This window comes from Brucella sp. MAB-22, from assembly GCF_025908475.1.
Classification (GTDB): Bacteria; Pseudomonadota; Alphaproteobacteria; order Rhizobiales; family Rhizobiaceae; genus Brucella; species Brucella anthropi.
In genome coordinates this window covers 2,412,501-2,638,096 of sequence record NZ_CP109782.1, presented here as the reverse complement: position 1 = coordinate 2,638,096, position 225,596 = coordinate 2,412,501, and the positions used below count along the sequence as shown (strand labels likewise).

Below are 225,596 nucleotides of genomic sequence, written 5' to 3'. Positions count from 1 at the left end.
AGGCGGCGTTGACCCATTCGACGCGACCACCGGCGTCGCGGGTCCATACCGGCTGGTCGATCCTGTCGAGAAGACGCCGGAAAAGCTCGATACGCTCGGAAAATTCACGGTTCTGCGCCTGCAGTGCCGCGCGTTCCGCCTGCACGCCCTGCAGGCTGAGGAACCGGGCAACAGCAAAGCCCCCCGATGTGCGTCCGCGCACGTCGAGCAGAGTGCCGTTGACAGTTTCAACCGTGAGATCGAAAGACCGTGCCTGTTCGCGTAGCATTCCAATGGCGCGCTCAAGCGCCACGACCGATTGCGGGCGCAACCAGCGGCCAAATGCCAGAAAGGTGGAGCGATCCTGCGGGGCCGCACTATCGTCTGGCAACAGTCCGACGACTTCAGCGCGCGTGCTATGGCCATCCCAGACCACGATGCGCTGATCCTTGAGGTTAAGCAGGGCTTCATTGCGCTGGGCGACCAGATTGAGGTCGGCGAATTTGGAACGCAGTTCCTTGTTTTCTGCGGCAACGCGCGACCGTTCGCGGATCAGCCAGCCCGCAGAAAGTAGCGCTGCGCCCATCACGCCTAGGAACATGGAAAACTGGATAACCTCGAAAGCGCCGATACTGCCGCCGCCGAAGGGCAGGGCGATACGCGCCGATTCCGTACCTTGCGCGAAAGCGGGCACAGCAGCAAAAAGCGTCGAAAGAGAAACGGAAGCCTTCATCAGGGCTTTTTTCGGAGCAAGCCATGCGAACGGCTTTGCAACATGGGCGGCAGGAAGCCATTGCCTGCCAGTAACGATTGCGGAAACATTCCGCAAAATCCCCGTTGCGCCGAAATCTGGCATGTTGTCCTTTTCTCCGCCACCCGGCCATGAAAACCGCCACGAAGGCAGACCGGCCGTATTAAAACACTTCAATACACATCAAAGCCCGACCATACGCACGCCGCCACAGTGCACGAAGGTCAGCCCGTTTTAGAGCGCCGTGCGCCTTTGTGGGCGCACAAAGGACGCTCTATCTGTTAAATCTACGCATCGTGCTTTCCAAAAATCGATTTCGATTTTCAAGCCGATGCGTGGCATTTAGGGGATGAATCGTCCTGTCGCTTCCCGCCACAACCGGCAAAAAACGCACAACGCAAACACCCGCTCAAACACCTTGATTCGCCTACACAATACCCTTCCGGCGAATCCACGTGAAGCATCTTGCACGCAAAAAGAAAGACCGGGCAGTTTGTCAACCGCCCGGTCTCAACATGTAGTGCAATGCTTAACGTATGGTTAATACCTGTAGTGTTCCGACTTGAACGGGCCCTGTGGAGTGACGCCGATATAGGCAGCCTGTTCCTCGGAAAGCACAGTCAGCTTGGCGCCGAGCTTGTCGAGATGCAGGCGCGCGACCTTCTCGTCGAGATGTTTCGGCAGCACATAGACTTCATTCTTGTAAGCGTCGGTGCGGGTAAAGAGCTCGATCTGGCCCAGAACCTGATTGGTGAACGAAGCCGACATGACGAAGCTCGGATGGCCGGTTGCATTGCCCAGATTGAGCAGACGACCTTCGGAAAGCAGGATGATGCGCTTGCCGTCCGGGAATTCGATCAGATCGACCTGCGGCTTCACGTTGGTCCATTTCAGGTTGCGGAGTGCCGCCACCTGAATTTCATTGTCGAAGTGACCGATATTACCGACGATCGCCATGTCCTTGAACTTGCGCATATGGTCGATGGTGATCACGTCCTTGTTGCCGGTCGTGGTCACGATGATATCGGCTGTGGAAGCGGCATCGTCGAGGGTTACGACTTCGAAACCATCCATTGCAGCCTGAAGTGCGCAGATCGGATCGACTTCGGTAACCTTCACGCGTGCGCCTGCGCCAGCGAGCGACTGGGCGGAGCCTTTGCCGACATCGCCATAACCGCACACGACGGCAACCTTGCCAGCCATCATGACATCGGTGCCGCGACGAATGCCGTCGACGAGCGATTCCTTGCAGCCGTACTTGTTGTCGAATTTCGACTTGGTGACGCTGTCATTGACGTTGATGGCCGGGAAGGGCAGGAGGCCCTTCTTCTGCAGCTGGTAAAGACGGTTGACGCCGGTGGTGGTTTCTTCCGTCACGCCCTTGATGGCGTCGCGCTGGCGCGTGAAGAAGCCCGGCGTTGCAGCCATACGCTTCTTGATCTGCGCGAAAAGCACTTCCTCTTCTTCCGAACCGGGATTCGACAGAACGTCCTCGCCTGCTTCGGCGCGCGCGCCGATGAGGATGTACATGGTGGCGTCGCCGCCATCGTCGAGGATCATATTGGACGGTTCGCCGTCCGGCCACTGGAAGATCTGGTCCGTATAGGTCCAGTATTCTTCAAGCGTTTCGCCCTTGATGGCGAAAACCGGCGTGCCGGTTGCGGCAATCGCGGCAGCCGCATGATCCTGCGTCGAGAAGATGTTGCAGGAGGCCCAGCGGACCTCAGCGCCCAGCGCCTGCAGGGTTTCGATCAGGACGGCGGTCTGGATCGTCATATGCAGCGATCCGGAAATGCGTGCGCCCTTCAGCGGCTGCGACTTGCCGAATTCCTCGCGGGCAGCCATCAGGCCCGGCATTTCGGTTTCTGCGATATCGAGTTCCTTGCGGCCCCAATCGGCCAGGCTAAGATCCTTGACGACAAAATCTTGGCTTGCGGTCATCGCGTGCTCCAATAAAAGGCAGTTCCAGCTCGATAAAGATGTAATCAGCGGCCGGGATTGCATTCCAATATGGGGCGGCTTTCCACACGGGAAAGCGCTCCGGCTGCCGCCTTGACTAGCAGATCGCCGCCAGAAGCACAACGCAATATAAAGAAATCTTTATACGTGCATATCAGATAGGTTTGTCGAATACGGGGTCGATGACCGTCAAAGGAAGGTCGACCTGCAATATTTCGAGCATGTGGCGAAACTCGGCAACGGGATAGGTTTCGCTTTCCGTGACAAGGGCAACCGTGCGACCAGAGCCGCCTTCGGGTTGCGGGAGTGCAGCGATCACGTCATCCGCCGGATCAAGAAACTGCCAGCCGGGACGGGCCGTTTCGAAAAACGGTCTGAGCCATGGCAGATGGGTGCTGGAAAGTGTCAGCGTGTCGATATGAGGGTGGCTCGCAGCAATGTCATCGCAGAATGCGGCGACCTTTTGCGCGGTCTCGTCCGGTTGCCGAAGAAAAGCGCCATTTTCCACCAGCTCCACCATCGCAGACGCATTGATCAGAGCGACATCGCCTGGGTTATCGGCCTGTGTTCGGACAAAATCTGCAAGTTCTTCGCTCTCGATCATCGAACGCACACCCATAACGGCAACCTTGCCGCTGTGGCTCATCGCAAGGGCAGTGCGTACCGGCGGCGCTACGCCGTAAACCGGTACGGCAAACTCGCTTTTCAATGTGTCGAGGACCATGACCGAGGGCGCATTGGAAGCAAGGACAATTGTTTGAGCGCCAAGGCTTGTGAGGTATTGGATCGTGCTGCGCATGATGGAAAGCAGCTGATCGCGGCTTTTGGCGCCATAGGGGAAACTGGCCCGATCAGCAAAATAGATGATGTCGCGCTGCGGCTGGCTGCGCCTGATCAGTTCAACCAGAGCATAGCTGCCGATCCCTGCATCAAAAACGGCCACCGGATCGTTGAGATCTCCCACGGCGGCCACAGTCTTGTTCTTCAGCATTCTTCGCCGAACTTGTCGGCGATGAGTGTCTGCAAGGCTTCCAACACGGCATCGGCCTGTTCACCGGAGGCACTGACGTCGATGCAGCAGCCGGGTGACGCGGCGAGCATCATCAGCCCCATGATCGACGTGCCGCCAACGGTTATGCCGTCCTTGCTCACGCGGACATGCGCATTGTAACCATCGACCAGTTGCACGAACTTGGCCGAAGCGCGGGCATGAAGTCCGCGCTTGTTGACGATCTCGAAGGATCGGGAAACTGCAGTTTCGGGTTCGTATTCACCGGTAACGGGCACGCTGGAGTGCATGAATTACTTTCCTGTCAGGACCTGGCTCGCAACATTGATATATTTGCGCCCCGCATCCTGCGCCTCACGCAGGGCTGTCTTGATGTCGCCCCCGATGCGGACGCTCGACAGCTTGATAAGCATCGGCAGATTGACACCTGCGATGACTTCGACCTTGCCTTCCTTCATGACGGAAATGGCGAGATTGGACGGTGTACCACCGAACATATCGGTCAGGATGATGACCCCGCTGCCATTATCGGCGCGTTCCACCGCATCAACGATATCCCGCCGACGCTGTTCCATATCGTCTTCGGCACCGATGCAAACGGTCTCGAAATTGTCTTGCGGCCCGACTACATGCTCAACAGCATGCAAAAACTCTTCGGCCAACCTTCCGTGCGTGACAAGCACGAGTCCGATCATACTATAAAAGCTCCCGTCGCGTGCCCGCCGCATCACCCCGCCAGAGTGTCAGATGGCACTGAAACCACGCCGGAAAAGCGCCGGCGAGTTGTGCATCTTGGCAGCGCAAATCTTGATAGCAAGTGAAAAATTTCCACGCTGCCACTAAAAAAGCAAAATGCCGCAGCGCTGTGAAATATTAGCCGATTCGTAACGAAGCTTGTTTCAGCTCTCGGAGGAGGGCCATTTTTCATAGAACAAGGTGGCTTCGATGGCCCGCGAAAGCGCGTTGGAATCGCCATTCGACGACAAAGCCGGCAAAAGAAGTCGGGGCAGTGAGATGCCCTCGAATTCCCACATTTCAACGCTCGGATAGCGTTCAGCCTCGTCACGATCCACAAGCCGGACGACGAGATAAAGCGGAGCGGCCTCCGCAAAAGCGACCTTAAAAAGCCCCGCGCCGCGAATCTCCACGCCACCAGCAAGGGCGGCTGGAACGCTGGCGATCAGCCTGCTGCTTTCCACATGAAGCAATGTGCGGTCGTCAGCGACCAGTGAAGCAACCTCTCCACGAAGGAGGGCTCTTTCCACAAGTGTCAGCGCGAGTTCGGTCTTGCCCGCGCCGGAACGCCCCATGATCATGACACCACGGCCTTGAACCTGAAGCGTGGTCGCATGAAGCCCGCTTTTTTCCTCTTCAGGCGTCATGGGCTTGCAGGCAGGTCGACAATGAAGCGCGCACCCTTGAACTGGTCGGGCCTTGCCGGATCGACAATATTCTCTGCAGTCAGCGTGCCGCCATGCGCTTCTATGATCTGGCGGCTGATCGAAAGGCCGAGGCCGGAATTCTGGCCGAAAGCCTCCGAGGCCGGACGGTCCGTATAGAATCGCTCGAAAATGCGCTCGATATTCTCGATCGGAATGCCTGGACCATTATCCTCGACAAGCACGCGCAAGCGACTGCCTTCGCCACTCAGCGACACGACGATGCGGCCTGTATCGTCCGGCACGAAAGAACGGGCATTTTCAATCAGATTGCTCACCACCTGACCGAGACGCAGATCGTGACCGGCAACATAGAAACCCTTCTTTCCGGCAGGCAGTTTGCCGGTATCGAAGACGATTTCCGTTCCGACCTTGTTGCGGCGCACTTCGCGCGCTGCCGTTACGAGATTGGTCAGAAGCGTCTTCATGTCGACGCGGTCGATATGTTCGCGCGCAAGTTCCGCATCGAGACGCGAAGCGTCGGAAATATCGGTAATCAGGCGGTCGAGGCGGCGAACGTCGTGCTGGATGATATCGAGAAGCCGCTTGCGCGATTCTTCGGTCTTGGCGAGCGGCAGGGTTTCGACAGCGCTGCGCAGCGAGGTGAGGGGGTTCTTCAACTCGTGGCTGACATCGGCGGCAAAGCTTTCGATGGCTTCGATACGGGTATAGAGCGAATCGGTCATTTCGCGGATCGACGTGGAAAGATGGCCGACCTCATCCTGACGTTCGGAGAAATCGGGAATTTCCACACGGCTCTTCACACCATGGCGAACGCGGTCTGCCGCAGCAGAAAGCTTGCGCAGCGGGCTTGCAATCGTCGATGCGAGGAAAAGCGACAGAATGACCATGACCAGAGAAACGACGCCGAACACGCGGAAAACCGCCATGCGCTCACCCTGCACGATCTTGTCGATATCGTCGCCTTCGGTGGAGAGCAGGAGTACACCCAATATTGCACGCGAGCGCTGGATCGGGACGGCAACCGAGACGACCAGCTCGCCCTTTTCATTGCGTCGCTGCGCTGTTTGCGGCGAACCGGCCAGCGCCTTGACGATTTCCGGATAGGCAAGGCCGTTACCGCCCGGCTGTTCCTGATAGACCGGCAGGCCTCCACCATAGAACAGATGCGAAATCCACGTCCCGGCCCGTTCCCAGATGGTCGGTGTCTCTTCCTCGATCGGCGGCAGGTCGTAGCGAAGTACAGGCCCCGCCGAAGGGAAGCTTGGAGAATAGAGTGCGCGCGAATCGAGCAACATATTGGCGTAGCGATCATAGATGCGCGCCCGCGTGCTCGTCGGCGAAATCAACCGGCGCAGCAAGGGAGAAACTTTTTCCGGATTGATCGGAAATTCCCAATTGTCGGGCGAATCCGGTGATGGCGTCAGGCTTTGCCCGGCCTGAAGCTCCAGAAGCTTTTCCGGGTCGATCATCAAAGAATTGGTATCGATGGTCGCCGAAGCCGAGATGGCGCCTGCAATGATCTTGCCTTGCGTCAGCAGGCTTTCAATCTTTGCATCAATCAGCCCCTCACGGAACTGATTCATGTAGAGAATGCCGGAAACAAGAACCGCCAGCGCCGCCAGATTGAGAAACAGGATACGGCGCGTCAGACTCGAGAACAGATATTGGCCAAGAAACTTGCGCAGAGGCGCAAAGAAGCGACGCCAGAACACCGAGCGCTGCCGCCGGGCCCTGCGTTCGCGCAAATCCGATTTCTGGCCGATAAGGCCGTCGTTCCCGGTTTCTGCGACCATGTCGCTCTGTCTGCTCTCATTAAACTACCGCCAGACCTCACGGACTGGCGATATGTAATTATCTATCAAGCCTCGCGGAAGCGATAGCCGACGCCATAGAGCGTTTCGATCATTTCGAAATCGTCGTCAACCGCCTTGAACTTCTTGCGCAGGCGCTTGATATGGCTGTCGATGGTACGGTCATCCACATAGACCTGCTCATCATAGGCCGCATCCATGAGGGCGTCACGGCTTTTCACGACGCCCGGACGCTGTGCCAACGAATGAAGAATCAGGAACTCAGTGACCGTCAGCGTTACCGGCTCGCCCTTCCAGGTGCAGGTGTGACGCTCCTGATCCATGACCAGCTGGCCGCGCTCAAGCGATTTGGCCTGCTGCCCGGTCGGCTTGGCCGTGCCGTCGCGTGCGGCAACCCGGCGAAGCACCGCCTTGACGCGCTCGACCAGAAGGCGCTGGGAGAACGGCTTGGTGATGAAATCATCCGCGCCCATTTTGAGGCCGAAAAGCTCGTCGATCTCGTCGTCCTTGGACGTGAGGAAGATGACGGGGAGGTCGGATTTCTGGCGCAGACGGCGCAGAAGCTCCATACCGTCCATGCGCGGCATCTTGATATCGAAGATCGCAAGATTGGGCGGACGCGCCATCAGACCGTCCAGCGCGGACGCGCCATCGGTGTAGGTTTCGACCCGATAGCCTTCCGATTCCAGCGCGATGGACACGGAGGTCAGGATGTTGCGGTCGTCGTCGACCAGCGCAATTGTCTGCGTTGCCGAGGCTTCCTTCATGCGAACCTTTCTCCTTCAACTAAGCCAACCGGAATATCCGGCTGGTGACGTCTTTCAGCCGCCAGAGACTGGCGGGTTATAGATCGAGCGCCTTATTACACATCGATACTAGTATAATGTGCCTGCTTGTGCAGTACAAATTAGGTACAAAATGTGGCAGCACCGGAAGAAGCCGCGAAACGACGCTCTCCGAATCGCGCTTTGGTTAATGCCAGCCCGACCTCCATTCGCCGAAACTCACAGCTCATAACGCATAGATTAAACGATTTAAAAAAATTTCAAAAATTTTAAATCGATTAAATATTTGAATTGCCACGATTAATCTGTTTCTGACTGCCATCCTCAGTTTCGCGATCAATCTGGTAGGCGCGAAAGAGACCGATCAATTGTCAAACCATATGGCGGAGACATCATGAGAGAGACCGGCATTCACAACACGGCCGCTTCCATTGCCACTTCAGGACTGAAGGAAATCTCCGCAGTCTTTTACAACCTTGGGGCCGCCCGGCTTTATGAGGAAACCGTTCGCCGGGGCGAAGCCGAACTGTCGGCGCAGGGTGCGCTTGTCGCACGCACCGGACAACACACGGGCCGTTCGCCGAAAGACAAGTTCGTCGTGCGCGATGCCGACACGGAAGATCATGTCTGGTGGGACAACAACAAGCCGATGAGCCGCGAGGCCTTCGAGCTGCTCTATGCCGATTTCATCGACCATGCGAAGGGCAAGGAGCTTTTCGTTCAGGACCTGATCGGCGGCGCTGATGCCGACAACAAGATCAATGCTCGCGTCATCACCGAATATGCCTGGCATTCGCTGTTCATTCGCAATCTTCTGATCCGTCCGGAACAGGAAGCGCTCGCTTCCTACGTGCCGGAAATGACGATTATCGACCTGCCATCCTTCAAGGCGGATCCGGAACGCTATGGCGTGCGCACCGAAACGGTGATTGCGGTCGACCTGACCCGCAAGATCGTGCTGATCGGCGGCACCTCCTATGCCGGTGAAATGAAGAAGTCGGTTTTCACCGCACTCAACTACATCCTGCCTGCGAAGGGTGTGATGCCGATGCACTGCTCGGCCAATGAAGGCCCGAACGGCGACACCGCCGTCTTCTTCGGCCTGTCCGGCACCGGCAAGACCACGCTTTCGGCAGATCCGACCCGTACGCTGATCGGCGACGACGAGCATGGCTGGGGCGAGCATGGCATCTTCAACTTCGAAGGCGGCTGCTATGCCAAGACCATTCGTCTGTCCGCCGAAGCGGAGCCGGAAATCTACGCGACGACGCAGCGTTTCGGCACGGTGCTGGAAAATGTCGTTCTCGATGAGAACCGCCAGCCGGATTTCGACGACGGCTCGCTGACGGAAAACACCCGCTGCGCCTATCCGCTCGATTTCATCCCGAATGCATCGAAGTCGGGTAAGGGCGGCCAGCCGAAGAACATCATCATGCTCACTGCCGATGCCTTCGGCGTAATGCCTCCGATTGCCAAGCTGACGCCAGCACAGGCCATGTACCACTTCCTGTCCGGCTACACGGCCAAGGTCGCCGGTACCGAAAAGGGCGTGACCGAACCGGAAGCGACCTTCTCGACCTGCTTCGGCGCACCGTTCATGCCGCGCCATCCGTCGGAATACGGTAACCTGCTGCGCAAGCTGATCGCCGAGCACAAGGTCGATTGCTGGCTGGTCAATACCGGCTGGACGGGTGGTGCTTACGGCGTTGGCAAGCGTATGCCGATCAAGGCAACCCGCGCTCTGCTCGCCGCCGCGCTTGACGGTTCGCTGAACGATGCCGAATTCCGCATCGATCCGAATTTCGGCTTCGCGGTTCCGGTCGACGTACCGGGTGTGGACACGTCCATTCTCGATCCGCGCTCGACCTGGGCCGACAAGGCTGCCTATGACGCGCAGGCCAGGAAGCTTGTCGACATGTTCGTCACGAATTTCGAAAAATTCGAAAGCCATGTCGATCACGAGGTAAAGGACGCGGCCCCGGCGATCCGTATCGCTGCGGAATAGCTTTTTCTACGTATGTCTTTATCCAAAAACCGGTTCCCACTTTTTGGAGACATGCTTTTACCATCCTGAGGAGGAGGGAGAGCCCGGCTGAAAGGCCGGGTTTTTCTTTTGTATAAGGGATACAAAGCGGTATATCTCCTCGTCATGGAAGAGAACCGGAACATCATCCGCATTACCAATCGCCTGACGATCCGTGAAGACGATCTGGAGGAGAGCTTCATTCGTGCCTCCGGGCCGGGCGGTCAGAACGTCAACAAGGTTTCGACTGCCGTACAGCTGCGCTTTCATGCCGTGAGAGCAGTCCTGCCGGAAGATATCCTGTCACGGCTCTTCAAGCTTGCCGGACAGAAAGGTACCAAGGACGGCGATATTCTGATCGAGGCCAATCGTTTCCGCACCCAGGAGCGCAACCGCGAGGACGCGCGCGAACGGCTGATCGCGCTTATTGCCAAAGCTGCCGAACCACCACCGCCGCCACGCAAGAAGACCAGGCCCACAAAAGGCTCCGTCGAACGCCGCCTCAAGGCCAAGTCCGGACGATCCGACATCAAGAAGGGCCGCGGCAAGGTTTCTTACGACTGATCCCAAAAGACTCCACACAGGGAAACGCGAGACCATGAAATCCCATGAAATCGAGACCAGCCACGGTCGCATTGCCATCCGTGAAAGCAGGGGTAACGGAACGCCCTTGCTGATGATCCATGGCAACTCCAGCGCAGGCGCCATCTTTGCGCCCCAGCTTGAGGGCGAAATCGGTAGAAACTGGGGGGTGATCGCGCCAGATTTGCCGGGGCATGGCCAGTCCGGCGACGCCCTTGATCCGGATCGCAGCTATTCCATGGAAGGCTATGCCGACGCGATGACGGAAGTGCTGGCGAAGCTCGGCATTTCGGATACAGTCGTTTTCGGCTGGTCGCTTGGCGGCCATATCGGCATCGAGATGATTTCACGCTTTCCCGGCATGCGCGGCCTGATGATTACCGGCACGCCGCCTGTAGCGCGTGAGGAAGTTGGGCAAGGATTCAAGAGCGGTCCGGATATGGCACTTGCCGGGCAGGAAGTCTTTTCCGACCGCAATGTCGAATCCTATGCGCGTAGTACCTGCGGCGAACCGTTCGAAGACCAGTTGCTTGAGATTGTCGCCCGCACGGATGGGCGCGCGCGGCGCATCATGTTCGAAAAATTTGCAGCCGGAACCGGCGGCAACCAGCGCGATATTGTTGCCGAAGCAAGGCTCCCGATTGCAGTCGTCAACGGTCGCGACGAGCCGTTTGTTGAACTTGATTTCGTCTCGAAAGTCCGTTTCGGCAATCTCTGGGAAGGTAAAACCCATGTCATCGACGGGGCAGGGCATGCGCCCTTCCGCGAGACACCAGCTGTTTTCGATGATTATCTGCAGCGCTTCATGCGCGACTGCACGGCCTGACCTACTGCAATCACCAAAAGACAAAAAGGGCCGGATAACCGGCCCTTTTTCATATCTAAGTACTTGTTTCGTCGTATTATCCTATGCAAAACCGCTTCGCACTTTTGCTGGAAATGCTCTAGATTTTTCTCAGCGCCACTTCCTCGATCAGGTGATCGCTGCCCTTGCGCAGGATCAGATCGGCGCGCGGGCGCGTCGGCAGGATATTATCCTTGAGATTCTTCAGGTTGATATTGTTCCACAGTCCTTCGCCAATCGAACGCGCCGCATCTTCCGAAAGCTGCGAATAGCGATGGAAGAAGGATTCCGGATTGACGAAAGCAGTCTCCCGCAGCCGCATGAAGCGGTCGATATACCATTTGTGGATCAGCTGCGATTCCGCATCGATATAGATCGAGAAGTCGAAGAAATCGGAGACGAAGGGCACCATCTTGCCGTCTTCCGGCAGATCGCGCACCTGCAGCACATTGATGCCTTCAAAGATCAGAATATCCGGCTTGTCGACGATCTGATATTCGCCCGGCAATACGTCGTAGCTCAGATGCGAATAGAGCGGCGCACGCACCTGGCTCATGCCTGCCTTGATCGCTGACAGAAAGCGCAAGACCGCACCGACATCGTAGCTTTCGGGAAAACCCTTGCGCTCCATCATGTTCTGCTCGCGCAGGACCGCATTGGGGTATAGAAAACCGTCGGTCGTCACCAGATCGACCTTCGGGCTCGACGGCCAGCGTGCAAGAAGCTCTTTCAGGATACGCGCAGTCGTGGATTTCCCAACCGCAACAGAGCCTGCAATGCCGATGATGAAAGGCGTCTTGAACGACTCTTCCATATTGAGGAACTGCTTGCGCTGCTCAAACAGAAGCTGGCTTGCCTCCACATGCGCCGACAGCAATCGCGACAGCGACAAATAGATGCGCCGCACCTCATCGAGATCGATAGGATCGCCCAGCGAGCGCAGTCGCTTGACCTCATCATACGTCAAAGTGAGCGGCGTGTCGGCGCGAAATCCCGCCCATTCCTCAGCCGAAAAGAAACGGTAAGGCGAGTAACGCGACGGCGTTAGCTGGTCCACTTTTTCCCACATATTGTCGCTGCTCTCCCTCAACGCCAATTCTGCACTAGCAGCTTTCAATTCGCTTTGCATTTATGCTTTCGGACGACCGGCCTTTTCCTCAAGGCCAGTCTGCGCCGTGCGACGCTGCAATTCTGCAAGAACCTCATTGAGCGGCACATCCGCAATCTTGAGAACCACCAGCAGATGATAAAGTAAATCAGCGCTTTCGGTGACCACGTCCGCGCGGTTGCCCTCAACGGCGGCAATGACCGTTTCCACGGCTTCTTCACCGAGCTTTTTCGCGGCCCGTGTCTGTCCCTTGGCAACAAGGCTTGCAGTATAAGACGAGCCGTCCATCATGCCGGCACGCTCCGCGACGATGCGTTCAAGGTCGGAAAGTGTGAACTCAGTCATCGGATTTCCTTAAATCTTACTCTTTAACGGACCGGATCGAGCCGCATCGGGATGCCAGCCTCGGCCATATAGCGCTTGGCTTCGCCAATCGTATAGGTGCCGAAGTGGAAGATGGATGCTGCGAGAACTGCCGTCGCGTGACCGTCACGAATGCCCGCAACCATGTGATCCAGATTGCCGACACCACCCGAAGCGATTACCGGAACGCGCACGCTGTCAGCCACGGCTCGCGTCAGTGCCACATCGTAACCAGCCTTGGTTCCGTCGCGATCCATCGAGGTCAGCAGGATTTCACCAGCGCCGAGGCTTACCACCTTCTGCGCAAACTCCACCGCGTCGATGCCGGTTGTCTGGCGGCCACCATGGGTGAAGATTTCCCAACGGTCGGCTTCGCCTTCGTCCGAAACCTTCTTGGCGTCGATGGCAACCACGATGCACTGGTCACCGAATTTGTCAGCAGCTTCGGCGACAAATTCCGGGTTCTTCACCGCAGCCGTGTTGATCGAAACCTTGTCGGCACCGGCCAGCAGCAACTTGCGAATGTCGGCGACCTGACGCACGCCACCGCCGACAGTCAGCGGCATGAAGCACTGTTCTGCCGTCCGGGCCACCACATCGAAAATTGTCTCGCGATTGTCCGAAGACGCCGTGATGTCGAGGAAGCACAGTTCGTCTGCGCCCGCCGCATCATAGGCGCGGGCAGCTTCCACCGGATCACCCGCATCGATCAGATCGACGAAGTTCACGCCTTTGACGACGCGGCCATCCTTCACATCGAGGCAGGGTATCACTCTCGCTTTCAAAGTCATGCTGCGGCCCTCAACAGGGATAATGCTTCTGCCGGATCGATGCGGCCATCGTAAAGCGCGCGACCGGAAATCGCGCCTTCCAGCTTGTGGGCATCAGGAGCGGCAAGACGTTTGATGTCATCCATCGAGGCGAGGCCGCCCGATGCGATCACCGGGATGGAAACGCTATCTGCCAGGCCGAGCGTCGAATCCCAGTTGATGCCAGCCAGAACGCCGTCGCGGTCGATGTCGGTATAGATGATGGCGGCAACGCCTGCGCCTTCAAACTTTTTCGCGAGTTCGATCACGCCCAGTTCAGACGCTTCTGCCCAGCCTTCAACGGCGACATAGCCGCCCTTGGCATCGATGCCGACAGCAACCTGACCCGGAAATGCCTTGCAGGCCTCTATCACCAATGCCGGATCGCGCACGGCGACCGTACCAAGAATGACGCGGCGCAATCCCTTGGAAAGCCAGTTCTCGATATGCTGGAGCGTGCGGATACCGCCCCCGAGCTGCACCGGATTTTTCGTGGCTTTGAGGATCGCTTCCACAGCCTTGCCGTTGACGCTTTCGCCAGCAAAGGCACCGTTGAGATCAACCACATGCAGCCATTCAAAGCCCTGATCCTCAAAGGCTTTGGCCTGTGCAGCCGGGTCTTCATTATAGACGGTGGCCTGATCCATGTCGCCGAGCTTCAGGCGCACGCATTGACCGTCTTTCAAATCGATAGCGGGAAAAAGGATCATAATGTCAGGGCTTCCATTTCAGGAAATTGGCAATGAGCGAAAGGCCGAGCAGCTGGCTCTTTTCAGGATGGAACTGGGTTCCCACCATATTGTCGCGGCCAACCGTCGCAGTGACATCGCCGCCATATTCAGTAACGGCCAGCACGTCAGCCTTGTTCTTCGCATCGAACATATAGGAATGCACGAAATAGGCGTGCAAGCCGTTCTCGCCGGTCTCGATACCTTCGAAGACCGGGTGAGAATGTTTCACGTGAATCCTGTTCCAGCCGATCTGCGGAATTTTCAGCGAAGGATCGGACGGTGTCATTTCACGCACATCGCCCGCAATCCAGCCAAGGCCCTCGGTCACTTCCTTTTCAAGGCCGCGCTCCGACATGAGCTGCATGCCGACACAAATGCCAAGGAAGGGGTGTGCCTTTTTCAGAACGACATCTTCCAGCGCTTCCACCATGCCCGGAACGGCATGGAGGCCGCGACGGCAATCGGCGTAGGCGCCAACGCCCGGAAGCACGATACGGTCAGCCGTCGCCACGCGATCGGCATCCGCCGTCAGTTCTATTTCTGCCGCGATACCGCTCTCGTGCGCCGCGCGCTCAAAAGCCTTGGTGGCCGAGCGCAAATTGCCGGAGCCGTAATCGATGATTGCAACACGCATTTTCAGTTTTCTCCGCGATGGCCGACAAACCCGATCGTCGAGCCAAATGAGGAATAGGTGGGACGAGGGGGCTGCTGCGCCCATTCCGGAGCAGGCTTGTCCGCAAGAGAGGTTGCTGGCCGGGCCGCATCTTCGAGGCTGTAGAAATAGCGGATCTCTGCTTCTTCCAGATCGGAGGCATCAATGACCGCTTTTTCGACAAAACCCTGACGCCTGAGCTTGGCGATCTTCCAGTTGACACCTTCCAGCGCCACAAACAGCGATACCAGCAGGGTCAGAAGCGGAACCGCATCGGCGATGCCAAAGTAAGCTCCGACAAGTCCGAGCAGGATTGTGATGCCCAGAACAGCAAAAGCTTCAAACCACAGACGCTGGATCAGAAGCCAGACGAAGGGCAAGACCAGCGCCAGTACATGGAATCCGTCGCGCACGAAGACGGCCTTTTCAGCGCTTTTTTCAGTCGCAATTTCGGACGGAAAACCGGTGTCCACTTTTCCTGAAATTGCTTTACTATCCCTCGGTTCCAGAACGACATATTGCGCCATGACCTGTCCTTCCGTTCGGGACCTATCCCTTTAACGAACCCTTGGTGGAGGGAATTGCATCCTTCTGGCGCGGATCGGTTTCGAGCGCCGTGCGCAGAACCCTGGCCACCGCCTTGAAGATCGATTCCGCAATATGGTGGTTGTTGGCACCATAATGATTGTTGATGTGGAGTGTGATGCCTGCATTCATCGCGAAAGCCTGGAAGAATTCGCGCACCAGCTCGGTATCGAACGTGCCGATCTTGGATGTCGTGAAATTGACGTTCCAGACCAGAAAGGCGCGCCCGGATACATCGACGGCAGCGCCGGTCAGCGTATCGTCCATGGCCAGGTCCATCGAGGCATAGCGCACGATACCGCGGCGCTCGCCCAATGCTTTGGCAATGGCCTGACCGAGCGCAATGCCGGTGTCCTCGACCGTGTGGTGATCGTCAATATGCAGGTCGCCCTTGGCCATGACACGCATATCGATGAGCGAATGTCGGGAAAGCTGCTCCAGCATGTGATCGAAGAAGCCGACACCGGTGGTAATGTCGAACTTGCCAACGCCGTCCAGATCGACGGAAACGGCAATGCTCGTTTCCTTGGTCGAGCGCTCGATGCTTGCCTTGCGGGTGCTTTCTGCAGTCATAAGCTTTCCTCATTCAATAGCTTGGAGGCGTTCTAGAACAGCTTGCCCAGTTTGCCAATTCCTTTTGCCGGTTTGGCAAGCTGCAATTCGGCATTTGCAATTCGTCCGTACGTTCTTAAATATTCTCATCGAAGCACGATTCATCCGCCAATGGCTGACGGAGCCTGTTTCTCCAATAGATGAAGGGGCACCTGCAATTGCCTTCCGGGATTGCATGTGCCGCCAAAGGAGCATCCATGATCGAACATCATCCCACGACAATTTACGGCACGACCATCGTCACCGTGCGCAAGGGTAACAAGGTCGTTATCGCCGGCGACGGACAGGTTTCGCTCGGCAATACCGTCATGAAGGGCAATGCGCGAAAAGTTCGCCGCATCGGCAAGGGCAATGTGATTGCCGGTTTTGCCGGAGCCACCGCAGACGCCTTCACCTTGCTGGAACGCCTCGAAGCGAAGCTGGAGCAATATCCCGACCAGCTCATGCGCGCTTCGGTCGAACTCGCCAAGGACTGGCGCACCGACCGCTATCTGCGCAAGCTGGAAGCCATGATGCTGGTTGCCGACAGCAAGGTAACGCTGGCGCTGACCGGTACCGGCGACGTGCTTGAACCCGAACATGGTGTCATGGCCATCGGTTCGGGCGGCAATTATGCGCTGGCCGCTGCCCGCGCATTGGTCGATACGGACAAATCAGCCGAAGAAATCGCACGCAAAGCGATGGATATCGCCGCCGATATCTGCATTTACACCAACCACAATATCATCGTGGAAAGCCTGGACGCAGAATGAGTTCGCTCGCGCAGGCCTCAAAACCGAGTGCGCAACGCTGGGGCCTGGGCGCCCTGATCGTTCTCGCCATACTCGCAGTGCAAGCCTCCTGGCTTTACTTCGACGGGCGGATCGCCATGTGCGAATGCGGGACCATAAAATTATGGTCGGGTTCGCTGATGACCGAAAATTCGCAGCATATATCCGACTGGTATACGCTGTCGCATATCATCCATGGCTTTCTGTTCTACTGGCTGTTCACGGTCATCGCACCCAAAGCCCCGCTCGGCTTGAGACTTGCAGCTGCGGTCGGCATCGAAGCCGTATGGGAACTGGTCGAGAATTCGAACTTCATCATCGAACGCTATCGCGCCAATACGTCCTCGGTGGACTATTTCGGCGACAGCATCGTGAATTCGGTTGCCGACACGGTTGCCGCCCTGATCGGCTTTCTGATCGCAGCCAAACTGCCAACGAAAATAACCGTCGCCATCGCGCTGTCCTTTGAAGTTCTGGCGCTGATCGTCATTCGCGACAATCTTACGCTCAACGTGATCATGCTGCTGCATCCGTTCGAGTTCATCAAGCAGTGGCAAAGTGGGTTATAATTATGAGTAATTTCTCTCCCCGTGAAATCGTCTCCGAACTCGACCGCTTCATCATCGGCCAGAACGACGCCAAGCGCGCGGTCGCTATCGCCCTTCGCAATCGCTGGCGCCGCCAGCAGCTCGAAGGCCAGATGCGCGAAGAGGTGATGCCGAAAAACATCCTGATGATCGGACCGACCGGCGTCGGCAAGACAGAAATTTCCCGCCGCCTCGCAAAGCTGGCCGGTGCACCTTTCGTCAAGGTGGAAGCAACCAAGTTCACCGAAGTCGGCTATGTCGGCCGTGACGTCGAGCAGATCGTCCGCGATCTCGTCGAAGTTGCCATCACGCTCGTCCGTGAAAAGCGTCGCGACGATGTGAAGGCAAAGGCGCATCTCAATGCGGAAGAACGCGTGCTGGATGCACTGGTCGGCAAGACCGCCAGCCCCGCCACGCGTGACAGTTTCCGCAAGAAGCTGCGCAATGGCGAAATGGACGACAAGGAAATCGAAATCGAGGTCGCCGATACCGGCTCCGGCCCAAGCTTTGAAATTCCGGGCATGCCGGGCGCCAATATCGGTGTCATGAACCTGTCCGACATGCTGGGCAAGGCCATGGGCGGGCGCACCAAGACGCGCAAGACCACGGTGAAGGATTCCTATCCGATCCTGATCAACGATGAATCCGACAAGCTTCTGGATCAGGACCAGATCGTTCAGGAAGCGCTTCGCGTCACCGAAGACGAAGGCATTGTGTTCATCGATGAGATCGACAAGATCGCATCGCGGGAAGGTGGTATGGGTGCCGGTGTGTCGCGCGAAGGCGTGCAGCGCGATCTGCTGCCGCTGGTCGAAGGCACGACCGTTGCGACCAAATACGGGCCGGTGAAGACCGACCACGTGTTGTTCATCGCATCCGGTGCGTTTCACGTATCCAAGCCGTCCGATCTTCTGCCGGAACTGCAGGGCCGTCTGCCGATCCGTGTCGAGCTTAATGCGCTGACACGCGAAGATTTCCGCCGCATCCTGACGGAGACCGAGGCAAGCCTGATCAAGCAGTACATCGCATTGATGGAAACGGAAGAGGTGAAGCTGGAGATCACCGACGATGCCATCGACGCTCTGGCCGATATCGCTGTCGATCTCAATGCGACGGTTGAAAACATCGGTGCGCGCCGGTTGCAGACGGTGATGGAACGTGTTCTTGATGAGATTTCATACACCGCGCCTGACAAGACAGGCGCAACTTTCGTCATCGACGCGGCCTATGTAAAGGACAAGATCGGCAGCCTTGCCAAGAACACCGATCTGTCGCGCTTCATCTTGTAAAAGTGGCCATAAAGCCACGGCGCGAGTTCACTTTCGCAAATACTGCAAAAACCCCTCGACTTGCATCGGGGGGTTTTTTATTTTCCCCGCAACTTTTACCGAATATTCACCATATCAGGACCGTTTCCACACAATGATCAGAACAATGGGCGCAAAGCCGCGACGCATTTTTGTTGGATTTGTCCTGGCCCTCAGCCTTGCCAGCCAGAGCGCCTATGCAGCGACGGTCGTGCCTCCGGGTAATCGCAGTGCAGAACAGCCGCCAATTCCCGGCGCATCCGCCAAGCGCACGCGTGAGCTGAGCACGACGTACGAGAAGAAGTATCAGAAGATCTACAATCTCCTGAAAAAGGATGCCTCGCTGCGTTCCAAGATCCGCTCAACGGCAGCCGCCTATGGCATTGATCCAATTCACATTGTCGGCGCGATTGTGGGCGAGCACACCTATAATGTCGACGTCTATGACCGGCTGCAGACCTATTACGTCAAGGCCATGTCCTATGTGAACCAGGGCGTGAGCTTCGGCTACAATGGTGAAAGCATCGGCCAGTTCATCAAGCGGCCGGAATTTGCCGACTGCCTGAAACATAAGGATAGCTATTCGCTATGGTCCTGCCGCGAGAATGTCTGGAATAAGAACTTCCGCGGCAAATCTGTCGGTGGCAACGCCTATCCCAACAATCGTTTCAGCGCGGTCTTCTTCCAGCCCTTCTATGCCGGGCAGACATTCGGCCTCGGTCAGATCAATCCGCTGACGGCATTGCAGATGTCCGACATGGTGAACCGTGTTTCCGGTCTGCCCAAGCTCAACGCAGAAGACGGCAATGTCGTCTACAAGACGATCATGGACCCCGATCTGACGCTGCCCTACATTGCGGCGACGCTGAAACAGTCGATCAACTCCTACCGCCAAATCGCCGACTTCGACATTTCGAAGAATCCCGGCCTGACCGCCACGCTCTATAATACGGGCGGCGCCGAAGCACGCGCACGAGCGCTTGCCAACGAAAACGCCAAGCGAAAGGCGGACGGTCAGGAACCTTTGCTACCGCAGGAAAACTACTATGGATGGCTGGTCAATTCGAAGCTTGATGAGCTGAAAGCGCTTTTCTAGTGGGTTTTTCGAATTTGACGTTTGAAACGGGATTCATATCGGACGGGTATCAAACGTCAAATTCAATCCACTAGAGCGCCGATCTGATTGGATCAGACCGGCGCTCTGATCATTTGTTTCTACGCGCATCTTTTCCGATCGAAGCAGGATCAGAAATCAGTCCAGTGGACTGATTTCCCTGCGTAGGCGTTTCACACTTTTCGGGATGCGCTTTAATCAACTTGAACAGGCTTGATACCGCGGCGGCGCTTTCGCGCCGCTTCTATTTCCTCACTCAGATGCCTGATCGTCTCGCGGTCGATGATGCGGATATTGCGCGCCAGAAGATTGGCGAGTTCTGTTGCCTGCGGCGAGAGGCCCGACGTATCGATCACCACGCGCGGATGCGACACCGCGGCGAGGTTCTGCAACTCTTCCGCTTCGTCCCAGATGATATTGAAATAGGTGATGATGCGCTGAAGCAGGTCCCAGGTCGGCTGGCCGCGCCGGCCATGTTCCAGCGCCGACAGATAGGCCGGTGAAACGCGAAGCGCTGCCGCCATATCCTTCTGCGTCACACCGCGTTCTTCCCGCAACTCGCGCAAGCGTATTCCAAATGGCGTCATCGCAGTCTGCTCCCCCCGGGCAATACGGTTTGCTGTGCCATGGTTTGCGTCTGGCGGCGAAGCCTTACATAGAGAGCCCCATGCCCGCCATGATGACGCGCCGCATCCTCATAGGCACTCACCAGAAGCCGGAACAGCGGTGTGGAAAACCAGTGCGGCACCGCCTGTCGCAAAATCCCTTCGCTGCCGAATGAACGGCCTTTGCCGGTAATAACCATGACGTGACGCAGGCCACGTGCATGTGCGCTGACCAGAAATCCGTAGAGCAGGCCGTGCGCCTCTCCCTGCGTGAGACCGTGCAGATCGATGCGGGCTTCAATATCGACACGACCTTTGGCGATCTTTCGATGCGTCGGCTTGTCGAGTGATTGAATCTGCATTTCGCTGAGCGCCGACAAACCCTTCTTCGGTTTGCTCGCCTCCACCGCAGGCTGAACTTTCGGCTTCACAGCACGCTTTTCTTCTTCCGCCATCAGGGATTTGAAATCGGGAAGCTCGCCCTCACTCGCCTTTGGCTTTATCAGCGGCTTTGCGGTTTTCGCGACCGTCTCCCACAGGATGCGGTCTTCTGGCCGCAGATAGTCTTTTTCCGGCTTGTCGGTGTCGCGCGCCATCCCGTTCAAGCCTCCAGAAGCCTGCGCGGCACCAGCGCATAAAAGTCTGCATCGTCCCTCACGCCGCCCGCGATCTCGCCTGCCGTGTCGCCAGAGCCCGCAAACAGATCGCCGCGGGCAGGGCCGACAATGGCCGTTCCCGTATCCTGCGCGATCATCAGGCGTGCAAAGGGTTCGCCGTCAAAGACCGTGACATTGGGTGCGCTGACATGGATCGGCGTCCCGAATGTGTGAAGCAATTTATCGACAGCAAGCGAACGCCCGGCGGTCAGCGGAACTTTTGCAGCCGCAATAGGTCCGGCATCCGGGTCGTCCACAGAAGCTTCCCGGAAGAAAATGTAGGATCGGTTTTGCCAGATAAGATCGTCAGCCTTATCCGGATGCTCGGCCAGCCAGCGTCGGATCGACTGCATGGAAATTTCTGAAGCCGGAATTTCGCCATTGGCAACCAGAATGCGGCCGATGCCTGTAAACGGATGGCCGGATTTGGCTGCATATGTAATGCGCAGCAACCCGCCATCGCGCAGTTTCAGGCGCGCGGCACCTTGCACATGCGCGAAAAAGGCATCGACCCGGTCGGCAACGAAAGCGATTTCCAGCCCACGCCCGGAAAGACTTCCCCGTTCGATTGTCTGTCGATCGTCATATTCGGCAAGGCCGTTCTCGCTCCGGCGCGCAAAGGCAAAGGATGGATCAAGGCCGATTGGACGGCTTTCATCTGTCACTTTCACGAGGTCATCGGGCTGGCGCAGAAAGGGCACATTGAACCGGGTGTCGGCCTCAAGGGAGGCTTCGATCTCCGGTTCATAGAATGCAGTCACAAAGCCTGTTCCCTGATCGGGAACAATCCGGCAGGGGACGAAATTCTGTTCGAAGAAAGCACGCGCTTCTTCCACACCCGGATTGTCGAGACTGCGCGCAGCGACAAAGATCGGCTCCAGCGCTTCGAAACGGATGCCGAGACTGCCGCTTTTGTATGTCTGGTGTGCTGCATAATCGGCGGAACGGCGAAACGCAGCGAACGCTTCAGACTGATCGTCCCGGTTCCAGCCCGGACAATCGGAAAAAGCCACCGGGCGCAAAATCCTCGCCAAGTCGTTCATCGCCGCATCCGTCTAGCTATGCACAAATAAAAAGGCCGCCGAGGTGGATCAGCGGCCCGATTCACACGTTTTCTCTTAATCTTCCGCTTCGGTCGCGACAAGCTTCCAATTTGGATCACGCGATCGTGTGTCGCGGGCAAAGGTCCAGAGATCCTTGATCTCGAGCACGTTTTCCGGATCGCCGTCGATCAGCTTGCCGTCCTTGTCAAAGGTGGATGAAATCATCTGGCTGACGATATTAACCGTTACGTGCGCTTCCGACCCCTTCATCTCAGCACCGGCGATTTCCGCCTTGTCGATCCCCACAAAGGACGAACGCACACTTTCGCCACGGGTTTCGCGGTCGTCGATAGCTGAAACAAAGCCCTCGAAGACATCCTTGGAAAGCAGATTTTTCAGAACCTTGCGATCGCCATCGGCAAAGGACATCACAATCATTTCATAGGCGATCTTCACGCCTTCCACGAAACCGGCCGGATCGAACGAAGGATCGGCAGCGTAAATCGCGCGCATGCCATCATTGACCGGCGTGCCGACCGGAGCGGCCTTGTCGATGGCGGTGAAATCTTTTTCGCCCGGACGACGTGGCAGAGAGACGACATTATCCGTCTCACCGCTTGCCGGTGCAGCATCGGCACTGCGGGCTGATGTGTAAGGATCGAAGGGCGGTTTTTCACTTCCGGTACGACGGCCAAGAACATTCCTCAGCTGGAGAAAGATGATCACCGCTGCGATGAAGAAGAATATCGTGCCAAAATCAAAAAATTCCATGCCGCCTGCCGCTGATTGAAGGATCAGGCATTTCGCCTTTCCTTATCCCTAGTTTGTATCTCATACATATAGATCGGCTTACGTCATCATTCAAATCCCGATCATGCATACCTATTTGATATTGCATGACAGACAGTTTCAATTTCGTTCCGAACCTGAAAAAGTTACAATTCAGGTTAAATTGAAACGCTGAAACCAAACAACAAAGGTCGTAACTTACGTGTCCTCCTCTCTCGCCCCTCTCGTCATGCTGGCGATGCCTTTCATCGAAATTGCCGGTTTCGTCATTATCGGCAGCAAGATCGGCGTTTTCGCGACTTTGGGCCTCGTTATTCTGAGCGCAATGCTGGGTTTCTTTCTGCTGCGCGTGCAGGGCATCGGGCTTTTGCAGCGTATCCGTACCGAAACGGCTGCCGGACGCGTGCCGGATCGCGAAATGGTGCATGGCGCCATGCTGGTTCTGGCGGCGATCCTGCTGATCGTGCCCGGCTTTGTCAGCAGCACCATCGGCATTCTGCTGTTCATTCCGTTCATCCGTGATTTCATGTGGGAAAAATTCATGCGCGGCCGCATGGTCGATGCGACATCCGCGCGCTATTCGGACGGCTACGGGCAACAGCGTCCCGGTTCAAATCCACGTCAGGACCATGTCATCGATCTCGATCCAGAGGATTATACCACCAGGCCGAATGAAAACTCGCCTTGGAAAGACGACCGTAAAGATCAATGAATACGCAAATACTAACCTAAAAAGCCTTTCTTGCCTCATGCCCGCGCACATGCTAGCCAAACATTCCGACCTTTCGGGGCAGTCTGCGTAGACTGCGCTGGAAGCGCAAAAATTTTAATCACCGATAGAAGGCATACCGATAATGAGCGATAAGGCCGCGGGCGAAGTAAAGAACGGCAATGGCGCGACGGCCGAGCCGTCCCTCAACATTCTGGCGCAGTATGTGAAGGACCTGTCCTTCGAAAGCCCGGGCGCGCCGCTGTCGCTGCGTCCGCGCGAGAAGGCACCGTCCATCAACATCAACGTGAACGTAAATGCCAATCCGCTTTCCGAAACGGATTTCGACGTTGTGCTGACGCTGGAAGCCAAGGCTGTTGACGGCAAGGACGTCCTTTTCAACACCGAGCTCGTCTATGGCGGCGTGTTCCGCATTCAGGGCATCCCGCAGGAGCACATGCTTCCGCTTCTGTTCATCGAATGCCCGCGTCTTCTGTTCCCGTTCGCTCGCCAGATCATTGCCGACGCAACGCGCAACGGTGGCTACCCGCCGCTGATGATCGACCCGATCGATTTCGCGCAGATGTTCCAGCAGCGGATGGCCGAAGAACAGGCCAAGTCCGCTGTAAAGAGCTGATCATTTCAGACGATAGCGCGGTTCCAGTTAAAGCAGAGTCGTGGAACCGCTTTATCTCTTTGTTTTTACGCATTATCCGACGCAAAACCGCTTCGCACTTTTGCTGGAAATGCTCTAATTGCAAAAAAAGCCCGGTTTTGGCCGGGCTTTTTTCATATCCGCTTCTGAGACTTACTCAGTACTTTTTCCAGATGGCTTTTTCGCCCAGCTTGTCCACAAGTGCGGCGTGAGCAGCGCGCTCCGCATCGGAAATGCGTGGGGCAAGCGGCCTCGGGCGCGCGGCAAGAACGATGGCAGCGCCGCTCTCTCCGGCATTGTTGCCGCTGACAGCGCCGCCCATGTTGAGCCCAAGCGCTGTCTGCTTGCCGCCGATCAGTTCGATATAGACTTCGGCCAAAATCTCGGAATCGAGCAATGCCCCGTGCAGGGTACGGTGTCCATTCTCGATGCCGTAGCGCTTGCACAAGGCGTCGAGTGAGTTCGGACCCATCGGATGCTTGCGGCGGGCAAGCGCCAATGTATCGATGATGCGCTCCGACTGGATTTCAGCCTGTCCGAGCCTTGCCAGTTCAGCATTGATGAAGCCAAGGTCGAACATGGCATTGTGTGCCACCAGCTTGGCCCCGTCGAAAAATTCGAGAAACTCGTCCAGAACTTCCGCGAATGTCGGCTTGTCCAGCAATTGTTCATTGCTGATGCCGTGGACCGCGAGCGCTTCGGGATGAACCTGACGCCCCTGCGGGTTGATGTATTTATGGAAAGTGCGGCCTGTGGGAAACTTGTTGATCAGTTCCACGCCGCCGATTTCGATCACACGGTCCTCGAGCCTTTCCAGACCGGTGGTTTCCGTATCGAAAACGATTTCACGCATTGAAGAACCTCTCGAAAATATCCCGAACAGCTGTAACACAGCGCCCGCGATTATTCTGTCGCGACCGCCGGCTTTCCACTCAATTCCGCAACAATTTCGGTAATCTGACGGCGTAGATTGTCGAAACTCCCGCTCGTATCGATAATGAAATCGGCTCTCGCACGCTTCTCGGCATCCGGCGTCTGACGGGCGAGAATGGCATCGAGTTTTTCTTCCGTCATGCCCGGTCGCGCAAGCACGCGAATGCGCTGTATCTCGGCAGGGGCTGAGACAACCACGATCTTGTCCACACGCTTGTCGCCGCCGGTTTCGAAAAGCAGCGGAATATCGATCAGTGCCAGAGCGGCGCCAGCTTGCTCGGCAGTGCGGCGAAAGGCTTCTTCTTCCTCACGCACAAGCGGATGAACGATGGCTTCCAGTTTCTTCAGGGCTTCGGGCTTTCCGATGACGGCAGCGGAAAGTTTTTCCCGATTGACCGCACCGTTTTCCACAGTGCCCGGAAACGCAGCCTCGATCAGCGGGGCCGCGCGACCGGAATAGAGCTGGTGCACGGTGTCGTCGGCGCTATAGATCGGCACACCGGCTTCGGCGAACATGTTCGCCGCCGTTGTTTTCCCCATTCCGATGGAGCCAGTTAATCCGAGCACGATCATAGTATCTGTTCCAAAAGTCGCCATGCCTTGCTGCAAATGGCGTTTTTCTGCGCTTCCGGTGCTCATGTACTTAAGTACACTCTGCTCCGGTTCTCGAAAATCACCATTTTCACTGCGGCTTGACGCTTTTTGATCCAGATACCAGAGCGCCAGCCTTTGCCATATCCGCCAGAATATGCTCACGCAGCGCTTTCGTCACTAGCGGCCTTTTGCCGAACCAGCGCTCGAAACCTGGAACGGCCTGATGCAGCAACATGCCAAGACCGTCCACTGTCACCAGACCTGCTTCTTCGGCCTTTTTCAGAAAGGGCGTCTTGAGCGGTACATAAACAATATCGGTGGCAACCGCCTTTCGCGACGCTTTGCCAAGATCGAGCGGGAATACCTCCTGCTCGTCATGACCGCTCATGCCAAGCGATGTCGTGTTGACGATCAATCCGGCGTCGGAGACCAGTTTTTGCGCCGCATCCCAGCCATACGCCGAGACACGCGGTCCGAAATGGGTTGCGAGATCTTGCGCCCGACTCACCGTGCGATTGACGATGGCGACTTTCTTAAAGCCGCGCGACAACAGCGCGTGGACGATTGCCCGGCTTGCGCCACCAGCGCCCAGAACAAGGGCACTGTCGGCATTATCCCAGCCGGAAGCCGATGCATCGAGATTGGCGGCAAAACCATAGGCATCAGTATTGCCGCCATGGAGCCTGCCATTTTCAAGCCAAAGCGTGTTGACCGCGCCGATAGCCTTCGCGGCCTCATCCAGACTTTCCACCGCAGCATAGGCTGCTTCCTTGTGGGGAATGGTGACATTGCCACCGGCAAAACCGTTTTCGGCAAGCGACGAAGCAAAGAAGCTGAAATCTTCCGGCTTCACTTCTATCGCCTCATAAGAACCGTCGATCCCAAGTTCATCAAGCCAGAAACCATGGATCAGCGGCGACCGCGAATGTTTTATCGGAAAGCCGGTGACAAACGCCTTCTTAGCCATCGATCAGTTTTTCCTTCCGCAGTTCAGCCAGCAGCGGCAGCAGCGGCAGACCGACAATCGTGAAATAATCGCCTTCGATCTTATCGAAAAGCTGGATGCCCGGTCCTTCGACCTGATAGGCGCCGACGCTCGAAAGCGCGACGTCCCCCACACGACCGAGATAACGCCCGACAAAACCGGGATCCAGATCGCGCATGGTCATGCGGGCAATCGAAACGTGGCGCCACAGGGTTTTGCCGTCCTTCACAAGCACAACCGCACTGTTGAGCTGATGGGTCTTTCCGGAAAATTTCAGAAGCTGGCGGCGCGCCGCTTCCATATCGGCGGGCTTGTGGAAAATCTCGTCACCGAGCGACAATGTCTGATCGCAGCCGATCACCACCGCGCCGGGGTTCTTCTCGCTTACGTCGAGCGCCTTCGCCTCGGCCAGAACCTGTGCGACTTCTTCCGGCGTAGCGCCCGTTTCATAAAGCGGGGCTTCGACCGCGCGCTCGTTGATATCCGCGCTTGCTGTTGAAAACTCTATGCCGGCATTCTTCAACAACGCCGAACGGAAGGGGCTTTTAGAGGCAAGAACGAGTTTGTCCGTCATGACAGAAATCCTTGTTTATCCCTTTTCGCTATGCGCGCGGAGCAGCGCCAGAATGGCAGCTGCGGTTTCCTCGATCGACCGGCGCGATACATCAATGATTGGCCAGCCGTTTCGGTTGCATATATTACGCGCATAGGCCAGCTCTTCCGAGATCGATACGCGATCCGTATAAAGACCCGTATCCAGCGACGGCACATTGCCGAGTGGCCGGTTCTGGCGGATTTGCGAAATCCGTTCAGCCGTCGCGACCAGTCCCACGATCAATGGACGCTTCGCCGTGAAAAGGACTTCGGGCAAGGGAATCCCCAGCACAATCGGAACATTGGTGGCCTTGATGCCGCGATTGGCGAGATAGATGCTTGTCGGTGTCTTGGATGTGCGTGAAATACCGACAAGAATGACGTCGGCTTCCTCAATGTCATAAGGCAATTGGCCGTCATCATGCTCCATCGTGAAATTGAGCGCGTCGATGCGCCGGAAATAATCGGCATTGAGAACATGCTGTGCGCTGGCGCGGCGATGCGCAGGCGCACCGAGGTAGGATTGAAACGTGTTCAGCACCGGCTCCAGCACGGAAACGCTCGGCACGCCCATTTCCGCGCAGGATTCATCAATGATCGCCGCCAGCTTCTGGTCGACAATCGTATAGAGAACGATGCCGGGTTCCGCATCGATGCCCTCAAGAACCTTGCGCAGCTGCTTTTCGGTACGGATCAGCGGATAGATGTGCTCGATGGCACGCGCATTGGCATATTGCGCCGCTGCCGCACGGCCCGCCGCGAGGAGAGTCTCTCCCGTCGCATCAGAAATAAGATGAAGATGAAAGTAGGAAAGCGGTCTGGTCACAGTTTTGTTGCCCTCCTGTTGACGGCTGTGCGTAAAGGCCGAACGTCTTCCACAAGCCATGGCAGGCCGTGGGAAACTTGGCAAGTCATCCACAGCGGGCGAACATGTGGCGAGTGGTCATCAACATGTGTGGACAAGACTCATGAAAACGCGAAATCCCATCGTAATTCCCAGCTTTTCCACAAATCCTCATGAACTGCGTCAATTGGTAACCCTTTATATTAAAAGAGGGAATTGAGTTTTCATTGTATTTGGTCAGACTATCGGTGAATGATTGCACAGGATGACATGGCAAATTCGGAACTGTGGGGAAAACAGGGACAGACCTTAATCCCCGATTCCAACAGACTCTAAGAATCAAAAGATTCCTGAATCATCCTTTCTTTATGAGAGCCGGACTGGATAACTTCAGACCAAACCGGATCAGGTAACCAACAGGGCGGATAAAAATCAGATGAAGCGCAAAGTCTTGAGAGTGATTGACGGTGAAACGGTCTTTCCACCTCCCATCTGGATGATGCGCCAGGCCGGACGCTATCTTCCCGAATATCGCGAGACGCGGAAAAAGGCGGGGAGCTTTCTCGATCTCTGCTATTCGCCCGATCTTGCTGTCGAAGTGACCCTTCAGCCGATCCGCCGGTTTGGCTTTGATGCAGCCATACTCTTTTCAGATATTCTTGTCATTCCCCACGCCCTTGGACGGGACCTTCGCTTTGAAGAAGGCAAGGGACCTTTGATGACACCGATTGATGCGGACGAGATTTTCTGGCTTGAGACGGAAGGTGTCGCCAAAAGGCTGGAGCCAGTCTACGAGACGGTTCGGCTGCTGCGCGAGCAGTTGCCCGACGAAACCACGCTGCTGGGCTTCTGTGGCGCTCCCTGGACCGTTGCGACCTATATGATTGCCGGTCACGGCACGCCGGATCAGGCACCCGCCCGTCTTTTCGCCTATCGCTTCCCCGAAGCTTTTGAAAAGCTCCTGAACGATCTTGCCGATGTTTCTGCCGAATATCTTATCGAGCAGCTGGATGCCGGTGCTGATGCGGTTCAGATTTTTGATTCATGGTCGGGCGTTTTGGATGAGGACTGCTTTGAGCGTTTCTGCATCCAGCCCGTTGCCCGGATTGTCCAGAAGGTGAGGGCGGTTTATCCGGAGGCGCGCATCATCGGCTTCCCGAAAGGGGCAGGAATGCTTTATGCAGGCTATCGCGAAAAGACCGGTGTGGATGCGCTCGGTCTCGACTGGTCTGTTCCCTTTTCCTTTGCTGCCGCTCTTCAGGAAGAAGGCGCGATACAGGGCAATCTCGATCCGCTGCGCGTTGTAGCAGGCGGCAATGCGCTGGATGAAGGCGTGGACACCATTCTCGAACGTCTCGGCCAGGGTCCGCTGATCTTCAATCTCGGTCACGGAATCACACCGCAGGCACCGATTGAGAATGTTCAGCGCATGATCGACCGTATTCGCGGAGGAAAATCATGAGCCAGACAGCTCCGGAAAATCGCGGCTCGGCAGTCGCCATTCGCACTGTCGTTTCGCTGGTTGTGGTCGCACTTGGCGTTTGGGCATTGTTTCACGTGAATCCAGCCGACGCCTATCTCTGGATCAAGTCGCTGCATGTGATTGCCGTCATCGCATGGATGGCTGGGATGCTCTATCTGCCGCGCCTCTTCGTCTATCACTGTGCCGCAAAGCCTGGTTCCGAAACATCGGAGACCTTCAAGGTGATGGAGAAACGGTTGCTGCGCTTCATCATCAATCCGGCTATGATCGTGACCTGGATTGCCGGTCTCTGGATGGCTTGGGAAATCTTCGGTTTCCAGGGTGGCTGGCTGCATGCAAAACTGCTGCTGGTCGTGCTGATGTCCGGCCTGCACGGCTATCTCGCCAAGTCGACCCGACTTTTTGCTGAAGACCGCAATATGCGCTCGGCCAAACACTGGCGAATCATCAATGAAGTGCCGACGATTCTGATGATTCTGATCGTCATACTGGTGATCGTTAAGCCGTTTTAATCGGAATACAGTCTTGAGAAAGAAACCCGCTCGCCGGGTTTCTGCCATTTTTCTGTTGCAGAAATTTCGCGCTATCCCTACATGAGGCTTGCTCTGCATGCTGCAAGTCAGTATGTAGGAAGCCTCTTCCCTTCAAGACAGCAGGCCTTCGATGCCGGTCACGACGTTCAGGTGGCCACCTTTCCGAACAACTGCATTTTCTCCTTACATTTTAAAAAGAGTTCCTCATCCATGCAGGAAATGAAACTACAAGAACTAAAGAACAAGACACCGGTGGAGCTGCTGGCTTTTGCCGAAACACTTGAGGTCGAAAACGCGAGCGCCATGCGCAAGCAGGAACTGATGTTCGCGATCCTCAAGAAGCTGGCGGCCCAGGACGTCGAAATTATCGGCGAGGGCGTCGTCGAGGTGCTGCAGGATGGATTCGGCTTCCTGCGCTCTGCTGATGCCAACTACCTGCCGGGCCCAGACGATATTTATATTTCACCCTCGCAGCTGCGTCGTTTTTCTCTCAAGACCGGTGATACGGTCGAAGGTCCGATCCGCGGTCCCAAGGAAGGCGAACGTTATTTCGCGCTGCTCAAGGTTAATTCGATCAATTTCGAAGATCCGGAAAAGATCCGGCACAAGGTTCACTTCGACAATCTGACGCCGCTCTACCCGAATGAGCGCTTCAAGATGGAACTGGAAGTTCCAACTTCCAAGGATCTTTCGCCGCGTGTCATCGATCTGGTGGCACCGCTCGGCAAGGGCCAGCGCGGCCTGATCGTCGCTCCGCCACGTACCGGTAAGACTGTTCTTCTCCAGAACATCGCCCATTCGATCACCGCAAATCATCCGGAATGCTATCTGATCGTTCTTCTGATCGACGAACGTCCGGAAGAAGTGACCGACATGCAGCGCTCGGTGAAGGGCGAAGTGATTTCCTCGACCTTCGATGAACCGGCAGCGCGTCACGTTCAGGTGGCTGAAATGGTCATCGAAAAGGCTAAGCGCCTTGTCGAACATGGTCGTGATGTTGTGATCCTGCTCGACTCGATCACCCGTCTGGGCCGCGCTTACAACACGGTTGTGCCGTCTTCCGGCAAGGTTCTGACCGGTGGTGTGGATGCCAATGCATTGCAGCGCCCGAAGCGCTTCTTCGGTGCCGCGCGCAATATCGAAGAAGGCGGTTCGCTGACCATCATCGCAACCGCGCTGATCGATACGGGCAGCCGTATGGACGAAGTGATCTTTGAAGAATTCAAGGGCACCGGTAACTCGGAAATCGTGCTTGACCGCAAGGTTGCCGACAAGCGCATCTTCCCGGCGATGGACATTCTCAAGTCCGGCACCCGCAAGGAAGACCTGCTCGTACCGCGCGCGGATCTGCAGAAGATTTTTGTTCTGCGCCGTATCCTCGCGCCGATGGGTACGACCGATGCGATCGAATTCCTTATCGACAAGCTCAAGCAGACCAAGAGCAATTCCGAATTCTTCGATTCGATGAATACGTAAAAATTACTCGGTTCAAACCGTTTGAGAAGCGCCGCGCGAGAAACCGTTGCGGCGCTTCTTATTTTCAGTATGCCTTGCCGAGGAGCAGTCGCAAAGCATCGGCGTTCTGGACAGGCGGCAGACAGACATGTCCCTTGCAGAACCAGGCTGATGGATGCTCAGGCTCCGCAGTTCCCCCGGTCGGTAGCTCTATTGTCTTGCCAGCCTCGAACCGCACGAACTTGTCTACGCGTCTTGGGTCTGGATTTCGATTCGCTGTCGAAACAAGTTCTCCGGCGTTATCGTCTGTGGCCACGACAAGAGAAAGTGGTTCAGCTGCAAAACGGGCCGCATTCAATATTCCAATTTGCCCATATTGCTGTGCGAAGGCTCGGCCAAGCGCCTGTTCGATCAGCTTCTCATTGCTTTGATAGAGATCGATATTGCCCGTCGCCAGAAACAGTCTTGTCAGTGCTTCGATGATCTGGCTGGTCGCGCTCGGTATTGCTTCATCATAATCGCCATAAGCGTGCAGGATGACGTCATCAGCGTCCAGCGCCGATAGACGATAGTTGCCAGCACCATCGCGATGGCTGTCATCGAGCGCCTTTTTGAGTTTCAATGCGTCATCGATATAAGCCCATTCGCCCGTTGCCTCATAAAGGGCAATGGCTGCGTTGATCATCGATGCATAATCGGTCGAAAGGGCAGGGTAGAGAAGAGAGTTTTCCATGCGGCAATGTGCGATGCGTCCATCACGAAAACTGCTCGCTATGGAGCGATAGGCATCAACCGCGAGGTCGATCCAGTCCTGTCTTCCAAAACTCCGACCTGCTTCGGCCAATGCCCGGATAGCAAGTCCGTTCCAGTCGGTCAGTGCTTTTTCATCACGTCCGGGCCGTACCCGCAATTCACGACGTGCCAGCAGTTTTTGCCGCGATGTTTCGATCAATGGCGGCAGGATCGCATCACCATCGACGGCATCAAGGCGGTTCAGAATGTTCTGGCCTTCCCAGTTTCCACCCGCTGTGACGCCGTAATAGTCCTTGAAGGTTTTGCTATCGTTGCCAAGCGCCTGATCGATTTCCTGCTCGCTCCAGACGTAAAACCGTCCTTCTTCGCCTTCACTGTCGGCATCGAGGCTGGATGCAAAACTTCCGTCGGGCAAACGCATTTCACGGATCAACCAATCGATAGTTTCTTCGATTCGTAAGCGAAACAAATCATTTCCGGTTTCGGCGAAAGCGTAGTTGGCGTGTCGAATGAATTGAGCATTGTCGTAGAGCATTTTTTCAAAATGCGGGACCAGCCAATTGGCATCGGTGGAGTAACGGCAAAGTCCGCCACCCAGATGGTCGTAAATCCCGCCCTGCAGCATCACCTTGAGAGACAGGAGGAAATTGTCCCGATGCGTCTCATTACGCCCGTAGAGCCAAGAGAGCCACAGATTGTCCATGAAAGGCGCGTTGGGGAATTTCGGTGCTCCTTCTATTCCGCCCCGGACCGGATCAATCAGGCTGTTGATGCGTGTCGCAATCTCGTCAAATCGTTCGACTTCGTTCACCACCGGCGCGATCTGCGCTGCCAGCCTGCCTTCGAGATGATCGAAGACGGCCTGCGCATTATGGTTAATTTTTTCTTTATCCTTATTCCAAAGGTTATTAACCGCATGCAGCACATCGACAAAGCCGGGCATGTTGTGGCGCTTGTGCGGGGGAAAGTAGGTTCCTCCCCAGAAGGGCTTGCCATCTGGCCTTAGAAACATGGTGAGCGGCCAGCCGCCCTGTTGTCCCATCGCTCCAAGCGCTGCCATATATATCTGGTCTATGTCGGGCCGTTCCTCGCGGTCCACTTTCACATTGACGAACAAGGCATTCATCACTTCCGCCACATCGGGATTTTCAAAGGACTCATGCGCCATGACGTGACACCAGTGGCAGGCCGCATAGCCAACCGAAAGCAGAATGGGCCGGTCGAGCTCCTTCGCAGCATCCAGTGCTTCCTTGCCCCAGGGCTGCCAGTGAACAGGATTATCGGCGTGCTGGCGCAGATAGGCACTCGGTTCTTCGGCAAGGCGGTTACTGCCAGCAAGGCGATTGCGGTCTAACTCTGTCATAAGGCTTTTCTTTCACTGCACGAATGAATATGCCATTCCATCAGCATCCGTTTGGTTGCTTTCGTCCTTATTGATTATAGCAGGAAATGAAATGAGCGAGATCGCTTCCCTTCAAGATACGATTTTTGCTTTGTCGAGCGGGCGTCTGCCATCCGGCGTTGCTGTGGTACGCATTTCCGGCCCCAAAGTTCGATTCGTACTCGAAACGATAGTCGGCTCCATACCGACACCACGATATGCAGCCTACAAGCTATTCCGTAGCCGAAATGGTGATCCAATCGACCGTGGACTGGCGCTTTTTTTCCCTGGACCGAACAGTTTTACCGGCGAAGATTGCGCTGAATTTCATTTGCATGGCGGCAAAGCAGTCGTTGAGAAGCTCTTGTCGGAAATGGGAGAGCTGCATGGTTGCCGTATAGCGGAAGCTGGAGAGTTTACGCGACGTGCTTTTTCTAATGGCAAGATGGACTTGACGATCGCCGAAGGCCTTGCGGATCTGATCGCCGCGGAAACCGAGGGACAGAGGCGGCTCGCATTGCAAGTCGCTTCTGGTACGCAGCGTGAGCTTTACACGGAATGGCGTCAGCGTCTGTTGCGTGCACGCGCCTTTATAGAAGCGGAACTCGACTTTGCCGATGAAAGCGATGTTCCTGGTTCCGTATCGGAGCAGGTCTGGCAGTTACTGGCACTGTTAAAGAGTGAGATCGAGAACCATATAGCGAGCGGCAAGCGCGCTTCGATGTTGCGCGACGGACTGCATGTCGTGATTGTTGGTGCACCGAATGCCGGTAAATCCAGCCTGCTGAACTTTCTGGCCGGGCGCGAAGTAGCGATCATTTCGGAAGAGGCGGGAACGACCCGCGATCTTCTGGAGGTCAAACTCGATCTGGGCGGCATCCCGGTTTACGTGACAGACACGGCAGGTTTGCGGGAGACCGATAGTTCCGTCGAAAAAATCGGAATTGAACGCGCCCGCGCGCGTATGGCCGATGCCGATTTGGTTCTGCTGCTTGAAGATATGAACGATCCCATAGCTGTCGCTTCCGACGAAGTACCAGAAGCTTTATGGAAAATCGGCACAAAAGCTGATCTGAATGCTGAATCTGCCGATTGCTGGACCTACCGCATTTCAACAAAAACTGGCGAAGGACTGGACCAACTACTCACGAATCTTCAGAATTTCGCGGAAGAGCGGATAGGCCAGATAGAGGATGCCGTGCCCACGCGGCAGAGACATATCAACCTTCTGCGATCTACTGTCACCGAGATCGATAGGGCGATAAACGGTACAAACCTTCCGCTTGAACTCCGCGCAGAGAACATGCGCCTTGCATCCCAGTATCTCGGACGTATTACTGGTGATGTCGATGTGGAAGAAATTTTGGACGTTATTTTCTCTCAGTTCTGCATCGGAAAATGATTCACGTGAAACACGGGCCGATTGATCCTGAAAATTGTTTCACGTGAAACATCTGTGGAATCTCGCCAAGGTGATTGACTCACTCCTCCATCCGTGAGTCGGCTCGTCGCCGAGATTTGATCAAGTCGACGACCAATTTGATCTTCCGTTTCAAGCCTATTCGTGTCAAAGAGACATCTTTCAGAAACGGATTCGAGTTGCGTCAGGATGAACCAAATGAGTTCGACCGAAGCCACAGTCTTTGATGTCATTGTGATCGGCGGCGGCCACGCGGGATGCGAGGCTGCTTCAGCGGCTGCGCGCGCCGGCGCCAGAACTGCGCTTGTAACACATCGCTTTGATACTATTGGCGTTATGTCCTGCAACCCTGCCATTGGTGGACTGGGAAAAGGGCATCTTGTACGTGAGATCGATGCACTCGATGGCTTGATGGGGCGTGTCGCCGATGAAGCCGGTATCCAGTTTCGTCTACTGAACCGCCGAAAAGGGCCTGCTGTTCGCGGACCTCGAACTCAGGCTGACCGCAAGCTTTATCGGCTTGCCATGCAGAAGATGATCGCGGCCCAGGACAATCTATTTGTTGTCGAAGGCGGCGCGCACGACCTTCGGGAAGAACACGGACGCATCACCGGGGTTGTTTTGTCCGATGGGCGGACCCTGTCATGTGGCGCTGTGGTGCTGACGACCGGCACGTTCCTGAATGGGTTGATCCATATTGGGGAAAAGAAGATTCCTGCTGGCCGCATGGGCGAAAAGCCAGCGCTTGGTCTTTCCGAACGCCTGACCTCGTTCGGCTTTGCGCTTGGGCGTCTCAAGACAGGCACGCCGCCACGACTGGATGGGCGTACTATTGATTGGCAAAGCCTTGACATGCAGTCCGCCGATGAGGAGCCTGTGCCGTTCTCTCTCATGACGGATCGGATCACCATACCGCAGATTGATTGTGGCATTACCCGCACAACGCCGGAAACCCACGCTGTCATTCGGGCCAATCTGCATCGTTCGGCTATGTATTCCGGTTCGATCGAGGGCATTGGTCCCCGTTACTGCCCCTCAGTGGAAGATAAGATCGTCAAGTTCGGCGACCGTGACGGCCACCAGATATTCCTCGAGCCGGAAGGGCTGGACGACGATACCGTTTATCCAAACGGTATTTCGACATCGCTTCCGGAGGATGTGCAGCTCGACATATTGAAGACCATACCGGGGCTTGAAAAAGCCGCTATGCTGCAGCCCGGATATGCGATTGAATATGATTTCATCGATCCGCGTGAGTTGAAGCGCAGCCTGGAAACCCGGAAAGTTACCGGTCTGTTTCTGGCGGGGCAGATCAACGGCACGACTGGCTATGAAGAAGCGGGCGCACAAGGCTTGCTCGCGGGCATCAATGCCGCGCGTCGAGCTTCTGGTGGCGATCCTGTCATTATCCAGCGCACGGAAGCCTATATAGGCGTCATGGTTGATGATCTGACGTCACGCGGGGTCAGCGAACCTTATCGCATGTTTACATCACGTGCAGAATTTCGTCTGTCGCTTCGCGCGGATAATGCCGATCAGCGCCTGACGCCACTAGCGGACAAGCTCGGTATATTGGGGCACGCACGTAAGGAACGATTTGAAGCGCGGGAAACGGCGTTGGATGAAGCGCGGTCACTGACACAGTCACTGACCATTACGCCCAATCTGGCTAGCCGTTACGATCTGCGTCTCAATCAGGATGGCGTGCGGCGTTCGGCCTATGATCTTCTGTCCTACCCGGAGATTGATCTGGATCGGTTGAAATCGATCTGGCCTGAACTCGGAGCTGTTGATCCGGCAACGCGGGAAGCGCTGGAGATCGAGGCCCAGTATGCCGTCTATATGGATCGGCAGAAGAGCGACATTGCAGTGATGGAGCGCGAGGAGCAACTGCTCATTCCAGCAGGGTTGGACATTGATGGAATATCCGGTCTTTCCAATGAGTTGAAGCATAAGCTCAAGCAACGCAGGCCGGAAACAATTGCCGAGGCGCAGCGCGTTGACGGGATGACACCGGCAGCACTGGCGCTCCTTATCGCACAGATCAAGAAATTCGGATATCGCCAACGGGCTGCATCGGAATTGTCTGAAGGGCAGGGCGCTGCATGAGCGCCGATACTCGCTTTGAAAGTCTGAAAGCAATCGTTCCCGCTGTTTCACGTGAAACAGCGAACCGCCTGATCGCCTTTGAAGACTTGTTCCGCAAATGGTCGAAGGCGATCAATCTTGCGTCCCCCTCTACTCTGAACGAGTTGTGGACCCGTCATATTCTGGATAGTGCACAGCTATTTCCCTTGGCGAGTGATGCCAAGCACTGGTTGGATATTGGTTCTGGCGGCGGATTTCCGGGCATTGTGACAGCCTGTTTCCTCGCCGAGCAACCAGGCGGCGCTATCGATCTTATTGAGAGCGCAGGGAAAAAGGCGGCGTTTCTGCGCACTGCAGCGGGACATTTGCACGTACCGGCGCGGGTCCATTCCGCCCGCATTGAAGCGATGTGGGAGAAAATTGAAACACCACAAGTGGTTACGGCACGCGCGTTGGCGTCGCTGAACGATCTTTTTGGTCTGACGGAGCCTTGGCTGACCAATGGCGCCAAAGCTCTCTTCCAAAAAGGTCGGGATTATCAGCGTGAGATAGACGAAAGCCGTGTCGGTTGGAGTTTCGATCTGGTACAACATCAAAGTGCTATCGATCAGGCTTCGGTCATACTCGAAATCACCAATCTTCGGCGCAAAATCGCTTGATGGCTGGAAATTTCGAAGGGGCGGGCAGCAGCAAGGCGACGGTGATGAACAAAATGTCCAGAATCATAACCATTGCAAACCAGAAAGGCGGAGTGGGTAAAACTACCACCGCCATCAATCTGGCTACGGCATTGGCGGCTATCGGCGAGACCGTACTGATTGTCGATCTCGATCCGCAGGGCAATGCCAGCACCGGTTTGGGTATTGATCGCCGCAACCGGCCTTTGTCTTCCTATGACGTGCTGACGCAGGAATCGTCGGTTCCTGATGCTGCAATGCCAACCGATGTTCCCAATCTGCATATCGTACCATCGACGCTGGATCTTCTTGGCATTGAAATGGAAATTGCGCAGTCGGCCGATCGTACACGGCGCTTGCGTGATGCTTTGCGGTTCGATTCCTCCGTGTCGGAGCGATTCTCCTATGTGTTTGTCGATTGCCCACCGTCGCTCAATCTTCTGACGTTGAACGCCATGGCTGCAGCCGATTCCGTTCTGGTGCCGCTGCAATGCGAGTTCTTTGCTCTGGAAGGCTTGAGCCAGCTTTTGCAGACGGTCGATCAGGTGCGGTCGTCGATCAATGCCGAGCTTTCGATCCAGGGTATTGTGCTGACCATGTTCGACAGCCGCAACAATCTCGCTGCGCAAGTGGTGGATGATGTTCGCGCTTTCATGGGTGAGAAGGTCTATCGTACTGTCATTCCGCGTAATGTGCGCGTCTCGGAAGCACCATCACACGGTAAACCGGCAATTCTCTACGATTTGAAATGCGCCGGCAGTCAGGCCTATTTGCAACTCGCATCGGAAGTTATCCAGCGCGAGCGACAATTGCAGGCCGCATAGCCAATCGATTCGACGACGAAACAATTCAGGATTAAGCCGAACGATGAATGATGATCCTTCAAAAAAGCGCCTTGGCCGCGGATTAGCGGCGCTGATCGGTGAAATTGATCGCCCTGCCGAAGAGCGTAAGGCACCTGTTCCCATCGAACGGAATGTTCCGATTGAATTCGTCACGCGCAATCCGCGCAATCCGCGTCGCATGTTCTCAGAAGGTGACTTGGAGGATCTGGCGCAGTCGATCAAGGAACATGGCGTGGTGCAGCCGATCGTCGTGCGACCGGCGCCAGGGCAGCCGGACCGGTTCGAACTGATTGCCGGTGAGCGTCGCTGGCGTGCTTCGCAGCGGGCCGGTGTCGATACGATCCCGGTTATTGTTCGTGACGTTGACGATCGTGTCGCACTTGAGATCGCGATCATCGAAAACGTGCAGCGCGCCGACCTGAATGCGGTCGAAGAAGCTTTGGGATATCAACAGCTTATCGATAATCATGACTATACGCAGAATGATCTGGCACAGGTCATCGGCAAAAGCCGGAGCCATGTCGCCAACACGTTGCGTCTGTTGAAACTACCGCAACCCGTGCAGGATTTCATTGTCGATGGTGCGCTTTCGGCAGGTCATGCTCGAAGTCTCATCACGATGGAAAACCCGACCGCACTGGCTGAGCGGATTGTCAAAGATGGTCTGTCGGTACGCCAGGTGGAAGCGCTTGCGCAGGCGGAAGCACGCGGTGGTGCGGAAGCCAAGCCCGGTAAAGCAGGACCTGTTGAGAAAGATGCCGACACCAAAGCACTCGAAAAGCTGCTTTCTGATGTTACTGGCATGAAGGTTGAGATCAATCATCGTGATCGCGGCGGTGAGGTCAAGATTCGATATAGTTCTCTTGAGCAACTCGACGAGATTTGCCGCCGGCTTCAGAGTTGATCTATTATACGAATATTTGAACATAAAGGCTCGTTGCATTTCATTGCGGCGAGCTTTTTCATTTACAGCAGCCAAACCAACACAACACCTATATTGTAACGCGATGCGGAGAACTGGCTTGGTCAGGCTGCAAAGCCCACCGCTATTCGTTCCAACAAATACATGGATAGATATTCACCGCCGCGTCAAAAGGCAATTATGATCCGTCATCGCTTCAAGTTAGAGGCCACAGTCAAACAGCGCTTCCACAGCATAACTCGTAACTTTATGAACCATTTTGTTTCGCAGCCGCTCGTCAGTTCGACCGGTGACTGTTTCGTTTGGAAGCGAATTGCGCTAGTGAGTGGCAATGGCGCAGAAGAAAGCAAACGAAGTCGATAGTTTTCTGGCAAGGCCGACGAATTCGTTTCCGGTCGTGCTGCTTTACGGCCCCGACAAGGGGCTGGTGAGCGAGCGTGCGCGCCGTTTTGCCGAAGCAAGCAAACTGCCGCTGGACGACCCGTTCGCCGTCATTCGCATGGAAGCGGATGAGATCGAGGCCGACCCGGCCAAACTCGCCGATGAAGCTCGCACCATCTCTATGTTCGGTGGCCAGCGCCTGATCTGGATCAAGAATGCCGCAGGCCAGAAGAAGCTGGCGGAAGCGATCAAGCTTCTTGCGACTGAACCGCCGCTTGAGACGTTCGTGCTGGTTGAAGCCGGTGATCTCAAGAAGGGCGCAGGTCTGCGTAGCGCTGTCGAGAACGCTTCGGCAGGTATGGCCTTGCCCTGCTATTCCGACGACAGCCGCGGGATCGATGGTGTTATTGACGATGTTCTGGCGGAATGGAAGATGCAGATCACGCTCGACGGGCGTCAGCTGCTGCGGGCAAGCCTGGGCGGCGATCGTCTTGCCACGCGGGGTGAACTCGAAAAGCTCTGCCTCTATGCGCGCGGCAAGGAGCGGATCGATATAGACGATGTGCGTGAAGCAGTCGGCGATGTCGCTGGTCTTTCCACCGACGAGGTGATCGATGCGGTTTTGGCTGGCGATCTTCCGCGTTTCGAAGTCTCCTTCGACCGTGTCGTGAAATCCGGCACCGCGCCGTTTCTCCTGCTCAACACGGCGATGCGCCAGTTTCAGCAGGTACAGACCTTGCGCCACATTGCCGATACCGAGCGTAAAAGCGCGTCCGTCGTTGTGGCTGCGGCTCGTCCGCCAATCTTCTTCAACCGTAAGAAACTGGTCGAGAATTCAGTAAGCCGCTGGACCGGCGAAAGCCTTGCGCGCGTTATGGAGCGCTTGCAGCGTGCCATTCTCGAAAGCCGCCAAAATGCGGCGCTCGCTATCCCCATCATCCGCCAATGCCTGCTGGCAATCAGCGTCGAGTCACTTCGTAACGCTCGGCGTTAAAGTCTGTTTCGAAGTTCTGTTGCAATTAATATAGGCCGAGATCGGCCTCGATTACGGGTTTGCCACATCCCAATTGCGAGCTGCTACGCTTAGCAGCTCGAAACCATGATCAAATTGAGCAATAGTTTTCATCTGTCTCATAAGCTGGATGGTTTGGTGCTGCATGGTTATCCAGCCAAGTACAGAGTAGGAATAACAATATACTCCGGTCGGAGTGACCTATTCCAGACTAAACATTTTTATCTGATGGCTAATGTAAAACAGCAAGAATTATGAATTCTCCTTCAAAGAAGGAGAAATAATGAAAATATATACCGCGTGGAGCCCATTCGAAACCCAAATTTATGACCAATCGTGTGGAGATGATCAAGAAACAGATAATGATTTCGGTAAAAACGTCGGCGCTGGATTTATCATGGATGCTGAAGGAAAATCATTAACTCTGAGTGCCGACTCTGACGTTTACTGGCCTGCCTCCGAAAGTGATCCTGATGCTTCCATCGACACAGTCACAGAGTTTGGCATTTTGTCCGGCCACTTTGCGTTAACCCAGCGCACGGGTGGCGCATTATGCCTAGGAAGTGAGCGTTCTTTCAGCTTAACTCTACAGCGTGAAGGTTCGATGGTTTTGGAACACCCTCATGTTCAAATGGAGACGAGATCGCGCGGTGATTATGGTAGTGTGCAGGTTGAAATGTATGATGCTTCACAGCTGACTTTCTCAGGGCTCATCATTTTCTGGGGGGAGAGTTTTCTGTCTATGACAATGCCAGACCAAATTTCTTCGAAGAACACGTAACGCCTTACACTGGCCTAACGAAATTGTATGACACGTCGGAATTCAATCTCTCTACGAATAGGATTTATGCAAGCAACTCACCCGAGAGGGAATGGCGGATTTCTCTTGCCGATGGTTCGCCGCAGTTAAATATTCTGGCTCAGACAAGTGGAGGAGATCCTCTTCAGACCCAGAATGAAGCGGCGCCGTATCCAGAAGCAATTCTGGATTTTGGTGCAAGCTCCAGAGGGACTATTGCTATTGATATGCCTGACGCTAACGCATTCATGTTAACTCTCTTGGATAGCAGAAAGACGTTTTCCGTTAACGGAAAGCCCGTTTACGTCGGCAATAGCAGTCAATTTAATCACAGTTTTCAAAATGGTGTACAGAGAAACGGTTTTACGACCGGCGTCATGACTATCACCAAGATAAGATAGAAAATAAGAGCTCAGCCGTATCAAATGGGGCATCTGCTCCATGTCCGGCTTCAAGTCCGAAGCCGCCGCCAGCCTTATGCTTTCCGGCGTCGAGTCCATTCATATAATGGCTGGCAGCGAGGCATCTTTGCACCGGCCCCCAATGTAAAAGGGAAGTCGGCGATGCGCAGCGGAGTATCGGTTGCAATACTGCGCTGCGCGCCGTCAACACGAGGTTCCTATTCGATCAGCAGCGCATCGTCATCGAGCGTCTGGCCGCGCACCTTGCGGAACATTTCGATGAGGTCTTCCACACCCAGCGTCTTGCGCTTGTCGCCGGTCACGTCGAGCAGGATCTTGCCGCCATGCAGCATGATCGTGCGGTCGCCATAATCGAGCGCCTGCCGCATGGAATGGGTGACCATCAGCGCGGTCAGCTTATTCTCGGCAATCAGCGTCCGGGTCAGTTCCATCACGAACTCGGCCATGCCGGGATCAAGCGCTGCCGTATGCTCGTCGAGCAGCAGTACTTCCGAACCGGAAAGCGTCGCCATGATCAGTGACAGGGCCTGACGCTGGCCGCCGGAGAGAAGCTCCATGCGGTCCTGCATACGGTTTTCCAGCCCCAGATTGAGGCTCGCCACACGCTCGCGAAACCATGCGCGACGCTTGGAATTGAGCGCGTGGGTGAGGCCGCGAGTCTTGCCGCGCGAAGCAGCCAGAGCGAGGTTTTCCTCGATTGACAGTGTACCGCAGCTGCCTGCCAGCGGATCCTGGAACACGCGGGCGACAAGACCGGCCCGCTCGGCAGTGGGCTTGCGGGTCACATCCTTGCCACTGATGACCACTTTGCCAGCAGTGGGGATCACATCGCCTGCAAGAACGCCCAGCATCGTGGATTTGCCTGCGCCGTTCGACCCGATGACCGTGACGAAGGAACCCTGGTCCATGGTTAGATTGATCTTGTTCAAGACCTGCTTTTCGAGCGGAGTGCCGCGACCGAACACGACATCGAGATTGGAAAGTTCGATCATGCCGATGCTCCTCCGCGACGCAGGCGCGGCAATATCAGGGCGAAGGTAACGAGAAGGGCGGTCGCAATGTTGAGATCGGATGCCTGCAGGCCAAGAATGTCACCATTCGAAAGCGCAAACTGGATGGCGATACGATAGATGATCGAGCCGAGCACACAGCCAATCAGGATCACCAGAATGAAACGGCTGCGCAACAGCGTTTCACCGATGATGACCGCTGCAAGGCCGACCACGATGGTGCCGACGCCCGAGGTCACATCGGCAAAGCCGTTTGTCTGTGCGAAGAGCGAGCCACCGAGCGCCACCAGTGCGTTCGACAGCGCCATGCCAAGATAGATCTGCCTGTCGGTGCGAACGCCCTGTGCTCGCGCCATTCTCGGATTGGCGCCGGTTGCACGCATGGCAAGACCCATATCGCTTTCCAGAAAGCGCCAGACAACAAATACCGCAATGGCGACCAGCACGAAAAGGAACAGCGGGCGCACATAATATTCGGGAATGCCGTGACCGAAGAACGGCGTCAGCATGGTGTCCTGATTGATGAGCGCGATGTTGGGACGCCCCATGACGCGCAGATTGACGGAGAACAGCGCGATCATGGTCAGAATGGAGGCGAGAAGATTGAGAATCTTGAAACGCACGTTCAGCGTCGCTGTCACAAGCCCGGCAGCAGCACCCGCAACCATGGCGATGGCTGCCGCCAGCCAGGCATTCATGCCTGCCAGGATCAGTACACCGGTTACGGCAGCGCCCAGCGGAAACGAACCGTCAACCGTCAGATCGGGGAAATCGAGGACGCGGAACGCCAGATAGACGCCGATGGCTACAAATGCGAAGACGAGGCCCAATTCGACCGCACCCCAGAAGGCGATCTGACTCACAATGTCATTCCTTGTTTCTCGCCGTGACCAAAACGAAAGACTTGCACATCAACGCATCATCAATCGTCGCTTTACGGAAATCGGGATTCCGACTGTTCCGCTCGGCCAGCTTCAGTCACGACCGGTTTTGTTTTGAGTTCGTCCGCCAGCTGTCGAGCTGTGCCAGACCATTCCCCGGTTGTTTATGCGAAACCGCATTTTTGCGGCTTTATATCTCAGGCGGGATACAACCCACAAGTTCCAGTGTGCAAGCAATATCGCCGGGCGGACCCCGAAATGCGGCACTTTGTGGGGCAATTGCAACATAGAGCATTTCCACCCGATTTCTGCCGTTGGAAATGCTCTATCTATTTCTAACACGTATCTTATCCGAAAACCGGTTCCCACTTTTCGGGATGCGCTCTAGTGGTCTGATTCCGACATTTGCATCCCTTGGATATGAGCGCCGGGCAAATGTCGGAAGCAAAAACACCACTAATAACTTTTTGAATCTAGTGGATTTTTCGAATTTGACGTTTGAAACGTGATTTGTATCGGACGGGTATCAAACGTCAAATTCAATCCACTAGCAAAAAGGCGAAGCCTTTTGAGGCTTCGCCTTTCTTTATCTTGATTTTGAGTTCTATCAGTCGATCTTGCTGGTCGCGCGGTCGATAACAGCCTGCGGGAATTCGACGCCCATCTTCTTGGCAGCGCCGAGATTGATGACGAGATCGGTTCCCTTGGCGATATCGACAGCGATATCGCCTGGCTTTTCACCCTTGAGAATCTTCACCACGACGGCACCGGTCTGCTTGCCGACATCGTAATAGTTGAAGCCGAGGGCAGCGAGTGCACCGCGCTTGACCGAATCCGTGTCTGCAGTGAAGAGCGGCAGCTTGCTTTCTTCAGCAACGCCGACGGCGCTTTCCAGAGCCGAAACGATGGTGTTGTCGGTCGGAACATACATGGCGTCCGCACGGCCGACGAGGGCGCGCGCTGCACCCTGAACTTCAGCCGACTTGGTGGCAGCCGATTCAACGATTTCGATGCCTTCGGCGGAAGCTGCTTCCTTCAGTGCGGCCAGAAGCGACACGGAATTGGTTTCACCGGAATTGTAGAGATAACCGAGCTTCTTGATGTTCGGCATCACTTCCTTGATGAGCTTGATGTGCTCTGCCACTGGCGACATGTCGGAAAGACCGGTCACGTTGCCGCCCGGCTTTGTCATGTCCTTGACGAGCTGCGCGCCGAGCGGATCGGAAACAGCGGTGAACACGACCGGAATATCGCGGGTTGCCGAAACGACAGCCTGTGCCGATGGCGTGGAGATCGGAACGATCACATCCGGGCCTTCGCCGACGAACTGGCGGGCGATCTGCGCTGCAGTTGCCGGGTTGCCCTGTGCGGATTGATAGACGAATTTGAGATTTTCGCCTTCCTTGTAGCCCGCTTCGGCCAGCGCATCCTTCACGCCGTCGCGCGCGGCGTCGAGGGCCGGATGTTCAACGATGGCGGTTACGGCGACGGTTACGTCTTTTGCCTGTGCCGAGGTGGCAATGGCCGTTGCGGCCAGCAAGGCCAGAAGCATAGAACGCATGAAAATCTCCCCTGTTTTGGTGCGTTGCTTATCGGCAAACACCTTTTCTCCAATAACCTCAGATTGAAGGTTTATCCGCCAGATTTGAGGCTTAATCGGGTCCGGATAGACTGTCAACGTGTGGGGCAACCTGTCCGGATTGAACACGATATGCCCGCAACAAAAAGCGGCTCGAATTCTGACGGGGTTCAAATGCTGAACACTGTGTTCAGCGCCCTTTCAATCTGGCGGCGCGCCGCCATATTTGGCGATAACAATTATCTTTTGCCCGCAATCAGGGAACATCATCATGAAGAAAATCGGCTTTCTTTCCTTCGGTCATTGGTCGCCATCGCCGCAATCGGGAACCCGTTCCGCAAGCGATGCGCTTCTGCAATCGATTGACCTTGCTGTTGCCGCCGAGGAACTGGGCGCGGACGGCGCCTATTTCCGTGTGCATCATTTTGCGCGCCAGCTTGCTTCGCCTTTTCCGCTGCTTGCAGCAGTTGGCGCCAAGACGAGCAAGATCGAGATCGGCACGGCCGTCATCGACATGCGGTATGAAAACCCGTTCTATATGGTTGAAGATGCAAGTGCTGCGGACCTGATCTCCAAGGGCCGTCTGCAGCTCGGCATTAGCCGCGGCTCGCCGGAACAGGTGATCGATGGCTGGCGTTATTTCGGTTATGCGCCGGAAGAGGGCAAGACCGATGCCGATATGGGGCGCCAGCATGGCGAGGTGTTCTTCGAAGCGCTGAAGGGGCAGGGCTTCGCCCAGCCAAATCCGCGCCCGATGTTTCCGAACCCTCCCGGTCTGCTGCGCATTGAGCCGCATTCGGAAGGTCTTCGGGATCGCATCTGGTGGGGTGCTGCCTCGGATGCGACAGCTATCTGGGCTGCAAAGCTTGGCATGAATCTGCAAAGCTCGACCCTGAAGAAGGACGAGTCAGGCGAGCCGTTGCATATCCAGCAGGCCAAGCAGATTCGCGCCTATCGTGAAGCCTGGAGGGAAGCCGGACATACGCGCACACCGCGTGTTTCGGTGAGCCGCAGCATCTTCGCGCTGGTTGATGATCGCGACCGGGCCTATTTTGGTGGCGGAAGCAACGAGCAGGACTCTATCGGCTATATCGAGGAAGATCTGCGGGCGGTCTTTGGTCGGTCTTATGCGGCTGAACCGGATAAGCTCATCAAGCAACTCGAAAAGGATGAGGCGATTGCTGAAGCCGATACGCTGCTTCTCACGGTGCCGAACCAGCTTGGTGTCGACTACAACGCGCATGTAATCGAGTCGATCCTCAAGCATGTTGCGCCAGCACTTGGCTGGCGCTGAATACTCTTAAAGACAGGCGGTGCAGGCATGTCTCCTGAAAGTGGAAACCGGTTTCGGGATAAAGATATGCGCAGAAATAGACCACCGCCTGTTTTCATTCCATGCCGTAAATCGCCAGAAGCTGTTTCATGCGGCGGATGGCGAGGTCTGGCTGGTCGAGAACATTGGCCTGATCGGCAAGACGGAATATGTCGGCGTAATGCGAAATGCCACGCGCCGACTGCATTCCGGCGGGCATGGTGAAATGGCTTTGGTGTCCATTGAGCCAGGCGAGAAACACAACGCCTGCTTTGTAATATTGCGTCGGTGCTTCAAAGATTTTCCGTGATAGCGGCACGGTCGGCTCGATGATGGCGCGGAAGCGGGCATTGTCGCCTGCGGCGAGTGCTGAAAGCGCGCTGGACGCCTGTGGTGCGACCGCATCAAAGATACCGAGCAGCGCATGGCTGTGCTTGTTTCCGTCGCCTTCGATCAGCGGCGCATAGTTGAAATCATCGCCTGTGAAACAGAGCACGCCTTCCGGCAGGCGGTCGCGTAACGCGATTTCGTAGCGCTCCTCCAGCAGCGAGATTTTGATGCCTTCCACCTTGTCGCGATGGGCTCCAATGATGTCGATTACCGTATCAAGCGCATCGTCGAAATATTCCGAACCCCAATAGCCTTTAAGCTGCGGGTCGAACATATCGCCCAGCCAGTGCAGCACGACCTTGTCGCGGGCTTGACCGAGAATTCGGCCATAGACCTTGGCGTAATCGTCGGGGGACCTGGCGATGCGCGCCAGGGCACGGCTTGCCATCAGGATGAAACGCCCGCCGTGTTTCTCGATGAAGCCGGCCTGTGTTTCATAGGCCTTGATGACGTCATCAAGGCTTTCCGCATCGGCGGGATCAAGGTGGTCAGTGCCTGCACCGCTCGCGAGATCAGCACCCGCTACGGTCTTGCTGTCTGCCAGCGAACGGCGGATCAGTTCCTGCGCACCTGCCCAGTTCAGTCCCATGCCGCGCTGTGACGTATCCATCGCTTCCGCGATCTTGAAACCGAGGCTCCACAGATGATGCCGGAAAGCCATTGTCGTGTCCCAGTCGATTGCCGGGTCGTTCCATGGACGGGCATCTTTCAGCGGATCGGAAACCACATGCGCTGCTGCATAGGCAATGCGATTGAACTGCGGCGGGTTTGCTGGACGTGAGGTTGGTGTCCCGGTCAGCGTGTAGGAATGCAGGCTTCCCTTGCTATCCGGCAATGTCACTTGATGGTTGCTCATACCCTTATCGTTCCTCCGCCTGAATATCTGATTGTTAGTTTAGAACGTTCCAAATGACAATCCGGCCAAAAATTAAGGCAGAAATGTGATTTGCGTGATTTTAGGCAAAAAGTACACGCTTTCGCAGAAAATGCGTCCAGAAACCGGCTTTCAATTGTGGCGAAGCGAAGGAAAATAGCTGCTTCCGCCTCCGCTCTTGACAGTATTGGAACGTTCCAATTAAATCAGCAATCGAAATCGGAGCAGGGTATGAGCAAGAACAGCGTCACCGTTATCGATATTGCGCGCGAGGCAGGCGTGTCGAAATCGACTGTCTCGCTGGTGCTGCGTGGTAGTCCGCTTGTTCATGCCGAAACCCGGGCCAAGGTGCAGGAGGCAATCGAGAAACTCGGTTATGTTTATAACCGTTCGGCTGCCAATCTCCGCCAGGCGAAATCGAAAATCATCGGCCTTGTGGTCAATGATCTGACCAACAGCTTCTTTGCCGAGCTGGCCGTAGGTGTGGATCGTGTCATGCAGTCGGCAGGTTATGTGCAGTTTCTCGCCAACACGGCGGAAAGCATTGATCGTCAGCGCGAGGTGATTGCCTCGATGCGTGAACATGGCATTGCCGGGCTGATCGTTTCGCCAGCGCGTGGAACCGAGGCTAACGATCTGAAACCATTGGCAAAAAGCGGCCTGCCGGTTGTGCAGATGGTGCGTGATGTGCCCGGATCGGGTGTGTCATCCATCGTTTCGGACAATCGTGGTGGTGTTTCAAAGGCTGTCGAGCATTTGGTGTCTCTGGGGCACAGCGTTATCGCTTTCATGGGCGGCTATGCAGATACCGCTGTTTTTGCTGAACGAGTTGCGGGCTATCGTGCGGGGCTTGAGCAGGCGGATATCCTGTTTGATGATGCGCTGGTCTTTACCGCAGCACCTTCACGTGCGGGCGGTGTGGAAGCGCTGGAACAGATGCTGCGGCATGGCATGAAACCGACCGCTGCGGTGTGCTTCAACGATGCCGTGGCTTTTGGTGTCTGCGATGGTTTGCGCGCTGCAAATCTGGAGCCGGGCCGGGATTTTGGCGTGGTTGGTTTTGACGATGTGATCGAAGCCAAGACCGCTGTTCCGGCGCTGACGACGGTATCTGTCGATCCGCAAGGTTTGGGAGAACGTGCGGCGCAGCTCTTGCTGAAACAGATCAATTCGGAACGGGTGGAGGCGGAGGCGCAGCGCTTGTCGGTGCGTCTTGCGGTGCGTGCAAGTTGTGGTGCGCCGTTCAAAAATGAGGAGAAATTCGCATGGCAAAGTGGGGCCTTATAGGCGCAAGCACCATTGCAAAAGAATGGGTGATCGGAGCCATTCGCGCCACCGGTGGCGAAGTCGTTTCCGTTTACAGCACCAATGCTGCGCGTGGCGAAACCTATGCCCGCGAAAACGGCATTGCCCGTTCCGTGACAAGCCTTGAAGCGCTGTTGTCCGATCCGGAAATCGACGCAGTCTATATCTCCACCACCAATGAATTGCATCGCGATCAGGCGATTGCCGCCGCAAAAGCTCACAAACATATTCTCTGTGAAAAGCCGCTGGCTCTGACGATTGGCGACGCGCATCAGATGCTGAAAGCCGTGCGTGAAGCGGGCGTTGTGGCTGGCACCAACCATCATTTGCGCAATGCTGCAAGCCATCGCGCCATGCACGATGCCATTGCCAAGGGCAAGATCGGCAAGGTGCTGGGCGCGCGGGTTTTTCATGCGGTTTATCTGCCGCCGCATTTGCACGGCTGGCGCATTGAACGCCCTGACGCGGGCGGCGGTGTGATCCTCGATATTACCGTGCATGATGCCGATACATTGCGCTTTGTGCTGGGTGAAAACCCAGTCGAGGCCTTGGCTTTCAGCCAGCAAGGGGGCCTCAGCGGCGAAGGACTGGAAGATGGCGTGATGGGCGTTTTGCGCTTCTCCTCCGGCGTCATCGCTCAGTTCCACGATGCTTTCACCACCAAATATGCGGAAACCGGCTTCGAGGTACATGGCAGCGAAGGCTCGCTTATTGCACGCAATGTCATGACGCAAAAGCCGGTCGGGACCGTCATTCTGCGTGACAAGGATGGCGAACACGAATTGCCGCTCGATCAGAAAAATCTCTACGAAACTGCCTTGCAGGCTTTCCATAATGCCATCGCTGGCAAGGGCCAGCCATCGGCAACATTGGAGGACGGCATCTGGTCGCTGGCGACCGGGCTTGCTGTGCTTGAGGCCGCAAAGACCGGCAAGGCTACCGCCGTTCATTCAGGACTTTGAGAATTATGAGCAAACATATTTCCTTTGCGGAAGCAGCTGCCCTTATTCCCGACAACGCTGTCGTTTCGGTCTCTTCATCGAGCGGTCTTGGCTGCCCGGATATGATGCTGAAAGCGATTGGTGAACGGTTTGATGAAACCGGTCATCCCCAAAATATCACCACACTGCACCCGATTGCTGCGGGCGATATGAGTGGCATCAAGGGTGTCGATTACATCGCCAAAAAAGGGCTTCTGAAAAAGATCATCGGCGGTTCCTATCCGTCAGGGCCGTCGAGTGCCGAGCCGCCGCTGATCTGGCAGATGATCACCAATAACGAGATTCCGGCCTATAATATCCCGTCGGGCATTCTGTTCGACATGCATCGCGAGGCGGCTGCCAAGCGTCCCGGCGTGCTGACCAAAGTGGGGCTTGATACCTTCGTTGATCCCAAGCGTCAGGGATCGGCAATGAACGATAAGGCGCGCGAAGAGCCCGTCGTCAAACAGGTCAGTTTTGAAGGTGAGGACTGGCTCTATTTCCCCAATATCGTGCCGCATGTCACGATCATCCGCGCCACCACTGCCGATGAACGCGGCAATCTCACCTATGAGCATGAGGGTGCTTATCTTGGTGGGCTGGATCAGGCGCTGGCTGCGTGCAACAATGGCGGTATCGTCATTGCGCAGGTCAAACGCATTGCCAAGGAAGACACGCTGAAACCGCATGATGTGCGCGTGCCGGGCGTGCTGGTGGATTATATCGTGGTTGATCCCGATCAGAAGCAGACCACACAGACGCTTTATGATCCGGCAATTTCCGGCGAGATTTTCCGTCCGCTTGATACATTCCGCTTGGCCGAGTTCAATATTCAGAAAGCGATTGCGCGGCGTGTCGCACAGGAGTTGCAAGCGGGAAGTGCGGTCAATCTTGGCTTCGGCATTTCCGCCAATGTGCCGCGCATTCTGCTGGAAGAGGGCCTGCATGGCGCGGTGACATGGGTGATCGAGCAGGGTGCTGTTGGCGGCGTGCCGCTTCTCGATTTTGCCTTTGGCTGTGCATCGAATGCTGATGCCTATATGCCGTCACCCTATCAGTTCACCTATTTTCAGGGCGCTGGCTTCGACGCCTCGCTCTTGTCCTTCCTTGAGATCGGACGCGACGGCTCAGTCAATGTGTCGAAGCTGTCATTCCGTCCGCATGTGACGGCGGGAGCAGGTGGGTTTGTCGATATTACTGCACGAGCCAAAAAGATTGTCTTCTCCGGCATGTTCAATGCAGGGGCGAAATTGTCGGTCGCTGACGGTAAGCTGGTGATCGAGAAGGAAGGCAAGCTCAAAAAGCTGGTGAATGAGGTTGAGCATGTCACCTTCTCCGGTCCGCGCGGTGTCGAACAGGGACAGGACATTACCTATGTCACCGAACGTGCGGTTCTGAAGCTCACGCCAGAAGGCATTGTGCTGACCGAGATTGCGCCGGGTGTGGATTTGCAGACGCATATTCTTGATCAGGCTGAGTTTCCGCTGATCGTTTCGGATCAGCTTAAAATCATGGATGAAGCCTTGTTCCGCGACGAGCCGATTGGCCTCACGCTGCCGCAAAAGCCTGCTCGAAAGCTGGAGGCTTAAATGGCCCAACGGATAGAAATCTCGATCGAGAACCACATCGCCGTCATGACGATCAAGCGGCCCGAAAAGCTCAATGCGTTTGATATCGAGCTTTTGCAGGAATTGTCTGCCGCCTGTGACCAGGTGGAAGCGGACAGCAGCGTGCGGGTAGCGATCCTGACCGGTGAGGGCAAAGCCTTTTCCGCCGGTGGTGACATCAAGGCATGGGGCGGCATGGAACCGCAGGAATTCGGCCATGCCTGGGTGCGCTATGGGCATCGTGTATTCGAACGTCTGGCGACTTTGCGTGTACCCTTGATCGCCGCGATGAACGGTCATGCTTTGGGCGGCGGGCTGGAACTGGCAGGCGCCGCCGATATTCGCATTGTCGAACGACAGGCAAAAATCGGCCTGCCGGAAACCTCGCTCGGCATGATCCCCGGCTGGTCGGGCACACAGCGTCTTGTGCGCCGTTTTGGTGCGCAGATCGTGCGCCGCATGGTGCTGGGTGGTGAAATGTTCACAGCGGACGAAGCGCTGTCGCATGGGCTGGTGGATGCTGTGGTGGAGACGGGTGCAGCCTTGCAGGCGGCGCAGGACTATGCGGCGCGGGTGGCCAAGCGCGGACCGGCTGCGCTGGAAATTTCCAAACTGATGCTGTCGGTCGCCAATGGCGAGGATAGTGGCACGGCAGTCGAGACGCTGGGGTCCATCCTTGTCGCCAAGACCGATGATCTGAAAGAAGGCGTGCGCTCGTTTACCGAAAAGCGCGAAGCAAATTTTGAAGGAAAATGGTGATGAGCGTAGTCGTAAAACCGCAGCCGTTGACCGGGCTGGAAGTCCGCGAATTCTCCATGCTGATCGATGGAAAATGGGTGGGCAGTGAAAGTGGCCAAACGATTGAACGTGTGGCGCCCGGCCATGGAGTGACGGTGAGCCGCTATCCGGCCGGCAACAAGGCCGATGTGGAACGCGCTGTTGCGGCTGCGCGCAAGGCTTTTGACGATGGGCGCTGGTCGTCTAAAACCGCATCGCAGCGTTCGCTGATTTTGCTGAAAGCCGCCGATCTGATTGAAGCGCGGGCGGAAGAGCTGGCCTATCTCGATGCGATTGAAGCCGGCAAACCAATTTCTCAGGTGCGTGGCGAGATAGCAGGGTCGGTCGATATCTGGCGCTATGCGGCAGCACTTGCTCGCGATCTGCATGGCGAGAGCTATAATACGCTGGGCGATGGTACTTTGGGCGTTGTGCTGCGGGAGGCAATTGGTGTCGTTTCCATCATCACGCCGTGGAATTTCCCGTTTCTGATCGTGGGCCAAAAGCTGCCATTTGCGCTGGCTGCGGGTTGTACGGCAGTCGTAAAGCCTTCGGAACTCACATCCGGATCGACATTGTTACTCGGCGAAATTCTGGCCGAAGCAGGCGTGCCGGACGGTGTTGTCAACATCATCACCGGAACGGGCGCTGATGTCGGCCAGCATATGAGTACGCATCCGGATGTTGATATGGTTTCGTTCACCGGTTCTACCGGTGTGGGCAAGCTGACCATGGCCAATGCTGCGCAAACGCTGAAAAAAGTATCGCTGGAGCTTGGCGGCAAGAACCCGCAAATCCTGTTCCCGGATGCGGATATGGATGCTTTCATCGATGCTGCCGTGTTTGGCGCATGGTTCAATGCGGGCGAGTGCTGCAATGCCGGTTCGCGGCTGATTGTGCACCGCTCGATTGTCGATGAGATTGTCGGGCGCGTGGCCGACTTGTCGAAAAAGGTGATCGTTGGTGATCCGCTGGATGTGAGTACGCAGGTTGGCGCGATCATCACGCCGCAGCATCTGACAAAGGTTAGCACCTATGTCGATCAGGCCAAAAAGGCGGGTGCTGCAATTGCCCACGGTGGTGATGTACTGGATCTCGGCCTTGGCCAATATATGGGACCCACCATCATTGCAGGTGTGAAGGCGGATATGGCCGTGGCGCGCGACGAAGTGTTCGGCCCGGTTCTGTCGGTACTTTCCTTCGATACGGTTGATGAGGCGATCTCCATTGCCAATGCGGTCGATTACGGTCTGTCGGCAGGCGTCTGGAGCCGCGATTTCGATACCTGCATGACCATCGGACGCAAGGTGCGGGCAGGTACTGTCTGGATGAACACCTTCATGGATGGCACACCGGAACTGCCTTTCGGCGGTTATCGTCAGTCGGGTCTGGGCCGCGAGCTGGGCCGTCATGCGGTGGAGGACTATACCGAAACCAAGACGCTCAACATGCATATCGGTGCGCGCACCGGCTGGTGGATGCCGCAAGCAAAGTAAGGGAGGCGGCTTTGGGAGGACAGCCGGATATCGTCATCATCGGATCGGGTATCGGCGGCGCGAGCATAGCCGCTGGTCTTGCCGCGTCAGGTGCCGACATTCTTATTCTTGAGGCAGGAGAGCGCTTGCCGGACAGGCCGGAAAACCGCGACCCGCGCGCCATTTTCCAGCGGGGATTCTTTCGCCCGAAAGAGTTCTGGTACGAGACGGATGGCACGCCGTTTAATCCCGGCAATTATTACAATGTCGGCGGTAATTCCAAGTTCTTTGGCGCGGTGCTGATCCGCTATCGCCGCGAGGATTTTGCCGAGATGGCGCATCTGGAAGGCGTATCTCCGGCATGGCCATTTGCCTATGACGAGCTTGAGCCGTGGTATAGCCGTGCCGAACAGCTGTTTCAGGTGCGGGGCGAACTGGGCGATGATCCGACCGAACCGGAACATTCAAAGTCCTATCCCTATCCGGCGATCCGTGACGAACGACCAATGGCCGATGTGCGTGCGCGGTTGAAGAAAGCGGGGCTTCACCCGGCTTCCCTGCCGCTTGGGGTTGATATTGATCGCTGGTTGGCCAAGGCAAAGACACCATGGGATGCATTTCCCAATAGCGATGACGGCAAGATGGATGCGGAATCCTGTCCGTTAGCACTTGCGCTCAAACATCCGAATGTCCGGCTGGAAGCCTCGGCGCGGGTAACGAAGCTGGAAACCGGACCGGATGGCAAAACCATCACAGCGGTTCATTATGTGAAGAGTGGCGAGACGCTGATTCTGCGCCCAAAGCTCGTTATTCTCTCAGCCGGTGCGGTGCAGTCGGCTGCGCTTCTGCTGCGCTCAGGCCTTGCCAATCGTTCCGATCAGGTGGGCCGCAATTTCATGAACCACAATTCCAGCGCGGTGATTGCTTTCGACCCGCGCTATCGCAACGATTCCATCCACCAGAAGACTTTTGGTTTCAATGATTACTATCTGTCGGACGGTGCAGGAGGCCCTCCGCTCGGCAATGTGCAACTGCTTGGCCGCGTGTCGGGCGAAATCCTGAAAGCCAATATGCCCCGCGTGCCGGAATGGCTGCTGACTCGCGTTGCGCGTCATACGATCGATTTTTACGCGATGAGCGAAGACCTGCCATCGCCTGAAAGCCGCGTGACAGTTGATGGCGACCGCATCATTCTGCATTGGGTGCGTTCCAACTGGAAGGCGCATCTGATGCTGGTCGATAAGCTCAAATCCGCGCTCAGGCAGGCAAGTTTCCCGGTGGTGCTGTCGCGGGCTTTCGACCGGCGCACGCCATCGCATCAATGCGGCACGGTGCGCATCGGTAACGACCCGGCGACCGCGCCGCTTGATCCTTATTGCCGCGCTTATGACCATCCAAATCTCTATGTGGTCGATGCGTCGTTCCTGCCGACATCGGCGGCGGTCAATCCGGCGCTGACCATCGCCGCGCAGGCTTTGCGCGTGGCCGACAGTCTTAACCGGGAGGTGCTGGCATGAACCGTCAAAGACCTGTTGCAGTGGTAACCGGCGGGCGGCGCGGGATCGGGCTTGGCATTGCCCGCACGCTCGCTGCCAAGGGGTTCGATCTGGCGATTACCGACCGTGAGCGTGATGAGGCCGTCATCGATGAATTGCGCGATCTTGGTGGAAGAGTGGCTTTCTTTGAAAGCGATCTGGCTGCCGTTGGAATGCATGAGGCAACCGTCTCCGCGGTGCTGAAGGAATTTGGCGGCATCGATTGTCTGGTCAATAATGCGGGCATGGGTTCGGTTGAGCGCGGGGATTTTCTGGGTCTGAAGCCGGAAAACTTCGACACGATTATCGATGTGAACCTGCGCGGCACGGTGTTTTTTACGCAGGCCGTAGTGAAGGCCATGCTGGCTGCAACCGAAGTGCGTTTCCCGCGCAGTATTGTGACGATCAGTTCGGTTTCGTCGGTGATGACTTCGCCGGAGCGGCTTGATTACTGCATCAGCAAAGCCGGGCTGACGGCCTTCGTGCAGGGGCTTGCGCTGCGTCTGGCCGAAGCGCGGATCGGCGTGTTCGAGGTACGTCCCGGCATCATCCGCACCGATATGACGGCGAAAGTCACCGAGCGTTATGACGGGCTGATCGAAGCCGGTCTGGTGCCGATGAAACGCTGGGGCGAGGCGGGCGATGTCGGCGCCATTGTGGCCGGACTTGCCGGTGGCGATTTCATTTTTGCGACGGGCTCGGCGATCAATGCCGATGGCGGCTTGTCGATTGCAAAGCTTTAGGAACGGCATGATGGATTACGATTATATCATCGTGGGTGGCGGGCCTGCCGGTTGCGTTTTAGCCAATCGTCTGAGCGAAGATGCTTCGATAAAAGTGCTGCTGCTGGAGGCCGGTGGAAGCGACTGGAATCCGCTGTTTCACATGCCTGCCGGCTTTGCCAAGATGACCAAGGGCGTGGCAAGTTGGGGCTGGGAAACCGTGCCGCAGAGGCATCTCAAAAACCGTGTGCTCCGTTATACGCAGGCGAAAGTCATCGGCGGTGGCTCCAGCATCAATGCGCAGATTTATACACGCGGCAATGCAGCCGATTATGATCTATGGGCTGGCGAGGATGGCTGCACCGGCTGGGACTATCGCCATGTCCTGCCTTATTTCAAACGCGCTGAAGACAATCAGCGCTTCAACGATGATTTTCATTCCTATGGCGGGCCGCTTGGCGTTTCCATGCCGTCCGCGCCGCTTCCAATCTGCGATGCCTATATCCGCGCGGGGCAGGAGCTAGGGCTTCCATATAATCCGGATTTCAATGGTCGTGAGCAGGCAGGTGTCGGCTTCTATCAGCTCACCCAGCGCAATCGCCGCCGTTCCTCCGCATCGCTTGCCTATCTCGCGCCGATCAAAGATCGCAAGAACCTGACGATCCGCATGAATGCGCCGGTACGCAGTATCGAGCTGGAAAAGACCCGCGTAACCGGGGTCACGCTGATGAGCGGTGAGGTCTTGCGCGCCAACCGCGAGGTGATTGTCTCGTCCGGCGCGATAGGCTCGCCGAAACTCCTGCTGCAATCGGGCATCGGCCCTGCCGATCATCTCAAAAAACTCGGCGTCAATGTGAAACATGATCTGCCGGGTGTGGGCGAAAACTTGCAGGATCATCTTGATCTCTTTGTCATTGCCGAATGCACAGGCGATCACACCTATGATGGCGTGGCAAAGCTGCACCGAACACTGGGCGCGGGGCTGCAATATATTCTGCTGCGCTCCGGTCCGGTGGCGTCGAGCCTCTTTGAAACCGGCGGTTTCTGGTATGCGGACCCGGATGCGCGTTCGCCCGATATTCAGTTTCATCTGGGGCTTGGTTCGGGCATCGAGGCAGGTGTGGAGAGGCTTAAAAATGCAGGCGTGACACTCAATTCCGCCTATCTGCATCCACGTTCGCGCGGAACCGTGCGGCTCGCTTCCAGTGACCCGGCTGCGGCACCGCTGATCGACCCCAATTACTGGAGCGATCCGCATGATCGTAAGATGTCGCTCGAAGGTCTGAAGATCGCGCGCGAAATCATGCAGCAGGATGCGTTGAAGCCCTATGTTATGGCCGAACGCCTGCCGGGCGCGAAGGTCGTCAGTGACGATGACCTGTTCGATTATGCCTGTGCCAATGCCAAGACTGATCATCATCCGGTCGGCACCTGCAAGATGGGAACCGGTGCAATGGCGGTTGTAGATCTCGATCTGAAAGTGCGGGGGCTCGAAGGCTTGCGGGTATGCGACAGCTCGATCATGCCGCGCGTTCCGTCCTGCAACACCAATGCGCCGACCATCATGATCGGCGAAAAGGGTGCGGATATTATTCGTGGCCTTGATCCGCTGCCGCCAGTTCTGTTTTCATGGGAGAAGAACGAGCACAAGCGGCGCGCGCGGATTTAGTCCCCGTCAACGACCGGTTCAAAACGCAGATAGCCCACGACATCCGAGCCTTTTCGCCTCGGATTGTCGGAGGGGTGGTTCACGCCGTCATTCACCTCGACGACCGCAAAATCGAATGGTGATACGCCCTCCAGACAAGCCGCATTCACGCCGAACTGGCGCGGATTGGAGCGGCGCTGGTGGAAGGTGTAAATTCCGCATTTCGAGCAGAAATAATGTTTCGCGACGCCGGTATTGAATTGGTAGAGCGTCAGCGCCTCTTTACCTTCAAGCACTTCCAGCCCATCAAGATCAGCCGAAACGGCGACGGCCCCGCGCATCCGGCAATAGGAGCAGGTGCAGCGCCGCGCTGTGTGCAGGCCATTGGATAGTTTGACGCGAAAGCGCACCGTTCCGCAGTGGCACGCGCCATTGGCTTCCTTGATGTCAGGGTTCATTTTCTCTCCTCGCATTTATACGGAAGCTATTTTGTTTTTTGCCGGTTTACCATCGTTGAAAACCTATTAAATTCGTGACCGGGAATACTTCCGGGAGGGATTTGGCATGGGTGAGTTTGCAGTCGTCACGGGCGGGAGTACCGGCATTGGAAGGCATCTCGTTTGTGCTTTTGCCGATGCGGGCTACACGGTGGCCTTCAGCTACAAGCACGATGATGAAGCGGCACGATCGCTCGTCGAAGCCATCGAAGAGGCGGGCGGTCAGGCGCTGGGGCTTGGCTGCGATGTTGGAAGACGTGTCGAGGTCGAAGCCTTCTTCGATGAGGTTTGCGACTGGTTCGGTGATGCGCCCGATGTGCTGGTCAACAATGCAGGCATCCAGACCTGGGCACCCTTGCTGGAACTTTCCGAGGATGGTTGGGACGATGTCATCCGCACCAATCTGAAAGGCTGCTTCCTCAATACGCAGGCTGCCGCGAAGCGCATGGTGGAGGCCGACAAGGGCGGCGCCATCGTCAATATCGGATCAGGCTGCAACAAGCTCGCCTTTCCGAAACTGGTTTCCTACACGGCATCGAAGGGCGGCATAGAGCAGTTCACCAAGGCTTCGGCGGTGGAGCTTGGGCCGCACGGCATCCGGGTGAATTGCGTGGCCCCCGGCGCGATCCTCAATGAACGCACGGCAGAAGAACAGCCCGACTATGCCGGCACCTGGGCACGCATCACGCCGCTGCGCAGGGTGGGAACAGCGGAGGACATTTCCGGTCCAGTGCTGTTTCTGGCATCCGATGCAGCACGATTTGTTTCGGGTCAGACGATCTGGGTCGATGGTGGCCTGTTTTCACAGGCCAACTGGCCTTATGAAGGGTAACGGATTGCCAGTATTCTGTAATTTTCGCACCAACTGGACGTTCCTCAATCATATCTACCATCTGCTTTATTGATGGGCAGAAATGCTAGCATTTTATCTCGAAAAATTACTTAATACTCAATTAATACTGCCAATGAATTGCGCTTTTCATATCCTTTGTGTTGGTTACGGTTTACTGGCCTTCATTGGAAGGTAAACAATATGGGAGTAATACAATGCACATTGACCTTAAAGATAAAGTATCAATAGAAGCTCTGACGAAGGGGCTTTCTATCACGCTAACGCGACCAGAGTGCACGGATAGCCACTCCACTCTAGGGTATAATGATAAAAATGGTTCGGGCAACAAGCCTGTATAAAAATTTATTTACAGGGGCGATTATTATCGCCCCTTTCGTTTTTAATGGGAGAGGATATGTTGATGAATGCCGTTCAATCTCAGGCCCCAATTTTTTCGATAAGTGTCGAGTATGCCCGCGATTTTGCCTGCAAAAATTTACGGATCGATGACGCTCCCCTCTCGCTAGCCCATACGCGAGACAAATTGGTAATGGGCAGGTTGACCGAACAAGCTTCCCTCTTGTTTGCCGATCTAATTCCCGAAATCCGGCATCAGCTTGATCATCCATTGGTCGGGATCGTTGCTATTGACGTACCGCAAGTGTCTGAAGATGCCACCGTTGATGCAATCGTAGGTTCCTTGATTGCAGTCTCACTTACACAAGCAATTATGCCGAGCTTACCCGATCGTGAGAACAAAACGCCGTTTTCAATTTTTACTGCGTCAAAAGATAATAGTAAGAAGCTAGATCGCGTAGGTATACGCGGCCTCTCTCCTACTGATGTTCTGGATTTTCATTCTGATGGGTCGATTGTCGATGGCAAACTGTCAGTTCCAGACCACATTTCCATTTTTAATGTGTTTATCAACTACCACGATAGAGGCAACTTTTATTGGGTTCCTGGAGTTGCCCCTTAAAAACCGGACAGGATCAGGTTTCGGTTTGACGGTTTAAGAACTCACGAGGCGAGCGATACCCCAATGCCTTATGCGGGTGAAGGGCATTATAGTGTTCGAACCATGAGGGCAGTTGCGCGATGACGGTTATGGCGTCCGGCAATGGGTTCACCGAGACGTAATCGCGCTTGAAGGTTTTGACGAAGGCTTCGGCCATTCCGTTGGACTGGGGGCTGCGAACGGGCGTCGAACACGGCTCCATGCCGATATCCATAAGCAGCGATCTGGTGTCCTTTGCAATGAAGCAGGAGCCGTTGTCCGTCAGCCATTCGATTGGCTTTGGAAGGGTGTTGATGAGACCGAAGCGGTTCTCGACAGCGGTGATGACAAGGTCCTGGACGTCCTCGCTCTTGATGCCCTCGGTTGTCGCGACATGGGCGATAGCCTCGCGATCACAGCAATCGAGAGCGAAGGCAACGCGCACCTTCTCCTTGTTGTCGCAGCCGATTTCGAAGCCGTCTGAACACCAACGCAGGTTCGATTGCTCAACAGACACACGACCATCGTGACGGCGCGTATCGATCGCACCGGTGTGGCGCTGAAGGAGCATGCCGTGGACCTTCATCACCCGGTAGACGCGCTTGGCATTCGGCCATGGACGGTCTTCGTTGCGGGCTTTACGGCGCAGGATCGCGTGAACCCGGCGATATCCGTAGGTCGGCATGTCGTCGATGATTGTCTTGATCTCATCCACCAGCTCCTGATCGGCGAGCGGCGGCCGCCCTCTGGCTCTGGAAGGACGCTGCCTCACACGTTCCGCTATGCTGGATCGGGCGACACCCAGGGTCTCGCACACCGCCATCATCGCGAACCGTCCTTCGGCAACGAGAGCGAGCGCAACAGGTGTTTTTTTGACCCTGATGCTATCTCAAGCGCTTCTTTCAGGATTTCGCCTTCCATAGTCTTTTTGCCGAGGAGGCGCTGTAGCTCTTTCACCTGGTTCTGAAGTGCCCTGTATTCGGATGCCGGCACGACCTCTTCCTGCGATGCGGTGGCCGTCAGCGCACCCTGCGCCGCAAGTTTGCGCCAGGCGAACAACTGGTTCGGCTGAATGCCATGCCGTCGCGCAACGATGCTGACCGTAACGTCAGGCTCGTAGGTCTCCTGGACTATCGCGAGCTTCTCCGCTGTCGACCAGCGACGGCGGCGCTCAGGGCCGGACAGCACTTCTATCTTAGGGATATGACTGATCATAATGGGCACATTACTCCTAACACTTAACAAGTGGGAGATCGTGTCCGGGGATTTAGGGGGCCACTACAGTTCCGACGAGCACAATTTCGAGTTTTTCTCATATCATCGAAAAGGTAGGATTGTCGCAGGAATACTGTTTCAGTCTCACTCCCGCTGTTTATGATAACGGCCAATCTGATGTTAAGGTTGTAGATAGGCGCGCAAGGGCGGCAATTTTTACCCGCGCTCTAGACGGTTCAATTACAACTTTTATGAATGGTACTTTTGAAGGTCGGGCTGGTACTAGCGTCGATCAAGCAGAAGACGTCACCGCTGAAATCAAGACAGCTATTTCGACCAATCCGATCCGTTATTCAATTCCGCAGGAAAGCCGGAGGCTTATCCTTCTCAATAATGCGAACGGGTTTCATGCTCGCGATATTTTTGAAAACCCTATGGAAGAATATCCCGTTACCCGAACATATCTGCGAAGCGCTTCCATTGCTGGTAAAGTTGTTGGTCAGATAGTTGAGGACTGATTTTGCTTCAAAGAGTTTTTAAGTATTTTGAACAGTTAGTTGATTTTCACCATCACGGTCTGCGGGCGCATCAGTCGCGTACTGCGCTCGCACTTTTCTTTGTTCTCATAAAACCGTTTCGGTGGCTGATTGTGGCATCTGCGCTGTCTGGTGCTGCCCTTACGGCGATTGACCTGCTTAGAATGTGGGCTGTGGCGTATATCGTTGATATGGTCGCGCATTCGCCCGAGCTCAATTTAACTTCTGCAACGATCACCTTTTTTGGCTCGTTGATTGTCGCTTATGCGGTAGCTGATCCTGCACTCTGGCTCGTCAATTACATGCTTCGAATGCAGGCGCTTCGATCACAGACAAAATCATCTGCCCTTTGGCAGTCGCACAAGGCTGCTTCTCAACATGGTATGGAATATTTCCATTCGCACCACGCCGGCCAGATTTCCGGGCGTATAGGGCAACTCTCGAATGCAGTGCAATCGGGTATAGAAATTCTAGCTGGTCGTTTCCCACTCGGCTTTGTGCGTTTCGCAGGTTCTGCCGTTCTTATTTCCTATCTTGCTCCTCTATTTGTCGTTCCAGTGTTGATTTGGATTTTACTAAATGGATTGTTAGCGATCTATCTTGTGCCAAAGTTCAATGCTCAAGCTGAAAAAATTTCCGAGACGTCCAGCATCGTAAACGGCGCTATTACAGAATATTTTTCAAATATTCGTGCGATAAAGACCTTATTTGCTTATGATACAGAGAACAGTTTTGTTCTTTCAAGAATTGATAAGCAACACAAAACAAACCTCGATATTAACCGTTTAACAACGATTGCCGGGCTGTTCATTCGTGTGCTGAACACAGGTCTGGTTTCCAGTATTCTCGCATTGGGCTTATACGGATTAGCACAGGGATTGATATCGCCTGGTGAGTTTGTTGCAGGAATTACCTTAGCCGGGGGCATGGCTGCGGATGCTGGTTGGTTTGTAGGGGTGTGGGAAGGACTAACTCAGACATTTGGCACTATCAGAGATGCGCGTTCGACTGTTACGGCAAAACCAATCGTTAAAGACGGCAGTGAGCGCCTACGGGTGTCCAATCCACCACACATTTCATTGCATAACGTCAGTTTCTCTTATGGAATAAAACAAACTTTGAGGAATATCTCGTTTGAGATAGAGGCTGGGCAGAAGGTTGGTATCGTTGGGCCCTCTGGAGCAGGTAAATCTACGCTTATCGATCTAGTGCTGAGACTATACGATGTTGATGCAGGACAGATTGCGCTTGATGGGCAGGATATTCGCTCTGTGAAGATTTCCGAGCTACGAGGCGTCTTTTCAGTCGTTGCGCAAAGCGACGCGCTGTTTCATCGGTCGATAAAAGAAAACATCGCGTTTGGCGCGGAAATCTCCAACAATGCAGCGATAATGCGTGCAGCCGAGTTAGCAGATGCATCTTCGTTTATTGAAGAGCTAGCCCCGGACGGGAAGGGCTTTGACGTAGTCGTTGGAGAGAGGGGAGCGAGACTTTCGGGTGGTCAACAACAACGCATTTTACTCGCACGCGCCTTCCTACAAAATCGGCCCGTTCTTATTCTTGACGAAGCCACCTCCGCTCTCGATACCAATAGTGAAAGCTTGATTAAGAATGCAATTGCGTCGCTTGACGCAGATACAACTGTTATCGCAGTTGCGCATCGCCTTTCTACCGTCAGAGACTTTGATAAAATCATCGTTCTAGACAATGGTGCTGTCGTGGCAATGGGGCCACACGAAGATCTTATTCAATCCTGTGAGCTTTATCGAGAGTTGTGGATTAAGCAGGCTGGCCTGACGACGATGTAGAATACGCTGTAGCGAGACCAGAGACCGTAGGAAACGCGACGGATTGGGGTAAGCCGGAAGACACCAAAATCAGGGACTTGTATCTGATCTCTAGCACTAAAGCTTTTCAACGAACTAAGGAAATTGAATGGTGATCCCGGCTGGGTTCGAACCAGCGGCCTACAGATTAGGAATCTGTCGCTCTATCCTACTGAGCTACGGGACCAACCGATGAGCATTCGCCGGTGATTCCAGCATTGCGAATGCTTTCAGACACATACTGTTTTTCATGCTGGTCGCCAACCCCGCAAAAAGCGGGGCAGGCGGATTTATTCAGCTATCAGGCGGCAAGCGCCGTTTCCGCTACCGCTACAAAATAGCTGACGCCATAGGGAATGGCATCGTCATTGAAGTCATAGGCCGGATGGTGAAGGCCGGGCGTATCGCCATTGCCGAGGAAGATATAGGCGCCGGGACGCGCTTCCAGCATGTAGGAAAAATCTTCCGCCGCCATCATCGGCTCGACACTCTCATCCACTTTGCCTTCGCCCGCCACAGCGCTGGCGACGCGGGCGGCAAACTCCGTCTGCGCATCGTGGTTGTAGGTGACCGGATAATTGTTCTTGTAGCGCACGGTGATTTCTGCACCGGTGGCGGCTGCGATACCGGCGGCAGCTTCACGGATACGGCGTTCGGCAAAGGCGCGGGTTTCCTTCTTGAGCGTGCGGACCGTGCCCGACAGCGTCGCCTTTTCCGGGATCACATTATAAGCCTCGCCCGCAATGAACTTCGTCACCGAGATCACAAGTGAATCAAGCGGATCGACATTGCGCGAAACAATGCCCTGAAGGGCGATCATCAGCTGGGAACCTGCCAGAATCGGATCAATGGTGCGATGCGGCTGCGCTGCGTGGCCGCCGCGACCTGTGATGAAAAGGTCAAATTCGTCGGTTGCGGCCATGATCGGACCTTTTCGCATCGCGAACTGTCCGACCGGCAGGCCCGGCATATTGTGGATGCCGTAGACTTCCGAAATGTTGAAACGGTCCATCACGCCGTCCTCGACCATGGCGAGGCCACCGGCGCCGCCTTCTTCGGCAGGCTGGAACAGAAGCGCGACCGAGCCGCGGAAATTGCGGGTCTCTGCGAGATATTGCGCTGCGCCCAGCAGCATTGAGGTGTGTCCGTCATGGCCGCAGGAATGCGCCTTGCCGGGATTTTGCGAGACCCATTCGACACCGCTCGTTTCGGTGATGGGCAGGGCATCCATGTCGGCGCGCAGGCCAATTGCCGGGCCATCGCCATGGCGACCCTTGATGATGCCAACCACGCCTGTGCGTCCGACGCCTGTTTCCACAAGATCGCAACCGAAGGATTTCAGCTTGTCTTCGACAAATTGTGCAGTTTCGTGCACGTCATAGAGAAGTTCAGGATTTTGGTGCAGTTTTCGGCGCCATGCGGCAATTTCCGCTTGCGTTTCAACGGCACGATTCAACACTGGCATTTTCTGATGGCTCCCCGGATTGGGCGTGATTTGAAGGAAACAGGATATGACGTTTCGGTGAAAGCGGGCAATCCCTGTTTGCCTTTTCATCGCCACATGGCATAGATAAAGAAAGAGTTAATCTCCCATTATAGAGCAATTCGAACCCGCAGAAGTTGCAGGCTATTTCGATTGGAACTACGGAATGATGTCGAAATCATTGAAAATCTGGTTTGCAGCTGTTGGCTTGTCCGCGACCGCACTGGCGTCCGCCGCCGCTAATCCCTCGATCGCAGTGGATGTGGCAACAGGCAAGGTCTACCAGCAGCAGGAAGCTTTTCAGCGCTGGTATCCCGCTTCCCTGACCAAGATGATGACGGCCTATGTGGCATTCCGTGCGCTTCAGTCGGGCCAGATGACGCTGGATTCGCCGGTGCGCATGACGGTCAACGCCGCCAAGGAACCGCCGAGCAAGATGGGCTACAAGCCGGGATCGGTCATGACGCTCGATACGGCGTTGAAGATCATGCTGGTTAAGTCGGCCAATGATGTTGCGGTGGCCGTTGCCGAGGCCGTGGGCGGAACGGAATCCGGTTTCGTGCAGCGCATGAATGCGGAAGCGCAGCGTATCGGTATGGTCGGCTCGCATTTCGCCAATCCGAACGGCTTGCATAATCCCAATAACTACACAACGGCTCGCGACCTGGCGGTTCTGGCCGTGCAGCTGCGCCGCGAATTTCCGCAATATGCGCATTATTTTGCGACCGAGGCGATCGATCCGGGCGCGGGCAAGAAAGTTCAGGCCAATTACAACATCCTGCTTGGCCGCTATGACGGGGCGGACGGGATGAAGACCGGTTTCGTCTGCGCATCCGGCTTCAACCTAGCAAGTTCGGCAACGCGCAACGGCCGGACGGTGCTGGCAATTGTTCTCGGTGCGGACCGGCAGGAAGCGCGCGCGGTTCAGGCAGCACAGCTGATGACAGACGCTTTCAGGGCAAATGCGAGCGGTGGCGCTACATTGGCGACCTTGCGCCCCGCAGCCGGCGGAAATCTCAATCAGGCCGTCGATATGCGCAAGGCTATCTGCAGCCAGCAGGCCATGGCCGATCGCTGGGACGGTCGCGATGTCGAGGGCAAGCTGAAAATCAATTCGCCTTATATCCATGCGATGGATCGCGATCCGGTTCCGGTTCGCGTCGGTCTGGTTTCCGAACCGGGTCCGACGACCCGCCCGAGCCAGCTCGACATTTCGCAGATTCCGGTGCCAATGCCGCGTCCGCAGCGTTCCGCCGGTGCCAATACCACCGCGATCAACTGATATGCCGAATCCCATTCCCGTTTCCGTGCTGACCGGTTTTCTTGGTTCAGGCAAGACGACGCTTCTCAACCGGCTTCTGAAAGATCCGGCGCTGAGCGATACGGCGGTCATCATCAACGAGTTCGGCGAGATCAGCATTGATCATCTGCTGGTTGAGCAGGCGAGCGAGGGCGTGATCGAGCTTTCCGACGGCTGCCTGTGCTGCACGGTGCGCGGCGAGCTGGTGGATACGCTGGCCGACCTGATCGACCGGCTCCAGACCGGGCGCATCAAGGCGCTGAAGCGCGTCATCATCGAAACCACCGGGCTCGCCGATCCGGCGCCGGTGCTGCATTCGATCATGGGGCATCCGGTGCTCATGCAGGCTTTCAGGCTCGATGGGGTTCTCGCGACCGTGGATGCCGTCAACGGCATGGCGACGCTCGACAATCACGAGGAAGCCGTCAAGCAGGCGGCAATGGCCGACCGCATCGTGCTGACCAAAACCGATCTGCCGGAAGCGCAGTCAGGACTGGCGGTATTGAAGGCGCGTCTTCATGCGCTCAATCCCGGCGCAGACATTCTGGAAGCTGGTGAACAGCGCACAGGCTATGCGGCGCTTTTTGAATGCGGTCTCTATAATCCGGAAACGAAATCGGCGGACGTGCAGCGCTGGCTCAAGGCGGAAGCCTATGAGGCCGGTTATCATGACCACTCCCATCACGGGCATTCTCATCATGGGCATGACCATGTATGCGGGCCGGATTGCGATCACGACCATCATCACCACGATCACGATCATGGCCACGATCACCATCATCACCATGACGATGCGATCCGGTCCTTTTCGCTTCGTCACGATGCGCCGATCCCACTATCGACCTTCGACATGTTCCTTGATCTTTTGCGCTCGACGCATGGCGAGAAGCTTCTGCGTGTGAAGGGCATCGTGCAGATTGCCGAAGACCCGGATCGTCCGGTTGTCATTCACGGGGTGCAGAAGATTTTCCATCCGCCAGCGCGCCTGCCGCAATGGCCGCAGGATAAACGCGAAACGCTTCTGGTGATGATCGTGAAGGATCTGCCGGAAACCTATGTTCGCGAGCTTTTTGATGCGTTTTTGGGGCGTCCTGCGCTCGATAGGCCAGACCGTGCCGCGCTGATGGAAAATCCGCTGGCTATTCCGGGTTTTTCGCCTCGGAGCTGATACTTATTTCTTGCGAATAAGGAAGCGATGCAACGTCCCTTGGTGCTCCTGCGCGACCAGGGCGTGGCCTTCCTGCGTGCAGAAATGCGGGATGTCGATGCCGGACAGCGGATCGGTCGCTTCCACCCAGAGAAGCGCTTCGCTCGGCATTTTTTCCAGACGATTGCGGGTTTTCAAAACCGGAAGGGGGCATTTAAGCCCCCTCAGGTCGTAGACAGGAATGTCATCCTGCAAGGCCATCAGTTCCCGATGATCTTCCACCACGGCTTCTTCGGTTCGGGGGCTGCGACAGCTGCTGGCTGTTCGACATTCTGCGCCACCGTGCTGGCGGTCGTCATTGGAGAGACCTGAGGTGAAACGGACTGAGCAGCCTGCGCTGCAGCCGGGTTTGGCTGCGGTGCGGGCACGGCTGCGGTCTGTGTCGCGGGCTGAGCCGGAACAGCAGCCGGTTGCGGCGTTGCAGCAATGGCTGTCGGCTGTGCGGCTGGCGTTGCCGGGCGAATGTCCGGTGCGCCCGCCTTTTCAGCAGAAGAAGCGGTGAGTGACGGCGGTTCCCGCGTTACCTTTTCACCGCGTGCACGCGCAGCGCTCCAGGCGGAGACGAGCTTGGCTTCGGCGATGCCCTGAATAGACGGTGCCGGTGCCTTCTGGCTGGCGCTGAATGCCGACTGATAGGTCTTTTCGTAAGACGCATAGGACATGGCCTCGCCGCCAGCCGAAGGCGGGCAGGCGTCCGTTGCGGACAGAGGCTGGCCGTCCGGTGTCGCGACGTTGAACACATAGCGCTTTTCGCAAACATCGACCTTCGGTGGCACCTTGGTGACCTCGAAAGAGTCGTAGCCCTGCTTCAGCATCTTCCAGAAGGAATAGTTCGGGTCGCTCTTGTATCGCGCCATGTTGGCAGCTGTCATACGGAACGGAAACGCCTGAATCTGGAAATCGCGCTGGCCGCCCTTGAAGGCGTCGCGACCGAAGGCGTAAATCTCGGCAACCTGTTCGTCGGTCATCGAGTAACAGCCCGACGACGAGCATGCGCCATGCACCATCAGGTGCTGGCCTGTGCGGCCATTGGCGCGGTCATAGGCGTTGGGGAAGCCGATGTTGAACGAGAGATAATAGCTCGAATTCGGATTCATCTGGGCGGGGCGGACGTTGTAGAAACCTTCCGGTGCCTGACGGTCACCCTCGATATATTTCGGCCCGAGCTTGCCCGACCATTTGCAGATGTCGTAGGACGCGATCTGGTCGTACTTGCCGTTGTTCTTCTGCTTCCAGACCTCGAGTGTGCCTTCTTCCTTGAAAATGCGTACCATGATTGGCGAGGTGCGGGTCATGCCCTTCGCCTTCATCTTGGCAACGACTTTCTCGGGAAGCGGCTTCTCGGCCCGGAGGCTTAGATCGGATACGGACGAACCCTGACAGCCGGCGAGGAGCGCGGTTGCCATTACGGAGCCTAGAATTGCGGTTCTGATCTTCATGTCGCATCGAGTCTGTTAGAGCTACGCCAGAGACTTTATGAGCAAAAGCCAATTTCCTGAACGTCGAATTTTAAAACCGAAACCTTACGGTATCGTTTATAAATCCTTGCTCAGATAGCTAAAGCGCGTCGCGTTCTATCATATCTTTGCGATGCGCTTTAGCTGTTTATTTTCTGGAGCATGTCGGTTCCGGAAAACCGGTTTCCACTTTTCCGCGACATGCTTTGAAATCCAGCGCGTCGGCAATATGGCCGAATTTGCAGCATGATGCAAATCCGGGAGGCGCTAGGCCTCCCGGACGGGTCTTCTTTTTGTTCTGAACCGCGCATCTTATTCCGAAAACCGTATTACACTTTTCGGGAGGCGCTCCAATTCGCGGTGAAAATCAGATGTTGCGGCCGATTTCGAGGAATTTCTGGCGGCGTTCCTGCTTCAGCGTTTCGCCGTCGATATCCTTCATCGAGCGCAGCGATGCTGTGATGATATCGCCAGCCGCATCGATGACGGCTTCCTTGCCGCGATGCGCGCCACCCATAGGTTCAGGAATGACACCGTCAATGACCTTCAGGTCAAACAGGTCCTGTGCGGTGATACGCATGCTTGAGGCGGCATCCTTGGCGCGGGTGGAATCGTGCCAGAGGATCGACGCAGCACCTTCGGGCGAGATCACCGAATAGATTGAATGCTCAAGCATATAGACGCGGTTTGCAACGGCGATGGCGATTGCGCCACCCGAACCGCCTTCACCGATGATGATCGAGATGACCGGGACGCGCAGCCGGAGGCATTCTGCAGTCGAGCGCGCAATGGCTTCAGCCTGGCCGCGTTCTTCGGCGCTGACACCCGGATAGGCGCCTGCCGTGTCGACGAAAGTGATGAGCGGCAGCTGGAAACGGTCCGCCATTTCCATGATGCGGACGGCCTTGCGATAGCCTTCCGGACGGGCCGAGCCGAAATTGTGCTTCAGGCGCGTCTTGGTGTCGGAACCTTTTTCCTGCCCGATGATCGCAACGGCCTGACCGTTGAAGCGGCCAAAACCAGTCTGGAGAGCTTCGTCATTGGCAAACTTGCGGTCACCGGCGAGCGGAGTGAATTCGGTGAACAGCCGGTCAATGTATTCCAGGCAATGCGGACGGTCCGGATGGCGGGCGATCTGCGTCTTCTGCCACGGGGTCAGCTTGCGATAGATGTCCTTCAGCGCATCGGCCGAACGCTTCTCGAGGCGACGAATCTCGTCGCTCATCTCGACGCTGCCTTGTTCCTGTGCGAGCTTCTTCAGCTCCAGAATCTGGCCTTCGAGGTCGGCGACGGGTTTTTCAAAATCGAGATAGTTGTACATCGGGCCTGACTGTTCGTGCGTTTTCCAAAGGGATTAGCGCTATTGCGAGCCTGAAAAAGGCTGTTTTACGGCGCTTTACATATTCACTACTGGCTCATCTTGCAAATTTTCGACTTTCTCATAACCGGACAGAGGCTAATCGGCAAGCGGATGATGCTCGCTGACAAGCTTATGCAGTCTTTCCTCCAGCACATGCGTATAGATTTGCGTCGTTGAAATGTCGGCGTGGCCGAGCAATTGCTGCACGGTGCGCAGATCGGCACCGTTCTGCAGCAGGTGGCTGGCAAAGGCATGGCGCAGCACATGTGGTGAAATGGCGGCGGCCGATAATCCTGCCCGTGCGGCAAGTCCCTTCAGTTCGCGGGCAAAAACCTGACGCGCCAGATGGCCGCTTTCCGAAAAAGCCGGAAACAGCCACGGATTGTCGTCGCTGCCAGGCAGGGAATCCCGCAAGGCGAGAAAGCGCTGCAACGCCTCACGTGCCTTGGGCGAAAGCGGGACCATGCGTTCCTTGGAGCCCTTGCCGCGAACCAGCAGGAAGCGGTGGTCAGTGCGCGCAACGCCGACCGGCAGGCCGACAAGTTCGGAAACGCGCATGCCAGTGGCATAAAGTGTTTCAATGAGAGCGTGAAGACGCAGCGCCTTGAAGCGCTCTGCCGGTTCCGCTTCTTCGCTGGTTTCAAGTGCTGCGCGGTCGAGTAGTTTTGTGACGTTCTCAACGCTCATGATTTTCGGCAAAGGCTTCTGCTTTTTCGGCGCATCGACCGTGCCGGTTGGATCGTCCTGCCGATAACCTTCCGAATAGAGAAAGCGGAAGAACTGGCGTAGCGCCGACAGACGCCGGGCTTGCGATGTTGCGGCAAAACCTTCCGTTGCCATGGCATCGATGGCGCTGCGAATATGGTCGGCTCCCGCTTCGGCAAGATTGACGCCTCGGGCCGACAGCGCCTCTGCCACCGCCTCAAGATCGCGCCGGTAGGATTCAAGCGTGTTTTCCGCCGCGCCGCGTTCGGCGCTCATCATTTCCAGAAAGTTCTCGATCGCCAGCGATGCGCGCATTGTCATTCCTGCGGTGTCTGCGGCGATTGGGGCGCCGTATCGGCGGTTTCCGCCGGGGCAGGCTCGGCTGCGGGGGCTGACGGAGGCGCAATCGTCACCGGTTTCAGCTTCGAAGCCGGTATTTCGACGGTGATCTCGCGTGTGTCTGGTTCAACGAAATTGGCAAGTGCATACATCGCGCCATAAACGACGGCGGCGACAAGGGCGAGAAAGAGGACGAGGCGCGTTAGCGTAGGCATTCATCTTTTATGCTGTGGCATTGGGACGAAAGCAAGGAGGGGGGACGAAAGCAAGGAGGAGGAATGAAAGAGGAGACAAGAGCCCAATCATGCAAAAAAGCCTTGCTTGCGGCCATGCACGCCCTGAAAACCAATCAAAGCAATTGACGTCGCCCTGTTTTTCATGTGGAACCGGAGCAAATGGACGAGGTCAATGAGCAGCACGACAAAACAAAACAATCTACATGAGAAAGCGGAGCTGATCCGCGATCTTCTCGGTTCGAAAGTCGTGGTGCTCGTGGGGCTGATGGGTGCAGGCAAATCCACCGTCGGACGCAAGGCTGCAGCCTTGCTCGGCCTGCCGTTTCGCGATGCCGATACGGAGATCGAAGCGGTTTCCCGCATGACCATTCCTGAATTGTTTGAAGCATATGGCGAGGTCGAGTTCCGCGATCTCGAACGTCGCGTCATCATGCGCCTGCTCGAAGACGGACCGATGGTTCTGGCCACCGGCGGCGGGGCCTATATGAATGCCGAAACACGCGCGGCAATCGGTCGTGCAGGTGTTTCCGTCTGGCTCAATGCGGAAATCGATATTCTGATGGAGCGCGTATCGCGCCGCCAGAACCGCCCGCTGCTGAAAAACAGCGATCCGCGCGGCGTCATGCTGCGGCTGATGAATGAACGTTATCCTGTCTATGCACTGGCCGACCTTCAGCTGATGACGCGGGATGACAAGAAGGAAGTGATCGCTGCCGAACTGCTCGATGTTCTGGCGGATCATCTCGAAAGATTAGAGGCATAATCGGTCCGGTAGAACAAGCCACCGATGTCTTCGCCGCATGTATTGGAGACTACGCATGAACGCGCCTTCCATCGCCCAGGATGTTACGACTGTTCCCGTGTCGCTTGGCAACCGCTCCTACGATATTCTGATCGGCAAGGGGCTGGTGGATCGTGCAGGCGAGGAGTTGGCGAAGCGTCTGAAAGGCGTGCGCGTGGCGGTGGTGACGGACGAAAATGTTGCCAAGGCTCATCTGGAGCGCCTGACAGCAAGCTTCGCCAAGGCCGGTGTCGATGTGACGCCGGTGATTGTTGCACCGGGTGAAAAGTCAAAATCCTTCGGCACGCTGGAAACCGTCACCAATGCCGTACTGGCGGCGCGTCTGGAGCGTGGCGACGCGGTCGTGGCATTTGGCGGCGGTGTGGTTGGCGATCTTTCGGGCTTCGTCGCCGGTATCGTGCGGCGTGGTATGAATTTCGTGCAGATGCCGACCTCGCTCCTGTCGCAGGTGGATTCCTCGGTCGGTGGCAAGACCGGGGTCAACACGGCACACGGTAAAAATCTCGTCGGTGTCTTTTATCAGCCGCAGCTGGTTCTGGCCGATACGGAGGTTCTCGATACGCTGAGCCCGCGTGAATTCCGGGCCGGTTATGCCGAAGTTGCGAAATACGGCCTGATCGACCGTCCGGATTTTTTCGAATGGCTGGAACAGAACTGGCAGGAGGTCTTCTCCGGCGGGGCGGCACGGACGCAAGCCATCGCTGAATCCTGCCGCTGCAAGGCAGCCGTTGTTGCGCGCGACGAGCGCGAAACCGGCGATCGGGCGCTTCTCAATCTCGGCCATACTTTCGGTCACGCGCTGGAAACGGCAACGGGCTACGATTCGACCCGTCTTGTGCATGGTGAAGGTGTGGCTATCGGCATGGCGCTGGCCCATCGCTTTTCGGTCAAGATGAACCTGTGCGGCATCGAGGATGCGGAGCGTGTCGAAGCGCATCTGAAAGCCGTCGGGCTGCCATACAGGCTGTCGGATGTTCCGGGCGGGTTGCCACCGGCGGAAAAGTTGATGGATTATATTGCGCAGGACAAGAAAGTGGCGCGTGGTGCGCTCACCTTCATCCTGACGCGCGGCATCGGCCAGTCCTTTATTGCCAAGGACGTGCCGCCAGCCGCCGTGCTGGAATTTTTGAAAGAACGTCTGGAAACGAAATAATACCAAGTCTCGGTGAGTTTGGCTCATCGAGACTTGGTTAAGCCCGTGCGGCGATTGAGCAACTTCAGGGCGTGATGCGTCAGCATCTTAGCGCCCTGCTATAAGAGGATAAGGCGGATGGCTTTCGAGCTCTGGGTTATGTGCGGCATCATCCTGCTCTGCGTCATTCTCTCAGCATTCTTTTCCGGGTCCGAAACGGCGCTGACGGCGGCGTCTCGAGCCCGGATGCATACGCTCGAACATAATGGCGATGAGCGCGCAGGGCTGGTCCAGCGTCTCATCAGTCGCCGCGACCGGCTGATCGGTGCGCTTCTGATTGGCAACAACCTCGCCAATATTCTGGCGTCCTCCATTGCCACCAGCATCTTTTTGAACCTGTTCGGCGATGCGGGCGTTGCCTATGCCACGCTGGCAATGACGGTCATTCTGGTCATTTTCGCGGAAGTGCTGCCGAAATCCTGGGCGATTTCCGGTCCAGACCGGTTTTCGCTTGCCGTTGCACGCGGCGTGTCGCTGGTCGTCCTGATCCTCGGCCCGATTTCCAGTGCGGTGAACCGCATTGTGCGCGCGATCCTGAAGCTCTGTGGCATCAATCTTGCCGCCGGTCGGTCCATGTTGAGCCCGCAGGAGGAATTGCGCGGTGCGGTCGAGGTGCTGCATCGCGACAAGTCGCTCATCAAGGAAGATCGTGACCAGCTGGGCGGCCTGCTCGACCTCAAGGAGCTGGAAGTCAGCGACGTCATGGTGCACCGGACCTCGATGGGCACCGTCAATGCCGATGCTCCGGCGGATGAGATCGTGCGCGATATTCTGGCCAGCCCGCATACACGTATGCCGCTCTGGCGCGACGATATCGATAATATTGTCGGCATTATCCATACCAAGGACCTGCTGCGCGCGCTTTACGACGTCGACAATGATTTCAAGCGCATCGACATCATGAAGGTTGCGCGCAAGCCGTGGTTCGTGCCCGACACGACCACGTTGCAGGACCAGCTCGACGCGTTTCTCCGCCGGAAGGCGCATATTGCCATCGTCGTCGACGAGTATGGTGACGTGCAGGGGCTGGTGACGCTTGAGGATATTCTGGAAGAAATCGTCGGCGATATTGCCGACGAACACGATATCGAAATCCAGGGTGTTCGCCTGCAGCCGGATGGTTCGGTGATTGTCGACGGATCGCTGCCGATTCGCGATATCAACCGCGCGCTTGACTGGTCTTTGCCGGATGAGGAAGCGACAACGATTGCCGGTCTGGTCATTCATGAGACCCAGACCATTCCCGAAGTGAAACAGGCTTTCACCTTTTACGGGAAGCGCTTTTCCGTCCTGAAGAAGGAAAAGAATCGCCTGACACGGCTGCGCATCGTGCCGCTTGATGCCGATGGAAAGCCTGCGCCCATAGTTGCGGCGCTGCCGCGCTGAAAGCTATCGCGGGAGCAGTTTTCACCTAACACTTTGTTTCTGAATATTTTAATCCCAGACTAAAGCCAGTTTTCGGCCGGAAAATCTGGCCGGGCTGGCGTTGTTTTTTCCGGTTTCTTGTGCGCGTTTCAGTATTAAATATAAGTAATAATAAAACGATATTATAGTATAATATTATTCTAGTCTAATATATGGCGGATACAACTACTGGTAATAGAAAAAAATTCATTTGAAATTATTGAAAATATACGCTTCTATACAATAGTTTTTCGCAACAATAAGGCTACTAATAATCCGGTGGCATCCATTATATATGACTTATGTTTGGATACGAAAACTACGGAGAAAATCGCCTACGACCTGTTTTACAATTAGAGAAATACAGCCTTGGTCTATTGGTACTTGCACTAGATACTATTCTGGAATTTCTTTTCTCCGCAAAGTTCGAACTACCTGGTCTATATTACAAAGGCGCCCTTTCGGGCGCCTTTGTAATATAGACCAGGGTTTACGCCGGATCTGATCAGGGGAAGAGACGTTCCCGTCTGGGACGGCATGTCGAGCCCGGATGCCAAGTGATGGGTAGTCGTGAAGCTGCTCAGCGCCGCGTTGCTTCGCCAGGAGCGGAAGGCTCCAGTGCAAGTGCATGGACGCCGCTATCCAGTTCTTCCTTCAAAAGTTCGTTAATGGCGCGGTGGCGCTGAATGCGACTCATTCCGGCAAAAGCTTGGGCAACGATACGGATGCGAAAGTGTGTTTCGCCGGTGCCGTCATAGACTTCATGATGTCCGCGCTCCTCGTGATGATGTCCGGCGTGGAGATGGCTTTCATTAATGACTTCAAGCCGTTCGGGAGCGAAAGCCGTGGTCAGTTTCGCTTCCATCGCGCTTTGTTTGCTATTGTGAATGGACATTTGGACCACTTCTCCCCATATAGACGCTGTGCCTCATATAACGTTGCTTCGGCAGCAAAAGGTGGGGCAAATCCGCACAGGAAAGCAACCTGCTTCAAAATTTCGCCCAGTTGAAATGGCCAAAAGCCAGACCGGACGAAATGTCAATTCTTGTTCAGCAACTCATAATCCGCATAATTCGATTCGATGACAACGAACTCAAAATTTTTCGACAGTATCCGCATCAAGCCCAAGAAGACCGCGGAAGCGAAGGCTTCGGGGCCTTGCTGCCAGTGGGACGGGTGCGACAAGCCAGGCACGCATCGCGCGCCTGTCGGACGCATGCGCGAAGGTGAATATTTCCGCTTCTGTGTTGATCACGTGCGGGAATATAACAAGAATTTCAATTACTTCTCTGGCCTTTCCGATGGCGACATCGCGAAATTCCAGAAGGATGCGATTACGGGTCATCGACCGACATGGTCGACGACGGCGAACTCCACCGCCAAGCCGCGCACGTCGCCGGACATGGCGAAGGTACGTTCCGGTTCGGCTTCCTATCACAACCGCATCCGCGATCCCTTCAACCTTTTCAAGGAAGCCAAGGGACATGCGCCGGGCCAGAAAGCGCAGCGCAAGCCGCGTACGCTCGAGATAAAGGCGCTGGCGACACTCGGTCTTGAACCAAATTCGACTGGCGATAAGATCAAGGCGCGCTATAAAGAGCTGGTAAAACAGCACCATCCCGATGCGAATGGTGGTGATCGCGGATCGGAAGAAAGATTTCGCGATGTTATTCAGGCTTATCAATTGCTCAAGCAGGCAGGTTTTTGCTAAAGCCTGTTTGGGTCTGAAAGGCCGACTATGGGGCTGTCGCCGACAGCTCCGACGGACATTCTTCTGCCGCGCGATTGCGTGGACGCAAGCACGGATGCCCGCAACGAATTACGGAAGGGGCATACCGTCCGGCTCGCCGGAAAAACATGCCCACGGGTGAAAGTTGCCGGTCGGTAGCTTGCCGGTATTAATTCGCGGCCGGTCGCTGCCTGCCGCTCTGGAGGCATGATGAACAAGGTTGAGCGGGATATAGCCAATTTGCCGGATACAACGGTTTCGGTGCGCGAAGTGTTCGGGATTGATTCCGACATGACGGTGCCAGCCTATGCGGCAGGCGATTCCTATGTGCCGGAGCTTGATCCGGATTATCTTTTCGACCGTCAGACGACGCTCGCGATCCTTGCAGGCTTTGCCTATAACCGCCGCGTGATGGTTTCCGGTTATCACGGCACCGGCAAGTCGACCCATATCGAACAGGTCGCAGCCCGCCTCAACTGGCCTTGCGTGCGTGTCAACCTCGACAGCCATGTCAGCCGTATCGATCTCGTCGGCAAGGATGCCATCGTCGTGAAAGACGGCATGCAGGTCACCGAATTCAAGGACGGCATCCTGCCCTGGGCCTATCAGCACAATGTGGCTCTCGTTTTCGACGAATATGATGCGGGTCGTCCGGACGTGATGTTCGTGATCCAGCGCATTCTGGAAACTTCGGGCCGTCTGACCCTGCTCGACCAGAGCCGCGTTATCCATCCGCATCCGGCTTTCCGTCTGTTCGCCACTGCCAACACCGTTGGCCTCGGTGACACGACCGGCCTCTATCACGGCACCCAGCAGATCAATCAGGCGCAGATGGACCGCTGGTCCATCGTGACGACGCTGAACTATCTGCCGCACGACAATGAAGTGAATATCGTTCTCGCCAAGGCCAAGCATTACCAGAATGCCGAAGGCCGCGAGATTGTGAACAAGATGGTGCGCGTGGCCGACATGACCCGTCAGGCCTTCATCAATGGCGATCTCTCGACCGTCATGAGCCCGCGTACGGTCATCACATGGTCCGAAAACGCCGCGATCTTCAACGATGTCGGCTTTGCCTTCCGCCTGACCTTCCTCAACAAGTGCGACGAACTGGAACGCCCGATTGTGGCCGAGTTCTATCAGCGCGCTTTCGGCGTTGAGCTGCCCGAATCGGCAGCGAATATCGTTCTCGCTTGATGCGGAAGAAGCCTGCCGCCTGAGCGTGTCCGGCGGCAGCGCACTGTCTGATGCGGGGGCGATGAGCTTCGCCCTTGCTTGAAAGCGAAGTCAGGATAGGCATATGTCGGGCCAGAAGTCAGGAATAGGCGATAATTCGCGCGAGCGTAAACCGGGGCCGGTGGATTCCGAACCGTTCAAGCGCGCTCTAACGGCTTGTGTCCGTGCCATTTCCGGTGAGCATGAGCTGGAAGTGGCGTTCACCAACGACCGCCCGGCATTAAGCGCCAATCGCGCCCGTCTTCCCGATCTGCCGAAGCGCCCGACTGCGCACGATATCGCCGTCACCCGTGGCCTCGGCGATTCCATGGCGCTGCGTCAGGCACGTCACAATCCGCGCATTCACGCGGCCCTTGCCCCGGAAGGAAAGCAGGCGCGCGCGATTTACGACGCTGTCGAGCAGGCGCGTGTGGAAGCCATCGGCGCCCGCGCCATGGCAGGCATGGCGGATAATCTCACCACCATGCTTGCGGACAAATATTCGAAAGCCAATTTCTCTGCAGTTACCGCCAAGGAAGATGCGCCGCTTGAGGAAGCCGTATCGCTTCTGCTGCGTGAAAAGCTGACCGGACGGTCCGCCCCTGCCGAAGCCGGACAGGTGCTCGAGCTGTGGCGCGAGTGGATCGAGCAGAAGGCCGCAGCCGACATTGCGCGGCTTGGCGACAATCTCGAAGACCAGCAGGCCTTTGCGCGCACGGTGCGTGACATGCTCGCCTCCATGGATATGGCGGAGGAGCTGTCGCAGGAAGAACCGAGCGACGAAGAAGAGCAGAACGACGAGCAGATGCCGGATTCTGACGAGAACGAGGAAGGTGGTGACGAGAGCCAGGAAGGTTCCGATTCCGCTGAAAGCGAAGAATCCGACAGTTCGAGCGATGAAGGCGAGCAGGGCGAAATGGACGCCGCCGATGCTTCTGCCGACGACATGGATGACAGCGACGATATCGACGCGGAAACGCCGGGCGATACACGCCGTCCGAACCAGCCTTTCGCCAATTTTGCCGAACATGTCGACTACAAGGTCTTCACGCGAGAGTTCGATGAAGAGGTTGAAGCGGTTGATCTTTGCGACGAGGCGGAACTAGACCGCCTTCGCAGCTTCCTCGACAAGCAGCTTGCCAATCTGCAAGGTGTGGTGGGGCGTCTGGCCAACCGCTTGCAGCGCCGCCTGATGGCGCAGCAGAATCGCTCCTGGGATTTCGATCTGGAAGAGGGCTATCTCGATTCGGCCCGTCTGGTGCGCATCGTCATTGATCCGACGCAGCCGCTTTCCTACAAGCAGGAGCGCGATACGGATTTTCGCGATACGGTCGTGACGCTGGTTCTGGACAATTCCGGCTCCATGCGTGGTCGTCCGATCACGGTCGCCGCGACCTGCGCGGACATTCTGGCCCGCACGCTGGAGCGTTGCGGCGTGAAGGTGGAGATTCTCGGTTTCACCACCAAGGCGTGGAAGGGTGGCCAGTCACGCGAAGCGTGGCTTGGACGCGGCAAGCCTGCCAATCCGGGTCGCCTCAATGATCTGCGCCATATCGTCTACAAGAGCGCCGATGCGCCCTGGCGGCGGGCACGGCGCAATCTCGGCTTGATGATGCGCGAAGGCCTGCTCAAGGAAAATATCGACGGTGAGGCGCTGATCTGGGCGCATCAGCGGCTGCTGGCGCGTCCCGAGCAACGCAAGATCTTGATGATGATCTCGGACGGCGCCCCCGTCGACGATTCGACACTTTCCGTCAATCCGGGCAACTATCTCGAACGCCATCTGCGCGCCGTGATTGAAGAGATCGAAACACGCTCTCCGGTGGAGTTGATTGCAATCGGTATCGGCCATGATGTCACGCGCTATTATCAGCGTGCTGTCACCATCGTTGATGCGGAAGAACTGGCAGGCGCGATGACGGAGCAGCTCGCCTCGCTGTTCGAAGAGCAGGGTGCTGCAGCCTCGGGCAGGGGACAGCGCCGCGCTGGCGGACGATAAAAATCAGGGATAGAAAAGGGCGCTTGAAGCGCCCTTTTTCATGCCTGCTGTTTGGTTGCAGCCAGAACGATTTCGCGTATGCACACGCCCTGGGGCTGTTCATAGGCATAGAGAATGGCGCGGGCCACATCGTCGGCTGAAAGCACAGGCGCGCCCATTTCTTTCTTCCATGCTTCGTAACCGGCCTTGATACCGGCGTCGCTGGTATGGCTCAGAAGTTCCGTTTCCACGGCGCCTGGCGCGATCGTCACGACACGGACATTATGTGGCGAAAGTTCTTCGCGCAGGTTTTCCGACATGCCGTGCACGGCGAACTTCGTGCCAACATAGGCGACATGATTGGCGAAGGTCTTGCGGCCAGCCACCGAGCTGATGTTGATGATTGTGCCGTGCTTGCGCGCAGCCATGCCAGCCGAGACAGCATGAATGCCGTTGAGAAGGCCTTTGACATTGACCTCCAGCATCCGGTCCCATTCATCCGGGTTCTGCTTGCTCACTTCACCCAGCAACATCACACCGGCATTATTGATGATAGCATCGGCAGGACCGAACTTGGCTTCGGCTTCCTGGACGGCTGCCACAAGCGCCTTCCGGTCAGTGACGTCGACGGATTTGCAGAGCGTGTCTGGCAGGTTGAGCTTTTCCATCGCGTCCAGTCGGCGCGCCAGAAGCAGCAATGGATGACCGCGATGGGCAAACATTTTTGCAGTGGCAAGGCCAATGCCCGAGCTTGTGCCGGTAATAATGACGAGTGGAAGTTTTTCCTTATTCAAGGACATCTAATCAATCCTTACCTAAATATAAATATAGTCAACCGAAACAGGAAAGCCGACGTTTGAATAATTTCAGGCGTCTTTTGCTTTCTATACGTAATATAGAAATCCGTTCCGATAAGGAAAGACCGCAGGAAAAAGCTGCGGTCTGTCGGAAAGCGGTTCATACAGGGGATATTTATTGAGGAAAACCGGTTTTCGTTGCGTTCAACGGATCGTGAATCCTCGAGAATATCAGCCAGCGTTTGTCCGGTTTGGCGCGTAAAGCGTCGGGGCAAAGACGGCGAGGATTGCGCCATAGGGGATCAGCATCAGCGTTCCCATAATGACCTTTACGAAGAAGTCGCCGAAAGCAAGCGAGGCCCAGAGCGGCACGCCAAGGCCGAAGAAGGATGCAGGTTCGGCAAGCGACGAATCGGGCATTCCGGTCAGCCTGTCGATCCAGGCGAAACCGGCTGCGAAGGCAATCGAGAAGAACAGGATTGTATCGAGCACCGAACCGAACATGGCGGCAGCAAAGGGAGCCTTCCACCAGGTCTTGCGACGCAGGCGGTCGAAGACTGTGATGTCCATCAGCTGTGCGAGAAGGAAGGCGGAGCCGGAGGCAATCGCGATACGCGGCGTGGCGAGCCAGACCGACATGATGACGCCAAGCACGAAACCGGCATAGACGACCTTGCGCGCGGCAGCGGGGCCGAAGCGGCGATTCGTCAGGTCATTGACCAGAAAGGCGATGGGGTAGGTGAAGGCGCCGTAGGTCAGCACTTCACCGAGGCCGAAATGCTGGAATGGATATTGGACAAGTATGTTCGACGCGGCAACCGCCACGCACATGGCCAGTATCGCAGGCATAAGCCGGGAATAAGAAGGTGTCTCGATTGACATTTTTTTATCCTGGGTGATGGAACCAGCAAAAAAGGCCGACAAAAGCCGGCCTTTTTTGTCGAAATTTTTGGCCGGAAGCTTAGGCAGCGACTGCTGCTTCAGCCTGCTTCTTTGCGATCTGACGCTTCAGCAGGCGAGCGCGCTGCGAAAGTTCCTTGTCGTCAGACTTGACGAGGAACGCATCGAGACCGCCGCGATGTTCAACCGAACGCAGAGCGTTGGCGGAAACGCGCAGGCGATAGCTCTGGCCGAGCGTTTCGGACATCAGCGTAACATTGCAGAGGTTCGGCAGAAAGCGGCGACGCGTCTTGTTGTTCGCGTGGCTGACATTGTTGCCGTACTGGACCGACTTGCCGGTCAATTCACAAGCGCGGGACATTTTGGTCTCACCTTCAATTACGTTCTTCAGGCCCCGACCCGAATGTCCGAATTCAAGCAATCAACGCAGTTTGATGCTGCTGGCGCGCGATCTCGGACAGGCGGCCTATTGGGAAAGTCGCGTTTCTATAGTGACAGCAGCCGTTGCAGTCAAGTGAGATTCCGTATCCATCGCGCAAAGACGCGGTTTTCCGGCTTTCGCACGGTCTTCGCGAAAGCTTGCGATCATAACTTCGCCAGTTTTGCTTGGCTTACACAGATACTGTATCGAAGAATCCCACGCAACTTTTGGGCGTTTCAATGTGGTTGAAAACCATCAGGAGACGACCAGGCGAAAAACAAGTCGCAAGATAGGATAAAGCGAATTTGCTTTGAGTTTTTGTCTTTACGCATGTCTTTATGGAAAACGGTCTCTCTCTTCCACGACGTGCTTTAGCGAAAGGAATGCGCGCATGATCGAACCGTCGCATGAGTTGAAGCCCGTCTGGCAGCGGCTGGCGCATTATGGTGTGTTGACCTTTGCGGGCCTGATCCTTGCGGGATTAACGATTGCTAGCGGGCCGGCCAGGGCCAACGATCTTTATCGGACCGAATACGATATTTCCATTTTCGGACTTTCGATTGCGCGGTCTGCCATAGAAACCACGGTCAATGGCGCCAATTACAATCTCAATGGCCGTTTTCTGACTTCCGGTCTGGCGCGTGTGTTCGACGATACGGACGGCACCGTGCACGTTACCGGGAGCGCCGTTGGGGGCAAGGTCGTGCCGAAGAGCTTCGATCTCGCCTATAAGCATGGCCGCAAGAACAAGAGCACGACGATCCGCTTCGCCAATGGCAATGTCGTCGCGGCGGAAAACCAGCCTCCGGTGAAAAAGCGCGACCCGTGGGTGGAAACATCACCGCAGGACCTTCTCAATGTGAGCGATCCGCTGAGCGCGCTCATGATACCTGCAAAGAACGGTCGGGCGGTCTGTGACCGGTCGCTGAGCGTTTTCGACGGTCAGACCCGCGCGGAGATCAAGCTTTCCTTCAATGGCACCGAATCGTTCACGACCGACGGCTTTACCGGCGAATCGGTCGTCTGCTCGGCAAAGTTCGTTCCGATTTCCGGATATCAGAAGGGCAAGAAGGCTATCGATTATCTGAGCAATCGCAGCCGGATCACGATTTCCTTCGCATCGCTCGGCAATTCGGGCATCTATGCGCCCGTGGTGGCGCGAATCGGCACGCAGATCGGCACGCTCAAGATCGAAGCCACCCGTTTTTCCAAGGTGAACTGACCGGCAGCCGGTCCCAGTTAATGCTTCGGGTGCACGCATTCCTCATGGTTGCCGAGGATTTCGATCACGCGGCACTGGTCGATGCGGCCATGTGCAGTGCATTCCAGCATGCGCTGCAATTCGGTTTTAAGCGAGAGCAGTTTTGCGATGCGGTGTTCGACATCGCTCAAGCGTGCGCGTGCAATGGCATCGGCCGCCGAACATGATTGGTCGGGATTATCCTGAAGATCAAGAAGCGTGCGGATCGCATCCACCTCGAAACCCAGATCGCGTGCGTGGCGAATGAAAAGCAGCCGCTGGACATCCTGCCGGTCATAGAGGCGGCGATTGCCATCAGTGCGCGGCGGTGAGGGTAGCAGGCCGATCTGCTCGTAATAACGAATCGTCGGCACTTTGACGCCGCTCGCTTTCGATGCTTCTCCGATCGATACATTCATGATCATTTTCCGCTTGCTCCTCTAGTCACTAGAGGATGTAGACCTTGCTCAACACAATTCAAGAGCAGTGCTGAAAAGAGCAGATCATGAGTGAAACATTGAACCAGATTCGCTTTCGCATCGACGGTATGGATTGCGCATCCTGCGCAGCCAAGATCGATACTGCCGTGCGGCGCGTGCGCGGTATCGAGGATGTGTCCGTCTCTGTCACGGCAGGCACGATGACCGTCAGCCATGATGGAACAGGCGATCTCGACAAGATTGCAAGCAAGGTGCGCAGCCTCGGCTATGGTGTGGAGCCGATGGCTCCCGAAAAAACCGTCAAGGAAAAAGCACTGGCGAAGCATGAGCATTCGCACGATCATTCTCACCACGACCACGACCACGACCACGACCACGACCACGACCACGACCACGACCACAGCGCGTGCGGCGGCCATCATGATCATCACGATCACGCCCATGAACACAATCATGAAGCCCACGACAAGGTTATTGCCGTAACGTCCAACAGTTTCCGCTTTCAGGTCGATGGCATGGATTGCGCATCCTGTGCGGCCAAGATCGATACTGCGGTACGGCGCCTGTCCGGCGTGACGGATGTGTCCGTTTCCGTGACCAATGGCGCAATGACCGTCAATCATGATGGAACGGCGAAGAGCGACGAAATCGCCGGCAAAGTGACGGCGCTGGGCTACAAGACTGCCCTTGCCAAAACCGTTGTCCCCGGTGCCGGTTCTGCACCAAAGGCGACCGGGCCGACAAAGCCACAGCCGTGGTGGCGTTCGAAAAAGGGTCAGATGATGCTGGCCTGTGGCGGCGGGCTGGTCGCGGCCTATATTGTCGGACATCTTTATCCGTCCATCGCGCTTTGGGCCTTCACGGCTGCGATGCTGATCGGTCTCGTGCCGATTGCCAAGCGTGCCTATATGGCAGCCATCAACGGCACGCCATTCTCCATCGAGATGCTGATGACGATTGCCGCCATCGGCGCAATGTTTATCGGCGCAACCGAGGAAGCTGCAGCCGTCGTTTTTCTGTTTCTGGTCGGTGAGCTTTTGGAAGGCGTTGCTGCAGGTAAGGCGCGTGCCAGCATTCAATCCCTGACTGCGCTGGTGCCGAAGACTGCCTTCCTTGAGAGAAATGGTGCGACCACGGAAGTTGCCGCCGACAGTCTGGCGGTCGGCGATGTGATTTCCGTGCGCCCCGGCGACCGTATGCCTGCGGATGGTGAAATCCTGACGGGCGAGAGCGCTGTCGATGAAGCACCGGTCACCGGTGAAAGCACTCCGGTCGGGAAGGCTGAGGGCGACACGGTTTTTGCTGGCACGATCAATGGTGATGGTGTGTTGCGGGTCCGGGTCACGGCTGCCGCGCAGGACAACACCATCGCCCGGGTTGTGCGGCTGGTCGAGGAAGCGCAGGAAGCCAAGGCGCCGACCGAACGTTTCATCAATCGTTTCTCGACCTATTACACGCCGGGCGTTGTGGTTGTGGCGGCGCTCGTCGCCATTCTGCCGCCGCTTGTTGCGGGTGGTGACTGGAATGAATGGGTTTACAAGGGTCTTGCGATCCTTCTGATCGGTTGCCCCTGTGCGCTGGTCATTTCCACGCCTGCTGCAATTGCAGCGGCTCTGTCGTCGGGTGCCCGGCGCGGCCTTCTCATGAAGGGGGGCGCTGTGCTGGAAACCATCGGCAAGATCACGGCGGCCTGTTTCGACAAGACCGGCACGCTGACAGAAGGCAAGCCGAAGGTGACAGATGTTCTTGCAGGCGACTTGTCCGAGGATGAAGTGCTGCGTCTTGCCGCGTCCCTGGATGCGGGCTCAAGCCATCCGCTGGCGCTGGCGATTGTCGGTGCTGCAGAACAGCGCAGCCTGAAACTGTCTGTCATCACGCAGGGCAAGGCCCATGGCGGCAAGGGTGTGTCTGGGGCGGTTGGCGAAATGGACCTGTTTCTGGGGTCGCGCCGCGCCGCCAATGATATTGCGGCCATTCCGGATGCACTGGCGAGCCGCATTGCCGCCTGCAACGACGAAGGCAAGACCGTTTCTGTCCTTGTCGCCAATGGCAAGATTGCGGGTGCAATCGCCATGCGTGATGAACCGCGCGCTGATGCCATTGCCGGTTTGCAGGAATTGAAAGCGGCCAATATTCGCACCGTCATGCTGACCGGTGACAATCGCCGCACGGCGGAAGCAATCGGACGCGATCTCGGGATCGAAGTGCGGGCCGAGCTTCTGCCGGAAGACAAGCAGCGTATTGTCGGCGAGTTGCGTAAAGAAGGTCTGATCGTCGCCAAGGTTGGTGACGGCATCAACGATGCGCCAGCCCTTGCTGCAGCCGATGTCGGCATCGCCATGGGTGGCGGCACGGATGTGGCGCTGGAAACGGCAGACGCTGCGGTTCTGCATGGCCGGGTTGGCGATGTGGCAGCGATGGTCGACCTTTCCAAGCGAACCATGCGCAATATCCATCAGAATATTGCCATAGCGCTCGGATTGAAGGCTGTCTTTCTGGTGACCACCGTGCTGGGTATTACAGGCCTCTGGCCCGCAATTCTGGCCGATACAGGTGCCACCGTTCTCGTGACGATCAATGCGTTACGGCTTCTGAGGCAACCGGTGCGATAAAACAAAAGAACCGGCGAAACCGCCGGTTCGCGTCTTTTCCTTCGAGCCGTGTTACTCGCCGATCAGAACGCGGATGCGTTCACTATATTGCTTGCCGAAAGCAAGATGTTCGGGATTGATGTCCTTCAACTCATCCACCAACTGCGGCTCGCTTTCGGCATCAGCTGCTGCAAGGCTGCTCATCAGGGCGAAATAGCCGAGAATATAATCGGACGGCGTGATGTTCTGGGCCTTGAGCACTTCCACGACCTGCGGACGGGATTCGACGCTTTTCACCATCTTGTCGAAGGAAGGCGTGGCATCCTGTCCTTCCTCTTCCGTCGCTGAAAGTTCCATACCGCCCAGCTGTTCTTGCACTTTTTCCATGCGCGACAGGAAATCTTCGCTCAGCTTGAAATTGTTGATTTCGGCAGGCGTCTGTTTCGGCGCGACATCAAGCAGATCGTCGGCAAACGCGACGCCGGTGGAAACGGGCAGGACGATAAGGGAAAGGCCGAGGAAAACGGCGCAGCCTGCAATCTTGAAACGGGAAAACACCGTCATTCTTCTATCCTCGAACTGTGGAACGATTCGCGCTCTCAAATAGCAATAGCATATGTCAGAACATATCCTTGCGCTTGCGGATTTCGGCAAACACGGCTTCGTCGGGTGCATCCTGCAGGCCGAGGCGGCTGCGAATGCCTGCATCATGCCAGCGCAGGAAGGGATTGGTCGCCATTTCAAGCGCAATGCTTGACGGCAATGTCATGCGATCGGCGGCGCGAAGCCGTGCGATCTCGGCGGCGCGTTCCTTGAGTGCGGAATTGGCCGGGTCGATGGTGAGCGCAAAGCGGGCATTGCTTTCGGTATATTCATGGCCGCAATAAACCGCCGTGTCGCCGGGAAGCGCAACCAGCTTCTGCAATGACTGGAACATGGTGAGCGGCGTTCCCTCGAAAAGCCGTCCGCAGCCCAGTGCGAACAGCGTATCGCCCGTGAAGACGGCTTTCGCATCGGGAAGATAATAGGACACTTCGCCCGCCGTATGACCGGGTGTCGCGATGACTTTCACCCGGAAGAGACCGAAGGTGAATTCGTCTCCGTCCTTAACGGTCCGGTCGATACCGGGAATCTTTGTTTCTTCGGCCTTGGGGCCGATGATGCTGACCCCGTATTTCGCTTTCAACGCTTCGTTGCCCTCGACGTGGTCGAGATGGTGGTGCGTGGTGAAGATGAAATCGAGCGTCCAGCCGCGTCGCTTCAGCGCCGCTTCTATTGCCGCTGCATCGGGTGCATCGATGGATGCTGTCAGTGCACTTTGGGGATCGTGGATAAGGACGCCATAATTGTCGCTGCGGCAGATGAACTGTTCGATTTCAAGCCGTGGTGCGATGCTGTTCATGGCGTCCTTCCTTTTATTAGGATGCGGTCTTGTTGTCTTCCGTCAGTGAATGCTTCTGGATAAGCGGCATTTGTAAAAGCGTGAAGACAATGGTGATGGGCATAATGCCCCACACCTTGAACGATACCCAGGCATCGGTTGAGAAATTCCGCCAGACAACTTCGTTGACCACGGCGAGGAAAATGAAGAACAGACCCCAGCGCAGCGTCAGCTTTCGCCAGCCTTCGGCATCGAGACGGAAGGCTGAATCAAACACATAGCCGAGCAGGGACTTGCCGAAGAAGAGCCCGCCGAGCAGGATCGCACCAAACAGCGTGTTGACGATAGTCGGCTTCATCTTGATGAAGGTGTCGTTGTGCAGCCAGAGCGTCAGCGCTCCGAACACCAATACGACAATGCCGGAGACAAGCGGCATGATGGGCAGGGTGCGCGTCATTGTCCATGAAATGGCGAGCGCGATTACGGTTGCGCCCATGAATAGCGCCGTTGCCAGAAAGATCGGTGCGCCGATGGACGCCAGCACCGGAAAACGCTCGATCAGCATTTCGCCACGCGCATTGGCAAAGAAGAAGACAAGAAGCGGCCCCAGCTCCAGCGCAAGCTTGAGCAGCGGCGGGACTTCCCGGCGTTCGGCTTCGCTTTTCTGTGACGGATCGCGTTCGAAAACGGGATGCTCCATCAGGCAACTCCTGCGATGGCGCGGGCAAAATCCTTGGCCGCAAAGGGTTCCAGATCGTCGACACCTTCGCCGACACCGATGAAATAGATCGGCAGTTTATGCTTGGCCGAGATGGCGACAAGAATGCCGCCCCGTGCCGTGCCGTCAAGCTTGGTCATGACCAGACCGTTGACACCGGCAATATTCTTGAAGATTTCGACCTGATTAAGGGCATTCTGGCCGGTGGTGGCATCGAGTGTCTGCAAGACGGTATGCGGTGCTTCCGGATCATGCTTGCCCAGCACACGCACGATCTTTGCAAGCTCGTCCATCAGTTCGGCCTTGTTCTGCAACCGTCCTGCCGTATCGATGATGAGGACGTCGCTGCCCGCTTCCTTGGCCTTTTCCCATGCGTCATAGGCAAGCCCGGCCGCATCGGCGCCGAGCTTGGAGGAGACAACTGGCGAACCGGTGCGTTCGCCCCAGATGTGCAACTGCTCGATTGCTGCGGCGCGGAATGTATCGCCTGCCGCCAGCATGACCTTGAGGCCGCCTGCGGTAAGCTTTGCGGCAAGCTTGCCGATTGTGGTGGTCTTGCCGGTGCCGTTGACGCCGACCACGAGGATGACATGCGGCTTGTGTGACAGGTCAAGCTCCAGCGGCTTTGCTACCGGGCCTAGAACTTTTTCGATTTCCGCGCCCATGATGGTGCGCACTTCCTCGCCCGTCACGTCCTTACCGTAACGACCCGAGGCAAGTGCATCGGTCACGCGCATGGCGGTTTCAAGCCCGAGATCAGCCTGGATCAGCACGTCCTCGAGATCCTGCAGCGTGTCATCATCGAGCTTGCGCTTGGTGAAAATGCCGCCGATGGATTCGCTCAATGAATTCGATGAACGGAGCAGGCCGCGACGCAGACGCTCGAACCAGGACAGCTTTGGCTGAGGCGCTGCCTCAACCGGCGCTTCTTCCTTATGTTCCTCGACGGCCTTGGCGACTTTCACCTTCTTGGGCTTCACCGGCTCCGGCTGAGGTGTTGGTTCGACCGCTTCCTCTACTACAGGTGCATCAGGAGCTTTTGCAACTTCGGGCTGTTCGAGTTCGACAGCGGGTTCCGCCTCGGGCTCGACAACAGGCTCGACAACGGGTTCAATAACCGGCTCTGGCGCAGGTGCTTCGACCGCGATTGGTTCCATCACCGGAGGCTGTTCAATCGGGATTTCGATCTCGGCAACCGGATGCTCCGGTTCAGTCTTTTCTTCCTCAACCGTTTCAGACGCAGGCTCTTCAATCGGCTCAGGCTCGCTGGCGATCACTGGCACTTCCGGTTCGGAAACGACCACTTCAACGACGGCTGTTTCGATTTCTTTGGGCGCTTCGACGGTTTCAGGAAGTTGCGTTTCTAAAGCCGTTTCCACGGCATCGGGAGCCGGTTGTTCGACTGGTTTTTCTTCGACCTCCTTCTTGCCGAAGGAGAACATTTTCTTGATGAAACCCATTGCCATGAAATCTGGTGCCCTTAAGCTTTAAGCCGCTTGCGGCTCTGCCTGACGGGTGAGGAGTTTTTCACCGTCATGGCCTGTCACGATACGTTCGATGATTTCGCCCGGTGCACCGCCGTCCACCGATGCCAGTGTAAAGCCTTCGGTGCGCGCAATACCTTCCTTCTCGACGAGAAGGCGCTGCAAGGTGCCATTCAGCGCGCCGAGGTGTTTTTCATAAGCGCGGTCGCCTTCCGCGCGCAGGCGTGCTGCACGTTCCTTGACGATTTCGCGCCGCACCTGCGGCATACGGGCGGCGGGGGTGCCTTCGCGCGCACTGTAGGGGAAGACGTGCAGGTGGGACAGTCCGCATTCCTCGACGATCTTCAGCGAATTCCGGAACATGTCTTCGGTTTCGGTGGGGAAACCGGCGATGATGTCCGCGCCGAAGACGATGTCTGGACGCAGAGAACGCACCGTTTCGCAGAAGCGGATCGAATCGTCGCGTAAGTGGCGGCGCTTCATGCGCTTTAGGATCATGTCGTCGCCCGCCTGCAGTGACAGATGCAGATGCGGCATCAGGCGCTTTTCATTGGCAATCGTATCCATCAGATCGTCATCGGCCTCGATGGAATCGATGGAGGAAAGACGCAGGCGCTGCAGATCCGGCACCTGAGTGAGAACAGTCTTCACCAGTTTGCCGAGACGCAGGCTTCCCGGAAGATCGGGACCATAGGAAGTCATGTCCACGCCGGTCAGCACCACTTCGGCATAACCGTTGCCGACAAGGCGCTTGACCTGATCCACCACCGCGCCCATCGGAACGGAGCGGGAATTACCGCGACCATAGGGAATGATGCAGAAGGTGCAGCGATGATCGCAGCCATTCTGCACCTGCACGAAAGCGCGCGCGCGACCTTCGATGGCATCGACCATATGGCTTGCGGTTTCGCGCACTTCCATAATGTCGTTGACGCGGACCTTCTCGAACTGGTTGACGCCGAAATCCGGCAGCATCCGGTAGGAATTGGATTTCAGTTTTTCCTCATTGCCAAGAATGAGGTCGACTTCGTCCATGGCGGCAAAATTGTCCGCTTCGGTCTGTGCGGCGCAGCCGGTGACGATGATGCGCGCTTCCGGGTTTTCACGGCGGGCCTTGCGGATCGCCTGACGCGCCTGTCGCACGGCTTCTGCCGTCACGGCGCAGGTGTTGAAGATGATCGCGCCATCCTTCAATTCGCCAAGTCCGGCGGCATCGGCTTCGCGTTTCATCACCTCTGATTCATAGGTGTTGAGACGGCATCCGAATGTTACGACTTCCACCGACATCAGGCTGCACCCCTGTCAGTTGGCTTGTCATTCTGGGCGTCGCGGCTCCATTCGCCGGTTGCAGGATCGAAAGTGCCTGAAAATTCCCATTCGGCGGGGCCGGTCATCATAACATGATCGTCGTCGCGCCATTCGATCTTGAGCGGGCCACCAGGAACATTGACAGTGACTGTGCGCCCAGTGCGGCGCGTGCGCACTGCCGATACGGCGGCGGCGCAGGCGGCGGAACCACAGGCGCGGGTCAGACCTGCACCGCGCTCCCATGTGCGCAGATCGATTGTCTCGGGCGAGGTGACATGGGCTATGGAGATATTGGCGCGCTCCGGAAAGATCGGATGATGTTCCAGAAGCGGTCCGAATTTTTCCAGCTCATAGGACCAGACATCACGGTCGACCCAGAAGATTGCATGCGGGTTGCCCATGGATGCAACCGACGGCGAATGCAGAACCGGCGCGTCGATGGGGCCGACCTGCAGTTCGATCATGCGCGTATCGCGAAATTCCTCGGCAAGCGGAATGTCCTGCCAATCGAAGCGCGGCTTGCCCATATCGACTGAAATCAGGCCGTCTTCGTGTTCGGTCGCGGTCAGAATTCCGGCGCGGGTCTCAAAAGTAAAGGCCTGCCGACCGGTCTCGGCGGCCAGCGCCTGAACGACGCAGCGTGTGCCGTTGCCGCAAGCCTGCGCTTCCGTGCCGTCGCAATTGATGATCGCAATATAGTTGTCGGTTCCCGCCGTGCGCGGATCGTGGATCGCCATGATCTGATCGAAGGCGGTTTCGCTGTCGCCTGCAAGACGGATCGCAGCTTCAGGCGTTATCCTGTCCGCGCGACCGCGCATGTCGGCAACGATGATCTGATTGCCGAGCCCGTTCATCTTGGCGAAGGCTGCCTTGGTGGCCATAACTATCGTGGTTCCGTTTTCCTGTGGCTTTGGTCGATAAAGCCTATGGGACAATTAGCGTCTATATGGCGGAAAAGCCCGCAAATTGCCAGTACCCGCGACAGATTGCGAAAAGTTGCGGCTCGGATGTTCGTGCAGGACAGGCGCCAATATCGGAGAAACTGTGGCCTTCCTGTCCCAGTTTCAAGATTATTAAGCGGTTTCAAGCATTCTTGAAGGGTTTGGGGGGCAAAAATGACAGGTGCCGGTGTTGCTTTTTTAACCATATAGCCATTTTATCGGTCCAATATTGTCACATTGCAGGGCTTCGGTAGGAAGTCCGGGGCATCCCCACCCCTGATGAGAAATGCGGAAATGGAGAACCAGATGGGAATTTCGAAAGCAAGTCTGCTCAGCCTCGCGGCGGCTGGCATTGTTCTGGCCGGGTGCCAGAGCTCCCGGTTCGGCAATCTCGATACGGTTTCGCCACCACCGCCACCGCCGCCCGTGAATGCGGCTCCAGCAGGCTCGGTGCAGAAGGGCAACCTTAATTCTCCTAATGCTTCGCAGTTCCCGACGGCTCCGACCACGGACCCGAATGCACAGCCCGGCACACAGGTTGCAAGCCTGCCGCCGGCATCCGCGCCTGATCTGACGCCAGGCTCCGTCGCCGGTGTCTGGAACGCATCGCTTGGCGGCCAGAGCTGCAAGATCGCGACGCCGCAGACCAAATATGGTCAGGGCTACCGCGCTGGTCCGCTGCGTTGCCCGGGCGAACTCGGCAATCTCGCTTCCTGGGCCGTCAACGGCAAGCAGCTCGTTCTCTATGATGCGAATGGCGGCACCGTCGCGTCGCTCTATTCTTCGGGACAGAGCCGCTTCGACGGACAGACTTCAGGCGGGCAGGCCGTGTCGCTTTCGCGCTAAGACATTCTTTCGCTTAAAGACAGGCGGATCATCGCGAGATGGTCCGCCGTTTTTGCAATTGAAAGGTTGAACGGAAGCAATCATGTCTTTCGACGGTAATCTGAAAGCCTTCCCCTCCGTCCGCGAACATTACGATGCGATGGTCGTGGCGGGTGATGTGGAAGCCGATCCTGCTCAACTCGAACTCACCGTCCGTTATGACCGGCTGATCGAGGAAATCTGCACCAAACGCCTGTCACGCAAGTCGAGCGCGCTCGGCTGGCTGTTCGGCAAGCGCAAGGAGGCAACGAGCGTCATCAAGGGGCTTTACGTGCACGGCGAGGTCGGGCGCGGCAAGACCATGCTGATGGACATGTTCTTTTCGCTTCTTCCGGTGGAACGCAAACGCCGTGCACATTTCAATGATTTTATGGCCGATGTGCACGAGCGCATCTATGCGCATCGTCAGGCGTTGAAGCGTGGCGAGACCAAGCAGGACGATCCGATCCCGCCGGTCGCCGATGCCTTGAGTCAACAGGCGTGGGTGCTGTGTTTCGACGAATTCACCGTGACGGATATTGCCGATGCGATGATCCTGTCGCGCCTGTTCAGCGCCTTGTTCGCGCGTGGAGTGGTGTTGGTGGCGACGTCCAACGTTGCGCCGGACAATCTTTATCGCGACGGACTGAACCGGCAGCTTTTCCTGCCCTTCATCGATATTCTCAAGCAGCATGTCGATGTGATCAATCTCGATTCGCGCACCGATTACCGCCTCGAAAAGCTCGACCGCCAGCCGGTCTATCTATCACCGCTGGGTTCTGAGACGACCAAGCGCATGGAGGCGGCCTGGGTGGCGCAAAAGGACGGTGCGCATGAAAAGCCGGATGTCATCCGCATCAAGGGGCGCGACATCGAGGTCGCCCGTGCCGTGCATGGTGCGGCGCGCTTCACTTTCGATGCGCTCTGTTCGAAGCCGCTTGGTGCCTCGGACTATATCGCCATCGTGAAGCACTATCCGACCTTGTTCATCGATGATGTTCCGGTGTTGGACTATTCACGCCGCAACGAGGCCAAGCGCTTCATTCTGCTGGTCGACGTACTCTACGATCACCACGCGCGGGTGTTCATTTCGGCTGAAGCCCAACCGGAAAAGCTTTATCTCGCCAGCAAGGGCACGGAGGCCTTCGAGTTCGATCGTACCGCTTCCCGTCTTTTCGAGATGCAGAGCGCGGACTATCTGGCGGAGCCACCCGGCAAGGCCGGTTGAAGTCGACCCTTCCCGCTATCATCATCAGACTGCCCCATCATCAGACTGCCCCAGACTGGACTTATAAGCCCGGTGGGCTATGTTGCTCACGCAATTCATGCGGAAGGCGGTGGCGCGTTCGTGCCGGACTTCTGATACGGCATCAGTTTTAAATCGGGGCCGGTTTTGAACAGGTGCACAACGTTGTTGGAATTGGCAGCTTGCCAGTCGCTCCTTCACCGCTTCGCCGGGGATGGTTCGCGGCGGTAGGAGAGGGTGGTTTTGCCTTGATATTGACAAATTATCTTACGTTTACGTAAGAACCATTAATTCTAACCGATTGAAAACATTAGTCGCAAAATAATGAGTTGAGTTTATCGCCAAAGAGTCCTATCTCGCAGTTCCAACGCTTGAGCGTTTCCGGCGAGGATTCCGGATGGCTTGATGCGTCTCTGGATCAAAAGTGAGGAAAGAAACAATCATGGCACGCAACAAGATTGCCCTCATCGGCTCCGGCATGATCGGCGGCACGCTCGCCCATCTGGCTGGTCTGAAGGAACTCGGCGACGTCGTCCTTTTCGACATTGCGGAAGGCATCCCGCAGGGTAAGGGACTGGATATCGCCGAATCTTCTCCGGTTGACGGTTTTGATGCGAAATACACCGGCGCCAACGACTACGCAGCAATTGAAGGCGCAGACGTTGTCATCGTGACCGCAGGCGTGCCGCGCAAGCCGGGCATGAGCCGCGACGACCTTCTGGGCATCAACCTCAAGGTGATGGAACAGGTTGGCGCAGGTATCAAGAAATACGCCCCTGAAGCTTTCGTCATCTGCATCACCAACCCGCTGGACGCCATGGTCTGGGCGCTGCAGAAGTTCTCCGGTCTTCCGGCGCACAAGGTTGTCGGCATGGCTGGCGTTCTCGACAGCGCCCGCTTCCGTTATTTCCTCTCGGAAGAGTTCAACGTTTCGGTTGAAGACGTCACGGCATTCGTGCTGGGCGGCCACGGCGACAGCATGGTTCCGCTGGCCCGTTACTCGACCGTTGCCGGCATCCCGCTCCCTGATCTCGTCAAGATGGGCTGGACCAGCCAGGACAAGCTCGACAAGATCATCCAGCGCACCCGTGACGGCGGCGCGGAAATCGTCGGCCTGCTCAAGACCGGTTCGGCTTTCTACGCTCCGGCTGCATCGGCCATCCAGATGGCTGAATCCTACCTCAAGGACAAGAAGCGCGTCCTGCCGGTTGCTGCCCAGCTTACGGGCCAGTACGGCGTCAAGGACATGTATGTCGGCGTGCCGACCGTGATCGGTGCCAATGGCGTCGAGCGCATCATTGAAATTGATCTCGACAAGAACGAAAAGGCTGAATTCGACAAGTCGGTGGCTTCGGTCGCCGGTCTTTGCGAAGCCTGCATCGGCATCGCTCCGTCGCTGAAGTAAAATTCCAGACAAGGCCGGGTTGTCGCATTTGTGCGGCTCCGGCCTTTTCCGGCTGTCAATTATCGGTCGAAGATTCGGGCCGTACCGGCTCGCTGAATCGGTCGGGAATCCGTAGAGGACAACCAGATGAATATTCACGAATACCAGGCCAAGCGCCTGCTTCACACCTACGGCGCACCGATCGCCAATGGTGTGGCTGTCTATTCCGTCGAACAGGCGGAAGAATGGGCAAAGACGCTTCCCGGACCGCTTTATGTCGTCAAGAGCCAGATCCATGCTGGTGGACGCGGCAAGGGCAAGTTCAAGGAACTGCCAGCCGATGCAAAGGGCGGCGTGCGCCTCGCCAAGTCGGTTGAGGAAGTGGTTGCCAATGCGAAGGAAATGCTCGGCAACACGCTCGTCACCAAGCAGACCGGCCCTGCCGGCAAGCAGGTCAACCGTCTTTACATCGAAGACGGCGCCGACATCGATCGCGAGCTTTATCTCTCGATCCTGATCGACCGCACCGTTGGTCGTCCGGCTTTTGTCGTTTCGACCGAAGGCGGCATGGACATCGAAGCCGTTGCCGAAGAAACCCCTGAAAAGATCGTGACTGTCGCCATCGATCCGGCCAAGGGCGTAACGGACGAAGACGCCAGCAAGCTCGCCGACGCGCTGAAGCTTGAAGGTCAGGCTCGCGAAGACGGCGTCAAGCTGTTCCCGATCCTCTACAAGGCGTTCACCGAAAAGGACATGAGCCTTCTCGAGATCAACCCGCTGATCGTCATGACCGATGGCCGCGTGCGCGTTCTCGACGCCAAGGTATCGTTCGACGGCAATGCGCTGTTCCGTCATCCTGACATTCAGGAACTGCGCGATCTGTCGGAAGAAGACGAAAAAGAGATCGAAGCTTCCAAGTACGATCTCGCTTACGTCGCTCTCGACGGCAATATCGGCTGCATGGTCAACGGCGCAGGCCTTGCCATGGCGACGATGGACATCATCAAGCTCTACGGTGCCGAACCTGCCAACTTCCTCGACGTTGGTGGCGGCGCTTCCAAGGAGAAGGTGACGGCTGCGTTCAAGATCATCACCGCTGATCCGGCTGTCCAGGGCATTCTGGTCAACATCTTCGGTGGCATCATGAAGTGCGACGTCATTGCCGAAGGCGTGATCGCCGCGGTCAAGGAAGTCGGCCTCAAGGTTCCTCTGGTTGTCCGTCTCGAAGGCACCAATGTCGAACTCGGCAAGAAGATCATCAACGAGAGCGGCCTGAACGTCATTTCGGCCGACGATCTCGACGATGCGGCGCAGAAGATCGTCGCTGCAGTGAAGGGGAATTAAGGCATGTCCATTCTCGTCAACAAGGACACCAAGGTTCTCGTACAGGGCCTGACCGGCAAGACCGGCACCTTCCACACCGAACAGGCGCTTGCCTACTACGGCACGCAGATGGTCGGCGGTATCCACCCGAAGAAGGGTGGCGAAACCTGGGAAGGCCAGAAGGGCGAAAAGCTTCCGATCTTCGCAACCGTTGCCGAAGCCAAGGAACGCACAGGTGCAGACGCATCGGTGATCTACGTTCCGCCAGCAGGTGCTGCCGATGCGATCATCGAAGCCATCGAAGCTGAAATCCCGTTCATCGTCTGCATCACCGAAGGTATTCCGGTCATGGACATGGTTCGCGTCAAGGAGCGTCTGGAACGCTCGAAGTCGCGCCTGCTCGGACCGAACTGCCCGGGCATCCTGACCCCTGAAGAATGCAAGATCGGCATCATGCCGGGCAATATCTTCAAGAAGGGTTCGGTGGGTGTTGTTTCCCGTTCCGGCACGCTTACCTATGAAGCAGTGTTCCAGACCTCGAACGAAGGCCTCGGCCAGACCACCGCTGTCGGTATCGGCGGCGATCCGGTCAAGGGCACCGAGTTCATCGACGTGCTGGAAATGTTCCTGGCCGACGACGAAACCAAGTCGATCGTCATGATCGGTGAAATCGGCGGTTCGGCTGAAGAAGATGCGGCTCAGTTCCTCAAGGACGAAGCCAAGCGCGGTCGCAAGAAGCCGATGGTCGGCTTCATCGCTGGCCGTACGGCTCCTGCCGGACGCACCATGGGCCATGCTGGCGCCGTGATCTCCGGCGGCAAGGGCGGCGCGGAAGACAAGATTGCTGCCATGGAATCGGCCGGCATTCGCGTGTCGCCGTCGCCGGCGCAGCTCGGCAAGACGCTGGTCGAAGTCCTCAAGGGCTGAGATCGCGTATCGGTCTGAATATCCCGGCGGCGGCGAAAGCCGCTGCCGGGTTTAGCATAACAACGGGTCATGTGATCCGGATTAGAGGGACGGATATCCGTTCCGACGCGTAGAGTTTAGTCATGCCGGGGTCTGTAGCGGTTCCTCCCCGGCGGCGTGAGGGATGAAGTTTCGAACTTCCGGCCCGCGCAAGATGAGCCACTGACAAGGAGACGGAGCGCTGCTCCGGATAGGCTATGGCAAGGCAAGAACAAGCCAACGACGTTTTCGCCCTTACCTCATTCCTCTATGGCGGCAATGCCGACTATATCGAGGAGCTGTACGCCAAATATGAGGACGATCCGAATTCGGTCGATCCGCAGTGGCGCGATTTCTTCGCGAAGCTGGGCGACAATGCCGACGATGTGAAGAAAAACGCTGAAGGCGCGTCCTGGACCAGAAAGAACTGGCCGATTGCAGCCAATGGCGAACTGATTTCCGCGCTCGACGGCAACTGGGCTGAAGTCGAAAAGCATGTCACCGACAAGCTGAAAGGCAAGGCAGCAAAGGGCGAAGCGAAGGGTACGACCGGCGCAGCCCTTACCAGCGAAGAGATCACGCAGGCTGCACGCGACAGCGTTCGCGCCATCATGATGATCCGCGCCTACCGCATGCGTGGCCATCTGCACGCCAATCTCGATCCGCTCGGTCTCTCCGAAAAGCCGAACGACTATAATGAGCTGGAGCCGGAAAACTACGGTTTCACGCCTGCCGACTACAACCGCAAGATCTTCATCGACAACGTGCTCGGCCTCGAATATGCGACCGTGCCGGAAATGCTCGACATTCTGAAGCGTACCTACTGCGGCACGATCGGCGTCGAATTCATGCATATCTCCGATCCGGCTGAAAAAGCCTGGATTCAGGAACGTATCGAAGGTCCGGATAAAAAGGTTGCTTTCACGCCGGAAGGCAAGAAGGCCATCCTGTCGAAGCTGATCGAAGCGGAAGGTTTCGAGCAGTTCATCGACGTCAAGTACAAGGGCACCAAGCGTTTCGGCCTCGATGGCGGTGAATCGCTGATCCCGGCCCTTGAGCAGATCGTCAAGCGCGGCGGCGCCATGGGCGTCAAGGAAATCATCTTCGGCATGGCCCATCGTGGCCGTTTGAACGTGCTTAGCCAGGTCATGGGCAAACCGCACCGCGCCATCTTCCACGAGTTCAAGGGCGGCTCCTATGCGCCAGACGACGTGGAAGGCTCGGGCGACGTGAAGTACCATCTGGGCGCTTCGTCGGACCGTGAATTCGACGGCAACAAGGTCCACCTGTCGCTGACCGCCAACCCGTCGCACCTCGAAATCGTCAACCCGGTCGTGATGGGCAAGGCCCGTGCCAAGCAGGACCTGTTGGCTGGTCGCACCCGTGACGACATGGTTCCGCTTGCAACGCGCGCCAAGGTTTTGCCGCTGCTCCTGCATGGCGATGCTGCCTTTGCCGGTCAGGGTGTTGTGGCCGAGTGCCTCGGCCTTTCGGGCCTGAAGGGGCACCGCGTCGCCGGTACGCTGCATTTCATCATCAACAACCAGATCGGTTTCACCACCAATCCGGCCTTCTCGCGTTCGTCGCCTTATCCGTCGGATGTTGCGAAGATGATCGAGGCGCCGATCTTCCACGTCAATGGCGACGATCCGGAAGCCGTGGTGTTCGCTGCCAAGGTTGCGACCGAATTCCGGATGACCTTCCACAAGCCGGTGGTCATCGACATGTTCTGCTATCGCCGCTTCGGTCACAACGAAGGTGACGAACCGTCCTTCACCCAGCCGTTGATGTACAAGGCGATCCGTGCACACAAGACCACGGTTCAGCTCTACAGCGACAAGCTGATTGCTGAAGGCCTGATCAAGCAGGAAGAAATCGACCAGATGAAAGCGCAGTGGCGCGAAAATCTGGAAACCGAATTCGACGCCGGACAGAGCTACAAGCCGAACAAGGCCGACTGGCTGGACGGCGCGTGGGCTGGCCTGCGCACCGCCGACAATGCCGACGAACAGCGTCGCGGCAAGACCGCCGTACCGATGAAGACGCTCAAGGAAATCGGCAAGAAGCTGGTTGAAGTACCGAAGGACTTCCACGTCCATCGCACGATCCAGCGCTTCCTCGACAACCGTGCCAAGATGATGGAAACGGGCGAAGGGATCGATTGGGCGACGGCTGAATCGCTGGCATTCGGTTCGCTGGTTGCTGAAGGCAGCCCGATCCGCCTGTCCGGTCAGGACGTCGAACGCGGCACCTTCTCGCAGCGTCACACGGTTCTCTACGATCAGGAAACCCAGAACCGCTACATCCCGCTCAACAATATCCAGAAGGGTCAGGCGATCTACGAGGCCATCAACTCGATGCTCTCGGAAGAAGCAGTGCTGGGCTACGAATACGGCTATTCGCTGTCCGACCCGCGCGCTCTGGTTCTGTGGGAAGCCCAGTTCGGCGATTTCGCCAATGGTGCACAGGTCGTGTTCGACCAGTTCATCTCGTCGGGCGAACGCAAGTGGCTGCGCATGTCCGGTCTTGTCTGCCTTCTGCCGCACGGCTATGAAGGTCAGGGTCCGGAACACTCCTCGGCTCGTCTGGAACGCTGGTTGCAGATGTGTGCGGAAGACAACATGCAGGTGGCCAACGTTACGACGCCGGCTAACTACTTCCATATTCTGCGCCGCCAGATGAAGCGCGACTTCCGCAAGCCGCTCATCATGATGACGCCGAAGTCGCTGCTGCGTCACAAGCGTGCCGTTTCGACCCTCAACGAACTGTCGGGCGAATCGTCGTTCCACCGTCTGCTGTGGGACGATGCGCAGTACAACAAGGACGAAGGCATCAAGCTTCAGAAGGATGCAAAGATCCGTCGCGTCGTTCTCTGCTCGGGCAAGGTCTATTACGACCTTTACGAAGAGCGTGAAAAGCGCGGCATCGATGACGTCTACCTGCTGCGTGTCGAACAGCTTTATCCGTTCCCGGCCAAGGCACTCATCAATGAGCTGTCACGCTTCCGCCATGCGGAAATGGTCTGGTGTCAGGAAGAGCCGAAGAACATGGGCGCATGGTCGTTCATCGACCCGTATCTGGAATGGGTGCTGGCTCATATCGACGCCAAGCATCAGCGCGTGCGCTATGCAGGCCGTCCGGCGGCAGCATCGCCTGCAACGGGTCTGATGTCGAAGCATCTTGCGCAGCTCGCCGCTTTCCTTGAGGATGCGCTCGGTAACTGATCCGGGTTAGAGTTCTGGAGCAGTTTTTCGGAACTGCTCCAACCTGAATTGAACACAAAATCTAAAGTTTGAAGATCAACGGAAGAAGAAACCATGGCCACCGAAATTCGCGTTCCCACGCTTGGGGAGTCCGTTACTGAGGCAACCATCGGAAAATGGTTCAAGAAGGTCGGCGACGCCATCGCCATCGATGAACCGCTGGTGGAACTGGAAACCGACAAGGTGACAGTGGAAGTTCCGGCTGCTGCTGCTGGCGTATTGGCTGAAATCACGGCCAAGGAAGGCGACACTGTCGAGGTCAATGCGCTTCTCGGCCAGATTTCCACCGATGGCGCTGCCGCCGCTGCGGCTCCTGCTGCGAAGAAGGAAGAAGCCAAGCCTGCTGCCGCACCGGCAGCAGCACCTGTTGCTTCGGCTTCGTCGGGCCCGGTTATGCAGCCTGCTCCGGCGGCTTCCAAGCTGCTTGCTGAAAATAACCTCTCCGCCGATCAGGTGGACGGTTCCGGCAAGCGCGGTCAGGTGCTGAAGGGCGACGTGCTCGACGCTATCGCCAAGGGTGTTTCCGCTGCTCCGGCTCCGGCCGCACCGGCCGCTGCCCGTCCGGCATCGTCGGCTGACGACGCATCGCGCGAAGAACGCGTGAAGATGACCCGTCTGCGCCAGACCATCGCCAAGCGTCTGAAGGATGCGCAGAACACCGCCGCCATGCTGACGACCTATAACGAAGTCGACATGTCTGCGGTCATGGAACTGCGCACCAAGTACAAGGACGTCTTCGAGAAGAAGCATGGCGTGAAGCTCGGCTTCATGGGCTTCTTCACCAAGGCCGTGACCCATGCGCTGAAGGAAATCCCGGCTGTTAACGCCGAGATCGACGGCACGGACATCATTTACAAGAACTTCGCCCATGTCGGCATGGCCGTCGGCACGGACAAGGGCCTTGTGGTTCCGGTCATCCGTGACGCCGACCAGCTTTCGATTGCAGGCGTTGAAAAGGAACTGGGACGTCTTGCCAAGGCAGCACGCGACGGCACGCTTTCGGTTGCCGACATGCAGGGCGGCACGTTCACCATCACCAATGGTGGCGTGTACGGTTCGCTGATGTCCTCGCCGATTCTGAACGCTCCGCAGTCGGGTATCCTTGGCATGCACAAGATCCAGGAGCGTCCGGTTGTCGTCGGCGGTCAGATCGTGATCCGTCCGATGATGTATCTTGCCCTGTCCTACGATCACCGTATCGTGGACGGCAAGGAAGCCGTGACCTTCCTCGTGCGCGTCAAGGAAAGCCTGGAAGATCCGGAACGTCTGGTTCTCGATCTCTAAGGACGAACGATGGAGCCGGGCGTCTTCTCCGCATCTCCGTTTCTGCCGTTGGTCGGCTTGAGCGTTGTCCTGCTGGTGGTTCATATCCTCCTGCAGGGCTTTGCGGCGACGAAGGAACTCGGCTCTCGATGGAATGCCGGTCCGCGCGACGAGGGGTTGAAACCCTCCGGCAAATTTGCCGGGCGCGCGGAGCGGGCCTCTGCCAATTTCCGCGAGACCTATCCGGCTTTCATCGGTCTGGCGCTGGCGCTCGTGCTGAAAGGCGATCCGTCCGGATGGGGGATTGTCGGCGCGTGGCTCTGGTTTTTCGGTCGCATCGTCTATATCCCGCTTTATCTGGCGGGCATTCCCTATTTCCGTTCCTTCGTCTGGCTGATTAGTCTGGTGGGGCTCGGTATCATGCTTCTGGCTTTGGTTCTGTGATGACAGCCTGCGCGTGAAACACGCGCAATGAAGGAAATGCGATGCATCCCTATCTGTTCGAACTTGCATCCCTGATGGCGATTTTCGTCTTTGCCATCGTTTCCCCTGGCGCCGATCTTGCCATGGTCATCCGGCAATCGCTGCTGCATGGCCGCCGCGAGGCGATCATCACGAGCTTCGGCATCGGCGCCGCCTTGATGATGCATGTAACTTACACGGTTTTGGGCCTCGGGCTAATCATTTTCAAGTCGATCTATCTGTTCAATATCGTCAAATGGTGCGGTGTGGCCTATCTGGTCTATATAGGCGTCAAGGCGTTGCGCGCTGGAACGACAAAGATCGATGTAGAAATGGCACCGAAGGAACCGCGCAGGCAGCAGAGCTTCGCCAAGGCGTTCGGCCTCGGCTTTGCCGCCAATGCGCTCAATCCGAAAGCCGTGTTCTTTTTTCTGTCGATTTTCTCGACGGTCGTTCATGCCCATACACCGACCGAAGTGAAGCTTGGTTACGGTGTTGTGATGGCAACCGCCCTGATCTCCTGGTTCGTCGGCGTCAGCCTTTTCATGACGACGCCGAAGATGCGAGCGGCCTTCTCGCGCGCCTCGAAATGGATCGATCGGACCAGCGGCGTTGTCTTCATTGCGCTGGGACTTAAACTTGCCACCGAAAAGGCTATGTAAGCATTATCTTCGGATACCGAAGATTCGCTGCCGGAAACACTCAACCGGAACATTCAGGGAGAACCGACAGATGCACGCTGCAAACAAGCTTTTCAGGACCGCCGCCGTTTCGGTGCTTGCGCTCACCGTGTTCTCAACAGCGGTTCAGGCGGCCTGCACCCAGAATCGGGCGATTTATCGCGATCGCGACGATGCCTATACGCTGACCTTCCGTCCGGAGCAGCCGAACGACCTGAAAATGTCACCGGCACCGACGAATGAATTCACCATCACGGCCAATGACAAGCCCGAGTTCAAGCTGAGCGGCATGGTGATCTGGCCGGAAGAAGGTGTGGCGCGTCCCTATGCGTTGCTGACCTTCAACTGCAAGGGCGATGGTTCCAATCCGGAAGATCTCGACGATTGCAGTATCTGGCAGAGCGTCATCTATGCGTTGAAGGAAGGCGCGGAAGCCGATGTCCTGCCCAAGGCGGAAGAACCGGCGGCGCAGGCAATCCTGCTGCCTGATCTGGTGACGGCGCTTGATGGTTATGATTTTGGAGCGGCGAAACCCGAAAAGCCGCTTCAGTGGGAAGCATTCCGTTTTCAGGGATGCTCACCAGACGAGGAATGATCGGTAGCCCGAAGGCACCGATTGTATGTGAATAATTTCGAATGAAGGAACGGACCCGGATGGACGGGGCGTTCGAAAAACGTTCAGGACAGACTGAAGAAGGATAGTTCAATGTCATACGATGTGGTTGTCATCGGTACAGGCCCCGGCGGTTATGTCGCCGCGATCAAGGCTGCACAGCTTGGTCTTTCCGTTGCTGTTGTGGAGAAGCGCAAGACCTTCGGTGGCACCTGCCTGAATATCGGCTGCATTCCCTCCAAGGCGCTTCTGCATGCGTCGGAAGTTTTTGCTGAGGCCGGTCACTCCTTCGACACGCTCGGCGTGGAAGTGACGCCGAAGCTCAATCTGGGAAAGATGCTGGCGCACAAGGACACGACCGTAAAGGCCAATGTCACGGGCGTTGAATTCCTGTTCAAGAAGAACAAGATCACGGCCTTCATCGGCACTGGCAAGATCGTTGGCAAGGGCAAGGTTTCCGTGACCGCCGAAGACGGCAAGGTCGAGGAAATCGAAGCAAAGAACATCATCATTGCCACCGGTTCCGATGTTGCGGGCATTCCGGGCGTCAAGGTCGATATTGACGAGAAGGTCATCGTTTCCTCGACTGGCGCGCTTTCCTTCGACAAGGTTCCGGGCAGCCTGATCGTTGTCGGCGGCGGTGTGATCGGTCTGGAACTTGGTTCCGTCTGGGCGCGTCTGGGTGCCAAGGTCACGGTCGTCGAATATCTCGACAAGGTGCTCGGGCCCATGGATGGCGAAGTGTCGAAGCAGTTCCAGCGCCTGCTCGAAAAGCAGGGTATTGCCTTCAAGCTTGGCGCCAAGGTTACGGGCGTCGAGAAAGCCGGTAAGGGCGCGAAGGTGACGTTCGAACCGGTGAAAGGTGGCTCGGCTGAAACGCTAGAAGCCGACACGGTCCTGATTGCGACCGGTCGTCGTCCTTATACGGACGGTCTCGGCCTTCAGGAAGCGGGCGTGAATGTCGATGATCGTGGCCGCGTTGCAATCGATGACCATTGGCGCACCAATGTCGAAGGCATCTATGCTATCGGCGACGTCGTTCAGGGACCGATGCTGGCGCACAAGGCTGAGGACGAAGGCATTGCCGTTGCCGAAATCATCGCCGGACAGGCTGGTCACGTGAATTTCGATGTCATTCCGAGCGTCGTCTACACGCAGCCGGAAGTCGCTTCGGTCGGCAAGACCGAAGAAGAACTGAAGGCCGCCGGTATCGACTACAAGGTTGGCAAGTTCCCGTTCACGGCCAATGGTCGTGCACGCGCCATGCAGCACACAGACGGCTTCGTGAAAATCCTCGCCGACAAGGCAACGGACCGCGTTCTGGGCGCTCATATCCTCGGCTATAATGCCGGTGAAATGATCCACGAACTGGCTGTTCTGATGGAGTTTGGCGGCTCGTCGGAAGATCTGGCGCGCACCTGCCATGCCCACCCGACCATGTCGGAAGCCGTGCGCGAATCCGCATTGGCGACCTTCGCCAAGCCGATCCATATGTAATTGGCTGCAACCATATGATTATAAAAAGGCCCGCTGATGCGGGCCTTTTTGATGCTTAATTCTGCGCTGGCGGGTTAGCCGGAGCTGGAGCCGGTGTGGCAGGCTCACTCTGTGTCGTCGGCGGCGGGGGAGGTGGAGCCGCAGTATCCGTTCCACTGCCATTCCGGTAGAAGAAGTAAGCGAGGATAATGATCGCTGCCAGAAGCACCGTACCAAGCAGATAGCCACTTCCGCCGCGCGGGGGCGGAGGTGGCGGCATTCCGGAAGGGTCTGACAGGCGCGGATCGGAAGTTGTGCGCGGGTCGCTATTTCGTGGATCAAGGGGATCAACCATAACGGGCTCCTCCAATCGTCCCTTTCGTCATCGAAGCGACGTTTGGGAAATGACGGTTGGCCGGGCATTTGCGGTCATACATGAGCCAATCTGTGCTCCGACCGCCTCAAATGTGTGTTGACATGCGTTGCGATAACAAACCCGGTGTATATCAATGCGAGAAAGAGCGCTTAGTTCCAAGAAATCTAATATAAGAAGAGCTATGAATTACTAGCTATACAATGCAATTCGGCGAGGATTCTATTAACCCAAGCGAAACTGCACATTGATATGTATATTCAATCACGGAAGCGATCCGGTAATAGGGGCTATGGTCGATCAACTGGCCATCTTGGCTTTATCACTGTAAGTCATTGATGAGGTCGGGTCGTTGAGAGCGATCGTAAACCACGCCGAAATTTGAGGAATGACATAATGCCGTCGAAAGAGAACCTGAAAACCATTGAGCGCTTCGAAAAGCTCTCTTCGCTTCTGCGCGATGAACAGTTCAAGCTTCTCGACGAAGCGGCACGGGAAGAGGCGCTTCCGGGAAAATCGATACTGAGACAGATTGCCGAACTCGAGCTCAATATAACGGCCATTGAAAACAGCATCACCGATCTGAAAGCCGACTAGCAATATTCTAGCTTAGAGGTTTTATAGTGGGCTCACCCGATAGCCTTTTGCGCGTAACAGTTCAATTATTCCGTCCTTGCCCGGCAGATGCAGGGCGCCGACGGCAATAAAGGCATTTCCCTTGTCGATGATCGGAACGGCACGATCCGCCATGACCTGATTACGGTCGGAAATGAGATATTTTAGAAATATTTCATAGTCTGCTTCGGAAAGGCTGTCGGGAACGATCTTTCGGAGCGACGGCATGATCATGCCAATCTCGCCCTTGAGGTAGAGCGCGGTCGTGGTCTCCATGGCATCCTCGACCTTGTCGCCATAGTCGACGGTAGCCACCAGATTGCGGAGATGGAAGTCGAGCGGCATCCGGTTCATCGCGACCAGTTGTTCTGCTGCACTTTCCAGGCCCAAAACATTGCGGCCCTCGGCCTGTGCGTCGAGAGCCAGCCGTTCATCAAGCGATCTCTCGCCATCGTTTTTGCGCTCCCTCTCGCATTTTGGAAGTGCGAGCAGGCTGGTCAGCACCCACGGCTTCATTTTTGCAACCGCGTCGAGAACGATACCGCGTTCTGCAAGCTTCTGTTCGATCTCCTCCCGCCGCTCGGGCGGAATATGCGACTTCAAGGTGCTGCCATCAGTGAAGAGCAGCAGGTCGGGCTGTTCGAGCTTGAGGCGCAGGAAAGCCTTCGGGTCCAGAATATCCGTCGTTTCGATGACGACAGTGCTTGCTGACCGATAGGCCTCGTCGGCGGCTTTCGGCAATGTCAAAACACGCGGATCGGAAAGATGGATCGTGCCGAAAAGATAGGACGGTTCGACGCCGTCTTTATCGATTTTCCAAAGAAGCCCTTTGCGATTGGGTACAGCATCGGCTTCGCGCTGTATTTCCTGCCAACTTGCCGGGTCTTTTGCCTCCAACCCGTCAATGAGATTGATGCCGTGCACGGCGCAAGCAGCAGGTGCATCGTCGGCGCGGGCCGAGACAGTGCCTGCCAGACAGGCATAGAGAAGAACGAGAAGCAGCTTTTTCATGAGAGTAATATAGGGGCGGTTTTTGCCGATGCCAGCGACTTCTCAAGCGCGCGGATGCGCCTTGTCATAGACTTCCAGCAGTCGCTCGGTATCCACGCCGGTATAGACCTGTGTGGTCGAGAGGCTTGCGTGGCCAAGCAGCTCCTGGATGGTCCTGAGATCACCGCCTCGCCCCAGAAGGTGGGTGGCGAAGGAATGGCGCAGCGCATGCGGCGTCGCGCTGTCGGGCAGGCCGAGACCAGCACGCAGTTTCTGCATTTCGCGCTGGATGATCGCAGCATGCAGCACACCACCCTTGGCGCCTCGAAAAAGCGGTTTGTCGGCGAAAAGGTCGAACGGACAAAGCGTTCGATACTGTGCAACGGCGCGATGCACGATGGGCAGAAGCGGGACGAGACGCGCTTTGTTGCCCTTGCCCGTAATGGTGATCGAACGGGCAGTGCTGTCGGACAGCGCATCACCCATCAGGCCGAGCGCTTCCGAAATGCGCAGGCCGCAACCGTAGAGCAAGGTCAGGACGGCTGCGTTGCGCGCGGCAATCCATGGCTCCTCCGCCATTTGCCCATCGGCTGCAACCACGCGCCGGGCGTCTTCGGCGGTCAATGGTTTCGGCAATGATTTCGGCTGGCGTGGCGCGCGCATGGCGCTTGCGCCTGCCGCATTGGCCAGGCCGCGTTTTTCCAGATGGCGTAAAAGCGAGCGCACGCCAGCAAGCCCGCGGCCCAGCGTGCGGGCACCGACGCCTTCATTGCGACGGCTGGCCAGAAACGAACGCAGGTCGGCGATCCGTAGATTGCCAACATCTTTCAGCGATGGCGGTTCGCCCAGATGCCCAGTCAGAAAATTGAGGAACTGACGTGTGTCGCGCTCATAGGCTTCGAGTGTGTTTTCCGACAGGCGGCGCGCATCCTTCAGCGTCTTCAACCATTCTTCACGCGCCGCTGCGAGGTCGGCGCGGGCAGGGATCAGAAATTCGCTGTTCGTTGTCATAATCAAGCCGGTCGTTCATTCTGGGTGGACGGACAGTTTGCCAGCGATAGGTTACCGGCTGGTTGTTCGCGGGACGAAAAGCACTATTCTTACGAATTGAGGTGAATTGCGCTGACGAAAGGGTTATTGAACGAAAAATAGTTCTATTCGAGCAGCAGAAACAAGGTTGGCAATGCCGCGTCCAGAAAACCCGATCCAGCTTGCCGTCATTGGTGCCGCCCATGGCACGCGTGGCGAAGTGAGAGTAAAGACCTTCACCGGCGATCCGCTGGCAATTGCCGAATACGGCCTGCTCTATGACGAACAGGGCAAGAGTTACGAGGTTCTGGAAGCTCGTCCAGCAAAGACGGTCGTGGTCGTGCGCTTCAAGGGCATCAATGACCGTAATGCCGCCGAAGCGCTGAACGGGACCGAACTTTTCATTGATCGTTCGCAGCTGCCGGACGACGAACTGGACGAAGACGAGTTCTTCCAGACCGACCTGATCGGCTTGCTGGCGGTGGATGCCGAAGGCAAGACCTATGGCGTGGTGAGCGCCCTGTTCGATTTCGGTGGCGGCGACCTCATCGAGCTCAGCGAAAAGGGCAAGCGCCCGATGCTTATTCCTTTCACGGAGGCAGCCGTACCGGAAATCGATCTGGATAAGGGCACTTTGCTGGTCGAGCCCTATGCCGCTGGACTGATCGCCGACGATGAGGATGAACGCCCGCAGAACGAAAAGAAAAAGCCGAAGAAGTCATGACCGACGTTTCAAGGGTCGATGATGAGCCCGGCTTCTTTCATGCATCGGTGCTGACGCTTTATCCGGAAATGTTTCCCGGCCCCCTTGGCACTTCGCTTGCAGGTAAGGCACTCAGCGAGGCCAAATGGCAGCTCGATGCGGTGCAGATTCGCGATTTTGCGGAAGGCAAGCACCGCATGGTCGATGACACGCCATCCGGTGGTGGCGCTGGCATGGTGATGAAGCCGGATGTGATCGCCCGCGCGCTGGATTCGGTTGCCGACGGTCGCCGTCCGACGCTGCTGATGAGCCCGCGCGGAAAGCCGCTGACGCAGAAGCGCGTGCGCGAACTGGCCGACGGACCGGGCGCGATCATTCTTTGTGGTCGTTTCGAGGGTGTGGACGAGCGCGTCATCGAGGCGCGCAATCTCGAGGAAGTATCGATCGGCGATTACATCCTGTCGGGTGGAGAAACCGCGGCAATCGTTTTGCTTGATGCAATCGTGCGGCTTTTGCCGGGCGTGATGGGCAACCGCGAATCCGGTGAGACGGAAAGTTTTGAAACCGGGCTGCTCGAACATCCGCATTATACCCGTCCGCAGGTTTGGGAAGATAGGCCCATTCCCGAAATCCTGACCTCCGGCAATCATGGCGCAATCGATAAATGGCGGCATGAGCAGGCCGAACGGATCACGAAGGAACGGCGTCCCGATCTTTGGGAAGCCTATAGCGAGGGCAAACGCAAATGAACCTGATCCAGCGGCTCGAAAGTCTTTCCCTCGCGCTGCTGGCGCTGGGAGCCTATTGGGTCAGCGGTGCAAGCTGGTGGCTTTTCGCCCTGCTCATTCTGGCGCCCGATCTGTCTTTCTTCGGCTATATGAAGGGGCCGCGCACCGGTGCTGTGGTCTATAATATCGCCCATAGCTGGATCGGCGTTGTGCTTCTCGCAGTTCTGGGCTGGGCGATGAACTGGCAGATCTGCATCGCTATGGCACTGATCTGGGCCGTGCATATCGGTGTTGACCGCGCGCTTGGCTTCGGTCTCAAATATGGAACCGGTTTCAAGGACACGCATCTGGGCCGTATCTGAGGCGATTTTCTTGTCCTGATATTGATTCATTGGCAGCAATGGTGTATTGCCGCGCGAGTTCGGGCTAGTACCGACATTGTAATATCTCGTTCGGGCAAAGCCCGAAACGTCCTAAACCAATAAATGGTGTACCGCTCCTGCCTGAAATTGAGGGCATAGCCGCAGGGCCAAGGATTGCTTGGCGGCAAGTGCAGAGCGCTCTGACTGTTTGAGAAGAATTCAAGAAGGAGAGAGACGATGACCGATATCATTCGTCAGCTTGAAGCCGAACAGGCAGCAAAGATCGAAGAAAAGCGCAAGCTTCCAGATTTCCAGCCGGGCGACACGGTTCGCGTTCAGGTTCGCGTTACCGAAGGTACGCGTACCCGCGTGCAGGCCTATGAAGGCGTTTGCATTGCCCGTTCCGGCGCTGGCCTCAACGAAAACTTCACCGTTCGCAAGATTTCTTACGGCGAAGGCGTAGAGCGCGTATTCCCGGTTTACTCGCCGATCGTCGAAGGCGTTGAACTCGTTCGCCGCGGCAAGGTTCGTCGCGCGAAGCTTTACTACCTGCGTGGCCTTACCGGTAAGGCTGCCCGTATTGCTGAAAAGAAAGACAACCGTACCAAGGCCGAGCGCGAAGCCGACAAGGCTGCCGCTGCCAAGGCCGAAGCCGCCAAGGCTGCTGCTGAATAAGCTTCACAGCAATCTGTTTGAAAAAGGCGGCCTCGGGTCGCCTTTTTTATTTGCCAAATGCGACGGGCTGCGTAACATATTGCATAATTCCGCCCATATCTCGCAAGATTGTTACTGCGACACCCTGTTGCGGTTTCAGTTTCTTGACGAACCGTGATGGCGGGTGCATATGACAGCCAAAGTTAAGAACTATTCAAAGGACCTCTCGCAATGAGCGCGCCGCGTACACTTTACGACAAGATCTGGGACGACCATGTAGTGGATCAGCAGGAAGACGGAACCTGCCTCCTTTATATTGATCGCCATCTTGTGCACGAAGTGACGAGTCCGCAGGCTTTTGAAGGCCTGCGCATGGCTGGCCGCAAGGTGCGTCATCCTGAAAAGACGCTGGCCGTGGTCGATCACAATGTTCCGACCTCACCGGACCGCATCAACGGTATCAAGAACGAGGAAAGCCGCATTCAGGTCGAAGCTCTGGCCAAGAATGCTGCGGATTTCAACGTTGAATATTATTCCGAGCGTGATCGCCGTCAGGGTGTCGTGCACATCGTCGGGCCGGAGCAGGGCTTCACCCTGCCGGGCATGACCATTGTCTGCGGCGACAGCCACACCTCCACGCATGGCGCTTTCGGTTCGCTGGCGCATGGTATCGGCACCTCCGAGGTAGAACACGTTCTGGCTACCCAGACGCTGATCCAGAAGAAAGCCAAGAACATGCTCGTGCGTGTTGAGGGCGAACTGGCTCCCGGCGTCACCGCCAAGGACATCACGCTTGCCATCATCGGCGAAATCGGCACTGCGGGCGGCACCGGTTATGTGATCGAATATGCCGGTAGCGCTATTCGCTCGTTGTCGATGGAAGGCCGCATGACGGTCTGCAACATGTCGATTGAAGGCGGTGCGCGCGCTGGTCTGATCGCACCGGACGAAACGACCTTTGCCTATGTGCAGGACAAGCCACGCGCGCCGAAGGGCGAAGCGCTGGAACAGGCGATTTCGTACTGGAAGACGCTGCATTCGGATGAGGGTGCACATTTCGACAAGATCGTCGAACTGGATGCCGCTAAGATTTCGCCGGTCGTTTCCTGGGGTTCCTCACCGGAAGACGTGGTCTTCGTCACGGACATCGTTCCGAACCCGGATGAGATCAAGGACGAGACCAAGCGTGCATCCAAGTGGCGTGCTCTGGACTATATGGGCCTGAAGCCGGGCACCAAGATGACCGACATCAAGATCGATCGCGTCTTCATCGGTTCCTGCACCAATGGTCGTATCGAAGATCTGCGCGATGCGGCACGCATGGCCGCTGGCAAGAAGGTTGCGGCTGGCGTCAACGCCATGATCGTGCCGGGCTCGGGTCTCGTGAAGGAACAGGCGGAAGCTGAAGGCCTCGACAAGATCTTCATCGAAGCCGGTTTCGATTGGCGCGAACCGGGTTGTTCCATGTGCCTTGCCATGAACGACGACCGCCTTAAGCCGGGTGAACGTTGCGCTTCGACCTCGAACCGCAATTTTGAAGGCCGTCAGGGTTTCAAGGGCCGCACCCATCTCGTGTCGCCAGCCATGGCTGCCGCTGCGGCAATTGCCGGACATTTCGTCGACATTCGCGAGTGGAACTGAGGTTTCACTCCTGACGAAGCGTTTTTGAAGCGCTTCTGGAAAGATCAAACCGCCGGCTCATCCCGGCGGTTTTTCTTTGGCTGTATATTAGCAGCTTTTTCACGCTTTGATTGTAAGGAGGAATGGGGTGGCTGGCGTCTGGGAGCCTTTGACAGCCAGCACGGGGAAGAGCATCGATGAATGGAGCCGACTTTATCCTCCTGATCAACATGACCGTTTCCGGTCTGTTTGCTTTCGCATTTCTCGGCATTGCCGTTTATGCGCGGGATAATGCGGCCGCGCCTGTCTTCGCCTTCGGCTTTATTTTCGCAATGCTCTATTTCCTGACAGAGCTTGCCATGCCTTCCATTCCCAATCCCCGCCTCGGTTATATGCTCGCCTTTTCGACCTATTACCTGACATTGTCCTGTCTGGTCGTCGGTCTGGCGCGGATGTATGCCCGACCGGTGCCGTGGATTGCGCTCGGTCTGCTGACCATTGCATCTCTCGCCGCAGTCTACAGCATATATGACATTGCCCGCAGCCAGATGATCGGCATGCTGCTTTATCAGGCGCCCTATTTCCTCGTACTCCTTCTGGCAGTGTGGCTGATCCTGCGGGTGGAACGCAACGGTATCGATACCTTGATGGCGATACTGTTTGGTATCAGTGCCGTCCACTTCCTGTTCAAGCCGGTCATCGCTGTGCTGTCGGGAGGCGCGGGTGCTGAACCGGCTGATTATATCGATACGACCTATGCAATGTTCTCACAGTCAATCGGTGCTGCTCTTTCCGTCGCAGGCGGGCTGCTTCTGCTCTTGAGCCTGATGCGGGAGCTGATCGCCAATATGTTGATCCGCTCGGAAACGGACCAGCTTTCGACCTTGCTCAACCGGCGCGGTTTCGAGTTTCGCGCCGAGGCTGCAATTGAAAAGTCGAAACGCATGCGGCAGGCCTTGTCGCTTGTTCTGTGCGACATCGATCACTTCAAGGCAATCAACGACACACATGGTCATGCGCTGGGAGACCGCGTCATTGCCGCGTTCTCCGCCGAATTGCGCAAGGCAGCCAATGCCAAGGGTGGGATTGCCGCGCGTATTGGCGGCGAGGAATTCGCGATCATTCTGCCGGGCAATACGATCCAGTCCGCATGGAGATTTGCGGACAAGACCCGGCTTGTCTGTCGCGATATCCATATTCCAGGCAGGAACGGCGGGATTGAATTCACCGTGAGCTTCGGTATCGCGGAAATGGAATTCGACGATGTGTTTTCCGATCTCTACAAGCGGGCCGACGGGGCGCTTTATGAAGCGAAGAAGGGCGGGCGCAACTGCGTCCGCAGCGCTCTGCCGATATTGGTGGACGAAAACGTGGTGGAATTCCGCTCAAAGGCCGGGCGTTGAACGAATGCTATTGATAGCCGCAGCCTGCATGGTCGAGGACCGGCGTTTCCCCGCGGTCGATCCCATACATGAAAGAGCGCCCGCGCAGCACGACTGCGCTCTCGCAATTGCTGTTGGGCTTGGCGACGATATAGGCAACCGTGCGATCCCGCGGCGCGGTAATCACCGTCATGCGTTGCGGCGAAGGCAAAACTGGCTTCTGCGCCGCGCCGACCCGGATGATCTTCGCGCCATTATCCGGCATCTGGACGACAAGATTTCCCGACGCATCGACGGAGCGCATCGCTTCTTCGGCAAGCGCGGGACCGGTCAGCGCAAGGGCGCCGACGACAACCAGACCAAGTATCAGCCGTTTGCAGTTTGCCATCGTTGATCGAGCCTCATCGTGCATGATCCCAAAGAGAATGAGAACTATCTTAACTCTTTCTTTACCTTTGTCATCCGTGCTGGCTAAAATCGAACCGGTCTTCTCGTGCGCTACTGCTTCGCAGGTCGCGGGCGGAAGAGCTGGAAACGCCAAGGAACGTCCAATGACCAAAGATCATGCCGTCGATATTGCGCTCCTCCATCTGCGTGATGCCCATGAATTCGCGCCGCTGCTGGCAAGCTATGCGCAGGCCCTGAAGCGCGGCGCTCCACGCCGACCCGATGATTTTTATGCCGAACACCTGCTTCAGGATCGCGCCGCTGAAACTTTGGGGGCCAGGGTCGACGGAAATCTGGTCGGCTTCGTGATCTTCTACGATCTGCCCGAACCCGTGACGGGTCTGCGTGCAGGGCAGGTGGACCATATCTATGTGCATCACGATCATCGCGGAAAGGGCATAGCCAAGGCGCTGATCGACGTGCTTGCCGACAAGGCGGAAGAGCGCAGCTGGTCCAAGCTGGTGCTTAATGCGCCGCGCGTGCCGGAAGACGGGCGCAAGCTCTATGAACAGATTGCTACGGCTGCGGACTGGTCGAGCTATGTGATTCGATTCGGCAGTTGATTGATTTCCCAAAAGTTGATGAAATTACACATGTTTTTGCTGATTGCGGTCTTCAATCGTTTGAATGCCGCAATCACGCGAATGTGTCGCCCAGGTGCGACCAATTGTTAGTCTTTTCGTGAAAAAGCTTCTTTGACGTGATGGTAAAAGCGCAGTAGAAAGCGCCACATAGGGCCGTACGCCACGGTCCAGCCATATTTTATTGGGTCGTACCGGCGCGGGATCGTAAAGTCCGGTTCCCTGTGCTTTGGACGACGTCGAACTGAGGTTCGGGAGAACCCGCAACCTGGCTGCTTCGCTGATCTTCGTCAGCGGGGTGTGGCCGGAGAGAAACGTCAGGGAAGCCTACAGAGCCATGACACAACCGACTGTAACGCGCCAGCGTCCTTTGTCGCCGCACCTGTCCATCTACAAGCCGGTCATTACGATGACGATGTCCATCGTCCATCGCATCACGGGCGGCGCACTTTACTTCGGCACCCTGTTGCTGGCAGCCTGGCTGATTTCGGCTGCGGTCAGCGAAGAGTGCTTCAATTTCGTCAACGCATTGTTCTCGTCCTGGATCGGCCGCCTGATCCTGTTCGGCTATACCTGGGCGCTTCTGCACCATCTGGCCGGTGGCGTTCGTCACCTGATCTGGGATACGGGCGCTGGTCTTGAAAAGCATACAGCTTCGAAGATCGCCTGGGCGACCGTCGTTTTCTCTGTCATCGCCACGATCCTCGTCTGGGTCGTTGCCTATTCGGTGCGCTAAGGGGAGCTGGTTTCATGAACGGTATGAACAATGATATGCGCACCCCGCTCGGCAAGGTTCGGGGTCTGGGATCAGCCAAGGAAGGCACCGGTCATTTCTGGTATCAGCGCTTGAGCGCCGCCGCTCTTGTGCCGCTGGTCATGTTTTTCATCGGTCTGGTCATTTCGCTCAATGGCGCAAGCTATGCGGAAGTCCGGGCTGCCCTGTCGCATCCCTTCACGGCAATCGTGATGGCGCTGTTCGTTCTGACTGGCGTTTATCACATGCGTCTGGGTATGCAGGTCATTATCGAAGATTATGTGCATGGCGAAGGCATGAAGGTCGTGCTGGTGATGTTGAACACCTTCTTTGCAGCGGTGGTCGGCTTTGCCTGCATTTTTGCGATTCTCAAGCTGAGCTTCGGAGGTTGATAGCCCGATGGCTAGTGCAGTAAACAACGCGGCCGACGCTGCCGTGGCAAGCAAATATACCTATGTCGATCACAAGTTCGACGTGGTGGTGGTCGGAGCTGGCGGCGCGGGCTTGCGCGCAACGCTCGGCATGGCCGAGCAGGGCCTGAAGACGGCTTGCATCACCAAGGTTTTCCCGACCCGTTCGCATACGGTCGCAGCGCAGGGTGGCATCGCCGCTTCGCTCAAGAATATGGGCCCGGACAGCTGGCAGTGGCACATGTACGATACCGTCAAGGGATCGGACTGGCTCGGCGACACCGATGCGATGGAATATCTGGCGCGTGAAGCGCCTGCCGCCGTCTACGAACTGGAACATTATGGTGTGCCTTTCTCGCGGACGGAAGAAGGCAAGATCTATCAGCGCCCGTTCGGCGGTCACATGCAGAATTTCGGCGACGGCCCTCCGGTCCAGCGCACCTGTGCTGCTGCCGACCGTACCGGCCACGCGATCCTGCATACGCTCTATGGCCAGTCGCTCAAGAACAACGCGCAGTTCTTCATCGAATATTTCGCGCTCGATCTCATCATGACTGACGGTGTCTGCACCGGCGTCGTGGCGTGGAACCTTGATGACGGCACGATCCATCGCTTCTCGGCCAAGATGGTGGTTCTGGCGACGGGCGGTTATGGCCGTGCCTATTTCTCGGCAACCTCTGCCCATACCTGCACCGGCGATGGTGGCGGCATGGTCGCACGTGCCGGACTGCCACTGCAGGACATGGAATTCGTGCAGTTCCATCCAACTGGCATCTATGGTGCAGGCTGCCTGATTACTGAAGGCGCGCGCGGTGAAGGCGGCTATCTGGTCAATTCTGAAGGCGAACGCTTCATGGAGCGTTACGCGCCTTCTGCCAAGGATCTTGCCTCGCGTGACGTCGTCTCGCGCTGCATGACCATGGAAATCCGTGCTGGCCGTGGCGTCGGCAAGGCCAAGGATCACATCTTCCTGCATCTCGACCATCTCGATCCGGCTGTTCTGCATGAACGCCTGCCGGGTATTTCGGAATCAGCCAAGATTTTCGCAGGCGTCGATGTGACCAAGGAACCGATCCCGGTTCTCCCGACGGTTCACTACAATATGGGTGGCATTCCGACCAATTACTGGGGCGAAGTGTTGAACCCGACCGAGGCTGATCCAGACCGCGTACAGCCGGGCCTGATGGCGGTGGGTGAAGCAGGCTGCGCTTCGGTGCATGGTGCAAACCGTCTCGGCTCCAACTCGCTGATCGATCTGGTCGTGTTTGGCCGTGCAGCTGCAATCCGCGCCGGGCAGGTCATCGATCGCAAGTCGAAGATTCCGGATCTCGACGTTACCGCCTGTGACAAGATCATGGAACGCTTCGATCGTCTGCGTTTTGCCAACGGCTCCCAGCCGACCGCAGAACTGCGCGAGAAGATGCAGCGTACCATGCAAGAAGATGCCGCCGTGTTCCGTACGTCGGAATCGCTCAAGCAGGGCGTCGAACGCATGGAAAAGCTCTGGCATGAACTGCCGGACATCAAGGTCACCGACCGCTCGATGATCTGGAACTCCGATCTCGTCGAAACGCTTGAGCTGGAAAACCTGATGGCGAATGCGCTGACGACGGTTGTTTCCGCCGAAGCGCGCCAGGAAAGCCGCGGCGCCCATGCGCATGAGGATTTCCCGGATCGCAACGATGCCGTGTGGCGCAAGCACACCCTGTCCTGGCTGTCGCCGGATGGCAAGGTCAAGCTTGACTACCGTCCTGTCCACCTCGATCCGTTGACGACGGAAGAGGAAGGCGGCATCAGCCTCGCCAAGATTGCGCCGAAGAAGCGCGTTTACTAATCAAGGGAAAGAGCAATGGTTGAACTCGCACTTCCCAAGAATTCGCGCCCGCAAGAGGGCAAGACCTGGCCGCGCCCTGACGGTGCGAAGCGGGTTACCGAATTCCGTATCTATCGCTGGTCGCCGGACGACGACGCCAATCCGAGCATCGACACCTATTATGTCGATCGCGACGATTGCGGTCCGATGGTTCTGGACGGTCTGCTCTATATCAAGAACAAGATTGACCCGACCCTGACGCTGCGCCGTTCGTGCCGTGAAGGCATTTGCGGTTCCTGCGCCATGAATATCGACGGCGCAAACACGCTTGCCTGCACCAAGGGCATGGACGACATCAAGGGTGCCATCAAGGTTTATCCGCTGCCGCATATGCCGGTGGTGAAGGATCTTGTGCCGGACCTCACCAATTTCTACGCCCAGCATCGTTCCATCGAGCCATGGCTCAAGACGGTTTCGCCGGAGCCGCAGAAGGAATGGCTGCAGAGCCATGAGGACCGTCAGAAGCTCGACGGTCTCTACGAGTGCATTCTGTGCGCCTGCTGCTCGACCTCGTGTCCGAGCTACTGGTGGAACGGCGACCGATATCTCGGTCCTGCCGTGCTGCTGCAAGCTTATCGCTGGCTGATCGATAGCCGCGACGAAGCCAAGGGCGAACGTCTCGACAATCTCGAAGACCCGTTCCGGCTCTATCGCTGCCATACGATCATGAATTGTGCGCAGACCTGCCCGAAGGGCTTGAACCCTGCCAAGGCGATTGCCGAAATCAAGAAGATGATGGTCGAGCGCCGCGTGTAATCGCGGCATCGTTATCGGTTTGAATGAGGGGAAGGTGCAAACCTTCCCCTTTTTCTTGATCTGAGCTCTGGTTGCCATCGCAGAAGGCTTGATCTTTGTAGCTGCGCCGATATCTCATTTGAGAATATATCCATCGGAGACAGGGCAATCATGCTCGATCATATTGGTTTCAACATTTCCAGCATGCCCAAATCGCGAGCTTTCTATGATGCGGCACTCGCCCCGCTTGGCATAAGCCGGGCCATGGAGTTCGGCGACTGGGTGGGGTATGGCCGCAATGGCAAGCCGGAATTCTGGATCGGCAAGCAGAAGGGCGCGAAGCTCGATGGCGTGCTTCATGTGTCTTTTTCAGCGGGAACCCGCTCCGAGGTTGACCGCTTTTATGAAGCGGCCATTGCTGCCGGGGGGGCCGACAACGGCAAACCCGGCTTGCGTGCCGATTACCATCCTGATTATTACGCTGCTTTCGTGACGGACCCGGATGGGCACAATATCGAGGCTGTTTGCCACCTGCCCGAATAGAAAAGCGGGCTTGCGCCCGCTCATCATTTCCGCGTCTTGAAATTTTTCAGACCAGCTTTGCGTCCAGCGTAACCTCAATGGCGCCCAGTGCTTTCGAGAGAGGGCAGGACTGCTTGGCCTTGTTGGCGAGCGCTTCGAAATCCTCGACCGAAATGCCGGGAATAGAGGCATTGAGCGTGAGCGCGCTGCGGCTGATCTCAAAGCCACCGCCAGCTGCGGGGCCGACAGTGACTGCCGCAGTTGCTTCCAGCTTTTCCGGTGGTGTTCCGTGTTCCGTCAGGAGCGCGGAAAGCTGCATGGCAAAGCAGCCTGCGTGAGCAGCGCCCAGAAGTTCTTCCGGATTGGTGCCGGAGCGACCGCTTTCGTCCTGAAAACGAGCTTTGAAATCGTAAGGCAGGTCTTTCAGTGCACCGCTTTGCGTGTTGAGGGTGCCTTTGCCTTCCTTCAGCGTGCCTTGCCAGACGGCGGTTGCTTTTCTGTCCATGGGAAGCTCTCCTCTCGGTTGGGATTTCCGCTACCGATATAGGGCGCTTGACCACGGCTTCCAGCAATCAACCAGAACTTGGCGAGAATTCAGATAGCCTGTCCCTTCAACAAGCGCGGCGTATCGCCTGAAAGACCGGCGGCCTGCTTGATGAAGAAGGATTTCAACGCCGGTACCCGGTCTACGAGCCCCAGACCAATATCGCGGATAGAGCGGATGGCCGGGTTGTCGTTGGAGAAAAGCTTGGTCAGGATGTCCGTCGTCACACCCATCTGCACGGTATCGAAGCGACGCCAGGACTGATAACGCTCCAGAGCGGCAAATGAACCGATGTCGAGGCCGAGGCGGTCCGTTTCGACCACGACTTCGGCAATTGCGGCGGCATCCCGGAAGCCAAGATTGAGGCCCTGACCGGCAATGGGATGGATACGGTGCGCCGCATCGCCCACCAGCACGAAACGTGGCTTCACGAATTCACGTGCCAGCGTCAGACCGAGCGGGAAGGCGCGGCGCGGGCCTTCGACATGCAGGACGCCGAGACGATGCCCGAAGCGCTGTTCCAGTTCAGCCTCGAATACGAAGTCGTCTTCGCGAATGAGGCGTTCGGCATCCGATGTGCGCTCGGTCCAGACCAGTGAACTGCGATTACCCCTCAACGGAAGGATCGCAAATGGACCGGCTGGAAGAAAATGCTCATCAGCCCGGCCGCCATGCGGCAGTTCATGGGCGACATTGCACACGATGCCGGACTGGCCGTAATCCCAGTTGACCGTCTTGATGCCAGCAAGATCACGCAGGCGGGAGCGCGCACCATCTGCGGCGATCAGCAGGCGCGTTTCAAGCGTATCCCCATTGGAGAGAGTGACGGTTACTCCTTCAGGGAGAGTGTTGAAATTCTCTACGCTGGTGGCTTCGAGGAAGACAATTCCGAGCGCTTCGGCCTTATTATGGAGGGCGGTGTTGAGGACACGGTTTTCCACCATATGGGCAAAGGGTTCGCCGGGTTCGACTTCACCTTCGAAAGTGAGAAAAACCGGGCGCACGGGATCGGAAGTGCGCGAATCGGTGATGACCATTTCCGTAATGGGCTGGGCTTCGGGAAGGATTTCCTGCCAGCAGCCGAGCTGGTCAAGCATACGTGATGCAGCCGCGGCAATCGAGGAGGCGCGGGGGTCGTTCTTCCAGGCACCAGCCGGTGTACCGTCGATCACGGTGACAGAAAGATGCGGTGCCGCCGATTTGATCGCAACTGCCGTGACGAGCCCGACATAGCCGCCGCCTGCAATCACCACATCGTTACTGCGTGCTGCTTCCTGCTTCTTCCGGGCGGCCATAGTCATTTCCTTTCGAGAATCTATCTCACGATAGCATTTCCAGCAAAAGTGCGAAGCGGTTTTGCGCCAGGCAAATGCTTAGAAACAAAGAGATAGTGCGGTTCCACGATTCTGGTTTGACTGGAACCGCTCTAGCGCTGTTTTGGCATATATCGTTGTCCAAGAAACCCGATATTTTGCCGCGGTGCATGTCGGAACGCGAACTGCCGAAGCGAGATATCCGGGCCTCTGCCGATACAGCTTCTCGCGCACGGTTCTTGACAGGTTCCAATGCTCCGGCTCAAACAAGAACCCAAAGCATATATATGGTTGCAGGAGACAGGCTGTCCATGACCGATCAAGAAAAGTCCGCTGACGCTCAAACTGACGCAATGCGTGAGCTTCTTTCCATCCTCGATCTGGAAACTCTTGAGGTGGATCTGTTCCGCGGCAACAGTCCACAGGTCGGCTGGCAGCGGGTTTTCGGCGGGCAGGTAATTGGGCAGGCGCTGATCGCAGCGCAGCGCACGGTTGAGCCCGAGCGACATGTCCACTCCCTGCATGCCTATTTCGTGCGGCCCGGCGATCCAGCGATCCCGATTGTCTATGAGGTGGACCGTATCCGCGACGGATCGAGCTTCAGCACACGGCGCGTTCTGGCAAAGCAGCATGGCAAGGCCATTTTTTCCCTTTCGGCTTCGTTTCAGGTGGATGAGGGTGGGCTCGATCACCAGCTTCCCATGCCGGAAGGACTACCGATGCCTGAGCAGCTTGTCGGCGATCGCGACATCAAGGAGCAGTATCTCCATATGGCGCCGCCCAATGTGCGCAAATACTGGGAGCGGGAGCGACCTATCGAAATCAAGCCTGTCTCGCTGACCCATTATTTCTCGCGCGAGAAGCTTGAGCCTGTCCAGCATGTCTGGGTCAGGGCGCGCGGTATCGTGCCGGATGACCGGGCATTGCAGGCCGCCATTCTCGCCTATCTCTCCGATATGACGCTGCTCGATACGTCCCTGCATCCGCATGGCCGCACCATTTTCGACCGTGATCTGCAGGTTGCAAGCCTCGATCATGCCATGTGGTTTCATCGTCCATGCAGGCTGGATGACTGGTTGCTCTATACGCAGGACACCCCCAGCGCCTCCGGCGCGCGCGGTTTCAACCGGGGTGCGCTTTATACACGCGATGGCGTGCTGATCGCATCGGTCGCGCAGGAAGGGTTGATCCGCGTCCATGACAAAAAGAAGTGATTATTTTTTAATCGCGCATCAATCAGTCGATTAAAAATAAGGCATTTCGCTGCTGATTAGTAGAATGCTCGTGGTGCAAAAACCGAATCGAATGAATCACTTACGGCGTCATTCGATTCGAAATCGTAGCGGCACCACCTCTTCCATGGCCCGGAATTTCCGCATCCGGCGCACCGAATATCAGAAAATGTGCAGTTAATTTGCCAGCCAGGGCCAACTGGCACGATTTTTGTTTCTCTCTGTTTGAACCGGTCTTTCCAGCGCAGCCGCGTTTGAAGCCGCCCTTCGACGGAGAAATTCGATGCTCATAACAGGAAGAAACAAGCAAACGGCCCTTCTGGCTACCCTGCCTGCGCTCGTCGCCATGGCGGGAACGGCATTGGCACAGGACGCCGCACCGACACCAACCCTCGATACGGGCGATACGGCGTGGATGCTGACTTCAACCGCGCTTGTGTTGATGATGACTATACCGGGTCTCGCGCTGTTCTATGGCGGCATGGTGCGCAAGAAGAATGTGCTCTCCACGGTGATGCAGAGCTTCGCCATTACTTGTCTCATGTCCATTCTTTGGATGGTTGCAGGCTATTCGCTGGCCTTTACCGATGGTGGATCGCTCAACTCTTATATTGGCGGTCTTTCCAAGGCCTTTTTCTCCGGTGTCACGATGGAATCGCTGACGGGAACGATCCCCGAATATGTGTTTATCACCTTCCAGATGACTTTCGCGGTGATCACGCCCGCACTTATCGCCGGTTCGTTTGCCGAACGCATGAAGTTTTCCTCCATGCTTGTCTTCCTGACCCTCTGGCTGTTTATCGTCTATATCCCGGTCGCGCATTGGGTCTGGGGCGGCGGTTTCATGGCGTCGGATGGCGTGCTTGATTTTGCTGGCGGCACGGTCGTCCATATCAATGCCGGTGTGGCCGGTCTGGTTGCGGCTCTCATCATCGGCAAGCGCGATGGTTACGGCCACACCAATATGGCGCCGCACAATCTCGTGCTGTCGGTCATTGGTGCTGCCCTTCTGTGGGTTGGCTGGTTCGGCTTCAATGCCGGTTCCGCTGTCGGTGCCAATGCACTTGCTGGCGTCGCCATGCTCAATACGCAGGTTGCGACCGCCGGTGCAGCTCTGGCCTGGATGTTCGTGGAATGGGCGATTGCAGGCAAGCCGAGCGTGCTCGGTATCATTTCAGGCGCCGTTGCCGGCCTTGTTGCCGTTACGCCTGCCGCCGGTTTCGTCAACCCCATGGGTGCGCTCATCATCGGCATCGTGGCTGGTGCGGTCTGCTATGTGGCGGCTGTAAAGATCAAGCATGCGCTCGGTTATGACGATTCGCTCGATGCGTTCGGAGTCCATGGTGTCGGCGGCTTCGTCGGTGCGGTGCTGACCGGTCTCTTCGCCGATGCGGCGATCAACCCGGCCAGTGAAGGTGCAACCATCGGCAAGCAGTTCTTCGGTGCTGCCATCACGATTGTCTATACGGCGATCGCCACCGCGATCATTCTTTACGTGGTCAAGGCCGTCATGGGTCTGCGCCCCAGCAAACAGGCTGAGATCGAGGGCCTCGACATCGCTTTGCACGGCGAATCCGTTCAATAGAGCGGGATTGTCTCAAGAGGAAAAAGGCGCGGAAAACCGTGCCTTTTTCATTTTGTCGACAGGATTTATCTGCGGCCTGATGCATGGTTAATGAGGAATTAACCATCCCGCGACTAGGATCGGACCGATTCAATGTGCCCGGAGCATTTCCGCTCAGGGGCCAGCAAATATTTTCGGTTCGGGACAGGCTATATGCGGCAAGGATATTCGCCCTCATACCCGCTGCGTGACGAGCGGATTACGGAAGACAGGCTGAAACTGGCCAATCTCTTCCGCAGGCAGTTCTATATCCTGTTCGGATTGGGACTTCTGGCGCTCACCGGCATGGCGGTCGGCGCATTGGCGACTTGGAATGTTGCCGATCCGAGCTTCAGCCATGCGACCGACAATCCGGTAACGAATGCGCTGGGTTATCCGGGCGCAGTGTTCTCTGACATTGCCATGCAGTTTTTCGGTCTGGCGAGTGTTCCCGCGTTGCTTCCGCTCGCCGTCTGGTCGCTGCTGATGATGACACGCGGCGACATTGGCCGCGTAGCCAAGCGCAGTTTCGCGTGGCTCGGCGCTGCACTCCTGTTTGCAGCCATCGCCAGCTGCTTCGCCGTGCCGGAAAGCTGGCCGATGCCGATTGGTCTCGGTGGCGTCTTCGGCGACATGATCCTGAAGTTCCCGGGTCTTTTTCTTGGCAGTTTCCCGCAAGGCGCGATCGCTTCAGGCATTGCGCTTATCCTCGCCGTACCGGCCTTCTGGCTCTGCCTTTTCGCCAGCGGTATCATTGGGCGCGGTGTGGGGATCGTCAATCCTGCACAGCCCTCGGGCCGCCGTGGCGCTGAGGAGGATGATTTCGCAGTAGATGACGAGGACGATGAAACATCAGCCGGTGGTGGTTTCCAGCTTATGGGTGCACTCACCCATCTGGCACTGACCACGACCGCGAACTTCAAGCGCCTGACGGGGCTTGGCCGTCGTCGCCCGCGCGCGGAAGATTTCGACAATATGCGCGTTGTGCGCCGCAACGCCGAAACACGCAATGCGCCGCGCCGCGAACCCGGTTTCGGAGCGCCAGCGGCTGCTGATGACGAACCGCCTTTCGATATGGACGATATGGATGACGGCGCGCCGCTCGCCGGTCAGGAATGGCACGATGCGCCGCCGCCGCGTAGCCGAAAGGCTCGCGTGGAACAGGCCGCTCCGTCGCCGAAACCCGGTGCACGCGCCCAGCGTGAGGCGCAGCCATCCTTCCTCAAGGACAACGGCGTGTTTGAAATGCCGTCGCTGCATTTCCTTGCCGAACCGAAGCTTGTCCAGCGCGATCCGGCGCTTTCCAAGGATTCGCTGGAACAGAACGCCCGTCTGCTGGAGGGCGTGCTGGAAGATTTCGGCGTGCGTGGTGAAATCATCAATGTGAAGCCCGGTCCGGTGGTGACACTTTACGAACTGGAGCCCGCACCGGGAATCAAGTCCTCGCGCGTCATCGGTCTTGCCGACGATATCGCCCGCTCAATGAGCGCCATTGCGGCACGCGTGGCCGTCATTCCGGGGCGTAACGCCATCGGCATCGAACTGCCGAATCCGAAGCGTGAGATGGTTTATCTGCGCGAGATGCTGGCAAGTCGCGACTTCGAACAGTCGAAGGCGAAGCTGGCGCTTGCACTCGGCAAGACCATCAATGGCGAGCCGGTGATCGCCGATATCGCGAAGATGCCGCACGTTCTCGTCGCCGGTACGACCGGGTCGGGTAAGTCGGTGGCGATCAACACCATGATCCTGTCCTTGCTTTATCGCATGACACCGCAGGAATGCCGCCTGATCATGATCGATCCGAAGATGCTGGAACTCTCGGTCTATGACGGCATTCCGCATCTGCTGACGCCTGTCGTAACCGATCCCAAGAAAGCCGTGGTCGCGCTCAAATGGACCGTGCGCGAAATGGAAGACCGTTATCGCAAGATGTCGAAGGTCGGTGTGCGCAATATTGACGGCTTTAATCAGCGCGTCGGCCTTGCGCAGAAAAAGGGCGAGCCGATTGCACGTACGGTCCAGACCGGCTTTGACCGCAATACCGGCGAGGCGATTTACGAGACGGAGGAGCTCGATCTGGAGCCGATGCCATATATCGTCGTGATTATCGACGAAATGGCCGACCTGATGATGGTTGCCGGCAAGGATATCGAAGGTGCGGTGCAGCGTCTGGCGCAGATGGCCCGTGCGGCGGGTATTCATGTCATCATGGCCACCCAGCGCCCATCAGTGGACGTCATCACCGGAACGATCAAGGCCAACTTCCCGACCCGCATTTCATTCCAGGTGACGTCGAAGATCGATAGCCGAACCATTCTGGGCGAGCAGGGCGCCGAGCAGCTTCTCGGTCAGGGTGATATGCTCTTCATGGCTGGCGGTGGCCGCATCCAGCGCGTGCATGGGCCTTTCGTCGGTGACGACGAGGTGGAACGCATCGTGCAGCATCTGAAGCTTCAGGGCGTGCCGGAATATCTCGATGCCATCACCGAGGATGACGAAGACGACGAAGGTGGCAGCGGTCCGGCTGGAACCGGCAATTTGGAGGATTCCGACGATCCTTACGATCAGGCCGTGGCCGTGGTGTTGCGTGACAAGAAGGCTTCGACTTCCTACATCCAGCGCCGTCTCGGTATTGGTTATAATCGGGCTGCCTCAATCATCGAACGCATGGAAGAGGAGGGCATTGTCGGTCCGGCCAACCATGCGGGCAAGCGTGAAATTTTGGTTCCCACTGGCGACGATGATTTCTGATGGCCATACTCGCGCCCAACTGGCGGCGTAGTTAAACAGAATGATGAAAAGAGAAAGTTTGTCGATGATGTTCTCCCGTTTCTCCGCCTTCGCGAAAGCTGGTCGCCTTGCCGCCGTGCTGGGAATGGGAGCGCTTGGGCTTGGCATGACGTCGCTGGTTCTCGCTCCCGTCGCCGCGATGGCGCAGGGGGCAGGCGGCGGTGCGGCGGCACAGCAGATCGCCGATCATTTTTCATCGGTACGTACAATGACCGGCGAGTTCGTGCAGTTCGGCCCGAAGGGCGAACAGACGGGCGGCACTTTCTATATCGAGCGTCCGGGCAAGATTCGCTTCAACTACAATAATTCTCCAATCCGGGTGATTTCGGATGGCGAATCGGTCGTCATCAACAATCGCAAGCTCGATACATGGGACCTTTATCCGCTTTCGAAGACGCCCTTGAAGCTTCTGCTGGCAGATCGGATTGATCTGGGTGGGGGCCGTCTTCAGAATGTGAAGCAGGAGCCGGATATGACCACGCTGGTGCTGGGCGACAAGTCGATCTTTGGCGATTCGAAAATCACCATGATGTTCGACCCTAAATCGTACGAGCTGAAGCAGTGGACCATCACCGATGCCCAGAAGCTCGATACCACTGTCATGATCTTCAACGTGCGCAGCGGCGTGCGTTTCACCGACGATATGTTCAAGATCGACTATCAGCGCATCGCAATGAAGCGTAAAGGTCAGTAATCGTCAGTTTGTGATAGGCAAGCCGTTTGCATTTGCCGGATAAATGATTAGGTTCGCGGCATCTTTTTCGTTGCTGCGAGTCCTATCTTCATGGCCTTTTCCGTTGCTACCTGGAACATCAATTCCGTTCGTCTGCGTATGCCGCTGGTCGAACAGTTTCTGCGCGATTATCAGCCGGATGTTCTGTGCCTTCAGGAAACGAAGTGCCCCGATAATCTGTTTCCGTCGAAAGGGTTCCGGGCTCTCGGCTATGAACACATCGCGATCAGTGGTCAGAAGGGCTACCACGGCGTTGCAACTATATCGCGGCGTCCTCTGACGGGCGTGGAAAAGATCGGTTTCTGCGACATGGGCGATTGCCGCCATTTGAGCGCTGTCGTCGAGGCGGGCGGTAAGAAGCTCCGTATTCATAACTTTTACGTTCCTGCGGGCGGTGATGAGCCGGACCCGCAGATCAATCCGAAGTTTGCGCATAAGCTGGCTTTTCTCGAAGAAATGCGCGCTATCGTCGCCGACCGGCAGGACGGACATTCTTCCGTTCTCGTTGGTGATCTCAACATTGCTCCGCTCGAAAACGATGTCTGGTCGCACAAGCAGTTGCTCAAGATCGTCAGCCATACGCCGATCGAAACCGAAACGCTGGAAGATTTGCGTGTGAAGGGTGGCTGGAGCGACCTGATGCGACAGCTTATTCCGGCGGATCAGAAAATCTTCACCTGGTGGAGCTATCGCGCCAAGGATTGGGCCGAATCGGATCGTGGCCGCAGGCTGGATCACGTCTGGGGTTCTGCCGATCTTGAAGGGCATATGCAGGGTCTGCAAATCCTTCGCGATGCGCGCGGTTGGGACCGCCCATCGGACCATGTGCCAGTCATTGCGACATTCGATCTGGATTGATCGCGTCGTAAGGCTTATATAGAAGGCAGTTTAACAAGGAGAGAAGAACGATGGATCGGATTGCACTGTTTCAAATGACCAGTGTTTTCAACGTTTCCATGGTTCGCGATGTCTGCTCTTCTTACACTTCAGGATGTTTCCTGCGTTACGGCTGATGGCCGTACTCTCTTCGAATCCGTCAATTTCAGCATAACCGCAGGTCGCATCGGTCTGGTCGGACGCAATGGCGTCGGGAAATCGACGCTGCTGCACGTGATGAGTGGCGCGATGCTTCCGACAAGCGGAAATGTGACCGTAAACGGGACCATCGGTGTGTTGCGGCAGAACGTCGGCGGCGATGGTTCCGAGACGCTTGCTGATCTTTTCGATGCGCGCACAGACTTCGACATTTTGGCACGTGTCGAACAGGGCTTGGCCAGTGACAGCGATCTCAATGAGGCCGATTGGCTTCTGCCACAGCGTTTTACCGACGTGCTGCAGCGGCTTGGTTTGCCTGATATGGCTCCCGACACACCCCTTTCGGCCTTGAGCGGTGGCCAGCAGACACGCGCGGCGCTTGCAGCACTCATCTTCCGCAAACCTGATCTCATTCTGTTGGACGAACCGACCAATAATCTCGATCGTGCCGGTCGTTTGGCAGTTGTCGATTTGCTGACCGCCTGGCGCGGCGCAGCCGTGGTGGTCAGCCATGACCGCGAACTGTTGCAGTCCATGGATGCGATAGCGGAATTATCTCCGGACGGGCTTCGGCTCTACGGCGGCAACTGGGACTTCTATCACGCAAAAAAGACCGAAGAGCGCGCGACGGCGGTGCGCGATCTCGTAACGGCACAGCGTGAAGTCAAGCAGGTGGAGCGGAAGGCACAGGCTGCAGCCGAAAGACAGGCGCGCAGCGATGCACGCGGTCGCAAATCGCGCGCCGATGCAGGGATGAGCAAAATGCTGCTCGATGCCCGGGAGGACCGTGCGCAGCAGTCGAAGGGCCGGGGCGATGCACTGGCGGAACGCCAGTCTAGCCGGGCCAACGAGCAGTTGCAGGAGGCGGAAGCAAAAGTGGAGCGAGTAAGGCCGATGCATTTCAATGTGGCTGGTGCGGTTCCGCCTTCCGGTCGCGTCATGCTCGATATGCGAAATGTCTCGGGCGGGCCGCAAGCCGACTGCCCGGTGATCCGCGACTTGTCATTGAAGATCGTGGGAGCCGAGCGTGTGGTTGTCGCAGGGCCGAATGGCGCAGGCAAGACCAGCCTGTTGCGGCTGATTACGGGGAAGCTTCAACCTTTGGCCGGAACCGTCATGCGCCCGGAGCGCATGGTGATGTTTGACCAGCGGATGAGCCTGATGGATCGCGGCCAGACCCTTTATGAAAATTATCGGCGTCTCAATCCGGGGTCGAACGACAATGATGCCCGTGCAGCACTGGCGCGTTTTTCGTTTCGCGGCGAGGGGGCTTCTCGGCTTGCCAACAGTCTCAGTGGAGGCGAATTGTTGCGGGCGGCACTTGCCTGCGTTCTGGGTGGAACAGAGCTTCCCGAACTTCTGATCCTTGATGAACCGACCAATCATCTCGATCTCGATTCCATCGAGGCACTGGAAACCGCTCTCAATGCCTATGAGGGAGCATTGATCATCGTGAGCCACGATCAGGCTTTTCTCAATGCCATCGGAATGGAAAGGGTGATTGAACTCTGAAAAGGGTCAATCGCTATTCAGGCGGGGTGCGACCTTTTCGATTTCGCCGATCAGTTCCAGCAGATTGCGACTGACATGCGCATGGAGTGCCGCCGCCACTTCGGGATATTCTTCCAGAATGCGACGGAAGATTGCGCGGCTGATGCGGATAACCTCGGTTTCCGCTTCGGCGACTGCACCGGTAAGACGCGAGGTCTGCGCGATCAACGCCATTTCGCCAATCATGGCGCCAGGGCCGACGGGGCGGATCGCAATCCGCCCTTCGTCTTGTTCATGAAACAGGGTGATATTGCCCGATACGACGATATAGGCGCAGTCGGCACTTTGCCCTTCACGGAAAAGCTCACGTCCGGCCCTGAGAACGAGACGTTCCGCACCGAAGGCAAGCAACCGCAACTGTTCGGGCGTAAAAGACTCGAACAGGCCTACCGTGCCGAGAATGCGAATATCGTCATCAAGCGCCATGGGTCGTCAATACACCTGCATCGGGCGCTGTCCATCATGGGACAAGCTTGTATCCCCCGCTTTCTGTGACCAGAAGCGCCGCATTGGACGGATCTTTTTCGATTTTCTGGCGCAGACGATAGACGTGGGTTTCCAGCGTATGCGTGGTCACACCTGAATTATAACCCCATACTTCTTCAAGAAGCACATCGCGGCCGATAACCTTGTCGCCGGCGCGATAGAGATACTTGATGATCGCCGCTTCCTTTTCGGTGAGGCGAATCTTGCTGCCCTTCTCGTCGATGAGGAGTTTCTGGCCGGGCTTGAACGTATAAGGGCCGACGATGAAGGTCGCATCCTCGCTCTGCTCGTGCTGACGCAGCTGCGCGCGCACGCGCGCCAGAAGCACTGCGAATTTGAACGGCTTGGTGACGTAATCATTGGCGCCCGATTCGAGGCCGAGAATCGTATCCGATTCCGTATCGTGGCCGGTGAGCATGATGATCGGTGCCTTGAAACCACCCTTGCGCAGCAATTTTACGGCTTCACGTCCATCCATATCCGGCAGGCCGACATCCATGATCAGGAGGTCTACAATGCCGTTTCGCGCAGTCTGGATGCCCTTGGTGGCATTGTCTTCCTGCAAAATCTGGAATTCTTCGCACAGTTCCAGCTGTTCGACGAGGATAGAACGGAGATCTTCGTCATCGTCCACAATCAGTATCGTACGGCCTGTCATGCCTGTCCTCGTTACTCTTTGATTTAAATGGCTCTTGGTGTTTTATGACATTTAATGGAGACAAGTTGAAGCGGCGAAACGCGAAAGAGATTTTTGCTCTCGCCGACAACGGTTTGAAACATGCATGACACGGAGGCGGGGGCTTGGCCAGATACGAAATTAGCCGAGGAATTGGCATTATCGATGTGCGGGCCAAACCGGGCCACAAGACTCGCGGTTTGCTTGTTGCCGGCAATCTGGTGCTGGAATGCGCTCTTGGCAAGGGGGGAATCAGCGCTTTCAAGCGCGAAGGTGACGGAGCAACGCCTCTGGCAACCATGCGGCTGCTCTACGGATACCGGCGCGACGACAAGGGTGTGCTGCCGTCATCGCGGTTGCCGCTCGGGCGTGTCCGCCGTCTGGATGGCTGGTGTGATGCGCCGTCTGATGCCAATTACAACCGCCCGGTAAGGCTGCCTTATGCGGCAAGCCACGAGGATATGTGGCGGCGAGATGATCTTTATGATGTCTGCATTGTGATGGACTGGAATATTGCGCCACGCCGTCGCGGATGCGGCAGTGCAATCTTCTTTCACCTTGCCCGACCCGGCTATACGCCCACAGAAGGCTGCATAGCATTGAGGCGCGCCGACATGGCGCGCCTCCTGCCTCATCTGACGGACCGAACCATGATCCGTGTCCTGAGATAATCGTCTCAGTGTGCGGCGGCAGCAGCAACGACCCTGACTTCATTGCCTTTGGCATCGTAGAGCTTGCCGTTCAGGAAATAATCTCCGTCATGCAGTTCCGAGATGTTGTGATGGCGGATGATGCGTTCCGTACCTTCCGCGAAGACTGACATCTGGTTGCTGTTGCCCAATTTGATTTCATTGAACATCAGGTTGAGCGCAATGGCCATCAACGCTGCCGAGCTGATGCCGGAGTGGAAGATGGTTTCAAACCAGGTCGGAAAGTTATGATAGAACTGGGGTGCGGCGATCGGGATCATACCGAAGCCGATCGAGGTTGCCACGATAATGAGATTGATATTGTTCTCGTAGTCCACTTTGGCGAGTGTGCGGATGCCGCTTGCAGCCACCGTGCCGAACAGGACGATACCCGCTCCACCCAGAACTGCCGGAGGAACGCAGGCAATCACCCGACCCATCACCGGCAGGAGGCCGAGCGTGATGAGGATCAGCCCGCCAGTTGCCACGACATAACGGCTCTTCACGCCTGTCACAGCGACAAGGCCGACATTCTGTGCGAAGGCGCTTTGCGTAAAGGAACCGACAACCGGCGACAGGATGCTTGAAAGCATATCCGCGCGCAGGCCGTTGGCGAGACGTCGCGAATCCACTTTCGTACCGAGGATTTCACCGACCGCCAGAATATCGGCGGAAGTCTCGACGAGCGTGACCATGATCACAATGAACATAGAGAGCGTTGCTGCGAGGCTGAATATCGGCATGCCGAAGTGGAAGATTTCCGGCAGCGCCACCATTGAACCTTCGCTCACCCGCGAAAAATCGGTCATGCCGAGCGCCCAGGCGATAAAGGTTCCGATGACCATCGCGAGCAGGATCGAAAGTCGCGAAATCGTGGCATTGCCCATCTTGCTGAGAATGAGCACGATGACCAGTGTGAGGCCGGCAAGACCGATATTGGCCATGCTGCCGAATTCGGGGCTGTTGCTGTCTCCGCCCATTGCCCAGCGCGCCGCAACAGGCATCAGCGTCAGGCCGATGGTGGTGATGACGATACCGGTGACGAGCGGCGGAAAGAAACGCGTGATGCGTGAGAATATCGGCGTGATGATAAGGCCGATGATGACGGCTGCCGCAATGACGGCTCCCAGCACGACCTGCAAGCCGGCTTCACCGGTCTGGCTCGATGTGACGATGGCCACCATGGTGGCGACGCCCGAAAAAGAGACGCCCTGGACCAGAGGCAGCTGGCAGCCGAAAAAAGGTATGCCGACGGTTTGCAGGACGGTGGCAACGCCACCGGCAAAAAGCGATGCGGTGATCAAGAGGCCGATTTCGGTTGGGCTGAGACCAGCCGCCTGACCGATGATCAGCGGAACTGCCACGATGCCCCCATACATGGTCAGCACATGCTGAAAACCATATGCCAGATTGGCAGCGACAGATAGTTTTTCATCTTCGGGACGCGAAAGCGTATCCGCCCCGGACTGGTGCGTATTCAATGCTACTCCCTCCCAGCAGGCGCGAACATATCGCGAGCCTGCTCTCTCCGTTCTCCCTGCGCTGGATCGTCATGACGGCATGTCTTTCGACACCCAACTGACGAAGAAATGCGCGATGTCTCCTCCAAAGACATGTCGCAGGAGTATAACCGCAGCCGTCCGGATGACTGTGTCTCTTTTGCTTGAAATTGTTTTCGATACGGGAGTGCTAATGTTGAGGGAGTTTTTCAGCTGTCGGTTTTGGTGCGCGCGTCTCTCATCGCATCGCGCAGCACAGCGAAAACGTATGGCTCCAGCGATTGCGCAACGTTGAAGCGCAGGAAACGGCTGGCCGTATGTGACGGGCTGAAGACGTTGCCGGGCGCAAGCACGACGCCTTTGTCCAGAGCATGCCGCGCAATCTGGCCGGAGTCCAGCCCAGCGGGCAATTCGGCCCATAGAAACATGCCGCCTTGCGGCTCGGTCCACAGCGTGAGGCCCTCTGCCTTCAGGCGGCTGGCGATGAGTGTCATCGCATCGGCCAGTTTGGCGCGCAGGCTGTCCACGTGGCGGCGGTAGGCACCATCGGTCAAGAGCGCATGCACAATCTGTTGCGACAACACATTGCCCCCGAAGCTGGTGGCGAGCTTCAGGTCGGTCAGCCCGTCGATCCAGTCGCGACGTCCGGCGATATAGCCGACGCGGGCTGCGGCGGACAGCGTCTTGGAGAAACTGCCAACATGCAGGACGCGGTCGAACCCGTCCAGTTCGGCAAGAAGCGGGGTAGGCGAGGGGTGGAAGTCGCCGAAGATATTATCTTCGACCAGCGTGACGCCATGCGCTTCGGCGAGCTTCAGCAGCCGGTGGGCCGTGGCTGGCGTCATCGAACCGCCGGTCGGGTTATGCAATCCGGCATTGGATATATAGAGTTTCGGCGCGTGTTCGCTGGCTGCTTTCGCAAAGGCTTCGAGGTCCGGGCCGGTATGGGTATAGGGCACACCGATCAGTTTTACACGGTGTGTCAGAAGCACGGCCTGAAAGTTGAAGTAGCAGGGATCATCGACCAGAACCGTATCGCCCGGTTGCAACAGATAACGGCAGATCAGGTCGATGGCCTGCGTGCCGGAATCGGCCAGCAATATTTCTCCGCTCGAAACGTCGATGCCTTGTTCACCGAGTCGGTGAGCAAGGTGCTGGCGCAGGGGCCGGAAACCGAGCGGTTCGCCATAGGTGGCAATATTGCTCCCCTCGTCGCGAGCAACCGCGCGCATCGCCCGGCGGATCGCTTCCTGTGGAAGCCACGTGTCGGGTAGCCATCCGCACCCCGGTTTAAGTGCGGTGTCGTCTGCCTCAAGTGACTGTCGCATGACCCAGAAAGGATCGATCTGGCGCTCCTTGTGCGGTGTGTTGATGGCCAGCGAAAATGGCTGGCGAGCGCGCTCCGAAACATAGAAACCGGCACCGCGGCGCGACTGAATTATGCCTTCCGCCACCAGCCTGTCATAGGCTTCAACGACAGTGGATTTCGAGACATTCATCGCTTCGGCGAGGCGACGGATGGAAGGCAGTCGCGCACCCGGCGCAAGGCTCATCGCCGTAATGCGTCCGCGAATAATGCCCATCACCTTTTCAACGAGCGGCGTCCTGTCGGCGGTAGCGTTTTCATCGCCACGCTCGATTTCTCCGCTTGCGTAAGCAGCTTCTACAGCTTCGAGGCTGCGCAGAAGGCCCGTCGAAATCATCTGTACTATCCCTTGTACCAGTACAGTTTGCCAGAATTGTCCCAAAACTGTCTCTGATTATTCGGGCAGTTCCGCGGCATTGTCTCACGAATCCTTATACGATTTTAGAGAAAGTCGAAAAGACACTATGCGTGAGAATGTTGGGAATAAGACCGCCGGATGGGTCAACGGGTTTTTGGGCGTATTGATTTTTTCCGGCTCGCTGCCGGCAACACGGCTGGCGGTGATCGATATCGATCCGACGTTTCTGACAATGGCGCGAGCGTCTATCGCGGGACTGCTTGGCATGGCGCTTCTGCTGGCGTTTCGGGAACCTTTTCCCCGCCGCACCGATGCCATCTCGTTGATTGTGGTGGCGCTTGGCGTGGTCGTCGGTTTCCCGCTTCTGACGGGGCTTGCCCTTCAGCACATGACGTCTGCCCACGCGATTGTCTTCATCGGGCTGCTCCCGCTCGCCACGGCAATCTTCGCTGTCCTGCGCGGTGGAGAGCATCCGCGCCCGATGTTCTGGCTGTTTTCAGTGGTTGGAAGCCTCATTGTCGCTTCCTATGCCTATGGGCAGGGAAGCCAGTCCACGCTTCTGGGTGACGTGCTGATGCTCGCTGCCGTTATCGTCTGCGGTCTGGGCTATGCCGAAGGCGCGCGGCTTTCGCGCAGGCTCGGCGGCTGGCAGGTTATCTGCTGGGCGCTGGTGTTCTCGCTGCCGGTCATGCTGCCGCTGAGTGTCTTGACGCGTCCGGAGACATGGGCGGGCATCGGTACGCCAGCCTGGATAAGCCTCGGCTATGTCTCGCTGTTTTCGATGCTGATCGGCTTCTTCTTCTGGTATCGCGGCCTTGCGCAGGGCGGTGCCGCCACTGTCGGCCAGTTACAGCTTCTCCAGCCTTTCTTTGGCCTTATGCTGGCTGCCGGTATTGCGGGGGAACCCGTCAGTATGGGTATGGTCGCGACGGCAGCGGTGGTCGTCGTGTGTGTGGCGGGTGCGAAGAAATTTGCTTAAATAAACGCCCAGACGGTCGTTCGCTTCACTTCAGCGTCTTCAAGGGCGCGGGTGACGGGCACGGTATAGACGGCAAGTTGCTGCAGCCGGTCTTTCGGTAGATAGGCGCGTCCTGGATCGCCGACGACGATACGGGCGCCACGTTCGGCAAGTTTTGAAAACCAGGGAATAAGCCGCTCGGCGAGCGGCTTTTCATAAAAGACATCGCCTGCCAGGATCACATCCCAACCACCGTCCTGCCCGATGAGGTCATCCAATGAGGGGAGCACCGACACGCCATTGGCCGATGCATTGATCTCGATGGCCGGAAGCGCGAAGGGGTCGATGTCCGACGCCAGCACGCTCGACGCGCCTGCCTGCATGGCGGCAATGGCGACAAGGCCGGAACCGGATGCAAAATCGAGTACCGTCTTGTCTTTCACCGTTTCTTGATGATCAAGGATATAGCGTGCCACACCCTGACCACCAGCCCAGGCGAAAGCCCAGAAGGGCGGCGGCAGGCCGATTGTAGCAAGCTCTTCCTCGGTCTTGTGCCAAAGGTCGTGCGCTTCATCGGCCAGATGCAGACGAATTTCCGGCACGTGCGGCGGCGCTTGCAGGCTGGTATTGGCCAGAATGAAATCACGCGCGCTTTTATGTGCCGGATCGAGCATCAGAGCATGTCTCCCTAAAGCGGGAACCGGTTTGGGGATGCAGACATGCTCATGCCAAAGCGCTCTTTGCGTCCAGTCCGCCCATGCGGCAGACTTCGATCCATTCATCTTCCGTCACTGGCTGCACCGAAAGACGCATCGAGGTGACGAGCGCCATCTTCTCTAGCTTCGGATTGGCTTTCACATCTTTCAGCGTTACCGGCTTCGGCATGTCGCGCACAGCTCTGATATCCACGCATTCCCCCAGCGCGGATCGTCCGTCGTGCTGTCATGATGCGCCAGCGCACAGACCTCGACGATGCCGACGACTTCCAGCCCTTCGTTGGAATGATAGAAGAAGCCCTTGTCGCCCAGTTTCATGGCGCGCATGTTGTTGCGCGCCAGATAATTGCGCACGCCGTCCCATTGCTCGCCTTTTTCGCCACGGGCTTTCTGCATTTCCCATGACCATTTGAACGGTTCGGATTTGAACAGCCAGTAAGCCATCAGTCATGAGCCTCAAGCGTTGGCGGGATTGTTGATCGCCCAATTCCACGGACGCACGGTTACGTTCTGAAACAGGCCTGCCAGTGCGTAAGGATCATTGGCAGCGATCTTTTCTGCTGCGGCCTTGTCGGCAGCTTCGACAACGACCAGACTGCCGTTTGGCTTGCCGTCTTCACCGAGGAAGGGGCCTGCGAACTTCAGCCCGTCACCAAGACCCTTGAGATAGTCGAGATGTGCAGGGCGCGTATCGAGGCGCACTTGCAGATGGTCCGGCTTGTCGTTGCACAGAAGAGCAAAAAGCATTGTCAATTATCCTTTCCGTTCGAGCATGATCTTGTCCGAAAACCGGTTCCCACCTTCGGGATCACGCTCTAGTCCTCGGTCTTGAGTGGTCGGTTGAGCAGAGCCGTCACGGCTTCGTCAATGGTGATGGTGCCGTCAAGCAGTGCACCCGTCGCATCGATGATGGGTGCGGAGATAGCATGTTTGCGGCATAGTTCGGCGGCAATCGGTGCGGTCGCCACGCCTTCGGCAAGCGGTCGATTGGTCAGGTCTTCGCCTCGTCCGAGTGCCAGCCCGTAGGAGTAATTGCGTGACTGCGACGAAGAGCAGGTCAGCATCAGATCGCCGAGACCGGAAAGCCCCATGATGGTTTCGGGTCTGGCACCCATGGCCTGACCGATGCGGCGGAGTTCCGCAAACCCGCGCGTGACGAGAGCGGCCTGCGCGCTTGCGCCGAACCCGCGCCCGACGGCAGCACCGGCAGCAATAGCGAGGACATTTTTCAAAGCACCGCCGATTTCGACCCCTTTGAGATCGGTTGTCGAATAGCATCGGAAGGCTGGACCGGACAAAAGTGCTGCGAGCCGATCGGCAATTGCTGCTTCCTCGCAGGCAACCGTCACGGCGGTCGGAAGCCCTTTGGCGACGTCTGTTGCAAAACTCGGACCGGATAGCGCTGCGATCCGATGGTTCGGCAGAACTTCAGCTACGATTTCCGACATCAGCCGTCCGGTGCTGCGTTCGATCCCTTTCGCGCAGAGCACGACGGGTGCGGTTTGCGGAATAAGACTGCTCAACTGCGAAAGCCCGGCGCGCATGGCCTGCGCGGGAATGACGGCTAGAACGGCATCCGCATGTTCGGCGACAGCAGCCACGTCCGTGCTTGCATTTATAGCACCGGGAAGTTCGATCTCGCCCAGATAGCGCGGATTGCGGTGTGTCCGGTTGATGGCTTCGACCATCGCCTCGTCGCGGGGATATAGCCATGTATCATGGCCGCTGCTGCATGCCATAGCCGCAAGGGCCGTGCCCCAGGCGCCGCCACCCAGAATAGCAATCTTGCTAGTCTTTTCGCTCATGCCTTGGCTCCACGTCGTCCGGTTCCGATCAGCGGAGCCGACTTCTCGTCAAGCGGCCAGCGCGAGCGTGGTGCAAGATCGAGCGAATCAGGAGCTTCCGTTGCGGCCCGTTCGGCACCGGCCCAGGCAATCATTGCAGCATTGTCGGTGCATAGATCGAGCGGCGGAGCGATGAAGCTGAAACCGTGCCGGGCGCAAAGAGTTTCGAGCGCGGCGCGCAAGGTCTTGTTGGCCGCGACCCCGCCCGCAACGACAAGCGCCGGTGTTTCGCAATCGGGAAATTCGTTTCTGAAACGTTCAAGTGACCGGCCCACCCGGTCGGACAGCGTGTCGGCGACTGCAGCCTGGAAAGAGGCGCAAATATCGGCCACGTCCTGATCCGACAATGGAACCAGTTCTGTTGCCGTCTGGCGCACCGCTGTCTTGAGACCGGAAAAGGAAAAATCGAGCCGTGCTTCGCCCTTCAGCGGTCGCGGCAGGGCGAATCGCTTCGGATTGCCCTGAAGCGCCATACGTTCGACTGCTGGACCGCCCGGATAAGGCAGACCCAAAAGCTTTGCCGTTTTGTCGAAGGCTTCGCCCAGCGCGTCGTCAATAGTGGTGCCGAGGCGTTCGTAGTCGCCAATACCGCGTATCAGCACCATCTGCGTATGACCGCCGGAAACGAGCAGCAGCAGATAAGGAAACGGCAGGCCGTCGGTCAGACGTGCCGTCAATGCATGGCCTTCCAGGTGGTTGACGGCATAAAACGGCTTCTGTGCCGCCATGGCCAGTGCCTTGGCGGTCATCAGCCCGACGATCAGTCCGCCGATCAGCCCCGGTCCTGCCGTGGCGGCCACCGCATCGACGTCGGCAAGCTTCATGTCGGCATCTTCGAGCGCGCGCGCAACCAGCCGGTCTAGCGCTTCGACATGGGCGCGTGCGGCAATTTCCGGCACCACACCGCCATAGGGTTCGTGCTCGGCGATCTGGCTCAAAACCACATTGGACAGAATCCGTCCTTCACCTTGACCGTCACGTTCGACGATTGCGGCGGCTGTTTCGTCGCAACTTGTTTCTATTCCAAGAATGCGCATTTGCGGTTAGACCCTGCCTGTCTCATAATTCATTGAAAAATCCGGTACCATGGACAGCGCAATATGCAAACAGCATCCTTAAAGAATGGCACGTTGAAGATAGGCACGCGGGGCAGCAAGCTTGCTCTCGCCCAGGCTTACGAGACGCGTCGTCGCCTTATGGAGGCACATGGTCTGCCGGAAGAAGCTATTGAAATCATTCCCATGTCGACGGCAGGTGACCGCATTCAGGATCGCGCGCTTTCCGAGATCGGCGGCAAGGGGCTTTTTACCGAAGAGATCGAGCAGGCGCTGACGGATGGTCGAATCGATCTCGCAGTCCATTCGACCAAGGATATGCCGACGGTTCTGCCCGATGGTCTGCATCTTTCTGTTTTCCTTGAGCGCGAAGATCCGCGCGATGCCTTTATCGGTCGTACGGCTTCCCGCCTCCTTGATTTGCCGCAGGGTGCAACTGTTGGATCGTCATCATTGCGCCGTCAGGCCCTGATCCGCCGTCTTCGTCCCGACATTCAAGTGGTGATTTTCCGCGGCAATGTCGATACTCGCCTTCGCAAACTGGAAGCCGGAGAAGTCGACGGGACGTTTCTCGCCTGTGCGGGATTGCGACGTTTGGGGCTAGGCGATGTCATTACAGACCTGGCCGATCCGGAAAGCTTCCCGCCTGCGCCGGGACAAGGTGCCATCGGCATCGAGACCCGTATCGGCGATACGCGTATCGACACGCTGCTGGCGCCCCTTGCGCATCGCGAGACTGGTATTGCACTTGCCTGCGAACGGGCATTTCTGGCTGCCCTGGACGGTTCCTGCCGCACGCCGATTGCCGGTCTTGCAACCGTGAACGGCGATACGGTTTCCTTCCACGGCACGATTTTGAAGCCGGACGGGTCTGAAGCGCACGAGATAAAGACGGAAGGTCCGGCATCAAATGCCGCCGCCCTTGGCAAAGAAGCCGCGGAGCATCTGCGCGCGAAGGCTGGTCCCCAATTCTTCGAGGGCTGGGAGTAGATTTGGCGGGGCCAGCACAAATCGCATCTCTTGGTCGCGTTCTGGTGACGCGGCCACAGCCGGCTGGCTCCGAAACCGCCGCCAAACTGGCGTCGAGGGGTTATGAGCCGGTTCTCCTTCCACTGAGCCGAACCGTTGCGCTTTCCTTTGCTCTGCCCGATGGCCCGTTTGCGGCTTTGACAGTGACGAGCGCCAATGCCTTTCACCATATCGACACGGAACGGCTGAGGCCGTTTCTTGGCCTGCCGCTCTTTGCTGTGGGACAGGGAACAGCGCAGGCAGCGCAGAAGGCCGGGTTCGGTCATGTGATCGACGGGGGCGGTGATGCGGTTCGTCTTGCGGCAAGGATGCGGCGGGATATTCCCGAACAATCCCGTGTTCTCTATCTCGCCGGACGGGTGCGCCAACCGGTGTTCGAGGACGAGATGCGGGCCGCCAAACTCGATATGCACGTCGTTGATGTCTATGACACGGAGACAATTCCTTATTCTGCGTCAGCACTTCGGAGTGTGCTTCACGGCGCGCCTTTTGTCGCGGTCATGCTCTATTCCGGCGTTGCCGCGACGAGCTTCGTCGAAGCGATGCATGAAATCGCGCCGCCTTTTGACGAGAAAACGCGGTTTTTATGCATTTCTGCCCGTGTGGCCGACCGGTTGCCGTCGCTCTGGCGGGCAAATGCGCTTGTCGCAGACCACCCGGATGAAGGCGGACTTTTCCGGCTGTTTGCCAAACTTTGACTCATTTCGGCGCAACCTTCCTTCATCTGGCGATTTTATCTGTTAGAGTTTGAGGCAACCAATCGGCATTTACGAGAGGATCCATGGCGAAACCCGGCACTCCGCGACATTCCAAATCGGCCCGTAATCCTGTGACAATCAATCTTGATCCATCGGATGTGACGCGGGTTGACGAACCGGCGAAGGCGACGCCAGATGCGGAGCCGGTGGGAAATTTCTCAAAATCTGAAAACCCAAAACCGGAAACCCCGAAGCCTGCATCACGCAAACCCGAAGCGACGGCTGCCGAAAAGACCGTGAAGACGGAAACGCCGGAAAGTTCGACTTATACCAAACCTCCTTTTACCTCGGGCGTGAAACCAGAAACCCAGCAGACTGCGCAAAAGAGCGGTGCGGGCGCGTCGCATCTTCTGGCCGGTATTGCTGGTGGTGTAATCGGGCTTGGCGGTTTGCTGGCTCTGCAATGGGGCAATGTTATCCCCTCTCCGGGCGCGAGAGTGACAGCGGAACAGCTTGCGCATATGGAACAGCAGATCGCCGACTTGCGGACCAATCCGACACCGGCGCCGCTTGACGATACAAGCCGCGCGCAGCTTGCGGCTCTGGAAAAGAATGTTCAGGCAGCCGAGATCAAGGCAGAGGCGGTGGCAGGTTCCTTCGCCGATCTTCAGCAGCAATTTGCCGCCTTGCCGAAAGAGGCTGAGCAGGACGCGGCAGTCGATACCACTGCTCTGACCGAGCGGCTGGACGCGCTGGAAAGCAAGCTTTCAGCGACACAGAACCGGGCGGACGAGGCGACAGCCGGAGTTTCGGGAAACAGCGGCACGATTTCATCGCTCGAATCGAAGCTGACCTCCTTGCAGGAGAAGGTCACCCAGGCTTCACGCCAGCCCGATGCGACGGCGCTTATAGCGGCCAATGCGCTGAAGACGGCGATTGATCGTGGTGGTTCTTTCAAAGCGGAACTGGACACTTACGCTTCGGTTACACCGAACGAGGCATCCATCGAACAGCTGCGCGCCCACGCTGACAAGGGCGTTCCGACCGTTGCCGACCTGAATGCGTGGTTCGGTGCTGTTGCGAACCGGATCGTCGCGACGGAAAACAAGCTGCCTGCCGATGCCGGAATTTGGGATCAGCTTGTCGCCAGCGCCAGAGGACTGGTAAGCGTGCGCCCGGTTGCGGGCAATGTCACCGGCACTGGTGTCGGACCGATCACGGCCCGAATGGAGGCCGCCTTGCAGGCGGGTGATCTGGAGCGTGCTCTCAGCGAATGGGAACAGTTGCCTGCTGATGCCAAGGCTACCTCGCAGGAATTCGCTGATCAGATTCGGGCGCGGCGTGACGCTGATGCACTGGTGCAGCGCCTCGTTGCCGACAGCTTGAAACCCAAATCGACTATGGGCGAAACCGGCGAGGCTCCGGCCTCTTCCGGTCAGTAGGAGGCGGGCCGATGCTGCGTGTCCTGTTCTATTTCGTCGTCGTTGCCGCGCTTGGTTTCGGCTTTGCCTGGCTTGCGGACCGTCCGGGTGAACTTGATGTCACTTTTGCGGGCAATCATTACAATGTGCCGCTGATAACCGCTGTTGCGGGGATCGTTGCCATCGTCGCGGCCATGCTGATCCTGTGGTGGCTGGTCAAGAGCATCATCCAGTCACCTTACACGCTGCGCAGGCATTTTCGTGCGCGCAAGCGTGATCGCGGTTATCAGTCGCTTTCAACCGGATTGATTGCAGCCGGGGCCGGCGATGCGGAAGCAGCGCGCCGCATGACCAAGCAGGCCGGCAAATTGCTGAGTTCCGATCAGGAGCCGCTGATAAAGCTTCTCGAAGCGCAGACCGCTATGCTGGAAGGGCGCACGGAAGATGCCCGCAAAGGCTTCGAAGCGATGGTGGATGATCCCGAGACACGGTTGCTCGGTTTGCGCGGGCTTTACATCGAAGCCCAGCGCGTTGGCGCTCTCGATGCCGCACGCCATTATGCCGCCGAAGCCGCGAGCCAAGCGCCGCAGCTTGAATGGGCCTCGTCAGCCATGATGGGCCAGCTTTGTGCCGAGGGCGACTGGGATGCGGCGCTGAAGCTTGTCGATGCACGCAAACAGGCACTCGCCCATAGCAAGGATGTGGTGAAGAAAGAACGCGCTGCGCTTTTGACCGCCAAGGCGATGGCAGTCGCTGATGTTGATCATGCGCAGGCAAAGGCGCTGGCACTGGAGGCAAACAAGCTGACACCCGATCTGGTGCCTGCTGCCGTGGTTGCCGCGCGTGCGCTTTTTTCCGATGGCGATATGCGAAAAGGTTCGAAAATTCTGGAAGCGGCATGGAAACGGTTTCCGCATCCAGACATTGCTTCGACGTATGTCTACGCCCGGTCAGGTGATACGGCTCAGGACCGTTTGAAGCGCGCAAGGCATCTCGTCTCGTTGCGTTCCAACAATGCCGAGGGCAGTCTTGCTCTGGCACGCGCTGCCTATGAGGCGGGTGATTATCGCCTTGCCCGCGACAATGCCGAACAGGTTCTGCGCGCTTCGCCACGCGAAAGCGCCTATCTGTTGCTTGCCGATATTGAAGAAGCTGAAACGGGTGATCAGGGCAAGGTTCGTGAATGGCTGGCGCGGGCCGTCAAGGCGCCGCGTGATCCCGCGTGGACTGCCGACGGTTATGTTTCAGAACAATGGTCGCCTGTATCGCCGGTTACGGGACGCCTCAACAGCTTCGAGTGGAAGGTTCCCGTCGTGGAACTTGCTCCAGCCATTGAAGCGGAAAAACCTGAAATCAAAGGCCCGGTGGAAGCAAAGCCGGGCAATCCGCTGGTTCTTGCAGAGCCGAAAGACAAGGCTGGCGTAGTGGATGCATCAGCCGTCGTGGAGAGAAAGTCGCCTGTTCGCGATGTTGAGGAGGCTGAAGTCATCGTGCCTGCCGCCGAGCCGGTCAAGGTATCGCCAGCCCCTTCGGTAAAAAAGGTCGAGGAGGTGAAGCCGCCTGTCCCAAATGTGGTCGCGACTGATGACGATATGGAGGACGAGCCGCGTCGTGCGCATCTGGTGGTGGACGATCCGGGTGTCGACGAAAACAAGCCTTCGCAAAAAGCCCAGAGCGGATTGAGGCTTTTCTGATCAGGCTTCCGGGAAATCGTTGCCGAAAAACAACGCAGCCCATCTCTTGGACGGTAAACGGTCGCGCAAGACTGTTTACCGTCTTGCGTGGCGCATTCAGCTCGTTACCTTCGATGTTGCTAACAAAGATGCCGGAATCGCCGTAACGGCTGGCAAGTCGCAAACATGGCAGCGAGGGTGAATGTTCGATCGTCTTCTGGATTTTTTAAAAGAGCTTCCCGCCAACGGTTTTCGTGACCGGAGCGAAAAATTTTCCAATGATGATCCACGACTGGCCGCCGCCGCTTTGCTTTATCACATCATGGATGCCGACGGCGAAACGCGGGAAAGCGAGCGTAAGAAGCTTTCTTCGATGCTGTCGCAGAAATATGGCCTTAAAGGCGACAGTCTGAAACAACTCATACAGGCGGCGGAAAAGGCCGATCAGGAAGCTATTGACCTTTCGGATTTCACTTCGGTTCTGAAGCGGCAGCTTGATTATCAGGCTCGCCTCGACCTGATCGGACTGATGTGGGAAATGGTCTACGCCGACGGCAAGGTGAGCGAAGTCGAGGCCGACGTAATGTGGCGCGTGGCGGAACTCGTTGGCATCCGGCAGGACGACCGGAATGCCATTCAGGATCGCATGGACAAGGCGAATCGTAGCACGTCCGCCTCCTGATCACCTCTGATTTGAGAGATCAAGTCCGTCCCTGCAGGTGACGGGCCTTGCGCAATTGCGGGAACATTGCCGCCCAGGCAACAGCAACGGCGATCGATCCCAATCCACCGATGACGACAGCGGGAACAGCGCCGATGGCCGCAGCCATCAGGCCGGCGCGAAACTCGCCCAGTTCATTCGATGCACCGACAAAGACCATGTTGACGGCATTGACACGACCGCGCACGTGATCGGGCGTCCAGAGCTGCATAAGCGTTTCACGGATATAGACGCTGATCATGTCAGCGGCACCTGCAAGTGCCAGAGCAATGACCGACAGCCATGTCAGGGTCGAGACACCGAAGATAATATTGAATAGACCGAACAGGCCGACGAAGATGAACATCACGCGACCTGCATGGTCGCGGATCGGGTGTCCGGCAAGCCAGACGGCGGTCAGAACAGCGCCGATACCGGGAGCGGATCGCAGCAGGCCGAGGCCCCAAGGACCGAGATCGAGGATGTCGCGCGCATAAATCGGCAGCAGCGCCACCGTTCCGCCAAGGAGAACGGCAAAGAGGTCGAGCGAGATGGCGCCAAGGACGATCTTTTCCTTCCAGATGTAGCGGAAGCCAGCGAGCATGCTTGTCAGCGAGCGCTGCTCGGCAAGCGTGTGCTGTTTGGGCTTTGGAATGGAAAAGATCAGCACGGAGCCAATCAGCAAGAACAGTGTGGCGACGGAATAGGCTGCAACCGGCGAAACGCCATAGAGCAGACCACCTGCGACAGGTCCCACGATTGTTGCCACCTGCCATGCAGATGAATTCCACGAAACGGCGTTGGCGAAATCCTCGGTCGGCACGAGATTGACGACCAGCGATGCTGAGGAGGGTCCGAGAAATGCGCGCGCAACGCCGAAAAGTGTGAGTGAGGCAAAGACCGTCAGGGGCTCGAACAGACCGGCGAGCGTCAGACCGAGCAGCAGTGCTGTCACCACGCTTTCCAGGATAAGTGACAAGCCCATGATGAAGCGTCTGCCGAAGCGGTCGGCAGCAGCACCGGTTACGAGAACCAGCAACAGGGCCGGTAGAAATTGCACCAGTCCGACCATGCCCAGATTGAAGGCGTCGCGGGTGAGGTCATAAATCTGCCAGCCCACTGACACACTCACGATTTGCACCGCAAATGCGCTCAGGAAACGGGCGCCCCAGTATTTTTTGAAGGCAGAGTGCCGGAAAGCTGCGTAACTATCCGCAGAAGAAGCATCGGTAGAGGGGGACATTGCTCATAACATCTGGAGCATTTCCAGCAAAAGTGCGAAGCAGCTTTGCGTCGGATAATGCGTTACAACAAGAAGATAGATGTTACTTACAGCATCCTTCCCATGATCGGAACCATTTTTTGTGCGGCTCTGTTCGAGACGATTGCAAAAGAGCCCTGAAAGCAAGAAAGGCCGGAATGAACCGGCCTTTCATTGTTGTCGTTCTGGATCAATCCTTGCCGAGCAGGCCTTTCCAGATGATCGCGCCGATCGCTGCGCCGACAAGCGGCGCAACCCAGAACAGCCAGAGCTGGCTGAGTGCTGCTGTATCGGCGAAGAGAGCAACGCCGGTCGAGCGGGCCGGATTCACCGACGTATTGGTGACCGGGATCGAAATCAAATGGATCAGGGTGAGACCGAGACCGATGGCAATCGGGGCAAAACCAGCTGGAGCCAGCGACGAGGTGGAGCCCAGAATGATGATAAGGAAGAAGGCCGTCAGGATAACCTCGATGAGCAGGCCCGCCATCATGCTGTAGCCGCCCGGTGAAAGTTCACCATAGCCGTTGGAAGCGAGGCCACCGGCGGAGAAGCCTTCCTTGCCCGAGGCGATAAGGAAGAGAACTGCGGCGGCGGCAATGGCGCCCAGAACCTGTGCAACCCAGTAAGGGATCAGGTCCTTGGCTGGAAGACGACCAGCCACCATGAGGCCCAAGGAGACAGCCGGGTTGAAATGGCCGCCGGAAATGCCGCCCACAGCATAAGCCATGGTCAGGACAGTCAAACCGAAGGCGAGAGCAACGCCGAGAAAGCCGATGCCCAGTTCAGGGAAGGCTGCGGCGAGGATTGCGCTGCCGCAGCCCCCGAAAACAAGCCAGAATGTTCCGAAAAATTCAGCCGACAATTTGTTCAGCATGGAAATCCCCAGGGTTGGTGTAGTGAAAAATGCCATATGCGAATCATTTAGCAAGAAGCATATAATCGTCTTTTTCTTCGGACAATCATGTTTAACTTGATTGGAGGCTTTTGTTCTCTGTGGATTTTTCCCGTCATTTCAGTAAACGAAAAAGCTATTCTTCGTATATTCGTGTTTGCTTTTATATCTCTTCTAAATTGGGTTTCGATGGATAGTAAGAGTTGGTCGGCTGGGTTTTTTTAAAAGCTGTCGATCCCGCTCAGCTATATTGCGGAGAAGGGCGGCGGCACGTTATAAGCGCAGATGTCGAACGGGCGACGCTGGCCAATGCAAGATCGATTGGCAGGGATTTCGCGGGGCAGATTGGAGTTGCCAGCCTTGAACACTCATCGTGGGACGAAAACACAAAGGCTTGTTCTAAATGCCGTTAGGGTCGTTCCGATTGTTGCGGCGCTATCCGGCTGCACGGCAACTGCGTGGACGGAAAAGGTGAAGATCGACAGCACGCCAATGCCAACCGAATGCACGGGCTGGCAGAAGATCGATCTCAAACAGCGCACGACGCTGGTTCTTTTACGCGAAGACCCGCGCCTTGTGGTCGATATCGATGCGCATAATCTCAAAGGGCGCAATCTCGGTTGCTGGCAGTAGCCGGAGGCGCCAGGCTAGTTTTTTGGATCGGCCTTGCTAGGCCGGGGTGGCCAATCGCACATCGACTTTCTCGATGGTGCCGCGCAGCGCCGGAAGCATCGTTTCGAAGTCGATATATGCACCCGGTTTCAGCATTGCTTCACCAGGAGCCAGACGGCGTTCGCGTTTGCTGCCGTCGCTATAGGTGATTATGACGATCAGCGGCGGCGTGGCGCGTTCTTCGGATGTGGTGTTCCGGATGCGGCCGCCGACACTCAGAATCTTGCCCTTGTCATGCATTCCGACGCTGGTTTTGAGATCAGTAAGCTGAAGTGCCGAAATGAGCGGCAAGGTTGGCTGCCCGCCGGAAAGAGGTTTGCCAGCAAGCAGTGTATATCCGCCCGCTATCCAGAAAGCGGTTGTCGCGCAAAGAGCGACGAAAACCCAATATCCGAATCCCGGCCATCCGCTGGGAAGACTTGTTTCGGACATCAGCTTGCGTGGGGCGAGCGGCTTCTGCGGAATGCCGTACGAGAGGAATTTCCGGGGTGATGACCCCGGAACGATGGTTTCGAATTCGGCGTCTTCAATCAGTCCAGCATCGGAAGCAAACCATGTCGCGCGATGGTTTTCACGCGAAGGCGCGCGCGACATCTGCGCTGTCGATGGTTGTTTCGCCATCATGCCGTCATCTTCCTTTGCGTTTTTCGCCCCTTCGACCGGTGCCACACACTGGCTCATAATGGTTAATGCTTCATGGCCACAGCCTCGGTCACGCATTTTTTAAGGCTCGTTCGAGCGGAATTAACGCAACATTAACCATAGAGGATAAAGGTCGATTTGATATCGATGTCATCCGTGCGTCGTTCAGCGTGCGGACAATTGAAGAGAAACAGCCCGGTGATACGTTTCGAGAATGTCGGCCTGCGATATGGAATGGGTCCTGAGATCCTGCGCGATGTCAGTTTCCATATTCCGCCGCGTTCATTCCAGTTTTTGACCGGCCCTTCCGGGGCAGGAAAGACGTCGCTCATGCGCCTTCTTTTCATGGCCCTGAAGCCGACACGCGGTCTTATCAATATTTTCGGCAAGGATGTTGCGCGGCTCAATCATGCGGAAATTCCGCTTCTGCGCCGTCGTATTGGCATCGTGTTCCAGGATTTCCGCCTGCTCGACCATATGACCACCTATGAGAATGTGGCGCTTCCACTGCGCGTGCGCGGAAAGGAAGAGGCAACCTATCGTCATGAGGTGGAGGAACTTCTGCATTGGGTCGGGCTCGGCGACCGCATGAATGTTCTGCCGCCGGTTCTTTCAGGCGGTGAGAAGCAGCGCGCAGCGATTGCGCGCGCGCTCATTGATCAGCCGGAACTTCTTCTGGCCGACGAACCGACCGGCAATGTCGATCCGCCGCTTGCGAAGCGTCTGCTGCGCCTTTTCACCGAGCTGAACCGTTCGGGCACGGCTGTGATTATCGCGACCCACGACCTTTCCCTGATGGAGCAGGTGGATGCGCGACGCATGATCCTCGAACATGGGCGGCTGGACATCTATGATTGATGCAAAGAACGCCTGGCGACGTACGTTGGATGACATCCGGGTCCGTTTCGAAGACCTCAAGGACATGCTGCTCGTTCGTATCGGCAAACGCCGGAAGCGTCAGGGACCGAGTCCCATCGTGCCTGACGGCAGCGTAACGGGAACCGCACTTGTCATCGTGATCGCGATCATGACCTTTCTTGCCTGCCTGACGATGGGCGGCGTGACGCTCGTTCGCGCCTCGGCCGCTGCCTGGCAGAGCCAGATAGCTCGCGAAGCCACGATCCAGATCCGGCCTGTCGACGGGCAGGATATGGAAAAGGCGCTGGCTCAGGCCAGCGAAATCGCGCGTGGTTTTTGCCGGTGTGAAAGGCACCAGCATCATCGACAAGGATGCGACCGCCCGGTTGCTCGAACCATGGCTCGGTAGTGGCCTTAACATCGATGAATTGCCTGTGCCGCGTCTTGTCGTCGTTACGATCGATGAAAATGCGCCACCTGATTTCGAAACCATGCGGACTGAAATCACCCGCGCCATTCCGGCTGCGACCTTCGATGATCACCGCACCTGGGTCGACCGTCTCGTCTCCATGGCGCATACGACGGTGTTCGTCGGCACAGGCGTTCTCTCGCTTGTGATCGCTGCGACCGTTCTAACCGTTATCTTTGCCACGCGCGGTGCGATGTCCGGCAATGGCCATATTATCGAGGTTCTGCATTTCATCGGCGCGGAATCGAAATTCGTGGCGCGCGAGTTTGAATGGCACTTCTTCCGCACAGCACTGAAAGGCGCACTGTGCGGTGGCGCGGCGGCAATGCTAGTCTTCCTGATGTTTTCCTGGTGGGCGTCGAGCCATATGGCTACACCTGAAGGCGATCAGGCTGCCGCCATGTTCGGCAATTTCGCCATCGGGCGCGATGGCTATATCGGCGCTGCCGTCATCATTATTCTGGTCAGTTTCCTGACCATGCTGACCAGCCGCCTGACGGTGATCCGCCAGCTTGCAACCATGGATGGTCCGGGAGTGCGCTCCGAATGAAGACCTTTTCCGATATAGGCGCTTTCCGGACAAGATTTTCGTCCGCTTCTCCGACTTCTCGCCGCAATGCTGGCTATGATGGAAGAAGAGATGGTATGCGAATCCCGCAAGCGCTATCGGGCGGGCACCGGTCGAGTGACGATGCAGTGGCACAGAGGCAGACAGCAAACGGGTTTTCTTCAGGAGATGTGGTCTGGCGCCGCAGCCGGAATGGCGCTCACCTGCAATCTCTTGCACTTGCCTCCGGCAATTTCCTATGGTCTGTCATGATGCGCATGTTCAGACGTCTCCAGCCCGTTTCCATCGTTCTGTTTGTTATTCTTCTGGCGTTTCTCGTCGGCTTCGTCGCGTTCGGTGAAAAGGTCACTAGCATGCAGCCGCCGGCTATCGACGAGCCCGCTGATGCCATCATCGTTCTCACCGGTGGCCAGTCCAGAATTCAGGCTGCGGTTGATCTTCTGAAGGACAAGCGAGGAAAGCGGCTCCTGATCAGTGGTGTTCATCCGGCGACCAATGAAAAGGCACTGCAGCGTGCGACCCATGCCGACCAGAGTCTCTTCGATTGCTGTGTCGATCTCGACCGGTCGGCGCTCAACACCATTGGCAACGCGACCGAAAGCGAACGCTGGATTCGTACCAACAACTATCGTCGCGTGATCCTGGTCACCAACAACTACCATATTCCGCGCAGCACGCTGGAAATGTCCTATCGCATGAAGGATGTGGAATTCATTCCCTATCCGGTCGTGAACGGGGACCGCCGCGAACATAGCTGGGTTTCCGAAGGCGACACATTGCGCGTGCTCTTCATCGAATATGTGAAATATCTTGGCGCCGCTGTCCGTGTGGGTACGACCGAACTGTTCGGAACGCAGACCAATCAGAGTGTAACGACCGAGAATTGATCTTGCTGCCGGATTACGATTTCCTGATGGAAATGGCCGTTCTTCCTGATATATCGATGCCGTCACTTTCTGCAGAAAGTCCAGAATTCGTGCGTGATCGTTTACCGGAAGTCGGGAACGAAAATGCTTTAGCCAGGGTCTCCACCGACTGATGCTTCTCTATCTGCGCTCAATCTTGTTCAATGCGGCGTTTTATATCTGCACACTGGTTCAGATGATCGTCTATACGCCTTTCTATTTTCTTCTGCCCCGCAAGAAGGCCTGGATCGTGCCGAAGCTGTGGGCACGGGTCAATCTCTGGCTCCAGAAGCATATTGTCGGCACCGACTATGTGGTTGAAGGATTGGAGAACATTCCTGAGGGCGCTTATATCTGTGCGCCAAAGCACCAGTCTGCCTGGGATACCTATGCTTTCCTGCCCTATCTTGACGATCCCGTGCTGATCCTGAAGCGGGAATTGATGCGCATTCCGCTTTTCGGCTGGTATATCGCGAAAATGCAGATGATCCCGGTCGATCGCGGTTCTCGCGTCAAGGCACTGCATTCCATCACCAAGGGCGCAGAAAAGGCGATCGCGGAAGGCCGCCAGATTCTGATCTATCCAGAAGGAACGCGTCGGGCGCCTGGTGCTCCACCGCACTATAAATATGGCATCGTCCATCTTTACGAAGCGCTCAATCTGCCGGTTTTGCCGATTGCGCACAATGCAGGCCTCTACTGGCCGCGCCGCAAATTTCTGCGTTATCCGGGAACCATTCGCGCCCGTATTCTGCCGCCAATTCCGGCAGGTCTTCCGAAGGATGAATTTCTCAAAAGATTGATTGAAACGACCGAGACGGCCTGCGACGAATTTCTGGTCGCCGCCAGCCGCGATCCCAATCCACCACCCATGCCACCGACCGCCGTTCAAAGACTGAACGAGCTCGGCGCCTAACCCTCACAGCATGTTAACGGCCTGATCACGCTCAATTGCGTTGCGAGAACGACAATTCGCCGCGTTTTCTAGAACTTTCGTTTTTCTTGCGCGCAACCTTGAAACCCGTTATCAGAGCCCGACACGAAAGGACACATCATGAATATTGATGCCATCTCCATCGGCTCCAATCCTCCTGAAGACGTCAACGTCATCATTGAAGTGCCTGTCGGCGGCCAGCCGATCAAGTACGAGATGGACAAGAAGGCCGGCGCCCTCATCGTCGACCGCTTCCTCTATACGCCAATGACCTATCCGGGCAATTACGGCTTCGTGCCACATACGCTTTCGGAAGACGGTGACCCGATTGACGTTCTCGTCTGCAACACCCGTCCGCTGGTTCCCGGCTGCGTGATCAATGTTCGCCCGATCGGCGTTCTGGTCATGGAAGACAATTCCGGCAAGGACGAGAAGATCATTGCAGTACCGTCGCCGCACCTGACGCGCCGCTACGAGAAGATTCACGACTATACCGATATGCCGGAGATCACTCTGAAGCAGATCGCGCACTTCTTCGAACACTACAAGGATCTGGAACCCGGCAAGTGGGTCAAGATCGGTGACTGGGGTGACGAAGATTACGCACGCAAGTTCATCGTCGAAGCTATCGAACGCGCCAAGGGCAAGTAAGTAACAGCTTCCCGTTCCGTTTAGAGCGCCGATCTGATTGGATCAGATCGGCGCTCTAACTTTTTCTATTTTAAGCATAATCTTATCGATCCTCGTTTCACTCCGGTCGGATTATGCTCTAAAACAAAAGCGCCCGGCAATGTCCGGGCGCTTTTGTTTTTAGGCTTGCGAGTGATGCGCTTACAGGAAAAGCGGCAGCAGCGTCGTCCACATGAACTGGCGGATGAAGAAGATGATCAGCAGCAGGACGATCGGTGAAATATCGATGCCGCCGAGATTGGGCAAGATATTGCGGATCGGCCGCAGAACGGGTTCCGTCACCTTGTAGAGAAACTCACCGATCGAAGCCACGAAACGGTTGCCGGAATTGACGACATTGAACGCATAGAGCCACGAGAAGATGGCACTCGCTATAATGATATAGGTGTAGATATCGAGCGCCAAATCAATGGTGCGGAACAATGCGATCATGGAGGCCTCCTTGGCAATTGGCCGAGATGTAGCGGTTGCATCGGGCGAGAACAAGGGCCGAGCGATTGAACGCCGGTATTTTTGAGGCGCGCGGTGTGTGTTTCTAGCCGCTGGAACCGCCCGTTTGATGTTGGATAGTGTGGTGAATGAGATCGTTGACATGTTCCAACCAATGATCGCGTACCCGCATGTTGCGCAGATGCTGGAGCGTATTGGCGACATAATCCACATTGGCACCGGAATCGCCGCGAGCAGATGCGACGATCACTGCGGCACTCTCAGGTGAAAGCGATCCGGCATATTGAATGTGGTGCCGGTCCGCGACATAGGTGACCGCATCGACATTGCGACCGTCAGCGAGACGCAGGCGCAGATGCTTTTCGTGATAGACTTGGTTCGACATTTCACGTTCGCGCAGATAGGTCATCACTTCGCCAGTCATGTCACCAGGCACGCGAAAAGCGATGCCGAGACATGAGCCACCGGTGTCCAGGCCCAGGACCAGACCCGGTCGGTCCGGCGTTCCGCGATGGACATGCGAATAGATGCACAGGCTGCGCCTGTAGCCGTAAAGACGCGCCCGGACGGTCTCTACATGTGCAAAGCCCGGTCGCCACATCAGCGAGCCATAGCCGAAAACCCAGAAATCGTTCATTCGCCTGTCATTGAGAGCTGTGGTCATGAAGGGTGTCCATAATGGATCAGTGGACGCCGATTTCCACCGGTAATCAACGGATATCCCTCGATTTTTCTTCTCAATCGCTTCACAAGGCACATTCCTGCCATAATATGGCCAACAGTCGGGAGGAGCAAAACATATCGGGGTTTGGAATGTTCAGTCTGACCCCGGAGCGAGGCTCTTCGAAACAACCGTCTGATTAATGTAAGGCTTTTGAAATGGCGCATACTGGAATGAACGCATCGAAGTCCAGAAAGCGTCCCATCGCGCTCATTGTCATTCTGCTTGTCTTGATCGCTGGCTATACAGCGGGCTGGTTCTATATCGCAAACAGGCTAGAGGCACGAGCCAAGGCCGACATGGCCAAGCTCGCCTCTCAGGGCGTCGGCGTGAAATGCGAAGACTTGCGCATGGGCGGCTATCCGTTGCGCGTCAATGTCGTCTGCGACAGCATTTCCTGGCAGCGTCCTTCTGAAGGCATGGCGTTCCGCGCAGGGCGCTTCACCTCGGGTTCCCCGGTCTATGCGCCACGTTCCCTCTCGAACGATCTGACAGGACCCGCCTTCATCGAATTTCCGGGGCTGGAGCCGTTGGAGGTCAACTGGAGCAAGTTTACCTCCAACACCCGGCTGGCACGTCCGTTCCCGACCGAGATTGAGCTCGCCGCGCGTGAAGTGGCTGTCGGTCTTCGCACCGAAGCCACCACGACAGTGCCGCTCAGCACGCTTGAGCAGATGGATTTCCGCATGAGCGCCTCGGGTGACACCTTGAAGGTCAATGGTCGCTTTGCCGGTCTGAAACTTGCCAAGGCAGCGATTGGTACAGCCACCAGCCCTGAAATCGACGGTGTGGCGGATATCGATGTGTCCGATGCCGCGACGTTGCTCGCAAGGGGTGACGCTCCCTTCCATGAACGGTTGCGCGGGCATTCCGGTACCGTCAATCAGGCTTTCCTGTCCATGCCCAATGGAGCGATGGTTTCGGTAGCTGGGCCGTTTTCGGTCGATGCTGACGGGCTGATCAATGCCGATGTGAAGCTGACACTGGTCAACCCGCAATCGCTGGCGCAGGCTGGTCAGACAGTGTTTCCCGAGCAGGGTGGCAATATCGCTACCGTTCTGTTTGCTCTCTCGGCCATGCCGAAAGATGAAAACGGCAATCCCGTGATGGAGATTGCCGTTCGCAAGGGTAAGGTCAGCGCTGGATTTATTCCGCTCGGGCGGTTGCCTGCGCTGTAGCGTATGCGCCCTATTTTTGCTCGCTGGTACGCGTTGCAGCCTGACGGCCGAAATCAGGCGCATCCACTTCCTGACCTGCATCGATGATTCCGCGCCGGACAGCGCGCGTGCGCGTGAAAAGGTCGAACAGCGCTTCACCATCCCCCCAGCGGATCGAGCGCTGAAGCGAGGCGAGATCTTCCGAAAAACGCCCGAGCATTTCGAGGATGGCATCCTTGTTGTGCAGGCATACATCGCGCCACATCGTCGGATCGGATGCGGCCAGTCGCGTGAAATCGCGGAAACCGGAAGCCGAGTATTTGATGACTTCCGACTTGGTCACCTGTTCCAGATCACTGGCTGTGCCAACGATATTGTAGGCGATGATGTGCGGCAGATGCGAGACAATGGCCAGCACCAGATCGTGGTGCTGCGGGTCCATGCGATCAAGCCGTGAGCCGCAGGCGACCCAGAACTCGCTCAGCTTTTCGAGAGCTGCTTCACTCGTGTCGGGCAGGGGCGTCAGAATGCACCAGCGATTGGTGAAAAGCTCTGCAAAGCCGGCATCCGGGCCGGAATATTCCGTGCCTGCGAGCGGGTGGCCGGGAATGAAATGCACATTGTCCGGCAATTCCGGCTGCATCTGCGCAATCACGGAAGCCTTGGTGGAGCCAACATCGGTGACGATGGCACCGGGCTTGAGGTTTGCCGCGATCTGGCGTGCAACCGTTCCTGACGAGCCGACCGGCACAGATACAACGATCAGATCGGCATCCTTGACGGCCTCAGCACTGTCGGTGGTGTAGCTGTCACCGAGACCCAGTTCATCGGCCCGCTTCAGTGTTTCACCGCTGCGCGTGGCGATGGCGATATGATCGGCGAGCTTTTCGCGTCGAATGACGCGCGCCAGCGATGAGCCAATAAGGCCGATGCCGATCAGGGCGATCTTGTTGAAATGGATCGTGGACATTGTACTACTTCAAAAATTCGGTCAGGGCGACGACGACGCCACGATTGGCTTCCTCCGGTCCGACCGTCATGCGCAAGGCATTGGGGAACCCGTAACCGCCGACGCGACGCAGGATATAGCCACGCCCGGAAAGCCACTCGTCGGCCTTGTCGGCGGAATGCGCGCCATTGTCCGGAAAATGGATCAGCAGGAAGTTTGTGACCGAAGGCGTAACCCGAAGACCAAGTCTGGTGAACTCTTCGGTCAGCCAGCCAAGCCACTTGTCGTTGTAGGTGATCGATTTTTCGACGTGGGCGCGGTCGCGGATGGCCGCAGCACCGGCGGCAATGGCGGCCGAATTCATATTGAATGGTCCGCGGATGCGATTGACGGCATCGACCACATGCAGCGGCGCATACATCCAGCCAATACGCAGACCCGGAAGCCCGTGGATTTTCGAGAAAGTGCGCGTCATGACAACATTCTCGTTGGATGAAACGAGTTCGAGGCCCGATTCATAGTCATTGCGACGAACATATTCTGCATAGGCCGCATCGAGAACCAGAAGCACATGCTTCGGCAATCCGGCATGAAGGCGGCGGACTTCCTCGAAAGGCAGATAGGTTCCGGTTGGATTGGCCGGATTGGCGATGAAGACGATCTTCGTGCGTGGCGACAGGCCAGCCAGAATGGCATCCACGTCGATACGCTCGTTCTTCTCCTTCACCGTGATCGGCGTCGCGCCGGCACCCAGCGTCTGGATCTTGTAGACGGCAAAACCGTGCTCCGTGATGATGGCTTCGTCGCCCGGAGCAAGATAGGTCTGGCAGATCAGGCCAAGCAGCTCGTCGGAACCATTGCCGCACAGGATGTTGGCCATGTTGAGCCCCTGCGTTTCGGCAATTGCCTCACGCAGCGCCAGGGCCTGTCCATCGGGATAAAGCTCCAGCTTCTCGCCTGCGTGTCGATAGGCTTCGACCGCATGCGGGCTAGGCCCGATCGGCGTTTCGTTGGAGGAGAGCTTATAGACCTTGGCAACGCCTTCCACATGTTCCTTGCCGGGTACGTAGGCTGCGATGTCGAGCAGGCCTGCCTTGGGCTGGGGACGAGTAAGGTTCTGCGTATCGGTCATGATTTTGGCTCCGCCAAAAGGTCAATGTTAAAGTTACGATGGGTTAAAGTTACGATGGCGGCATATCCCGCCATTGCGTCCAAGTCGAGAAAAACCTTGTTCGGTAATACTTGCAGACCGCAGCAACTGTACGTTTTCCCGGGCGATGATGCGCAAATGCCCTAACTCTTTTGATCTGTCTTGCTTGTCCGTGCCGGTGCTTTCCGTAATCCGCCAACAGGTGTGCCCTGAGGTGCGAGAACCGGAACGAAGACACGGCGCGAGGAGCGCTGTGCGACAGGCAGTCCCTGATAAAGACGCTTCTGCGCTTCCACCACCAGAACGCCTGAAAAGACTGGCCACAGCCTCCGCCCCATGCCTTCCAGCGCCAGACAGGGCCGCATCATCCATCGGCGCGTAGCGGGTGGGAAATGCAAGGCGTCGCTGACCGTACTGACGGTGAAATTCGCTTCACGCAGCAGGGTCGTCAGCTGTGTGCGGCTATAAGGTCGCCCGCTGCCGAAGGGTGTATGCTCGAAGCGGGCCCAGACACCGCGCCGGTTCGGCACCACGATGACGAGCCGCCCATTGGGGGCGAGGACGCGCCACATCTCTTTCAGCGTTTCTGTCGGATTTTCCGCATACTCCAGCGCATGCACCATAAGCACCCGATCGATCGAGGAATCGGGTAGCGGCAGTTCCTCATCGAAAACAAGCGCTGTTGCCGTTTTCTCTACTGAGGGCCAGGCGACGGCTCCCTGACCGGCAGGCATGAACGCGAATGTCCGCTCCGTATCGGCGCTGAAGCGGTCGAGATAGGGCAGGCTGTAGCCCATGCCGACAAGCCGCTCTCCCGGCACGTGACCCCATAGGCCGGCAAGCGCCATGCGAATGGCGCGTTCCGCGAGATGGCCCAGCGTGGTGTCGTAAAATGATCGCAGTTCGATGATGTCTGGATGCATGAATGTCACGCTATATGAAATCTTAACGCTGGGAAATGGAGAAGCCGGAGCATCTTCATCTGGTGGGGTGCAATTTCCTCAAACCATGCTATAGAGCGTGCCTTTCCGGCGCCTTTGATCGCGCCAAAGTCTGCGCGAAAGCGAACGATCAGGAGAAGCAGCAGATGCCCGAAGTCGGTGGCAAGACAATCGAAGTTCTCTTTAGCCCGGACGAGATTGCCGGTCGCAATCTCGAGCTCGCCAAGGCCATTGCTGAACGCAAGTTCCACAACCTGCTGACGATTTCGATCCTGAAGGGCTCCTTCATCTTTGCAGCCGACCTCATCCGCGCAATGCATGATGCGGGCGTGGAGCCCGATGTCGAATTCATCACGGTTTCAAGCTACGGCAAGGGCACGACAAGCGCCGAAGTTCGTCTTCTGCGCGATATCGACAGCGATGTTCGCGACCGCGATGTACTGCTGATCGATGATATTCTGGAGTCTGGAAAGACACTGAAATTCGTTCGCGAACTTATGCTGGAACGCAGAGCGCGGAGCGTCAGCATTGCTGTTCTTCTCGACAAGAGCGTGCGCCGCAAGGTCGATCTTGATGCCGATTTCGTGGCTTTCGAATGCCCCGACTATTTTGTCGTCGGTTATGGCATGGACGTCGGGCACGCCTTCCGCCAGTTGCCCTTTGTCGGTCGTGTGATGGATTAAGGCTCCGGCCTGCTTCTCAATCGAACTTCAGCAGACGCTGCAGATATTCCTTTTCCATCTGCGGCGTCAGGGCATTACCAAGTTTGCGGCGGATTTCATCGAGAATTTCACGCGCGCGCTGAATATCGATTTCACCTGGAATCTTGACGTCATCGTTGAGGCCGCTGTCGCCGGTACCTTGCTGGCGCCCAAGCGGGTCCCTTCCCCGACTGCCATTGGCGCCACTTTGCCCCTGACCTTGCTGGCCCATGGCTTGCTGCATTTTCTGCATCATGTCGCGCCCGCCGCGACGCAGTGCATCGAGTGCGCTGCCCTGCTGGTCGCTTGCTTCGGCACCTTCGCTGCGGCCCAACGCATCAGTGGCGTTGCCCATTGATTTTCCGGCATCCGAAAAATCCTTGCCGGGTTCAATACCCATGCCTTTCAAATCGTCCATCAGTTTTTGCAGATCGGATTGAAGGTCCTTTTGCTGCTGCTGCAGCTTGCGCATGGTTTCCGCCATATCGGGTGGCACATCGCCTTTCCCGCCCTGACCGTTCTCGCTCTGGCCGTTTTCGGTTTCACCGTCCGGCTGTCCGCCGCCCATGGAACCGTCATCACCCGGGAACATGTTGTCGCCGAATTCGCCCTCACCATCGCTGCCACCGAATTGGCGTTGCATCTTCTGATCGAGATCGAAGGTTTCGTTCATCGTCTTTTGCTGGCGTTGCATCAGTTCGCCGAGCTTGTTCATCTGCTGCTGCATCTGGCCTTGTTGGCCCTGCTGACCTTGCCCCTGACCTTGCTGGCCCTGTTGCATCTGTCCCATCTGCAGATTGTTCATCAGGTTCTGCAATTGCGACAGCAGTTCTTCCGCCTGATCGCGTGAGCCCTGACGCGCGAGATTTTCGATCTGGTCCATCATGCGCTGGAGGTCTTTTTCCGTCAGCATTCGCGCATTGGGATCGGGAGCGGCTTGGCGCGCATTGGGATTTTGTTGCTGGCGCTGGGCGAATTCCCGCAGGAAATCCTGCATCGCCTTGCGTAGCTCTGCCGAAAGCTTTTCGATCTCCTCTTGTGAGGCGCCGTTCTGGAGAGCGTTTTTCAGGGCCTCCTGTGCCTGCCGCAGGCGCTTTTCGGCGGCGGACAGATTTCCATCTTCGATGCCAAGGGCCACCTGCCACATATAATCCGCTGCATCGCGCAAGGCGTCATCGCTCCTGGCGAGACGAAGACGTGTACCAATCGTGACCAGACCCAGATAATGGGCTGCATTCTTGATGGTTTCGTCCGGGCGAAGCGTGATTGCCGACAGCATGTCGAGCACATGATCGCGTTGCGTCGCATCGAGCGCGAGGATACGGCGCTGTTCCGCAACGGCGCGGGCAAGTGGATTGCTGAAAGGGCGCTCGGGCAAGGTGATGATCTTGGTTTCGCTGCGACCGGTTTGTCCGGCAGCGTCGGTTACAACGAGCGTGAGCGCAACTTTTTCACCTGCCCAAGGATGCTCGGTCAGGTCTTTCGACGTCGTGGCGTCCTTCACACCCCGGCGCGGCAGTGCAAGCGGCAGTTCCGGTGCATCGTAGAGCGGTGCGGCTTCCTCATCTTCATCATTGTTGAGCGGGATGATCTCACCTTCGGCCTTTACTGGCGCGTAGTCGTCCTCGATCTGATAGGAAAGTTGCAATGTGCCATTCAGCGCGTGTCCCGGCTCTTTCGTGAAGCGGATCGTTGGCGGGTTATCCGGCGTGACGACAAATTTCCAGCGGGCATCGGTGCCGGAAAGCGCTATGGTTTCATCCTGCTGCAAATCGTAGCGGAAGTTGCGGCTTCCATCGACGACGGCCTGTTCTGCAGGCTCCTTCTGGTCTTCCTTCGCGTTTACCGGCTGTACGTCGCGGCGCTCGCCCTTCGCATCGGTCGCAGTCAGGCGCTCGGAACCGCCACCGATCACGCGGACCGACAGAATGCTGCCTTGCGGTACATTGATTGCGGCCTGTTCGCTGTTGTTCGTCGTGGTCAGGAAGACCGGAGCGCGGCCAGTATAGCGCGGCGGCGTTACCCATGCATCGATGCGGGCAACGGCGGTTCCATCGCTTGGACGGATATGAAAGGCGTCGGCAATGCGCCCACTGTTTGGGCTGAGGCTGTAGGCGAAGGCGGTCACGAAGAGCAGGGCGACCACCGCACGAATGCCGAAGGGGTCGTGTTCGGGAACACGCGTATAAGGCAGGCCGGATTGCAGGTTCTTGAGCCGGTCCGCCATGCGGCGCTGGTGTTCCCGCCACAGGGCGACAGCGAATGGATCGTGTTCGCCTGTTGCCATATGGCCTGTCTGGACGGAAAGGGGTTCGTGAACGAGACCGTTGATCGCCTCGATACGGCTTGTGACGTCGCTTTCCGCCGGGGTGCGAAACCGGAACGGCAGATAAAGCGCAATGAGGCTGGCAGTACCGAATAGCGTCAGCACGCCGATATGCAGCCAACGGGGCATCATGCCGAACAGGCCGAACCAGCTCAGGCTGGCAAACAGACCGATGATGAGGATTAGTGGCAGGATCAGCGGCCAGAACCGCTCGAAGCTGATCGAAAGAAAGGCACGCAGACGCAGACGGCGCAGGCTGGCGCCATCGCCTGAAAACAGCCGCAGAAAAACATCCCACGCATGACGCGGCGGGTTTTTCCTGTCGTTGCTGCTATCTGTCTGCGGGGCCGCCTTAGGGGCAGTCATAGGTCTCGTCTTTCGCGTCAGCCGATTTCGGTTCGGCTGACAGGATAACACGCATCATGGCAAAGGCGAGGCTTTGCCCCGAGATTTATGGGCCATGATAAATGTGGGCCATGAATAATTATGGTCGCGAGACCTATAACCATTCCGGTACGGAATCGAGCGCGAGCAGTTCTTCATAGGTACGGCGCGGACGCACGACATGATAACGGTCGCCGTCAACCAGCACTTCGGGGATGAGCAGACGGCTGTTGTAGGTGCTGGAAAGCACCGCGCCATATGCACCCGTCGTGCAGACGGCAATCAGATCGCCTGGAGCAGGCTTTGCCACTTCTCGGTCGAGGCCGAGATAGTCGCCTGTTTCGCAGACCGGACCGACAAAATCGGCACGAATACGCGGCGCATCATCCTTCGGCAAAGTGACAGGCTTGATGTCGTGGAACGCATCATAAAGCGTCGGACGAATCAAATCGTTCATTGCCGCATCCACGATGACGAAGTTCTTGGCGTCGCCTTCCTTGACGAAGATCACTTCCGTTACCAGAAGCCCGGCATTGCCGACGATCAGGCGGCCCGGTTCGAACACCGTTTTCAGGCCCAGCGGCTTGATGTGCTTGGCGACGATTTCCGCATAGGCGACGGGTAGCGGCGGAGGTGTATTGTCTGTGCGGTAGGGAATGCCGAGTCCCCCGCCAACATCGACGTGGCGGATGTTGTGACCGTCGGCCTGCAGTTCCTTGACCAGTTGCGCCATCAGGGCGAATGCATTGTCGAAGGGTTCGAGGTCGATGATCTGGCTACCGATATGCATATCGATGCCGACCACGTCGAGACCGGGCAGGCTCGCGGCGCGCGCATAAGCCTCACGCGCCTTGACGCGCGGAATGCCGAACTTGTTTTCAGATTTGCCAGTTGAAATCTTGGCGTGGGTCTTCGCATCCACATCGGGATTGATGCGCAGCGATACGGATGCGACCTTGCCTGCCTTGACGGCGCGAGCGGAAAGAATTTCCAGCTCTGGTTCGGATTCAACATTGAAGCAATAGATGCCCGCTTCAAGCGCGAAGTCCATTTCGTGTGGAGTCTTGCCAACGCCTGAAAAGACGATCTTGTTGGCCGGGATGCCTGCAGCAAGCGCCCGGCGGATTTCGCCTTCCGAAACGGTGTCCGCGCCGGCGCCAAGCTTCGCCAGAGTTTTCAGCACGGCCAGGTTCGAATTGGCCTTCAGCGCGTAGGTCACGAGCGTTTCCATGCCGGCGAAGGCTTCGCTGAACACGCGGAAATGACGCTCGATGGTCGCGCGGGAATAAACGTAAAAAGGGGTGCCAACGGCCTGTGCGATTTCAGGCAGGCTGACATTTTCGGCGTGAAGAACGCCGTTGCGATGTTCGAAATGGTTCACGGGAATGCCCTGCAGCAGAAACTTACAACAGCTTGTCGAGGATGATCGGCTTGTCTTCCTTCGGTTTCGGCTTGGTGTGGCCCTGTTCGTCCGTCACGACGGCGGATGGCGGCGGCTCCAGCGGGCCCTTGCGACCGCAAGCGGCGAGCGTTGCCGCAAGCGCGGCGATCAGAAGCACGGAAGAAATGGCGGAGCGGCCTGTCATCAGCTTTGGTTCCCGAAATATATGATCTTGCTCTAAGTTTTGTCTTTACACATGTCTTCCAAAACCGGTTCCCACTTTTGGAAGACATGCTCTAGGTCTAACTCATAATGCCCGAAAGTGGAATCATCAGTTCGACAGATGATTCCACATGACGTCATGTTGATCGATTATCAGGCCTTGGTGATGCGCTTCTTCCAGTAACGAATCTGGCGACGCACCTCCTGCGGGGCCGTGCCACCGAAGGACTGACGGCTTTTCACTGATTTCTCGACCGTCAGATAGCCGAAAATCGCATCCGTGATGCCCGGATGAATTGACTGCAGTTCCTCAAGTGAAAGCTTTGCCAGATCGACCTTGCGGCTTTCAGCCAGAGCGACTGCGCGACCGGTGACGTGATGTGCCTCACGGAAGGGAAGCCCCAGTGCGCGCACCAGCCAGTCGGCGAGATCGGTCGCAGTGGAATAGCCTGAACCGGCCGCCTTTTTCATTGACGCTACATTGATCGTCAGGTCGCGCACCATGCCGGCCATGGCGGCGATGGTGAGTTCCAGGTTTTCAGCTGCATCGAAGACCTGTTCCTTGTCTTCCTGCATGTCCTTGGAATAGGCGAGCGGCAGGCCCTTCATGATGGTCAGAAGCGCGACCAGCGAACCGTTGATGCGACCCGTCTTGGCGCGGACCAGTTCTGCGGCGTCCGGGTTTTTCTTCTGCGGCATGATCGACGAGCCGGTGGAGAAGGCGTCGGACAGGCGCACGAAATTGAATTGCGGCGTCGACCAGATGACGATTTCTTCCGCAAGGCGCGACAGATGACCGGCGCAGATCGCAGCAAGCGACAGAAACTCCAGCGCATAGTCGCGGTCGGAAACGCTATCGAGAGAATTGCGGGTCGGTTCGCGAAAGCCGAGCGCCTTGGCTGTCATATGGCGGTCGATCGGGAAGCCCGTGCCTGCAAGGGCTGCAGCACCCAAAGGCGATTCGTCCATACGTTCGATTGCGTCACGCACGCGCGACAGGTCGCGACCGAACATTTCGACATAGGCCATGCAATGATGACCAAAAGTGACAGGCTGCGCTGTCTGGAGATGGGTGAAACCCGGCATGACCGTCGCCGCATGTTCTTCGGCGCGTTCCAGAAACGCTTCGATCAGATTCTTGAGGGCGGCGGCGGTCTTTTCCAGTTCCTGCTTCACCCAGAGGCGAAAGTCGACGGCCACCTGATCGTTACGCGAACGGGCGGTGTGGAGCCGTCCGGCGGACGGGCCGATCAGATCGGCAAGCCGCGCCTCGATGTTCATATGAATGTCTTCAAGCTTGCGCGAGAAGGTGAACTTGCCGTCCTCGATTTCCTTGAGGATGGTTTTCAGACCATCTTCGATTTGTCGATGGTCTTCTGCCGCAATAATGCCTGTCTTTGCCAGCATGGCTGCATGGGCGAGCGAGCCTTGAATATCCTGCGCATAGAGCTTGCGGTCGAAGCCGATCGATGCATTGATCTCTTCCATGATCGCATCGGGCCCTGAGGCAAAACGGCCGCCCCACATCTGGTTGCTTGATTTTTGTTCGCTCATGCTCATATGCCCCGAGTGACGGTTTGGCGGAATATTGGAAAGAAGTAACGCGACATGGCAGAAGACAACGAAAAGGCGAATTCCGAACAGCAGGCGAAATCGGGAAATCGCAAGATCGTCCTTCTTGCCGCCCTTGCCGGTGTCATTGCCGGTATCGGGGCGGTATACGTGATGGAGCGCCCTTCTGGCAATGTGGTTGCCCAGAATGTTTCGACGAATGTTTCAGCGGAAAGCGATGAAGCTTCGGCACAATGCGTATTGAAAGCGGATAAGCTTAAGGCACTTGATACAGCTGCCACCGGGGGCGTGGCGGCGATGCGTGCCGCTGAAAAGCCGATTTCCGTCTCGCATATTGCTTTCACAGGTCCGGATGGAAAGCAGATGACGCTCGGCGATTTCAAGGGCAAGACACTGCTGGTCAATCTCTGGGCAACATGGTGCGCGCCTTGCCGCGAGGAAATGCCCGCCCTCGACAAACTGGAAGCCGATAAGGGTGGCGACGATTTCGAAGTCGTCGCAATCAACATCGACACTGGTTCGGATGACAAGCCCAAAGGCTTTCTGAACGAAATCGGCATCAAGAATCTGACGCTACACCGGGACGCTTCCATGTCGAGCTTCAACGAACTGAAGCGCAAGAATCTGGCCTTCGGCCTTCCAGTGACGCTGCTGGTCGACAAGGACGGCTGCCAGATTGCATCCATGAACGGTCCGGCGCCATGGGATAGCCCGGAAGCGGCTAAACTCATCGAAGCGGCAAAGAATCTTTAGCCTCGACAAACGACGAAATCAGTGGCTTGCTCCCTTTTTAAGAGAGAGAGCTGCCCATGAGCCTTGAAGTCTGGCTTGCATTTTCCGCCGCGTCCATCGTGCTTCTGGTCATCCCGGGGCCGACCGTCTTGCTCGTCGTCTCATATGCCTTGGGGCAGGGCTGGAAAGCGGCTTTCCCGATGGCTGTCGGTGTCGCCCTTGGCGACTTTACCGCGATGACGCTTTCCATGCTTGGTGTGGGTGCGCTGCTGGCAGCGTCGGCAACCGTGTTCACCGCCGTTAAATGGGCAGGTGCCGCTTATCTGATCTGGCTCGGCATAAAACTGTTTCGCGCTGGTGGAACACTTCATGCCAGTGCCCGACACGACAAGGTGCATCCGGCGCGGATGCTGGTTCATGCGTGGCTCGTGACAGCGCTCAATCCGAAGAGCATCACCTTTTTCGTTGCTTTTCTTCCGCAGTTTCTTAGCCCGCACCGGGATTTCCTCACCCAGATGCTGGTTTTCGAAAGCACGTTCCTCGTACTCGCTTTCCTCAATGCTTTTACCTATGCACTTCTGGCGACCCGGGCACGCCGCTTCTTCTCAAGCGAACGCGCGCTGCGCATTTTCAATCGGGCTGGCGGAACATTGCTGATCGGTGCTGGCGTCGCGACTGCCTCAATGCGATCAACCTGAGACGAAACCCGCACGTTTTAGCCGGACGATGGCAAGATCAAGTGCGGAAAGGAATGCAGAGCGGTCCTTGGGCGAAAATGGAGCGGGTCCGCCTGTAACTTCGCCTGCGGAACGCAAACTATCCATCAGATTGCGCGTCGCCAGCGTGTTGCCGATGGTGCTTTGGGTGTGAACGCGTCCGTTCGGTGCGATCACCGAAGCGCCTTTTTCGAGCGAGCGGCTTGCCAAAGGAATGTCGGCGGTAATCACGATTGCACCCGGTCGCGAATTCTCGGCGATCCAGTCGTCGGCGGCGTCGAGCTTGTCCGATACGATAACCCGTTCCACACGCTCCGCATCGCGGGGAATGGCAATGAAACTGTTGGCCACCAGCATGACCGGCAGATTGTGCCGTTCCGCCACGCGATAGATTTCAGCTTTCACCGGGCAGGCGTCAGCATCGACGAGAATGCGGATGGTTTCAGGTTCAATGTTCATGCCGCTTCATAAAATGCGGGCGGCTGTTTGGCAAATTCAACGCTGCGATCAGTTTTATGCGATAGGCGTTCGCCGCAAAGCGGTATAAGGCGGGCCGCGAAAGTGAGAGTTCTGCCATGGCCGCCCGTTTGTTCCCCGTCATGTTTGTCCTGCTTTGGGCCACCGGTTTTATCGGAGCCGGGCTTTCCATGCCTTATGCCGAACCATTTACTTTCATGGCGGTGCGTTTTTCCATCGCGGCTGTCATCATGACACTTTGGGCGCTGGCGAGCCGGAGTATCTGGCCGAAAGGCGATGTGCTTCTTCATGCGGCGATTGCCGGTTGTCTCATCCACGGTGTTTATCTTTCCGCCTTGTTCTGGGCCGTTCACCACGGCCTGCCTGCGGGAATGTCAGGTCTGGTGGCGGGCCTTCAGCCGATGTTGACCACGCTGATTGCGGCCATTCTTCTGGGAGAACGAGCGAGCGGGCGGCAATGGACGGGGCTTCTGATCGGTTTCTGCGGCGTCGCCATGGTGGTATGGCCGAAGTTTTCGGCTGGCAGCGGTGTCGATCCGAAAAGCCTGGCGGCGGCATTTTTGGCTGTGGTGGCGATCAGCACTGGCACAGTCTGGCAGAAGCGGTTCGGCACGGCTGGTGATCTCAAGGCCGGGACGGCGGTGCAATACATCGCTGCGGCCATTTTGACTGCTATCTGTGCCTTTGCTTTCGAAACACGCGTCATGATCTGGTCGCCATCGCTGATTTTTGCTCTGGTCTGGCTGACGCTTGCTATTTCTATCGGTGCCATTCTGGCGCTTCTCGTCATGATCCGCGAAGGCGCCATGTCGAAAGTCGCATCGTTGTTCTATCTGGTGCCCGGCACCGCCGCGATCATGGCCTATCTGATTTTTGGTGAAACGCTATCGGCAATCCAGATTGCAGGTATGGTGGTGACGACGCTTGGCGTTGCACTGACTACTTTACGTCGATGAGCTCGGGTTGTTGTTCGCGCTTGCGAAAAATCATGATCGCGGCGTTTATTTCCGCACCGATGATGAAAATTGCCGAGAGCATATAGAGAAAGACGATGGCCACCATGATGGAGGCGAGGCCCGCATAGGTAGTCACATAGGTGGCGAAAGTTTCCAGATATTTTGCGAAGGCCATCGCGGCGGCAAGCCAGGCGATGAGCGTGATCAATATGCCGGGCAGTATGTCACCGAGGCTGCGGCGTCCGGCTGGAAGCCAGATATGCACCATGAACAGTGCCAGAACCAGAACCCCCACTGCCACAGTATAGCGCCAGAACGCAATCGTGCCTGTGAACGGCGCTATATCGGGAAACCATTGTTCGGCAAGACGCACGGCAAGCGGGGCCAGAACCAGCAGAAAGCTGATTGCCATCAGGCTCAGAGTGCCGACGAGAACGAAGCCCAGACTTTGCAAGCGGCAGAAAATGATCGAGCGCTGGTCGGTGACGCGATAGGCTCGGTTGAGCGCGATGCGCAGCGCCTCCACGCCGTTGGAGGCGAAATAGGCCGCTGCAATAACGCTCAATGTCAGAAGTCCGCTGCGCTGCACGGTCAGCACGTTCATCACTTCGTTGGCAATTGGGGCTGCGATGTTCGACGGCCACATATCGAAGATGACATGCACCGCCGTATCGGCGAATTCCTTGGTGCCGAGAAAGCTTGCAAGCGTTGTGGCAAAGATAAGGAACGGAAACAATGCCATCAGGCCGGAAAGGGCTATATGGCTAGCGAAGGCCCAGCCATCGTCCGAACTGAAATGACCGATGACATCATAGGTGATCTGACGGAGAAAACGTCTGATTTTTCGCATCCGCAGATTTGTCCCTCAAAGCCCTGATCGGTATTCGATAGTGTTCAGCCGGTGTTTCAAGGCCTTAAATCTAGCATTGGTCTGCGGATTGCAAGGGCGCGACCCGTTTTAAACCGGAGCCGAATCAAGCAAGCTTGGCGAAATGACAGCGGGAAACGAACATATGGCTCCGGCACAAACCGGTCAGAACCGACAGCGTAATATCATCATCACCGGCTGTTCCTCCGGTATCGGTGCCTATTGTGCCGAAGCACTGCACAGTCAAGGCTGGCGCGTCTTTGCGACCGCCCGCAAGGATGCGGATATTGCGGCACTCAAGGCGCAGGGAATGGAAGCGCATTATCTCGACTATACGGAACCGCAGTCGATCGCGGTCTTAGCCGATGAGGTGCTGCGCCAGACGGACGGCAAGCTCGATGCCCTGTTCAATAATGGTGCTTATGCTCAACCCGGCGCGATAGAGGACTTGCCGGTCGAAGCCTTACGCCAGCAGTTCGAAGCCAATTTCTTCGGTTGGCACGACCTTACCCGACGCGTGGTTCCGGTCATGCGCAGGCAAGGGCATGGGCGCATCGTGCATTGCTCGTCGATCCTCGGCCTCGTACCGATGAAATGGCGCGGTGCTTATGTGGCGTCAAAGTTTGCGCTTGAAGGACTGATGCTTGCGCAGCGCATGGAGCTGGAAGGCTCCGGTATCGATGTGTCGCTGATCGAGCCTGGCCCGATTGCTTCGCGCTTCACTTACAACGCCGCCAGCCACGCCAGAGCCAATATCGACATGGAAGCTTCGGTGCATCGCGAGCTTTACCAGCGCCAGATGGCGAAACTGGAAGGCGGCGGTACAAAATCCAAGAACAAGCTTGGACCGGAAGCCGTCTATGCTGTACTGCTTCATGCATTGGAGGCGCCGCGTCCCCGCCCGCATTATGTGGTGACGAGACCGGCGAAACTTGGGTCACTGGCACGGCGCCTGATGCCGGCACGCTGGCTCTACCGGATGCTGTCCGACCAGTCATGAGGTCAGGAACAGTGCGCGTGGGAAGGAAATAAAATGGACGTTCTGTTCAAGGGCGCGGCAATGGTGGCCATGTTTGCTGTGGCCGTCGTTCTGATCATCGGTCTGCGCAACATGATGCGCGGCGGTGACGGCAATTTCTCGAACAAGATGATGCAGCTGCGTGTTTTCCTGCAGTTCATTGCCATCGTTCTGATCGTTGGTGCGATCTATTTTGCCCGCCAGAAAACTGGCCAGTAAATATGGTCAAGCTCAACAAGATCTATACCCGGACGGGCGACAAGGGCACGACCGGACTTGCCAGCGGACCACGGCGGCTGAAGTCGGACCTGCGCGTCGAAGCCTATGGTACGGTGGATGAAACCAATGCCTGCATTGGCATGGCGCGCCTTCACACCGGCGGCGAAGATAATCCTCATGCGCAAATCGATGCCATGCTGGGCCGTATCCAGAACGATCTTTTCGATCTTGGTGCAGATCTTTCGACGCCGGACGACGGCAAACCACTCGCTTACGAACCGCTGCGCATCGTCGCATCGCAGGTTTCGCGTGTGGAAGCCGATATTGATCTCCTCAATGCCGATTTGCAGCCGCTCCGCTCGTTTATTCTTCCGGGCGGCTCGGCGGCATCGGCTGCATTGCACCTGGCTCGTACGGTTTCACGCCGGGCGGAGCGCCTGATGGTAGCGCTTGCCCGCGTCGAAGGAGAGGTCGTTTCGGCGGAAGCTTTGCAATATATCAACCGCCTTTCCGATTTCCTTTTCGTGGCATCGAGAACCGTCAACGATAATGGTGCGCAGGACGTTCTCTGGGTGCCCGGGGTCAATCGTTAGAGCGTTGACCTGATTCAATCAGATCGATGCTATAACGGTTTGTTTTTACGCACATCTTGTCCGAAAACCGTTTCACACTTTTCGGGATGTGCTCTGGTTTAGACACCGCGCCTGTTGCCCCAGATCAGCACGTGAAGCTGGGGCAGGACGTGCGCTTCGTACCAGCCATCCGCAATTACCTTTTCGACCAGCCATTCCATTCGCCGCATGATGCCGTCGATATCGATTGCGGCATCATGTGCTTCGGGCGGCGGCGGTGTGTGATTGCCGGGCTGGAGATAGACCGGTAGACTGGAATATTGACTGGCTACATCTTTCGCGAAGGCATAATCAGCATCGTCGAAGATGACGAATTTCAGCACCGTTCGCGGCGTTCTGCCTGCAGCCTCGACACAGACCGCAAGCGCATCGAAATCGGCATCCATACCGCTTGAAGGCGGCTTTGGGCTCAGTACCAGTGTGTCGAGCGCGGAAAACCAGTCTTGCGCGACCGATCCTTGGGTTTCCAGTGCAAAGCGATAGCCATCGGTCTTGCCGTGCTCGATCAAGGGTCCCAGCGGTTGAATGGCCGGATTGCCGCCAGAAAGTGACACTGTTAGTGGCTTATTTCGGGAAAGTGTCGTCACTTGATCCCAAACTGCCTCCACGCTCATCGCTTTCCACTCGCGACGAAAACGGCTTTCGACGGCATGCAGGCTATCGCACCAGACGCAGCGATAATCGCAGCCACCGGTTCGCACGAAGACGGTCGGCTCACCGATCAGCACACCTTCGCCCTGTATCGTGGGGCCGAAAATCTCTGCGATGCGTATTTGCGTCACGGTCTGTACTCGGCCCATGTCTTGGGCGTTTCACTGACCCGCACGGCGGAAATTTCCGGCCAGCGCGCATAACACCATTCGAAAAAATGCCGGGCGAGGGTTTCAGCCGTGCTCTGGTCGTGGCCCAGAACATCGTTGAGATGGCGGTGGTCAAAACAATCATCGATGTGGCGCTTGAACGGCGCCAGCTCATGATAATCACGGACAAAGCCGTGCTGGTTAAGATCGTCAGCCGAGAGCTCGACCTCAACAATATAATTGTGGCCGTGCAGGCGGGCGCATTGATGATCGTCCGGCAGCCCGGTCAACTGATGCGATGCGGAGAAATGAAATTCCTTGGTAATGCGAAACATCAGGCGTTCCTCTTCTCGATTGCCGAGCGCCAGAAATCCGCATCTTCATAAAGGGTAGGGTCTTCGACACCGGCGAGTTGGAAGGCTTCGCGTCGCTCGACGCAGGTGCCGCAGCGTCCGCAGTGATGTTCGCCACCCTTGTAGCAAGACCATGTCGCGGCAAAGGGCGCACCGTGTTTTGCGCCGTCGATAACGATATCGGCTTTGGATGCGTGCACATAAGGCGCGAGCAGCTTTATGTCCGCATAACCGTCCAATGCATGGTTCTGCATCGTCTGGAAGGCATCAATAAAACCGGGGCGGCAGTCGGGATAAATGAAGTGATCGCCGCCATGGACGGCAAGGGCTATCGCCTCGGCTTTTTGGGCAGCGGCCACGCCGAATGCTATTGCCAGCATGATCGCATTGCGGTTCGGAACGACGGTGATCTTCATCGTTTCTTCGGCATAGTGTCCGTCCGGCACATCGATATCGTCAGTGAGGGCGGAGCCGGTCAGGCTGGCACCGATGTTGGTGATATCGATGATCTGGTGGGGAACGCCGAGCCTTTCGGCGCAGGCTTTGGCCGAATCCAGTTCCTTTTTGTGGCGCTGGCCATAGTCGAAGGAGAGGAGGGCGGTGAGTTGGTGTTCGCTTGCAATTCTGTAAGCAAGCGAAACGGAATCGAGTCCGCCGGAGCAGACGACGAGCGTTTTCATAAGTCAGGGTTCCTTGTTTTGACCGGGTAGGCTGCGACCGGATTGCGAGGCGTTACCTAAAGCATGGCGCATCGCTTGTAAACGACATGAAAACGGGAGGTGTCGGGTTGCTCGGTTTTGGAATGACCTCTTGTCAGAATAAATTGATTTTAATCGATATAACGGCCTGTGCCTGATTGACGTGCACGTCAACCGTCTTTAGGTTTCGTGCCGGTTCCCGGCGGATAGGCAGCGCATTTGCGTCATAACCCAAGTTGCGCTGGTGCCGCTTTCATGTCGGATTTTGACATGCGGGTGGGAGTTCACGGCGGCATAGTCGTGCTGCAAGAGTCATTGAAGAGGTAATCGCGGATGAAAGTCCTTGTCGCAGTGAAACGGGTTGTCGATTACAACGTAAAGATCCGTGTAAAGGGAGACGGTTCGGGCGTTGAGCTTGCGAACGTCAAGATGTCGATGAACCCTTTCGATGAGATCGCGGTTGAAGAAGCGATCCGTCTGAAGGAAGCGGGCAAGGTGACGGAAATCGTCGCGGTTTCGGTCGGCCCGGCACAGGCACAGGAAACGCTGCGTACCGCACTTGCCATGGGCGCCGATCGTGCGATCCTGGTGAAGTCGGACGAAACGGTTGAGCCGCTTGGCGTTGCCAAGGTTCTCAAGGGCGTGGTCGATGCGGAAAAGCCGGATCTCGTCTTCCTCGGCAAGCAGGCAATCGACGATGATTCCAACCAGACTGGCCAGATGCTTTCGGCCCTTCTCAACTGGAGCCAGGCGACGTTCGCCTCGAAGGTGGAACTGGGCGACGGTTCGGCCAAGGTAACGCGCGAAGTTGATGGTGGTCTCCAGACCATCGACGTGAAGCTCCCGGCGATTGTCACGGTCGATCTTCGTTTGAACCAGCCGCGCTATGCGTCGCTGCCGAACATCATGAAGGCCAAGAAGAAGCCGCTTGACGAGAAGTCGCCTGCCGATTTCGGCGCCGACATTGCGCCGCGTCTCAAGGTCCTGAAGACTGAAGAGCCGGGTGGCCGCAAGGCTGGCGTGAAGGTCGGTTCAGTTTCTGAACTGGTCGAGAAGCTCAAGGCCGACGGCGTACTCTAAAGAAATCGGAAGGGACGATATAAATGGCTATTCTTCTTATTGCCGAACATGACAATGCAACCCTTTCCGACCAGACGGCGAAGGCGCTGACGGCAGCTGCCCAGATCGGCGGCGACGTGGATGTTCTGGTTGCAGGCAAGGGCGCGAAGGCTGCAGCCGATGCCGCCGCCAAGCTCAAGGGTGTGCGTAAGGTTCTGCTCGCTGAAAGTGATGGACTGGAAAACCGTCTGGCCGAGCCAACGGCCGCTCTCATCGTGGAACTGGCAGGCAATTACGACACGATCATTGCTCCGGCAACGACCTCGGCCAAGAACATCCTGCCGCGCGTTGCAGCGCTTCTCGATGTAATGCAGTTGTCCGAAATCATGGAAGTCGTGTCGGCTGATACGTTCAAGCGTCCGATCTATGCGGGCAATGCGATCCAGACGGTGCAGTCGACAGACGCCAAGAAGGTCATCACCGTTCGTACGGCTTCGTTCCAGGCGACTGCTGAGGGTGGCTCGGCTGCAGTTGAAAGCGTCAATGCAGCAGCCGATCCGGCGCTGTCGAGCTTCGTCGGCAATGCATTGTCGGATTCGGACCGTCCGGAACTGACCTCGGCCAAGATCATCATCTCTGGCGGTCGTGCGCTCGGTTCTGCCGAAAAGTTCCAGGAAGTGATCCTGCCGGTTGCCGACAAGCTCGGTGCAGCGGTCGGCGCAAGCCGTGCGGCTGTCGATGCGGGTTATGCACCGAACGACTGGCAGGTTGGCCAGACGGGCAAGGTGGTTGCACCGGATCTCTACATCGCGGTCGGTATCTCCGGCGCAATCCAGCATCTGGCCGGTATGAAGGACAGTCGTGTGATCGTGGCGATCAACAAGGACGAAGAAGCGCCGATCTTCCAGGTGGCCGATTACGGCCTCGTCGGCGATCTCTTTACGATCCTGCCGGAACTGCAAAAAGCGCTTTAATCGATCAGAAAGCGGCGGGCTAGTCCCGCCGCTTTTTCATTTGGAAAGCCTTCTGATACGAAAGCGCTGTTTTGCCTTTCTCTGAATGAGGGCTGTATCCGTCTCGGGCAGAATTGGTATAGTGAAGCATTTCCAGCAAAAGTGCGAAGCGGTTTTGCGTTGGACAATGCGAAAAGACAAAGACAGAGCATTTCCAGCAAAAGTGCGAAGCGGTTTTGCTGGGGGTAATATGTAAGAACAAAAGTTAGAGCATATGCTCTCGGCCTCGGCTCTGTTGTGGAGCGGCTGAATGAAGGAGTTATGACTGTGGCAATCAAGACGGTAGGGGTGGTCGGCGCAGGACAGATGGGCAGCGGTATTGCTCATGTATGCGCGCTGGCCGGGTTCGATGTGCTTCTTCACGATGCGGCAGCGGACCGGCTGGAAAAGGGCATCGCCACCATCAATGGCAACATGGCGCGTCAGGTTGCCTCAGGCAAACTGCTGGAAGACCAACGCGCAGCGGCGATGAAGCTTATCCGTCCGGCAAATTCCATGGAGGATCTGGCGGGTGTCGATCTAGCCATCGAAGCGGCAACGGAAGACGAAACCGTCAAGCGCAAGATTTTTGCGCAGCTTTGCACGGTTCTGAACCCCGAAGCGATTCTCGCAACCAACACGTCGTCGATCTCGATCACACGTCTCGCATCCACGACCGACCGTCCAGAGCGTTTTATCGGCATTCATTTCATGAATCCCGTTCCTGTGATGAAGCTTGTCGAACTGGTGCGCGGCATCGCAACGGATGAGGAAACCTTCCGCAAGTCGAACGATTTCGTGACCGCGCTTGGCAAGACGGTAACCGTTGCCGAAGATTTTCCGGCCTTTATTGTCAATCGCATTCTGTTGCCGATGATCAACGAGGCCATCTACACGCTTTATGAAGGGGTCGGTAGCGTCGAAGCTATCGATACAGCCATGAAGCTTGGCGCCAATCATCCGATGGGACCGCTACAGCTCGCCGATTTCATCGGCCTCGATACCTGTCTCTCCATCATGCAGGTTCTGCACGACGGGCTGGCGGATTCCAAGTATCGCCCGTGCCCGCTTCTGGTCAAATATGTCGAAGCAGGCTGGCTGGGACGCAAGACGGGTCGTGGCTTTTACGATTATCGTGGTGAGCATCCGGTTCCGACGCGGTAAGGCGCTTGAATTTTTGAGCATGAAAGGCCGGTTAAAACCGGCCTTTTTCAATTGTGGCGATAATTCGCGACCTGTGGAAAAGCTTCAACATCCTTACCATTAACTTACCCTTAACCATAAGGGTTCAGAGCTTATTCATCTTTGATTGTTAAAGTTTTCATTAAGATGTTCGGAAATGAACAACGTTTCAGAGCCCGGTTAGTCGGGACAGGACGGGCATCCATTCCGAACAGCATGTTTTTTGACGAAGGTGAAGACGATGAGCATTCTTGTTCAGCTGCGTGACAGCGTTAATGTCATCCGCGAGTTCGTTGCACCGAGCTACAGGCCCGAGCGCCATTATATGCGCGGGCCAGGCCCGGCTTGCGCCGCACGCACGCACCATTGATATGAGCGCTTAAAGCCTCCGTTTGCTTGGCGAACGGACCGGCATTTAAAAAAGTAAAGCCAGAACGGTTCACCGCTCTGGCTTTTGTTTTTGGCCACCGTGTGTAAGTGCGGATTATTCCAGACCTTCAAACAATGCCGTCGAAAGATAGCGTTCGGCAAAGGACGGAATGATGATGACGATGTTCTTGCCGGCGTTTTCCGGGCGCTTGCCGATTTCAACAGCGGCGGTCAGAGCCGCGCCGGAAGAAATGCCGACGGGAATGCCTTCGAGACGGGCCAACAGGCGTGCATTGGCAAAAGCGTCTTCGTTGGAGACCTGAACAACCTCATCATAGATGCTGGTATCGAGCGTCTTCGGGGCGAAGCCTGCGCCGATGCCCTGAATTTTGTGCGGGCCGGGTGCGCCACCGGAAAGTACCGGTGAATCCTTCGGTTCCACGGCAATCACCTTGAAGGACGGCTTGCGCCCCTTGATGACTTGACCGACACCGGTAATCGTGCCGCCGGTGCCGATGCCGGAGATCAGGATATCTGCTTCACCATTGGTGTCGTTCCAGATTTCCTCAGCCGTCGTGAGGCGATGGATTTCCGGGTTGGCCGGATTTTCGAACTGCTGCGGGATGATTGCGTTCGGGTTGCCTTCTGCAATGGCTTCTGCTTCCGCGATAGCGCCCTTCATGCCTTTTGCGCCTTCGGTCAGAACCAGTTCGGCACCGAGAAGCTTCAAAAGCTTGCGGCGTTCCACCGACATGGTTTCCGGCATGGTGAGAACGAGGCGATAACCCTTGGCCGCAGCAGCAAAAGCCAGCGCGATACCGGTATTGCCGGAAGTCGGCTCGACGAAGACTGTCTTGCCCGGCACGGCGCGACCGTCGCGTTCCAGAGCTTCGATCAGCGCCAGACCGATACGGTCCTTCACACTGGCCAGAGGGTTGAAGAACTCCAGCTTGGCCAGAAGATTGGCTTCCACGCCCTTTTCCTTGGCGAACTTGTCAATGCGCACGAGCGGTGTATTGCCGATTGTGTCGAGGATGGAATCGTAAACGCGGCCACGGCCTGCGGTCTTACCAGCTTGTGGTTCGTTCAGGGGCTTGTTCATGGCGTGATCTCCCTATTTGTCGCGCAAAGTTTAAGAGGAAACTGCGCAAAAGCATAGTTGGGTACGTGCGCCCGGCACATCAAGTTTAGAAATTTATTCTTTATAATTGAATAAATTGGAAGTAAATTCCATCATAATTGGGAGGGAGCGTATTAGCTTGGGGTAAAGCTTGATTGATCCGCGTCAATGCGTTGCGACGGGGAGGCGTGCATCATCGGGTATCAGGCAGCCAGGAGAACATGAATGTACAAGAACATATTGATCGCAACCGATGGATCGGAACTCGCTGAGAAAGGCGTCGACCAAGGCGTTGCGCTGGCCAAGGAAACAGGCGCAAAGGTTATTTTCGTGTCCGTGACAGAGCTTCTGCCATCCTATGGCATTGTGGTTGCGGCTGAATGGGCGTCGAGCCCGGCGGCATTTCAGGAATATCGCGAGGCCATCACCAAAGCGGCCACCGAAATTCTGTCGAAGGCCAAAGCCAAGGCAATGGAAATCGGCGTTAGTGCTGAGGCCGTACATGTCGAAAATCAATCTCCGGCGCAGGGCATTGTCGAGGCTGCGAATGCCAAGAATGCCGATCTGATCGTCATCGCATCGCATGGCCGTCGCGGCGTGAACAAATTGCTGCTGGGAAGTCAGGCTGCGGAGGTGCTGTCGCTTAGCACCGTGCCGGTGCTGGTCATCAAGTAATCGACGGCTATGCGCGCCTCTTCCGGCATCGCAGCGATTTCTCTAAAAGGCATAACAACGCAAGAAGATTCCTGAATACCTCTGTTAAGCTCCTCCTGTCCGAATACGGACGGGAGGATTTTCTCAAGGAGGTATTCATGACTGCGCCACGGCCTTCAAAGACCATGTTGGGCAATCATCCGCTTCATCCCGAAACGCAGATGCTCAATTATGGCTACGACCCGGAGCTTTCCGAAGGAGCGGTCAAGCCACCGGTATTCCTGACGTCGACTTTCGTTTTCAAGACTGCCGAAGACGGACGCGATTTCTTCGATTTCGTTTCCGGTCGCAAGGAACCGCCTGCCGGTGTCGGTGCTGGTCTCGTCTATTCCCGTTTCAACCATCCCAACAGCGAGATCGTTGAAGATCGCCTCGCGGTCTATGAAGGCACCGAGAGCTGTGCGCTGTTTTCTTCCGGCATGTCGGCCATTGCCACGACGCTGTTTGCTTTTGCACGCCCGGGCGATGTCATTTTGCACTCGCAACCGCTCTATGGCGGCACGGAAACGCTCCTTGCAAAGACGTTTCTCAATTTCGGCGTTGAAGCCGTTGCTTTCGCCGATGGCGTGCACGAAGCCTCGATAGAACAAGCAGCTGACGAGGCTGTTCGCAAGGGACGTGTTTCGGTGATTCTGATCGAGACGCCTGCCAATCCGACCAACAGCATTGTCGATATTGCCGCCATCCGGTGTGTCGCGGAAAAGATTGAACAAAAGCAGGGGCATCGTCCGATCATTGCCTGCGACAATACCCTGCTCGGCCCGGTCTATCAGAAGCCTCTCGACCACGGTGCTGATCTTTCGGTCTATTCGCTGACCAAATATGTCGGCGGACATTCGGACCTGATCGCCGGGGCAGTGCTGGGTGCCAAGACTGTTGTAAAGCAGGTCAAGGCATTGCGTGGTGCGATCGGCACGCAGCTTGACCCGCATTCATGCTGGATGCTGGGTCGCTCGCTTGAAACGCTCGGACTTCGCATGGAACGCGCCAACAACAACGCGCAGGCAATTGCGGAATTCCTGCGCGATCATCCGAAAGTGGAGAAACTGCATTATCTCCCATTTGAGGATGAGAATTCGGACGTTGGTGCTTTGTTCAAACGCCAGTGCAGTGGTGCGGGGTCAACTTTCTCCTTCGATATCAAAGGCGGGCAGGCGGCGGCATTCCGCTTCCTGAATGCGCTGCAGATATTGAAGCTTGCTGTCAGTCTCGGCGGTACAGAATCGCTTGCAAGCCATCCCGCCGCGATGACCCATTCGGGCGTTCCCGTCGATGTAAGAGAGCGTATCGGTGTGCTGGAATCAACGATCCGACTTTCCATCGGCGTCGAGCATCCCGACGATCTGATTGCCGATCTGGCGCAAGCACTCGAAGCGGCGTGAAAACCTTATGCGACGGAAAGCAGCGGCCGGTTGTCGGTGCTTTCCCCAAGAATGCCCCGATGCTAAATCCAGTACGGTAAATTGAAGACATATTGGAGGGATTATGAGGGGCAAATTTATACTAGGCGTCGGAATATTACTGGTGCTCACAGCTTGTACGACCAATCGCATTCCAGAAAAACTCAGGACCGATCTTCATCTAGGGGAGGCGGGGTATTTCAAATCACGTTGCCCTCAGTACAAGAAAATCGATACGGAGGGCGCAGTGATTGTCTATTGTCTGGCAAACAAGGCTTACAACAGGGGGTGTAATCCCGATCAGGTCGCAAGAAGCTTCATTGATGGCACGCTGGAAGGTTTCAAAAGCGCCAAACTACGCTATCAGAATGTATCCGATAAGAAATTGTGTTCCATTGCCGAGAGCAAGTACGGCGCGAATGGAAGTGAAATGAAACAGCTGCTGAAGCGCTGAGAGTATCGATTGCGGAGGTGTATTTTATGCCTTCGCAGATTTTCCAATCTGGATGATTGATAAGAATGGTGCGGGTGGTCTGCAAATAATTGAAATTACATTGTAAATCACCCTTTATCATCGTATATCAAGCCTATTGAACACAGGGAATGTTCTTGTTACGTTCAATATCATGGCTTATCGATAAATCTCACCAAGGCGCAAGCAGAGATAGGGGCCGTGGTAGGGGCTGAGAAATCGGCGTTATGGCTATCTAGCGCGGGAAGGACGATATGCATGGGCGCGGTGAACCGATTGAGTGCGCTGGCTGTCGCCAAGATGAAGTCCGGCAAATATTGCGATGGTGCCGGGCTTTATCTGCAAAAGAAATCAGAGAGCGCTGGGAAGTGGATTTTCATTTTCACCCTTCATGGCCGTAAGCGGGAAATGGGCCTTGGCTCCTATCCAATCGTTTCATTGAAGGCGGCGCGCGAAGATGCGGAAAGATGGCGTGGACTTGTTCGTCAGAACGTTGACCCGATCAATGAGCGTGAACGCCAGAAGCGCGAAGCTGCCCGTAATCTTCATTTGTTGGAGGACATAGCGAAGTCCGCCTTTGAGAGCCGAAAGGCAGAGTTGAAGGGCGATGGCGAAAATGGGCGCTGGTTCAGTCCGCTTGAGCTTCATGTGTTGCCGAAGCTTGGCAAGATTCCTGTCGCAGAAATCCATCAGAACGATATTCGTGACGCCCTTTCACCTATATGGCATTCAAAGGCGGCGACAGCGGAAAAGGCTCTTGGTCGCCTTGCAATCTGTATGAGGCATGCGGCTGCGCTCGGTTTGGACGTGGATTTGCAGGCCACAGAAAAGGCCCGCGCGCTTCTTGGTAAACAGCGCCACACGGTCAAACATATCCCGGCTATGCCGTGGCAAGAGGTTCCGGCCTTCTACGCATCATTGAAGGATGGCAGCGTGACGCACCTCGCAATGCGCCTGCTTATTTTGACTGGCGTTCGGTCTGGGCCATTACGGTTCATTCACGAAGACCAGATCGAAGGCGATGTCTGGACGATTCCGGGTGAAGCCATGAAGGGCGAAGAAGGGAAAACATCAGATTTTCGCGTGCCGCTTTCACAGGAAGCCTTGAACGTAATCGAACAGTCGCGCCGACATGCAAGGGATGGCTTTCTTTTTCCGAGCATTCGCAAAGGCGTTATAAGCGATATGACCATGGCGGCATACATGGAACGCGCTGGCATGGAATATCGCCCTCACGGTTTCCGTTCCAGTCTACGCGATTGGATAGCAGAAACCACGACCACGCCTCATGACATTGCTGAAACCATCCTCGCTCACACTGTGGGCGGTAAGGTCGAGCGCTCTTATCGACGCACAGATTTCTTGGAACAACGGCGCGTTTTGATGGAGCGATGGGCAAAACATGCAACAGGGCAGAATAACAACATTTTGAGTATCAGCGCGGCGAAGGCGTAAACAGTGATTACTTTTGAAGGCTACAGTTCTTTGTATCGCTTCCACTTGGATGCTGAGTTTGCGATCCGCAAGCGATTGATTTTAAATGAGAATGGAAAGGGCGAACTCTCGTGGGCTGACAGAAGAGAGAGTATTAATATTGCCGCTAGATACCTCGTTCGTGACATTTTTCGGATGGGACTGGAAAAGGATAAAAAATTCCCATCTATCTTGACGAAAGGAGGGCAGCTTTACGAGGCGTCTCCGTTGCTTTTGTCTTTCCCAGAAAGTCCTAATATACCCCATGGTTTGTTCAATAAGGCGAGAAGTGCTGCAATTGAAAAGGGTGCGAACCTAAGTCATGAGCGTGTTTTTGGCTTATCTTCGCTCGCACTGGACTATTGGCATTCTGCCTTCCAAAACGAGAGAGTTTTCAATACAGGACCGTATGCCGTCCAGGCAGCTGCCGCAGCCTTCCCTCGAGTAATCTCGTTGGTAGATTGGCGCACCGGTACTGTTTCGATAAAAGCGCTAAGAGCGCTAAATGATGCTATCAACGCTATGCGCGCGGCAAAAGAGTTTCTGAGCATGTGCGGGAATTTTTTAGCTCTCGAAGAGATAGACTATCTTATTACTGAGTTCGATAAGTCTGACAATCTGCCAATGCTCGAAATGCTCGCAAACTATGATGGGTGTACGGTTGTCGCCCCAACAGATTGGCTAAGCTTATTAGAACTGTCAGACAAAGAGAGCGCAGAGGCTTCTAGCGTCAGCTTGCTTTACGATTCCTCGCCAAAGGATGCCATCATTGTGCTACTAAGCGAAGACCCAACACTTACTAAGCCTCGCGTGAAATTGAAACTATTCCCAGAAGTTTCAGATAGGCGATTTAATACGTTTTGGGCACAAGCATCTGAAAGTAAACCGGAAATTATGAAGCCGGGAAGGCGCAGCACTAAATCATAACACTGTATCGATACGCTTTTTAATTCGTGCAGGCTATTTGTTGTTGATTTGTTCCAGCACCTTTCACCTCGTATCAACTGATAGCGAGGCCGACAAATGCAAATCACCGACCCTCTTTTGACTGCCCGTGAAGGTGCTAAAATCCTTCAGGTGAGCATCCCTACGTTTTACCGCCGTATTGCTGACGGCACGCTGCCGAAGCCTATCAAGATGGGCAGTCTTTCCCGCTGGGCGCAGTCGGAAATCAACGCAGCAATCGAAGACGCCAAAGCCAAACGCCACGCTGTATAAAAACGACCCCGCCAGACAAGGACGGGGCCGAAGGGCTTATTGAACTCTCTCATTCACAATAGCCCCTCCCGTTCTTTGGTGCAATTCCAAAGGATAGGCAGATGACTTCTAAAAATTCCCTCTGGGGTTCTCGGATTTATCGCGTGACCAATCGCGGGGCAGAGCCTTTTTCCATTCGCGTGAAAGGCCGTGACCGTTGGGCGCTCGAAAACCTTATCAATGCCGGTGACGCTGGTTGCACGCCAATCAACAATCCGGCTCCGCGCTGGTCGGCGTATGTGTTCAAGCTGCACGGTTTTGGCGTCAACATCGAAACAGTTCACGAGGAACACACTGGCCCATTCAGCGGCACTTATGCCCGCTATGTGCTGCGTTCTGAGGTTCTCCGTCCTGAAATGGATGCGGAGGCAGCAGAATGAAGAACGCCAGAGAGATTACCCGCGCTCTGGGCGGTCACTGGCACGGTCGGTACGGTGTTGCACGCTGTCCGGCTCATGGCGACAAGCGGCCCAGCCTGAGTTTATCGGATGGATCGGACGGCAGGCTATTATTGCGCTGCCACTCTGGTTGCGAGTTCACACACATTCTCGATAGCCTCAAAGGGCTTGGACTGGTTGAGGGCGAAGGAAACTATTCCCCGCCTTCTGCTGCCGATCTGGAGCGCATCAGGCAATCCGAGATTGAGGAAGCCGAACGCAAGGAAGCGCTCGCACTTTCATGCTGGCGTGAAGCTCGCTCTATTCGTGGCACGATAGCGGAAACATATCTCAGGCATCGCGGTATCACTTGCGAGCTTACAGACAGTCTGCGCTTTCATCCTGATTGCTGGCACCCTTCACGCAATCGCTTTCCTGCCATGGTCGCGCTGGTCGAAGGTGCGCCACGACTTGCAGTTCATCGCACCTATCTACGCGCTGACGGCCTCGGTAAAGCCCAGATTGAACCAGCAAAGGCAATGCTCGGAACCGTGGCGGGTGGTGCGGTACGGCTGTCTAGCGGTAATGACAAGCTGATCGTGTGCGAAGGCATAGAAACCGGCCTGTCGCTTCTGTCAGGGCTTGTGCGCGATTCTGTGTCCGTATGGGCGGCATTATCGACCAGTGGAATGAAAGCGGTGTCATTGCCGGATAGTCCGGCATTGCTGACCGTCGCCACCGATGGAGATGCGGCGGGCCGGGAAGCTGGCAATGCATTAGCCACACACGCCACGGCAGAAGGCCGAAAGGTCAGTCTATTGCCTGCCCCTGATGGTCACGACTGGAACGACATTCTCATGATGAAAGGTGCGGCTGCATGAACACGCACGAACCTGTTACCGGGATTTTCGATAAAATTGCAAAAGAGCAGCCTTTTGAGCTTTGGAAGAATCCTGTCGCGATTTCATCCAGTTTGCCAGCGGTCGAGGCTTTTGTGCCAGAACTGCTGCCCGCTGCCCTGCGTGATTATGTTTTTGACGTAGCGGACAGACAGCAATCCGTCCCTGACTTCGTGGCAGTGGCAGCACTGTGCGGCCTTGCATCCCTAATAGGCAATCGCATTCGCGTGGCTCCGAAGCAGCTAGACGACTGGATTGAGGTTCCTAATCTTTGGGGCGCGGTTATCGGCCCGCCTTCGGCCATGAAGACGCCAGCCATGCAAAAGGCTCTTGGCCCCGTCTATGCCATTCAGGACGATATGCGCAAACAATGGCAGGCCGATTTGAAAGCTGCCGACATTGACGATGTTCTGGGCAAGATTGAAGCCAGAGAAGCGGCGAAGTCAGCAGCCAAGGCCTACAGAACAGGCGATAAGGACGGCGCACGCGCTATTCTTGCCGATGTGTCTAAAGAGGACGAGGACGAACAGCCTTGCCCGCGTATCGTTGTGAATGATGCCACCGTGGAGAAGTTGGGCGAACTTCTGAATGAAAACCCGCGTGGCTTGCTTCTGGTGCGTGACGAATTGCCTGGCTTCCTTTCCCAGATGGAGAGCGAAGAACACGCCAGCGACAGGGCTTTTTATCTCGAAGCCTTCAACGGTTCTGGCCAATTCACATATGATCGTATTGGACGAGGTACTGTGCATATCGCAAACTGTACTGTCAGCATTATCGGCGGCGTGCAGCCTTCCCGTATCGCTCCAATTGTGCGCGGCGCAATTACCGGCACAAGCAATGACGGTTTAATCCAGCGCTTACAATTAACCGTATGGCCTGATCCACGAACATCGTGGCAGTGGGTTGATCGGCACCCAGATCGAGCAGCGCGTGAAACCTATGAGAAGGTATTCCGCGACATTCACGAACTGGATTTGGGCAGTTCTGACAATCCTGTCGTGTTTCGGCTATCTCCAGCAGCGCAGGGCATGTTTCAGCAATGGATGCAGGAAATCCAGACGGATGCACGCAGCGGCAAGCTATCGACTGTTCTTGAAAGCCACCTTCTCAAAATGCCGAAGACGATTGCCAGCCTCGCATTAATATTCGAGCTGGTTGATGCTGGTCGCGCCGAAGTCGGGACCGATGCAATGGCTCTGGCTCTAGGCTGGGCGGATTATCTGCGCAGTCATGCGAACCGGCTTTATTCGTCGGGTAGCTCCATTGTTGTTGAAGACGGCGCACGCCTCATACTGGAGCGCCGCGACATGCTGCCTGATGAATTCACCATTCGCGATATTCATCAGAAAGGCTGGGCTGGTTTGGCGGATCGTGAAGCCGTCAGCGCTTCCATAGAGCTGCTCGAAGAAACGAACCATTGCCGCAAGTTTGAAAAGCGGACTGGAGCAACTGGTGGGCGTCCGTCTGCATCCTATCGGTGGAGCCCGAAAATCAGGGAGGCGAAATAATGGGACGCTGGCTTGACGCATTAAAAAGACATGAAAACGCCCCTGACACCAACCCTCAAAACCCTCAAAACTCAGCCAACAGGGGTTTTGAAGGTTTTGAGAGCTTCAATTCTACGGATTTGCAGAAAAAATCTGAAAGCGTTCCCAGTGACCAGCGCAATACTCTTGAAGCCCGAACGCACGAAGATCCGCTATTCGCGGGACAATCCAAAGAGAAAAGCGAGCGCAGGCGCGTTGTCCCGTTCCCCGGTCGAGAATGGACGCCAGACGGCAAAATCAGGCTGGACGATCCAGAGCGGTATCTGGATGCGCTGCGCCTTTACGGTCCCATGTCTTACGGCATGGCGATGCGTGTTCTTCAATGGGGTGGCACACGTGCAGGGCAGGCCGAAGAGGCTCTTTTGAAACAAGACCGTATCAAATTCAATGAATGCGGATGGGCTTATCCCGTCGATAGCTCGGAGGAATGACATGACCGATCAGATGAAACGCGCCGCCATTTGGCTGGCAACCACACCAAACGCAGCAAAGCCGCGCCCTGTCATTCCGTACCTTCGCGAACAGTTTGGGCTATCAGCGGTCGAGGCTGTCCGCGCAATCACAGAAAGCAATCTCATTAGCGCGAGGGCGCAATAATGAAAGCTATTGAGAAACGTCTTCCACCAGCGGCAGGCAAGGGCAGGCCAAAAGGCGCAGTGAACAAAACCACGGCTTTGTTGAAGGATGCAATTCTGACGGCAGCGGCGAATGCGGGCAATAAGACCGGCGAGGACGGGCTGGTCTCATACCTGACACAGCAAGCAGAAGAAAATCCGGTTGCGTTTATGGGGCTTCTTGGCAAGGTACTGCCTTTGCAGATTGCAGGCGATCCAGACTGGCCAGTCAAAACCATTACACGGATTGAACTTGTGCCACTGCGTGCGGATCGGAGCGAGGGCGAATGAATAATCACGCAGCGTCCAATTTGGACATTGACCGCTTTCGCAAGGTTTATTCGCTGGTCGCTGGTGGCGCAACCGAGGGCGAGCGCGCAGCGGCGAAGGCGAGAGCCAGCAAGATAGCTGCAAAGGCTGGCATGTCTTTGAACGATGCTGTGTCCAAATAGGACGACCCTAAGCCGAAACCCGCCAGCTTCTTTGAAGGCTTTGACGATTGGATGGAAGTGAAGGAGCCGGGGTATAAGGCGAAAAAGGCTCAGGAGAATGCAACACGTCAGGACCGCTACGCATCACGGCGCGCTGAAATATTGCAGCAGTTCGGAACGGTTAAAGCTGTTCTTGATCCGAACCCGCAAGAGCAGCTTTTGATGCGGGCGGCTCTGCCGTTTATCACGAAGTGGCACACGTTCGTTGATGCTTGCGGCACAAAACGCAAGGTTTCTAGCGAGTTTGCCAATGTCTCAGGTAACTTCTTCAAACTGGGTGACGTAGACCCGGATGCGGTTGCGGCCATAAAAACCGCCTTCCCATTCCCCGAAACAATCTGTGGTGCATTTGATGAGCTAAAGGCTTGGGATGCTCTCAATAGGGACAGGGCAGCCATTAACCGACTGCGCCGTCTGTTTTTGGAGCAATGGATTGATGAGGCTATCGCGCTTCTCGATCAGCTTGACGGTGATGCAGACTTTGAAGACAGCGACGAGGATTATGTAGATGAACGCGAGAGTTTCGGCAAAGTGCCGGGAGGGATAGGCGCATGAGCCAGCTCGCCAATTCATCCGCCGAGGTTCACGCCTTCCGCGCCGTCAAAACCCAAATGCGTTCGATCTGGCAAAGCAGGAACTCGCCGCGTTCAAGTTCTCGCTATTCGAGACGGTTGCAGTCGATCCGCTATTGCGTGCTGGTCAATGCCTCGACCTAGTTATCGACCATGACATTTCTTGTACTTCAGTCCACTCTTACAGGGGCACGGATCGTTTCGACCGATCTTAGAGACGCTCGCTGTCGGCTGAGCTCCTTTTGGAGCCAGTTTCGGAATCTGCACTATTCTCTTTGCACGCTGTTTCATGCGTTCAGCATCATCAAAAATATGCGCGTTATCCTTTGTGCGATGGGGAGGACGAGCGACAGAAAACGTGTAGGCGGACTTGTATGCACCCTTAGCGGTTGCTTCGACCATTAAGCCGATCATCTTCTGTGCCGGACTTACCAGAGCGGCAGAACTAGCCTTATCGCACACATTCTGCCAATCGATCATGCCACCGGATTTGTGGAGCCATATGAAGAACGGTGTTTCCGCCTCTTGTCCGTAAATGAAGTAGCGGCCATTGTTCTGGTCCAGTGAGTTTCGAAGCTGGACAAGTATGTCAGCGAACTCGCTGCGTCCCTCGCTATTCAGGTTCCTGAAGTAACTGTCCACGCGGAGCCAGCCCGCTTTGCGCGTTGCATCGAGGGCTCCGAAAAGATTGAGCATCTCGTCGGGATAGTCCTGAGCCGGGCGGGAATCAGTCTCCCAATTTTCACCTTCAAAGCTTCGATCTATGTCAAAACTCATGCCGTCCCAAAAGACGAAGTCGCCGTTTTTGAGTTGCTCTATTAATTCAATATCGGCACGGTTTTTCTTGAGATAAGCGCCAAGGTGATCCATCTCATCGAAGAGGTGAGTTCGACGCAACCCAGCTATAGCCTGTCGTACTTCCATGTAATGCGCGAATTCGCCAGGGGTAGGCAAGAAGCGCCTAAAGACGAAGAGGTCGTCGATCGAAAGGGGAATGAAGGGATGTCTGCCGAGCAAGGGCTCAATGTCAGGAAGTTCCTTACAGAAGGTGGAGAGCGGAGCGAGAGATTCAACAGTAAGTCCGATGGGCAGCATGACGCGATAGTCGGCCATTCTTACTCGGGCGCACTCAATGTACTTACCGTCTATCAGATGGAAGAGTGGTACTTCATCCCCAGTGTTTAGGTAGTTGAAGAACCGCTGACATTGCTGGTAGGCTTTGATGACGAGGTCCTGAACAGACTGGGCATGGCGTTTAAAGTCGGAAACTGGTGATGCAATAGTTGCTGCTGCGCCGGCCTTTGCCTCGACAAGATAAAGCATATCATCGACGAGAATGAGCGTGTCGTTTTCTGACCACTGTTTGCTTACTGGGTCCTTGTAATAGACCTCTTGCAGCACCGTCGCCCCCGGCAATTGGGCACTTAGAATATCGGCAAAGGCCGACTCGCTCATCACCTTCTGACGCTCATTGAATTCGTCCTTGTAGGAAGGTTCGCGCTTGAGGAGGTTGAACAGCAGCGCGCGGTATCCCGCATCACGTGGGAAGCACGGATCTATTGCGAAATAGTCTTCCCCCAACTTGATTAGCGGCTTCTTACGAACAGGTAAGGTGCGATAGGGGGTGCCCATGTGGTCGCCAATGGCGAAGAACTCTTTTTCCTCGCCACGCTCATATGCTAGGTCCGCAAGGAGCTCCCGAGGAAGCTTTGTGTGACGGCTGACATTCGTAATCCCGCCACGAAACATATCTTGCATGGCTGTCGCAGCCGCTTTTGAGCGGTCGGCATTTTCAGCAAGCCATTGATCCATGGCCTCTTCAAGCGGTTTACCGTTTTTCATCGCAAAAGCACGCGCGGCCTGACACTGGTTCATCAGCTCTTCAATGGCGGAGGCATGTCCCGTACGAAAAGCATCAGCCATAGCTTGGAAACCAGCAGCGACATCATCAGCCCCAATACCGTAAGTGTCTTTGAGAACACGGTCGTGGGGAGCGAGCACGTAGCCGTAAAATTCTTCTTCGAGAACTTGGTAACGATTGCCACGCATCAGCACCCAGTCCGACATGACACGAAACCGAATTTCTGCAGTGTCCGGCCCGAAAGCCCCATCCTTTATATCAGCAGAATTGGCCATCGCGTAAAACATGGCCTTATCCCTAAGCTGGCGAGTTAGTTCAAAAAGCTCCGCGCATTTCCCTTCGGAAAATACCGTTTTCTCAGGTTCAATGGATGATGCCAAAACGGCGTGAATGTACTCGAGGAGAAACTGGTTCTGATTGATCTGGTCATCTGGCACCAGAGACATAGACTCGCCTTTCGTAAGGCTCTCCTCCGAAATCACCTTCATGATACGCTGGGCATAAATGTATCCGAGCAGGTCGTGAGGTGGCATGCCAACAACGATTTCCCTTATGCGCGCGGCTGTAGATTCCATTTCCTGCATCAAGGATGCTGCGGCTTCCTTGCGCTTGTCTTCGTATTTTTGATGTTGTGTCATGATACCCCCTCCCACAACATTCATTTACCATGAAGGGATTGACCAGCATAGTTAGGGTCTGAAATAGCAGGTCCGAGGTTTTTGTTGCTCGATAAAGGTCGGAAAGGTTTTTCTACTTTCACGTTACCTTTTTCGGACCAATACGCGCGCGGGCGTACCCTAAGATTACCCTAATGCCGTTCGAGCCGTTTAGGGGCGCTGATTGCCCTGATATCGATGCACAGAGGATAGGTCTCTCCAAATCTGGAGACACCCTTTTGCCGGGGCAGCTCACTAAAATACTGCGATTTGCTGACAGTCCATTTTGAGCGGCTGTCAGCATGGAGGGTTTTTGAGGGTTTTGTCGGTTCCGCTTAGGAGCGTTTTCGACATTTTTTCTCTCGCAGCGGTGTTCTGTCAGTTTTGTCAGTTCGTCTCTTGGGTATTTGGTGAATTTTTCTCGGGTGAGTTTTGTCAGGCGGTCTCTGCGCGGGGAGGAGTTTTTGCGCGATGAAGACGGTGGCGACTTCACCAAATAGCCGAAAACAACGACTGCATATCCGGGTAGCCATTCATTTTTCCGCCTTCAAGGCCGGATGTAAGTTATAACATCAACGCAGTTCAGGTCGAACCACGCCCGAAACAAGGTTTACTATGTCGCCCGCCGCTTCCTGCTCGTTGGCGTCAATGACTTTATCGATACCGTTTTCGTCCGCCGATGCAGCTTCCATATTCTGAACGTTGGTAATCTGCTCTTTCAGAATGTTCCACTCTTTCAAATAATCTTCGTAGTGGCTCGGAAGCGGCTCTGCGTTATGACTAAACTGGATTTTGAGTACCGGTTTCTCGATTTGGTGAAAGTCCAGAAAATCCTCTATATACTGCATTAATTCATCGTTATTGAAAACTGACGCCGCCTTTAAAAGCTTTCTTTGCTGCGCAACGAGGTTTTTCCTCTTTTCGTCGCGCGTCGTATCAATGATTATGATCGGATAGGGTTCGCCGTTTGCTACCCCCTTAAAACTTTGCATTTCTTCAAAATGTAAATTTGTTTGAAATCTCGTAGTGTCCTCATTTCGATGAGCCTTACACAATAAGTACGCTAACCCCGGAGAAAGTGTTAGCGCATTGACTGTCGAATTCCGGGCAATTCTAAACCCGCCATCAATACCCTTCCCTAGGAAGTCAAACTGCCTTGGGTCTCCGTCAACAGCACACTCGCTTGTTTCTGATGGTATTTCGTCTGCCCCATTAATCGGGTCCATTTCCCCATCTATGCTTAAGCGAATGCTGCAATTGGGGGACGGGAATGCTGCAACCCATGCATTCCCTTTGGTGTTGAGCTTAAATTCTGACGTCTGTTGTAATTTTTGGCCGAATTGCTTGAGTGCTTCAACAAAAGCGGTAACGCAAGCACCAACATGGCAAAGACTATGAATGCGATTTACGAATAATATTTCGTCACCGATCGTTTTCCATAGTTTAGGGGTGCATGCTTTTTCCTCAGCAGCTAACTGAGGAATACTTGCACAAACATCCTTATAAATCGATATGAATGTCTTCGGAAAATCACCGTAGAATTTCTGAAATTCTTTAAGCCAAGCCGTGGACTTGCTTTTGGATTTAAAATCCGTCGATCCAGTTAAATCAACCGAAAGAAACAGTCTTATCCGATAGGCGGGAGCATCGATTTCAAGCATTTACACCAACAAAAGAAAATCAAAGACCTATAGATTTAGCTCGAATTTCGACCGCTTTTGGAGAAACGCCGAACACTCTTTGAGCTTCGTTGGGGCCATCTTTTTGATAAATCTCCGAGAAAGCTTTAGCGGGCATCAAAAAAGCAGCCGCAAACCAATTAGCTTCCCATTCGGCACGCTTTTGCTCTTGATTACTCTCGTCAACCCAGCGAGTAGCGCGCATGACCGCATCAGGTTTTAATTTTTGCACTACGTCTAAATGTAGAAGTAGATGGCCCAATTCATGCGCGATAGTAAATCTATCACGCACAAGCGATGTAAATTGCGAGATGTAAATCGTGAAATCGCTCATGCTGCGAGCAACTATTGAGCCACTCTCAACATCGTCGTCGCCATTCGTTCCAACAACGATTTTGCCGCCAAACCGGCTAACAACAGCTTCCATACTGCCACCCGGGCGAAAACCCAGCGTCTCTGCAATTGCCTCAGCAATACGCTCCACTGTTGGTTTGGAAAGGCCGCTTGGTTTCGGACTGACATAATCCGCTGACATGTTTGCCCTCATTATTATAGGTATAGCCCCATTAATCGGCAGTCCGCGAAGTGATGATTCGCGAATAGCATCATAATTACACTTGTCAATATAGTTTCTATATCAGTCCATATCAATCGCATTGGATATGCATGTTATCCACATGCTTATTTCGCCCGTGTTTGGAGTGGAATTCTATAAAAATAGATAGCCGTAATGATCGAGCGATGGGGAAGACACGTAATATCGCTAGTTGGTCCAGTTTTGACTGACACGCTCATAGGTCCTCCGTGTAGCGATTGTAGCCGGTGTAGCAGTAGCAGGAGGAAATTTTCAGAAATTCGCTGATGGTCTTCTCGTACCAATACGCGCAAGCGCGCGAGGCTTCACCGATTAATCCCCGGTCAATACGCAGAGCCAGCCGATTAATTGGACATCAATGCACCGACTGAAACCGATATAAGTGCGGTCACAACGCAAGCGACGGTCCTATTTAAGTAATGTCACTTTGGGGGTAGGAACGACCAGAACGCCCGATTTATCGGAAGTCAACTCGCGCGAGGAAGCCGTAAGCAGTACGACAGAATTTTCGGAAGCCGTAAAAACGTTGTGCGATCAGTACGCACGCATCAGCCGCCACTCAACCGAGTGAAAAAGTAGGGGTCACGGTAAGGGCTGAAGAATTATTTTTCTCACTAAGTATTTGAAAAATATATGTTTTATTGAATTAAATGGTGCGGGTGGTCGGAATCGAACCGACACTCCTTTCGGAACCGGATTTTGAGTCCGGCGCGTCTACCAGTTCCACCACACCCGCACATTTCTGCCGAAGCAGTTCGATATGGTCCAAAGGGACAGCGGGTTGGGATATACCGGCTAAACGAAACGAGGTCAATTGCTCAAAAGTGCAGCTTTCACCCCTCTTCAGACAGACGGCTGAAAGGGTAAGAAGTAATGACGTGTGATTCAATCAACCGCTCATCGTCATGGCAGCGTTCCAGTCAACAAGCCCGTTCCTGATCGTGTCAGGCGCAGCAGGCTTTATGTGGTTGCGCGGCTTTGAGATAAGCCGCCGTCATCTATCTGCGCAAGTTCGCTTCAACCAGATTCCAGAAGACCAGCAAGGCTATGAAGCCCAGCAGGACGTAATCCAGCGTGCTGACATAGTGAAAATATTCCATGGCGCATCTCCTTCCCCGGGAGGGCGCGATAGCGTTTGAGCCAGACGGAAGCTTTTATAATTATCCGGGCTTCGGACACTTGTTCAAAGTGCCGGATTGCACCGGTGCGGACCTCCTCTTCCGCCTGTCCATGCGCTCTCCCAAGGCAAAGTGTATCACGCTTTGTCGGATGGCTCAAATTATTGGTTTGGCTAATATAATCAGCCATCTGCGCGCGATGCCAAATGTCCTAGTTCGACGTTGCGACATTGGCTTTCCGGCAGTTGGCAAAGCGGTCGAGCGCCTGATCATAGGCTGATGTTTTCACGCCCATCATGCCGATGACAGTGTGGAACAGATTGTCGTGCGAAGAAGGGGCGGCAGCATCCTGTTTGACGCAAGCCGTGTCGAGCCTGGTGGCGTTCGCATAGCCCGGCGAGAACCACGCGACGAATGGGATGTGTGTCTGGACGTCAGGCGCGATGAAATAGGGTGCCGCATGTAGATAAAGGCCATCTTCACCCAGCGATTCGCCATGGTCGGACATATAGATCATGGCTGGAGCAAAACGATCTTCGCTTGCTTTCAGGACGTTGATGATCTCCGATAATATGTGGTCGGTATAGAGGATCGAGTTGTCATAGGCATTGACGATCTGGTCGTTGGTGCAATCGGAAAATTCGCTCGTGCGGCACTCTGGTTTGAACTTGGCGAATTCCGGCGGATAACGCCGATAATAGGATGGTCCGTGACTGCCGGTCATATGCAGGACAATCGTGGCATTGTCATTAACGTCCTTCAGGTGGTCACGGAGCTGGTCGACCAGAATTTGGTCAAGACATTCGCCGCCTTCGCAATATTGCGCATTGTTTGAATTCTGCAGGTCGACCGTCGGTATGCGGTCCGAAACGCCCTTGCTGCCGGTATTATTCTCGTACCACGCAACCTGCACGCCGGCATGATTGAGGAGGTCCATCAGATTTTCCGAGCTATGGAACTTGGAGCTCGAATATTCCTCGCGCGGAAAGGGCGAGAACATACATGGCACGGAAACGGAGGTGTCCGTGCCGCAGCTTGTTGTGTTCGTGAAGGTGACGATATCCTGCTGCTTCAGTTCGGGATTGGTTTCACGCGGGTAGCCGTAAAGGCTAAAATTTTTGGCGCGCGCTGTTTCACCGACGACCACAATCGTCAATAGCTTCTTGCCGGATGCTATCGGCGGCAACGCCTGTTTTGCATCGAGGCCGAGCGGCTGCATGACGATCTGCCTGTCATTCAGGTCACGCACGATATATTGCACGGTGCTCTTGAGCGGTGTGCCGGGCATCAGCCGTTCCATGATGTCGGAGCGGTGTTCGCGGTACATCGAGGAGAAGCTGCCGTAATCGGAGCCGATAAGCGCGATTGCGATGGCCAAGCAGACGATGATCGAGACAGTATTGACCAGAAGCTTCTGCAGCAAAGGCCGGTGCTTCACACGGACCCAGATGATGAAAAGCGTGGGAACGACAGCATAAAGCAGCATATGCAGCAGAAAGCCCGTCGTTATCAGATGGCCCGACTCTGCCTTTGTCGTTGTGAGCGTTGCCTCGACCACATTGCGATCGATGATCGTGCCGAAAGTATCCGTAAAATAGGCCCCACCTGCGGCCACCCATATTGCGAAAATGAGAACAGGCTTGATGACATATTTTGCCGAGAAGGCCATCAGCACGGCGATATGGATGAGAAGGATGGCCGCTGCCCCAACAACCAGCTTTTGCGGATGGTCGGAAAAGTAGGCGATCAGCCGCTGCCAGAAGGAGCTATTGGTGAAAGCGAGGAGATAAAATGCGGTCAGGACGCAAAGCGTGCCGCTGGCGATAGTCGGGCGTGGAAATCGCATTCCTGAACCTTCAAAATTCCGAAGTGGCTGTTGAGGATGGAGCTTCGCAGGGCTTCCGCAAAACTGCAATCGCAACATTCTTGCCGGATAATCCAGCATCGGAGATTCAGGACAGCGATTTCTGGGCTTTTTTAAGGTCGCTTAAACTTGCCCCTACTTCCTCTCGGTGAAGCTGCGGATGCGATTGCGCACGATGCGGGCCAGATTGCGAGTTCGCTGATAAAGATGAATCTGCGAGGCAGCCTGACGGACGAGCTTATCCGTGGACGGGTTGAGGCCAATCACCAGCGTTTCGATTGTCTCACGCTTGTCGAACAGCCGCATCATGACCGGATGATCGGGGACGGCGCAGGAATCGGTGCGGTTGATGTTGGGATCGTTCAGATGGTTCTTCACGACTTCGATCATGAGAAGTACGCCGGGCGACCAGGCGTTCAGGCTTTCGTCATAAGCTGTTTTCCAGGTCCAGGCTTCTCCTGAAACCGTAAAGACGATCAAAATGGCGATAACCCGTCCGTCGAGCTCAAGCGTGTGCACGCGCACGCAGTCGCGTTCAGCAAGATTGTTGACTGCCTCGCGGGCGAAAGCCGCGCGAAACCGGTCGACTGCCATGGCGGTGCCGCGTTTGCCTTTCCAGCCACTCGCTTCCAGCGTCAGGAAATGTTCGAACGCGTGACGTACATCGTCGGGCGTGCGGGCGACGCGATAGGCAAGCTCGCCCTTTTCGGCCAGCCTGCGCCACAGGCGATTGTAATCCCGGCGATGGTGTGCACCGATTGCTTGCTTGATATAGGCGTCGCCGTCCAGATCGCTCTCAAGAAAGGGACGCTCCTTCTGCTCTATGGCGACCAAAGGCAATTGACGGCCCACCGCCACAGAACGGATCAGTTTTGCCGCCGGGCCGTTAGCCCGCATTTCCGGCAGCACAAGCACATCAGGCAATTTGAGATGCCTGCGTGCGAGAATGTCGAACAGGTCTTCCAGCACGCCGACAGGGTCATCGTGATCGATCAGTGGCGTGCCCTGCGGTCCGAATGGCGTCGACCATGCACGGATCACAGGCGTCGATAGCGGCAAGCCAGGGCGTTCGATCGTATAAGGCATGACGAAGCGCAGGCGGCTGCGGATTTCGTTTTCGTCGCGCATGACCATGAAGCGAACTTCGCGATCCTCTAGGCGCGGCATGGCTGGCGCCAGAAACCGTGCATTGAAGAACACATTCGGTTCGACGGTCCGGTTGCTCAAGTGATCGAGCTCGTCGCGCAGTTCGAAGCCTGCTGCGGCGCCGTAGATTGCGAGTTTGCGCGGTATATCGCGGCTGTGAAGGCTTTCCTCCAGCTTTTTGACAGCTTCGTGCGCCATACCGCTCTCGGAGAGTTCCGAAACGATGTGAGCTGCATTTCCGCCTGCCGATTCTTCAAGCAAAGGTTTCGCGGCCATTACAAAGTCCCCTCCGAGGTCTTGGTACGGTCTCGTGGAATGAGAATGAACATAGTTATGTGCAAGGTGCGTGATACGGCTGCCGAAAGAAGTGCCGCTTCCATCAGCATGGCAATAGCTGTCGAAATGGCGGCGCCTGTCAGGCCGAAGCGTGGTATCAGAACGAGATTGAGAATAACGTTGACAGCAAGTGTCACGGCATAAAGGAGCGCGCAGATATTCTGCTTTCCCGACATGTTGAGGAGGCTTTCTGCGGGGCCGACGCTGGCACGTGCGATCACCCCGATGATCAGGATGAACAGAAGCGGATAGCCCGCTGTGAAGGCCGGACCGAAAAGCCGCAGAAGCGGATAGCCCGCCAGCAGAATGACGGCGCCCAGAAACAGCGTCGGCCAGAACGTCCAGCGGACGGAGGCCTCGGCAAAACTTGCAAATTCGGCGCGATCACCGCTGTGCAGCAGGTCCGAGTAGCGCTGCGCGACACTGGCTTTCACGGCGAAATAGACGAAATGCGCGAGCGCCATGATCTTCGTTGCCGCAAAATAGATCGCGACATGCTCGGGGTCTAGCGCGTGGCCAACCATCAGAACATCGACATTGATGAGTAGGAAGAAAAAGCCTTCCACGAGGAAAATCGGCAGGGCAACTTTCATCCATTCGCCAAGACGCTGGTCACGCGTTGCGGCGGGAATATCTTTTTCCAGTGAGCGGTCGACGGTCAGAAATTGTCCGACGGTGGTCAGCCACGTTGCGGCAATCGATACTGCCAGCGCGATAGTTGCACTGGAAGGTAATCCCGCTTCATGTGCGATGATCATGAACAGGAGAACCAGAAGTGGGCGGACGATATAGCTTGGCGTCAGCGCCATCATCACCCAGGTGCGCGAGCGCGCAATGCCATCCAGCATATTGCCGAGCGTAATCATTGGCAGGCAGATGAAGCCGAGGATGAACGGCACGAGATAATAGCTTGTGACATGGTCTTTGAGCAGGAGCAGCAGGCCCGCACCCAGAAGCGCGATGAATGTCGCGGCTGCAAAAGCGAAGACGCGTCCGGTCCGGATGATCCCGCGCACGAGGCCGAACATTTGGCGCTGCATATATTCCGGTACGAAGCGGATAATCGTGGTGTGCAGTCCGAAACAGGCCAGATCGCCGATAATTATCATGGTCAGCCAGACGAGGACGAAGATGCCGTACTCGAATTCCCCCATCCAACGGGCGAGAATAACCTGAGACAGGAGAGCAATAGCAGCGCTCGCAACGCGCACGGAAAAGGCGACGAGGGAAGAGCGCTGCGCGCTTGCCTGCGGTCCGCTATCCGTAAGCACGGCATCCAGCCGCTCCGTCACGGGACGAAGCCTGGCTGCGATCCTGCCGGGTAGAAACCGGCTCGCTGTTTCAGCTGCCGAAAACCGCACTGTTTGCCAACCCTGTCTTTGCAAGCCTCTTGGGGCCTGCTTGTTTAGCACCGGATAACCCGGCTTTCACGCCTATGCTTTGTTGGTCATGAGGCGCATGAAAACCTTAGACAGGAGTTCTTTATAAAGAGAAAAAGAAAAAGTCTAATCTGCCGAAGGTCGCAAGACTTCAAGGAATGGTGAGTATTTCCTAAACGACATCTATATTTGAAGCATCTAAAATAAAGCAAGTGATACAACTGCTCGCGGTGCATATCGATGTCCATCGTGTGCTAGAAAACACAAACCCCGGCAAATGGCTTGCCGGGGTTTGTTCGATAGATGCGATGATGAGCTCGGCTCACATCACTCGAAAGCGCCGTGGCAGTGCTTGTACTTCTTGCCGGAGCCGCATGGGCAAGCCTCGTTGCGGCTGACCTTACCCCATGTGCGCGGGTCGGCCGGATCGCGTTCGGCAGCAGGCACATTGCGTTCGTCATGCTGATGGTCGGACCAGCTCGCTTCGTCGAAATCGTTTTCGCCGGTGGTGCTGTCGATATGACGACCGGTCATCGGTGGCAGTTCCGGTTCCGGCGGTGCTTCGCGAACGATCTCGACGCGCATCAGCTGCGAGATAACGACTTCGCGCAGGTTGGCAAGCATCGACTGGAACAGTTCGAACGCTTCGGTCTTGTATTCGTTCAGCGGATCGCGCTGGGCGTAACCGCGGAAACCGACGACCGAACGCAGATGGTCAAGATTGACCAGATGCTCACGCCAGAGATTGTCCAGCGACTGCATGATCACGGACTTTTCAACGTAAGTCATGATCTGCGGGCCGAAGCGTTCGGCCTTCTCGGCAGCAGCCTTGTCCGCGGCTTCCTTGATGCGGTTCTCGAACTCTTCTTCCGCGATGCCTTCTTCCTTGGCCCAATCCTCAACCGGCAGGTCGAGATTGAGCTTGGAGATGATGTCTTCCTTGAGGCCGGCAATATCCCACTTTTCCGCATAGGCGTCCTTGGGGATGCGCAGCGCGACCATGTCCTCGATGACCTCATGGCGCATTTCGCCAACAGTCTCGGTCAGGTCCTCTTCGTCCATCATTTCCAGACGCTGTTCGAAGATCACCTTGCGCTGATCGTTCATGACATCGTCGTATTTCAGAAGGTTCTTGCGGATTTCGAAGTTGCGGGCTTCGACCTTCTTCTGCGCCTTTTCAAGCGCCTTGTTGATCCACGGATGGACGATGGCTTCGTCTTCCTTGAGGCCGAGCTTCTGCAGCATGCTGTCCATGCGGTCGGAACCGAAGATGCGCATCAGATCGTCCTGCAACGACAGGAAGAACTTCGAGCGGCCCGGATCGCCCTGGCGGCCCGAACGACCGCGCAGCTGGTTGTCGATGCGACGGCTTTCGTGGCGCTCGGTGGCGAGAACGTAAAGCCCGCCTGCGGCCAGAGCCTTTTCCTTCAGCTGTGCAATGTCAGCCTTGATTTCCGCGATCTTGGCATCGCGCTCGGGACCTTCCGGTATATCGGAAAGTTCCTGACGAACGCGCATTTCCAGATTGCCGCCAAGCTGGATGTCGGTACCGCGACCAGCCATGTTGGTGGCGATGGTGACGGTTCCGGGCACACCTGCCTGTGCGATGATATAGGCTTCCTGCTCGTGGTAGCGAGCGTTCAGAACCTGGAATTCCTTGATACCTTCCTTGCGAAGGCGTTCGGCCAGCTGTTCTGATTTTTCGATCGAGGTCGTGCCGACGAGGATCGGCTGGCCCTTCTCGTGCGAGGCGCGGATATCGCGCACGATGGCGCGGTATTTTTCCTCGACGGAGCGATAGACTTCGTCGTCTTCATCGATGCGCTGGACCGGCAGATTGGTCGGAATCTCGAGCACTTCGAGGCCATAAATATTGCCGAATTCTTCCGCTTCCGTCGCAGCCGTACCGGTCATACCCGACAGCTTGTTGTACATGCGGAAGTAGTTCTGGAAGGTGATCGAAGCCAGCGTCTGGTTTTCCGGCTGGATGGTCACATGTTCCTTGGCTTCCAGCGCCTGGTGAAGGCCTTCCGAATAACGGCGGCCTGGCATCATGCGGCCGGTGAATTCGTCGATGATGACGATTTCGTCATTGCGGACGATATAGTCCTTGTCGCGCTGGAAGAGCTTGTGCGCGCGAAGCGCATTGTTCAGGTGGTGCACGACCGCGACATTCTCTATGTCGTAGAGGCTTTCCCCCTTGAGATGGCCTGCGGCTTCCAGGAGCTGCTCAACCTTCTCGGTGCCGACTTCGGTGAAGATTGCCGTCTTCTGTTTCTCGTCGATTTCAAAATCTTCCGGCTCAAGGGCTGGAATGAAGGTGTCGATGAGGTTGTAGAAGTCCGAACGGTCTTCCAGCGGGCCGGAAATGATGAGCGGCGTGCGCGCTTCGTCGATGAGGATCGAGTCCACTTCATCGACGATGGCGTAATTGTGCGGGCGCTGCACCATCTGGGCGCGCTCATATTTCATGTTGTCGCGCAGATAGTCGAAGCCCAGCTCGTTGTTGGTGCCATAGGTGATGTCGCAGGCATAGGCCGCGCGGCGCTCATCGTCGTCGAGGCCGTGCTTGATAACGCCGACGGTCAGGCCGAGGAAGTTATAGAGCTTGCCCATGGTTTCGGCGTCGCGGGTGGCGAGGTAGTCATTGACCGTCACCACGTGTACGCCCTTGCCCTCAAGCGCATTGAGGTAGACCGGCAGGGTCGCCATCAGCGTCTTGCCTTCACCGGTGCGCATTTCCGCGATGCCGCGTTCGTGCAGAACCATGCCGCCGATCAGCTGCACGTCGAACGGGCGCATACCGAGTACGCGCTTCGCAGCTTCACGTGCCGTAGCGAAAGCGTCGGGCAGAAGAGAGTCGAGCGTCTTGCCTCCAGCCAGCGCCGCACGAAATTCGGCGGTCTTGGCCTGCAATTGCTCATCGGTAAGATTTTCGTAATTCTTCTCGATAGCAGTAATTTGATTTGCCCGCTGGCGCAGGGTTTTAACGCGGCGGTCATTGGATGAACCGAATATCTTGCGGGCGAAACCGCCAAAGCTGACCATCACTGGTCCTTTCCTGTCCGTTCAGCCGGAAGCGCTTCCGGCAATGTCGAATGCTTTATTCACGCGTATTGAAACAATTGCAAGAAAACTGCGCTGCGAAAGCTGCCCGTTACGGCGCATTTCCGGCGCAATTCCCCCGCCCCTTACTGGACGTAAAGCCGAAGGACAGATAAGAGGGGCTTCGGGCGATGTCAACGTTGCTCCAGTGTGGTGGATTTGAAGTTCCTGTCATTTGCATGGCATCTGCGTTCAGGAATTCAAATCTGCAAACCGCACTCGATTCTATATATTGCTGTGTGGCTTTGAATCCGAAATTCGTTAGCAACACTGCTCTAAAGTGAAGCGAATTTCGGATTCGCCACACCATGGGCTGGAAAACCTTTCCTTTGTTGCAATATTGGGGAGATCCGGGCCAAATTCCGCCGCATTCATCGGGCCGGTAAGCGGCCACGAAGGAGAGAATTCCATATGAAAGCCATTCTGAAAGCCCCTTATCGCAAGGCTCTCGCTGTCGTCGGCATGTCTCTGGCGGCCTCGGTGGCGCTGGCAAGCTACTCAGGCGCCGCATTCGCACAGGATGCTGGAAAGCCTGCTGCTGCACCGGCTGCAGCCCCTGCAGAAAAGGAAGATCCGTCCAAGGTTCTGGCGACCGTCAACGGCAACGACATCACGGTCGGTGAAGTCGATCAGGCTGCAGGCGATCTCGATCCGCAGTTCTCGCGCCTTCCTGCCGAACAGCGCCGTCTGGCTGCGCTTGCTGCCCTGATCGACATCAAGGCGATGGCTGGTGAAGCGGAAAAGGAAAAGCTCGATCAGTCCCAGGAATTCAAAAATCGCATGGAATTCCTGCGTGAACGCGCGCTCCATAACGAATATTTCAAGGATGCTGTTGTCGACAAGATCAGCGATGACGATGTACGTGCGCGCTACGACAAGGAAATCGCAGCCATGCCACCGCAGGTGGAAGTGCGCGCTCGTCACATCCTCGTGAAGACCAAGGAAGAAGCCGAAGCCATCATCAAGAAGCTTGAAGGCGGAGCCAAGTTCGAGGACCTCGCCAAGGAGAGCTCAACCGACGGCACGGCAGCCAATGGTGGCGATCTCGGCTACTTCGCCGAAGGCCAGATGGTGCCGGAGTTCGAAAAGGCCGCCTTTGCGCTCAAGCCGGGTGAATACACCAAGGAGCCGGTCCAGACCCAGTTCGGCTTCCATGTGATCCAGCTCGAAGATCGTCGCACCAAGCAGCCACCGGCATTCGATCAGGTCAAGGACCAGATCCGTTCGATCATCATGCGCGAGCGTTATGTCGAAACCGTCAAGAAGCTGCGTGACGGCATGAAGATCGACTACAAGGACCCGGCTGTCGAGAAAGCCATGAAGGATGCGGCCGCAGCTCAGGAAGGTGCGGACAAGGATGACGCGCCGGAAGAAGCTGCTCCACAGCAGTAAAAACTGGTTTCAAATATCAACGCCCCGGCTTGCCGGGGCGTTTTTTATTCCGATCTTGCGTTTCCCGCTTGATTTTAAACAGCAAACCTTTCCAATGCGCGCGTCATATTTTGAATCCGAAATTCGCGTAACGCCGTTTGCTGGGCATCACGATTTTCGGGTTTCTACGAAACCGCATCCATCGAGGCACATATGTCCGCGTCTGTTTCTCCGCTCGCTCCCAAACACTATCCCACAATGCCGGTCGTCCATGGCGTGCGCATCGCTACCGCTGCTGCCGGGATCAAGTATAAGGGGCGAACGGATGTGATGTTGATGGTGTTCGACCGACCGGCTGAAGCCGCAGGGGTCTTTACACGTTCGCTCTGCCCATCGGCGCCGGTCGATTTTTGCCGCCGCAATCTCGTGTACGGAAAGGCCCGCGCGGTCGTCGTCAATTCCGGCAACGCCAATGCCTTTACCGGCGTCAAGGGTCGTGAAGCGACGGAGGCAACGGCTGAAGCTGCCGCCAAGGCGGTCGGGTGCGCCACAACAGATGTCTTTCTGGCTTCAACCGGCGTGATCGGCGAACCGCTCGATGCAAGCAAATTCGCGCATCTGCTCGGCGACATGAACAAGGATGCGGTCGAGGATTTCTGGACCGAAGCCGCCAAGGCGATCATGACCACCGATACCTATCCGAAGGTCGCGACCGAAACGGTGCTGCTCGGTCAGGTGCCGGTCACGATCAACGGTATAGCCAAGGGCGCGGGCATGATCGCGCCGGATATGGCGACGATGCTTTCCTTCGTTGTTACCGATGCACCGATCAAGGCTGACGTGTTGCAGAGCCTGCTCTCCAAGGGTGTTGGCTCTACCTTCAATGCTGTGACGGTAGACAGCGACACGTCTACATCGGACACGCTGATGCTGTTCGCCACTGGTGCGGCGGCAGAGCGCGGTGCACCTGAAATCACTGATCCTGCCGACAAGCGCCTTGGCGAATTCAAGAAGGCGCTCGGCCGCCTCCTGAAATCGCTGGCGCTGCAGGTCGTGCGCGACGGTGAGGGCGCACGCAAGATGGTGGAAGTGGAAGTGACGGGCGCAAAATCCGCAGCCTCTGCCAAGAAGATCGCGCTTTCCATCGCCAATTCGCCGCTGGTCAAGACGGCTGTTGCCGGTGAAGACGCCAATTGGGGCCGCGTGGTCATGGCCGTAGGCAAGGCTGGTGAACCTGCCGATCGTGACCTGCTCGCGATCTGGTTCGGCGATATTCGTGTTGCGCATCAAGGCGAGCGCGATCCGGCCTATTCGGAAGCAGCGACGTCCACCTATATGCAGGGCGAGGATATTCGCATTCGCGTCGATCTGGGGATAGGCAAGGGCAAGGCAACTGTCTGGACCTGCGACCTCACAAAGGAATATGTCGCCATCAATGGCGATTACAGAAGTTGATCGAAGTAATGGAAAAGCCCAGCACCCCAAGTCTTGCCATCGTTCGCCAGCTTGAAGCCGTCGGCTTCCGTGCCTGGCCTGCCACGTCGGTTCACTATGACGGCACATGGGCGATACGCATGACTGCAGCGCATCCATCCCGGCGTCTCAACTCGATCAATCCGCTCGATCCCGGCGACACGCGCGATATTCCAACACGTGTGGAACTGGCGGCGCAGCGCTTTCGCGCCTATGGCCGTGTTCCCTGTTTCAGGCTTTCGCCGCTCGCACCGCGCGAGCTTGAGGATTATCTTGAAGGGCTTGGCTGGAAGCGCCGGGACGAAACCATCGTGATGACGGCGAATCTCGAGGAACTCGATTTGTCGGACGCCATCGACCAGATACCCCTGAAGGATATTGGGCGCTTCGTGGATGCCTCGCTTTCCATCCATGAAAGACCGGAGGATATGCGGCCCGGATTTTCCGAACTTCTAAATAGCGTTCGCCCGAACAAGGGCATGTTCGTGCTGGAGGAGGGGGGACGCGCCGTATCCAACCTGCTTTGCGTACAGGATGGCGTGATGGCGGGTCTATTCGATGTCGGAACCCTGCGCGACGCAAGGCGCAAGGGGCATGGACATGCGATTGTCGGTTCTGCACTCAAATGGGCCGTAAAGCTCGGTGCAAAGACGGCATGGCTGCAGATCGAGGCGGAAAACGTTGCTGGACTTGCTCTTTACGAGAGCTTCGGCTTTCGGGAAGCCTATCGCTATGCCTATCGGGAGAGCAACGAGAAATGACCGAGGTAAAGGGACGCCGCATTCTTCTGGTCGCTGCTTGCGCACTGGTGGATTCGGATGGCCGGGTTCTGCTGACGCAGCGCCCGGAAGGCAAGCAGCTTGCGGGGCTGTGGGAGTTTCCCGGCGGCAAGGTGGAACCGGGCGAAACACCGGAAGAAACGCTGATCCGCGAATTGCAGGAAGAAATCGGCATTACCACGAAGGTGGCCTGCCTTGCACCGCTGACATTCGCCAGCCACACCTATGATGACTTCCACCTGCTCATGCCGCTCTATGTCTGCCGCCGTTATGAAGGTATCGCGCGGGGGCTCGAAGGGCAGGCGCTGAAATGGGTTCGCCCGAAGGATATGCGCGACTATCCGATGCCACCGGCCGACGAACCGCTGATCCCGTTTCTGCTTGATCTGCTGTAGACCGGCCCCTGTCCACAACCGTGGAAAAAGGTTGGCAATTTCTTACGATTCCGCTGGCTGGTTAATCTATGATTCACTCCGTTGAGGCATTCTCGTTTGGGAGCTGCCCCGGAGTCTTGAAGTATGAGTTTCGACAACAATTATTTTAGCGCTGATCACAACGAATATACGGCCAAGCCGCTAACGAAGGCTGGTCGCGGAATCCTGCGCGTTGTGCTGTTGTTCGGCTCTGCCGTTGTCGCTCTGGCTCTCATCATTGTGCCGGTTCTCAACGATCAGGCAAACAAGGTTGCAGCCCAGTCAGTACTCCCGGTCGGGATAGACCGCACCATGACCGGCTCGATCAAGCGCGATGCCAGCGCCCAGCCGCATGCAACAGGCCAGACGTATACAGTGCGCAAGAGCGTGCTTCAGCCGAGCCCCAATTCCGTCTGCATCATCGAGACAAACGGCAGCCACCACGGCGACTGTTAGCTGTCTTTCGCAGCCTTTTTTAGCGCTTCTGCCAGCGATGCTTTTGCAGAGCCCGGTTTCAATGGTTTTTGCTGCGATTCATGCGGCGCCCAGCCTGATAGCCAGATGATCGAGAAAGTGGCGCGGATGCGTCCATCCGGATCGGAGAACCGCTCGGCATAGATTTCAGCGGCCCGCAGGAACAGGCGTTTCGAAACCGGCTTGCGGGAACGGTCACGCAGGATGTTCTGCATGCCCATGGCGCGCAGATCGGCCATCAGGTTGAACAGCGAATCGTAGCGCACCGTGATGTTGTCGACGTCGGTTACGGGCAGGGCGAAACCTGCACGTTGCAGAAGGCCGCCCACATCGCGCACGTCCGGGAACGGGAAAATGCGCGGCGAGGCGCCGCCTGTCAGTTCGATTTCCGCCTGAAGAAGACTTTCGCGCAATTCACCGAGTGTTCCACTGCCGCTAAGGGCTGCCAGAAAAAGTCCGTCCGGCTTTAGGGCGCGGGCGATCTGCACCATTGTGCCCGGTGTATCATTGGTCGCGTGAAGAGCCATTAGCGACACGATCAGATCGGTGCTGCCAGCTTTCAGCGGCAGCATTTCCTCGTCACCGACAATAGCCGGGAAAGGACCTCGCAGGAAATCACTGTCGCGTTCGATGCGGACAATCAGGTCGGCTTTGCCAGACTGCGCGATGGCTGCTGCAGCTACGCCGGTATGGCCAGCGAGATCGACGGCGACGGGAAAACGCCGCTCCACAGCGTCGAGACGATCAGCGAGATCGTCGGCAATGCGCTGCAACAGGAAATCCGCGCCGGGTTCGGCGCGCGCAAAGGCGCGACGGCGAAACGAGAGCAGGAGATCGCGATCGAAAATCGCGCTATCATCGGTCGGCGCAGGCATGGAATCCGTCTTCTCTTTCGAGCAAGGTTCAGTACAATCGTTGCGGGGATAGATGCATTCGAATGGGGGCGAATGCAATGGCGGATGACGATAGAACGCATCAAACCTTTTTGCGCAGCGCGGGCGAAGGGCTTCGGCGGTTTGCCGGCAGGGCTTTTCGCTCCTCTGCGGACATGTTGTTTCCGCCGACATGCATTGGCTGCCGGGCGCATGTATCCGAACCGGGGACGCTGTGTCCGAAATGCTGGCCGGAGCTACGCTTTATAGAAAAGCCTTATTGCCCCGTGCTGGGCATTCCTTTCAGCCATGATTTCGGCGACAATTTCACGAGTGCTGAGGCGATTGCCGATCTGCCACCTTTCCGGCGTCTCCGATCCGCCGTCCTGCATCGAGGCGCAGCGCAGCGCATGGCGGTTTCGCTCAAGTTTCACGACCGGACCGATCTGGCCCCGTGGATGGCGCGCTGGATGCAACGCGCGGGTCGCGAATTGCTGGATGAATGCGAGGTCATTCTTCCGGTGCCTCTGCATCGCTGGCGGTTCTGGCAGCGGCGTTTCAACCAGTCGGCGGAACTTGCCCGCGCCCTGGCGAAACTGGAATCGAAACCCTTTGCGCCGCAAGGCGTGAAGCGTGTGCGTCGGACCGAACAGCAGATCGGCCTTGGTATCAAGGAGCGAAAGCGCAATGTGGACGGTGCGTTCCGCGTGCCGCAGGAACACGAGATTCATGTGCGCGGGCGACGGGTTCTGCTCATCGATGACGTCTATACGACCGGCGCTACGGTCAAGGCGGTAACGCGGGCATTGCTGCGTGGCGGCGCGAAAAGCGTGGATGTGCTGACGTTCAGCCGCGTTCTACCGGATTGAGCCGGATAACCGGCTACACAGGCTCGTGAAAAGCGTCGGGGCTTCCAGATAACGTCTTTGCCGCTTATATAGTGGCCAAAACGATTGGAGTTTATGATGGTTGATGTAACGATCTACACGCGTGTCGGTTGCCCTTATTGCACCCGGGCCAAGGATCTTCTGACCCGCAAGGGCGTTGCGTATAATGAAATCGATGCAGGCGCATCGCCGGAACTGCGCGCCGAAATGCAGCAACGTTCGGGCCGTAACACCTTCCCGCAGATATTCGTCGGCTCCGTTCATGTCGGCGGATGTGATGATCTTTTCGAGCTGGAAGATCAGGGCAAGCTGGATGGCCTGCTCAAGACTGGCGAACTGGTTTAGAATTCGATCGGACAGGGAGAGGTCGATGAGCATGTTCCGCGCAGCAGCCGTCCAGATGCGGTCTGGCACAGACGTGGCCCGCAATATTGAAGCCATGGAAAAACTGGTCGCGGAAGCGGCGGTCAAAGGTGCGCAATATGTGCAGACGCCGGAAGTGACCGGGATCATGCAGCGTGACCGGCCATTGCTCGCACAGTCATTGCGCGATGAGGCCAACGATCCTGTCATGGCTGCCGCAGCGAAGCTCGCCTCGAAACACGGTATTTTCCTTCATATAGGTTCGACTCTGATCAAGGGCGATGACGGAAGATCCTATAATCGCGGCGCGATCTTTGCACCGTCGGGCGAGAAGGTCTCGACCTACGATAAAATCCATATGTTCGATGTCGATCTCGACAATGGTGAGAGCTGGCGCGAATCGGATGCCTGTATTCCAGGCAAGGAAACTGTCGTTGTCGACCTGCCTTTCGCAAAGTTCGGCATGGCTGTCTGTTACGACATCCGCTTTCCGCAATTGTTCCGCGCTCAGGCTCTCGCCGGTGCCAATGTGATTACCGGTCCGGCCGCCTTCACGAAACAGACCGGAGAAGCCCACTGGCACATCTTGCAGCGTGCGCGTGCTATCGAAAATGGTGCATTCCTGATCTCTGCCGCACAGGGCGGTCTGCATGAGGACGGCCGCGAAACCTACGGTCATTCGATCATCGTCTCACCATGGGGCAAGATTCTCGCCGAAGCCGATCACGACGAGCCGGGCGTCATCCTGGCTGATATCGACGTGGCGGAAAGCGCTGCTGCACGCGGCAAGATACCGAACCTGAAGAATGCGCGGGAGTTCGATGTCCGGACTTTTTCCGCGAAGCAGAAAGAGGACGCGTAAATTCCATGATCCGCTTTTCGCTTCATTGCGATCAGGGCCATGAATTCGAGGGCTGGTTTCGCGACAATGCTGATTTCGACCGTCAGTCGGAAATGCAGCTTGTCGCTTGCCCCGTGTGCAATTCGCAAGCCGTTCAGAAGTCGCTGATGGCGCCGGCGGTCTCGACAAGCCGTGGCAAGGAAAAGATTGCCATGGCGCTGGGCGATACGCAAAAGCAGATATTGGACGAAATGCGGGAATTGAGCCGCAAGGTTCGCGAGAATGCGGATTATGTCGGCGACAAATTTGCCGAGGAAGCCCGGAAGATCCATTTCGGCGAGACCGAAACACGTGGTATCTACGGCGAAGCGTCGCGCGAGGATGTGCATTCGCTGCTCGAAGACGGTGTCGACGTTCTGCCGTTGCCGGTATTTCCAGAAGACAAGAACTGATTGCCGTACAGGAGACAAGGCGCATGAAACTGACGGATTCTGCGCCTTTTTTGCTGATCGCAACCGGCACCTTGCTGGGCCTCATCCTGCCACTCGGCAAGATCGCTGCGCAGGCTGGTATTCCGCCTGCCATCTGGACCTTTTTGTTCTCGGCGAGTGCCGGAATCATTCTGTTCGCTGTTCTTCTTCTGCAGGGGAAGAAGATCGGCTTTTCAGGCGGAAGACTGCGTTACTATATCTGTACCGCGCTTATCTCCTATGCCGTGCCCAATCTCCTCATTCTTTCCGCCATTCCACGCCTTGGCGCGGGGTTTACCGGCATCATGTACACGCTGTCGCCGGTCATCACGCTTGTTCTGTCGATGGGGTTCGGGTTGCGGCGTCCCAATGCACTTGGGATCGGCGGTATCGCTGCCGGGTTTATCGGTGCAGTGATGGTGGCAATGACGCGCGGCGAAGTGGGAAAACCTGCTGATCCATTGTGGATCGCCGCGGCATTGCTCATTCCGGTGTTTCTCGCCATCGGCAATGTCTATCGCACGCTCGACTGGCCGAAGAACTCCGATCCGACCGAGCTTGCTGCCGGAAGCCACCTCGCATCGGCACTGATGCTTTCTGCGGGGATACTCATATTCACCGGCCAGTTTCCGATCGAGACACTTGCATTCGCCCCATGGGCTGCATTGGCCCAGTCGATCGCATCGGCGGGCATGTTTGCCCTGTTCTTCCGGCTGCAGGCGGTTGGCGGGCCGGTCTATCTCAGCCAGATCGGCTATGTCGCAGCGGCACTGGGGCTTATTTCCGGAACGCTATTTCTCGGCGAACATTATCCACCTCTGACCTGGATCGGCGCGCTGGTCATCTGCGCAGGCGTTGCCATGACAACACGCGCACAAAGAGGTTGACCGTTTCGATCGGATTGAATCAGATTGGCGTTCTAACTGTCTATTTTACGCACATCTTGTCCGAAAACCGTTTCACCCTTTTCGGGATGTGCTTTGATCAGGCAGGCCGTTCGGCAAGCACCATATAGTTCACATCGGTGTCGCGGGAGCGGCTCCAGCTGTCGGCCAGCGGATTATAGGTCACACCAAGCTTGTCGATGAGGCGCAGGCCGCCTTTCGCAAGTGCAGCTTCCAGTTCTTCCGGGCGGACCAGCTTTTCATATTGATGCGTGCCGCGCGGCAGCCAGCCCAGGACATATTCCGCGCCGATGATCGCCAGACCATAGGCTTTCAGCGTGCGATTGATCGTGGCGACGAACATCAGCCCGCCGGGCTTTACCATTTCGCTGGTGGCGGACATGAACAGGTCGACGTCTGAAACATGCTCGACCACTTCCATATTCAAAACCACGTCGAATTTCTCACCGGCTTCAGCCAGCGCTTCTGCAGTCGTGGCGCGGTAGTCGACCTCGACGCCGCTTTGCGCAGCATGGATTTTCGCTACTTCGATATTTGTGGTGGAAGCATCCGCCCCGATGACGGTCGCGCCGAGGCGTGCCATCGGCTCGCAGAGAAGCCCGCCGCCGCAGCCGATATCGAGCAGGCGCAGGCCCTCGAAGGGGCGCGGCGCATTGGGATCACGGTTGAATTTGGCGCAGATCTTTTCCTTGATATAGGCAAGCCGCGTCGGATTGAACTTGTGCAAGGGACGGAACTTGCCCTGAGGATTCCACCATTCCGCGGCGATGCGCGAAAAATGCTCGATTTCCGAAGCGTCGATGGTGGTGCGGGCGGTCTCGGTCATTTCATTCTCCAGCGGCGGAAGCGTACAGTTCTGCTCTCAAGGTAGTACTCCAAAGTCAAGGAACAAATCAATTTCGCTCTCAAGCGGCCCGATACGAATCGCGGCCTTGCGGAAGCGCGGCATTTTAGCTATGTGACCCCGGGTTTGCCTGTCGCAACAATATAAGGTTTGGGCGGGTGAGAGTGTAATTTTTCTAAACAGCGGGACGTAACCTTAAATGGCGCGCATCGTGATGAAATTCGGCGGCACTTCGGTAGCTGATCTGGAACGCATCTATAATGTGGCGCGCCACGTCAAACGCGAGGTCGAGGCAGGCAATCAGGTTGCTGTTGTCGTTTCGGCCATGTCCGGCAAGACCAACGAGCTGGTCGGCTGGGTGCAGAACATGCCGAAAGTATGCGGCGCAAGCTCGCCTTTCTATGATGCCCGCGAGTATGACACCATCGTCGCTTCCGGCGAGCAGGTGACGAGCGGCCTTCTGGCGATTGCGCTTCAATCCATAGGCGTTGATGCGCGTTCGTGGCAGGGCTGGCAGATTCCGATCAAGACCGACAACGCCCATGGCGCGGCCCGTATTCAGGACATCGACGGTTCGGAAATCATCCGCCGTATGGAAATGGGTCAGGTTGCCGTCGTTGCCGGGTTCCAGGGCATCGGCCCTGACAACCGTGTGGCAACGCTTGGGCGTGGCGGTTCAGACACCTCTGCTGTCGCCATCGCTGCCGGTGTGAAGGCGGATCGCTGCGATATTTATACAGATGTCGATGGCGTCTACACCACCGACCCCCGCGTAGAGCCGAAGGCGAAGCGTCTTTCGAAGATTTCCTTCGAGGAAATGCTGGAAATGGCATCGCTTGGTGCCAAGGTTCTGCAGGTGCGCTCGGTCGAACTCGCCATGGTGCACAAGGTGCGCACTTTCGTGCGCTCGAGCTTTACGGACCCAGATGCGCCGGGCATGGGTGATCCGATCAACCCGCCCGGAACCCTTATTTGCGACGAGGATGAAATCGTGGAACAGCAGGTCGTCACAGGTATCGCCTTTGCGAAGGATGAAGCTCAGATTTCGCTGCGGCGCGTGGCCGACCGGCCGGGCGTTTCGGCAGCCATTTTCGGGCCGCTCGCCGAAGAGCACATCAATGTCGACATGATCGTGCAGAACGTGTCGGAAGACGGCTCCAAGACCGACATGACCTTCACCATTCCGACGGGTGACGTCGATAAGGCGCTGAAGGTGCTGGACAAGGTCAAGGGCGAGATCGGCTTCGACAATATCCAGTCTGAAACCGGCCTTGCCAAGATTTCGGTGATCGGCATCGGTATGCGCAGCCATGCAGGCGTTGCTGCCACAGCCTTCAAGGCACTGGCCGAAAAGGGCATCAATATCCGCGCCATCACAACGTCTGAAATCAAGATTTCGATCCTGATTGACGGCCCTTATGCGGAACTGGCCGTGCGCACACTGCACGCGGTCTATGGTCTCGATAAGTAAGCAGCCAGCTCAGATTCCATTTTGAAACATAGTTGTATGCAGGGCCGCGCAGCCGAAAGGGTGCGCGGCCCTGCAACATTTTGCGAGCAGCGACTATTTGTTCTGGACGCGGGTGTCAAAAATGCTCACAAAGGGATTGGCGTAACGCTTCGCGGGCGGGTATTGGGAATCGGCTGGCGGAACGCACGTCAGCAATTTTGAAGGAGCCCCCGACGATCATGCGTGAGCTGACAACCGGTCCCCGCGTACTGCTAAAGCGGTTGCGCGAATTGATGGCAGAGCCGCTGGAACCGCAGGCGCGCCTCGACCGGATCGTTCGTGAAATCGCCCAGAATATGGTCGCGGAAGTCTGCTCCTTCTATATATTGCGCGCTGACGGCGTTCTTGAGCTTTACGCTACCGAAGGTCTCAATCCGCAGGCAGTCCACCTTGCCCAGCTTCGTCTCGGTCAGGGTCTGGTCGGCACGATTGCCGCAAGCGCCCGTCCCCTCAATCTGACCGATGCGCAAAGCCATCCGGCTTTCGCCTATCTGCCGGAAACGGGCGAAGAAGCCTATAATTCCTTCCTCGGCGTTCCCGTTCTACGCGCTGGCCGCACTTTGGGCGTTCTTGTCGTCCAGAACAAGACCAAGCGGGCATATCGGGAAGACGAGGTCGAAGCACTTGAAACCACCGCCATGGTCCTTGCCGAAATCATCGCGACCGGCGACGGTCTGCGTCTCGCCCGTCCGGGCATAGAGCTTGATCTCGGTCGCCCGATGAGTGTGACAGGACAGGCTTTCAACGACGGTATCGGCCTTGGCCATGTGGTGCTGCATGAGCCGCGCATCGTCGTCACCAATCTTTTCAACGAGGATAGCCAGGCCGAGCTGAACCGGCTGGATGAAGCGCTTGGCAGCCTGCGCATATCCATCGACGACATGCTTTCGCGCCGCGATGTGGCGGTGGAGGGCGAGCATCGCGAAGTGCTCGAAGCCTATCGCATGTTTGCGCATGATCGCGGCTGGGTGCGGCGTCTGGAAGAAGCCATCCACAACGGTCTGACTGCCGAGGCGGCAGTCGAAAAGGTGCAGAGCGACACGCGTGCGCGCATGGTGCATCTGACCGACCCCTATATGCGCGAGCGCCTGTCGGATTTTGACGATCTCGCGAACCGTTTGCTGCGTCAACTTATGGGACGTGACATCAAGACCATCGCCGAATCGCTGGTCAAGGATGCCATCATCGTCGCGCGTTCCATGGGGGCTGCCGAACTTCTGGATTATCCGCGCGAGCGCTTGCGCGGTGTTGTTCTGGAGGACGGCGCCGCCACGAGCCACGTCGTGATCGTCGCCCGTGCAATGGGCATTCCGGTGGTCGGCCAGGCCAAGGGCATTGTATCCATGGCCGAAAACAACGATGCGGCAATCGTTGACGGCGATGAAGGCATCATGCATCTGCGCCCGCAGTCCGATCTGGAAACGGCTTATGCCGAAAAGGTTCGGTTCCGGGCGCGTCGTCAGGCCCATTATCGGGAATTGCGGGACAAGCCATCCGTCACGAAGGACGGCGTCGATATCTCGCTTCTGATGAATGCCGGGCTTCTCGTCGATCTGCCGCAATTGTCGGCTTCGGGTGCGGCGGGGATCGGTCTGTTTCGCACCGAACTTCAGTTTATGGTGGCCTCGACATTCCCGCGTGCCGAACAGCAGGAACGTCTTTATCGCTCGGTCATCGAGGCGGCAGGCGACAAGCCGGTGACTTTCCGGACGCTTGATATCGGTGGAGACAAGGTTCTCCCTTACTTCAGTTCGACCGTGCAGGAAGAAAATCCGGCGCTCGGCTGGCGCGCGATCCGCCTGACGCTCGACCGTCCGGGATTGTTGCGCACGCAGTTGCGAGCGCTTTTGAAGGCGGCGGGCGGACGCGAGTTGAAAGTCCTGCTGCCGATGATCACGGAAGTCAGCGAAGTGAAGGCCGCACGCGAGATCATCGATCGTGAAGTCCGTCATCTGTCGCGGTTCGCTCATCAGTTGCCCATGGGGCTGAAACTGGGAGCGATGATCGAGGTGCCGTCGCTGCTGTGGCAGCTTGAGGAGCTGATGTCGCTTGTCGATTTCATCTCCGTCGGTTCAAACGATCTGTTCCAGTTCCTGATGGCGACGGATCGCGGCAACTCGCTGATGTCGGGTCGCTTCGATCAGCTTTCGCCTGCATTCCTGCGGGCGTTGCGCTTCATCGTGGAAACCGGCAATCGTCACGGCAAGTCGGTCACCCTGTGCGGTGAAATGGCCAGCAGGCCGCTTCCAGCCATGGCGCTGGTAGGCATCGGTTTTCGGTCGATCTCCATGTCGGCGGCGGCAATCGGCCCGGTCAAGGCCATGCTTGATGCGCTGGACGCAAGCAAGCTTACGGCCTTGCTGGCGGAAGAGCTGGATAAGCCGAACAGTGCGCATTCGCTGCGCGAAATGCTGATGAGATTTGCGGAAGACAACGATATTCCGTTATAGCGAAGCAGATCTAGAGCATTTCCAGCAAAAGTGCGAAGCGGTTTTGCGTCGGATAATGCGACAAAACAAATAGTTGGAGCATTTCCAACGGTTCAAAAAAAATAGGAAATGCTCTAACTGACTGAACAGTCGCGGTGCAGGATTGCGCGGCGTCCCGTTTTGCATTCTTGCACGCCGCTGATAATTTTTAGGACATGACATGATCGCATTGCCGCAGGACCGGATGGACCAGCTTTTGAAGCGGTTCTCAATGATCGAAAGCCAGATGGCCAACAATCCGGATTCGGAAACCTATGTGAAGCTCGCATCGGAATATTCCGAGCTGCAGGAGGTGGTTGGCAAGATTCGCGAACTGACCGACGCCCGCAAGGAAGCTGTCGATCTGGCGGCCATGCGTGACGATGCCTCCACAGATGCAGAGATGCGTGCACTGGCGCTGGAAGAACTGCCGGGCGTGGAAAAGCGGATTGAGGGACTGGAGCAGGAAGTCCAGATTCTGCTGCTGCCGAAGGACGCTGCCGACGAGAAGAATGCCATTCTCGAAATTCGTGCGGGTACGGGCGGTCTGGAGGCGGCACTGTTCGCCGGTGACCTGTTCCGCATGTATGAGCGCTATGCTGCCGAAAAAGGCTGGCGGGTCGAGCTGGTTTCGGCCAGCGAAGGCGATGCCGGTGGTTACAAGGAAATCATCGCCACCGTTTCCGGCAAGGGTGTGTTCTCCAAGCTCAAGTTCGAATCGGGCGTGCACCGCGTGCAGCGTGTGCCTGAAACGGAAGCCGGCGGACGCATCCATACATCGGCGGCAACCGTCGCGGTTTTGCCTGAAGCCGAGGATATCGACATTGAGATCCGTAATGAGGATATCCGCATCGATACGATGCGGGCATCGGGCGCCGGTGGCCAGCACGTGAACACGACCGACTCCGCGGTTCGCATTACGCACATCCCGACCGGCATCATGGTCGTGCAGGCTGAAAAATCCCAGCACCAGAACCGCGCACGCGCGATGCAGATTCTCCGTGCACGCCTTTACGACATGGAGCGCCAGAAGGCAGACACCGAACGTTCTGAATCACGTCGCAGCCAGGTCGGTTCGGGCGATCGCTCCGAGCGTATCCGCACTTATAATTTCCCGCAGGGACGCGTCACCGATCATCGCATCAACCTGACGCTCTACAAGCTCGACCGGGTTATGGAAGGTGATCTGGACGAACTGGTCGATGCGCTGATTTCCGATCACCAGACCGCACTTCTGACGGAACTGGGGCATTAGAGCGCGTTTCGATCTGATTCGAGCAGATTGGCCAGATCGGCGCTCTAGATATTTGTTTTGAACCGCGCATCTTTTCCGAAAATCGTTTCACACTTTTCGGGATGCGCTCTAAGGGTGAGCGAAATGCGTCTCGACCGCCTGATGGCTGATGCACGGACGAGGCTTCGTGCGGCAGAACTGGATACGCCAGACCTCGATGCACGGCTTCTGGTCGAATGGGCAACCGGCAAGACGCGGCTCGATCTGATATCCGCACCTGAGCAATTGGTTGGTTCTGCGGTAATCGAGACGCTTTCCGATGCGCTGGACCGCCGTGAAAAGGGTGAGCCGGTTCACCGGATCATGGGTGTTCGCGAGTTCTTCGGCCTGCCTTTCCGGCTCTCCGCTGCTACGCTTGAACCGCGTCCCGATACGGAAGTGCTGGTGGAGCTGGTCATTCCGGCGCTGGAAGCGCTTGCGGTGCAGAAAAACACGCTTGAACTCCTCGATATGGGGACGGGAACGGGCGCGATCATCATCTCGCTTCTGCATCGCTTCGAGCGCGCACACGGCATTGGTCTCGACATGGCGGAGGGGGCGCTTGCAATGGCGCGAATCAATGCTGTCGCCAATGGTGTGGGTGACCGGTTCGCAGCGCTCAAAAGCGACTGGTTTGAAAATGTGAGCGGGCGGTTTCATCTTATCGTCTCAAACCCGCCCTATATTCCGCATGAAGACATTGCGGGACTGTCACGCGAAGTGCGCGAACATGACCCATTGGCTGCGCTCGATGGCGGGTCTGATGGACTGAATTTCTACAGAGCCCTTGCACAGAAGGCAGCAGATCACCTATATAAACAAGGAATGGTTGCCGTAGAGATCGGCGCCGGACAATTCCAGGATGTTGAAGCGCTGTTCGAAAGCGCAGGTTTTTCCCTCGCAGGACATGCGAGTGACCTTGGCGGCCACAGAAGGGCCATGCTTTTCGCGTACAAATCAAATACGTAATTTTGATGCGGCGAACCGCTAAAAAACACTTGGAATTTGCGGCGAAGCCGTTTAGTTTCCGGCCACCGTATACAGCCAGAATGGTTTTGCCCGCTGATGGGCGGTGGCGGAAATGCTCCATGACGATTTTTGGTCATGCTCCCCGAAGGTTCTTTGGGGATGGCTTGTGCGGAAGTACACGACTTTCAAGCATAATCTCGAAGAGCAGAGCTTTTCGGAATGGTTATGCATTAATGCAACCGCGGAGTTTCGGTGACCCATAGAGGTACCTAACTCAGGAGCAGTCGATTTGTGGGAAGTTTTTAGGGCGTACTTCCTCCATGGCTCGATAGCGTGAAACCGGCAGCTTTTTGGCTGTGGAGTTTCTACGCCCTTTAATCTGAAAAGAGATGAATATGAGGCCAGCACAGCAGAACAGGCGCATGCGCGGACGGGGGAATAACAATAATAACAACAACAACCGCAAGGGCCCCAATCCTCTGTCGCGCAATTACGAAAGCAATGGCCCGGATGTGAAGATCCGCGGCAATGCGCAACATATTGCAGAAAAATACTCGGCACTTGCGCGGGACGCACAGGCATCTGGCGATCGCGTGATGGCAGAAAATTATCTTCAGCACGCTGAACATTACAACCGCATCATCATGGCGGCCATGGCGCAGAATCCGGTGCCATTCCAGCGCGAGGAAACCTTCGACGATGACGGTGCGGATGATGAGGAAGCAGGTTTCACGCCTGTCGCAGCACAGCCACAGCCCGTCAACGGTTCCGGCCCGCAGCCGGTTATCGAGGGCACGCCTGCCGAGGTCGTTTATGGCGAAGATGGTGGCGAGCCGGTAAAGTCCGGTGAAGGTCGCCAGCAGCCGCGCGAGCGCGACAACCGCGATCGTCGTCTGGGTCGTGGCCGCCGTCCGCAGCGTGAGCGCTTCAACGCTGACGAGCGTTCTGACGAACAGCCGCAGGAAAAACAGGCTCAGCCGGTGGCTGAAGAAGCTCCGGCTGCAGCCGTGGTCGAGCAGGCAGCACCAGTGGCCGCCGAGGCCGCTCCTGTTGCCGATGCATCTTCTGCGGATGAGGCCGCGCCACGTCGCGCCACGCGCCGTCCTGGTCGTCCGCGCCGCGCCGCCAAGGATAGCGGTGATGAGACGCCGGTAACGGAATCTGCGGATTCCGACGCCTGATCGTCCCTGTGTATCAAGTTAAAAATGGCGCGGTTTCCGCGCCATTTTTATTTGGTTCTTCACGTGTCTGTAACCCTTGCCGAAACCCGGCCATCGTCCCATATGCTGTCTTGGAAAGAAGTCCGCCCAGTGTGGGGGCTTCGTCACCATACATCTTCTGGTGCCGCTTGATGGGCCGGAAGGCAAAGGAGACATCATGAATATCGAAAAATATACGGAACGCGTCCGGGGCTTTATCCAGTCTGCACAGACTTTCGCGCTGTCGTCCGGCAACCAGCAATTCACACCCGAACATGTGTTGAAGGTTCTCGTCGATGATGACGAAGGACTTGCCTCGTCCCTGATCGAACGCGCGGGCGGGCGCATTGCCGATGTGCGCATCGGCTTGCAGAGTGCGCTCGAAAAGCTGCCCAAAGTGTCGGGTGGCAACGATCAGCTTTATTTATCGCAGCCGCTTGCCAAGGTCTTCTCGCTTGCCGAGGAGCTTGCCAGCAAGGCCGGTGACAGTTTCGTCACCGTCGAGCGCCTTCTGATGGCACTGGCGATGGAAAAATCCGCAAAGACGTCTGAAATTCTTTCCGCTGCCGGTGTGACCCCGACGGCGCTCAACAAGGTCATAAACGATATGCGCAAAGGCCGCACCGCCGATTCGGCGTCCGCTGAAAGCAATTATGATGCGTTGAAGAAATATGCCCGCGATCTGACCGAGGATGCGCGTGCAGGCAAGCTTGATCCGGTGATCGGTCGCGACGAGGAAATCCGCCGCACGATTCAGGTTCTGTCGCGCCGCACCAAGAACAATCCGGTTCTGATCGGCGAGCCGGGCGTCGGCAAGACCGCAATCGCGGAAGGTCTGGCGCTTCGCATCGTCAATGGCGATGTGCCCGAATCCTTGAAGGACAAGCAGTTGATGGCGCTCGATATGGGCGCGCTGATTGCCGGTGCCAAATATCGCGGTGAGTTCGAAGAGCGTCTGAAAGCAGTACTTTCGGAAGTGCAGACGGCTGCCGGCCAGATCATCCTCTTCATCGATGAAATGCATACGCTTGTCGGTGCAGGCAAGTCTGATGGCGCGATGGATGCATCGAACCTTTTGAAGCCTGCTCTTGCACGCGGTGAATTGCACTGCGTTGGCGCGACGACGCTGGAAGAATACCGCAAATATGTCGAGAAGGACGCAGCGCTTGCCCGTCGTTTTCAGCCGGTATTCGTTGATGAACCGACCGTCGAGGACACGATTTCGATCCTGCGTGGCCTGAAGGAAAAATACGAGCAGCATCACAAGGTGCGTGTTTCGGATTCGGCTCTGGTTGCTGCGGCAACCTTGTCGAACCGTTATATCACCGACCGTTTCCTGCCCGATAAGGCCATTGATCTTGTCGATGAGGCGGCATCGCGCCTGCGCATGCAGGTTGATTCCAAGCCGGAAGAGCTGGATGAAATCGACCGTCGCATCATGCAGCTGAAGATCGAGCGCGAAGCGCTGAAGGTTGAAACCGATGCTGCTTCCAAGGATCGTTTCCAGCGCCTCGAAAAGGAGCTGACCGATCTGGAAGAAGAATCGGCGGAACTGACGTCGAAATGGCAGTCTGAAAAGCAGAAGCTCGGACTTGCTGCTGATCTCAAGCGCCAGCTTGAAGAGGCACGCAATGCCCTCGCCATTGCACAGCGAAGCGGTGAATTCCAGAAAGCGGGCGAACTGGCCTATGGCAAGATTCCGCAGCTGGAGAAGCAGCTTGTCGAAGCCGAAAGCCATGAAAACAAGGGCTCTCTGCTTGAAGAGACTGTTACGCCCGACCACGTGGCACAGATTATCTCACGCTGGACCGGTATTCCGGTTGACCGGATGCTGGAAGGCGAGCGTGAGAAGCTGTTGCGCATGGAAGACGAACTTGCGAAGCGGGTCATCGGGCAGGGCGAAGCTGTCCAGGCCATCTCGAAGGCGGTTCGCCGTGCGCGCGCCGGGCTTCAGGACCCTAACCGGCCTATCGGCTCGTTCATCTTCCTCGGCCCAACCGGTGTCGGTAAGACGGAGCTGACCAAGGCGCTCGCCGCGTTCCTCTTCCAGGACGACACGGCCATGGTTCGTATCGACATGTCGGAATTCATGGAAAAGCATTCCGTGAGCCGGTTGATCGGCGCGCCTCCCGGCTATGTCGGCTATGAAGAAGGCGGCGTTCTGACGGAAGCTGTTCGGCGCAGGCCCTATCAGGTGATCCTGTTCGACGAGATCGAAAAGGCGCATCCGGATGTGTTCAACGTGCTGTTGCAGGTGCTGGACGACGGACGCCTGACCGACGGACAGGGCCGCACGGTCGATTTCCGCAATACGGTCATCATCATGACCTCGAACCTTGGTGCCGAATATCTCGTCAATCTTGGCGAGAAGGACGATGTCGAGTCGGTTCGTGAGGAAGTAATGGGCGTGGTGCGGGCTGCCTTCCGTCCGGAATTTCTGAACCGTGTCGATGAAATCATCTTGTTCCACCGGCTGCGCCGTGAAGACATGGGTGCGATTGTCGATATTCAGATGCAGCGTCTCCAGATGCTTCTGACCGATCGCAAGATCGTGCTGCAGCTCGAAGAAGATGCACGCGAATGGCTGGCCAACAAGGGTTATGACCCGGCTTATGGCGCGCGTCCGTTGAAGCGCGTCATTCAGAAAGAAGTTCAGGATCCGCTCGCCGAGCGCATCCTACTGGGCGACATTCTGGATGGTTCCATCGTCAAGATTACCGCCGGTTCGGACAGGCTCAATTTCCATCCGATTCGTGGTGCGCTTGAGGATGAAGGCCAGAAGATCGACGAGAACGCCTGAACGTTCAAGAGTTGAGGTCATTGGGCGTCGCAACCGGATAGGTTGCGGCGCCATTTTCATGTCTGGCGTGACAAGTTTTCCAGCTTTCCTTCGATGTTGGCCATTTTCATGTCCAGTTCATCTGGCATCTGCTTTATCAGCTAATCAGTTGTTAACCATATTCGCGGCATCCATGGTCTCTCGATCACCCAGGGCATTCTTCATGGCGCATTACACACGCATGCTTCGTTTCGCTTTGTTTGCTTCCGTCGCGGTAACTGCCGTCAACGGTACTGCGCGCGCGGAGGAAGGCAGTTCTGCAGTGGCTACCGAACGCCCGGTACAGCTTGCGCAGCTTTATGATCCGGGTGAAGAAATCTATCATGATCGCCGGGTACGGGTCTTTATCGACCAGTATGGCCGCCGCGTTACCATGGATCGTCGCGGGCGTATTCTCAGTGTCGAGGACGCCAATAATTATGACCCGAACGCTTATGACCGTCGGGTTCGCCGCGCACCGCAGCCAGACGACAATTGGACACTCGATGGTCCAGTCGACGGTGGTGCTCCCTATGACGGTTTCGGCAACGTGCCCGAAGATCCGAACTATTACCCGGACGCTCCGGCGGCACCGCAATATGGCGGCAACCGTGATGGACAGGTGCAACGGTCGGAACTTCCTCCGGCAGGCGATCAATATCCTGACAATACAAACACCAATTCAGCCAGTGCCAATCCCGGTTATGATGGCCAGCAGGATTATGGCCAGCCGGGTTATGAACAACCAAGGGGTGTTCCCAATCCGAGCGACATGGCTCCGGCAATCGAAATGCCGAAAGGGCAGGGTGCAAAGGAAAAGATCGCAGCCTATCAGATACTGCTCGACCGCGCCGGTGCATCGCCCGGCGTCATCGACGGTCGTTCGGGCAGCAATGTCGACAAGGCGGCTGCCGCCTATGGCGAGCTGACCGGAAAGTCGATCAATCCGACAGACGAAGCGGCGGTCAATGCGGAACTTGAAGCCACAGGTGGCCCAGCCTTCACCGAATACACCATCACCAACGAAGACGTGGGACGGCAATACGTTGCTTCCATCCCGGAAGATTACGCCCACAAGGCGCAGCTTCCGGCGATGGCGTATACCTCGGTCACCGAAATGCTCGGTGAAAAATTTCATATAGACGAGACCTATCTGAAAGAGATCAATCCCGGCGTAAACTTCAATCAGCCGGGTTCGATCGTAAAGATTCCGAACCTCGGCAAGCCTGTCCGGACCAAGGTGGCCCGCATCATCGCCGACAAGGGACGCAAGCAGGTTCGTGGCTATGACGAAGCCGGCAAGCTGGTCGTTGCCTATCCCTCGACCATTGGTTCGTCGGACAATCCGTCACCTTCCGGCGTTGTTCAGGTCGAGCGTATCGCGATCAACCCGAACTACACCTACAATCCGAAGATCAACTTCAAGCAGGGCAATAATGATAAGGTGCTGACCATTCCGCCTGGGCCAAACGGGCCGGTGGGAACAGTCTGGATCGCGCTTTCCAAGCCGACCTACGGCATTCACGGTACGCCCGAGCCATCGAGAATCGGCAAGACGTCAAGCCATGGCTGTGTGCGATTGACCAATTGGGATGCGGAAGAGCTGGCAAAACTGGTGAAAGCTGGCGTAACGGTCGAGTTTACCGAGTAAGCATTCCAGTGAATTCAAAGAGAAAGGCCGGGGCGTTTCCCCCGGCCTTTCTTTTTATCAGCTCTTCGTCGATCCGTTCGAAGCAAGCTTGGTGCCGTTGTCATCGCTGTTCAACAAAGTGTCGATGCGATCCCGTTCCTGCTTGAAGGCTTCGAGGTCCTTGCCCGAAAGCGCCTTGTTATCCGGCAGACGAATGCGCAGCGGATCGACCTTGGTGCCGTTCACGATCATTTCGTAGTGAAGGTGAGGACCGGTCGAAAGACCCGTCGACCCCACATAGCCGATCACTTGTCCCTGCCGCACACGCGCACCGGCGGTAACGCCGCGGGCGATGGCGTTCTGGTGGCTATAGCTGCTCACATAACCATTGGCATGACGAATCAGTGTCTGGTTGCCATAGCCATTGGTCCAGCCTGCCTTTTCCACCACGCCATTACCGGAAGCGATGATCGGCGTGCCGCGCGGTGCGGCCCAGTCCACGCCGGTATGCATGCGGCTATAGCCAAGGATCGGGTGGCGGCGCATGCCGAACGGTGAGCGGAAGACACCATTGGGAACCGGATTGCGGAGCAGGAACTGTTTCGCGCTTTTGCCGTCGCCGTTGAAGTAGTCGACGCTACCGTCCGGAGCCTGATAGCGATAGAATTTGCGGGTCGTGCCGCCGAAATTGGCCGAAACATAAAGAAGCTGCGAATCGGCTTCCGGTTTGTCGGGATCGTCCGGCAGCGAGAAGAATGCGTCGATCTGGTCACTCGGCGCAAGCCGTGACTGCAGGTCAACATCGCTTGCGAGCATCTTGACGAGCTGTTCGCGCATCGTCTCCGACATGCCATAAGCGAGCGCGGCCCGGCTGATCCCGTCATAAACACTCGGCAGATTGCCCCGAATGGCCGTCGGCAGGGCATTACCATCAAACGCCGTCTGCAGAAGCGGGGTCTGTTCCGGTTCGTCGGACGGAATATATTGTCCCCTGTCGTTGAGGGCGACCGTCACCAGATGCGTGGTGCGATTATAGATGCTGGCGCGCACGATACGGTCCGTGCCATCCTGCGTCTCGGTGCCGACACGCAAAACGCTGCCTTCCTTGAGGCGCGGCGAGTTCATCAGCTTGGCAAGCGAGTCGGCCATGTTTTCGGCATCGTCGCCGGTATAACCGGCGTCTTCGAGCGCCTGCTTGATATCGGCTGTCTGGCGGAAAGGAATCAGTTCTTCCGAAAAGCCTTCGCCAACCGTCTCGTCATCGCCGCGCTGTGCGACACTGACATTCTCCTGTGTAATCTTCACGCCAAGCGCTGGGCCAAGCGCGAAAGGCGAGTCCGTGCCGCCGAAACGAGCAGGATCGACATAGTGGAGCGATGCAACCTGCACGTCGCCGTCGGTCAGAAGACCACCGGTATCCCGCACAACCTTCTCGACCTCATCCACTGTCAGGTCGCTGGATGCATCGAATGTTGTGCTGTTCATCGGAAAATCGACAACACGCAGACTGACTTCGCTTTCGACCTTGGCGCCGTAAATCTGACCGGCATCGGCAGGCTGCGGTGCCGCAGGTCCTTCCGAAAACACGGTGAGGGCGTTGAAAGCAGGATATTTGCGGCTGGTCGGGTGATCGACGGCGAGAGCCATGCGGACAAATTCGAATGGTCGCGTGCGAATAACTTCGCGTTCACCCACTTTCTGCATCGTCGAAAGATCGAAACGGCGTCGGTCGCGCGCCTTTTGCTGAGAGACGGTGCTGACAAGACGTCCGCCCTTGGTAACAGCGGCTTCGTCGGTCGCACCGGGCATGTCGTTACGGGCAAGGATTTCAGGCGGGGTCGCCAGCTGTTCGCGCCCGTCCAGAGCGGCAAACAATGCAACGCCGATCAGCATGCAGGACGTAACGCCGGTCAGGAAGGTTCCAGCGAGCCAGCGGGCAGAAACTTCACGACGATCTGGTGGCCGCCGCCGTCCGCCTACACTGAGCGGGGGCTCGTCACCCGGATCGAGATTGTTCGGCCCCATCTCTTTCATACTGCTGTAGCCGGTCCTTCTTTATAACTGACCGCACAAAACGTGCTTGAAATCGTTTGTCGGAAAAGCGGACAAACCGCCAATCCGGTATTAAGGTGTCTTCCATTCTGTCGGAAGGCTCCCAAACGGGCATGTGAGTTTTGCCTGCCGAAGAA

At 56.6% G+C, this 225,596-nt stretch carries 220 protein-coding genes, 2 tRNA genes and 2 pseudogenes (1 of these 224 only partly in view); 130 read left to right on the top strand and 94 right to left on the bottom strand.

All coding sequences use genetic code 11. The features are described 5' to 3' along the window. The 8 genes from OHI65_RS22280 to OHI65_RS22245 all read right to left on the bottom strand — a co-directional run. Positions 1-712, bottom strand: partial view of a PAS-domain containing protein gene (locus OHI65_RS22280; RefSeq protein WP_235824405.1) — the 5' portion only. Its footprint begins 1,742 nt before the window's first position; the window shows 712 of its 2,454 coding nt (coding positions 1-712); it begins with the start codon at positions 710-712; the stop codon falls past the left edge of the window. Positions 713-1,270: 558 nt separating this feature from the next. Further along, positions 1,271-2,671 carry an adenosylhomocysteinase gene (gene ahcY / locus OHI65_RS22275; protein WP_012091050.1) on the bottom strand — a complete coding sequence of 467 codons (1,401 nt, stop codon included), beginning with the start codon at positions 2,669-2,671 and terminating at the stop codon, positions 1,271-1,273. Positions 2,672-2,843: 172 nt separating this feature from the next. Further along, positions 2,844-3,680 (bottom strand): glutamate racemase, encoded by an 837-nt coding sequence (locus OHI65_RS22270; protein WP_125300427.1) that lies wholly within the window; start codon positions 3,678-3,680, stop codon positions 2,844-2,846. Then, positions 3,674-3,988 carry an HPr family phosphocarrier protein gene (locus tag OHI65_RS22265; RefSeq protein ID WP_125300426.1) on the bottom strand — a complete coding sequence of 105 codons (315 nt, stop codon included), beginning with the start codon at positions 3,986-3,988 and terminating at the stop codon, positions 3,674-3,676. The genes OHI65_RS22270 and OHI65_RS22265 overlap by 7 nt, the downstream gene beginning before the upstream one ends. Before the next feature lie 3 nt (positions 3,989-3,991). After that, positions 3,992-4,393, bottom strand: a complete 402-nt coding sequence (locus OHI65_RS22260) for a PTS sugar transporter subunit IIA (RefSeq protein ID WP_006472522.1) — start codon at positions 4,391-4,393, stop codon at positions 3,992-3,994. A 204-nt stretch (positions 4,394-4,597) separates the two neighbouring features. After that, entirely contained in the window at positions 4,598-5,080 is a 483-nt protein-coding gene (locus tag OHI65_RS22255; protein WP_125300425.1) for an HPr kinase/phosphorylase, read from the bottom strand. Then, positions 5,077-6,894 (bottom strand): stimulus-sensing domain-containing protein, encoded by a 1,818-nt coding sequence (locus tag OHI65_RS22250; RefSeq protein WP_010657678.1) that lies wholly within the window; start codon positions 6,892-6,894, stop codon positions 5,077-5,079. Before OHI65_RS22250 ends, OHI65_RS22255 begins: the two co-directional genes overlap by 4 nt. A 65-nt stretch (positions 6,895-6,959) precedes the next feature. Continuing rightward, complete coding sequence (locus OHI65_RS22245; RefSeq protein WP_006468074.1) at positions 6,960-7,679, bottom strand: response regulator transcription factor; 720 nt, start codon at positions 7,677-7,679, stop codon at positions 6,960-6,962. Positions 7,680-8,091: 412 nt separating this feature from the next. On the opposite strand from OHI65_RS22245, the gene OHI65_RS22240 reads away from it, so the two are divergent. The 3 genes from OHI65_RS22240 to OHI65_RS22230 all read left to right on the top strand — a co-directional run bounded on the left by OHI65_RS22240 (position 8,092) and on the right by OHI65_RS22230 (position 11,128). Then, positions 8,092-9,702, top strand: a complete 1,611-nt coding sequence (locus OHI65_RS22240; RefSeq protein WP_125300424.1) for a phosphoenolpyruvate carboxykinase — start codon at positions 8,092-8,094, stop codon at positions 9,700-9,702. Positions 9,703-9,846: 144 nt separating this feature from the next. After that, on the top strand, positions 9,847-10,284 hold the full coding sequence (arfB, locus tag OHI65_RS22235; RefSeq protein ID WP_264358813.1) for an alternative ribosome rescue aminoacyl-tRNA hydrolase ArfB: 438 nt from the start codon (positions 9,847-9,849) through the stop codon (positions 10,282-10,284). 34 nt (positions 10,285-10,318) lie between these two features. Then, on the top strand, positions 10,319-11,128 hold the full coding sequence (locus OHI65_RS22230) for an alpha/beta fold hydrolase (RefSeq protein WP_264358812.1): 810 nt from the start codon (positions 10,319-10,321) through the stop codon (positions 11,126-11,128). A 118-nt stretch (positions 11,129-11,246) separates the two neighbouring features. Here OHI65_RS22230 and coaA read toward each other — a convergent pair whose 3' ends face one another. The 7 genes from coaA to hisB are packed head-to-tail and all read right to left on the bottom strand — an operon-like array spanning position 11,247 to position 15,967. Next, positions 11,247-12,215: a type I pantothenate kinase gene (coaA, locus tag OHI65_RS22225; protein WP_010657674.1), complete on the bottom strand. Its 969-nt coding sequence runs from the start codon at positions 12,213-12,215 to the stop codon at positions 11,247-11,249. Positions 12,216-12,275: 60 nt separating this feature from the next. Next, complete coding sequence (locus OHI65_RS22220; RefSeq protein ID WP_125300423.1) at positions 12,276-12,599, bottom strand: phosphoribosyl-ATP diphosphatase; 324 nt, start codon at positions 12,597-12,599, stop codon at positions 12,276-12,278. Positions 12,600-12,622: 23 nt separating this feature from the next. Next, on the bottom strand, positions 12,623-13,408 hold the full coding sequence (gene hisF / locus OHI65_RS22215) for an imidazole glycerol phosphate synthase subunit HisF (protein WP_125300422.1): 786 nt from the start codon (positions 13,406-13,408) through the stop codon (positions 12,623-12,625). Further along, positions 13,405-14,136: a 1-(5-phosphoribosyl)-5-[(5-phosphoribosylamino)methylideneamino]imidazole-4-carboxamide isomerase gene (hisA, locus tag OHI65_RS22210; protein ID WP_094514521.1), complete on the bottom strand. Its 732-nt coding sequence runs from the start codon at positions 14,134-14,136 to the stop codon at positions 13,405-13,407. Before hisA ends, hisF begins: the two co-directional genes overlap by 4 nt. A 4-nt stretch (positions 14,137-14,140) precedes the next feature. Continuing rightward, entirely contained in the window at positions 14,141-14,791 is a 651-nt protein-coding gene (hisH, locus tag OHI65_RS22205; RefSeq protein ID WP_125300421.1) for an imidazole glycerol phosphate synthase subunit HisH, read from the bottom strand. Positions 14,792-14,793: 2 nt separating this feature from the next. Further along, the gene (locus OHI65_RS22200) at positions 14,794-15,336 is read right to left on the bottom strand and encodes a DUF2628 domain-containing protein (RefSeq protein WP_125300420.1); all 543 of its coding nucleotides are present in this window, start codon (positions 15,334-15,336) and stop codon (positions 14,794-14,796) included. Positions 15,337-15,358: 22 nt separating this feature from the next. Continuing rightward, complete coding sequence (gene hisB, locus OHI65_RS22195; RefSeq protein ID WP_012091061.1) at positions 15,359-15,967, bottom strand: imidazoleglycerol-phosphate dehydratase HisB; 609 nt, start codon at positions 15,965-15,967, stop codon at positions 15,359-15,361. Between the two features lie 236 nt (positions 15,968-16,203). Between hisB and hslV the strand changes: the two genes are divergently transcribed. From hslV to OHI65_RS22175, 4 genes are all read left to right on the top strand, one after another. After that, positions 16,204-16,758 (top strand): ATP-dependent protease subunit HslV, encoded by a 555-nt coding sequence (hslV, locus tag OHI65_RS22190; protein WP_010657667.1) that lies wholly within the window; start codon positions 16,204-16,206, stop codon positions 16,756-16,758. Further along, complete coding sequence (locus OHI65_RS22185; RefSeq protein ID WP_125300419.1) at positions 16,755-17,345, top strand: DUF2585 domain-containing protein; 591 nt, start codon at positions 16,755-16,757, stop codon at positions 17,343-17,345. The genes hslV and OHI65_RS22185 overlap by 4 nt, the downstream gene beginning before the upstream one ends. Before the next feature lie 2 nt (positions 17,346-17,347). After that, on the top strand, positions 17,348-18,652 hold the full coding sequence (gene hslU, locus OHI65_RS22180) for an ATP-dependent protease ATPase subunit HslU (RefSeq protein WP_010657665.1): 1,305 nt from the start codon (positions 17,348-17,350) through the stop codon (positions 18,650-18,652). A gap of 133 nt (positions 18,653-18,785) precedes the next feature. Then, positions 18,786-19,766, top strand: a complete 981-nt coding sequence (locus tag OHI65_RS22175; protein WP_373418735.1) for a DUF1402 family protein — start codon at positions 18,786-18,788, stop codon at positions 19,764-19,766. A 212-nt stretch (positions 19,767-19,978) separates the two neighbouring features. On the opposite strand, the gene OHI65_RS22170 is transcribed toward OHI65_RS22175, so the two are convergent. The 4 genes from OHI65_RS22170 to OHI65_RS22155 form a co-directional block, all read right to left on the bottom strand. Further along, positions 19,979-20,371: a helix-turn-helix transcriptional regulator gene (locus tag OHI65_RS22170; RefSeq protein ID WP_010657663.1), complete on the bottom strand. Its 393-nt coding sequence runs from the start codon at positions 20,369-20,371 to the stop codon at positions 19,979-19,981. Beyond that, positions 20,368-20,985, bottom strand: coding sequence for a Smr/MutS family protein (locus OHI65_RS22165; RefSeq protein ID WP_125300418.1), 618 nt, complete (start codon positions 20,983-20,985; stop codon positions 20,368-20,370). Before OHI65_RS22165 ends, OHI65_RS22170 begins: the two co-directional genes overlap by 4 nt. Before the next feature lie 5 nt (positions 20,986-20,990). Beyond that, entirely contained in the window at positions 20,991-22,088 is a 1,098-nt protein-coding gene (locus tag OHI65_RS22160) for a murein transglycosylase A (RefSeq protein WP_125300417.1), read from the bottom strand. A gap of 75 nt (positions 22,089-22,163) precedes the next feature. After that, positions 22,164-22,859 carry a Tim44/TimA family putative adaptor protein gene (locus tag OHI65_RS22155; RefSeq protein ID WP_010657660.1) on the bottom strand — a complete coding sequence of 232 codons (696 nt, stop codon included), beginning with the start codon at positions 22,857-22,859 and terminating at the stop codon, positions 22,164-22,166. Between the two features lie 220 nt (positions 22,860-23,079). On the opposite strand from OHI65_RS22155, the gene OHI65_RS22150 reads away from it, so the two are divergent. Together OHI65_RS22150 and secB are read left to right on the top strand one after the other, a co-directional pair. Further along, the gene (locus OHI65_RS22150) at positions 23,080-23,589 is read left to right on the top strand and encodes an FxsA family protein (RefSeq protein ID WP_125300416.1); all 510 of its coding nucleotides are present in this window, start codon (positions 23,080-23,082) and stop codon (positions 23,587-23,589) included. A 142-nt stretch (positions 23,590-23,731) separates the two neighbouring features. After that, positions 23,732-24,223 carry a protein-export chaperone SecB gene (gene secB / locus OHI65_RS22145; protein WP_010657658.1) on the top strand — a complete coding sequence of 164 codons (492 nt, stop codon included), beginning with the start codon at positions 23,732-23,734 and terminating at the stop codon, positions 24,221-24,223. Between the two features lie 175 nt (positions 24,224-24,398). On the opposite strand, the gene dnaQ is transcribed toward secB, so the two are convergent. The 5 genes from dnaQ to OHI65_RS22120 form a co-directional block, all read right to left on the bottom strand. Then, positions 24,399-25,094, bottom strand: coding sequence for a DNA polymerase III subunit epsilon (gene dnaQ, locus OHI65_RS22140; protein WP_125300415.1), 696 nt, complete (start codon positions 25,092-25,094; stop codon positions 24,399-24,401). 50 nt (positions 25,095-25,144) lie between these two features. Beyond that, positions 25,145-25,747 carry a dephospho-CoA kinase gene (gene coaE / locus OHI65_RS22135; protein ID WP_040130036.1) on the bottom strand — a complete coding sequence of 201 codons (603 nt, stop codon included), beginning with the start codon at positions 25,745-25,747 and terminating at the stop codon, positions 25,145-25,147. Between the two features lie 109 nt (positions 25,748-25,856). Then, positions 25,857-26,735, bottom strand: coding sequence for a shikimate dehydrogenase (locus OHI65_RS22130; protein WP_125300414.1), 879 nt, complete (start codon positions 26,733-26,735; stop codon positions 25,857-25,859). Further along, on the bottom strand, positions 26,728-27,327 hold the full coding sequence (locus OHI65_RS22125) for a Maf-like protein (protein ID WP_125300413.1): 600 nt from the start codon (positions 27,325-27,327) through the stop codon (positions 26,728-26,730). The genes OHI65_RS22130 and OHI65_RS22125 overlap by 8 nt, the downstream gene beginning before the upstream one ends. A gap of 15 nt (positions 27,328-27,342) precedes the next feature. Beyond that, complete coding sequence (locus OHI65_RS22120) at positions 27,343-28,173, bottom strand: pyruvate, water dikinase regulatory protein (protein WP_010657653.1); 831 nt, start codon at positions 28,171-28,173, stop codon at positions 27,343-27,345. 454 nt (positions 28,174-28,627) lie between these two features. On the opposite strand from OHI65_RS22120, the gene hemE reads away from it, so the two are divergent. From hemE to rho, 3 genes are all read left to right on the top strand, one after another. After that, positions 28,628-29,653 (top strand): uroporphyrinogen decarboxylase, encoded by a 1,026-nt coding sequence (gene hemE, locus OHI65_RS22115; protein WP_071633894.1) that lies wholly within the window; start codon positions 28,628-28,630, stop codon positions 29,651-29,653. After that, positions 29,650-30,186 (top strand): protoporphyrinogen oxidase HemJ, encoded by a 537-nt coding sequence (gene hemJ / locus OHI65_RS22110; protein ID WP_010657651.1) that lies wholly within the window; start codon positions 29,650-29,652, stop codon positions 30,184-30,186. Before hemE ends, hemJ begins: the two co-directional genes overlap by 4 nt. 231 nt (positions 30,187-30,417) lie before the next feature. Continuing rightward, the gene (gene rho / locus OHI65_RS22105) at positions 30,418-31,683 is read left to right on the top strand and encodes a transcription termination factor Rho (RefSeq protein ID WP_012091070.1); all 1,266 of its coding nucleotides are present in this window, start codon (positions 30,418-30,420) and stop codon (positions 31,681-31,683) included. Between the two features lie 64 nt (positions 31,684-31,747). On the opposite strand, the gene OHI65_RS22100 is transcribed toward rho, so the two are convergent. After that, the gene (locus tag OHI65_RS22100) at positions 31,748-33,778 is read right to left on the bottom strand and encodes a thioredoxin domain-containing protein (RefSeq protein WP_125300412.1); all 2,031 of its coding nucleotides are present in this window, start codon (positions 33,776-33,778) and stop codon (positions 31,748-31,750) included. A gap of 91 nt (positions 33,779-33,869) precedes the next feature. Here OHI65_RS22100 and mnmE point away from each other — a divergent pair, with 91 nt between their 5' ends. The 7 genes from mnmE (at position 33,870) to OHI65_RS22065 (ending at position 41,922) form a co-directional block, all read left to right on the top strand. Continuing rightward, a complete protein-coding gene (gene mnmE / locus OHI65_RS22095) occupies positions 33,870-35,198 on the top strand; it encodes a tRNA uridine-5-carboxymethylaminomethyl(34) synthesis GTPase MnmE (protein WP_125300411.1) in 1,329 nt (442 codons plus the stop codon). A gap of 216 nt (positions 35,199-35,414) precedes the next feature. Next, positions 35,415-37,325 (top strand): tRNA uridine-5-carboxymethylaminomethyl(34) synthesis enzyme MnmG, encoded by a 1,911-nt coding sequence (gene mnmG / locus OHI65_RS22090; RefSeq protein ID WP_125300410.1) that lies wholly within the window; start codon positions 35,415-35,417, stop codon positions 37,323-37,325. Next, complete coding sequence (gene rsmG, locus OHI65_RS22085) at positions 37,322-37,963, top strand: 16S rRNA (guanine(527)-N(7))-methyltransferase RsmG (RefSeq protein ID WP_125300409.1); 642 nt, start codon at positions 37,322-37,324, stop codon at positions 37,961-37,963. The genes mnmG and rsmG overlap by 4 nt, the downstream gene beginning before the upstream one ends. A 44-nt stretch (positions 37,964-38,007) precedes the next feature. After that, positions 38,008-38,805, top strand: coding sequence for a ParA family protein (locus OHI65_RS22080; RefSeq protein ID WP_264358811.1), 798 nt, complete (start codon positions 38,008-38,010; stop codon positions 38,803-38,805). Between the two features lie 43 nt (positions 38,806-38,848). Then, positions 38,849-39,730 carry a ParB/RepB/Spo0J family partition protein gene (locus OHI65_RS22075; RefSeq protein WP_010657644.1) on the top strand — a complete coding sequence of 294 codons (882 nt, stop codon included), beginning with the start codon at positions 38,849-38,851 and terminating at the stop codon, positions 39,728-39,730. A 349-nt stretch (positions 39,731-40,079) separates the two neighbouring features. Continuing rightward, positions 40,080-41,123 carry a DNA polymerase III subunit delta gene (holA, locus tag OHI65_RS22070; RefSeq protein ID WP_012091076.1) on the top strand — a complete coding sequence of 348 codons (1,044 nt, stop codon included), beginning with the start codon at positions 40,080-40,082 and terminating at the stop codon, positions 41,121-41,123. 301 nt (positions 41,124-41,424) lie between these two features. Next, positions 41,425-41,922 carry a hypothetical protein gene (locus OHI65_RS22065; protein ID WP_264358810.1) on the top strand — a complete coding sequence of 166 codons (498 nt, stop codon included), beginning with the start codon at positions 41,425-41,427 and terminating at the stop codon, positions 41,920-41,922. A gap of 269 nt (positions 41,923-42,191) precedes the next feature. On the opposite strand, the gene OHI65_RS22060 is transcribed toward OHI65_RS22065, so the two are convergent. From OHI65_RS22060 to OHI65_RS22045, 4 genes are all read right to left on the bottom strand, one after another. Beyond that, on the bottom strand, positions 42,192-42,440 hold the full coding sequence (locus tag OHI65_RS22060) for a hypothetical protein (protein WP_264358809.1): 249 nt from the start codon (positions 42,438-42,440) through the stop codon (positions 42,192-42,194). Between the two features lie 119 nt (positions 42,441-42,559). Continuing rightward, positions 42,560-43,354 carry an ABC transporter ATP-binding protein gene (locus tag OHI65_RS22055; protein ID WP_012091078.1) on the bottom strand — a complete coding sequence of 265 codons (795 nt, stop codon included), beginning with the start codon at positions 43,352-43,354 and terminating at the stop codon, positions 42,560-42,562. Continuing rightward, a complete protein-coding gene (locus OHI65_RS22050; RefSeq protein ID WP_012091079.1) occupies positions 43,351-44,235 on the bottom strand; it encodes an ABC transporter permease in 885 nt (294 codons plus the stop codon). The genes OHI65_RS22055 and OHI65_RS22050 overlap by 4 nt, the downstream gene beginning before the upstream one ends. Positions 44,236-44,860: 625 nt before the next feature. Beyond that, positions 44,861-45,814, bottom strand: a complete 954-nt coding sequence (locus tag OHI65_RS22045; protein WP_010657637.1) for an ABC transporter substrate-binding protein — start codon at positions 45,812-45,814, stop codon at positions 44,861-44,863. Positions 45,815-46,103: 289 nt separating this feature from the next. On the opposite strand from OHI65_RS22045, the gene OHI65_RS22040 reads away from it, so the two are divergent. Continuing rightward, positions 46,104-47,126, top strand: a complete 1,023-nt coding sequence (locus OHI65_RS22040) for an LLM class flavin-dependent oxidoreductase (protein WP_264358808.1) — start codon at positions 46,104-46,106, stop codon at positions 47,124-47,126. Between the two features lie 94 nt (positions 47,127-47,220). Here the strand turns inward: OHI65_RS22040 and OHI65_RS22035 are convergent, their stop codons facing one another. Continuing rightward, positions 47,221-48,390 (bottom strand): dihydrodipicolinate synthase family protein, encoded by a 1,170-nt coding sequence (locus tag OHI65_RS22035; protein ID WP_125300406.1) that lies wholly within the window; start codon positions 48,388-48,390, stop codon positions 47,221-47,223. 249 nt (positions 48,391-48,639) lie between these two features. Between OHI65_RS22035 and OHI65_RS22030 the strand changes: the two genes are divergently transcribed. Genes OHI65_RS22030 through OHI65_RS21995 form a run of 8 tightly spaced genes read left to right on the top strand, consistent with a single transcriptional unit; the run spans position 48,640 to position 58,478 of the window. Continuing rightward, complete coding sequence (locus OHI65_RS22030) at positions 48,640-49,695, top strand: LacI family DNA-binding transcriptional regulator (protein ID WP_125300405.1); 1,056 nt, start codon at positions 48,640-48,642, stop codon at positions 49,693-49,695. Continuing rightward, complete coding sequence (locus tag OHI65_RS22025; RefSeq protein WP_125300404.1) at positions 49,674-50,675, top strand: Gfo/Idh/MocA family protein; 1,002 nt, start codon at positions 49,674-49,676, stop codon at positions 50,673-50,675. The genes OHI65_RS22030 and OHI65_RS22025 overlap by 22 nt, the downstream gene beginning before the upstream one ends. Positions 50,676-50,680: 5 nt before the next feature. Beyond that, entirely contained in the window at positions 50,681-52,282 is a 1,602-nt protein-coding gene (locus tag OHI65_RS22020) for an acyl CoA:acetate/3-ketoacid CoA transferase (protein ID WP_125300403.1), read from the top strand. Beyond that, the gene (locus tag OHI65_RS22015) at positions 52,283-53,059 is read left to right on the top strand and encodes an enoyl-CoA hydratase/isomerase family protein (RefSeq protein ID WP_012091085.1); all 777 of its coding nucleotides are present in this window, start codon (positions 52,283-52,285) and stop codon (positions 53,057-53,059) included. Further along, positions 53,053-54,573, top strand: coding sequence for an aldehyde dehydrogenase family protein (locus OHI65_RS22010; RefSeq protein WP_125300402.1), 1,521 nt, complete (start codon positions 53,053-53,055; stop codon positions 54,571-54,573). The genes OHI65_RS22015 and OHI65_RS22010 overlap by 7 nt, the downstream gene beginning before the upstream one ends. A gap of 11 nt (positions 54,574-54,584) precedes the next feature. Next, positions 54,585-56,069: a GMC oxidoreductase gene (locus OHI65_RS22005; protein ID WP_125300401.1), complete on the top strand. Its 1,485-nt coding sequence runs from the start codon at positions 54,585-54,587 to the stop codon at positions 56,067-56,069. Then, entirely contained in the window at positions 56,066-56,830 is a 765-nt protein-coding gene (locus OHI65_RS22000) for a 3-ketoacyl-ACP reductase (protein ID WP_125300400.1), read from the top strand. The genes OHI65_RS22005 and OHI65_RS22000 overlap by 4 nt, the downstream gene beginning before the upstream one ends. Before the next feature lie 10 nt (positions 56,831-56,840). Then, a complete protein-coding gene (locus tag OHI65_RS21995; RefSeq protein WP_125300579.1) occupies positions 56,841-58,478 on the top strand; it encodes a GMC family oxidoreductase in 1,638 nt (545 codons plus the stop codon). On the opposite strand, the gene OHI65_RS21990 is transcribed toward OHI65_RS21995, so the two are convergent. Further along, positions 58,475-58,915, bottom strand: a complete 441-nt coding sequence (locus OHI65_RS21990) for a GFA family protein (RefSeq protein ID WP_125300399.1) — start codon at positions 58,913-58,915, stop codon at positions 58,475-58,477. The genes OHI65_RS21995 and OHI65_RS21990 overlap by 4 nt on opposite strands. A 106-nt stretch (positions 58,916-59,021) precedes the next feature. On the opposite strand from OHI65_RS21990, the gene OHI65_RS21985 reads away from it, so the two are divergent. Together OHI65_RS21985 and OHI65_RS21980 are read left to right on the top strand one after the other, a co-directional pair. Beyond that, entirely contained in the window at positions 59,022-59,786 is a 765-nt protein-coding gene (locus OHI65_RS21985; RefSeq protein WP_125300398.1) for an SDR family NAD(P)-dependent oxidoreductase, read from the top strand. A gap of 421 nt (positions 59,787-60,207) precedes the next feature. Next, a complete protein-coding gene (locus tag OHI65_RS21980; protein ID WP_264358807.1) occupies positions 60,208-60,765 on the top strand; it encodes a hypothetical protein in 558 nt (185 codons plus the stop codon). Between the two features lie 13 nt (positions 60,766-60,778). Here OHI65_RS21980 and OHI65_RS21975 read toward each other — a convergent pair. Beyond that, positions 60,779-61,998, bottom strand: a protein-coding gene (locus tag OHI65_RS21975; RefSeq protein ID WP_264358634.1) for an IS3 family transposase whose coding sequence is annotated in 2 segments (ribosomal slippage) — positions 60,779-61,659 and positions 61,659-61,998 — 1,221 coding nt in all. Because the reading frame shifts where the segments join, the coding sequence is not laid out codon by codon here. A 119-nt stretch (positions 61,999-62,117) separates the two neighbouring features. Here OHI65_RS21975 and OHI65_RS21970 point away from each other — a divergent pair. After that, positions 62,118-62,516 (top strand): hypothetical protein, encoded by a 399-nt coding sequence (locus OHI65_RS21970; RefSeq protein ID WP_125301587.1) that lies wholly within the window; start codon positions 62,118-62,120, stop codon positions 62,514-62,516. Positions 62,517-62,518: 2 nt separating this feature from the next. Further along, a complete protein-coding gene (locus OHI65_RS21965) occupies positions 62,519-64,342 on the top strand; it encodes an ABC transporter ATP-binding protein (protein WP_264358806.1) in 1,824 nt (607 codons plus the stop codon). 128 nt (positions 64,343-64,470) lie between these two features. Here OHI65_RS21965 and OHI65_RS21960 read toward each other — a convergent pair. Both OHI65_RS21960 and OHI65_RS21955 read right to left on the bottom strand, forming a co-directional pair. Further along, a tRNA-Arg gene (locus OHI65_RS21960) sits at positions 64,471-64,547 on the bottom strand. Positions 64,548-64,661: 114 nt separating this feature from the next. Further along, entirely contained in the window at positions 64,662-65,825 is a 1,164-nt protein-coding gene (locus tag OHI65_RS21955; protein WP_012091109.1) for a M20 aminoacylase family protein, read from the bottom strand. Positions 65,826-66,009: 184 nt separating this feature from the next. Here OHI65_RS21955 and OHI65_RS21950 point away from each other — a divergent pair, with 184 nt between their 5' ends. Both OHI65_RS21950 and OHI65_RS21945 read left to right on the top strand, forming a co-directional pair. After that, positions 66,010-67,125, top strand: coding sequence for a D-alanyl-D-alanine carboxypeptidase family protein (locus OHI65_RS21950; RefSeq protein ID WP_012091110.1), 1,116 nt, complete (start codon positions 66,010-66,012; stop codon positions 67,123-67,125). 1 nt (position 67,126) lies between these two features. Further along, positions 67,127-68,311 (top strand): CobW family GTP-binding protein, encoded by a 1,185-nt coding sequence (locus OHI65_RS21945; RefSeq protein WP_125301591.1) that lies wholly within the window; start codon positions 67,127-67,129, stop codon positions 68,309-68,311. 3 nt (positions 68,312-68,314) lie between these two features. Here OHI65_RS21945 and OHI65_RS21940 read toward each other — a convergent pair whose 3' ends face one another. The 5 genes from OHI65_RS21940 to OHI65_RS21920 form a co-directional block, all read right to left on the bottom strand. Further along, entirely contained in the window at positions 68,315-68,572 is a 258-nt protein-coding gene (locus OHI65_RS21940) for a sulfurtransferase TusA family protein (RefSeq protein WP_036596460.1), read from the bottom strand. Beyond that, positions 68,551-69,789 carry a L,D-transpeptidase family protein gene (locus OHI65_RS21935; RefSeq protein WP_125301593.1) on the bottom strand — a complete coding sequence of 413 codons (1,239 nt, stop codon included), beginning with the start codon at positions 69,787-69,789 and terminating at the stop codon, positions 68,551-68,553. The genes OHI65_RS21940 and OHI65_RS21935 overlap by 22 nt, the downstream gene beginning before the upstream one ends. 385 nt (positions 69,790-70,174) lie before the next feature. Next, a complete protein-coding gene (locus OHI65_RS21930; protein WP_010657619.1) occupies positions 70,175-71,128 on the bottom strand; it encodes an acetyl-CoA carboxylase carboxyltransferase subunit alpha in 954 nt (317 codons plus the stop codon). Positions 71,129-71,263: 135 nt separating this feature from the next. After that, positions 71,264-72,187 (bottom strand): site-specific tyrosine recombinase XerD, encoded by a 924-nt coding sequence (gene xerD, locus OHI65_RS21925; protein ID WP_125301595.1) that lies wholly within the window; start codon positions 72,185-72,187, stop codon positions 71,264-71,266. A 2-nt stretch (positions 72,188-72,189) separates the two neighbouring features. Next, the gene (locus tag OHI65_RS21920) at positions 72,190-72,426 is read right to left on the bottom strand and encodes a hypothetical protein (protein ID WP_012091114.1); all 237 of its coding nucleotides are present in this window, start codon (positions 72,424-72,426) and stop codon (positions 72,190-72,192) included. A gap of 193 nt (positions 72,427-72,619) precedes the next feature. Here OHI65_RS21920 and OHI65_RS21915 point away from each other — a divergent pair, with 193 nt between their 5' ends. The 3 genes from OHI65_RS21915 to OHI65_RS21905 all read left to right on the top strand — a co-directional run bounded on the left by OHI65_RS21915 (position 72,620) and on the right by OHI65_RS21905 (position 75,827). Next, a complete protein-coding gene (locus tag OHI65_RS21915; RefSeq protein ID WP_010657616.1) occupies positions 72,620-73,210 on the top strand; it encodes a shikimate kinase in 591 nt (196 codons plus the stop codon). A gap of 55 nt (positions 73,211-73,265) precedes the next feature. Beyond that, positions 73,266-74,402: a 3-dehydroquinate synthase gene (gene aroB / locus OHI65_RS21910; RefSeq protein WP_125301597.1), complete on the top strand. Its 1,137-nt coding sequence runs from the start codon at positions 73,266-73,268 to the stop codon at positions 74,400-74,402. 117 nt (positions 74,403-74,519) lie between these two features. Further along, positions 74,520-75,827: an HlyC/CorC family transporter gene (locus tag OHI65_RS21905; protein ID WP_010657614.1), complete on the top strand. Its 1,308-nt coding sequence runs from the start codon at positions 74,520-74,522 to the stop codon at positions 75,825-75,827. A 598-nt stretch (positions 75,828-76,425) separates the two neighbouring features. Here OHI65_RS21905 and OHI65_RS21900 read toward each other — a convergent pair. Beyond that, entirely contained in the window at positions 76,426-76,740 is a 315-nt protein-coding gene (locus tag OHI65_RS21900; protein ID WP_010657613.1) for a BolA family protein, read from the bottom strand. Here OHI65_RS21900 and OHI65_RS22985 point away from each other — a divergent pair. The 4 genes from OHI65_RS22985 (at position 76,733) to cobT (ending at position 80,788) form a co-directional block, all read left to right on the top strand. Then, complete coding sequence (locus OHI65_RS22985; RefSeq protein WP_080514313.1) at positions 76,733-76,930, top strand: hypothetical protein; 198 nt, start codon at positions 76,733-76,735, stop codon at positions 76,928-76,930. The two genes, OHI65_RS21900 and OHI65_RS22985, sit on opposite strands and share 8 nt — an antisense overlap. Further along, positions 76,927-77,556: a J domain-containing protein gene (locus tag OHI65_RS21895; protein ID WP_010657612.1), complete on the top strand. Its 630-nt coding sequence runs from the start codon at positions 76,927-76,929 to the stop codon at positions 77,554-77,556. Before OHI65_RS22985 ends, OHI65_RS21895 begins: the two co-directional genes overlap by 4 nt. Positions 77,557-77,784: 228 nt before the next feature. Beyond that, on the top strand, positions 77,785-78,771 hold the full coding sequence (cobS, locus tag OHI65_RS21890; RefSeq protein ID WP_010657611.1) for a cobaltochelatase subunit CobS: 987 nt from the start codon (positions 77,785-77,787) through the stop codon (positions 78,769-78,771). A gap of 103 nt (positions 78,772-78,874) precedes the next feature. Beyond that, a complete protein-coding gene (cobT, locus tag OHI65_RS21885; protein WP_125301599.1) occupies positions 78,875-80,788 on the top strand; it encodes a cobaltochelatase subunit CobT in 1,914 nt (637 codons plus the stop codon). A 38-nt stretch (positions 80,789-80,826) separates the two neighbouring features. On the opposite strand, the gene OHI65_RS21880 is transcribed toward cobT, so the two are convergent. The 3 genes from OHI65_RS21880 to rpmB form a co-directional block, all read right to left on the bottom strand. Then, the gene (locus tag OHI65_RS21880; RefSeq protein ID WP_125301601.1) at positions 80,827-81,567 is read right to left on the bottom strand and encodes an SDR family oxidoreductase; all 741 of its coding nucleotides are present in this window, start codon (positions 81,565-81,567) and stop codon (positions 80,827-80,829) included. Between the two features lie 228 nt (positions 81,568-81,795). Further along, positions 81,796-82,446: a queuosine precursor transporter gene (locus OHI65_RS21875; RefSeq protein ID WP_125301603.1), complete on the bottom strand. Its 651-nt coding sequence runs from the start codon at positions 82,444-82,446 to the stop codon at positions 81,796-81,798. Positions 82,447-82,525: 79 nt separating this feature from the next. Next, on the bottom strand, positions 82,526-82,825 hold the full coding sequence (rpmB, locus tag OHI65_RS21870; RefSeq protein WP_010657607.1) for a 50S ribosomal protein L28: 300 nt from the start codon (positions 82,823-82,825) through the stop codon (positions 82,526-82,528). A gap of 451 nt (positions 82,826-83,276) precedes the next feature. On the opposite strand from rpmB, the gene OHI65_RS21865 reads away from it, so the two are divergent. Next, entirely contained in the window at positions 83,277-84,107 is an 831-nt protein-coding gene (locus OHI65_RS21865) for a DUF3108 domain-containing protein (protein ID WP_012091120.1), read from the top strand. Positions 84,108-84,124: 17 nt separating this feature from the next. On the opposite strand, the gene OHI65_RS21860 is transcribed toward OHI65_RS21865, so the two are convergent. Next, a complete protein-coding gene (locus tag OHI65_RS21860) occupies positions 84,125-84,550 on the bottom strand; it encodes a MerR family transcriptional regulator (RefSeq protein WP_012091121.1) in 426 nt (141 codons plus the stop codon). Positions 84,551-84,630: 80 nt separating this feature from the next. On the opposite strand from OHI65_RS21860, the gene OHI65_RS21855 reads away from it, so the two are divergent. After that, complete coding sequence (locus OHI65_RS21855) at positions 84,631-87,177, top strand: heavy metal translocating P-type ATPase (RefSeq protein WP_151688711.1); 2,547 nt, start codon at positions 84,631-84,633, stop codon at positions 87,175-87,177. Between the two features lie 51 nt (positions 87,178-87,228). On the opposite strand, the gene OHI65_RS21850 is transcribed toward OHI65_RS21855, so the two are convergent. The 6 genes from OHI65_RS21850 to dapF are packed head-to-tail and all read right to left on the bottom strand — an operon-like array spanning position 87,229 to position 92,928. Next, a complete protein-coding gene (locus tag OHI65_RS21850) occupies positions 87,229-87,720 on the bottom strand; it encodes a hypothetical protein (RefSeq protein ID WP_094514488.1) in 492 nt (163 codons plus the stop codon). 55 nt (positions 87,721-87,775) lie between these two features. Next, positions 87,776-88,558: a hydroxyacylglutathione hydrolase gene (gene gloB, locus OHI65_RS21845; RefSeq protein ID WP_012091124.1), complete on the bottom strand. Its 783-nt coding sequence runs from the start codon at positions 88,556-88,558 to the stop codon at positions 87,776-87,778. A gap of 16 nt (positions 88,559-88,574) precedes the next feature. Continuing rightward, positions 88,575-89,237 (bottom strand): septation protein A, encoded by a 663-nt coding sequence (locus tag OHI65_RS21840; RefSeq protein ID WP_012091125.1) that lies wholly within the window; start codon positions 89,235-89,237, stop codon positions 88,575-88,577. After that, positions 89,237-90,721 (bottom strand): signal recognition particle-docking protein FtsY, encoded by a 1,485-nt coding sequence (gene ftsY / locus OHI65_RS21835; RefSeq protein WP_125301607.1) that lies wholly within the window; start codon positions 90,719-90,721, stop codon positions 89,237-89,239. Before ftsY ends, OHI65_RS21840 begins: the two co-directional genes overlap by 1 nt. Before the next feature lie 21 nt (positions 90,722-90,742). Beyond that, complete coding sequence (mtaB, locus tag OHI65_RS21830) at positions 90,743-92,026, bottom strand: tRNA (N(6)-L-threonylcarbamoyladenosine(37)-C(2))-methylthiotransferase MtaB (protein WP_125301609.1); 1,284 nt, start codon at positions 92,024-92,026, stop codon at positions 90,743-90,745. Then, positions 92,026-92,928, bottom strand: a complete 903-nt coding sequence (gene dapF / locus OHI65_RS21825; RefSeq protein WP_125301611.1) for a diaminopimelate epimerase — start codon at positions 92,926-92,928, stop codon at positions 92,026-92,028. Before dapF ends, mtaB begins: the two co-directional genes overlap by 1 nt. Before the next feature lie 366 nt (positions 92,929-93,294). On the opposite strand from dapF, the gene OHI65_RS21820 reads away from it, so the two are divergent. The 11 genes from OHI65_RS21820 (at position 93,295) to lpdA (ending at position 106,528) form a co-directional block, all read left to right on the top strand. Beyond that, the gene (locus OHI65_RS21820; RefSeq protein ID WP_010657597.1) at positions 93,295-93,834 is read left to right on the top strand and encodes a protease inhibitor Inh/omp19 family protein; all 540 of its coding nucleotides are present in this window, start codon (positions 93,295-93,297) and stop codon (positions 93,832-93,834) included. An 82-nt stretch (positions 93,835-93,916) separates the two neighbouring features. Beyond that, a complete protein-coding gene (gene zapE / locus OHI65_RS21815; protein WP_012091129.1) occupies positions 93,917-95,080 on the top strand; it encodes a cell division protein ZapE in 1,164 nt (387 codons plus the stop codon). Between the two features lie 460 nt (positions 95,081-95,540). Further along, positions 95,541-96,503 (top strand): malate dehydrogenase, encoded by a 963-nt coding sequence (mdh, locus tag OHI65_RS21810; protein WP_010657595.1) that lies wholly within the window; start codon positions 95,541-95,543, stop codon positions 96,501-96,503. Positions 96,504-96,629: 126 nt separating this feature from the next. After that, on the top strand, positions 96,630-97,826 hold the full coding sequence (gene sucC, locus OHI65_RS21805) for an ADP-forming succinate--CoA ligase subunit beta (protein WP_010657594.1): 1,197 nt from the start codon (positions 96,630-96,632) through the stop codon (positions 97,824-97,826). Positions 97,827-97,829: 3 nt separating this feature from the next. Next, positions 97,830-98,732 (top strand): succinate--CoA ligase subunit alpha, encoded by a 903-nt coding sequence (gene sucD / locus OHI65_RS21800; RefSeq protein WP_010657593.1) that lies wholly within the window; start codon positions 97,830-97,832, stop codon positions 98,730-98,732. 236 nt (positions 98,733-98,968) lie between these two features. Further along, the gene (locus OHI65_RS21795) at positions 98,969-101,974 is read left to right on the top strand and encodes a 2-oxoglutarate dehydrogenase E1 component (RefSeq protein ID WP_125301613.1); all 3,006 of its coding nucleotides are present in this window, start codon (positions 98,969-98,971) and stop codon (positions 101,972-101,974) included. A gap of 93 nt (positions 101,975-102,067) precedes the next feature. Continuing rightward, positions 102,068-103,297: a 2-oxoglutarate dehydrogenase complex dihydrolipoyllysine-residue succinyltransferase gene (odhB, locus tag OHI65_RS21790; protein ID WP_125301614.1), complete on the top strand. Its 1,230-nt coding sequence runs from the start codon at positions 102,068-102,070 to the stop codon at positions 103,295-103,297. A gap of 9 nt (positions 103,298-103,306) precedes the next feature. Then, positions 103,307-103,720, top strand: coding sequence for an MAPEG family protein (locus tag OHI65_RS21785; RefSeq protein WP_012091131.1), 414 nt, complete (start codon positions 103,307-103,309; stop codon positions 103,718-103,720). A gap of 41 nt (positions 103,721-103,761) precedes the next feature. After that, positions 103,762-104,400, top strand: a complete 639-nt coding sequence (locus tag OHI65_RS21780; protein WP_125301616.1) for a LysE family translocator — start codon at positions 103,762-103,764, stop codon at positions 104,398-104,400. Between the two features lie 70 nt (positions 104,401-104,470). Continuing rightward, positions 104,471-105,013, top strand: coding sequence for a hypothetical protein (locus OHI65_RS21775; RefSeq protein ID WP_012091133.1), 543 nt, complete (start codon positions 104,471-104,473; stop codon positions 105,011-105,013). A gap of 111 nt (positions 105,014-105,124) precedes the next feature. Then, positions 105,125-106,528, top strand: coding sequence for a dihydrolipoyl dehydrogenase (gene lpdA / locus OHI65_RS21770; RefSeq protein WP_125301618.1), 1,404 nt, complete (start codon positions 105,125-105,127; stop codon positions 106,526-106,528). Between the two features lie 55 nt (positions 106,529-106,583). On the opposite strand, the gene OHI65_RS21765 is transcribed toward lpdA, so the two are convergent. Further along, positions 106,584-106,862, bottom strand: a complete 279-nt coding sequence (locus tag OHI65_RS21765; protein ID WP_125301620.1) for a hypothetical protein — start codon at positions 106,860-106,862, stop codon at positions 106,584-106,586. Positions 106,863-107,276: 414 nt separating this feature from the next. Between OHI65_RS21765 and OHI65_RS21760 the strand changes: the two genes are divergently transcribed. Continuing rightward, positions 107,277-107,477: a hypothetical protein gene (locus OHI65_RS21760; RefSeq protein ID WP_010657585.1), complete on the top strand. Its 201-nt coding sequence runs from the start codon at positions 107,277-107,279 to the stop codon at positions 107,475-107,477. 21 nt (positions 107,478-107,498) lie between these two features. Here OHI65_RS21760 and OHI65_RS21755 read toward each other — a convergent pair whose 3' ends face one another. Both OHI65_RS21755 and OHI65_RS21750 read right to left on the bottom strand, forming a co-directional pair. After that, complete coding sequence (locus tag OHI65_RS21755; protein WP_094514480.1) at positions 107,499-108,506, bottom strand: TraB/GumN family protein; 1,008 nt, start codon at positions 108,504-108,506, stop codon at positions 107,499-107,501. A gap of 42 nt (positions 108,507-108,548) precedes the next feature. Continuing rightward, a complete protein-coding gene (locus OHI65_RS21750; RefSeq protein ID WP_125301622.1) occupies positions 108,549-109,496 on the bottom strand; it encodes a tyrosine recombinase XerC in 948 nt (315 codons plus the stop codon). Between the two features lie 172 nt (positions 109,497-109,668). Here OHI65_RS21750 and rimM point away from each other — a divergent pair, with 172 nt between their 5' ends. The 6 genes from rimM to OHI65_RS21720 all read left to right on the top strand — a co-directional run bounded on the left by rimM (position 109,669) and on the right by OHI65_RS21720 (position 114,984). Next, positions 109,669-110,238, top strand: coding sequence for a ribosome maturation factor RimM (gene rimM / locus OHI65_RS21745; protein WP_010657582.1), 570 nt, complete (start codon positions 109,669-109,671; stop codon positions 110,236-110,238). Further along, positions 110,235-110,966, top strand: coding sequence for a tRNA (guanosine(37)-N1)-methyltransferase TrmD (gene trmD / locus OHI65_RS21740; protein WP_029929674.1), 732 nt, complete (start codon positions 110,235-110,237; stop codon positions 110,964-110,966). Before rimM ends, trmD begins: the two co-directional genes overlap by 4 nt. After that, the gene (locus tag OHI65_RS21735) at positions 110,963-111,307 is read left to right on the top strand and encodes a DUF4260 domain-containing protein (protein WP_012091140.1); all 345 of its coding nucleotides are present in this window, start codon (positions 110,963-110,965) and stop codon (positions 111,305-111,307) included. Before trmD ends, OHI65_RS21735 begins: the two co-directional genes overlap by 4 nt. Before the next feature lie 237 nt (positions 111,308-111,544). Continuing rightward, on the top strand, positions 111,545-111,982 hold the full coding sequence (rplS, locus tag OHI65_RS21730; protein ID WP_006467977.1) for a 50S ribosomal protein L19: 438 nt from the start codon (positions 111,545-111,547) through the stop codon (positions 111,980-111,982). Positions 111,983-112,192: 210 nt separating this feature from the next. After that, on the top strand, positions 112,193-113,602 hold the full coding sequence (gene leuC / locus OHI65_RS21725; protein WP_010657579.1) for a 3-isopropylmalate dehydratase large subunit: 1,410 nt from the start codon (positions 112,193-112,195) through the stop codon (positions 113,600-113,602). Between the two features lie 176 nt (positions 113,603-113,778). Then, complete coding sequence (locus tag OHI65_RS21720) at positions 113,779-114,984, top strand: sensor domain-containing diguanylate cyclase (RefSeq protein ID WP_012091141.1); 1,206 nt, start codon at positions 113,779-113,781, stop codon at positions 114,982-114,984. Positions 114,985-114,991: 7 nt separating this feature from the next. Here the strand turns inward: OHI65_RS21720 and OHI65_RS21715 are convergent, their stop codons facing one another. Then, the gene (locus tag OHI65_RS21715; protein WP_125301624.1) at positions 114,992-115,351 is read right to left on the bottom strand and encodes a hypothetical protein; all 360 of its coding nucleotides are present in this window, start codon (positions 115,349-115,351) and stop codon (positions 114,992-114,994) included. A gap of 163 nt (positions 115,352-115,514) precedes the next feature. On the opposite strand from OHI65_RS21715, the gene OHI65_RS21710 reads away from it, so the two are divergent. The 6 genes from OHI65_RS21710 to OHI65_RS21685 all read left to right on the top strand — a co-directional run bounded on the left by OHI65_RS21710 (position 115,515) and on the right by OHI65_RS21685 (position 120,306). Then, entirely contained in the window at positions 115,515-115,973 is a 459-nt protein-coding gene (locus tag OHI65_RS21710; protein WP_010657576.1) for a GNAT family N-acetyltransferase, read from the top strand. A gap of 355 nt (positions 115,974-116,328) precedes the next feature. After that, the gene (gene sdhC / locus OHI65_RS21705) at positions 116,329-116,727 is read left to right on the top strand and encodes a succinate dehydrogenase, cytochrome b556 subunit (RefSeq protein ID WP_010657575.1); all 399 of its coding nucleotides are present in this window, start codon (positions 116,329-116,331) and stop codon (positions 116,725-116,727) included. 14 nt (positions 116,728-116,741) lie between these two features. After that, positions 116,742-117,137 carry a succinate dehydrogenase, hydrophobic membrane anchor protein gene (gene sdhD / locus OHI65_RS21700; RefSeq protein ID WP_125301626.1) on the top strand — a complete coding sequence of 132 codons (396 nt, stop codon included), beginning with the start codon at positions 116,742-116,744 and terminating at the stop codon, positions 117,135-117,137. A 7-nt stretch (positions 117,138-117,144) separates the two neighbouring features. Then, positions 117,145-118,989, top strand: coding sequence for a succinate dehydrogenase flavoprotein subunit (gene sdhA / locus OHI65_RS21695; RefSeq protein ID WP_012091143.1), 1,845 nt, complete (start codon positions 117,145-117,147; stop codon positions 118,987-118,989). Between the two features lie 15 nt (positions 118,990-119,004). Beyond that, on the top strand, positions 119,005-119,784 hold the full coding sequence (locus OHI65_RS21690; protein WP_010657572.1) for a succinate dehydrogenase iron-sulfur subunit: 780 nt from the start codon (positions 119,005-119,007) through the stop codon (positions 119,782-119,784). 150 nt (positions 119,785-119,934) lie between these two features. Continuing rightward, positions 119,935-120,306: a VOC family protein gene (locus OHI65_RS21685; RefSeq protein WP_264358805.1), complete on the top strand. Its 372-nt coding sequence runs from the start codon at positions 119,935-119,937 to the stop codon at positions 120,304-120,306. A gap of 46 nt (positions 120,307-120,352) precedes the next feature. On the opposite strand, the gene OHI65_RS21680 is transcribed toward OHI65_RS21685, so the two are convergent. After that, a complete protein-coding gene (locus OHI65_RS21680) occupies positions 120,353-120,790 on the bottom strand; it encodes an OsmC family protein (protein WP_010657570.1) in 438 nt (145 codons plus the stop codon). A gap of 89 nt (positions 120,791-120,879) precedes the next feature. Next, positions 120,880-122,124 (bottom strand): ubiquinone biosynthesis hydroxylase, encoded by a 1,245-nt coding sequence (locus OHI65_RS21675; protein ID WP_264358804.1) that lies wholly within the window; start codon positions 122,122-122,124, stop codon positions 120,880-120,882. 329 nt (positions 122,125-122,453) lie between these two features. Here OHI65_RS21675 and tesB point away from each other — a divergent pair, with 329 nt between their 5' ends. From tesB to OHI65_RS21645, 6 genes are all read left to right on the top strand, one after another. Then, the gene (gene tesB, locus OHI65_RS21670) at positions 122,454-123,356 is read left to right on the top strand and encodes an acyl-CoA thioesterase II (RefSeq protein ID WP_012091146.1); all 903 of its coding nucleotides are present in this window, start codon (positions 122,454-122,456) and stop codon (positions 123,354-123,356) included. A gap of 301 nt (positions 123,357-123,657) precedes the next feature. Continuing rightward, positions 123,658-124,959, top strand: a complete 1,302-nt coding sequence (locus OHI65_RS21665) for an ammonium transporter (RefSeq protein WP_010657567.1) — start codon at positions 123,658-123,660, stop codon at positions 124,957-124,959. Positions 124,960-125,151: 192 nt separating this feature from the next. Beyond that, positions 125,152-127,728, top strand: a complete 2,577-nt coding sequence (locus OHI65_RS21660) for a DNA translocase FtsK (RefSeq protein WP_125301634.1) — start codon at positions 125,152-125,154, stop codon at positions 127,726-127,728. A 64-nt stretch (positions 127,729-127,792) separates the two neighbouring features. Next, the gene (locus tag OHI65_RS21655) at positions 127,793-128,461 is read left to right on the top strand and encodes an outer membrane lipoprotein carrier protein LolA (protein ID WP_029375810.1); all 669 of its coding nucleotides are present in this window, start codon (positions 127,793-127,795) and stop codon (positions 128,459-128,461) included. A gap of 90 nt (positions 128,462-128,551) precedes the next feature. Further along, entirely contained in the window at positions 128,552-129,358 is an 807-nt protein-coding gene (locus OHI65_RS21650) for an exodeoxyribonuclease III (protein WP_125301636.1), read from the top strand. A 108-nt stretch (positions 129,359-129,466) separates the two neighbouring features. After that, positions 129,467-131,047: an ABC-F family ATP-binding cassette domain-containing protein gene (locus tag OHI65_RS21645; protein WP_125301638.1), complete on the top strand. Its 1,581-nt coding sequence runs from the start codon at positions 129,467-129,469 to the stop codon at positions 131,045-131,047. Between the two features lie 6 nt (positions 131,048-131,053). On the opposite strand, the gene OHI65_RS21640 is transcribed toward OHI65_RS21645, so the two are convergent. Together OHI65_RS21640 and OHI65_RS21635 are read right to left on the bottom strand one after the other, a co-directional pair. After that, on the bottom strand, positions 131,054-131,512 hold the full coding sequence (locus OHI65_RS21640; protein ID WP_071632642.1) for a cyclic nucleotide-binding domain-containing protein: 459 nt from the start codon (positions 131,510-131,512) through the stop codon (positions 131,054-131,056). 34 nt (positions 131,513-131,546) lie between these two features. Beyond that, the gene (locus tag OHI65_RS21635) at positions 131,547-132,230 is read right to left on the bottom strand and encodes a response regulator transcription factor (protein ID WP_006467959.1); all 684 of its coding nucleotides are present in this window, start codon (positions 132,228-132,230) and stop codon (positions 131,547-131,549) included. A gap of 143 nt (positions 132,231-132,373) precedes the next feature. Between OHI65_RS21635 and OHI65_RS21630 the strand changes: the two genes are divergently transcribed. Next, positions 132,374-132,919 carry a L,D-transpeptidase family protein gene (locus tag OHI65_RS21630; RefSeq protein ID WP_125301640.1) on the top strand — a complete coding sequence of 182 codons (546 nt, stop codon included), beginning with the start codon at positions 132,374-132,376 and terminating at the stop codon, positions 132,917-132,919. Positions 132,920-132,924: 5 nt separating this feature from the next. Here the strand turns inward: OHI65_RS21630 and OHI65_RS21625 are convergent, their stop codons facing one another. Both OHI65_RS21625 and OHI65_RS21620 read right to left on the bottom strand, forming a co-directional pair. Then, positions 132,925-134,418 (bottom strand): nucleobase:cation symporter-2 family protein, encoded by a 1,494-nt coding sequence (locus OHI65_RS21625; protein ID WP_264358803.1) that lies wholly within the window; start codon positions 134,416-134,418, stop codon positions 132,925-132,927. Between the two features lie 227 nt (positions 134,419-134,645). Then, positions 134,646-136,139, bottom strand: coding sequence for a PLP-dependent aminotransferase family protein (locus OHI65_RS21620; RefSeq protein ID WP_125301642.1), 1,494 nt, complete (start codon positions 136,137-136,139; stop codon positions 134,646-134,648). Between the two features lie 127 nt (positions 136,140-136,266). Here OHI65_RS21620 and OHI65_RS21615 point away from each other — a divergent pair, with 127 nt between their 5' ends. Further along, positions 136,267-137,139, top strand: a complete 873-nt coding sequence (locus tag OHI65_RS21615) for a DMT family transporter (protein WP_125301644.1) — start codon at positions 136,267-136,269, stop codon at positions 137,137-137,139. Here the strand turns inward: OHI65_RS21615 and OHI65_RS21610 are convergent. From OHI65_RS21610 to tsaD, 5 genes and pseudogenes are all read right to left on the bottom strand, one after another. After that, the gene (locus OHI65_RS21610; RefSeq protein ID WP_012091156.1) at positions 137,136-137,792 is read right to left on the bottom strand and encodes a class I SAM-dependent methyltransferase; all 657 of its coding nucleotides are present in this window, start codon (positions 137,790-137,792) and stop codon (positions 137,136-137,138) included. The two genes, OHI65_RS21615 and OHI65_RS21610, sit on opposite strands and share 4 nt — an antisense overlap. A 49-nt stretch (positions 137,793-137,841) precedes the next feature. Then, positions 137,842-138,278, bottom strand: a pseudogene (locus OHI65_RS21605) (EVE domain-containing protein). Between the two features lie 12 nt (positions 138,279-138,290). Next, positions 138,291-138,581: a YciI-like protein gene (locus tag OHI65_RS21600; RefSeq protein ID WP_010657555.1), complete on the bottom strand. Its 291-nt coding sequence runs from the start codon at positions 138,579-138,581 to the stop codon at positions 138,291-138,293. Positions 138,582-138,649: 68 nt separating this feature from the next. Further along, a complete protein-coding gene (locus OHI65_RS21595) occupies positions 138,650-139,639 on the bottom strand; it encodes an NAD(P)H-dependent glycerol-3-phosphate dehydrogenase (protein ID WP_264358802.1) in 990 nt (329 codons plus the stop codon). Continuing rightward, positions 139,636-140,715, bottom strand: a complete 1,080-nt coding sequence (gene tsaD, locus OHI65_RS21590; protein ID WP_012091158.1) for a tRNA (adenosine(37)-N6)-threonylcarbamoyltransferase complex transferase subunit TsaD — start codon at positions 140,713-140,715, stop codon at positions 139,636-139,638. Before tsaD ends, OHI65_RS21595 begins: the two co-directional genes overlap by 4 nt. Positions 140,716-140,778: 63 nt before the next feature. On the opposite strand from tsaD, the gene hemC reads away from it, so the two are divergent. The 5 genes from hemC (at position 140,779) to OHI65_RS21565 (ending at position 146,236) form a co-directional block, all read left to right on the top strand. Beyond that, a complete protein-coding gene (gene hemC / locus OHI65_RS21585) occupies positions 140,779-141,723 on the top strand; it encodes a hydroxymethylbilane synthase (protein ID WP_125301646.1) in 945 nt (314 codons plus the stop codon). 2 nt (positions 141,724-141,725) lie between these two features. Next, positions 141,726-142,460 carry a uroporphyrinogen-III synthase gene (locus tag OHI65_RS21580; RefSeq protein ID WP_125301648.1) on the top strand — a complete coding sequence of 245 codons (735 nt, stop codon included), beginning with the start codon at positions 141,726-141,728 and terminating at the stop codon, positions 142,458-142,460. A gap of 83 nt (positions 142,461-142,543) precedes the next feature. Continuing rightward, positions 142,544-143,902: a COG4223 family protein gene (locus OHI65_RS21575; RefSeq protein ID WP_264358801.1), complete on the top strand. Its 1,359-nt coding sequence runs from the start codon at positions 142,544-142,546 to the stop codon at positions 143,900-143,902. Positions 143,903-143,913: 11 nt separating this feature from the next. Beyond that, a complete protein-coding gene (locus OHI65_RS21570) occupies positions 143,914-145,575 on the top strand; it encodes a heme biosynthesis protein HemY (RefSeq protein WP_012091162.1) in 1,662 nt (553 codons plus the stop codon). A 181-nt stretch (positions 145,576-145,756) separates the two neighbouring features. After that, the gene (locus tag OHI65_RS21565) at positions 145,757-146,236 is read left to right on the top strand and encodes a TerB family tellurite resistance protein (protein WP_012091163.1); all 480 of its coding nucleotides are present in this window, start codon (positions 145,757-145,759) and stop codon (positions 146,234-146,236) included. Between the two features lie 19 nt (positions 146,237-146,255). Here the strand turns inward: OHI65_RS21565 and OHI65_RS21560 are convergent, their stop codons facing one another. Together OHI65_RS21560 and aqpZ are read right to left on the bottom strand one after the other, a co-directional pair. Further along, the gene (locus OHI65_RS21560; protein WP_125301652.1) at positions 146,256-147,497 is read right to left on the bottom strand and encodes an MFS transporter; all 1,242 of its coding nucleotides are present in this window, start codon (positions 147,495-147,497) and stop codon (positions 146,256-146,258) included. 208 nt (positions 147,498-147,705) lie between these two features. Beyond that, entirely contained in the window at positions 147,706-148,392 is a 687-nt protein-coding gene (gene aqpZ, locus OHI65_RS21555) for an aquaporin Z (protein WP_010657546.1), read from the bottom strand. A gap of 378 nt (positions 148,393-148,770) precedes the next feature. Between aqpZ and OHI65_RS21550 the strand changes: the two genes are divergently transcribed. Further along, a complete protein-coding gene (locus OHI65_RS21550) occupies positions 148,771-149,043 on the top strand; it encodes a hypothetical protein (RefSeq protein WP_029929715.1) in 273 nt (90 codons plus the stop codon). A 36-nt stretch (positions 149,044-149,079) separates the two neighbouring features. On the opposite strand, the gene OHI65_RS21545 is transcribed toward OHI65_RS21550, so the two are convergent. Continuing rightward, a complete protein-coding gene (locus OHI65_RS21545; protein WP_094514662.1) occupies positions 149,080-149,706 on the bottom strand; it encodes a hypothetical protein in 627 nt (208 codons plus the stop codon). Positions 149,707-149,958: 252 nt separating this feature from the next. Between OHI65_RS21545 and ftsE the strand changes: the two genes are divergently transcribed. From ftsE to ppa, 5 genes and pseudogenes are all read left to right on the top strand, one after another. Further along, positions 149,959-150,582 (top strand): cell division ATP-binding protein FtsE, encoded by a 624-nt coding sequence (gene ftsE, locus OHI65_RS21540; RefSeq protein WP_029375806.1) that lies wholly within the window; start codon positions 149,959-149,961, stop codon positions 150,580-150,582. Then, a pseudogene (locus OHI65_RS21535) lies at positions 150,557-151,601 on the top strand (cell division protein FtsX). Before ftsE ends, OHI65_RS21535 begins: the two are co-directional and overlap by 26 nt. A gap of 146 nt (positions 151,602-151,747) precedes the next feature. Continuing rightward, positions 151,748-152,506 (top strand): YdcF family protein, encoded by a 759-nt coding sequence (locus OHI65_RS21530; RefSeq protein ID WP_373366453.1) that lies wholly within the window; start codon positions 151,748-151,750, stop codon positions 152,504-152,506. Positions 152,507-152,657: 151 nt separating this feature from the next. After that, a complete protein-coding gene (locus tag OHI65_RS21525; RefSeq protein WP_010657540.1) occupies positions 152,658-153,440 on the top strand; it encodes a lysophospholipid acyltransferase family protein in 783 nt (260 codons plus the stop codon). A gap of 138 nt (positions 153,441-153,578) precedes the next feature. Further along, positions 153,579-154,109 (top strand): inorganic diphosphatase, encoded by a 531-nt coding sequence (gene ppa / locus OHI65_RS21520; protein WP_010657539.1) that lies wholly within the window; start codon positions 153,579-153,581, stop codon positions 154,107-154,109. A gap of 180 nt (positions 154,110-154,289) precedes the next feature. Here ppa and OHI65_RS21515 read toward each other — a convergent pair whose 3' ends face one another. Both OHI65_RS21515 and OHI65_RS21510 read right to left on the bottom strand, forming a co-directional pair. After that, positions 154,290-154,580: a YggT family protein gene (locus OHI65_RS21515; protein ID WP_010657538.1), complete on the bottom strand. Its 291-nt coding sequence runs from the start codon at positions 154,578-154,580 to the stop codon at positions 154,290-154,292. Positions 154,581-154,683: 103 nt separating this feature from the next. After that, positions 154,684-155,262 (bottom strand): gamma-glutamylcyclotransferase, encoded by a 579-nt coding sequence (locus tag OHI65_RS21510; RefSeq protein ID WP_125301664.1) that lies wholly within the window; start codon positions 155,260-155,262, stop codon positions 154,684-154,686. A gap of 215 nt (positions 155,263-155,477) precedes the next feature. Between OHI65_RS21510 and OHI65_RS21505 the strand changes: the two genes are divergently transcribed. Next, positions 155,478-156,497 carry a DUF2125 domain-containing protein gene (locus tag OHI65_RS21505; protein ID WP_125301667.1) on the top strand — a complete coding sequence of 340 codons (1,020 nt, stop codon included), beginning with the start codon at positions 155,478-155,480 and terminating at the stop codon, positions 156,495-156,497. A 10-nt stretch (positions 156,498-156,507) separates the two neighbouring features. On the opposite strand, the gene OHI65_RS21500 is transcribed toward OHI65_RS21505, so the two are convergent. From OHI65_RS21500 to OHI65_RS21490, 3 genes are all read right to left on the bottom strand, one after another. Then, positions 156,508-157,446, bottom strand: coding sequence for a prephenate/arogenate dehydrogenase family protein (locus tag OHI65_RS21500; RefSeq protein ID WP_125301669.1), 939 nt, complete (start codon positions 157,444-157,446; stop codon positions 156,508-156,510). 4 nt (positions 157,447-157,450) lie between these two features. After that, the gene (gene hisC / locus OHI65_RS21495) at positions 157,451-158,557 is read right to left on the bottom strand and encodes a histidinol-phosphate transaminase (protein WP_012091174.1); all 1,107 of its coding nucleotides are present in this window, start codon (positions 158,555-158,557) and stop codon (positions 157,451-157,453) included. A gap of 161 nt (positions 158,558-158,718) precedes the next feature. After that, positions 158,719-159,498: a class I SAM-dependent methyltransferase gene (locus OHI65_RS21490; protein WP_012091175.1), complete on the bottom strand. Its 780-nt coding sequence runs from the start codon at positions 159,496-159,498 to the stop codon at positions 158,719-158,721. 164 nt (positions 159,499-159,662) lie between these two features. On the opposite strand from OHI65_RS21490, the gene hpt reads away from it, so the two are divergent. Continuing rightward, on the top strand, positions 159,663-160,199 hold the full coding sequence (gene hpt, locus OHI65_RS21485) for a hypoxanthine phosphoribosyltransferase (RefSeq protein WP_125301672.1): 537 nt from the start codon (positions 159,663-159,665) through the stop codon (positions 160,197-160,199). 16 nt (positions 160,200-160,215) lie between these two features. On the opposite strand, the gene OHI65_RS21480 is transcribed toward hpt, so the two are convergent. The 4 genes from OHI65_RS21480 to argH all read right to left on the bottom strand — a co-directional run bounded on the left by OHI65_RS21480 (position 160,216) and on the right by argH (position 166,084). Beyond that, entirely contained in the window at positions 160,216-162,909 is a 2,694-nt protein-coding gene (locus tag OHI65_RS21480) for a TIGR02302 family protein (RefSeq protein WP_125301675.1), read from the bottom strand. Between the two features lie 133 nt (positions 162,910-163,042). Further along, positions 163,043-164,308, bottom strand: a complete 1,266-nt coding sequence (lysA, locus tag OHI65_RS21475; RefSeq protein WP_012091177.1) for a diaminopimelate decarboxylase — start codon at positions 164,306-164,308, stop codon at positions 163,043-163,045. A gap of 22 nt (positions 164,309-164,330) precedes the next feature. Further along, positions 164,331-164,513, bottom strand: coding sequence for an LPS translocon maturation chaperone LptM (lptM, locus tag OHI65_RS21470; protein WP_006467922.1), 183 nt, complete (start codon positions 164,511-164,513; stop codon positions 164,331-164,333). A gap of 170 nt (positions 164,514-164,683) precedes the next feature. Further along, positions 164,684-166,084 (bottom strand): argininosuccinate lyase, encoded by a 1,401-nt coding sequence (argH, locus tag OHI65_RS21465; protein ID WP_125301678.1) that lies wholly within the window; start codon positions 166,082-166,084, stop codon positions 164,684-164,686. A gap of 54 nt (positions 166,085-166,138) precedes the next feature. Here argH and tlpA point away from each other — a divergent pair, with 54 nt between their 5' ends. Together tlpA and OHI65_RS21455 are read left to right on the top strand one after the other, a co-directional pair. Further along, on the top strand, positions 166,139-166,855 hold the full coding sequence (gene tlpA / locus OHI65_RS21460; protein ID WP_094514449.1) for a thiol:disulfide interchange protein TlpA: 717 nt from the start codon (positions 166,139-166,141) through the stop codon (positions 166,853-166,855). Positions 166,856-166,911: 56 nt separating this feature from the next. After that, positions 166,912-167,532: a LysE family translocator gene (locus OHI65_RS21455; protein ID WP_012091180.1), complete on the top strand. Its 621-nt coding sequence runs from the start codon at positions 166,912-166,914 to the stop codon at positions 167,530-167,532. On the opposite strand, the gene OHI65_RS21450 is transcribed toward OHI65_RS21455, so the two are convergent. Then, positions 167,524-168,009, bottom strand: a complete 486-nt coding sequence (locus OHI65_RS21450; RefSeq protein ID WP_012091181.1) for a YaiI/YqxD family protein — start codon at positions 168,007-168,009, stop codon at positions 167,524-167,526. The two genes, OHI65_RS21455 and OHI65_RS21450, sit on opposite strands and share 9 nt — an antisense overlap. Before the next feature lie 116 nt (positions 168,010-168,125). Between OHI65_RS21450 and OHI65_RS21445 the strand changes: the two genes are divergently transcribed. Continuing rightward, positions 168,126-168,983 (top strand): DMT family transporter, encoded by an 858-nt coding sequence (locus OHI65_RS21445; protein ID WP_010657525.1) that lies wholly within the window; start codon positions 168,126-168,128, stop codon positions 168,981-168,983. On the opposite strand, the gene OHI65_RS21440 is transcribed toward OHI65_RS21445, so the two are convergent. Then, positions 168,967-169,833 carry a YihY/virulence factor BrkB family protein gene (locus OHI65_RS21440; RefSeq protein ID WP_012091182.1) on the bottom strand — a complete coding sequence of 289 codons (867 nt, stop codon included), beginning with the start codon at positions 169,831-169,833 and terminating at the stop codon, positions 168,967-168,969. The two genes, OHI65_RS21445 and OHI65_RS21440, sit on opposite strands and share 17 nt — an antisense overlap. Before the next feature lie 163 nt (positions 169,834-169,996). Between OHI65_RS21440 and OHI65_RS21435 the strand changes: the two genes are divergently transcribed. The 3 genes from OHI65_RS21435 to OHI65_RS21425 are packed head-to-tail and all read left to right on the top strand — an operon-like array spanning position 169,997 to position 171,681. Beyond that, positions 169,997-170,851, top strand: coding sequence for an SDR family oxidoreductase (locus OHI65_RS21435; protein WP_012091183.1), 855 nt, complete (start codon positions 169,997-169,999; stop codon positions 170,849-170,851). Positions 170,852-170,884: 33 nt separating this feature from the next. Continuing rightward, positions 170,885-171,088, top strand: a complete 204-nt coding sequence (locus OHI65_RS21430; RefSeq protein WP_010657522.1) for a twin transmembrane helix small protein — start codon at positions 170,885-170,887, stop codon at positions 171,086-171,088. A 2-nt stretch (positions 171,089-171,090) separates the two neighbouring features. Next, positions 171,091-171,681 (top strand): cob(I)yrinic acid a,c-diamide adenosyltransferase, encoded by a 591-nt coding sequence (locus OHI65_RS21425; protein ID WP_125301681.1) that lies wholly within the window; start codon positions 171,091-171,093, stop codon positions 171,679-171,681. A 98-nt stretch (positions 171,682-171,779) separates the two neighbouring features. Here OHI65_RS21425 and queE read toward each other — a convergent pair whose 3' ends face one another. From queE to queC, 3 genes are read right to left on the bottom strand one after another with little or no spacing between them, the layout of a single operon-like run. Beyond that, positions 171,780-172,520, bottom strand: a complete 741-nt coding sequence (queE, locus tag OHI65_RS21420) for a 7-carboxy-7-deazaguanine synthase QueE (protein ID WP_125301684.1) — start codon at positions 172,518-172,520, stop codon at positions 171,780-171,782. Next, positions 172,499-172,855: a 6-carboxytetrahydropterin synthase QueD gene (gene queD, locus OHI65_RS21415; protein ID WP_094514446.1), complete on the bottom strand. Its 357-nt coding sequence runs from the start codon at positions 172,853-172,855 to the stop codon at positions 172,499-172,501. The genes queE and queD overlap by 22 nt, the downstream gene beginning before the upstream one ends. Beyond that, a complete protein-coding gene (gene queC / locus OHI65_RS21410; RefSeq protein WP_125301687.1) occupies positions 172,855-173,553 on the bottom strand; it encodes a 7-cyano-7-deazaguanine synthase QueC in 699 nt (232 codons plus the stop codon). Before queC ends, queD begins: the two co-directional genes overlap by 1 nt. A 351-nt stretch (positions 173,554-173,904) precedes the next feature. Between queC and OHI65_RS21405 the strand changes: the two genes are divergently transcribed. The 4 genes from OHI65_RS21405 (at position 173,905) to OHI65_RS21390 (ending at position 177,174) form a co-directional block, all read left to right on the top strand. Then, positions 173,905-174,651, top strand: coding sequence for an electron transfer flavoprotein subunit beta/FixA family protein (locus OHI65_RS21405; RefSeq protein ID WP_010657517.1), 747 nt, complete (start codon positions 173,905-173,907; stop codon positions 174,649-174,651). Positions 174,652-174,674: 23 nt separating this feature from the next. Next, positions 174,675-175,604 (top strand): electron transfer flavoprotein subunit alpha/FixB family protein, encoded by a 930-nt coding sequence (locus OHI65_RS21400; RefSeq protein WP_010657516.1) that lies wholly within the window; start codon positions 174,675-174,677, stop codon positions 175,602-175,604. Positions 175,605-175,910: 306 nt separating this feature from the next. Further along, the gene (locus tag OHI65_RS21395; RefSeq protein WP_029375798.1) at positions 175,911-176,786 is read left to right on the top strand and encodes a 3-hydroxybutyryl-CoA dehydrogenase; all 876 of its coding nucleotides are present in this window, start codon (positions 175,911-175,913) and stop codon (positions 176,784-176,786) included. Between the two features lie 259 nt (positions 176,787-177,045). Then, on the top strand, positions 177,046-177,174 hold the full coding sequence (locus OHI65_RS21390) for a hypothetical protein (protein ID WP_255362115.1): 129 nt from the start codon (positions 177,046-177,048) through the stop codon (positions 177,172-177,174). 114 nt (positions 177,175-177,288) lie between these two features. Here OHI65_RS21390 and cysK read toward each other — a convergent pair whose 3' ends face one another. After that, the gene (gene cysK / locus OHI65_RS21385; RefSeq protein ID WP_010657514.1) at positions 177,289-178,275 is read right to left on the bottom strand and encodes a cysteine synthase A; all 987 of its coding nucleotides are present in this window, start codon (positions 178,273-178,275) and stop codon (positions 177,289-177,291) included. A gap of 243 nt (positions 178,276-178,518) precedes the next feature. Between cysK and OHI65_RS21380 the strand changes: the two genes are divergently transcribed. From OHI65_RS21380 to OHI65_RS21315, 15 genes are all read left to right on the top strand, one after another. Next, positions 178,519-178,968, top strand: a complete 450-nt coding sequence (locus OHI65_RS21380; protein ID WP_010657513.1) for a universal stress protein — start codon at positions 178,519-178,521, stop codon at positions 178,966-178,968. A gap of 137 nt (positions 178,969-179,105) precedes the next feature. Beyond that, positions 179,106-180,389, top strand: coding sequence for a cystathionine gamma-synthase family protein (locus OHI65_RS21375; RefSeq protein WP_125301690.1), 1,284 nt, complete (start codon positions 179,106-179,108; stop codon positions 180,387-180,389). A gap of 103 nt (positions 180,390-180,492) precedes the next feature. Then, positions 180,493-180,861, top strand: a complete 369-nt coding sequence (locus tag OHI65_RS21370) for a hypothetical protein (RefSeq protein ID WP_125301693.1) — start codon at positions 180,493-180,495, stop codon at positions 180,859-180,861. A gap of 276 nt (positions 180,862-181,137) precedes the next feature. Then, positions 181,138-182,334 carry a tyrosine-type recombinase/integrase gene (locus OHI65_RS21365; protein WP_264358800.1) on the top strand — a complete coding sequence of 399 codons (1,197 nt, stop codon included), beginning with the start codon at positions 181,138-181,140 and terminating at the stop codon, positions 182,332-182,334. A gap of 3 nt (positions 182,335-182,337) precedes the next feature. Next, entirely contained in the window at positions 182,338-183,279 is a 942-nt protein-coding gene (locus tag OHI65_RS21360) for a hypothetical protein (protein WP_264358799.1), read from the top strand. Between the two features lie 96 nt (positions 183,280-183,375). Beyond that, positions 183,376-183,570, top strand: coding sequence for a helix-turn-helix transcriptional regulator (locus tag OHI65_RS21355; RefSeq protein ID WP_264358798.1), 195 nt, complete (start codon positions 183,376-183,378; stop codon positions 183,568-183,570). A gap of 101 nt (positions 183,571-183,671) precedes the next feature. Next, the gene (locus OHI65_RS21350; protein ID WP_264358797.1) at positions 183,672-183,989 is read left to right on the top strand and encodes a hypothetical protein; all 318 of its coding nucleotides are present in this window, start codon (positions 183,672-183,674) and stop codon (positions 183,987-183,989) included. Continuing rightward, a complete protein-coding gene (locus OHI65_RS21345; RefSeq protein WP_264358796.1) occupies positions 183,986-184,867 on the top strand; it encodes a toprim domain-containing protein in 882 nt (293 codons plus the stop codon). Before OHI65_RS21350 ends, OHI65_RS21345 begins: the two co-directional genes overlap by 4 nt. Further along, on the top strand, positions 184,864-186,393 hold the full coding sequence (locus OHI65_RS21340; protein WP_264358795.1) for a YfjI family protein: 1,530 nt from the start codon (positions 184,864-184,866) through the stop codon (positions 186,391-186,393). Before OHI65_RS21345 ends, OHI65_RS21340 begins: the two co-directional genes overlap by 4 nt. After that, positions 186,393-186,863: a hypothetical protein gene (locus OHI65_RS21335; RefSeq protein WP_264358794.1), complete on the top strand. Its 471-nt coding sequence runs from the start codon at positions 186,393-186,395 to the stop codon at positions 186,861-186,863. The genes OHI65_RS21340 and OHI65_RS21335 overlap by 1 nt, the downstream gene beginning before the upstream one ends. A 1-nt stretch (position 186,864) precedes the next feature. Next, positions 186,865-187,029, top strand: coding sequence for a hypothetical protein (locus OHI65_RS21330; protein WP_264358793.1), 165 nt, complete (start codon positions 186,865-186,867; stop codon positions 187,027-187,029). After that, positions 187,029-187,337 carry a hypothetical protein gene (locus OHI65_RS21325; protein WP_264358792.1) on the top strand — a complete coding sequence of 103 codons (309 nt, stop codon included), beginning with the start codon at positions 187,029-187,031 and terminating at the stop codon, positions 187,335-187,337. Before OHI65_RS21330 ends, OHI65_RS21325 begins: the two co-directional genes overlap by 1 nt. Beyond that, positions 187,334-187,498, top strand: a complete 165-nt coding sequence (locus OHI65_RS23095; RefSeq protein ID WP_413541924.1) for a hypothetical protein — start codon at positions 187,334-187,336, stop codon at positions 187,496-187,498. The genes OHI65_RS21325 and OHI65_RS23095 overlap by 4 nt, the downstream gene beginning before the upstream one ends. 51 nt (positions 187,499-187,549) lie before the next feature. Next, complete coding sequence (locus OHI65_RS23090) at positions 187,550-188,092, top strand: hypothetical protein (protein ID WP_413541938.1); 543 nt, start codon at positions 187,550-187,552, stop codon at positions 188,090-188,092. Further along, positions 188,089-188,253 (top strand): hypothetical protein, encoded by a 165-nt coding sequence (locus OHI65_RS21315; RefSeq protein WP_264359177.1) that lies wholly within the window; start codon positions 188,089-188,091, stop codon positions 188,251-188,253. The genes OHI65_RS23090 and OHI65_RS21315 overlap by 4 nt, the downstream gene beginning before the upstream one ends. Here the strand turns inward: OHI65_RS21315 and OHI65_RS21310 are convergent, their stop codons facing one another. From OHI65_RS21310 to secA, 8 genes are all read right to left on the bottom strand, one after another. Beyond that, complete coding sequence (locus tag OHI65_RS21310; protein ID WP_264358791.1) at positions 188,254-190,608, bottom strand: SEC-C metal-binding domain-containing protein; 2,355 nt, start codon at positions 190,606-190,608, stop codon at positions 188,254-188,256. A 590-nt stretch (positions 190,609-191,198) separates the two neighbouring features. Further along, positions 191,199-192,287, bottom strand: a complete 1,089-nt coding sequence (locus OHI65_RS21305) for a hypothetical protein (protein WP_264358790.1) — start codon at positions 192,285-192,287, stop codon at positions 191,199-191,201. 19 nt (positions 192,288-192,306) lie between these two features. Then, positions 192,307-192,840 (bottom strand): ImmA/IrrE family metallo-endopeptidase, encoded by a 534-nt coding sequence (locus OHI65_RS21300; protein ID WP_264358789.1) that lies wholly within the window; start codon positions 192,838-192,840, stop codon positions 192,307-192,309. A gap of 711 nt (positions 192,841-193,551) precedes the next feature. Beyond that, positions 193,552-193,636 (bottom strand) — tRNA-Leu (locus OHI65_RS21295). Positions 193,637-194,229: 593 nt separating this feature from the next. Beyond that, positions 194,230-195,864: a phosphoethanolamine transferase gene (locus tag OHI65_RS21290; RefSeq protein WP_125301696.1), complete on the bottom strand. Its 1,635-nt coding sequence runs from the start codon at positions 195,862-195,864 to the stop codon at positions 194,230-194,232. A 153-nt stretch (positions 195,865-196,017) separates the two neighbouring features. After that, positions 196,018-197,304, bottom strand: a complete 1,287-nt coding sequence (gene bspF, locus OHI65_RS21285) for a type IV secretion system effector crotonyl transferase BspF (RefSeq protein WP_010657510.1) — start codon at positions 197,302-197,304, stop codon at positions 196,018-196,020. Continuing rightward, complete coding sequence (locus OHI65_RS21280; protein WP_185758014.1) at positions 197,304-198,725, bottom strand: lipopolysaccharide biosynthesis protein; 1,422 nt, start codon at positions 198,723-198,725, stop codon at positions 197,304-197,306. Before OHI65_RS21280 ends, bspF begins: the two co-directional genes overlap by 1 nt. A gap of 345 nt (positions 198,726-199,070) precedes the next feature. Then, entirely contained in the window at positions 199,071-201,791 is a 2,721-nt protein-coding gene (gene secA / locus OHI65_RS21275; RefSeq protein WP_012091195.1) for a preprotein translocase subunit SecA, read from the bottom strand. 468 nt (positions 201,792-202,259) lie between these two features. On the opposite strand from secA, the gene OHI65_RS21270 reads away from it, so the two are divergent. The 5 genes from OHI65_RS21270 (at position 202,260) to OHI65_RS21250 (ending at position 206,340) form a co-directional block, all read left to right on the top strand. Next, the gene (locus tag OHI65_RS21270) at positions 202,260-203,240 is read left to right on the top strand and encodes a peptidylprolyl isomerase (RefSeq protein ID WP_012091196.1); all 981 of its coding nucleotides are present in this window, start codon (positions 202,260-202,262) and stop codon (positions 203,238-203,240) included. Between the two features lie 192 nt (positions 203,241-203,432). Then, entirely contained in the window at positions 203,433-204,674 is a 1,242-nt protein-coding gene (argJ, locus tag OHI65_RS21265; RefSeq protein WP_012091197.1) for a bifunctional glutamate N-acetyltransferase/amino-acid acetyltransferase ArgJ, read from the top strand. Between the two features lie 8 nt (positions 204,675-204,682). Continuing rightward, positions 204,683-205,453, top strand: a complete 771-nt coding sequence (locus OHI65_RS21260; RefSeq protein WP_125301701.1) for a GNAT family N-acetyltransferase — start codon at positions 204,683-204,685, stop codon at positions 205,451-205,453. Next, the gene (gene mutT, locus OHI65_RS21255) at positions 205,450-205,866 is read left to right on the top strand and encodes an 8-oxo-dGTP diphosphatase MutT (protein WP_006467893.1); all 417 of its coding nucleotides are present in this window, start codon (positions 205,450-205,452) and stop codon (positions 205,864-205,866) included. Before OHI65_RS21260 ends, mutT begins: the two co-directional genes overlap by 4 nt. A gap of 123 nt (positions 205,867-205,989) precedes the next feature. Next, on the top strand, positions 205,990-206,340 hold the full coding sequence (locus OHI65_RS21250) for a hypothetical protein (RefSeq protein ID WP_010657502.1): 351 nt from the start codon (positions 205,990-205,992) through the stop codon (positions 206,338-206,340). Here OHI65_RS21250 and OHI65_RS21245 read toward each other — a convergent pair. After that, entirely contained in the window at positions 206,337-207,233 is an 897-nt protein-coding gene (locus tag OHI65_RS21245; protein WP_012091199.1) for a methyltransferase domain-containing protein, read from the bottom strand. The genes OHI65_RS21250 and OHI65_RS21245 overlap by 4 nt on opposite strands. A gap of 77 nt (positions 207,234-207,310) precedes the next feature. Here OHI65_RS21245 and OHI65_RS21240 point away from each other — a divergent pair, with 77 nt between their 5' ends. From OHI65_RS21240 to OHI65_RS21220, 5 genes are all read left to right on the top strand, one after another. Beyond that, positions 207,311-208,099 carry a ComF family protein gene (locus OHI65_RS21240; RefSeq protein WP_094514437.1) on the top strand — a complete coding sequence of 263 codons (789 nt, stop codon included), beginning with the start codon at positions 207,311-207,313 and terminating at the stop codon, positions 208,097-208,099. Between the two features lie 96 nt (positions 208,100-208,195). After that, positions 208,196-208,462: a glutaredoxin 3 gene (gene grxC / locus OHI65_RS21235; protein WP_029929749.1), complete on the top strand. Its 267-nt coding sequence runs from the start codon at positions 208,196-208,198 to the stop codon at positions 208,460-208,462. A gap of 25 nt (positions 208,463-208,487) precedes the next feature. Further along, positions 208,488-209,342, top strand: a complete 855-nt coding sequence (locus OHI65_RS21230; protein WP_125301703.1) for a carbon-nitrogen hydrolase family protein — start codon at positions 208,488-208,490, stop codon at positions 209,340-209,342. Between the two features lie 5 nt (positions 209,343-209,347). Next, complete coding sequence (locus OHI65_RS21225; RefSeq protein ID WP_264358788.1) at positions 209,348-209,773, top strand: DUF1178 family protein; 426 nt, start codon at positions 209,348-209,350, stop codon at positions 209,771-209,773. A 23-nt stretch (positions 209,774-209,796) separates the two neighbouring features. Continuing rightward, entirely contained in the window at positions 209,797-210,678 is an 882-nt protein-coding gene (locus tag OHI65_RS21220; protein WP_029929753.1) for a DMT family transporter, read from the top strand. 97 nt (positions 210,679-210,775) lie between these two features. On the opposite strand, the gene ubiG is transcribed toward OHI65_RS21220, so the two are convergent. Beyond that, complete coding sequence (gene ubiG, locus OHI65_RS21215; RefSeq protein ID WP_264358787.1) at positions 210,776-211,522, bottom strand: bifunctional 2-polyprenyl-6-hydroxyphenol methylase/3-demethylubiquinol 3-O-methyltransferase UbiG; 747 nt, start codon at positions 211,520-211,522, stop codon at positions 210,776-210,778. Positions 211,523-211,739: 217 nt separating this feature from the next. Between ubiG and OHI65_RS21210 the strand changes: the two genes are divergently transcribed. From OHI65_RS21210 to OHI65_RS21180, 7 genes are all read left to right on the top strand, one after another. Further along, entirely contained in the window at positions 211,740-213,011 is a 1,272-nt protein-coding gene (locus tag OHI65_RS21210) for an aspartate kinase (protein ID WP_010657494.1), read from the top strand. A gap of 218 nt (positions 213,012-213,229) precedes the next feature. Next, a complete protein-coding gene (ptsP, locus tag OHI65_RS21205; RefSeq protein ID WP_010657493.1) occupies positions 213,230-215,500 on the top strand; it encodes a phosphoenolpyruvate--protein phosphotransferase in 2,271 nt (756 codons plus the stop codon). 199 nt (positions 215,501-215,699) lie between these two features. Then, complete coding sequence (gene prfA, locus OHI65_RS21200; protein ID WP_125301708.1) at positions 215,700-216,773, top strand: peptide chain release factor 1; 1,074 nt, start codon at positions 215,700-215,702, stop codon at positions 216,771-216,773. Between the two features lie 123 nt (positions 216,774-216,896). Beyond that, positions 216,897-217,760: a peptide chain release factor N(5)-glutamine methyltransferase gene (prmC, locus tag OHI65_RS21195; RefSeq protein WP_235824450.1), complete on the top strand. Its 864-nt coding sequence runs from the start codon at positions 216,897-216,899 to the stop codon at positions 217,758-217,760. A 395-nt stretch (positions 217,761-218,155) separates the two neighbouring features. Further along, positions 218,156-218,941 (top strand): DUF4167 domain-containing protein, encoded by a 786-nt coding sequence (locus OHI65_RS21190; RefSeq protein WP_029375796.1) that lies wholly within the window; start codon positions 218,156-218,158, stop codon positions 218,939-218,941. 196 nt (positions 218,942-219,137) lie between these two features. Further along, a complete protein-coding gene (gene clpB / locus OHI65_RS21185; protein ID WP_094514431.1) occupies positions 219,138-221,759 on the top strand; it encodes an ATP-dependent chaperone ClpB in 2,622 nt (873 codons plus the stop codon). 202 nt (positions 221,760-221,961) lie between these two features. Then, positions 221,962-223,428: a L,D-transpeptidase gene (locus OHI65_RS21180; RefSeq protein ID WP_125301711.1), complete on the top strand. Its 1,467-nt coding sequence runs from the start codon at positions 221,962-221,964 to the stop codon at positions 223,426-223,428. A 57-nt stretch (positions 223,429-223,485) separates the two neighbouring features. On the opposite strand, the gene OHI65_RS21175 is transcribed toward OHI65_RS21180, so the two are convergent. Further along, a complete protein-coding gene (locus tag OHI65_RS21175) occupies positions 223,486-225,441 on the bottom strand; it encodes a M23 family metallopeptidase (protein ID WP_125301714.1) in 1,956 nt (651 codons plus the stop codon). Between the last annotated feature and the right edge of the window lie 155 nt (positions 225,442-225,596).

Excerpts from the sequence above, each read along its gene's own strand:
- ahcY (WP_012091050.1), bottom strand. The coding sequence starts at position 2,671 with ATGACCGCAAGCCAAGATTTTGTCGTCAAGGATCTTAGCCTGGCCGAT.
- OHI65_RS22270 (WP_125300427.1), bottom strand. The coding sequence starts at position 3,680 with ATGCTGAAGAACAAGACTGTGGCCGCCGTGGGAGATCTCAACGATCCG.
- OHI65_RS22265 (WP_125300426.1), bottom strand. The coding sequence starts at position 3,988 with ATGCACTCCAGCGTGCCCGTTACCGGTGAATACGAACCCGAAACTGCA.
- OHI65_RS22260 (WP_006472522.1), bottom strand. The coding sequence starts at position 4,393 with ATGATCGGACTCGTGCTTGTCACGCACGGAAGGTTGGCCGAAGAGTTT.
- OHI65_RS22255 (WP_125300425.1), bottom strand. The coding sequence starts at position 5,080 with ATGACGCCTGAAGAGGAAAAAAGCGGGCTTCATGCGACCACGCTTCAG.
- OHI65_RS22250 (WP_010657678.1), bottom strand. The coding sequence starts at position 6,894 with ATGGTCGCAGAAACCGGGAACGACGGCCTTATCGGCCAGAAATCGGAT.
- OHI65_RS22245 (WP_006468074.1), bottom strand. The coding sequence starts at position 7,679 with ATGAAGGAAGCCTCGGCAACGCAGACAATTGCGCTGGTCGACGACGAC.
- OHI65_RS22240 (WP_125300424.1), top strand. The coding sequence starts at position 8,092 with ATGAGAGAGACCGGCATTCACAACACGGCCGCTTCCATTGCCACTTCA.
- arfB (WP_264358813.1), top strand. The coding sequence starts at position 9,847 with ATGGAAGAGAACCGGAACATCATCCGCATTACCAATCGCCTGACGATC.
- OHI65_RS22230 (WP_264358812.1), top strand. The coding sequence starts at position 10,319 with ATGAAATCCCATGAAATCGAGACCAGCCACGGTCGCATTGCCATCCGT.
- coaA (WP_010657674.1), bottom strand. The coding sequence starts at position 12,215 with ATGTGGGAAAAAGTGGACCAGCTAACGCCGTCGCGTTACTCGCCTTAC.
- OHI65_RS22220 (WP_125300423.1), bottom strand. The coding sequence starts at position 12,599 with ATGACTGAGTTCACACTTTCCGACCTTGAACGCATCGTCGCGGAGCGT.
- hisF (WP_125300422.1), bottom strand. The coding sequence starts at position 13,408 with ATGACTTTGAAAGCGAGAGTGATACCCTGCCTCGATGTGAAGGATGGC.
- hisA (WP_094514521.1), bottom strand. The coding sequence starts at position 14,136 with ATGATCCTTTTTCCCGCTATCGATTTGAAAGACGGTCAATGCGTGCGC.
- hisH (WP_125300421.1), bottom strand. The coding sequence starts at position 14,791 with ATGCGTGTTGCAATCATCGATTACGGCTCCGGCAATTTGCGCTCGGCC.
- OHI65_RS22200 (WP_125300420.1), bottom strand. The coding sequence starts at position 15,336 with ATGGCGCAATATGTCGTTCTGGAACCGAGGGATAGTAAAGCAATTTCA.
- hisB (WP_012091061.1), bottom strand. The coding sequence starts at position 15,967 with ATGACTGCAGAAAGCACCCGCAAGGCAAGCATCGAGCGCTCGACCAAG.
- hslV (WP_010657667.1), top strand. The coding sequence starts at position 16,204 with ATGATCGAACATCATCCCACGACAATTTACGGCACGACCATCGTCACC.
- OHI65_RS22185 (WP_125300419.1), top strand. The coding sequence starts at position 16,755 with ATGAGTTCGCTCGCGCAGGCCTCAAAACCGAGTGCGCAACGCTGGGGC.
- hslU (WP_010657665.1), top strand. The coding sequence starts at position 17,348 with ATGAGTAATTTCTCTCCCCGTGAAATCGTCTCCGAACTCGACCGCTTC.
- OHI65_RS22175 (WP_373418735.1), top strand. The coding sequence starts at position 18,786 with ATGATCAGAACAATGGGCGCAAAGCCGCGACGCATTTTTGTTGGATTT.
- OHI65_RS22170 (WP_010657663.1), bottom strand. The coding sequence starts at position 20,371 with ATGACGCCATTTGGAATACGCTTGCGCGAGTTGCGGGAAGAACGCGGT.
- OHI65_RS22165 (WP_125300418.1), bottom strand. The coding sequence starts at position 20,985 with ATGGCGCGCGACACCGACAAGCCGGAAAAAGACTATCTGCGGCCAGAA.
- OHI65_RS22160 (WP_125300417.1), bottom strand. The coding sequence starts at position 22,088 with ATGAACGACTTGGCGAGGATTTTGCGCCCGGTGGCTTTTTCCGATTGT.
- OHI65_RS22155 (WP_010657660.1), bottom strand. The coding sequence starts at position 22,859 with ATGGAATTTTTTGATTTTGGCACGATATTCTTCTTCATCGCAGCGGTG.
- secB (WP_010657658.1), top strand. The coding sequence starts at position 23,732 with ATGAGCGATAAGGCCGCGGGCGAAGTAAAGAACGGCAATGGCGCGACG.
- dnaQ (WP_125300415.1), bottom strand. The coding sequence starts at position 25,094 with ATGCGTGAAATCGTTTTCGATACGGAAACCACCGGTCTGGAAAGGCTC.
- coaE (WP_040130036.1), bottom strand. The coding sequence starts at position 25,747 with ATGATCGTGCTCGGATTAACTGGCTCCATCGGAATGGGGAAAACAACG.
- OHI65_RS22130 (WP_125300414.1), bottom strand. The coding sequence starts at position 26,735 with ATGGCTAAGAAGGCGTTTGTCACCGGCTTTCCGATAAAACATTCGCGG.
- OHI65_RS22125 (WP_125300413.1), bottom strand. The coding sequence starts at position 27,327 with ATGACGGACAAACTCGTTCTTGCCTCTAAAAGCCCCTTCCGTTCGGCG.
- hemE (WP_071633894.1), top strand. The coding sequence starts at position 28,628 with ATGAAGCGCAAAGTCTTGAGAGTGATTGACGGTGAAACGGTCTTTCCA.
- hemJ (WP_010657651.1), top strand. The coding sequence starts at position 29,650 with ATGAGCCAGACAGCTCCGGAAAATCGCGGCTCGGCAGTCGCCATTCGC.
- rho (WP_012091070.1), top strand. The coding sequence starts at position 30,418 with ATGCAGGAAATGAAACTACAAGAACTAAAGAACAAGACACCGGTGGAG.
- OHI65_RS22100 (WP_125300412.1), bottom strand. The coding sequence starts at position 33,778 with ATGACAGAGTTAGACCGCAATCGCCTTGCTGGCAGTAACCGCCTTGCC.
- mnmE (WP_125300411.1), top strand. The coding sequence starts at position 33,870 with ATGAGCGAGATCGCTTCCCTTCAAGATACGATTTTTGCTTTGTCGAGC.
- mnmG (WP_125300410.1), top strand. The coding sequence starts at position 35,415 with ATGAGTTCGACCGAAGCCACAGTCTTTGATGTCATTGTGATCGGCGGC.
- rsmG (WP_125300409.1), top strand. The coding sequence starts at position 37,322 with ATGAGCGCCGATACTCGCTTTGAAAGTCTGAAAGCAATCGTTCCCGCT.
- OHI65_RS22080 (WP_264358811.1), top strand. The coding sequence starts at position 38,008 with ATGAACAAAATGTCCAGAATCATAACCATTGCAAACCAGAAAGGCGGA.
- OHI65_RS22075 (WP_010657644.1), top strand. The coding sequence starts at position 38,849 with ATGAATGATGATCCTTCAAAAAAGCGCCTTGGCCGCGGATTAGCGGCG.
- holA (WP_012091076.1), top strand. The coding sequence starts at position 40,080 with ATGGCGCAGAAGAAAGCAAACGAAGTCGATAGTTTTCTGGCAAGGCCG.
- OHI65_RS22065 (WP_264358810.1), top strand. The coding sequence starts at position 41,425 with ATGAAAATATATACCGCGTGGAGCCCATTCGAAACCCAAATTTATGAC.
- OHI65_RS22060 (WP_264358809.1), bottom strand. The coding sequence starts at position 42,440 with ATGGACTCGACGCCGGAAAGCATAAGGCTGGCGGCGGCTTCGGACTTG.
- OHI65_RS22055 (WP_012091078.1), bottom strand. The coding sequence starts at position 43,354 with ATGATCGAACTTTCCAATCTCGATGTCGTGTTCGGTCGCGGCACTCCG.
- OHI65_RS22045 (WP_010657637.1), bottom strand. The coding sequence starts at position 45,814 with ATGCGTTCTATGCTTCTGGCCTTGCTGGCCGCAACGGCCATTGCCACC.
- OHI65_RS22040 (WP_264358808.1), top strand. The coding sequence starts at position 46,104 with ATGAAGAAAATCGGCTTTCTTTCCTTCGGTCATTGGTCGCCATCGCCG.
- OHI65_RS22035 (WP_125300406.1), bottom strand. The coding sequence starts at position 48,390 with ATGAGCAACCATCAAGTGACATTGCCGGATAGCAAGGGAAGCCTGCAT.
- OHI65_RS22030 (WP_125300405.1), top strand. The coding sequence starts at position 48,640 with ATGAGCAAGAACAGCGTCACCGTTATCGATATTGCGCGCGAGGCAGGC.
- OHI65_RS22025 (WP_125300404.1), top strand. The coding sequence starts at position 49,674 with ATGGCAAAGTGGGGCCTTATAGGCGCAAGCACCATTGCAAAAGAATGG.
- OHI65_RS22020 (WP_125300403.1), top strand. The coding sequence starts at position 50,681 with ATGAGCAAACATATTTCCTTTGCGGAAGCAGCTGCCCTTATTCCCGAC.
- OHI65_RS22015 (WP_012091085.1), top strand. The coding sequence starts at position 52,283 with ATGGCCCAACGGATAGAAATCTCGATCGAGAACCACATCGCCGTCATG.
- OHI65_RS22010 (WP_125300402.1), top strand. The coding sequence starts at position 53,053 with ATGGTGATGAGCGTAGTCGTAAAACCGCAGCCGTTGACCGGGCTGGAA.
- OHI65_RS22000 (WP_125300400.1), top strand. The coding sequence starts at position 56,066 with ATGAACCGTCAAAGACCTGTTGCAGTGGTAACCGGCGGGCGGCGCGGG.
- OHI65_RS21995 (WP_125300579.1), top strand. The coding sequence starts at position 56,841 with ATGGATTACGATTATATCATCGTGGGTGGCGGGCCTGCCGGTTGCGTT.
- OHI65_RS21990 (WP_125300399.1), bottom strand. The coding sequence starts at position 58,915 with ATGAACCCTGACATCAAGGAAGCCAATGGCGCGTGCCACTGCGGAACG.
- OHI65_RS21985 (WP_125300398.1), top strand. The coding sequence starts at position 59,022 with ATGGGTGAGTTTGCAGTCGTCACGGGCGGGAGTACCGGCATTGGAAGG.
- OHI65_RS21980 (WP_264358807.1), top strand. The coding sequence starts at position 60,208 with ATGAATGCCGTTCAATCTCAGGCCCCAATTTTTTCGATAAGTGTCGAG.
- OHI65_RS21955 (WP_012091109.1), bottom strand. The coding sequence starts at position 65,825 with ATGCCAGTGTTGAATCGTGCCGTTGAAACGCAAGCGGAAATTGCCGCA.
- OHI65_RS21950 (WP_012091110.1), top strand. The coding sequence starts at position 66,010 with ATGATGTCGAAATCATTGAAAATCTGGTTTGCAGCTGTTGGCTTGTCC.
- OHI65_RS21945 (WP_125301591.1), top strand. The coding sequence starts at position 67,127 with ATGCCGAATCCCATTCCCGTTTCCGTGCTGACCGGTTTTCTTGGTTCA.
- OHI65_RS21935 (WP_125301593.1), bottom strand. The coding sequence starts at position 69,789 with ATGAAGATCAGAACCGCAATTCTAGGCTCCGTAATGGCAACCGCGCTC.
- OHI65_RS21930 (WP_010657619.1), bottom strand. The coding sequence starts at position 71,128 with ATGTACAACTATCTCGATTTTGAAAAACCCGTCGCCGACCTCGAAGGC.
- xerD (WP_125301595.1), bottom strand. The coding sequence starts at position 72,187 with ATGCGCGCATCGCTGGCGATCGAGAACTTTCTGGAAATGATGAGCGCC.
- OHI65_RS21920 (WP_012091114.1), bottom strand. The coding sequence starts at position 72,426 with ATGCCTACGCTAACGCGCCTCGTCCTCTTTCTCGCCCTTGTCGCCGCC.
- OHI65_RS21915 (WP_010657616.1), top strand. The coding sequence starts at position 72,620 with ATGAGCAGCACGACAAAACAAAACAATCTACATGAGAAAGCGGAGCTG.
- aroB (WP_125301597.1), top strand. The coding sequence starts at position 73,266 with ATGAACGCGCCTTCCATCGCCCAGGATGTTACGACTGTTCCCGTGTCG.
- OHI65_RS21905 (WP_010657614.1), top strand. The coding sequence starts at position 74,520 with ATGGCTTTCGAGCTCTGGGTTATGTGCGGCATCATCCTGCTCTGCGTC.
- OHI65_RS22985 (WP_080514313.1), top strand. The coding sequence starts at position 76,733 with ATGGACATTTGGACCACTTCTCCCCATATAGACGCTGTGCCTCATATA.
- OHI65_RS21900 (WP_010657613.1), bottom strand. The coding sequence starts at position 76,740 with ATGTCCATTCACAATAGCAAACAAAGCGCGATGGAAGCGAAACTGACC.
- OHI65_RS21895 (WP_010657612.1), top strand. The coding sequence starts at position 76,927 with ATGACAACGAACTCAAAATTTTTCGACAGTATCCGCATCAAGCCCAAG.
- cobS (WP_010657611.1), top strand. The coding sequence starts at position 77,785 with ATGAACAAGGTTGAGCGGGATATAGCCAATTTGCCGGATACAACGGTT.
- cobT (WP_125301599.1), top strand. The coding sequence starts at position 78,875 with ATGTCGGGCCAGAAGTCAGGAATAGGCGATAATTCGCGCGAGCGTAAA.
- OHI65_RS21880 (WP_125301601.1), bottom strand. The coding sequence starts at position 81,567 with ATGTCCTTGAATAAGGAAAAACTTCCACTCGTCATTATTACCGGCACA.
- OHI65_RS21875 (WP_125301603.1), bottom strand. The coding sequence starts at position 82,446 with ATGTCAATCGAGACACCTTCTTATTCCCGGCTTATGCCTGCGATACTG.
- rpmB (WP_010657607.1), bottom strand. The coding sequence starts at position 82,825 with ATGTCCCGCGCTTGTGAATTGACCGGCAAGTCGGTCCAGTACGGCAAC.
- OHI65_RS21865 (WP_012091120.1), top strand. The coding sequence starts at position 83,277 with ATGATCGAACCGTCGCATGAGTTGAAGCCCGTCTGGCAGCGGCTGGCG.
- OHI65_RS21860 (WP_012091121.1), bottom strand. The coding sequence starts at position 84,550 with ATGATCATGAATGTATCGATCGGAGAAGCATCGAAAGCGAGCGGCGTC.
- OHI65_RS21855 (WP_151688711.1), top strand. The coding sequence starts at position 84,631 with ATGAGTGAAACATTGAACCAGATTCGCTTTCGCATCGACGGTATGGAT.
- OHI65_RS21850 (WP_094514488.1), bottom strand. The coding sequence starts at position 87,720 with ATGACGGTGTTTTCCCGTTTCAAGATTGCAGGCTGCGCCGTTTTCCTC.
- gloB (WP_012091124.1), bottom strand. The coding sequence starts at position 88,558 with ATGAACAGCATCGCACCACGGCTTGAAATCGAACAGTTCATCTGCCGC.
- OHI65_RS21840 (WP_012091125.1), bottom strand. The coding sequence starts at position 89,237 with ATGGAGCATCCCGTTTTCGAACGCGATCCGTCACAGAAAAGCGAAGCC.
- ftsY (WP_125301607.1), bottom strand. The coding sequence starts at position 90,721 with ATGGCAATGGGTTTCATCAAGAAAATGTTCTCCTTCGGCAAGAAGGAG.
- mtaB (WP_125301609.1), bottom strand. The coding sequence starts at position 92,026 with ATGTCGGTGGAAGTCGTAACATTCGGATGCCGTCTCAACACCTATGAA.
- dapF (WP_125301611.1), bottom strand. The coding sequence starts at position 92,928 with ATGGCCACCAAGGCAGCCTTCGCCAAGATGAACGGGCTCGGCAATCAG.
- OHI65_RS21820 (WP_010657597.1), top strand. The coding sequence starts at position 93,295 with ATGGGAATTTCGAAAGCAAGTCTGCTCAGCCTCGCGGCGGCTGGCATT.
- zapE (WP_012091129.1), top strand. The coding sequence starts at position 93,917 with ATGTCTTTCGACGGTAATCTGAAAGCCTTCCCCTCCGTCCGCGAACAT.
- mdh (WP_010657595.1), top strand. The coding sequence starts at position 95,541 with ATGGCACGCAACAAGATTGCCCTCATCGGCTCCGGCATGATCGGCGGC.
- sucC (WP_010657594.1), top strand. The coding sequence starts at position 96,630 with ATGAATATTCACGAATACCAGGCCAAGCGCCTGCTTCACACCTACGGC.
- sucD (WP_010657593.1), top strand. The coding sequence starts at position 97,830 with ATGTCCATTCTCGTCAACAAGGACACCAAGGTTCTCGTACAGGGCCTG.
- OHI65_RS21795 (WP_125301613.1), top strand. The coding sequence starts at position 98,969 with ATGGCAAGGCAAGAACAAGCCAACGACGTTTTCGCCCTTACCTCATTC.
- odhB (WP_125301614.1), top strand. The coding sequence starts at position 102,068 with ATGGCCACCGAAATTCGCGTTCCCACGCTTGGGGAGTCCGTTACTGAG.
- OHI65_RS21785 (WP_012091131.1), top strand. The coding sequence starts at position 103,307 with ATGGAGCCGGGCGTCTTCTCCGCATCTCCGTTTCTGCCGTTGGTCGGC.
- OHI65_RS21780 (WP_125301616.1), top strand. The coding sequence starts at position 103,762 with ATGCATCCCTATCTGTTCGAACTTGCATCCCTGATGGCGATTTTCGTC.
- OHI65_RS21775 (WP_012091133.1), top strand. The coding sequence starts at position 104,471 with ATGCACGCTGCAAACAAGCTTTTCAGGACCGCCGCCGTTTCGGTGCTT.
- lpdA (WP_125301618.1), top strand. The coding sequence starts at position 105,125 with ATGTCATACGATGTGGTTGTCATCGGTACAGGCCCCGGCGGTTATGTC.
- OHI65_RS21765 (WP_125301620.1), bottom strand. The coding sequence starts at position 106,862 with ATGGTTGATCCCCTTGATCCACGAAATAGCGACCCGCGCACAACTTCC.
- OHI65_RS21760 (WP_010657585.1), top strand. The coding sequence starts at position 107,277 with ATGCCGTCGAAAGAGAACCTGAAAACCATTGAGCGCTTCGAAAAGCTC.
- OHI65_RS21755 (WP_094514480.1), bottom strand. The coding sequence starts at position 108,506 with ATGAAAAAGCTGCTTCTCGTTCTTCTCTATGCCTGTCTGGCAGGCACT.
- OHI65_RS21750 (WP_125301622.1), bottom strand. The coding sequence starts at position 109,496 with ATGACAACGAACAGCGAATTTCTGATCCCTGCCCGCGCCGACCTCGCA.
- rimM (WP_010657582.1), top strand. The coding sequence starts at position 109,669 with ATGCCGCGTCCAGAAAACCCGATCCAGCTTGCCGTCATTGGTGCCGCC.
- trmD (WP_029929674.1), top strand. The coding sequence starts at position 110,235 with ATGACCGACGTTTCAAGGGTCGATGATGAGCCCGGCTTCTTTCATGCA.
- OHI65_RS21735 (WP_012091140.1), top strand. The coding sequence starts at position 110,963 with ATGAACCTGATCCAGCGGCTCGAAAGTCTTTCCCTCGCGCTGCTGGCG.
- rplS (WP_006467977.1), top strand. The coding sequence starts at position 111,545 with ATGACCGATATCATTCGTCAGCTTGAAGCCGAACAGGCAGCAAAGATC.
- leuC (WP_010657579.1), top strand. The coding sequence starts at position 112,193 with ATGAGCGCGCCGCGTACACTTTACGACAAGATCTGGGACGACCATGTA.
- OHI65_RS21720 (WP_012091141.1), top strand. The coding sequence starts at position 113,779 with ATGAATGGAGCCGACTTTATCCTCCTGATCAACATGACCGTTTCCGGT.
- OHI65_RS21715 (WP_125301624.1), bottom strand. The coding sequence starts at position 115,351 with ATGGCAAACTGCAAACGGCTGATACTTGGTCTGGTTGTCGTCGGCGCC.
- OHI65_RS21710 (WP_010657576.1), top strand. The coding sequence starts at position 115,515 with ATGACCAAAGATCATGCCGTCGATATTGCGCTCCTCCATCTGCGTGAT.
- sdhC (WP_010657575.1), top strand. The coding sequence starts at position 116,329 with ATGACACAACCGACTGTAACGCGCCAGCGTCCTTTGTCGCCGCACCTG.
- sdhD (WP_125301626.1), top strand. The coding sequence starts at position 116,742 with ATGAACGGTATGAACAATGATATGCGCACCCCGCTCGGCAAGGTTCGG.
- sdhA (WP_012091143.1), top strand. The coding sequence starts at position 117,145 with ATGGCTAGTGCAGTAAACAACGCGGCCGACGCTGCCGTGGCAAGCAAA.
- OHI65_RS21690 (WP_010657572.1), top strand. The coding sequence starts at position 119,005 with ATGGTTGAACTCGCACTTCCCAAGAATTCGCGCCCGCAAGAGGGCAAG.
- OHI65_RS21685 (WP_264358805.1), top strand. The coding sequence starts at position 119,935 with ATGCTCGATCATATTGGTTTCAACATTTCCAGCATGCCCAAATCGCGA.
- OHI65_RS21680 (WP_010657570.1), bottom strand. The coding sequence starts at position 120,790 with ATGGACAGAAAAGCAACCGCCGTCTGGCAAGGCACGCTGAAGGAAGGC.
- OHI65_RS21675 (WP_264358804.1), bottom strand. The coding sequence starts at position 122,124 with ATGGCCGCCCGGAAGAAGCAGGAAGCAGCACGCAGTAACGATGTGGTG.
- tesB (WP_012091146.1), top strand. The coding sequence starts at position 122,454 with ATGACCGATCAAGAAAAGTCCGCTGACGCTCAAACTGACGCAATGCGT.
- OHI65_RS21665 (WP_010657567.1), top strand. The coding sequence starts at position 123,658 with ATGCTCATAACAGGAAGAAACAAGCAAACGGCCCTTCTGGCTACCCTG.
- OHI65_RS21660 (WP_125301634.1), top strand. The coding sequence starts at position 125,152 with ATGCGGCAAGGATATTCGCCCTCATACCCGCTGCGTGACGAGCGGATT.
- OHI65_RS21655 (WP_029375810.1), top strand. The coding sequence starts at position 127,793 with ATGATGTTCTCCCGTTTCTCCGCCTTCGCGAAAGCTGGTCGCCTTGCC.
- OHI65_RS21650 (WP_125301636.1), top strand. The coding sequence starts at position 128,552 with ATGGCCTTTTCCGTTGCTACCTGGAACATCAATTCCGTTCGTCTGCGT.
- OHI65_RS21645 (WP_125301638.1), top strand. The coding sequence starts at position 129,467 with ATGTCTGCTCTTCTTACACTTCAGGATGTTTCCTGCGTTACGGCTGAT.
- OHI65_RS21640 (WP_071632642.1), bottom strand. The coding sequence starts at position 131,512 with ATGGCGCTTGATGACGATATTCGCATTCTCGGCACGGTAGGCCTGTTC.
- OHI65_RS21635 (WP_006467959.1), bottom strand. The coding sequence starts at position 132,230 with ATGACAGGCCGTACGATACTGATTGTGGACGATGACGAAGATCTCCGT.
- OHI65_RS21620 (WP_125301642.1), bottom strand. The coding sequence starts at position 136,139 with ATGATTTCGACGGGCCTTCTGCGCAGCCTCGAAGCTGTAGAAGCTGCT.
- OHI65_RS21615 (WP_125301644.1), top strand. The coding sequence starts at position 136,267 with ATGCGTGAGAATGTTGGGAATAAGACCGCCGGATGGGTCAACGGGTTT.
- OHI65_RS21610 (WP_012091156.1), bottom strand. The coding sequence starts at position 137,792 with ATGCTCGATCCGGCACATAAAAGCGCGCGTGATTTCATTCTGGCCAAT.
- OHI65_RS21600 (WP_010657555.1), bottom strand. The coding sequence starts at position 138,581 with ATGCTTTTTGCTCTTCTGTGCAACGACAAGCCGGACCATCTGCAAGTG.
- OHI65_RS21595 (WP_264358802.1), bottom strand. The coding sequence starts at position 139,639 with ATGAGCGAAAAGACTAGCAAGATTGCTATTCTGGGTGGCGGCGCCTGG.
- tsaD (WP_012091158.1), bottom strand. The coding sequence starts at position 140,715 with ATGCGCATTCTTGGAATAGAAACAAGTTGCGACGAAACAGCCGCCGCA.
- hemC (WP_125301646.1), top strand. The coding sequence starts at position 140,779 with ATGCAAACAGCATCCTTAAAGAATGGCACGTTGAAGATAGGCACGCGG.
- OHI65_RS21575 (WP_264358801.1), top strand. The coding sequence starts at position 142,544 with ATGGCGAAACCCGGCACTCCGCGACATTCCAAATCGGCCCGTAATCCT.
- OHI65_RS21570 (WP_012091162.1), top strand. The coding sequence starts at position 143,914 with ATGCTGCGTGTCCTGTTCTATTTCGTCGTCGTTGCCGCGCTTGGTTTC.
- OHI65_RS21565 (WP_012091163.1), top strand. The coding sequence starts at position 145,757 with ATGTTCGATCGTCTTCTGGATTTTTTAAAAGAGCTTCCCGCCAACGGT.
- OHI65_RS21560 (WP_125301652.1), bottom strand. The coding sequence starts at position 147,497 with ATGTCCCCCTCTACCGATGCTTCTTCTGCGGATAGTTACGCAGCTTTC.
- aqpZ (WP_010657546.1), bottom strand. The coding sequence starts at position 148,392 with ATGCTGAACAAATTGTCGGCTGAATTTTTCGGAACATTCTGGCTTGTT.
- OHI65_RS21545 (WP_094514662.1), bottom strand. The coding sequence starts at position 149,706 with ATGATGGCGAAACAACCATCGACAGCGCAGATGTCGCGCGCGCCTTCG.
- ftsE (WP_029375806.1), top strand. The coding sequence starts at position 149,959 with ATGGGTCCTGAGATCCTGCGCGATGTCAGTTTCCATATTCCGCCGCGT.
- OHI65_RS21525 (WP_010657540.1), top strand. The coding sequence starts at position 152,658 with ATGCTTCTCTATCTGCGCTCAATCTTGTTCAATGCGGCGTTTTATATC.
- ppa (WP_010657539.1), top strand. The coding sequence starts at position 153,579 with ATGAATATTGATGCCATCTCCATCGGCTCCAATCCTCCTGAAGACGTC.
- OHI65_RS21515 (WP_010657538.1), bottom strand. The coding sequence starts at position 154,580 with ATGATCGCATTGTTCCGCACCATTGATTTGGCGCTCGATATCTACACC.
- OHI65_RS21510 (WP_125301664.1), bottom strand. The coding sequence starts at position 155,262 with ATGACCACAGCTCTCAATGACAGGCGAATGAACGATTTCTGGGTTTTC.
- OHI65_RS21505 (WP_125301667.1), top strand. The coding sequence starts at position 155,478 with ATGGCGCATACTGGAATGAACGCATCGAAGTCCAGAAAGCGTCCCATC.
- OHI65_RS21500 (WP_125301669.1), bottom strand. The coding sequence starts at position 157,446 with ATGTCCACGATCCATTTCAACAAGATCGCCCTGATCGGCATCGGCCTT.
- hisC (WP_012091174.1), bottom strand. The coding sequence starts at position 158,557 with ATGACCGATACGCAGAACCTTACTCGTCCCCAGCCCAAGGCAGGCCTG.
- OHI65_RS21490 (WP_012091175.1), bottom strand. The coding sequence starts at position 159,498 with ATGCATCCAGACATCATCGAACTGCGATCATTTTACGACACCACGCTG.
- hpt (WP_125301672.1), top strand. The coding sequence starts at position 159,663 with ATGCCCGAAGTCGGTGGCAAGACAATCGAAGTTCTCTTTAGCCCGGAC.
- OHI65_RS21480 (WP_125301675.1), bottom strand. The coding sequence starts at position 162,909 with ATGACTGCCCCTAAGGCGGCCCCGCAGACAGATAGCAGCAACGACAGG.
- lptM (WP_006467922.1), bottom strand. The coding sequence starts at position 164,513 with ATGACAGGCCGCTCCGCCATTTCTTCCGTGCTTCTGATCGCCGCGCTT.
- argH (WP_125301678.1), bottom strand. The coding sequence starts at position 166,084 with ATGAGCGAACAAAAATCAAGCAACCAGATGTGGGGCGGCCGTTTTGCC.
- tlpA (WP_094514449.1), top strand. The coding sequence starts at position 166,139 with ATGGCAGAAGACAACGAAAAGGCGAATTCCGAACAGCAGGCGAAATCG.
- OHI65_RS21455 (WP_012091180.1), top strand. The coding sequence starts at position 166,912 with ATGAGCCTTGAAGTCTGGCTTGCATTTTCCGCCGCGTCCATCGTGCTT.
- OHI65_RS21450 (WP_012091181.1), bottom strand. The coding sequence starts at position 168,009 with ATGAACATTGAACCTGAAACCATCCGCATTCTCGTCGATGCTGACGCC.
- OHI65_RS21445 (WP_010657525.1), top strand. The coding sequence starts at position 168,126 with ATGGCCGCCCGTTTGTTCCCCGTCATGTTTGTCCTGCTTTGGGCCACC.
- OHI65_RS21440 (WP_012091182.1), bottom strand. The coding sequence starts at position 169,833 with ATGCGAAAAATCAGACGTTTTCTCCGTCAGATCACCTATGATGTCATC.
- OHI65_RS21435 (WP_012091183.1), top strand. The coding sequence starts at position 169,997 with ATGGCTCCGGCACAAACCGGTCAGAACCGACAGCGTAATATCATCATC.
- OHI65_RS21430 (WP_010657522.1), top strand. The coding sequence starts at position 170,885 with ATGGACGTTCTGTTCAAGGGCGCGGCAATGGTGGCCATGTTTGCTGTG.
- OHI65_RS21425 (WP_125301681.1), top strand. The coding sequence starts at position 171,091 with ATGGTCAAGCTCAACAAGATCTATACCCGGACGGGCGACAAGGGCACG.
- queE (WP_125301684.1), bottom strand. The coding sequence starts at position 172,520 with ATGGGCCGAGTACAGACCGTGACGCAAATACGCATCGCAGAGATTTTC.
- queD (WP_094514446.1), bottom strand. The coding sequence starts at position 172,855 with ATGTTTCGCATTACCAAGGAATTTCATTTCTCCGCATCGCATCAGTTG.
- queC (WP_125301687.1), bottom strand. The coding sequence starts at position 173,553 with ATGAAAACGCTCGTCGTCTGCTCCGGCGGACTCGATTCCGTTTCGCTT.
- OHI65_RS21405 (WP_010657517.1), top strand. The coding sequence starts at position 173,905 with ATGAAAGTCCTTGTCGCAGTGAAACGGGTTGTCGATTACAACGTAAAG.
- OHI65_RS21400 (WP_010657516.1), top strand. The coding sequence starts at position 174,675 with ATGGCTATTCTTCTTATTGCCGAACATGACAATGCAACCCTTTCCGAC.
- OHI65_RS21390 (WP_255362115.1), top strand. The coding sequence starts at position 177,046 with ATGAGCATTCTTGTTCAGCTGCGTGACAGCGTTAATGTCATCCGCGAG.
- cysK (WP_010657514.1), bottom strand. The coding sequence starts at position 178,275 with ATGAACAAGCCCCTGAACGAACCACAAGCTGGTAAGACCGCAGGCCGT.
- OHI65_RS21380 (WP_010657513.1), top strand. The coding sequence starts at position 178,519 with ATGTACAAGAACATATTGATCGCAACCGATGGATCGGAACTCGCTGAG.
- OHI65_RS21375 (WP_125301690.1), top strand. The coding sequence starts at position 179,106 with ATGACTGCGCCACGGCCTTCAAAGACCATGTTGGGCAATCATCCGCTT.
- OHI65_RS21370 (WP_125301693.1), top strand. The coding sequence starts at position 180,493 with ATGAGGGGCAAATTTATACTAGGCGTCGGAATATTACTGGTGCTCACA.
- OHI65_RS21365 (WP_264358800.1), top strand. The coding sequence starts at position 181,138 with ATGGGCGCGGTGAACCGATTGAGTGCGCTGGCTGTCGCCAAGATGAAG.
- OHI65_RS21355 (WP_264358798.1), top strand. The coding sequence starts at position 183,376 with ATGCAAATCACCGACCCTCTTTTGACTGCCCGTGAAGGTGCTAAAATC.
- OHI65_RS21350 (WP_264358797.1), top strand. The coding sequence starts at position 183,672 with ATGACTTCTAAAAATTCCCTCTGGGGTTCTCGGATTTATCGCGTGACC.
- OHI65_RS21345 (WP_264358796.1), top strand. The coding sequence starts at position 183,986 with ATGAAGAACGCCAGAGAGATTACCCGCGCTCTGGGCGGTCACTGGCAC.
- OHI65_RS21340 (WP_264358795.1), top strand. The coding sequence starts at position 184,864 with ATGAACACGCACGAACCTGTTACCGGGATTTTCGATAAAATTGCAAAA.
- OHI65_RS21335 (WP_264358794.1), top strand. The coding sequence starts at position 186,393 with ATGGGACGCTGGCTTGACGCATTAAAAAGACATGAAAACGCCCCTGAC.
- OHI65_RS21330 (WP_264358793.1), top strand. The coding sequence starts at position 186,865 with ATGACCGATCAGATGAAACGCGCCGCCATTTGGCTGGCAACCACACCA.
- OHI65_RS21325 (WP_264358792.1), top strand. The coding sequence starts at position 187,029 with ATGAAAGCTATTGAGAAACGTCTTCCACCAGCGGCAGGCAAGGGCAGG.
- OHI65_RS23095 (WP_413541924.1), top strand. The coding sequence starts at position 187,334 with ATGAATAATCACGCAGCGTCCAATTTGGACATTGACCGCTTTCGCAAG.
- OHI65_RS23090 (WP_413541938.1), top strand. The coding sequence starts at position 187,550 with ATGGAAGTGAAGGAGCCGGGGTATAAGGCGAAAAAGGCTCAGGAGAAT.
- OHI65_RS21315 (WP_264359177.1), top strand. The coding sequence starts at position 188,089 with ATGAGCCAGCTCGCCAATTCATCCGCCGAGGTTCACGCCTTCCGCGCC.
- OHI65_RS21310 (WP_264358791.1), bottom strand. The coding sequence starts at position 190,608 with ATGACACAACATCAAAAATACGAAGACAAGCGCAAGGAAGCCGCAGCA.
- OHI65_RS21305 (WP_264358790.1), bottom strand. The coding sequence starts at position 192,287 with ATGCTTGAAATCGATGCTCCCGCCTATCGGATAAGACTGTTTCTTTCG.
- OHI65_RS21300 (WP_264358789.1), bottom strand. The coding sequence starts at position 192,840 with ATGTCAGCGGATTATGTCAGTCCGAAACCAAGCGGCCTTTCCAAACCA.
- OHI65_RS21290 (WP_125301696.1), bottom strand. The coding sequence starts at position 195,864 with ATGCGATTTCCACGCCCGACTATCGCCAGCGGCACGCTTTGCGTCCTG.
- bspF (WP_010657510.1), bottom strand. The coding sequence starts at position 197,304 with ATGGCCGCGAAACCTTTGCTTGAAGAATCGGCAGGCGGAAATGCAGCT.
- secA (WP_012091195.1), bottom strand. The coding sequence starts at position 201,791 with ATGGTCAGCTTTGGCGGTTTCGCCCGCAAGATATTCGGTTCATCCAAT.
- OHI65_RS21270 (WP_012091196.1), top strand. The coding sequence starts at position 202,260 with ATGAAAGCCATTCTGAAAGCCCCTTATCGCAAGGCTCTCGCTGTCGTC.
- argJ (WP_012091197.1), top strand. The coding sequence starts at position 203,433 with ATGTCCGCGTCTGTTTCTCCGCTCGCTCCCAAACACTATCCCACAATG.
- OHI65_RS21260 (WP_125301701.1), top strand. The coding sequence starts at position 204,683 with ATGGAAAAGCCCAGCACCCCAAGTCTTGCCATCGTTCGCCAGCTTGAA.
- mutT (WP_006467893.1), top strand. The coding sequence starts at position 205,450 with ATGACCGAGGTAAAGGGACGCCGCATTCTTCTGGTCGCTGCTTGCGCA.
- OHI65_RS21250 (WP_010657502.1), top strand. The coding sequence starts at position 205,990 with ATGAGTTTCGACAACAATTATTTTAGCGCTGATCACAACGAATATACG.
- OHI65_RS21245 (WP_012091199.1), bottom strand. The coding sequence starts at position 207,233 with ATGCCTGCGCCGACCGATGATAGCGCGATTTTCGATCGCGATCTCCTG.
- OHI65_RS21240 (WP_094514437.1), top strand. The coding sequence starts at position 207,311 with ATGGCGGATGACGATAGAACGCATCAAACCTTTTTGCGCAGCGCGGGC.
- grxC (WP_029929749.1), top strand. The coding sequence starts at position 208,196 with ATGGTTGATGTAACGATCTACACGCGTGTCGGTTGCCCTTATTGCACC.
- OHI65_RS21230 (WP_125301703.1), top strand. The coding sequence starts at position 208,488 with ATGAGCATGTTCCGCGCAGCAGCCGTCCAGATGCGGTCTGGCACAGAC.
- OHI65_RS21225 (WP_264358788.1), top strand. The coding sequence starts at position 209,348 with ATGATCCGCTTTTCGCTTCATTGCGATCAGGGCCATGAATTCGAGGGC.
- OHI65_RS21220 (WP_029929753.1), top strand. The coding sequence starts at position 209,797 with ATGAAACTGACGGATTCTGCGCCTTTTTTGCTGATCGCAACCGGCACC.
- ubiG (WP_264358787.1), bottom strand. The coding sequence starts at position 211,522 with ATGACCGAGACCGCCCGCACCACCATCGACGCTTCGGAAATCGAGCAT.
- OHI65_RS21210 (WP_010657494.1), top strand. The coding sequence starts at position 211,740 with ATGGCGCGCATCGTGATGAAATTCGGCGGCACTTCGGTAGCTGATCTG.
- ptsP (WP_010657493.1), top strand. The coding sequence starts at position 213,230 with ATGCGTGAGCTGACAACCGGTCCCCGCGTACTGCTAAAGCGGTTGCGC.
- prfA (WP_125301708.1), top strand. The coding sequence starts at position 215,700 with ATGATCGCATTGCCGCAGGACCGGATGGACCAGCTTTTGAAGCGGTTC.
- prmC (WP_235824450.1), top strand. The coding sequence starts at position 216,897 with ATGCGTCTCGACCGCCTGATGGCTGATGCACGGACGAGGCTTCGTGCG.
- OHI65_RS21190 (WP_029375796.1), top strand. The coding sequence starts at position 218,156 with ATGAGGCCAGCACAGCAGAACAGGCGCATGCGCGGACGGGGGAATAAC.
- clpB (WP_094514431.1), top strand. The coding sequence starts at position 219,138 with ATGAATATCGAAAAATATACGGAACGCGTCCGGGGCTTTATCCAGTCT.
- OHI65_RS21180 (WP_125301711.1), top strand. The coding sequence starts at position 221,962 with ATGGCGCATTACACACGCATGCTTCGTTTCGCTTTGTTTGCTTCCGTC.
- OHI65_RS21175 (WP_125301714.1), bottom strand. The coding sequence starts at position 225,441 with ATGAAAGAGATGGGGCCGAACAATCTCGATCCGGGTGACGAGCCCCCG.